The following is a 230,686-nucleotide window of genomic DNA, read 5'->3' as shown; positions in this document are numbered from 1 at the left end:
GCTTGGTTGAAGAACACGGCACACCTTGCGGGAACAGCGCCGCCACAGCCAGGCTTTCCATGGCGTCGTTGTGTTGGGTCGCGGTGCCATGCAGGTTCAGGTAACCGATCTGAGCGGGTTGCAGATTCGCTCGGCTCAAGGCTTTGCGCATGGCTTGCAAGGCCCCACGGCCAGTCGGTTCCGGCGCAGAAATGTGGTGCGCATCGGAACTGGCACCGCTGCCTAGCAGTGCAATCGGCTGGCCGTCGCCGGCATTTTTGCTCATCAGAAACAGCGCGGCGGCTTCACCAATATTGATGCCGTTGCGGTTGACTGAAAACGGATTGCAACGTTGCTCGGACACCGCTTCCAACGCCGAGAAGCCGTTGAGGGTCAATTTGCACAAACTGTCGACGCCGCCGCACAGCACCGCATCGCAAACGCCCAGATCCAGCAGGCGTTGGGCGCTCATCAGCGCCCGGGCGCTGGAGGTGCAGGCGGTCGAGATCACATAAGCCGGGCCGCTCAATTGCAGCCAGTCGGCGAGGAAATTGGCCGGTGCGCCTAGCTCCTGCTGCTGATAGTCGTAATCGGCAGGGAAATGATGCTCGCGAATGTAATGGGCCAGGCCACGGCTGGCCTCATGGATGCCCGACGTACTGGTGCCCAGCACCACTCCAATACGGTCACGGCCGTAGGTCTGGATCGCACGATCGATGTCGTCGCGGATCTGCAACGCGGCTTCCAGCAGCAACTGGTTGTTGCGGCTGCTTTGTTGAGCCAGTTCCGCTGGAATCGAGGCCAATTCGCCACGCACCGCCGCCACCGGCAATGAGCGCTCCGGGACCCAGCCAGCCTCGCTGCGCATGCCGGAGCAATCACCGGCAAACAGATTGCGCGCGACTTCTGTTTTGTCGCGACCCAGGGCACAGATCACCCCGAGGGCGTTCAGATAGGCGGTCATGGCGTGTCTCCGCTCAAGGGCGTGACTTGATACTTGGGACCTTTGGGCAGGTTCAATTCGAAGCTCATCGGTTGTGAATAACGGACGTCCCAGTGCGTGGGCAAGGAGCGTTGACTGCCATGTTGCCAAGCCGTTGGATAGTTGCCCGACAGTTCATCCTTGGGTGTCAGTGCAAACAGCAACGCCGCGAATAGCTCCCGGGCTTCCGGGTTCGGCGGCAACAGGCCGTCGGCTTTCCATTGGCCATCGATCAGTTTCTGGCGAGCCTGTGGAATGCCCAGCAAATCCATCATCGACCAACGGATGCCAGGGCCTTCACGCTGGATAACCAGCACCCAGTCCTGACGTTGCTCAGCGACCAAGCGCTGAATGTGCAACTGCAGCGGCAACGACAGGTTCGGGGTTTGCTCGGGCAGCGGCGGCTGGCTGGCGCAAGCGCTCAGCAACAGACAGCAACCCAGGAGCAGGAAACGAATCATCAGACCTCACCTTCAAGGGAAGTTCGCCACAAAAAGGCGTTCACGTTATTCATGTGACATCTCTGGCGCAGAGTTCTGACAGCATGCGCAGCCGACGCTTGGGTTCACTGACGAACGGATTGCGCTCGTCCCAGGCATAACCGGCGAGGATCGCGCTGATCATGCGGCGGATGTCCGGTGAACCGTCCGGATGGAAAATCACATCCTGGAAGGTCCCGGCGTACCAGCCTTCGACGTAGCAGCGGAATGTGTCAACGCCGCGCTTGAGCGGTGCGGCGAACTCGGTTTGCCAATCGACGCTTTCACCTTGCAGTTGGCGGTGCAGAACGCCGGCGGCCATGCTCGCCGAGCGCATGGCGATGGTCACGCCGGAGGAGAACACCGGGTCGAGGAATTCCGCGGCGTTGCCCAGCAGCGCAAAGCCCGGGCCGTGCAAGGTTTTGACGTTGGCCGAGTAGCCGCCAATGGTGCGCGCGGGGGTGTCCCACACAGCGTTGTTCAGAACGCCGGCCAGGCTTGGGGTTTCAGCGATAAAGCCGCGCAGGCACTCGTCGAGGTTCTCCATGCGGCCTTCAAAGTGCTCGGCCGCCGCCACCACGCCGACCGAGCACCGGCCGTTGCTGAACGGGATGGTCCAGAACCAGATGTCGCGATGGGTCGGATGGGTGGTGATGAGGATTTTTTCCCGCTCGAAGGTCGGGCTGTCGATATTGTCTTCGATGTGGGTGAACACGGCCTGGCGCACTGGGAAGTTCGACGGCGCCTCAAGGTCCAGCAAGCGCGGCAGCACGCGGCCATAACCGCTGGCGTCGAGCACGAAATCAGCTTCGACGCGGTATTGGCTGCCATCTTCTCGCAACACATCAAGCTGCGGTTTTGCCAGGGTGAAATCGGCGCTGACGATAGCTTCGCCGTAGCGAACCTCCACGCCTTGCAACTCGGCCTGGTCGGCGAGCAGCTTGTCGAAATCGGCGCGTTGAACCTGGAAGGTGGTCGGTTTGCCGTGGCTGAACGTGTCGCCGAAATCAAAGGCGCTGTACTGCTCGCCCCAAGCGAACGCCGCGCCATTTTTCAACTGGAACCCGGCGGCGTTCACCGCGTCGAGCATGCCGGCCTCTTCGACGAAATCCAGGCAGTGCGACAACAGGCTTTCGCCGATGGAAAACCGTGGGAAATGCTGGCGTTCGATCATCAGCACGTCATGACCTTTGCGCTTGAGCAGCGCGGCGGCGATGGCGCCCGAGGGGCCCGCACCGATAACGACGACCTGGCGATGTTCCATTTCAACTGTTGGCACGGGGGCTCCTTGCCGGGGCGGCGATATTCAAAGGGGGGCTGTGCATGCCGGCGAGTGCCGGCAGCAATGTCGCGATCAAACCCATCACCATCAGCGCGAAATACAGCGCCGGACTGATGAGCTGTTGTTGCAACAGCAGGTTGAGGAAGACGATCTCACTCAAGCCACGAATATTCAGCAGCAGGCTTTCGCGCCAGCGACTGGCGCCTTCGAACGAGGCGCCGGCCCAGCAGAGGCCCAGCCAGTTGCCCAGCAGTTTACTGGCGATCGGAAACAGCAGCAGCGCCGCCAGCTGGATCCAGCCGAGACTGGCCATCGCCGCGTGAACGTTGATCTGCACGATACCGAACGTCAGGATCAGCGGAATGGCGATCCAGGTTTGCAGGCGGCTCATCCAGATCGCCGGCAACGGCAGCACCAGTGGCACTTTCAGCGCGGCCATGCACAACAAGTAACCGATGCCGAAAATCAGCGCGTTGAGCTTGAAGTGTTCGGCGACCACCAGCAGTGCGAAGAAGCCGCCGCTGTACAGCATCGGTTGGCGCGCACCGAGCACGCGTAGCAGCAGTGGAAGGCAAGCGCCGGCCAGCGGCAGCAGGAGGCTGCTCAGGTGCAAACTGCCTTGAGCGAAGCCGAACAGCGTCCAGCACGTCAGGTCGATGAGAATCGCCGTTTGTACCAGGCGTCGGGTGGCGTCGGGTGGGTAGTGGATGTGTCGCAAGTACAAATACAACACCGGAATCGCGGTGATGGCGAACACCAGGCCGACCGCCAGCGAGCTGATCCAGGATTGCGCCGGCAGCAGCCAAATGGCGGTGGCGAGTCCGCAGATAAACGGAATGCAGAAACTCGGCAGGGCGATTTTCAGGCTCTGGCGATCCAGTCGCAGGTCGATCACGTCACTGAGGATGTGTCCGAGCAGCAAGGCAAAACTCAGGCTGTAGAGGTTTTTCAGCCACGTCGGCGAGATCAGTTCGGCGCCGCTGAGTTGCCATCCCGGCTCGATCCAGAAGTACATCAGCAGCGGCAGGCCGAAGGTCGCCAGCAGCAACTGGCTGACGATCGGGATCAGGCCGAAATGCCGACCGACTCGGGTGGCCGCGGCAAACATTGCCAGGGCCATGAGCCAAAACACGGCGATCATCATGCGGCGGACTCCGTAACGGCAGCGGTGTGGACATGGCGTCCGGCCCACGGCGCGAGGATGAAGCTGAAGGCCAGGCCCAGGCTGACCGACAGGCCGAAGTTGCTCACCGCCGGCGTGCTGGACACGGCCAGCAGACCGAACGACAGCCAAGTGGTGACCGCCGCCAGCAAGGTGCCCAGCAGGCTCACGGCGGCGCCGCCGACTTGTTCTCGCATGAGGATCGCGTAATCGACGCTGATCGCCGTCACCAGCAGCAGGCCGAACAGACTGAACAGCGTCAGCGGCTGACCCAGCCAGCCAAGACTGGCCAGACTGCACAACGCGGCCAACAAGGGCAGCGAGACGATGCGCAGCGCACCACCGAGGCCGAATGGCAGGATCAGCACCAGCACGATCAGCGCGCAGGAGGCGAGTTTGAGCTCGGCGGCACTGATCTGGGTCGCCGCGAAAACCGTGTTCAGCTCACCGAGACGGTCGACCAGTTCGACACCCGGCAAGTCCAGCGCCTGAACGCGCAGCAGCGAAGGATTGTTCAGGCCTTGCAGGCTGATCATCGCCGCCACACCGTCATCGGTCGGCCCCAGCCACAAGGTGCGATAGGGCTCGGCCAACGGACCGGTCAACGCCGCGTGGATGTCTTCGGTGGGCAATGCCTGCAACTGCACAAGCTCCGCCTGCAGCGCTTGCGCGGGCACGCCGAGGTCGAGCAGCGGCTGCCAGAATTGCGGCAATTTGTTCAGCGCTTCGCGCACTTTGCGCTGTTCGCTCGGTGGGCTGACGAGTTGGTTGAGCGACAGATAACCCTGAAGTTTGTCCATCGTGACCAGCTGATCGAGACGCTCGCTCAGTGCGGTTTGGCGCTCGAGCAGCTCCTGCTGGTTGGCCGCACGCACCAGGAAGAACTGGCTGGTGGGTTGATAACCGGTGATGCGCGCGATGGTCCTGGCCTCGTCGGTCAGTTGCTGCGGCGTGCCGATCCACTGACGGATGTCGTTCTTGCTCTCGAGTTGCAACAAGCCGCCGACGCAAAAGGCAATCAGCAGTGCCAGCAGCACCGGCGTACGCGCAAATTTGAGCAACGATTCGCGTAGTTCCAGCAAAAACTCACTGACGCGCAGCGGCCATTGCGCCGGTCGCAGGTCCGAGCCCTTGAGCAGCGCCGGCAGCAGGCACACCGCTGACAGGTAGGCGCCGATCAGGCCGGCGGCGGAGAATACGGCGATCTGGGTCAGCGCCGGGAATGGCGTCCACGCCAGCGCCAGGTAGCCGATGCAACTGGTGATCAGGCTCAGCGTCAGGCCTGGCAAGGTCAGGCGTAACGCTGGCCAGCTGTGCCAGGGTTTCATGCTCCAGCTTTTCGACAGGTAATGCAGCGGGTAATCGACGGCAACGCCAATCAGGCTCGACCCCAGCACCAGCGTCATCACATGCATGTGACCGAACAGCGCCACGCAAGCCACGGCGCCAAACAGCATGCCCACCAGCACCGGCACGAACGCCAGCAAGACCCTCCAGCGTCGGAAGGCCAGCAACAGCAGCAACAAAATGCCGACGGTAGCGCCGCCACCGACCCAGGTCATTTCGCGGGTGGCTTGTTGCTGACCATTGGCCGCGTAGAGCAAGCCGCTGGCGGCGAGCAGTTGAACGTCGCTCTGTGCCGCTTCTTCGCGGCTTTGTTTGAGCAGGGCGGCCACTTGCAGGGGCAGGCTCATGTCGAAGGCGTTGCCGGTGGTTTTTGCCCGCAGCAACACCCAGCTTTTACCGTCGGCATCGGCCACCAGTGCACCGCTGCCGATGTCCAGTTGCACGGCGCCGTGTTGTGGCTGGCTGTTCTGGATGCGCCCGGTCAGCCCCAGCCAGTCATCCTGGCTCGGCACCAGACTGAAACCGGTGAAGGGGTCGAACAGCGCTTGCACGCGCTGCTGGATAAAGGCGTCGGGGTGTTCGATCAGTTGCTGACGGTCCGTGGCAGACAGCATTGCCAATCGGCCTTGCAGCAATTGAGTACGCAACGCTGGCAAGTCGGCTTGCAGGGTCCACCGGACCTTCTCGAACAAACCGCTGGCTTGCCACTGCTCACCCAGTTTCTGCGCCATGGCGATGGCTTGCGGACGATCTTTATGGCCGACCAGCACCAGCATTTCGCGGTTCAGCGGTTCTTGCATGCGTTGTTCGGCGCGCAGTTCCAGCGCGTCCGGCGCCGTGCCCGGCACCAGTTCCATCAGGTTGGCCGACAGCGGCGCGCCGTTACGCCATTGCCAACCGGCGAGCGCGAGCACCGCCAACAGCAGGATCAGAAACAGCCACGGGAGCCTGCGTTCACTCGGCAAAGTCATGTTGCTCCGCGTCGCTCAGCGGTTGGGCGCTGGTGCTGTCCTGCATGCGCAACAGGGTGCTGTCACCCTGGGTTTCCAGCAGCTCGATGCTGTGCACCAATTCGCCGCCAGTGATGTTGATCTGGTTGAACACTTGTTTGAGCAGCATCGAGCGCGGGGTCAGCGTCAGCTTCCAGTTCTGCGCCTCGCCGCTCATCGACAGCTCGAAATCCCGTTGCAGGCCGCTGCTGTCACCTTGCAGCACGGCGAGGAACAACCGGTTCTGCTCGGTGCCGGCACTCTTGCCTGGCAGCATCTGCCAACCATTGGCGTCGCGTCGGGCGATGCCTTTGTCGGTGATGCGGTAATCCTGTTGCAGCGGCGTTTTCAGCAGCCAGAGCAAACCGTGGTTTTTTGCGAGGACGAAAGTGCCCTTGCTGGTCAGTGGCTGGGGCAGCGCACGCAGGTGTTTTTCCTGGATGAAGTTGCCGTGGATCACATCGGGTCTGGCCAGTTGATCGCTCAGTTGTTGCAGATCGAAGGCGTGAGCGATCGATGACAACCCAAGCAGTGCTAACGCACCGAGGCATCTAAAAAACGGGTTCATGCCAGCATCCTTTCAACAGCGTCGGTGAAGATCTTTGGTGAAGCCAGCTGCATCTCACGGCTGGTCATGTCGACAGCAACCTGCACCGAGCTGGCGCGGGTCAACCGCTCGCCAGTGTCCAGGTCGCTGATCAGGTAATTGATCTTCAGGCGGTTCTCCCACTCCACCAGGTTGGCGCGCACGTTCAGCTTCTGACCGAACACGGCGCCACGCACATAGCGTAATTGCAGGTCGATCACCGGCCAGGCATAACCCGATTCGACCATCGCGGTGTAGTTATGGCCGATCTTGTCCAGCAGCGCGCAGCGGGCCACTTCGAGGTATTTGATGTAATGGCCGTGCCAGACGACGTTCATGGTGTCGACGTCAAAGAACGGTACGAGGATTTCCGTATCGGCATGAAGCACTCCCTTGCTACGCATGCAGCCTCCAGTGTTGCTCGGCAATCCGTTTGAGGCACAGGCGCAATTCACCTTCCAGCGCACGGTCTTCGATGACCGGCGGGAAGTCCTTGCCCAGTTCTTCGTGCATGGCGGCCAGGGCGGGCGGCAACGGCCGCGCGTCTTCAGCCTTGCTGCGCAGCCACACGCCCTGATTGGCGGCGAGCAAGGTGGCAGCGGCGACTTGTTCGGTCAGCTCCAGCACGCGGATCGCATCACGGGCGGCGATGGTGCCCATGCTCACCTTGTCCTGGTTGTGGCATTCGGTGGAGCGCGAGAAGACGCTGGCCGGCATGGTGTTTTTCAGGGCCTCGGCAGTCCAGGCGCTGGTGCCGATCTGCACGGCCTTGAAGCCGTGATTGAGCATCGCCCGGTCAGCGCTGGCGCCGGACAGATTGCTCGGCAAGCCATGGTTGTAACGCTCATCCACCAGCAGCGCGAGTTGACGGTCGAGCAGGTCGGCGACGTTGGCCACCAGGTTTTTCAGGCTGTCCATGGCGAACGCGATGTGGCCGCCGTAGAAATGCCCGCCGTGCAGCACGCGCTCGGCTTCGGCGTCGATGATCGGGTTGTCGTTGGCGCTGTTGAGTTCTATCTCGATGAACGAGCGCAGCCAGTTCAGGCTGTCGGCCAGGACGCCGAGTACATGCGGCGCGCAGCGCAGGGAATAGCGGTCTTGCAGGCGATGCAGCGGCGCGGTCGGTGCGTCGATTGCCAAGTCTTTGCGCAGCCACGCGGCCACTTGCATCTGCCCCGGATGCGGTTTGGCGGCGAACAGGCGTTCGTCGAAGTGTTCCGGGTTGCCTTGCAGCGCGACCACGTTCAGCGCGGTGATGCGCGTGGCCAATTGCAGCAGGTAATCGGCACGGGCATAGGCCAGGCAGGCGAGGCCGGTCATCACGGCAGTGCCGTTCATCAATGCCAGGGCTTCTTTCGGGCGCAGCACCAGCGGCTGCCAGCCAAGTTCACGGTGCACGTCGGCCGCCTGGCGGCGTTCGCCACGGAACATCACCTCGCGCTCGCCGGACAAGGTAGCCGCGACGTAAGACAACGGCGTCAGATCGCCGCTGGCGCCTACTGAACCTTCTTCCGGGATCAGCGGCAGGATGTCGTGTTCGAGGAACGCTTGCAGGCGCTCAAGCAGTTCCACGCGCACACCCGACACGCCGTGGCAAAGCGACTGCAAACGCGCGGCGAGCACCGCGCGCGTGGCTTGGGCGTCGAGCAGTTTGCCCAGTCCGCAACCGTGGAAGGTGTACAGATGGCGGGGCAGGGCCTCGACGTGATGCAGCGGTACGGCGACCACGCAAGAATCGCCGTAGCCGGTGGTCACGCCGTAGATCACGCCTTCCTTGTCCAGCAGGGAATCGAGGAATCGCGCGCCCTTGGCAATGCGCTCACGGTACGCGGGATCACTTTGCAACTGCGTCGGCACCTGACGGTTGGCCAGGGCCAGCACGTCTTCAATGCGCAAAGGGAGTTCGCCGAAGGTTACCGGCTCAAGCGTTGGCGTCGTCATCGGTCTTCCAGAAAGGGTAAAAGTTGAACCATTGTTGAGGCGCTTCGAGGCAATAGTGACCCAGGCGTTCGGCGTAGCGGGTCGCCCACTGATGTATGACCTGTTCGCGGTCGCTGCGTTTCCACACCACGGCCTCGGTAAACGGCTCGAGGGTCACGCGGTATTGGCCCGACGGTTTCTTCAGGCACATCAGCAGATTGATCGGGCATTTGAGCAGACCGGCCAGCAGCCACGGTCCCTGAGGGAACGCGGCCTGATGCCCGAGGAAGTCCACCGTCACGCTACGTCCGCCATGCAACGGCACACGGTCGCCGGCAATCGCCAGCCACTCGCCGCGCTCGAGGCGTTCATGCAGTTGCAACATGATCAGCGGGTCCAGCTCGCTGACCTGAATCAGCCGCAAGTTGGTCGCCCCGGCTTCACCCAGTAGACGGTTGAATTGCTCGGCATGCTTGGTGTGCACCAGCACGTTCATCGTGACTTTCTCGCCGATCTCCGCCAGCGCGCGGCAGACTTCGAGGTTACCCAGATGCGCGCCCACCAGCATTTGCCCGCGGGTTCCGCGCAACTGATTGCGCAGCAGTGCCGGGTCGATGATTTCGATTTGCTCGATGCTCAGCTTGCCGTTCCACACGTCGAGTTTGTCGAGCATCGAATCGGCGAAAGCCATGAACTGGCCGAACACCCGCCACTGGGTCGGGCGCAATTCTGGGCGACCACTCCAGTCGGCGAGCCGTTGCTGGTATTGCCAGGCGCTTTGACGGGCGCTGCGACCGAACAGGAAAAAATACAGGACGATGCCATACAGCAGCGGGCTCAGCAGACGGCGACCGAGGACCTTGGCGCCGAACGCGGTGAGTTTCATCAGCCAGAAACTGCCGCGTTCCTGTCGGTCGGCCCAGTGCTGTTTGTCTGCGTTGATGTTCATGTCCGCCACCGTCGCCAGAGGATCAGCGGCGCCCGCAGCAACATGCCGAAGAACAGCCGTGTGTGCATGCTGGAAATCAGCACGTTGTCGTGAAACATGCGGAAATGCGAGACGCCGTCCAGCGGGTAATGAACCCGCACCGGCAACCACTGCATCGGCAGTTTGCGCCAGGCCAGCCGCACGAGGATGTCCGAGTCGAAATCCATGCGCTTGCCGATTTTTGCCGAGTCGATCAGCGCCAGCGTTGCTGGCAATGGATAGATGCGGAAACCGCACATGGAATCGCGAATCTGCAATGAAAGCGTGTTGATCCAGACCATGACGTGGGTCAGGTAGCGGGCGTACAGACGACCTTTGGGCACGCTGGCGTCGTATTGCGGATAACCACAGATCACCGCGTCGGGATGCCGACGCGATTCTTCGATGAAGGTCTTCACATCCTGCAGGTCGTGCTGGCCGTCGGCGTCCACTTGCAAGGCGTGGCTGAATCCCAGGCGCGAGGCTTCGCGAAAACCGGTCATGACTGCACCACCCTTGCCCTGATTGGCGGCGAGGCGGATCAGGTTAACCATTTCGCGCTGCGCGAGCTGGTCGAGCACTCTGGCGCAGGCCTGATCGCTGGCATCGTCCACCAGAATACACGGCAGGCCGCTGGCAATCAGCGCGTCGACCACCGTGGTGATGGCGGTTTCATGGTTGTAGACCGGTACCACGGCGCAGGGGTTATGCATCACCCACAGCCTCCAGCAAGATGCGCCCGCTGGAACAGGTCGCGGTTTCATTGCGATAGGCGAAGTACAGCTTGCCGCGTTCAGGGTCGAAGCGCAGGTGCAACTGGACTTCGTCGCCCGGGCGCACCAGTTGCTGGAATTTCAGCACTTCCATGCCGGCAAATTTTGCGGGCAGCTTCATCAATTGCTGGCCCAGGCTCAAGGCCCAATCCACCTGCACCACGCCAGGCAGCACCGGTGTCTTCGGGAAGTGTCCGCTGAAATAGGCCAGGTCCGGCGGCACCGCCAGTTGCAGGCTCCATTCACCTTCGACTTCGACTTGCTCCAACACTTGCGGCGCCTTGGGACGGGGCGCCAGCAGCAAGGCTTCGACGTCGGCCTGGGGCAGTTTGCCCTGAGCGTTCAGCGGCAACTGGCGCAACATTCGCCAGCGTCGCGGCAGAGCCAGGGCTTCGCAATGCTGGCTCAGATGCTGACGCAGCGCTTCGGTGAGGGTGCGTCGACCTTGATTGCGCAACGCATGCAGGCCGGCGTCTGTCAGCACCAGCAACGCACCCAGCGAGGCGCGATTTTCCCGGACCACGCCGAGGCGCGCTTCGGCCACCCAGTCATGATCAGTCAGCGCCTTTTCCAGCATCGGCAGCGAGATGCGCTTTTCTTCCAGCTTGACGATCCGGTCCAGCCGTCCAAGCAGTTCGAAGCGGCCGTCGGCGTCGATTCTGGCCGCATCGGCGGTGTGCTCGATGTGGCCGGCGGGCAAGTAGGGAGACGCAATCAAGAGGGCGCCATCGCTGTCCTGGCTCAGCTCGATATCTGCGAAGGGTTGCCAGAGCTCGTGACCCTGGCGCCAGGCGATGCCGCCAGTTTCCGAACTGCCAAAGATTTCGGTCGGCCATTGGTGCAGCCGCTCAAAAAGGCTTTGCGCGGCTTCGACCGGTAGCGCGCCGCCGGATGAAAACACTCGGCGAACGGCGCTCAAGGCCGGCCAGTCGAGGTTATCGCCCATGCGCTTGAGCAGCGCCGGGCTGGCAACCCAGGCAAACGCCGGGTGTTCGCGACTGGCGCGTTGCAAGTCTTCCGGGAAAGCCAGTTGTTTGCGCAGGAACGAGCGACCGGCGCACAGCGGCCACAACACCCGAAACAACAGGCCGTAGATGTGCTGGGTAGCGACGCTGCCGATGATGCAGGCCTGCCCCAGATCCGCGCCCCACAACTGTTCCAGCGCCTGAACTTCGTTGGCCAGTTGACGCAGGTTCTTGTCGATGCGCTTGGGCTCGCCACTGGAGCCGGATGTGCACAGGCTTAACTGGCAGCGATCCAGATCCAGCGCAGCGGCGCTCAGTGGCGCGTGGCGGTAATCAGTGAGGTGCGCGTCATCCGCCTGATCGGTCAGCCACAAATCGACTTCGCTCGACCAGCGCTGGCGAGTTTGCGATTGCAGATCGGCGGGCAGCAGTACACTGACCCCGGCACGCCAGGCACCGAGCAGTGCAATCGCCAGCTCGGCGGCGTCTTCCAGGTGCACGGCGATGCGTTGCACGCCTTGGGATTGCAGGCCGGCTGCCAGGCTCAGCGCCTGTTCGCACAGCTGTGCGTGATTCAATGCCGGCTCGGCCGTCACGGCGCGTTCCGGTTGAGCCTTGAGCAGCAACTGCTCAAGTTTTATCCAATTCATGGGTGGCCTCGTACCCGTTGTCGTATGAGCCATTCAATGGCAAACAGCAAGCCCATCAATCCGTAGGAAATCAGGCCGGTGTACAACATCCACCAGCTCAGCGGCGCCCAAAGCGTCAGGGCGGCGGCGAGCAAACCGTTAAAGAGAAAAAAAACACACCAGACGATCGTCACCTGGCGGGTATAAACAATGGCTCTGGCCGGCAAGTGCGGTTCACGCAGCCTTGCCAGCCGCTCGACCATCGGCGGCCCGATTTTCAGGCTCAGGCCAAACAGCCCGAGCAGGAAGGCGTTGATCAGCACGGGATACCAGCGCAATAACAGCGGACTGTCGAAAAGCGCCAGCAACAGGCAAAACCCGATGGCGGTCAATGCCATCCACAGGCTGCCAGGGCGGCGCGCGCCGAGCACGGCACGCGCCAGCCACAAGCTGCCCAGCAACAGGCCGAACTGCCACGGAGCAAAATGCTCCATGCCGAAATACACCGCAAAGGGGTACAACAGGCCTGCCAGCAGCAGGCCCAGGCCGATCAATCGGCTCATGCGGCGGGTTGAACCAGACGGTAGACCGCCTCGACCACGTCGCCGACGGTGCGCACCGATTTGAATTCTTCGGCGGCGATTTTCTTGCCGGTCTGGCGCTTGATGTGATCAATCAGGTCGACGGCGTCGATGCTGTCGATCTCCAGGTCCTGATACAAATTGGATTCGAGGCTGACGCGGTCAGGATCCAGCTCGAAGAGTTCGACCAAGGCATCGCGCAGGGTGTTGAAAATGTCGTCTCGAGTTTGCATGGTCCGGTCTCAAGCTGCCTGTTTTGCGGTGACGAACGCCGCAAGGCTCGCCACGTTACTGAAATGATTACGAGTGTCCTTGGCGTCGGCATCGATTTTGATGCCGTACTTTTTCTGGATCGCAAGGCCCAGTTCCAGGGCGTCCACCGAGTCCAGTCCCAGGCCTTCGCCAAACAGCGTCTGGTCGTCGCCAATATCGTCGACGCTGATGTCTTCCAGGCCCAAGGCTTCGATGATCAGCAGTTTGATGTCACGGTGTAGATCGCTCATCTTCGGCGAGCTCCTTGATAAAGTAGTGATGCAAATAATCGTTGAGCTTGCGCGAGGCCTGAGGCGCAGGGCCACACGCGGCGAAGGCTTGTGGATCTATATCGGCCCCAACACGGAAACTGAAGTGCACACGGCGTTTTGGGATGCGATACCAGGGTTCCGCCTTGGTCAATGTGCTCGGATTGACCTTGATGATCACTGGGGTGAGGATTTTCGCACCGCGCATGGCGATTGCTGCGCCCCCCCGATGAAAGGCTGGTGGTTTGCCTGGCTGGGTACGGGTGCCTTCGGGAAAAATGATCAGGGTCTGGCCGTTTTTCAGTGCCTCGGCCGCCCTGTCCAGCATGTCCATGCTGCCGTCGTTGCTGATGTAGTCGGTGCGGCGCAGAGGGCCACGGGTGAAGGGGTTGGTCCAGAGGCTTTGCTTGACCACGCAATTGGCGTGGCTGACCAGGCCGATCAGGAACACCACATCGATCAGCGACGGGTGATTGGCAATGATCATCTGGCCCGGTCGACCGAGTTTTTCCGCGCCCTGGATATCGTAGGTCAGCACGCCAGTGCGAGCCATGAACCGCACGAAAAACCAGAAGCAGCGGCTGACGGTGATGCGCGCACGCAGTCGATGTGCCTGGGCATCGCCGGGCAGGCAGCTCAACAGCGGGAAAACCACAAGACGCAGGCACAGTCCACCCAACCCGAAGAGGGTGAAGCTCGCGGCAGTGGCCAGCAGACGCCAGTAATAAGCGTCGCGGTTTTTTTCGGTTACAGGTTGCGTTGCCAGGTCCATACACGATTTTTCCAGGCATGTTGGCAGGTGGTCTGCTGGCCGAGCAGGGTACGCAATAGATTCAGGGCATGGGGCCAGTGGGATTTGGACAACTGATCCGCAGCGCTGTTCAGGGACAGCTGCCACTCGGTGCCCGGGGTCAGTAACAGACCGACCGCATAAGGGAACGGCACATCATCAATCCAGGCCGAGTAGGCTTGAGGCGGCTGTTCCTCGGTGACGATCAGCAAAACGGCTGGCGCGCCTTCGGCGAGCAGCGCAGCGGCCTCTAGCATGCCGTTTTCAAGGCCGTCGCCGGCTGCGGCGAGGGCGGTCATTTCGCTGGTTTCACCCCGCATGATCGACCAGAGGCCAATCACTGCGTTGTGCACCGACAAGCTGAATTGAGTGGGCGACAACGGCTGATCGGCGGCCAGGTCGCTGAGAATCTCAAAGGTACGTGGGGTTTCGCCGTGACGGGAAATAAAGACCAGCGGTAGCTCATCGCGACCCTCGGCCAACGGCCAGCCGACACTGAATGCCATCCGCGCGAGACGACTGAGTCGCCGACGCTGCATCGCCGGGAGAAAAGAGACGTCGGGGGCGGCATCGCTGTTCTGAAGCGCGACCGGTTGTCGGCTCCAGGCCTGCCAATCGTCCACGCTTTCGAGCCCCGGGGCCCATGCGCGCCATTGGGCGATGTTGAAGTTGATCACAGACATTCATCCCGCCCCTGCGGGCTTTCTTGACGCGGCGAGCTGCAAAAAAGCGCGAGCTACCTTACGTGGCGCTTGGCGCCGAGTGGTGGGCATTATCCCGTTGCGGCGGGCGCGTAGCAAATGATGGTTACATTTTGCTCAGCGAAATGTACTGGTTGGTCCGCTCTGCGCTGTCGTTTGGCCATTATCCACATCGTGGTGCTCAAGTCTGTCGGCTCAGTCAGCAATCAGTGGCAGAGATAGCGGATTTTTTATTAAGAGATTACCGCTGACTGTGTAGTCCCTATGCCGACGAGGTAGCTAAGCAGCGCCGTGGACTACTACACTCGGTCATTCTTTGATACACGGAGGTTTTGACATGCGGCGCGTGGTGTTCAATCAGAAAGGTGGCGTGGGCAAATCCAGCATTGCCTGCAACTTGGCGGCGGTCAGTGCCAGCGAGGGGTATCGGACGTTGTTGGTGGACCTCGATGCCCAAGCCAACTCCACTCAATACCTGACGGGCCTTACAGGTGATGCCATTCCGATGGGCATCGCCGACTTCTTCAAACAGACCCTGTCATCCGGGCCGTTTTCGAAGAAAAACCAGGTCGATATCTACGAGACACCGTTCGATAACCTCCACGTCATCACCGCCACGGCAGAATTGGCTGATCTGCAGCCCAAGCTCGAGGCCAAGCACAAGATCAACAAGCTGCGTAAGTTGCTTGAAGAATTGGACGGCGAATATGACCGTATCTACCTCGATACGCCCCCAGCGCTGAATTTCTACGCGGTATCGGCGCTGATCGCCGCTGACCGGGTGCTAATTCCTTTCGATTGCGATAGTTTTTCGCGCCAGGCGCTGTATGGCCTTTTGGCAGAAATCGAAGAGTTGAAGGAAGACCACAACGAAGGCTTGGAGGTCGAGGGGATCGTCGTCAATCAGTTCCAGGCCCGTGCAAGTCTGCCTCAGCAGATTCTCGACGAATTGATTGCCGAAGGGTTGCCGGTGCTCCCGGTCTATCTGGGCAGTTCGGTGCGCATGCGTGAATCCCACCAGGCCAACACGCCGCTGATCCACCTTGACCCACGGCACAAGCTGACCCAGCAGTTCGTCGAACTGCACAACTTGCTGGAAAATGCCTGATTCGCGCTAATCACTGACCTGATGCGGGAGCGGGCTTGCTCCCACATAAGGTGCGTGGTGGTTTCAGATCCCCTGGCTACGCAACCAGCTCATCAATTGCGGTAACGGGAAGGCCCCACTCTGGCGTGCCACTTCCCGGCCGTTCTTGAACAGAATCAAACTCGGAATCGAACGAATCCCCAACTGCGCCGACAACTGCTGATTCGTCTCACTGTCCAGTTTGGCCAGCCTGCATTTACCCGCTAGTTGCACCGCCGCCTGCTCGAACACCGGCGCAAACGACTTGCACGGCCCGCACCATTCTGCCCAGACGTCTACCAGCAACGGCAGATCGCCCTTGATCTGACTGGAGTAATCGCCTTGCTTCAATTCGAACGGTTTGTTCAGCAAGACCTCGGCTTTGCAGCGACCGCATTTTGGATGATCGTTGAGGCGTTCGGCGGGGATGCGGTTGAGGCCGTTGCAGTGGGGGCAGGGGATGAGGAGTGGGTCGGTCATGATCGGGCGGGCTCTGAAAAGTTGGGCAATCAATAGCTGATCTGGAGTCGCAGCCTTCATTTATCAAGACAGATTTTTAGATTGGGGGCGGAGACTGTCGCAAATGCTCACATATTCCAGAGTTTCGGTTTGAATTCGGTGGCTACGCTGGAGGCGAATTCACCCGTTTAGATACCTTATTAAGGAGTTCGCTTTTGCCTTTAGCGTCGTGCTACTTTTGTTGCACTTATCGAGAAATCGATATCTCTCAATCTCTCAATTGTCGGATAGGAGTTATCCCATGTCCGTGACTTCCAAAATTCGCCGTCAAGGCGGTGCTGCGGTGATTACTCTCCCCCCCACTTTACTGAAGCTCTTGCATTTGGACGTGGGGGCGCAGCTGGAGCTGAATGTAGTCGACGGTGAGTTGATTGCCCGCCCGGTTGTCCAGTCTTCTCGCAAGCGCTACAGCCTTGCCGAGTTGCTGGAAGGGTCCGAAGAAATAGCAGAGCTGAATGCCCAGACGGCGTTTGCACGTGAAGGCGATCCAGTTGGTCGGGAGTTAGGCTGATGGTGCGTCGGCAAGCCCCGCAGCGGGGTGATGTCTACTGGATTGATCCGAACCCGGTTGCTGGGCGGGAGATGATGGATCGGCATCGATTCGTGGTGATCACTCCAAGGGAGATCAACTCTTTGGGGGTCAGCATGACAGTACCGGTGACCAGCGGTGGGAGCTTCAGTCGAAACTCCGGTTTGGCAGTCATCGTCTCTGGCCACGAAACGAATGGCGTTGCGGTTTGTAATCAAGTACGCAGTTTTGATATTGAGCAGCGTGTTCGCGACGGCTCAGCCAAGTTCATTGAGAGACTGGATGCCATCACGATGGCAGACATCATTGCTCGAGTCGTCAGTGCCATCGATCCCTTGGAATGAAAAGCTTCACGACGAACAACTGATCTCCAAATGCTTGCCCCATTCCGGCGGCCGCTCGGCGTAACTCTCCATCCCCGGTTGTTCTTCGAACGGATTGCTCAGCACCGCGTGTAAACGGCGAACCTCTGCATAGTCACCACCCTCTGCCGCATCGATGGCTTTCTGCGCCAGGTAGTTGCGCAGGATGTACAGCGGATTGACTGCGTGCATCCGCGCGCGGCGCTGTTGTTGATCCAGCGCGCCGTCCCGGGAGACCCGGGCGATATAGAGCTCGCCCCAGGCATCGAAACCCTTGATATCGACAAAATCGTCGCGCAACCGGGCAATGGCCAGTTCGGGTGATTCATCGCCGAGTCGGCGGAAGAACAGGCTGTAATCGACGCCGCTGTTCTGCATCAGCTGCAGCAGATGCTCCAGCAATTTCTGGTCGTCCTCTTCGGCGGTGGTGAAGCCGAGCCGGCGGCGCATCAGGTCCAGGTAATGGGCCTGGTAGAGCGGCAAGTACAAGCCGAGGGTTTCGCGCAGGGCTTCGACACTGATGAACGGCGTCAGGGCCTGGGCCAGGGCGCTGAGGTTCCATTGCCCAATCGGCACTTGATTGCTGAAGGAGTAACGACCCTGATCATCCGAGTGGTTACAGATGAAGTGGGCGTCGAAATCATCAAGGAAGGCGAACGGGCCGAAGTCGAAAGTAATACCCAGGATCGACATGTTGTCGGTGTTCATTACGCCGTGGCAGAAACCGTAAGCCTGCCATTTGGCGATCAGTTCGGCATTGCGCTCGACGATTTCGCGAAACATCGCCAGGTACGGTTCCGGCTGTTCCAGGCATTCTGGAAAGTGCATGGCCAGCACATGCTCACCGAGTTCTTTCTGTTTCTCGGGACGTTTGGTGTAGTAGAAATATTCGAAATGGCCGAAGCGCACATGGCTTGGCGCCAGGCGCAGGACCATGGCCGCGCGCTCCTGTTTCTCACGCCATACCGGCGTGTCGGAACCGATCACGCAGAGTGCGCGAGTGGTAGGGATGTTCAGGGCATGCAGCGCTTCGGAGGCGAGAAACTCACGGATCGAGGACCGCAGCACGGCCCGTCCATCGCCCATTCTTGAGAAAGGTGTCTGGCCCGCCCCCTTCAGGTGCAAGTCCCAGTGCTCGCCGGCTTCGTTGTAGACCTCCCCCAGCAACAAACCGCGACCATCGCCCAGCTGCGGGTTGTAGGAACCGAACTGATGGCCGGAATAGACCATTGCCCGCGGGACCGCATCGGCCCAGAGTTTATGGCCACTGAACAGCTCGGCGAACTCCGGGGTGTCGGCCACGGCCGGATCGAGATCGAGCAACGCCATGGCGGCAGGGCTCGCAACGACAAGGCGCGGGTTGTCGATAGGTTCGGGCAACACATGAACGGAAAACGTATCGCCCAGGCGGGCAAAACGATTATCGAAGGTCAGTTCGTCGAGGACTTTCAACGGCCATCTCCAGCAGAATGTCCGAGCATTCTGCTAGGGATAAGCCGGTTAGTCGAGCTTGGCGGCCGGCGGCTCTTGCGGTTCGTCATCTCGCTTGGGGACGATGGTTTTGGATTCCGGCTCGATCGGCACCATTTTGTATTCCTGACCCTGGAGGTTCTTGAGGTAAACCTCCATCTGGCGGAACGAGATGTTGATGTGCTGCTTCTTGAACTCGCGGTTGATGAAGCGGTTGACCTCATCGAGCACCGGGTTACGGTCGCCGAGGTCGCGCACGTGCATGCGCAACTCGTGGTCGAGGGTGCTTTCGCCGAAGTTCAGGAAGTACACATGCGGTTCTGGATCCTTCAGTACACGCGGGTTATCCCGGGCAGCTTTGAGCAGCAGTTCTTTCACCAGATCCAGGTCGGAGCCGTAATCGACGCCGAGCTTGAGGGTCACGCGGGTGATGGTGTCGGTCAGGGACCAGTTGATCAGTTGTCCGGTGATGAACGTCTTGTTCGGGACAATGATGTCCTTGCGATCGAAGTCGGTGATGGTGGTGGCGCGGATGCGGATCTTGCTGACCGTGCCTGACAGGTTGCCGATGGTGATGGTGTCGCCGATGCGCACCGGACGCTCGAACAGAATCATGATGCCGGAGATGAAGTTCGCGAAAATCTCCTGCATCCCGAAACCTATACCCAGCGATAGCGCGGCCACCAGCCATTGCAACTTGTCCCAGCTCACGCCGAGCGTGGACAGGGTCGAAACGAAACCGATGCCGGCGATCGCGTAAGAGAGCAGTGTGGTCGTGGCGTAGGCGCTGCCTTGCGCCAGGTTCAACTTCGACAGCACAAGCACTTCCAGCAGTCCCGGCAAGTTGCGCGCGAGGGCAAAGGTGATGCCGATGATGATCAGGGCCCCGAGCAGGTCGCCAATGCTGAGGGGCACCATGCTCAAGTTGGCGCCGGTGCCGCTGGTGTATTCGTAAAGGGTGATGTTGTCCAGGTACGAGAACACCGAAATCAGATCGGACCAGACCCAGTACAGCGCGGCGATGAAACCACCCAACAACGCCAGACGGATCAGTCGCAGCGATTGCTCGTTGACCTTTTCGATGTCCAAGGTCGGCTCTTCGATCACCGCTTCGCCTTCGCCGGCTTCTTTTGCGGCCTGCCGTTTGGCCAGCGCTCGCTGATAAGCCAGGCGTCGGGCTGCAACGCTGAGGCCGCGAACGAAAGTGGCTTCGATCACCAGCCAGAACATCAGCAGATAAAGCGTGTTGATCAACCGGTCGCTCAGCTTCAGCGCCGTGTAGTAGTAGCCGAAGCACACCGCCGCGAACAACGCGACGGGCAGGACGGTAAACATGATCCCCACCGCTTTGCGAAACAGTGACGCGTTCTGGTGAGTCGGGCTGCTGACCAGCAGGCGGCTGAGCAGCCAGGCCATCAAGGCGTAGCAGGTCAACACCACCGGCATGCCGAGCACGTCATCGGCCAAGGTGGCGGGTTGCAGCTCGGCGACAGCCACTACCGCAACCAATGCCATTACCACAAGCCCCAGCCTGCGGACCCAGCCTTGCAGGAATTCGACCTGGGGTTTTTCCCAGCGGAAATGCAGCTCGGCCACGCCACCCGGCGCAAGGATCCGGTAAGCGGTGTAGAACACCAGCCAGGCCTGGGCCATTTGCAGCAGTGCCGCGCCCATGTTGGCATTCTGCCCGCGGGCATCGATCTGCAAGGCCAGGCCGCACAAGGCCAGGCCCAGGGAAACCGGCATCGCCAACAGAATATTGATCAGGATGGCCTGGGGGGTGTGCCACTGGCTGTCACGTTTGAAGTGGCCGATGTCCTGGTGAACCTTGTTCAGTCGGGCATACAGGCTTTTGCGCCGCCACAACAGGGCGCCGATCAGCAGCACCAGCGGTAGAAACAGCAGCGGTCGCTGAATCAGGCCATCGGTCAGTTCACTGAGGCTGGAGGCCCACGGCAACGTCGTCACCTGGCGTTGCAGGCGTTCCGGCACGGCGCGCATCCATTCCAGGTCCAGCGGTTTGTTGCTGGGAATCCAGAACATCTGTTCATCGAGCGTTGCCCGCAGGCTTTGCGCGGTGCTGAGCAATTGTTTCTGATTGAGCTGCAGGGTGATGGATTCGTTGAGCACTGCGCTCAGTTCGCGGTTCAGTCGCTCCAGCAGGTCCGCCCGGGTCGTGGCCAGGTCCAGCAGGCTCTTGCGCAGCTGCGGAGTGACTTGTTCCGGCGGTTGGGACGCCAGCAGGTTGTCGACATAGGTCGCCGGGTTGCTGAGCAACTCCCGTTGCTGGCTGACTTCAAACTGGTAGAGGCGAATGTCGGCAATCTGGTCGGCCAAATCTCGATCAAGCTTGAGGAGCGGCAGCGATTGTTTCTGTTTGTAGAGAATCTTGGAGAGCAGCAGGCTGCCCTTGAGCACGTTGATCTGCTCGTCCAGCGCCGCATCGCTTTGTGTCACGTTGTCCAGTTGCTGCTTGGTCTGCAGGTTCTGCTGGGTGACTTCGTTGAGACGGTCAGTGCTTTTGAGCAGGTAGTCCGAGAGTTTCAGGTTGGCCGCGCTTTCAGTGGCCAGCAAGCTGCTGCTACCCGACTTCTGCGCTTCGATGGACTGCTGCGTCACCGTTTCCTGGGACTGCGCCAGACGCTTCTGGTTGATCAGGGTTTGCAGCTCCTGGATTTCCTGATCCAGGCGATCGGATTTTTCCGTGAGCAAGTCATGCTGGCTGTTGCCCAGGTCTTGCAACTGGCTGTTGCCGGCCAGTTCCTGGCGGCGCAGCGGGATCAGGGCATTGAGGGCCGCGAGCTCGGCATTGAGCAGGTCTCGCTGTTCGCCACTCAAGGTCTTGCCGGCGTCTTTCCCGGTCTTGAGGATGTTGTTGATCTGCTGAATGCGCGTCTGGCTGCTGGAAATTTCAGCCTGCGCGCGCTCTGGACGGGTCTGGGCGGTAATCACCAGACTGTTGGCCTCGGCCAGTGCTTTTTGCAAATCGCTTTGCTGGGTCGAGCGCTCGGTGAGCATTTGCTCAAGCTGCTGGATCGACTGATTGGCGTAGCGTTGCGCCACCGGTAGCACTTTGGAGGCTTTGAGCCGCACCAACTCGCGCTGGTTCTCGATGTTCTGTTTGGGGGCGGTGGCCAACTGTTGCTTGAGGCTGGCCAGCTTCTGCTCGTAATCGCGCTGATTGTTGAGCTGAGTCAGCGTGTTTTGCAGGATCGATTGCAGGGCTTTCTGATCGGCTTCCGGCAGTTTGCGGTCGGCGATCTTGTCCAGGTTCGCCTGCACGGCTTCGCTGGACGGCGGTTCGGCCGCTTGCAGGGTTCCGACAGAAAGACTCAAGCCCAGCAGGGCCATGATGAAAAAGGTGCGCAGGGTTGACATAGAGACCGATCGAAAACGAGACGAAGTGTGGAGTTTAGAGGAAGAGTCCGGGGCCGGGGCGACTTCCTTCGGGGAATCTGACGCCCACTTTGCCGATCTTGTTCCCGTCCATGACCGCGACGGTCCAGATGGTGTTGTTCCACTCCACCTGGTCACCGACAACGGGTGCGCCACCGACTTTCTGCGCGATGAAGTGCCCCAGGGACATCTGCGGATCGATGCCATCGACTTTCAACCCGTACAGGGCCGCAACCGCGGCCAGCTGGGCGTCTCCTTCGAGCACGAAGTCGCCAAAGAAACGCAAATCCAGACCGCGTTGCGGTGCCTGGCTGAAGAGTTTTCCCAGCGCCGGAAGGTTATGTTCATGGCCGATAACGCAGAGCAAATCATCGACTTCAAGCACCGTACTACCCGACGGATGGAGCAGTTGCTGGCCACGAAACAGTGCGGCGATGCGAGTGCCTTCCGGCATTTTCAGCTCACGAAGGGGCGAACCGATGCACCATTTTTCGGCACCGAGGCGATAAACGAACAGCTCCCACTCGCTGGTGACATGCACTTCCAGCGCGGAACGGGAGATCGGCGCCGGCTCCGGCGGAACGGTGACTTTCAACAGTTTCGCCACCCAGGGCAGGCTCGTGCCCTGCACCAGCAGGGACACCAACACAATAAAGAAGGCGAGGTTGAAGTAAAGCTGGGCATTGGGCAGCCCGGCCATCAGCGGGAACACCGCCAGAATGATCGGCACCGCGCCGCGCAATCCGACCCAGGAGATGAATGCTTTCTCGCGTCCGTGGAAGGCTTTGAACGGCAGCAGGCCGACCAGCACCGACAACGGCCGCGCAAACAGAATCATCCACAGCGCCAGACCGAGCGCGGGCAGGGCGATGGGCAGCAGGTCATGCGGCGTCACCAGCAGCCCCAGCACCAGGAACATGCCGATCTGCGCCAGCCAGGCCATGCCGTCGAGCATGTGCAGGATGCCGTGGCGGCTGCGCACCGGACGGTTGCCGATGACCAGGCCACAGAGATAGACGGCGAGGAAGCCGCTGCCGTGCAGGGCGTTGGTCAGGGCGAACACCGCCAGGCCGCCGGCAATCACCAGAATCGGGTAGAGGCCGTTGGCCAGGTTGATCCGGTTGACCAATTGCAGCATCAGCCAGCCGCCGCCCAAGCCGATGATGGCGCCGATACCGAACTCACGGACGAAATGCCCCAACAGGCTCCAGTGCAGGCCGGTCTGGCCGCTGGCGAGCATGTCGATCAGGGTGACGGTGAGAAACACCGCCATCGGGTCGTTGCTGCCGGATTCGATTTCGAGGCTGGCGGTGACCCGCTCGTTCAGACCTTTGCCACCCAGCAGCGAGAACACCGCCGCGGCGTCCGTGGAGCCGACAATGGCGCCGATCAGCAAGCCCTGAATGATGTTCAGGTTGAACAGCCAGGCCGCGACCAAACCGGTCAGTGCGGTCGTAATCAACACCCCGACGGTGGCCAGCGACAGCGCGGGCCACAGTGCCACACGGAAACTCGCGACCCGGGTGCGCAATCCGCCGTCGAGCAGGATCACTGCCAGCGCGAGGTTGCCGACCAGATAAGCCGTTGGATAGTTATCAAAGATAATACCGCCGCCGTCGACGCCGGCCGCCATGCCCACGGCCAGGATAATCACCAGAATCGGGATGCCGAGGCGGGAAGACAGGGAGCTCACCAGAATGCTTGCACCTACCAGCAACGCGCCGATCAAGAGCAGGCTGTTGATGGTCGTCGCATTCAAAGGCAATACTCCAGAAAGCTGAAAGACGGGCACAAACTGACCATGCAGTCTGCGTGCCAGCGATTCTAACCTGTTGAAATGTGATGCTGTCAAAAAGGTTTTGCCGATCAAAAGATCGCAGCCTCGTTTCTCTCGACAGCTCCTACAGTCGAATCAGGAGCAGTCGAGAGCAACGCGGCCGCGATCTTTTCGGCAGTGACGCTATCTTCGTTTAGAGGCTAAACCGCCCAACCATGTTGTTCAGGTCCAGCGCCAACCGCGACAGTTCATTGCTCGCCGCGCTCGTCTGGTTCGCCCCGGTCGCCGACTGCACCGACAGATCCCGGATGTTCACCAGGTTGCGGTCCACTTCCCGAGCCACTTGCGCCTGCTCTTCAGCCGCGCTGGCGATCACCAGGTTGCGTTCATTGATCTCGACGATGGCGCTGTTGATCGTGTCCAGCGACAAACCGGCGCCACGGGCAATGTTCAAAGTCGATTCGGCACGTTCGGTGCTGTTGCGCATCGAATTCACCGCGTGTTCGGTCCCGGTCTGAATGCTGCCGATCATGCGTTCGATTTCGCTGGTCGACTGCTGAGTGCGATGAGCCAGTGCACGAACCTCGTCGGCCACCACCGCAAATCCACGACCGGCCTCACCGGCGCGCGCTGCTTCGATTGCCGCGTTCAGCGCCAGCAGGTTGGTCTGATCCGCCAGGCCGCGGATCACGTCCAGCACCTTGCCGATATCACGGGACTCATTGGCCAGATCACCGATCAAGGTCGCCGTGCTCTGCACATCAGCGCTCATGCGTTCAATGGCGCTGACGGTTTCTTGCACCAGATCACGCCCGTCACCGGCCGATGTAGTGGCGTTTTTCGAGGCTTCGGAGGTGCTCACGGCGTTGCGGGCGACTTCTTCCACAGCGCTGGTCATTTCGTTGACTGCGGTAGCAGCCTGTTCGATTTCGTTGTTTTGCTGAGTCAGGCCGCGAGCGCTTTCGTCGGTGACGCTGTTCAACTCTTCTGCGGCGGACGCCAACTGTGTGGCCGAGCCGGAAATCCGTTGCAGGGTGTCGCGCAGCTTGTCCTGCATCTTCGACATGGCCAGCAGCAAACGACCAGCTTCGTCTTCGCCGTCAACAGTGATCGGGCGAGTCAGATTGCCTTCAGCGATTTCTTCGGCGGCGCTCAAGGCATTGGCGATGGGCTTGGTGATGCTGTTGGTCAGCAACCAGGCGAACAGCAAGGTCAGGCCGCCGGCGATTACCAGCAACGTGATGACCAGGTTAAAGGATGTCGAATACTGGTCACCTGCCTGGGTGTTGGTGGTGTCAACCTGTTGCGTATTGATCTCAAGTAACTTGGCGAGGGCCGAGTTGACGGCTTCTGAGTTGGAGAGCAATTCGGTGTTGAGCATCTTGCGCAGTTCATCGACCTGGTTATTGCGCGAGAGCGTCTTCATGCGGTCTTCGAGCTGGCGATACTGCGCCAGCAACTGCACGTATTGATCGTAAGCGGCGCGTTCTTGCGGGCCGTCGATCAGCGGTTCGTAGACCTTCTGAGCGTCGCGAATCTGCTGATTGCGCAAGTCAAACAGCTCGAAGGTTTTCTGCTGAACGTCCGGTTCGCGATTGACCAGCAAACGGTAGGACAACACCCGCAGGCGCAGGGTCAGCTGGGTAAATTCGTCCAGGCTCTTGATGCTCGGGACACTGGTGGAGGCGATGTCTACGCCCGCCGCGCGAATCTTGCTCATCTGGTTCAAGGCAAACACCCCCAAGACCAGCATCAAACCGCCAATCAGGGCGAAACCGAGGAACGCTCGCGGTGCGATGTTCATATTACGAAGGGACATGGTGTTTACCGAAATGAGCGCACCCGTGCGGTGCCGAGACTGACGTATGGATGACTTATCGGTCATGCGACTAAAGTCTTGAGCGGCTGTGCGGATTTGTCGCACGGCACGCCCGGCGACGAAGTGCAGGAACCAGATCCGCCAATCACAGTCTTTAAAGTTCGCGAGGAAGCTCATCTGCCAGGAAAATCAAGGCCTTGCGCCCCAATATCCCTGGCATCCGTGGTGACTTTTCTTTATCGTACGCGCCCCTTGAAAATGCTTGGAAAATCAAAATGTTGGAAGCATCCCTAAGCCAATTGGAACAGCTGGTCAGCGACCTGGTGCAACAGAACCAGAGCCTGCTCGCCACCAATCAAACCCTGAGTGCAGAACTGGCCCAGGCCAAGGATGAAAACGAAAGCCTGCAACTGAACCTGATGGAACAGGAAGAGAAACAAGGCGCCACTGCCGCACGCATCCAGGCCCTGGTTGAGCGCGTCAGCGCCGGCCCGGTCAGCGCATGAACCACGGCGCCGCAGGGGTAAAAGTCGTCTCGATCCTGGGGGAGGACTATTCGATCAAGGCGCCGGCCGGGGAAGAGCAAACCCTGCTGGACGCCGTGATGATGTTGAAGGCTGCCCTGGCCGACACCAAAAGAAAGTACCCGACGCTGATCGGTGACCGCCTGCTGGTGCTGGCTGCGATGAATCTGTGTTCCCAGCAGATCGAAATGAAAAAGCAGCACAAGCAGGAACTCGACCGTTACCAAGAGCAAGTCAGCGCCACGGTTGAAGTGATCTCCAAGACGATCAATCAGGCCTGATCGGCTTTGCGCACAACCAAAGAATAAATTGTCGGTTGCGTTGTATACAATCGGCACGGCTGTTGCAGTGTTTCAGCCTCTTATTCTTTGGGGGTGCTCCATGCAGTTTTGGCGACGCAGTATTCAATGGCAGTTGATCCTGAGTATGGGCACCGCCCTGCTGGTCAGTATTCTGATCGTGGTTGGCATTTATACCCTGGTGGTCAACCGTCTCGCCCAGAGCTACCTGGTCGAACAAGCGCTGCCGTCGAGCATCGAGGCGATGCGCAACGACATCGAGCGTATCCTCGTTCAACCCCTCACCGCCGCCAAAGACATCGCCAGCAACAGCATGGTGCGCGACTGGTTGGCCGGGGGTGAAAACACTGCCCAGACCGCTACGTTTGTGCAGTATCTGGAAGGCATCCGCGCCGAGCACAAAGCTTTTACCGCGCTGATTGTCGGCACCGCTTCCAACCACTATTTCACTGAAAAAGGCCTGGACCGGACCCTCAGTCGTTCTAACCCCAAAGACGCCTGGTTCTACACATTCCTGGACAGCAACCAGCCGCGCACCCTCAATATCGACAATGACACCGCAACCGGAGAATTGGCGCTGTTCATCGACCTCAAGGTCGAGCAGGGCGGTAAAACCGTGGGCGTTGCCGGGCTTGGCCTGAGCATGAAAGAGCTGTCGGAGCTGATCCACAACTTCAGTTTCGGCGCGCGCGGCAAGGTCTATCTCGTGCGTTCCGACGGTTTGATCCAGGTTCATCCCGAAGCGCAATTCAGCGGTAAACGCACACTGGCCGAGCAAATCGGCGCGCCCGCCGCACAAGCTGTAATGAGTCAAAAAGCCGCCACCAACAGTAACTTCGTGCGCGACGGCGAGGACTATCTGGCGTTGAGCCTGCCATTGCGGGACTTGGGCTGGACCCTGGTGGCCGAAGTGCCGCAATCGCAGATCTACGCCGAAGCCCGTCGCGCCATGTGGATGAGCAGCGGCATCGGTCTGGCGGTGGCACTGGTGTGTCTGCTGTTGGTGGTAGTGCTGGCCCGTGGTTTGGTGCGGCCGATTCGTCAGGTAACAGCGGCGCTGGTGGCCATCGGTAGCGGTGGTGGAGATTTGACTCACCGGTTAGATTCCAGCCGCGCCGATGAGCTGGGCGACCTGGCTCGCGGCTTCAACCGGTTTCTGGACAGTCAGCGCGAGATGATTGGCGAAGTGCTGACTACCAGCGAGCGTTTGCGCACGGCCGTCGGCCAGGTGGCGCGAGTGGTAGACAACACCGCCGAACGTTCTGGTCGCCAGCAGGAAATGACCGACATGGTTGCCACCGCCGTCCACGAGATGGGCCTGACCGTGCAGGAAATCGCCCAGAACGCGGGTAATGCCGCCGTCGCTTCGCAAAATGCTCGCGATGAAGCGATGCAGGCGCGGGAAGTGGTGGGCGGGTCGATTCGGCATATTGAAAGCATGTCGGATGAAATCGGTATCGCGGCGGGTGCCGTTGGCGAGTTGGCCAACCAGGTGGCGTCCATCGATCAGGTGCTGGCGGTGATTCGCGGAATTTCCGAGCAGACCAATTTGCTGGCACTCAATGCGGCCATCGAGGCCGCGCGAGCCGGTGACATGGGCCGTGGTTTTGCGGTGGTGGCGGATGAAGTGCGCACCCTTGCACGGCGGACACAGGCGTCCACCGATGAAATTCAACAGATGATCGGCAGCCTCAAGCAGGGCGCGGAGAATGCCGTGTCTTCGATGCATTCCGGGCAAGCGGCGACTGGTACTGGTGTTGAGTCGAGTCAGCGCACCGGGGCGTCGTTGACGGCGATTACCGGGCAGGTCGAGCGCATCAGCGACATGAACCATCAGGTGGCAACGGCGACGGAGGAGCAATCGGCAGTGACCGAAGAGATCAACCGCAACGTTCAGGGGATTTCCGATCTGGCCCGGGCGACGGCAGGCGAAGTCAGGGCTTGTCGTGAGGATTGCCAGACGTTGCAGCGGTTGGCTGATGATCTGGCGCGGCAGATGAGCAGTTTCAAACTCACCTAACCGATCGTTCCCATGCTCCGCGTGGGAATGCCTCAATGGACGCTCTGCGTCCGCTTCTGGGACGCGGAGCGTCCCGGGCTGCATTCCCACGCAAAGCGTGGGAACGATCAGTGTGAGGTGTCAGAACCACTCATCCTGCATCCCAAGGCACACATCATCCCGCGCCTCAAGAATCGCCAATTCATGATGGCAACCCGGCACTTCCCACGTCAGGAAATACCGCGCCGCCTGCAGCTTGCCCTTATAGAAGCTCACATCCGCCGCATTGCCTTTGGCCAACCCTTCCTCGGCACGAATCGCCTGCTCCAGCCAGCGCCAGCCAATCACCGTGTGCCCGAACACTTTCAGGTACAGCGCCGAATTCGCCAGGCTGCTGTTGACCTTGCCCTGACCCAGGTCCGTGAGCAAACCGATGGTCACCGTTTGCAGGCGCGCCACCAGTTTTTCCAGCGGTTCACGCAGCGCCGTCAGCGATTCGTATGCCTGAGCGCGCTCGGCCGTGTCGGCGATCAGCCGGATCAATTGCTTGAGCCCGGCACCGCCGTTCTGCGCCAGTTTGCGCCCCAGCAAATCCAGTGACTGAATGCCGTGAGTGCCTTCATGAATCGGGTTCAGGCGGTTATCGCGGTAGTACTGCTCAACCGGATATTCGCGGGTATAACCGTGACCGCCCAGAATCTGGATCGCCAGTTCGTTGGCCTTCAGGCAAAACTCCGACGGCCAGGATTTGACGATCGGCGTCAGCAAATCCAATAGTTCATGGGCCTGCTTGCGCTGGTCCTCAGTCTCCAGCGTCGTGGTGTCATCGAACAGCCGCGCGGCATACAACCCAAGGTCGAACGAGCCTTCGACGTAGGCCTTCTGAGTCAGCAACATGCGTTTGACGTCAGCGTGCTGAATGATCGCCACCGGCGCGGTGTTCGGATCCTTGCTGTCCGGCACCCGACCTTGCGGACGCTCACGGGCGTACTCCAGCGAATACAGATAACCGGCGTAGCCGAGCATCACTGCGCCCATGCCGACGCCGATCCGCGCCTCGTTCATCATCTGGAACATGTAGCTCAAGCCGTGGTGCGGCTTGCCCACCAGATACCCGACACACTCCCCGTTATCGCCGAAGTTCAGCGCGGTGGAGGTGGTGCCGCGCCAGCCCATCTTGTGGAACAGCCCGGCCAGCAGCACGTCATTGCGCTTGCCGAGGCTGCCGTCATCGTTGACCAGAAACTTGGGCACGATGAACAGCGAAATACCCTTCACCCCGGCCGGTGCGTCCGGCAATTTGGCCAGCACCATGTGCACGATGTTTTCCGACAGCGGATGGTCGCCGCCCGAGATGAAGATCTTGTTGCCCTTGAGGCGATAGGTGCCGTCAGACGCAGGCTCGGCGCGTGTACGAATATCCGACAGCGAAGAACCGGCGTGCGGCTCGGTCAGGGCCATGGTGCCGAAGAAGCGCCCGTCAATCATCGGTTGCAGGAAGCGCTGCTTCTGTTCATCGGTGCCGAAGCTTTCGATCAGGTTGGCCGCGCCCATGGTCAGGAACGGATAGGACGTCGATGCCGCGTTGGCCGATTGAAAGTGCGCAAAGCAAGCCTGGGAAAGCAGCGTAGGAAGTTGCATGCCGCCGGCGTCGAAACTGCGCGCCGCGTTGAGGAAACCGGCTTCGAGAAAGGCATCCACCGCCGGTTTCACTTCCGGAATCAGAATCGCCTGACCGTTTTCGTAGCGCGGCTCGTTCTCGTCGTTCTTGCGGTTATGCGGCGCGAAAAATTTCTCGGCGATGTTGCGCGCGGTGCCGATAGCCGCATCGAAGGTTTCGCGATTGTGATCTGCAAAACGCTCACGCTGGGTCAGGCCCTCGGCATCGAGGACTTCATACAGCTCGAAAGCCAGATTGCGGGAACTGAGCAACGTCTCGGACATAGCGGACTACCTTTAAAAAAGTATGCCGCAGTCTAGGGAGACTTATAAAAATGGGGAAGGAAGATAGATGGGGGTGATGGGGCGGCACAAGCTTCAAGCTTCAAGCTTCAAGCTACAAGTAAGAGCAGTTTGCTTCTACTTGCAGCTTGCAGCTTATAACTTGCCGCTGCTGCTTAACCTATCGTCATCAGACTGGCATTGCCTCCAGCAGCAGCCGTGTTAACGCTCAAAGCCCGCTCGATCACCAGTCGCTCCAGCGCAATGTTGGTCTCGCCTTGGGACAAGCCATGAACCCCGACAATCGCCCCGGCACGCTTGGCGACTTGCTGGCACACCGCACGCAGCTGATCGGAATGGCCATGATGCAGAACCGCATCAAACACCACTTCGTCCTTGGTCCAGTCGGACACCAGCTTGATCTTCGCCTGTATGTCCTTCGGCAGACGTGCGAACAAAGCCTTGGTCAAGTCAGCGTCCGGCCAAACTGCCGAGCCACCCACCGCCAATACCGCCGCCAGCTGCGTCAGCAGGTCGCCTTCGACTTCAGCCAGGCATAGCACGTGTTCACGGGGCAGGATGGCGTAGCTGTTGCGCTCGCCGGTCGGGCCTGCCAGAACGCGGGTAATGCCGCTTTGCGATTGCGCCGCGAACTGCACGCACAGGGTGCTCAGGTCGCTGAACTTGTTGCTGTCGGCCCAGGCTTTCAGGGATGTCAGCGGTTTGCTCATGGCATCGCGCAGACGCACATCCGGTGCTGTGATTGCGTCGCCGCGAGCGAAGGATTGTTCAATCGCATCGGTAGGACGTGTCGACAGCAGACGGTACAGGTACAACGGACCGCCAGCCTTCGGACCGGTGCCCGACAAGCCTTCGCCGCCAAACGGCTGCACGCCCACCACGGCACCCACGATATTGCGGTTCACGTAGACGTTACCGGCGTGGACGTTGTCGATCACCTTGGCGATGGTCTCGTCGATCCGGGTGTGAACACCCAGCGTCAGGCCGTAACCCGAAGCGTTGATCTGACCAATCAGTTGATCGATGTCTTTGCGCTTGTAGCGAACCACGTGCAGCACCGGGCCGAAAATCTCCCGTTGCAGTTCGTCGAAGCTTTCCAGTTCAATCAAGGTCGGCATCACGAAGGTGCCGCGTTTGACTTCTTCGCTGTTGGCGATCGCCACCTGATACACATTGCGACCTTTGTCGCGCATGGCCTGGATGTGCTTCTCGATGCCCGCCTTGGCTTCGGCGTCAATCACCGGGCCGATGTCAACGGACAGGCGTTCCGGGTTGCCGAGACGGCATTCAGCCATCGCGCCCTTGAGCATTTCGATGACACGGTCAGCGGAATCTTCCTGCAAGCACAGCACACGCAGAGCCGAGCAACGTTGGCCGGCGCTGTCGAAGGCTGACGACACCACGTCGATCACAACCTGTTCGGTCAATGCCGAGGAGTCGACGATCATTGCGTTCTGGCCGCCGGTTTCAGCGATCAGCGGAATCGGGCGACCTTGTGCATCCAGACGACCGGCGACGTTGCGTTGCAGCAAGCGAGCGACTTCGGTCGAACCGGTGAACATCACGCCTTTGACCCGATCGTCACCGACCAGACGAGCACCCACGGTTTCGCCACGGCCCGGCAGCAGTTGCAGCACGCCTTCGGGAATCCCGGCTTCGAGCAGCAAGCGCACGGCTTGAGCCGCTACCAGCGGGGTTTGTTCCGCAGGCTTGGCCAATACCGGGTTGCCGGCAGCCAATGCAGCAGCCACCTGGCCACTGAAGATTGCCAGCGGGAAGTTCCACGGGCTGATGCACACCACTGGACCCAGCGGGCGGTGGGCATCGTTGGTGAAATCGTTACGTGCCTGTACCGCGTAATAACGCAGGAAGTCCACGGCTTCACGCACTTCGGCGATGGCGTTGGCGAACGTCTTGCCGGCTTCGCGAGCCAGCAGGCCCATCAGCGGCTGGATTTCGCCTTCCATCAAATCAGCGGCACGTTCCAGAATCGCAGCGCGTTCGGCGGGCGGGGTGGCCTGCCAGATCGGTGCGGCATTCAGGGCGCACTGGATCGCGTTGTCGACGTCTTCGACGGTGGCTTCCTGCACGTGGCCGACCACGTCACGCAGATCGGACGGGTTCAGGACTGGCGCAGGGGTTTCAGTGCTGGAGGCGCAACCGAGCATCGGCGCGGCTTTCCAGTGGTTGTGAGCAGTGGCCAGCAGGGCGCAGGACAACGAAGCCAGACGATGTTCGTTGGCCATGTCGATGCCGCTGGAGTTGGCGCGCTCGGCACCATAAAGATCACGCGGCAGCGGGATACGCGGGTGCGGCAGGCCGAAGCCGCCTTCCAGCGTAGCCATTTGCTCGATGCTGGCCACTGGATCGGCCACCAGCGCCTGAATCGAGATGGACTGATCGGCGATTTGGTTGACGAACGAGGTGTTCGCGCCGTTTTCCAGCAGGCGACGTACCAGGTACGCCAGCAGTGTTTCGTGAGTACCGACCGGTGCGTACACGCGGCACGGACGGTTCAACTTGCCTTCGGAAACTTTGCCTACAACCTGTTCGTACAACGGTTCACCCATGCCGTGCAGGCACTGGAACTCGTACTGGCCGGGGTAATAGTTCTGACCGGCGATGTGGTAAATGGCCGACAGGGTGTGGGCGTTGTGCGTGGCGAATTGCGGGTAGATGACTTCCGGCACCGACAGCAGTTTGCGCGCGCAGGCGATGTAGGAAACGTCGGTGTACACCTTGCGGGTGTAGACCGGATAGCCTTCCAGGCCTTCAACCTGTGCGCGCTTGATTTCGCTGTCCCAGTACGCGCCTTTCACCAGACGGATCATCAAGCGATGACGGCTGCGGCGAGCCAGGTCGATCACGTAGTCGATCACATACGGGCAGCGCTTCTGATAAGCCTGGATCACGAAACCGATGCCGTTCCAGCCGGTCAGTTGCGGCTCGAAGCACAGGCGCTCCAGCAGGTCCAGCGACAGTTCGAGGCGGTCGGCTTCTTCGGCGTCGATGTTCAAGCCGATGTCGTATTGCTTGGCCAGCAAGGTCAGCGACAGCAGGCGCGGGTACAGCTCGTCCATCACGCGCTCGTACTGGGCGCGGCTGTAACGCGGGTGCAGTGCCGAGAGCTTGATGGAAATGCCCGGGCCTTCATAAATCCCACGACCGTGGGACGCTTTACCGATCGAGTGGATGGCTTGTTCGTACGAGGCCAGGTACTTCTGAGCGTCGTGTTCGGTGAGTGCCGCTTCGCCGAGCATGTCGTAGGAATAGCGGAAACCCTTGGCTTCGAACTTGCTCGCATTGGCCAAGGCTTCGGCGATGGTTTCACCGGTCACGAACTGCTCGCCCATCAGGCGCATGGCCATGTCGACGCCCTTGCGAATCATCGGCTCGCCGCTCTTGCCGATGATGCGGCTCAGGGACGACGTCAGGCCGGTTTCGTTATGGGTGGCGACCAGTTTGCCGGTCAGCAGCAAGCCCCAAGTGGCGGCGTTGACGAACAGCGAAGGGCTGTTGCCCAAGTGCGGCTGCCAGTTGCCGGTGCTGATTTTGTCGCGAATCAGCGCGTCGCGAGTGCCTTTGTCCGGGATACGCAGCAGCGCTTCGGCCAGGCACATCAGTGCCACGCCTTCCTGGGACGACAAGGAAAATTCCTGCAGCAAACCCTGAACAATGCCGGCACGGCCGCCGGCGCTCTTCTGATTGCGCAGTTTTTCGGCAATCGAAGCAGCGAGTTTGTTGGTGGCTTCCGCCATGGCGACCGGCAGGCGAGCCTGTTCGATCAGCATCGGCACCACTTCCGGCTCAGGGCGACGGTAAGCGGCGGTGATCGAGGCGCGCAGGACCGATTGCGGCAGGATGCTTTCAGCAAATTCGAGGAAGCACTGGTGGGCGTGATCCAGAGGCGCATCGACGGCTTCGTCGGAATCCTTGGTCAAACCGCTCAGCTCGGTCAGGGTTGCACCACCCTCGAGTTTTTCCAGGTAATTGAAAATTGCCTGCTTGATCAGCCAATGCGGCGTGCGATCAATCGAAGTCGCGGCGGCTTTGAGGCGCTCGCGGGTCGGGTCATCTAGTTTGACCCCAAGGGTGGTGGTAGCCATATTTTTATCCTCATGTTTGCCACGACCGCGTGGCATCAGCTGGCGGCAAGATTAGCCGTGCAACCGTCGAGGTGCAACCGGGTGCAACCCTTTTTTTGTCGGAATAATAAGCAGCTCGTCAGGAATTAAATTCCGGTACGAACGTACTGCTTCTGCTTGGTGCTTTTACTTCTAGTAAAGCCTGATGACTGCGCTAAAAGGGAGCAAAAACAGGGGTTTTTCAGGTAAATCGGATTAGGTGCAACTTATTCTCGCGAAACTGGTTGCACCTTATTTGCTTTGTTGAATAGCATTCGCGCCCAAGGTGCAACCGGTCAAAAAAGACAGGTGCACCGGCTGATGGCTTTCCTGGGGAAACATCAGTCATAAATGCGCGAGGCTGGAAATCGTTTCAACAGACGTTGTCGTCTGTCGGCGTTTCACACTTCGCCGTACATAAAAACAAAGCCAGGGCATCACTCGAATGAGCGTAAGTAATCCAACCCTGATCACGTTCGTGATCTACATCGCAGCAATGGTGCTGATCGGCTTGATGGCCTATCGCTCCACCAACAACCTTTCTGACTACATTCTGGGCGGTCGCAGCCTGGGCAGCGTCGTCACGGCCTTGTCCGCCGGTGCCTCCGACATGAGTGGCTGGTTGTTGATGGGCCTGCCGGGCGCCATCTACATGTCTGGTCTGTCCGAAAGCTGGATCGCCATTGGCCTGATCATCGGTGCTTACCTGAACTGGCTGTTCGTCGCTGGCCGTCTGCGCGTGCAGACCGAGCACAACGGCGATGCCCTGACCCTGCCGGATTACTTCGCCAGCCGTTTCGAAGACAAAAGCGGCCTGCTGCGGATTATTTCTGCGGTGGTGATCCTGGTGTTCTTCACCATTTACTGCGCGTCCGGCATCGTCGCTGGCGCCCGTCTGTTTGAAAGCACCTTCGGCATGTCCTACGAGACTGCGCTGTGGGCCGGTGCTGCGGCGACGATTGCCTACACCTTCGTCGGCGGTTTCCTCGCTGTAAGCTGGACCGATACCGTACAAGCCACGCTGATGATCTTCGCGCTGTTGCTGACGCCAATCATCGTACTGCTCGCAACCGGCGGCATCGACACCACGTTCCTGGCCATCGAAGCGCAAGACCCAAGCAACTTCGACATGCTGAAAAACACCACCTTCATCGGCATCATCTCGCTGATGGGCTGGGGCCTGGGCTACTTCGGCCAGCCGCACATCCTCGCGCGTTTCATGGCGGCGGATTCGGTCAAGTCGATCGCCAACGCCCGTCGCATCTCCATGACCTGGATGATCCTGTGCCTGGGTGGCACCGTGGCAGTGGGCTTCTTCGGTATCGCTTACTTCTCGGCCAACCCGGCCGTGGCCATGCCGGTGACCGAGAACCACGAGCGTGTGTTCATCGAACTGGCGAAAATCCTCTTCAACCCATGGATCGCCGGTGTATTGCTGTCGGCCATCCTGGCTGCCGTGATGAGCACCCTGAGCTGCCAATTGCTGGTGTGCTCCAGTGCCCTGACCGAAGACTTCTACAAAACCTTCCTGCGTAAATCCGCTTCCCAGGTGGAACTGGTCTGGGTCGGCCGCGCCATGGTGCTGCTGGTTGCCCTGATCGCTATCGCGCTGGCGGCTAACCCGAGCAACCGGGTACTGGGTCTGGTCAGCTACGCTTGGGCAGGTTTCGGTGCCGCGTTTGGTCCGGTTGTGCTGATCTCCGTGATCTGGAAAGACATGACACGCAACGGCGCACTGGCCGGCATCCTGGTCGGCGCGATCACCGTGATCGTGTGGAAGCACTTCGAGCTGCTGGGTCTGTACGAAATTATCCCGGGCTTCATCTTCGCCAGCCTGGCGATCTACATCGTCAGCAAACTGGGCACGCCGACTCACGGCATGCTGCAGCGCTTCGCCGCTGCCGAGGCTGATTTCCGCCTGAACAAGTGATCGGGATGAGCTGATGCTCTGACCTTTCACCGAACATGAAAACGACCCGCTTCCTTTTGGAGGCGGGTCGTTTTTTTTGGCCTACACAAATCTCGAATCCCTATTTATCCCCTGTAGGAGTGGTTTTGAGGGAGATGTCTGTAGCAAAACGCACTCATTTCTGAGGGAAAAATCTCTAAAAAAGTAGGGCAAATCTGATTTTCCTGTCCCTCCCTCAACACCCATTGTTGCTCATGCAGAATCGCCCGCCTTCATTCTGCAGAGACACATCGGATGTTCGCTCCTGCCAATCAACCGCGTTTCACGTTGACCATCGACGGCGTCCAGAATGAGCTCAAGGTACTTGAGTTCACGGGCACGGAAGCCATTAGCCAACCCTACCGTTTTGACCTCGAACTGGTCAGCGAGCGACCGGACATCGAGCTTGAAAACCTGCTGCATCGTCAGGCGTTTCTAAGTTTTGATGCAGAAGGTTTCGATGCACAAGGTTCCGGTATTCACGGTCAGATTTTTCGGGTCGGGCAAAGCGATTCCGGGAAGCGTCTGACGGGCTACCAGGTCAGCCTCGTACCGCGACTGGCCTACCTGGGTCAGCGCATCAACCAGCGAATCTTCCAGCACAAAAACGTACCGGCGATCATCGCGCAGGTCTTCAAGGACCACGGCATCCAGCGCGATGCGTTCGAGTTTCAGCTCGGCAGCGACTACGCGCCTCGCGAATATTGCGTGCAATACGCCGAAAGCGATCTCGCGTTTATCCAGCGACTGTGTGCCGAGATCGGCATTCACTACCACTTCCAGCACAGCCCCGACGGCCACCTGCTGGTCTTCGGCGATGACCAGACGGTTTTCCCTCGTCTGCCCGAGTCAACGCTATATCTGCCGGGCAGCGGCATGGCGGCAGACGCGCCGGCCATCAAGCGCTTCAACGTGCGCCTGGAAACCCGTCCCACTGCGGTAACCCGCCGTGATTACGATTTCCAGAAGCCGCGTCTTTCCCTTGAAAACCGTGTCGACAGCGAACAGCGCCCGGTGCTGGAGGATTACCACTTTCCCGGGCAGTTCACTGACCGCGAGCATGGCAGACAGCTGACGCAACGAGCGCTGGAGCGGCATAACGCAGACTTCCGTCAGGCCGAAGGTAAGGGCGACGATTCTGCGTTGGTCAGTGGACATTTCCTGCACCTGGCCAAACACCCGCACCAGGCCTGGAATGACCTGTGGTTGATCACCGCAATCGAACACCGTGGCCGGCAGCCGCAGGTACTGGAAGAGTCAGCCACCAGCGACGACCCGGATGATTTCCAGGGTTATCGCAATACCTTTCTGGCGACGCCGTGGGACGTTTCCTTTCGCCCGCCATTGGGCCCGGACAAGCCTCGGATGCTCGGCTATCAACCTGCCGTAGTCACCGGTCCGGTCGACAGCGAAATCCATTGCGACGAGTTCGGCCGGGTCAAGGTTCAGCTTGCCTGGGACCGCGAGGGCCAACTCAATGAGCATTCCAGTTGCTGGCTGCGGGTGGCCACTGGCTGGGCCCATGACCATTACGGCAGTGTGCTGATTCCACGAGTCGGCATGGAAGTGTTGGTCGGCTTTATCGACGCCGATGCCGACAAACCGCTGGTGATGGGTTGCCTGCCGAATGCGGCAACACCGGTGCCGCTTGATCTGCCCGCCGACAAGACCCGCAGCATTTTTCGCAGCCAGAGCAGTCCCGGTGGCGGCGGTTACAACGAATTGCGCATCGAGGATCGCAAGGGCGCCGAGGAAATCTACCTGCGTGCCCAGCGAAACTGGACTCAACACGTGTTGAACGATCAACAGCTGCAGGTCGATAACGCCCGCAGCATTGTCGTCACCGGCATGGCTCGCCATGAGCTGAAGGCTGACGAGCAGCGCATTACTCATGGCCAACGCCAGACCGAAGTGAGGCTCGATGATCACTTGGTGGTGGTGGGGGATCGGCACATTCGTGTGACCAGTCAGGCACTGAATGCGAGCCAGCAATTTCATGTCAGCGCCGGCCAGCAAGTGGTCATCGACGGCGGTGCCAGCGCGACGATTCAGGCCGGCGGGCAGTGGATCAACATCGGCCCCGGCGGGATTTTCAGCAGCGTGCCGATTCAGGTGGGCGGCGCATTGATGCCGGCCATGGCGGCAGCACCTGCCTCGCCCGACACGCCATTGAAACTCGTCGCCGCCCCGGCCGCATTGCTGAGTGCCGCGCAGATCCTCAGCCTGAAAAGCGATGCGCCGTTCTGTGAGGAATGCGAGCGCTGCAAGGACGGTGTCTGTGCAGCCTGATTGCCTGTCGCCTTATGAATGGCTGGAACAGCATCCGCTGAAACCGTCGGAACAACTCTTCGCGATCTTCAGTAATGCCAGCGCGGCTGAGCCGTTCAAAGCGCGGCAGCGCTCGATTTCCGTTCAGGCATCGAGCCCGATCTGGGCTGACACCGCCTACGCCGAGTGGGAACCCGTCATGCCCTATGTCGGAATCGTCGCTGCGGGCAGTGAGTTTCTGGAATGGGTTGCCAGCACCGAGTCTCGGGATTGGGGTTGGCTGGCGGTTTCTTCTGCCTCTCAAGACGTGCTGGTCGAGCATCTGCGCAGCCTCACTCAAGTGCTTTTACCTAATGGAAACGCGGTGTTTTTTCGGTTCTGGGACGGGCGTTATTTGCTGCCGATTCTTCAGTCTGCCGAGGTTGGGGCCGCGCAGTTAATGCCTGTGATCGACCGCATTTTGATTAACGGCCAGTCGCTCGAAATCGGCGGTAGTGCGCTTAAAACTTCCAGGATTTTTCCGTGGTGGGAAGTTTCTGCATTGCTGCTTGAACACCTCGCTGACGAGTCCTCGACGACCCGCATCAACAACTTGCTGATGTGGTTGAGCGAGGACCGACCTGATCTTTATGAGGCGTTTTCGCCGAGCGTATTGCGGCACAAAGTCGCGCTCTTCTTGCAGACGCCGGACCTGCCTCAGGCACCGAAATCAGCCTTGGTGGATTACCTGATAACGGAGCTGGACTGATGGATCAGATCGTACGGATCGAGCAGGAGCTCGACGGGTTTAAAGACACGCTGGTTTTGTATCGCCAGCAACTTGGCGAATTCTTGAGCCGGAATGCGGACAAGGTCAGCCGGGCGATGGACATGCCTTCGCTGTTGGACATGGAGCGGCAGATAAAGCTTGGCGATACGACGACAGCGGTGAGTAGTCGCGACGACGATTTTTTCTCGGGTTTGGCGCGGTGTCCTGCGAACGGAATTCTGGAGATCGAGAGCAAGTTCGAATCGGTTTATGACATTCCGTTGGGGAATATTTCGGTTGATGTGATTGCCATGGATGGCGGCGAGAGCACACCGGTCAAGCTCGATGAGTACGGTAAAGGGCAGTTCGTAGGGACACCCGGCAAGTTCTACCGTGTTCATGTTCAGAGTGAAGTTACGCCGGCTCAAATTGAGGATCTGTTCTCCTCTTACGATGGCCTGACCCAAGAACTGGAAAGTTGGCTGCGCAAAGAGTGGGAAGGCTTCAAACCACAATGGTCGCATTCGACCTTTGCCGCCGCTGGTAACGGACTGCTGGCGGGAAGTTGGGCGGCGGTCATGGGAGTTTGGGACGGTTTAAGTCTCGTCTTTGACATCCTTCAAAATCCTGGCGCTCACCTTGAGCGACTAGGCAGCAGTGCGCAGCAACTTATCGAGCTGGCGAAGAAATCCCCCGCCGCGATGGAAAAAGCCTTGTTGCTTGCTAGTGATGAGGCGGCGCTTTGCCTGCTGTTTCGTGCCGCGAGTCTTTGGTTTTCGGCGTTACCGCCAAGTGAAGTTGTGGGTACCACAGCAGGGGCGGTCAGCAATGCCATTGTCTCGGTGCTGATCGATGTTTTGATTGCTTCGGCGCTGGTTTTTACGGGTGTCGGCATGCCCGTAGCCGTGGCCTATTTGAAGCTTCGTGGAATCAAGTACGGGATGGTGTTGGCCAATCTCGCGATACGTTTCGTCGAGGCCACTTTCAATATCCTCAACACCTTCATGAAGTACGTCGACCAATACAAATCGGTCGCCGCGCGCGGTGTGGCTGCGGGTCTCAAAAAGGGTCGCATGCAACTGCGTTGGGATGCCAAGCGCAACACCACCCTCAAGCAAACCGAACACCACGACAACGCCCCGGATCAAGCGAAAAACCCCAACGGCGACCCCGCCGATTCCGCCGACAAAACCGCCACCAACAAATGCCCGGTGTCGATGGTCACCGGCGAAGAACTGCTGACCCTCACCGACGGTACGCTCGACGGCCTCCTGCCGTTCGACTTCACCCGGCTCTACCGCACCAGCGCCGCCGACATCGATTGCGGCCTCGGTTTCGGCTGGAGTCATTCGTTGTCCCATCGATTGGAAATCGACGGCGACAGCGTCGTCTGGATCGATCACGAAAACCGTCGCACCACGTTCCCGCTGCCGAACAGCGCGCGCCCGGAAATACACAACAGCCTCTCGCGCGCCGCGATTTTTCTGGGTGATCAGCCTGATGAACTGATCCTCGCCCAAGCCGGCGATGAAGCGCGTTTCTATCACTTTCAGAATGGTTTTCTGACAGCGATCAGCGACGGATACGACAACCGTCTACGCATCACCCGTGACCGCCAGGACCGCATCAAACGCCTCGACAACGGCGCCGGCCGCGCCTTGCTGTTGCGCTATGAACGCGGCCATCTGATCGCAGTCGACTACCAGATTTTTGTCCCGGCCCAGACGCTCGATAAACCCTGGAAGACCGAGCAGACGCTGGTCAGTTATCGCTACGACGAGCGCGATCAACTCATCGAAGCCAGCAACGCCGCCGGCGAAAGCGAACGCTACGACTACGACGACCAGCACGTGATTCTGCAGCGGCAACTGGCCGGTGGGGCGAGTTTCTTCTGGGAGTGGGAACGGTCCGGCAAGGCGGCGCGATGTATCCGTCACTGGGCGTCGTTTTCACAGATGGACGCGCGGTATGTCTGGGATGACGACGGCAGCGTCACGGTCCACAACATCGATGGTAGCGAAGAGGTTTATGTCCACGATGATCGTGCACGGCTGGTGCGCAAGGTCGACCTGGGCGGCGGTGAACAGCTCAAGGCCTACGACGACCAGGGCCGGTTGATTGCCGAGCAGGATCCGCTCGGCGCGGTGACCGAGTACCGCTACGACGAAGTCGGACGGCTGGTGGCGCTTATTCCGCCAGAAGACGAGCCAACGTCCTACGAGTACCGCAACGGTTTCCTGCACGCACGCTATCGCGGTAAAGCGGTGTGGAAGTATCAGCGCAATGCCCAGGGCGATGTCACCGAATCGACCGATCCTGACGGGCAGGTCACCCATTACCACTACGACGACAACGGTCAGCTGCTGTCGATCCGCTACCCGGATACCAGCCGTCATGTGTTTGTCTGGAATGGCTTGGGCCAGTTGGTGGAGGAAACGCTGCCGGACGGCGGTCAGCGGCGCTTTTCCTACGATGCACTGGGTCGGCAGACTACCCGTCAGGACGAACATGGCGCGGTCACCCAGTCGCAATGGGATGCTGTTGGCCGACTGATCCAGACGATTCTTCCTACCGGCGCGAGTCGTGCCTACAGCTACAACGCCTACGGCAAGATCACCGCCGAACGCGACGAACTGGGCCGCGTCACCCGCTACGAATACCTCGACGACCTGCACCTGGTCAGCCGCCGCATCCATGCCGACGGCACCGAGCTGAAGTATCGCTACGACAATGCGCAGTTGTTGCTCACAGAAATCGAAAACGAATCCGGCGAAAAGTACCGGCTGGACTACACCCCCGGCGGATTGATCCGACAGGAAACCGGCTTCGATGGGCAGCGCACGGCGTACGCGTATGACCTCAACGGCCATCTGCTGGAGAAAACCGAATTCGGTGATGACGGCTCGCAGCTGATCACCGGGTACGAGCGGGATGCGGAAGGGCGGCTATTAGTCAAAACCCTGCCCGACGGCATCAAGGTCCAGTACCGCTATGACAGCCTCGGCCGATTGGTCAGCGTTGACGACGGCCACGACCATCCACTGGAATTCGAGTACGACCAACAGGATCGCTTGATCACTGAGCATCAGGGCTGGGGCACGTTGCGCTACGCCTACGATGCCTGCGGCCAGCTCAACCATCTGCGTCTGCCGGACGGCAGCAAGCTTGATTATCACCACGCCAAAGGTGGCGCGCTGACCGCCATCGACCTCAACGGCGCGCGGCTCACCACTCACCAATTCACCTTCGGTCGCGAACAGCGACGCCAGCAAGGTCAACTGCTTAGCGACTATGCCTACGACGATCAGGGCCGTCTGACGGCTCACGCTGTAAGTCAGCAGCACCAAGCGCTGTATCGCCGCGACTATGCCTACAGCACCAACGGCAATCTCGACAGCATCGCCGACACCCGTCACGGCCAGCGCAACTATCAATACGATCCACTCAACCGCCTGACTCGCGTCCGCCACACCCACGGCACCCCAGCGGAAAGCTTCGCCCACGACCCCGCCGGCAACCTGCTGATGCAGGACCGCCCCGGCGCCGCGAAAGTCATGGGAAATCGCCTGCTCATGCAAGGCGACCGCCACTACGACTACGACGCCTTCGGCAACCTGATCCGCGAACGCCGCGGCACCGCGCAAAAACTCGTCACCGAATACCGCTACGACGGCCAACACCGCTTGATCGGCGTCACCACCCCGGACGGTCGCACCGCCAGCTACCGCTACGACGCCTTCGGCCGCCGCATCGCCAAAACCGTCGACGGCCACACCACCGAGTTCTTCTGGCAAGGCGACCACCTCGTCGCCGAAAGCAGCCGCGAACACTACCGCAGCTACCTCTACGAACCCGGCACCTTCCGCCCCCTGGCCATGCTCGACGGCAAAGGGCCGCGCAAGGCTTGCCCGTTCTACTACCAACTCGACCACCTCGGCACACCGCAGGAACTGACCGATTTTGGTGGCGAGATCATCTGGTCAGCAAAGTACAACGCCTACGGCAAAGTCACTCGCCAGACGTTCGGCGGGGGCGAGCAACTTGAACAACCGCTACGGTTTCAGGGCCAATACTTCGACGCCGAGAGCGGCCTGCACTACAACCGGCATCGGTACTATGATCCAGAGATCGGCCGCTATCTGACGCCGGACCCGATCAAGTTGGCGGGTGGGCTGAACCAGTATCAATACACGCCGAATCCGACGGGGTGGATTGATCCGTTGGGGTTGAGCGGGAACTGCCCGCCGCCGAATAAGCCAGGGTGTGGGGCGCCGGATGATACGACTGGCGCTAAGGTTTATGAAGGTGGGCCAGCGCTGCCAAAGGCTTACACTCAATTTCCTAAAGACCCAAACGAGCTTACGGAAGTGTTAGGCGTTCAGCCCAAAATTTCACAGACTCAACATGGAAGTCAAAGAATGACGTGGCGACCTAACGCGGACACTATTATTAGATTTGAAAGTCATCCCGGAGATGCTGGGCCATTTAATGCGAGGCATCATGGTGAGCACTATCATTTGGAGCTAAAACCTAAACATTTAAGTTGGAGTCAGGCAGATAAAAAGAAGGCGGTTGTCAAAGTCAAGCCTGACGGCTATCAACTCGGTCACGGAACTGGCTTTGTTGCCGGTGAGAATCATCCAGGTATTTAAAAATGACAGGATTTCCCGTTTCAGACGGCACCATAGAAAGAATAACGTGTGAACATGAGCGCGTTTTTATAGAGTTTCTGGATTGGCAGGAAGTGCGTTGGATTATTACTTTTGAAAATGTTCTAGGTTTTAAATCTGTTGGAGCTGTGGGGGCGGAGGTGTCAGAGATGTTTGTGAAGGATGTAACCCCATTGTCGCAGGAATTGACGTTGATCGACCCTTCGGATGTCGGGATTAACTACTGCTTTACTTGCGCTCGCGAATGCAATGTTATTTTGACGATAGTAGCTAGCGGATACACGGCTGAAAAATGCGATTGAGATGCGGCTGCTAATATAACTAGGGGGAGTTTTCGCGCCTGGGCAAATAAGTTTGTTCCCTTTTTTCCTTTGCTTGCTTTTTAGTATTTTATTGTGTTTTTTATGGTCGGTTTTTGAAGCATGACGTTATTAATAGCTATTAGAAAATGGATTGCTATGGCGCAAGCTGCGTATAGGAATCGGGCAGATAGTTCGGTTTCTGCTATTCAGCAACAAACCACTAGCTGCGAACTAAATGGTGAAAACAAGAGGTGGAGAGGTGTTCCAAGTTCTAGGTTTATAAGCCATAGAGCGCAGTTGAATGCTTATAATGAAGCGATGACAAGGGAGGCTAGAAAAATGTCTCGTTTTACTGGGGAGGATAGTAAAGGAAATTTGTTAGTAAGAGTGGAGGCTGAAAATGTAGGTGAGGGATATGAGCCTAATCCTTTAGATCCAGCCAATCCGCGTTTCATTCCTCAGATGAATGCCTTTGAAATGAAATTCGACTTTGAGACGCTGCAGCCTATAGCGCTTTATCCAATAGAGAAAATCTAATGCTGATGCATCCGTATCTGAATGTTCCATATAATCCAAGCGTAGAGCATTTTCTCGGTGGGTTCGATATATATGATCGCGAGGAGAGTCTTGGGGTTGAGTTGTCGGCTTACGATCCTGAGTGTCCTTCAGATAGAGAATTTTTAATATCCCGGTTTATCGTTAAGCGCTTCGCTGCGTTGAGTTATCGGCACAAGTTTGTTTTGTTCTTTGTGTTGGGAGAGGCTCTTGATGGTGACTCGAGTGTGTTTGCTGAAATTTTGGAACATGATTCGAGGTCTCATTCCTCGCTTCCTCTTGGGTGGAATGAAATGAAAGATCCAAAGGCGTTTTTTGAGCACGTGTACGTCAAATTGTCCGAAGCGTGGGTTGATGATCTGTATAAAGCGAGTCAGGAGGACTTTTCAACTTGGTGAGGGCTAGTAAGGGCCAGGATTCAGAATAGTTAGCACTAGATTTTCCGCGATATTCCAACTCCTTGTTCAACAAATAAATCCGTACCATGTGTGTTGATGAGTGATATTTGACGGGCTCCGGCTTTGAAGATAGTGAAATCTACTCGCTTTGATGATGTCGATCACGATGTTGGATATGAGTACCGTGGTTATAACTACGACATACAGAGCGAAGAGGATGTGTTTCTTATCAGAATTTACGATGATGAACCCGGACGGGCAACGGTAGTACGTCCGACTCCGGTGTCTATAAACGGTAACCTTAGAAAGCTTGTTGAGTTCCTACAATCGGAGCTAGGAGTTTCCAAGGTCTATCTCTACAAGGGCGATTTGGGGAGCTACGCCGAGATCGATCTTGATAGCTTGGGGTTCTGCTCCGTCTGAAGTCGGTGGCAAGAGAGTGGCAGGCGTGTTTACACACTCCGGGTCAAAATAAATAAATCCGTCCCGTTTTTTTATTGCCAGCACTACGGAGTGTTTAAGTATTGTTTAAAAAGCTCGTAACTAATACGAAATTCCCGGGCAAGCTCGTCGGAAGTTTCCTTCAAGCTGTGGCGGCTTCCATGAACTGGTGGCCGATGGGTTGCAGGGATAGTCTTTGGCTGTCACCGCGTAAGTGGTGGCAGGGTGTAGGAGCCCTCTCTCATGATGCAACAGCTCTGTCGTTTGATTGCGGCACTTAACTCGTGTCCATATGATCGTTCGCGGCGGCTGTGCGCGGGACACGCTTCGGCGTGACCGAGGTTCATGAGTGCTCGGTACTCCTACTCCTGCGCATGGCTGCCACCCAAACCTGTAGGAGGGTGCGTTTGGCAGCTCATTTTCATACTCATGGAATTTACAAATGACAACGCTAACGCCAGATCCACCCTACGAAAAACCAATCCCCCACCCCAAAAACCGCTTCATGGCCCTCACCAGCAACTGTACCGACATGCCCACGCTGTTCGTCGATACCCACGCGCCGCTCGATGTTTTATACGACGCCGCCAACTATCGAATTCGCGCCGTTACGCAGGTGCTGGAGAACATGTCGATGCGCGGTTCGGTTGAATGTGAGTCGTTCATCCTGAGTGATTTCGCTTTGCTTTGCGCCATCCCATTGCGCGATGGCTGTGATGTGTTGGACGTGATTGGTCGGCGTTTGCGGGCCCGCCCCTAGTCACTGAATAAAGAGTGATCCTTCCTGTCTGATCGTAGGAAGGATCGTCCTGACTTCTTTTGATGAACTACTTTGGCAGGAATTGATCCTGAGACTGAATGAATGTGTCGAATTCCCTGGAGTTGTAAACCTCGAGGCAACCATAAAAGACCATTTTTTTATCAGAATGCTTGCTGACGGATGAGGTCTTTGCATAGGCATTACGCATGTATTTTTCGGTTTCTGCGTAAGGGTCGTGTGTGACCTCGAGGGTGTCCTCGTTTTGAATGATCAGATGCTGACCTTTGCCCATCGACGAGTAGGCGCCAATCGCAAGTCCAATGTCAGATTTGATGTCTGACTCGTCCTTGAACTGGCTGGAAATACAGTTGGCCAATCCATAATCTTTAAGCGTTTCTCGCGCCTTATCGATATTGATTTCTGCAGATAAGGCTTGCCCTGAAACGAGTAGCAGTGCCAGCACAATTAGCCGCGAGTTTGTCATCCCTTCAACTCCCAGAAGTTTATTTTTTCCAGCTTTACCCTTGGATTGTCATAGGTGTGGCTGTCTTGCCTGTGGTAGTCACTGTCGTCACCGGTAACGCTCCCGTTCCAAAGGGTTGCGTGGCCTGACGCGTCGCTCCATCCGTTGATTTCCATGACAATGACGCCCTTTTTTCCATTTATAAAATTTGAATTGGTTTGCGTCAGCGTGTGGTCGGGCTCGCCCCAGTTATGCCTAAGAAAAGCTAGAAAATCGACCACTTTCATTATGTAGGGAAGCTGGTCCGCTCCACTCAGTCGATAGATGGGCTGGTTTTGTATGATCGTGCCTTTGGGGATTTTATATCCGCCGTAATTAAAAGCTCTGCTTATCCTCAGTGCGCAGGCATTCGCATAAGCATCAGGTTTTTCCGCTCTTGCCGCTTCGACTCCGCCTCCGACAAGTCCGTAAACCTCGACTGAGCCTTTATGACCTACTTCTGCATATGCGTTCCACAGGGTGCTGAAGCGAGGCCTTTTAACCGAGATGCTGGAAGATACTCCGCCGGCATTGATAACAACTTGGGCCATTATGCTTCCCCTTCCATGTCAATGATTTCGCTTGCGAATGCATTTGGGATGATGGCTACGCCTTTGGCCCCGACTATCCCTGTCAGCGCTTTTTCGGTGGGGCCGCTAATGTTGACGGTAACCGTCTCACCGGGCAAATAACCCGAGGTTTTCACATGAATATTCAAGTCAGTGTAAAACCGGGAAATTGACTCAACGGGAACCTGCTCATCGCCATAGGACAAGGAAATATCGGTGATGGACTTGGGACTATTGAGCAGGGCAGTGATGCCTGAAAAATCTGCTTTGTTATGTTCCGCCCCGCCATATACAGATGACTGAGCGGGCATCACCTTGTTGGATTGTGGAGGGCAGCCGCAGGCAACGTAGTCACCTTCCAGGGCAACCGGCCCGGCCGGTAACGTAATGGTTCTTGGCCCGACCGCGACGATGGGGCCTTTTCCTTTGCTGCAGGCTGGGCAACTTGCCAAGTGTCCAATTGAGGAGGTGCTTACAGCGCAATCGATGTTGATACCGACATTCCCTTCCAGTACCGAGCCGCCGGTTGAGGTAGGCGCACCGATACCAATCATTTTCCGTCCCATGTAAATCTCCATTTTTACGGGCGTCAGGTCGGTCCGATCTTCGCACTCATGCGTAAGCTTCACGATGGCAGGTCTTTGGCAAAGTGTGACTTGATGTTGCTCGCCAAATGAGCGACATCAAAAAATCGCCGACTTCGGCGGCTCCGACGCGATGGACGAGGTTGCGATTGCTAGACCGAACGCTCGCTCAGCTGCGAAACCGTGACGCTCTGCGTCACATCGATGCCCGACTCGACACCGGCGGTGTAGCTGGAACGCGGAGCGTCCCTTGAGGCATTCCCACGCGGGAGCGTGGGAACGATCAGCGTGTGGAGTGGCCGCTCGGCTGTGAGGTCCTGACGTTCGGCGCCGTACAAGGTAAACTTCCCGGCCTTCGCAGGAGCAATCATGAATTATCGTCACGCCTTCCATGCCGGCAATCACGCCGATGTGTTCAAACACCTGACTTTGACCCGCATCATCGCCTTGATGTCGCGCAAGGAGCAGCCGTTTGCCTATCTCGATACTCACGCCGGCATTGGTCTGTATGACCTGCAGGGTGATCAGGCGAGCCGTACCGGTGAGTACCTGGAAGGTATTGCGCGTTTGTGGGATCAGCCGGATTTGCCGGCGTTGACCGCCGACTATATGAAGGTGCTGCACGACATGAACCCGGATGGCCAGTTGCGCTATTACCCGGGATCGCCTGAGTTGGCGCGGCGTCTGACGCGGCCGCAGGATCGGGTGATGCTCAACGAGAAGCACCCCGAGGACGGTGTGTTGCTCAAGGACAACATGGCCGGCGACCGTCGTGTGAAAGTGCATCTGGGCGAAGGCTGGCATGTGCCGCGCGCGATGTTGCCGGTGCAGGAGAAGCGGGCGGTGATGTTGATTGATCCACCGTTTGAGCAGCTTGATGAGATGCAGCGTTGCGCGGCTTCGCTGAAAGAGGCGATTGGCCGGATGCGTCAAACCGTGGCGGCGATCTGGTATCCGGTGAAGGACCAGCGTCTGTTGCGTCGTTTTTATCAGGATCTGGCCGGTACGGGCGCGCCGAAGTTGTTGCGTGTGGAGTTGCTGGTGCATCCGCTGGATACGCCGAACAGTTTGAATGGCTCCGGGTTGGCGATTGCGAATCCGCCGTGGGGCCTGGAAGAGGAATTGCGTGAGTTGCTGCCGTGGTTGTCCAAGAAGCTTGGGCAGACCCAGGGTGGGTGGCAGATGGATTGGTTGATTGCTGAGTAGCAGCGGCAAGATTCAAGCGGCAAGCTGCAAGTAAAAGCGTGAGCGCAAGGCTTTTCGCTTGGGGCTTGCCGCTTATAGCTGTCGCTAGATTGGGCAGGTCACGCCTGTACCGCCAATCCCGCAATACCCTTCCGGGTTCTTGGCCAGGTATTGCTGGTGGTACGCCTCGGCGAAGTAGACCGTCGGCGCTTCGTCGATTTCAGTGGTGATTTCGCCTTTTCCAGCCTTGGTCAGTTCGACCTGGAACACGTCCTTGCTGTGCTGGGCGGCGGCCAGTTGTGTCGGGTTGGTGGCGTAGATCACCGAGCGGTACTGGGTGCCGATGTCGTTGCCCTGGCGCATGCCCTGGGTTGGGTTGTGCAATTCCCAGAACATCTTCAGCAGTTCTTCGTAGCTGACTTTCGCTGGCTCGTAGACCACCAGGACCACTTCGCTGTGGCCGGTCAGGCCCGAGCAGACTTCTTCATACGTCGGGTTCGGGGTAAAGCCGCCGGCGTAACCCACCGCCGTGCTGACCACGCCTTCGCGCTGCCAGAACTTGCGCTCGGCGCCCCAGAAGCAACCCAGGCCGAAGATCGCAAAATCCACGTCCATCGCGAACGGGCCCAGCAACGGGGCGTCGTGGACGAAGTGTTTTTCCGGCACGGTCATTGGGGTTTCACGACCGGGCAGAGCTTGTTCTTTGGTAGGGAGCACGTTTTTGTTCACCAGAATTTCCGAGCGCAAGACCATTAGCAGTCCCCTCAGTCAGGTTGAATGTAATTGTCAGACACGCAGTTTGCCCAATGCCGGGCAGTTACGCACTACCCCTGTGGGAACACAGCTGTCAGACGAGCGGGCCGCGCGGGTAGCGCTTGAGCTTTTCGATCAGCTCGGAACCCGGGATAGGGCGGTCGAACAGGTAGCCCTGGCCGACGTCGCAGCGGTGGCGGCGCAAGAAGGCTAATTGTTCAGCGGTCTCGATGCCTTCAGCCACGACCTTGAGTTTCAGGTTGTGGGCCATGGCGATCACGGCGGAGGTGATTTCCATGTCGTCCTGGTTGTCCGGGATTTCATGGATGAAGCTTCGATCGATCTTGATGATGTCGATCGGGAATTTTTTCAGGTAACTGAGCGACGAATAACCGGTGCCGAAGTCGTCCATGGCCAGGGTCAGGCCCAGGCGCTTGAGCTGATCGAGCTGCAAGTGAGTGTCTTCGGTGGCTTCCAGCAGCAGGCCTTCGGTCAGTTCCAGCTCCAGCAGGTTCGCCGGCAGCGCTTCTTCCTTGAGGATGTTGGCAATCGATGACACCAGGTCCGGGTCTGAAAACTGCTTGGGCGACAGGTTGATCGCCACTTGCAGGTTGCCCAGGCCGGCGGCGGTCAGGTCTTTGCTCATGCGACAGGCCTGGCGGGCGATCCACTTGCCGATCGGAATGATCAACCCGGTCTCTTCGGCGACGCTGATGAACTGGTCCGGACGGATCATGCCTTTTTCCGGATGGTTCCAGCGCAGCAGCGCTTCCATGCCCAGCAAGCGGCCGCTGCGCAGGCACAGCTTGGGCTGGTAGAACACGTCCAGCTCATTCTGGGTCAGGGCGCGGCGCAGGTTGTTCTCGACGAACAGTTTGTAGCTGGCTTCGGCGTTCAGCGCTTCGGTGAACACCTGGACCTGATGTTTGCCGTTGGCCTTGGCCTTGTGCAGCGCCAGGCCGGCGTTACGCATCAGGGTCTGTGGATCGCGACCGTGCAGCGGCGCGCAGGCCAGGCCCACGGAGCCGGTGACGCTGATCAGTTGGTTGTCGACGAACATCGGCTTGTCGAGGGTCGCGAGCAATTGGTTCGCGACTTGCTGGCCCATCGAAAGGTCGGTGTTGTCCAGCAATACGGCGAATTCGTTACTGGCAAAGCGCGCCAGGCTGCCGCTCGGGCTCAGGCTGTTGCGCAGGCGTCGGGCCAGGCTGATCAACAACTTGTCGCCCGTCTGGTGGCCGAGGCTGTCGTTGATCCGCTTGAAGTTGTCGATGTCCACCAGCAACAGGCTGATCGGAGTATCGCTGTCTCGGGCGAAGCGTTCATCGAGGTTGCGGATGAATGCCGGGCGGTTGCCGAGGTTGGTCAGGTTATCCGTGTAGGCCAGGCGCTCAATGCGCTGCTGGGCGAGTTTGGTCTGGGTGATGTCTTCGTAGATGCCGATGTAATGCGTCAGCTCGCGGTTGTCGCCGTAGACCTTGGAAATCGACAACTGGCCCCAGTAGGGTTCGAGGTTTTTACGCCGGCTCTTGAACTCACCCTGCCAGCTGTTGCTCTTGGCCAGCGCCGAGGGCGCGTCGAACAGCAGCTCGCTGAGGTTTTCCAGCGCCGGCAGTTCCGACAGCCGCTGGCCGTGGACTTCTTCGGTGCTGTATTGGGTGATCGCCGTGAAACTGGGGTTTACGTATTCCACCACTCCGTCGCAATTGACCAGCAAAAAGGCGTTGGCGCTTTGCTCGACGGCACGCTGGAACAGGTGCAAGGCGCTGGTGGCGGTGCGCCGATTATGGTTGTTGATGACCTGGGCGAACTGGTCGGCCAGCTCACCGGCGAAGGCGATTTCGTCTGACTGCCAGGCGCGGGTCGCGCCGGTCTGTTCCAGGCAGAGCACGCCAACCACTTGGCCGTCGACACGGATACTGGCGTCGAGCATGGCGTTCACATCGCGCGGGCGCAGGCTTTCGGCCATGTGCCGGGTGCGCGGGTCGCGCATGGCGTTGTGCGCGTCGATGGCGCGGCTGCTGTGCAACGCCTCGAGGTAGTCCGGGAAGCCGCTGACATCGATCGGCTCGGGCAATTGATATTCCCCGGAGGCGCGGTGATAGGCCGAGATCGGTACCAGCAGCGAACCTTCGAGGTTCCACAGACTGGCGCAGTCGATTTCGTAAATATCACAGGCGCTGCGGGTGATCAGCTCGGCGGCTTCTTGCAGGGAATTGTTGGTGCTGTAGCGCTGGCGGGTCAGTAGCAGGATGAGATCTTGCTGGGCGCGCACCCGATCCAGATGCTGCAGTTGTTCCAGTTGGGCGCGCTGATTGAGTTCCAGAGCAATTTGCAGGCGCGAGTTCTGGGTTTCCAGGTCCAGCGTCGGCAGCAGTTGTCCTTCCTCGAACAATCCGTCCACGACCATCAGGTAGCCACGCAGCAGGTGTCGATTGTGTTGTCGGTAGGCTTCGCCGAGTTCGAGCAGGCTCAGGGAGCCTTTGGCGGTGTGCAGTTTGTAGCGGATCAGGTAATTGGGGCCGTCGCTGAGTTGTTGCTGAATCGCGTCATGCAGTTGATAGCGCGCTTCGGGCTCCATCAGGCTGGCGTAAGGTGAGTCGACCAGGGCACAGAGCTCCACGGCCGGTACACCAAACTGTCGTTCGCAATTGGGATCGAGGAACAGCAGCGCCCAGCTAGCTTCATTCAGCCGTTCGAAACGCAGCATGCCGAGCCGCGAGGGCACAGGCAATTGCGTCACTACCTCGGCCACCATACGGCTGGCGGCATCGGGTTGGCTTTTCATTGAGGGAAACTCGCTTCGAATGTGCTGATCGCGCCGGGCTCTCGCCCTCTTAACTGTTGCCTACGGCAAGGTTGCATCATTGCGACACTGACTGACAAGAGACATGAAGGCCAAGTGCTATAAGAATATGTCGGCCGCGGTGTGGATTTCTCCAGCCAGTGACCGAAAGTAATGCTTTTGCGCAAAAAATCGCAGCCACAGGCGTCGTCCTGGGCTGCGATTTTTTTTGCGGTTAACGCAAAGGAATCGTGACCGATTGCAGTGGCTTGCCATCGCGGTCGTGATAATTGACCCGTATCTGCGCCTGATCAACGATCAGGTGGGCAAAGTTATCCTGGCTGATCACGTCGCTGGTCAGTTGATGCCGATAGTCTCCGGCCGCGGTTTGCGCCAGAGGCTGATCAAGCATGAAGGTCGACGCCTTGGCATACGGCAGCAGTTTGCTGTTGCACAGCGGCGACGACACAATGGTGTGCACTTCGAAGTCTGGATCCTCGCTGTGGGTCAGGCGACTGGTGAGGGAGCCATGGACATCGCCGGAAATGAACAGGACGTTCTTGATACGGCGTGTACGAATCGTTTCCAGTAGCCGTAGCCGTTGTTCCGGAAACGCTTTCCAGGCATCGTCGCCTTGCGATTTGCGGTCGGGGTAGAACATCACGCTGGTGACCACGCATTTGACCCTGGCCGGGCTGTGGATCAGCCATTTGCACAGCGCCTGTTCCTGCTCTTCATCGAGTATCCGTCGATCATCAGCCGACAGATTGCGTCGGGTGCGGCTGTCAGTGATAAACCATTCGATGTCACCTTCGGTGAACTGATACCAATACTGTTCCAGTTTTTTACTGGGTTGTCCGCTGGGCAGAAGTTCATGTGCCGGGCTGTGGCTGGCTTGATAAAGCTCATAGGCGGCCATGGCATTTTTATATAAATAGTCGTCTGCCTTGCTTTTGTTGGCGGGCCAGTTGTCTTCTATTTCATGGTCGTCGAGGATCATGTAAGTCGGCGTGCCGGACATCAACTTTGCGATATGAGGCTGAGAAAAAGCAGCGCGATACTTACTGAGAATTTCCTTGTACTCGCGGTCGGGCGCAATAACGTTCAAGTCATCGACGTAGATTTGGTCGCCGGTCATCAGCATGGCGCTGATGGGTGGTTCGGCCTGCTGCGCAAGCTGGGCGATCGAAGCAAAAATCCGGTCGCCCAGATGTGGTGCCGACGGCAGGCCTGCGGTCATTCTCAGGTAGCGACACGAGCCGACGATATAAGCCCGCGGCGTCGTGGTTTTGCTGGAGTGTGTACGAAAACGATACGTCTCCCGAGGCCATTGCAGCGGTAACTCCTGGACCGTTTCCACGGTGTGCACCGGGCTCATGGGGCTGAACCATCCGGCTTGATATTCGTACTCGGTGTCGGTGGCCAGATCATTGAGTGCGATCACATCGGACATGTCGCGCAGGAGGGACAGTTTGACAAAAACACCTTGTGACCAACGCACTTCGCCTTCGCGCCGGTAGCGGATGCCTGCAAAGACCAGTGACTCATTTTGATGTTCGCCGCGCAGAAAAACACGCACGTGATTAGTTGTGGTGTGGCCAATAATGGGGCCAACAGTTGGTTTGAACATGTTCGAATCCATTCGAAATAACGCTAACTAAGTGAAGGAAAATCTCAGGGTTTATTAGAAGTTCCTGTTTAACTAAGCCTAGTTACTGAGCGAAGAAAAATATCGCGCGAAAGTGGACCTGAGTTGTGGGTAGCGTCAGCTGGGTTTGTAGGAAGATGCTTTATTTCAGGCAAAAAAAAGCCCCGCCAAATTGGCGGGGTTGAGGTACGAGCGTGGCGCTCGGAAAACGTGGAACGCGAACGGCCCTCCGATGAAGGAGGGCCAGTCGTTGTTACAGCAGGATGGTGCGGATGTCCGCCAGCAGGCTGCTCAGACGCTGGGTGAAGCGTGCAGCAGCGGCGCCGTTGATCACACGGTGATCGTAGGACAACGACAGCGGCAGCATCAGTTTCGGCTGGAAGGCTTTGCCGTCCCAGACTGGCTGGATGGTTGCCTTGGAGACACCGAGAATCGCCACTTCCGGCGCGTTGACGATCGGCGTGAAGCCGGTGCCGCCAATGTGGCCGAGGCTGGAAATGGTGAAGCAGGCGCCTTGCATGTCGTCAGCGGTGAGCTTTTTGTCGCGGGCCTTGGCAGCCAGTGCGGCGGCTTCGGCAGCCAGTTGCAACAGGCTCTTCTGGTCGACGTTCTTGATGACCGGTACCAGCAGGCCTTCAGGGGTGTCGACGGCGAAGCCGATGTTGACGTACTTCTTGCGAATGATCGCTTTGCCGCTTGGTGCCAGCGAACTGTTGAAGTCCGGCAGTTCCTTGAGCAGGTGCGCGCAGGATTTAAGCAGCAGCGGCAGGATGGTCAGCTTGACGCCAGCCTTCTCTGCAACGGCTTTCTGAGCAATACGGAACGCTTCCAGCTCGGTGATATCAGCCGAGTCGAACTGAGTCACGTGCGGAATGTTCAGCCAGCTGCGATGCAGGCTCGACGCGCCGATTTGCATCAGGCGAGTCATCGGCACTTCTTCGGTTTCACCGAAGCGGCTGAAGTCCACGACCGGAATCGGCGGGATGCCCGCGCCGCCGGTTGCGCCAGCAGCGGCTGCCGGTGCTTCCTTGGCCTTCTGCATCATGGCTTTGACGTAAACCTGCACGTCTTCCTTCAGGATGCGACCGTGTGGACCACTGGCGCCGACTGCGCTCAGCTCGACACCGAATTCACGGGCCAGTTGGCGTACAGCCGGGCCTGCGTGAACCTTGGCGCCCGGCTTGGCCGGTGCAGCCGCCGGTGCGGCAGGCGCAGCGGCAGCAGGAGCCGCTTCAGCCTTGGCCGCCGCAGGAGCAGCAGGCGCGGCGGCTGGTGCCGGAGCCGCTGCCGGAGCAGCGCCTTTGACTTTCAGCTTGAGGATCAGGTCGCCGGTACCGACTTCGTCGTCCAGCTTGACGGAAACGCTTTCCACCACGCCAGCGGCTGGCGATGGAATTTCCATGCTCGCCTTGTCGGATTCCAGGGTGATCAGCGACTGGTCGGCTTCAACGGTGTCGCCGGCCTTGACCAGGACTTCGATGATCTTGGCCTTGCCCGACGAACCGATGTCCGGGACGTGAATGTCCTGAACGCTGTCCGCAACCGGTGCAGCCGGGGCCGCAGCGGCAGGTGCCGGAGCAGCGGCGGCCGGTGCAGCTGCCTGAGCTGGAGCGGCCGCAGCCGGTGCCGCAGCACCCGCCACTTCCAGGTCCAGAATCAGGTCGCCAGTGCCGACTTCGTCGTTGAGCTTGACGCTGATGGCCTTGACCACGCCAGCGGCAGGCGATGGGATTTCCATGCTCGCCTTGTCGGATTCCAGGGTGATCAGCGACTGATCAGCTGCGACGGTGTCGCCGACCTTGACCTGAATCTCGATGATCTGGGCCTTGCCCGACGAACCGATGTCCGGCACATGCACTTGCTGAACCGAAGCGGCAGCCGGTGCGGCAGCTGGGGCAGGCGCGGCGGCAGCGGCAGGCGCAGCAGCAGGTGCAGCTTCAGCCTTGGCAGCCGGCGCAGCGGCAGCCGCCGGGGCCGCAGCAGCGGCACCTTCGACTTCCAGCTCCAGCAGTTCGTCGCCTTCTTTCAGGCGATCGCCCAGCTTCACTTTCAGGCTCTTGATGATGCCGGCCTTTGGCGCAGGCACTTCCATGCTCGCCTTGTCCGACTCAAGTGTCAGGATGCTCTGATCGGCTTCGATACGGTCGCCGACCTTCACAAACAGTTCAATTACTTCACCTTCACCGCTGCCGATGTCAGGTACGCGAATGAGTTCGCTCACAGAGTGTCTCCTCAGCAGTCCAGTGGGTTGCGTTTTTCCGGGTTGATACCGAACTTGACGATGGCTTCAGCCACCACCTTAGGTTCGATGTCACCACGGTCAGCCAAGGCTTCCAGGGCTGCCAACACCACGAAATGACGGTCGACTTCGAAGAAGTGACGCAGCTTCTTGCGGCTGTCACTGCGGCCGAAACCATCGGTGCCCAGGACTTTGAATTCCTTGGACGGGACCCACTGACGAATTTGTTCAGCGAACAGCTTCATGTAGTCGGTAGAGGCGATGACCGGACCTTTACGGCCGTTCAGGCACTCTTCGACGTAGCTCAGCTTAGGCTTCTGGCCAGGGTGCAGACGGTTGGTACGCTCAACGGCCAGGCCATCGCGACGCAGTTCGTTGAAGCTGGTAACGCTCCACACATCGGCGCCGACGTTGAACTGTTCACGCAGGATTTTCGCCGCTTCGCGGACTTCACGCAGGATGGTGCCGGAGCCCATCAGCTGAACGTGGTGCGCCGCTTCGCGGGTGTCTTCCTCGAGCAGGTACATGCCCTTGATGATGCCTTCCTCGACACCGGCCGGCATGGCTGGCTGCTGGTAGGACTCGTTCATCACGGTGATGTAGTAGAAAACGTCCTGCTGCTCTTCGGTCATCTTCTTCATGCCGTCCTGGATGATCACCGCCAGCTCGTAGCCGTAGGTTGGATCAAAGGTGCGGCAGTTCGGGATGGTGGCAGCCAGGATGTGGCTGTGACCGTCTTCGTGTTGCAGGCCTTCGCCGTTCAGCGTGGTCCGGCCGGCGGTGCCGCCGATCAGGAAGCCACGGGTACGGCTGTCGCCAGCGGCCCAGGCGAGGTCGCCGATACGCTGGAAGCCGAACATCGAGTAGAAGATGTAGAACGGCAGCATTGGCTGGTTGTGGCTGGAGTACGAAGTACCGGCAGCGATGAAGGAGCTCATGGCGCCCGCTTCGTTGATGCCTTCTTCGAGGATCTGGCCCTTCTTGTCTTCCTTGTAGAACATCACCTGGTCTTTATCGACTGGCTCGTAGAGCTGGCCGACGGACGAGTAGATGCCCAACTGACGGAACATGCCTTCCATACCGAAGGTACGGGCTTCGTCCGGGATGATCGGGACGATGCGCGGGCCGATTTCCTTGTCCTTGACCAGCTGCGCCAGGATGCGCACGAAGGCCATGGTGGTGGAGATTTCACGGTCGCCCGAACCATCAAGAATGGCCTTGAGGGTATCCAGCGATGGCGTCGGCACGCTGAAGCTCTGCGCGCGGCGCTGTGGCACGAAACCGCCCAGTGCAGTGCGGCGCTCGCTCAGGTAACGGGCTTCGGCGCTGTTTGGCTCCGGCTTGAAGAACGGCAGGTTTTCCAGCTCTTCGTCACGCACAGGAATGTCGAAACGATCGCGGAACAGCTTCAGGCTTTCAACATCCACTTTCTTGGTGTTGTGCGCAGTGTTCTTCGCTTCGCCGGCACCGGTGCCATAACCTTTGATGGTCTTGGCCAGGATGACGGTCGGTTGTTCTTTGTGGTTGACCGCTTCGTGGTACGCCGCGTAGACCTTGTACGGGTCGTGGCCGCCACGGTTGAGTTTCCAGATCTCGTCGTCGGACAAGTCTGCAACCATCGCCTTGAGTTCTGGCGAGTTGAAGAAGTGTTCACGCACGAACGCGCCGTCTTTGGCTTTGTAGTTCTGGTACTCGCCGTCGATGACTTCGTCCATGCGGCGTTGCAGGATGCCGTCGACGTCTTTGGCCAGCAGTGGGTCCCAGAAACGGCCCCAGATGACTTTGGTCACGTTCCATTGCGCACCGCGGAACACGCCTTCGAGTTCCTGGATGATCTTGCCGTTGCCGCGAACCGGGCCGTCGAGGCGCTGCAGGTTGCAGTTGATGACGAAGATCAGGTTGTCGAGCTTCTCGCGGCCAGCCAGCGAGATTGCGCCCAGGGATTCCGGCTCGTCGCACTCGCCGTCGCCCAGGAAGCACCAGACTTTCTGCTTGCCTTCAGGAATGAAGCCACGGGCTTCCAGGTACTTCATGAAGCGTGCCTGGTAGATCGCCTGGATCGGGCCCAGACCCATGGATACAGTCGGGAACTGCCAGAAATCAGGCATCAGCCAAGGGTGCGGATAGGACGACAGGCCCTGACCGTCCACTTCCTGGCGGAAGTTGTTCATCTGGTCTTCGGAGATGCGGCCTTCCATGAACGCACGGGCGTAAACGCCTGGCGAGGTGTGACCCTGGAAGTAGATCAGGTCGCCGCCGTGTTCGTCGGTCGGGGCCTGGAAGAAATAGTTGAAGCCGATGTCATACAGCGTGGCGCTGGAGGCGAAGCTGGAGATGTGACCGCCCAGGTCCGAATCTTTCAGGTTCGTACGCATCACCATGGCCATCGCGTTCCAGCGTACCAACGAGCGAATGCGGCGTTCCATGAACAGGTCGCCAGGCATGCGTGCTTCGTGGGTAACAGGGATGGTGTTGCGGTATGGCGTGGTGATGGCGTAAGGCAGCTGCGAGCCACTGCGGGTCGCCAGTTCGCCCATACGGGTCATCAGATAGTGAGCGCGGTCTTCGCCTTCTTTGTCGAGAACCGATTCCAGGGCGTCCAACCATTCCTGGGTTTCGACGGGATCGAGGTCTTGCATGGCTTGCTCCAGGGCGGAAAGGCTTCCAGAATCGGTTGCCTGAGTTTGCGACTGGCCTTGTGGGCAGACGATATAAATTCTTGGATTGCCGAGAGGTTGTTCCGGCGGCGTGTAGTTTTACTACAAATCATCGGGCATTTCAGCCTTTCGAATGTATATACGAGTAGTAAAACTACAGATGAGCGGCTTGTGGCCTCCAGCTGCGTTGTGAGAATAATCGTTAAGGTTGGTCTTTTGCCAACCGAAAAAGGTGAAAGCTTGATGCTGTCTGCCAAAAATAAAGAAATTTCAGCTATTTCTAACCTTTGTTCGACAGTCGATCACGTAGTGCATTTCGCGAAATCACTACATGCAGCCCTTTACACGCCGATCAAGGATAGACCATGAGCCTTCCCACGCTTGCTGAACTGCCCGACATTCTCCTGCCGTTTGTCACCCGTGCCGAGCAGTCGTTCCGTACCGCCGTCGAGGGGCTGGACAACGATCATGGTCTTTCCTCGTGGACGCCTGAACGCTGGGCGCAATTTGCCCGCGTCACGGCCGCCAGCGACTTCGTGATTGAACAGTCTGTTCGTGACCCTTTGATGTTGCTGACGCTGGTGCAGTCCGGTGAACTGGACCGCAGCTTCGCGCCCGGCGAGCTGTGCGGGCAGATTGCTGGAGCAGTCAACGCCGCCGAGACAGAAGACGAACTCGGCCGCGCCTTGCGCCGCCAGCGCGCCCGTCATCAAGTTCGGATCGTCTGGCGTGACCTGACGCGTCAGGCTGATCTGATCCAGACCTGTCGCGACCTCTCGGACATGGCCGATGCCAGCATCGATCAGGCTTATCAATGGTTGTACTCGCGCCATTGCCAGCAGTTCGGCGTACCCACCGGCCGGCGCAGCGGCGAGCCACAACAGATGGTCATCCTGGGCATGGGCAAGCTCGGCGCCGTCGAGCTCAACCTGTCGTCGGACATCGACCTGATCTTCGCCTATCCCGAGGGCGGCGAAACCGTCGGGGTGAAGCGCCCGCTGGACAACCAGGAGTTTTTCATCCGCCTTGGCCAGCGCCTGATCAAGGCGCTGGACCCGATGACCGTGGACGGTTTTGTATTTCGCGTCGACATGCGCCTGCGCCCTTATGGTTCGGCAGGGGCGCTGGTCTTGAGCTTCAATGCGCTGGAACAGTATTACCAGGATCAGGGCCGCGACTGGGAACGCTACGCGATGATCAAGTCTCGGGTGGTAGCCGGCGATCAAGTGGCCGGCGCGCAGTTGCAGGAAATGCTGCGCCCGTTCGTTTATCGGCGTTACCTGGACTTCTCGGCCATCGAAGCGCTGCGCACCATGAAGCAGCTGATCCAGCAGGAAGTGCGGCGCAAGGGCATGGCCGACAACATCAAGCTTGGCTCCGGCGGCATTCGTGAAGTCGAGTTTATCGCCCAGGCCTTCCAGCTGATTCACGGTGGCCGCGACCTGAGCCTGCAGCAACGCCCTCTATTAAAAGTACTGAGCACGCTGGAAGGTCAGGGTTACCTGCCGCCCGCGGTGATCAGTGAGTTGCGCGAAGGCTACGAGTTTCTGCGTTATACCGAGCATGCGATCCAGGCCATCGCCGACCGCCAGACCCAGATGCTGCCGGACGGCGCACAGGATCAGGCGCGCATTGCCTTTATGATGGGCTTTGCCGATTGGGCTGCATTCCAAGAGCAACTGATGCATTGGCGTGGCCGCGTGGCCTGGCACTTTGGCCAAGTGATTGCCGATCCCGATGAAGAAGAAGGCACCGAAAGCGAAGTGGTGGTCGGTGGCGAATGGCTGCCGCTGTGGGAAGAAGCCCAGGATGAAGAAGCCGCGTGTCGTCAGTTGGAAGAGGGCGGTTTTGCCGATGCCAACAAGGCCTTGAAAGCGCTGGCCAGTTTGCGCAGCAGCCCGCAATTGCGCGCGATGCAACGTCTGGGTCGCGAGCGGCTCGATGCTTTTATTCCACGCTTGCTGGCCCAGGCGGTCGAGCATGCCAACCCGGATCTGGTGCTGGAGCGCGTGCTGCCGCTGGTCGAGGCCGTGGCCCGCCGTTCCGCCTATCTGGTGTTGCTGACCGAGAATCCCGGCGCGCTGCGGCGTTTGCTGACCTTGTGCGCGGCGAGCCCGTGGATCGCCGAGCAGATCACCCGCTTCCCGCTGTTGCTGGATGAATTGCTCAATGAAGGCCGGCTGTTCAAACCGCCCCTTGCGCCGGAACTGGCCGCCGAGTTGCGCGAGCGCCTGACGCGGATTCCCGAAGACGACCTCGAACAGCAAATGGAAGCCTTGCGCCATTTCAAACTGGCGCACCGCTTGCGGGTCGCCGCTTCGGAAATCGCCGGCAGCCTGCCATTGATGAAAGTCAGCGATTACCTGACCTGGCTGGCCGAAGCGATCCTCGAACAAGTACTGGCCCTGGCCTGGCGCCAGACCGTGGCCAAATACGGCACGCCGCTGCGCACCGACGGTACGTTGTGCGATCCCGGCTTCATCATTGTCGGTTATGGGAAAGTCGGTGGTCTGGAACTGGGGCATGGTTCGGACCTGGACCTGGTGTTCATCCATGACGGCGATCCGCAGGCCGAGACTGACGGGGCGAAACCCATCGACGGCGCGCAATTTTTCACCCGGCTGGGGCAGCGGATCATTCATTTGATTACGACGCAGACCAACTCCGGTCAGCTGTATGAAGTGGATATGCGGCTGCGGCCGTCCGGCGCCTCGGGTTTGCTGGTGAGTTCGGTAGGGGCGTTTGCCCGTTATCAGGAAAATGAAGCCTGGACCTGGGAGCATCAGGCGCTGGTGCGGGCGCGGGTGCTGGTGGGCAGCAAGGATGTCGGCCAGGCTTTCGAGAAAGTCCGCGCGGCGGTATTGGGTAAATCGCGCGACCTTGCGACCTTGCGTCAGGAGGTCAGCGAGATGCGCGCCAAGATGCGCGATAACCTCGGCAGCAAGAGCACGGCGGCCGGCACCGGGGCAAATGCCTTCGAGGCCACGGCGCCATTCGACCTCAAGCAGGACGCCGGAGGTATCGTCGATATTGAATTTATGGTGCAATACGCGGCCTTGGCGTGGTCCGAAACACATCCGCCATTGCTGCGCTGGACGGACAATATCCGCATTCTGGAAGAGCTGGAACACGAAGGGCTGATGCCCGCCGAAGATGCCGGCCTGCTGCGAGAGGCCTATAAAGCCTACCGTTCCGCCGCTCACCGGCAGGCCTTGCAGAAGGACCCGGGAGTGATACCGGGTGATCAGTTCGTGGACGAACGGCGCCAGGTGATGCGGATTTGGCGTGAGCTGGGATTGAGTTAAGCGACACGATTCAAATGTGAGAGCGGGCTTGTTCGCAAAGACGGAGTGTCAGTCGGCATCAATGTTGAATTTGATGGCCCCTTCGCGAGCAAGCCCGCTCCCACAGTAGGTCTGTGTTGTTTTGTAAAGTGAGGCAGCTAAGCTGCACCGCACTGGATGTGCACAAAATTGATCCGATGAGCCCCAACCGGCTCGTCCAAATGACCTGACAGCCAAGGCTGCGGGTGCTGGATTCTCGAGGCGGGGAGGCGTATGCCTCCCCGGTTTCGTTTTTGGAAACCACATGAAAATTCTGATCGTTGGGCCCAGCTGGGTCGGTGACATGGTGATGGCGCAGACACTGTTTCAGTGTCTCAAACAACGCCACCCGCAGTGCGAAATCGACGTCCTGGCCCCCGAGTGGAGCCGGCCGATTCTTGAGCGTATGCCCGAAGTCCGGCAGGCCTTGAGCTTTCCGCTCGGCCATGGCGCCCTGGAACTGGCGACACGTCGGCGCATCGGCAAATCCCTGGCCGGTCAGTACGACCAGGCGATCCTGTTGCCCAACTCCCTGAAGTCGGCGCTGGTGCCGTTCTTCGCCGGCATCCCGAAACGTACGGGCTGGCGTGGCGAATTTCGCTATGGTCTGCTCAATGATGTACGGACTCTGGATAAAGAACGTTATCCGCTGATGATCGAGCGCTTCATGGCCCTGGCCTTCGAGCCCGGTCTCGAGCTGCCGAAACCGTATCCGCGGCCGAGCCTGCGGATCGACCCGGTCACTCGCGAGGCGGCACTGGCCAAGTTCGGCTTGACCCTGGATCGCCCGGTGTTGGCGCTATGCCCCGGTGCCGAGTTCGGTGAGTCCAAGCGCTGGCCATCCGAGCACTACGCCAAGGTCGCCGAAGCGAAGATCCGCGAAGGCTGGCAAGTCTGGTTGTTCGGCTCGAAAAACGATCACGCGGTCGGCGAAGACATTCGCGCGCGGCTGATTCCGGGCCTGCGTGAAGAATCGGTGAACCTCAGCGGCGGCACCTCTCTGGCTGAAGCCATCGACCTGATGTCCTGTGCTGATTCGGTGGTGTCCAACGACTCCGGCCTGATGCACGTTGCTGCGGCGCTGAACCGTCCACTGGTTGCGGTCTACGGCTCGACATCGCCGGGTTTCACGCCACCGTTGGCCGAGCATGTCGAGATCGTGCGCCTGGGCCTGGAATGCAGCCCTTGCTTCGACCGCACCTGCCGTTTCGGCCATTACAACTGTCTGCGCCAGCTCATGCCGCAAGCCGTGAACGAAGCTTTGCAGCGGTTGCAGGGCACTGTGGTCGAGGTCAAATAGCTTGCGCGTTCTGCTGATCAAGACTTCTTCGCTGGGCGACGTGATTCACGCGTTGCCGGCGCTGACCGACGCGGCGCGGGCGATCCCCGGCATCCAGTTCGACTGGGTGGTGGAAGAAGGCTTCGCCGAAATCCCGACCTGGCACCCGGCCGTGAGCAAGGTGATTCCGGTGGCGATCCGTCGCTGGCGCAAGAACCTCTGGCAAACCATCAAAAGCGGCGAGTGGAAGCGCTTCAAGCAAAGCGTTCGCGCCTCGAAATACGATCTGGTGATAGATGCTCAGGGCCTGCTGAAAAGCGCCTGGCTGACCCGCTATGTCAAAGCACCGGTCGCCGGGCTGGACAAGGATTCGGCACGCGAACCGATTGCCGCGCGCTTTTATTCCCGTCGCCTGGCGGTGGGGCGTGGGCAACACGCGGTTGAGCGGGTGCGTCAGTTGTTTGCCCTGGCATTGGGTTACGACTTGCCCAAAGGGCTGGGCGATTACGGCCTGAATGTCGAGCGCCTGGTGGAACTGCCGCGCAAAAATCCTTACGTGCTGTTTCTGCATGGCACCACGTGGGACACCAAACACTGGCCGGAAGCCTACTGGCGCGAATTGGCCGAGCGGGTCGGTTACCTCGGTGTCGCGGTAAAGCTGCCGTGGGGCAATCCGATCGAGAAGGCCCGGGCCGAGCGCATCGCCGCAGGCTTTCGCCATGTCGAAGTGTTGCCCAAGCTGAACCTGGCGGGCGTCGGCAAAGTATTGGCGGGCGCCCAGGCCTGCGTGGCCGTGGACACCGGCCTCGGTCATCTGGCGGCCGCGCTCGACGTGCCGACCTTGTCGCTGTTCGGGCCGACCAACCCAGGCCTCACCGGCGCCTACGGCAAGGCGCAGATTCACATCGCCAGCGATTTCCCCTGCGCGCCGTGCCTGCAAAAGAAATGCACCTATCAACCGACGGCCGATGATGCCCGTCGGTTCGACCTTAAGCGTGAATGGCCGCTGTGCTTCACGCGCCTGAATCCCGAGCGTGTCGCGACTCGACTGAGCACGTTGTTACTGGCTGAGGAGCTGCGCTGATGCAATTGGCATTCGTCTTGTACAAGTACTTTCCATTCGGGGGCTTGCAGCGCGATTTCATGCGCATCGCCCTGGAATGCCAGCAGCGCGGCCATCAGATTCGTGTCTACACGCTGATCTGGGAGGGCGACGTGCCGCCGGGTTTCGAAGTGCTGGTCGCGCCGGTCAAAGCGTTCTTCAATCATCGCCGTAACGAAAAGCTCAGCGAATGGATGGAAGCGGATCTGGCCAAGCGCCCCGTGGATCGCCTGATCGGTTTCAACAAGATGCCGGGCCTGGACGTTTACTACGCCGCCGACGGCTGCTTCGAAGACAAGGCGCAAAATCTGCGCAACTCGCTGTACCGGCGCTGGGGCCGCTACCGGCACTTCGCCGAGTACGAACGAGCGGTGTTCGCCCAGGACGCCAAGACCGAAGTGCTGATGATCTCCGAGGTCCAGCAGCCGCTGTTCATCAAGCATTACGACACGCCGCTGGAACGCTTTCATTTGCTGCCACCGGGCATCTCCCAGGACCGTCGCGCGCCGGCCAATGCGGCCGAGATTCGTGCCGGATTCCGTCGCGAGTTCAACCTCAAGGACGATGAATTGCTGCTTGTGCAGATCGGCTCCGGGTTCAAGACCAAAGGTGTCGATCGCAGCCTCAAGGCGCTGGCCGCATTGCCCGCTGATCTGAAGAAACGCACCCGGCTGTTTGTAATTGGCCAGGATGACCCCAAATTGTTCCAGATGCAGAGCGCCACGTTAGGGCTCGGCGACAATGTGACGTTCCTCAAGGGGCGCAGCGATATTCCGCGTTTCCTGCTCGGCGCCGATCTGTTGATCCACCCGGCGTACAACGAAAACACCGGGACCGTGTTGCTCGAAGCCGTGGTAGCCGGGTTGCCGGTATTGGTGAGCGCAGTCTGTGGTTACGCCCATTACATTGCCGAGGCCGATGCCGGCCTGGTGTTGGACGAGCCATTCGATCAGGCGCAACTGACGCAGTATCTGACCGGCATGTTGAACGACGCTCAGGCACGGGCGGCCTGGAGCCGCAACGGTCTGGCTTTCGCCGAGACGGCCGACCTCTATAGCATGCCGCAGCACGCGGCCGATGTGATTCTGGCGGAGCACGCTTAATGAAGTTGATGCTGGCTGAACCGTTCAAGAGCCTGTGGGCCGGACGTGATGCGTTCACCGAAGTCGAAGGCTTGCAGGGCGAGGTTTACCGTGAGCTGGAAGCGCGCCGGACCTTGCGCACTGAAGTGAACGGCAATGGTTTCTTCGTGAAGATTCACCGCGGCATTGGCTGGGGTGAAATTTTCAAGAACCTGCTGACCGCCAAATTGCCGGTCCTTGGCGCAGGCCAGGAATGGAAAGCCATTCAACGCCTGAAAGAAGTCGGCGTGCCCACCATGACTGCTGTGGCTTATGGCGAGAAGGGCAGCAACCCGGCGGATCAACACTCGTTCATCGTCACCGAAGAGCTGGCGCCCACCGTCAGCCTTGAAGACTTCAGCATCGATTGGGTCAAGCAACCGCCCGAGCCCAGGCTCAAGCGTGCGCTGATCGCCGAAGTCGCCCGCATGACGGGCATGATGCACCGCGCGGGGGTCAACCACCGCGACTGCTACATCTGCCACTTCCTGCTGCACACCGACAAGCCGGTGACCGCCGATGACTTCAAACTCTCGGTAATTGACCTGCACCGCGCCCAGACTCGCCCGGCGATTACCCGGCGCTGGCGCGACAAAGACCTGGCGGCGCTGTATTTCTCAGCGTTGGACATCGGCCTGACCCGGCGCGACAAGCTGCGCTTCCTCAAAGGTTACTTCCAGCAGCCATTGCGCCAGATTCTGGCCGAAGAAGCCCCGCTGCTCGCCTGGCTTGAAGGCAAAGCCAACAAGCTTTACGACCGTAAACAGCGATACGGAGACGCGCTCTGATGCCGGGCTGGAAACTGGGGTCTGCTTACAGCGATCTGGCGGAAGATTTTGGCAGCCTGGACGCGGTGTTCGCGCTTCAGGGTGAGAGCGTGACCCTCGACCCGCTGTCCGAGGTCATCCGCGTTAATCGCAATGGCGTCAATTATTACGTCAAGCGCTACGTGGGTGCCGGCAAAGGCCTGCGCCGCTATCTGGGCAAACCCCGGGTCAAGTCCGAATGGCAGAACCTCAAACGTTTCGCCAAATGGGGCATTCCCACCGCTGAGGTCGTGGCCTGGGGCCTGGAGCGGCGCGGTGCGGCGTATGCCCGAGGTGCGATGATTACCCGCGAATTGCCCAACACCGAAGACTTGTCAGCCCTTGCTGGCCGGCACGACCCCAGGCTCGCGGATCGCGATTGGGTGGATATAGTCAGTCGTCAACTGGCCGGGTACACCCGGATCATGCACGACAAGCGCTTCACCCATAACGATTTGAAGTGGCGCAACCTGTTGGTCGACGATGAACCCAAGCTGTTTCTGATCGATTGCCCCAACGGCGATTTCTGGCGCGGCTTCTGGCTCAAATACCGAATTACCAAAGACCTGGCCTGTCTCGACAAGGTGGCCAAATATCACCTGTCGGCAACCCAGCGTCTGCGTTTTTATCTGCAATACCGCCAGTGTGATCGGCTCGATGCCGACGACAAAAAACGCATTCGGCACGTGGTGAGATTTTTTAAGGGGCGTGAATGACCGATTTTCTGGCCGCCGAAGACCGTGTGCTCCTTGAGCATCACGGCCTCGGCACCTTCGACGAACTTTGGGCCAAGCAGCTCGACGCAGTGGATGAACCCAATACCGTTAGCGATGGCTGGAGCAGTGTGTTTCGGCTGGATCTGGAAGGTCAAGGCTATTACCTCAAGCGCCAGAGCAACTACCTGACCCGCACCTTGCGCGCGCCCTTCGGCGAGCCGAGTTTCGCTCGTGAGTTTCGCAATATCAGTCTTTATCAGAAGCTGGGCATTCCGGCATTGCAGGCGGCGTTTTTTGGTGAGCGAAAATTCGATGGTGAAGTCCGTGCGGTGCTGCTGACTCGCGCCCTGGATGGCTGGGATGATCTGGATTCGCTGTTGCAGTGCTGGTCGGAGCTGAGCGAGGAGCAACACTTGGCCATTATGAAAGCCTGTGGCGAACTGGCGCGGCAGCTGCACGGCGTGCGCCAGGTTCACGGGTGTTTCTACCCCAAGCATATTTTTCTAAAAGCCACGGACGACGGTTATGAGGCGCAGTTGATCGACCTGGAAAAAACCCGGCCGTTGCTGTTTGGCCAGCGTGACCGGATCAAGGACCTGGAGCCGTTGCTGCGCCGCGCCCCGGAGTGGACCGATGCGCAGTTGCGCGAGTTTCTGGCGGTCTATCTTGAACAGCCTCAGGACAGTTCGCTGGTGGACCGTTGGATGTCGCGGCTGACTGCCCGGCGAAGTCATAAGGAGACGCGTTGATGCGTTTGTCCGAATTGAAAAGCGCCGGCCGCAGCCCGAGCCTGCCGATGAGTATTTCCCTGGCCGATGCCGCCGGCCCCGGCCAATTGCAGCTGTTGAGTTTGCTTCGCGTATTGCCGGGACAGCGATATGTTGGCGCCGGCGTCTGGCGTGGCCGGCCGGTGCTGGCAAAGTTGTTGGTTGGCAGCAAGGCGGCTCGGCATTTTCAGCGCGAACTGGCCGGTGTTCGCTTGCTGGCCGATCAAGGCCTGACCACGCCGCAACTGCTGGCGGATGGTTTGAAAGAGGGCGAAGGTGGCTGGCTGTTGTTTGACTTCCTCGAAGGCGCCGAGAGCCTGGGGGATACCTGGAAGAAGGTCGAGCACTTGCCGGTGCTGTCCGATATGCAGGGGGCCGTGCTGGCTGAGGCGTTGGGCGCTATCGGCCAAATGCATCGCAAGGGGCTCTGGCAGGAAGATCTGCATCTGGACAACCTTTTGCGTCAGCGCGGTCGGCTGTATCTGATCGATGGTGGCGGCGTTTGCGCCGAAACACCCGGCCAACCGCTGTCACGGCAGAAAGTCCTGGAAAACCTTGGCGTGTTTTTCGCCCAGCTACCTAAATCGCTGGAGCCGTTCACCGAAGAGTTGCTGGTGTATTACCTGTTGAGCAACGGCGAACACGCCTTGCCAATGGAAGCGTTGCAGAAGCAGATCGACAAGGTCCGCAGCTGGCGCTTGAAGGACTACCTGACCAAGGTGGGCCGCGATTGCACGCTGTTCAGCGTTCAGCGCGGGGCGTTTGGACTGCGAGCTATTCGTCGCGAGGAAGAAGCGGCGATGCAGCCGGTGCTGGAACAGGCCGATGCATTGCTCGACCAGGGGCACCTGTACAAGACCGGCGGTGCGGCGAGCGTAGGAAAAGTTGATGTAGCGGGTCGGACCCTGGTGATCAAACGCTACAACATCAAAGGCTTTGCGCATTGGCTCAAACGCTTCTGGCGTCCGAGCCGCGCATGGCACTCGTGGCGCGAAGGCAATCGTCTGGCGTTTCTGGGCATCGCTACGCCCAAACCGTTAGCGTTGCTGGAGAAGCGGTTTCTCTGGTTGCGCGGTCGGGCTTACTTGATTACCGAATACTTGCCAGGACCGGACATCATCGAGCGCTTTTCACCGTACGTTGAGCGCGGTGATGCGCCCGAGGCAGAGCTGGTGGCGCTTGATCATTTGTTTGCCGAGCTGATTCGCGAGCGCATCAGCCATGGCGACTTCAAGGGTCACAATCTGTTCTGGCAACAGGATCGCTGGGCGCTGATCGACCTGGACTCGATGTGTCAGCATGGTTCGATGGGCAGCTTTGCCCCAGCGTATGCGCGCGATCGGGCGCGGTTCATGCGTAACTGGCCCGAACAAAGCGCCCTCTACAAAGTCATCGATCAGCGGCTTCCCAGGGACATCTCTGGCGCTGCTTGAGTCGCCATCGCGAGCCTGCTCGCGATGGGGCCAGCCCGACTTATCGAGATCCAGAGGACACGTTCTTGTGAACTGTCCTACATGATCCACAGACTCCATGAACTGTGCCCTGAATAGCCACGATGCTAGTTTGCCTGACGTTCACGGAGGGCAGATTTTGACGATAAAAATGGCTGTTGCGATGGGGGCTTTTTCAATGGCCTTAACGGGCTGCGGAACAGCGCTTACAGTGCTGCAAGACGACGAAGACGCGGCTCGGGGCCTGCGAAAACACAAGACCTACTGCCAATCCATCCCGCGTGTTTACAGCGGTCTGGCCTACAACTTCTGCATCCTGCATGCTCCGCCGGATCCCACGGGCGTCCTGGTGCCCTTGGTACTGCTCGATATGACGCTCTCGGGTGTCTGCGACACGGTGTCCTTGCCCTATACGATTTTCCGCCAGGCAACTGACGGCAATCTGGGTATTTACTGGCGGGCAGGTCGCGGGTAACTCGTTTGTACTCTCAACAATTTTTTCTTTTTGAAAGCGAAAGTGAATCTGACGCTAATGTCGATGCGACAAAGCGCCTACCTCCGACAGGGAAGTACAGCGACTTCATAATTTATGTCGATGAGAGCGGCGATCATGGGATGCAAACGCTAGATCCAAATTACCCAATGTTTGTACTCGCCTTCTGTGTTTTTCATAAACGGCACTATTGCGAGAAGGTTATTCCAGCCCTTCAGAAGTTTAAATTCAACCATATGGGGCACGACCTGATTGGCCTGCATGAATTGGAGATCCGAAAAGAAAAGGGAGCGTTTTCCAGCCTGTTCACGTCGAGGCAACATAAACATGCCTTTCTCGAGGAGTTGAGCGGCATTATCGAGACAAGCAATTTCGTCTTGATCAGCTGCGTTATCGACAAAGCCGCTCTTCGCGAAAAACAAGGTCCCGTTCACAATCCTTATCACCTTGCCCTCGGCTTTTGCCTGGAAACGCTTTATGAGTTGCTACAGGAAAAGAATCAGCAGTGCGCGTTGACTCATGTGATTTTCGAGCGTCGAGGGAAGCGGGAAGATAATGGGCTTGAACTGGAGTTTCGCCGTATGTGCGATGGTGCGAACCGATTGGGCATTCAGCTGCCGTTCGATATCGTATTTGCAACCAAACAAGTGAACTCAACCGGGTTACAGCTTGCGGATCTTGTTGCAAGACCCATTGGTATGAGCGTTTTACGGTCGGGCCAGGAGAATCGTGCCTTTGACGTGCTCAAGCGCAAGTTCTACTGCCGTGGTGGTCGGAACAATGTGGGGGAGGGTTTCGAAAACTGGGGTTTAAAAATTTTCCCTATCTCAGAAAGCGAAAAGCCCCGGTGAAACTCGCCGAGGCCAAAGCGCCGACCGGGATCCCCCAGTCCATTTGCGCAGGAGTCTATGTCGACGATCTTCTACTGTCAACGCGCGAGCCTGCCGTTTCCCGCTAGAGGCTTGCCGCGGCTTTTAAGCTATAATCCCGCCCTTTAGCTGTCTCTCGCCCCTTGCGAGGGCACATTAATTTTTGAGGCGCTTGTCGCCTGCATGCAGACTAAAGAGGCTAGACCCCTGTGGCATTGACGATTCTTGGCCTGTCCGGCGCCCTTAGCCATGATCCTTCCGCAGCCTTGTACATCGACGGCAAGCTGGTCGCGGCGGCTGAAGAAGAGCGCTTCGTGCGCGATAAACATGCAAAGAACCGCATGCCCTACGAATCGGCGAAGTTCTGCCTCGAACAGGCGGGTATCAAGCCGTCCGACGTTGACGTGGTCGCGATTCCATTCGCACCGATCAGTATTTTCGGCAAGGCTCGCTGGCAGTACGCCAAGCGTTACTGGTACGCCCCGGACCGCGCTCTCGATGCGATCCTGATGGGCAACCGTCGCTACAAGCGTTATCGCAACAAGATTGTCTGGTGCCTCGAGCAACTGGGCTTCGATCCGAAGAAAATCAAGATCGAGCCGGTGGAGCATCACCTGGCCCACGCCTCCAGCGCTTACCACTGCTCCGGTTTCAAAGAGAAAACCGCGATTCTCGGGATCGACGGCAAGGGCGAGTACGCCACGACCTTCTTCGGTTACGGCGAGAACGGCAAGATCCACAAGATCAAGGAATTTTTCGATCCTGACTCCCTCGGCGGCCTGTATGGCGCGATCACCGAGTTCCTCGGTTTCGATATGCTCGATGGCGAGTTCAAGGTCATGGGCATGGCGCCGTACGGCGACGCCAGCAAATACGATTTCTCGCGTCTGGCGTCGTTCGAAAACGGCGAACTGGTGATCAACACCGACTACGCGAACGTCATCGGCCTGCGTCGCTACAAAGAGAAGGGCAAAGGCTACTACTTCTCGCCGAAGCTGATCGAGTGGCTGGGGCCCAAGCGCGAAGGCGACATCGCTGACGAGCCGTACATCCACTACGCGGCGAGCATTCAAGCGCTGTTCGAAAAGATCGCGTTGCAGATGATCGACCACTACCTGGGCGACGTGCTCAAGGAAACCGGCAAGCTGGCCTACGCCGGCGGCTGTGCGTTGAACGTCAAGCTCAACCAGAAAATCATCGCCCGCGATGACGTAAAAGAGTTGTTCGTACAGCCAGCGTCCGGCGATGCCGGCACGGCGGTGGGCGCTGCAGCTTACGTGTCCAACGCCCGTGGCGTGCCGGTCGAGAAGATGGAACACGTCTACCTCGGCCCGTCGTACACCAACGAAGACGTGCTCGCCGCCTGCGCCCGTCACCCGAGCAAGCCGGTCTGGCGCAAGCTTGAGAACATGCCGGAAAACATCGCCAAGATCATGGTCGATGGCAACCCGGTGGCCTGGTTCCAGGGACGCATGGAGTTCGGTCCGCGTGCTTTGGGGGGTCGTTCGATCATCGGCTGCCCAAGTGCCGTCGGCGTTGCTGACCGCATCAACCACCAGATCAAGTTCCGCGAGCGCTGGAGGCCTTTCTGCCCGTCGATGCTCGACACTGTTGCGCCGCAGATGATCAAGATCGATCACCCGGCGCCGTTCATGACGTTCACCTTCGAAGTGGCTGAAGAGTGGAAGACCCGCGTGCCGGAAGTTGTCCATGAAGACGGCACATCCCGGGCCCAGGTGCTCAAGCGCGAATACAACCCGCGCTACTACGACATGATGAAGGCGCTGGAAGTATTGACCGGCAACGGCGTGTCGCTGAACACCTCGCTCAACCGTCGCGGCGAACCGATGATCTGCTCGCCGACTGACGCCCTGAACATGTTCTTCGGCTCGGATCTGCAGTACCTGATCATGGAAGACATTCTGGTGGTCAAAGAGGGTGCGAACGCTTATGACACGCTCGGCTGAACGCCATGTGCTGCAGTTCTGTCACGGCTATGACGGGCCGTTTCTGGACTGCGCCCGGCAGTACGCCAGCCTGTTCGCCGGGACTGGGTATCGCGTGACAACGGTGTTCCTCACCGGGGCCGCCGACAGCGACGTCGCTGCCGGCTGCGCGTCCGATGAGGTGCTGTTCATGGAGTACAGCTCCAAGGCCATTCGTGGCCTGAAGCTGGGCGCCATCAGCGATCTGCGCAAGATCGCCGCCTCACGCAATTTCAGTTTCTGCATCGCTCACCGGTTCAAGCCGATCTACATCGCCTTGCTCGGCACCTCGCTGCCGGTGATCGGTGTGCACCACGCGTTTGGCGATTACAAGCGCGGCACCCGCAAACTTTTCGCTAATCTTTTCCGCAAGCGCCTGAGCCTGCTCGGGGTTTCCGATGCGGTGCGTGATGACATGCGCAGTTGCCTGCCGAAATGGCCAGCCGAGCGGATTCAGACACTCTATAACCGCATCGATGTGCCGGCGTTGCAGACCAGCCAGGTGTCGGTCCGCGAGGCACGGGAAACCCTCGGCCTGTCGGCGGATGCCTGGATTGTCGGCAACGTCGGGCGGCTGCATCCGGACAAGGACCAGACCACATTGCTGCACGGTTTCGCCGCAGCGTTGCCGGGCTTGCCGGCCAACAGTCAGTTGGTGATCCTCGGTAGCGGTCGACTCGAACAGGACCTCAAGGCCCTGGCCCGTGAATTGGGTATCGGCGATCGCGTGCTGTTCCTCGGTCAAGTACCGGATGCGCGCCGCTACTTCCGCGCATTCAACGTGTTTGCCTTGAGCTCTGATCACGAACCTTTCGGCATGGTACTGCTGGAGGCCATGGCCGCCGGCATTCCGTTGCTCGCCACCGCGTGCGGTGGTGCAAAGGAAATCGTTGAAGGGGTGGGTATTCTGTTCCCGCTGGGCGATGCCGAGCACTTGGCCCAAGGGCTGCAACATCTGGCCGCGATGGACGACCAGCAACGTCACCAGTGCGCCGAACTGATGCTTGATCGCTTGCGCGAGCATTTCTCCGACCGCGCGGTACGTGATGCTTTCTGGCATTTGCCACAGGTCACAGAACTGGCGCAGAGGGGCTGATGCTCAACCGATTTCAAGGCTGGCGCGAACGTGGCTGGGCAGTGGTCGACGCCTCGACTTATGCCCAGGCCTGGCAGCGTTTTGGCGGCAGCGTGGCGACTCATCCCCTGGTGGTTGAACGCCTTGCGCAATTGGCCGAGATCCCGGTGCGGTACTTGGCCTGGGAGCAAAACGGTGAAGTCAAAGCCGCGATTCCGACCTGGGGGCGCGACCTGGCGCTGTCCAAGGATGTGCTCAAGCGCTGCGGTAAAAAGGGTCTGTTCGACCTCGGTAATGCCGAGCTGATCTTGCCGGCCGCCGCGGATGCTCTAGCACCTCTGCGCCATCGCGGGCGGTATTTGTCGGCCTTGAGCGAAGGCCGCTTCACCGACATCAAGTTGCAGGCCGAACAGCTGGCGATGGCCCGTACGCCCGAAGAATTATCGAAAAAGTTTCGCTACAACCAGCGCCGTGAATTGCGCCTGCTGGAAGAGGCGGGCGGGGTGGTACGCCCGGTCGCCGATTTCTCCAGCGCTGAGCTGGCAGCGATCTACTGCGACCTGTTCCAGCGTCGCTGGACCTTCCCGGCCACCGGGGCCGAGCGCATGGGCGAGGTGATCGAACTGCTGCGTGACTTCCTGATCGGCTCGGTGATTTTCCTCAACGATGCACCGATTGCGATTCAACTGGTGTATCGCGTCGAGGCGCCGCAGTGGATCAGCGTTGAATACATCAACGGGGGCGTTGACCCTCAAACGCGTGAGTTCAGCCCCGGCAGTGTGCTGAGTTTTCTCAACACTCAAAGTGCCTGGGAGCATGCGCGGGCCCTGGATAAGCCCTTGCGGTTTTCCTTCGGTCGCGCCGATCGTGAATACAAGGACCGCTGGTGCAATCCCGTGCCGGTCTTCACCGTGTGAGACAGCCCATGAGCCGCAAACAGCAACTGCTCAAACGCCATCGTCGCAACAAGCGCATCGGTCTGTTGATCGCACTGGTGCTGCTGATTGCCATCGGCGTGTGGGTGGCCTGGTGGTTGCCGCCGGTGTTGGCGGTGTTGGGCTGGATTGCTCACGAAGCCTGGTTCGCCGACCATTTGTTCTATTCGCCCAAAGACGATTACCAATACAGTTTTGCGCCGTACACCCAGCAGCCCAAGGTTCATCTGGACGGTGAGCGTCTACGGCTGGACGAAGGCGTCATGCTGGTCGACGACGCCACTCTGGTGCTGGCGCTGCGGATAAAAAGCACGTGGCTGGGACGCTTTATCGATCCGGTGGTCGAGTTGGCGGGCGGCGAGAGTCCCGACCGGCAAACCTTCGAACGGGGTGTCAACGGCCTGCGCTACCTGAACCTCAGCGGTCAGGCGCAGGTGCTGTCGCGAGGTGAGTTACGCCTGCGTGGGCGGTTCTGTCGATTGCTCGGCGAGCCCGTACTCTGGGCATTCGAACAACCTGATTATCGACGCCAGCGCGTGATGGTGATCGCCCCCCACGCTGACGATGCAGAGCTGGCGGCCTATGGTTTATACAGCCAGGCCGACGAAGCCTGGATTGTCACGCTCACCGCCGGTGAAATCGAAGCCGAACACTATCAACAGCTGGGCCTGAACAAGGTCGAGGCCGCACGCCTCAAGGGGCGTTTGCGTGCCTGGGACAGCATCGCGGTGCCGCGTTGGGCTGGTGTGCCTGAAGCACATTGCGTTCAGTTGGGTTATTTCTGTCTGCAGCTGGCAGCGATGCAGGCCGCGCCGGCTCAACCGGTGGCTTCGCGGGAAGCGGACCTGAGCGACACCCGAGTGTTTCGCCAGTTGAATCCATTTGCCCTGCCGGGTGATGTCGACGGCGCTGCGACCTGGAACAACCTGCTGGCCGATCTGCGCGAGCTGCTGCTGCGCGCGCGGCCTGAAGTGATTGTGTTGCCACACCCGATACTCGATCCGCACCCTGATCATATCTGCGCCCAGCAGGCGGTCCTTGAAGCATTACAGGGGCTGGAGTGGCAGCCGACGACCCTGCTTGGCTATGCCAACCATTTGCACGACAACGACCGCTGGCCAATGGGTGATGCAGGCCACGGCATCGCACTGCCTCCAGCCTTTGACTCGGTCACGCCGATGGAGCCGTGCTGCCTGCCGCTGTCGCTGGATTTGCAGCGAGATAAAGCCATGGCGCTGGGCATGATGCATGACCTGCAACCGCGCATGCCGTTCAAGCGTCGTGTACGTCGGTTGATACAGCGACTGTTGGCCCGCAGAGCACCGCCCATCTATGGCGAGAATGAGTTCTTTCGCAAGGCGGTCCGACGTCACGAGCTTTTGTGGATACTCAAGCCCACATCCACAAGCCCTACTCAGCGGGGAGAGTTATGAGTCAACGGTCAAAAGTTCTGCAGTTGCAGCCTGACTACAACGTCAAAGCCCATGATTTTGCCGACCTCGCGGAGCAGATCGTCAAGGCTCTGCCGAGCGAGCGCTATGAAGTGACCGCCGCATTCCTGCGTGGCAAGCCTGGGCCGGGCGAGGCCGTGAGTCGGGCGGACCGTTCGGTGTATTTCGAGTTCTCTGACAAGTCCCTCAAGGGCTTGCGCCTGCGAGCGATGTGGCAGCTGTACAAGTTTTGCCGCGCGGAAAAATTCGACGTGGTGATCTGCAATCGCTTCAAACCCGTGAACATGATGCTGACCCTCAACCGTTGGTTGAAAGTGCCGCTGTGCATTGGCATCTCCCACGGCTTTGGCGAGTACGACCGGTTTTACCGGCGCCGCCAGACTCAGCGCCTGATCGATCGTCACTGGCGCTTTGTCGGCGTATCGCCGGCCGTCAAACAGTACCTGCTGGACTGTGACTGCGGTTTCACCGACCAGAACACCTACGCCATCACCAACGCGATCGACATCGAGCAGGCCGAAGGCTTGCAGCACAGTCGTGAGCGCGCCCGCGAGTTGCTGGGCATCGATCCGTCGGTGCGCTTGATCGGGGCGTTGGGTCGTCTGGTGCCGGTCAAGGGCCACACCTATCTGCTGCAGGCGTTTGCCGCGCTCAAAGACAAATACCCGAACACCCAATTGGCGATCATCGGTGCCGGCCGCGAAGAGTCAAAACTGGCGGCCGAGATCGAGCGCCTGGGCCTGACCGGTCGCGCGCACCTGTTGGGCTTCAAGGAAATCGCCTTGCAGTACATTCGTGCGTTCGACGTCTGGACCATGCCGTCGCTGGCTGAAGGCCTGGGCCTGGCGCTGCTGGAAGGCATGAGCGGACACCTGCCGGTGATCGCCTCGAATGTACCGGCAATGCTGCCGCTGATCGAAGGGGCTGGCGGGTTGGCGATTACGCCGAAGGATGTGCCAAGCCTGGTCACGGCGCTGGATAACTACCTTGCACTGTCGGACGACGAACTCAAGGCCAAGGGTGAGCAGGCGTTCCATTATCTGCAAAAAGAACATGACATCGAGGTGTTCCGCCAGGAATACCTGAACCTGATCGAATCCGGCCTTGAACAGGCTCGCAAGGAACAACCATGAGCGACGCGCAACCTCTCGTAACCGTCATCATCGCGTCGTATAACCACGCTCCCTACATCGAGGAAAGTATCCTCAGCGTTCTCAATCAGACCTATAAGAACATCGAGCTGCTGGTAATCGATGATGGTTCCAAGGACGACAGTGTCGAGCGCATCAAGGTATTGCAGGAGAAATACGGCTTCGATTTCCGGGTTCAACAGAACCAGGGGCTGACCAATACGCTCAACGGCGCCATTGCACGTTCGAATGGCAGCCTGATCGTGCCATTCGGCTCCGACGACATCATGTTGCCCGAGCGCATTGCGACTCAAGTGGCGTATATGGATGGCAAGCCCGAGGTCGGCATCTGCGCTGGCAATATCGAGCTGATCGACGCCGACGGTAATTTGTACCCGGAGAAACGCCAGCGCCGTGATGTGCCGTTTCGGCGCCTGGACTTCGATGACATGTTCCTGGAGCGCAAGCCCTATCCTCCTGCCCCGACCCTGATGATCCGTCGGGAGGCGCTGGAAAAGGTGGGCGGGTTTGATCCGAACATTCGACTGGAAGACTTGTTGATCGAACTGAAGGTGACCCGTGCCGGGTACTTCATCGATGGCCTGAATGTATTGATGGCGCGCTATCGCAAGCACCCCACCAATTCCTACAAGAACCACCGCTTCATGGTCGACAATATCCTGCGCTCCTACGCGCTATTCAGCGATCATCCGCTGTACGACGAGGTGCGCTACAAGTTCCTCAGTTCAATGTTTCTCAAGACCTCAAACCGCGATCGCAAGTTGGCCCGCGAACTGCTGGCCCAGATCCCGTTCAAAGCCTGGAACAAGAAGACCTGGCGTGGCCTCGGGCGGCTGTACTTCTCGCCGCTGGAAAAAGACTAAGGTCTTGACGCAGTATTTTAAACAGCTGGCGAAGCCTGCATTCGGCTGCGCCAGCTGCTAGAGGGTGGTTGAGATCAGCGAGCGATCTTTTCAGTCAGGCCCTTGTCAGCCTTCCTGCTTCTGCCTTGCCGCAACCGCTGCAAGACTTGCTTGCCTGCGTTGATGCCCGGCTGTTCGATGTACAGGAACGTCAGGCTGCTGATGACGATCAACAGGCAGCTGCACACGGCCAGCAGCGTCAGAAAGGTTGAAGTGTCGCGGGCATCCAGTTCCAGCATATGCGGCAGTCGCTGCACCAATACCCAAAGCACGAACCCGTGCAGCAAATAGGTGCTGTAGCTGATTTCCCCGAGCCAGCGGATGCTGCGCGGTTTCAATATGCCGAACAGGTTGTTTCCGGACGCCACGATCACGAAAAACAGCGACATGAGCAGCAATGGCCTAAGGTTGAAGGCGCGGTTGAATGCCGTGAATGCAATGGCCAATGCCAGTAATGCGACAATGCCCGCCATTCGTGTCTGACTCCAGGCCACCAGTTGTGGCCGGCGGATCCAGTACGCGGCGCCGATGCCGCCGAGGAAGCTCGCCAGGAAGTGTTTTTTCAGCGAATGTTCCCAGCCGACCACTTGGTAAAGGGCGTAGATGCCGATTAGGCACAGCACCACTTGCACCCAGGTTCCGCGATAGATAAACACCATGGCAGCGAGCGGCAGGGCGAGGTAGAAAAACACCTCATAGCCCAAGGTCCAGGTGACGTTGGAGATCAACATGCCGGTCTGGTGATACTGGTTGACGTCCGGTCTGTCGAAGGTCAGCCAGGCCAGGATCTGTCCGAGCAGACGGATGCCGGGTTCCTTGAGTTCCCAGTTCTGCTGATAAAACACCGTGACAAACACGATCAGCATCAGCGGCAGGTACAGCGGGTAGAGGCGAAACAGGCGCGACACGGCAAAGGCCAGCCAATCGTGTTGACGTCCCTGGGTGAGCAATCGGTTCCAGAACAGGAAGCCGGTGATCATGAAAAACAGCGCGACGCTGCCTTGGCCGAGTTGTGCGTAAAAATTGCTCGGCGGAAAATCGATCACACCGGTGCGCAGGAAGATCCAGGTGATGATGGAATGGTGAACGAACACGCCGAACGCCAGATAGCCGCGTAACCCATCGATGCTGGCGTAGCGGCTTTCGCCGGAATGCTCCAGGTGACGAGCTATTTTCGGGACGGCGCGCAACAACAGGGCGGCGGTTACGATGGCCAGCAGATAGGCTGCCAGCGCAATGAGTGGGTTGGTTTCAGTCATCAATGAGCCCGAGCCGGGATACTCCCGGCCAGCACTTGCCTGTGCAGGTTGTCGACAGCGGATTTTGACGCCGTCATGGCATATCCCTGGAGCAATGCTTCGAAGTGATCTTCGAACAACCAGCGTCGATCCACCGTGTAGCGTTGCATGTGGCGCAAATTACGCTGACGCAGTGACAGGCTCAAGGATGAAGGGTAGATGCGCAGGTCGGCGACGTCGATCAGGCCGAACTCGCCATCCTCAAGCACCAACACATTGCCCAGGTGCAGCGAGCGGAAATACACACCTTGCTCATGCAGTTGAGCCATGAACTTGCCGAACCGCTCCACCAGTGCCTGACGCACTGCCGGTGCTGTAATGCCTTGCATCACCTGACGCAAGGTATTGCCCGGGAGTGGCAAATAGTGCACGGCGCTGCTGCCATCCTGGAGCCGGTAGAGGTCAAGAATTTTCGGGGTGGGAATCCCCATGTCGCGCAATTGTTCGCTATTGACGGCAAAGCGTTCGGAATACGGGTTGAAACTGCCCGAGGTGTACCAGCGGCGGCGACGGAACAGCTTGAGGAAACTGCCATCAACCAGCCGCAGGACTTTAGGGCCCAAGCCATCTTCTTCGATGATCTGTGCATCGACGGTCAGCTGTTGCTGGGCGCTCGACGTCATCGTCTTTATCGGAAGAGTCAGCAGGCGCCTGGCGCGCTGATTGATGCTCAGGGCGGCGATCAGTGCCAACGGAATCCACAGCAGGAACCAGTGCTCCTTGGGTCGCGAAATGATTCCGCCACCTTCGGTCAAACCCGCGCCAATGCCGAATACCAGCCAGGTCGAGGCGATGATCAGCAGTGGTTGCACCCGTTGCCGCCAACTGCTCAACAGTCCCCAGGCCTGGAAAAACAACCATGGCAGAAGACCGAGAATACCCACGTAATAGAGCACGCCCAAAGTGAAGCTATGAGGTTCTTGCAGGCTATAGCCGACACCGGGGTCGACAGTCAGGCTGGCATTGTAACCATGACCAATCCACGGATGATCGGCGATTTTGTTGAGCACTATCTGCCAGATTTCGAAACGATAAGAGTCGCCGCGCTCGATGATCATCTGTGAAAACAGCACGGTTACGGTTGCCCCGCTGACGAGTAGCGCGCCAAGCAAGACCATGGACCGGCGACCCCAACAGATGAAACTCAGCCACAACGAGGCCATGGTCAGTGCAACCAGCGGGGTTCTGGAGCCGGTCGCAATGACGGCGGCGAACATCACGGCCATCGCCGGGATGCTCAGCCAGAGCACCTGCTTACGCTTGCAAGTCATGCTCAAACTCAGCCAATACGCACAGAAAAATCCGAATACGTGAGAGCTGAGCAAAGGATTGTCGAACGCACCTCCACCGATCAGGCGCAGCCCTGGCTCGTAAATGCGATAAAACATGAATAAGTAGTAGGCCGTGCCGATCAGGCCCACTATCGCGGCGCAGAACAACAGTGGCTGAATGATTTCGCTGCGATAACGCACCAGCAAATAACATCCTGCGAACAACAACAATGTATGCAGCGGTGGCTTGAATTCGCCGAAGAAGCTTGTGCTATCAGGGCTCCAGCACAAACTCAGCAGTGCCCAAGCGGCGAACACCAGCGCTGCAATGAAGATCGGTTCGCGCAGCAGTTCCTTGAATACACGAGGCCGCAGACAAAGGGCGATCAGTGCCGGAATGCTGAACAGTCCATAAAAAAGCTTGTGGTGCAAACTTCGGCCCGGCAGGAAAAACAGCGCGCACAGGAGCAGAAAATAGCCAATGGGAAGAATCCAGAGGCAAATGAAATCGAAAACTCGATTGGACACGCTGTTTAAACCGCTGAGCTGCATGCTGAAAGATTCAATCCTGAAGTTGATCGGCCATTTCGGGGTGATGGCTATTTGATGCTGAAAAATACGTCTAACAATAACAGCCTTTGTGCGATTGCCAGAACCCTGAGGAAGCTGTGCTAAAGTCAGCGTCCTTTTTATCGACATTCGCGTGATATGACCGACTCCAGTCTCTCCGCAAGCCCTTCGAGCTTGAAAATCTACTTCCGCCTGCTCGGCTATGTCCGGCCGTACATCAGTCTGTTTCTGATCAGCATCGTCGGTTTTCTGATTTTCGCTTCGACGCAGCCGATGCTTGGCTACATCCTCAAGTATTTCGTCGACGGTTTGTCCAACCCCGAGGCGGCACTGTTTCCAACCGTGCCTTACCTGCGTGATCTGCAACTGCTGCAGGCCGTGCCGTTGCTGATCATCCTGATTGCCGCATGGCAGGGACTGGGATCTTATCTGGGCAACTACTTTCTGGCCAAGGTTTCCCTCGGGCTGGTGCATGACTTGCGTGTGCAGCTGTTCAATAACCTGCTGGTTTTGCCCAATCGGTATTTCGACAAGCATAACTCGGGTCATTTGATTTCGCGTATCACCTTCAACGTGACGATGGTCACCGGGGCGGCCACAGATGCGATCAAGGTCGTAATCCGTGAAGGCATGACGGTGATCTTCCTGTTCGCTTCGCTGCTGTTCATGAACTGGCGCCTGACGCTGGTCATGGTGGCCATCCTGCCGTTGATCGCCGTGATGGTGCGCACCGCCAGCAAGAAATTCCGCAAGCAGAGCAAGAAAATCCAGTTGGCCATGGGCGACGTGACGCATGTGGCGTCGGAAACCATCCAGGGTTATCGCGTGGTGCGCAGCTTCGGTGGCGAAGTCTACGAAGAAAAGCGTTTCTTCGAAGCCAGTCAGGGCAACACCGACAAGCAACTGCGCATGACCCGTACCGGTGCCATCTACACACCGTTGCTGCAATTGGTGATCTACACCGCGATGGCGGTGCTGATGTTCCTGGTGCTGTACCTGCGCGGTGATGCGTCGGCGGGCGATATGGTTGCCTATATCACTCTGGCCGGCCTGTTGCCCAAGCCGATCCGCCAATTGTCCGAAGTCAGTTCGACCATCCAGAAAGGCGTGGCCGGTGCCGAGAGCATCTTCGAGCAACTGGACGTCGCGCCTGAAGTCGATACCGGTACCGTCGAGCGTGATGCCGTCAGCGGTCGGCTGGACGTGCGTCACCTGAGCTTCACCTATCCCGACACCGAGCGCCAGGTGCTCGATGACATCAGCTTCTCGGTTGAGCCGGGGCAAATGGTGGCGTTGGTTGGTCGATCGGGCAGCGGCAAGTCGACGCTGGCCAACCTGATTCCGCGCTTCTATCACCACGACAAGGGCGAGATCCTGATCGACGGTGTTGAAGTGGAGCAGTACAAACTGCTGAACCTGCGCAAGCACATCGCCCAGGTGACCCAGCACGTCACGCTGTTCAGTGACACCGTGGCCAACAACATTGCCTATGGCGATCTGGCTGGCGCGCCCCGTGAAGACATTGAAAAAGCGGCTCGGGATGCCTATGCGATGGACTTTATCGCGCAACTGCCCGAAGGCCTGGACACCCAGGTCGGCGAGAACGGCGTGCTGCTTTCCGGCGGTCAGCGCCAGCGTCTGGCAATTGCTCGTGCCCTGTTGAAGAACGCGCCATTGCTGATTCTGGACGAGGCCACTTCGGCCCTCGATACAGAATCGGAGCGTCACATTCAGGCAGCACTGGATCAGGTCATGAAAGGCCGGACCACGCTGGTGATCGCGCATCGGTTGTCGACCATCGAGAAGGCGGACCTGATTCTGGTGATGGACCAGGGGCGGATCGTCGAGCGCGGCACCCATGCCGAGCTCCTGGCGCACAATGGTTACTACGCCCGACTCAATGCCATGGGCCTCGATGCCCCGGCCGAAGACATCGCCTGACAATCGCTCACCGGGCGTGCAATGCGCCCGGTGATTTGTATCCAGACCTTTACCCTTCTTGACCAAACCTGAATAAAACTGTGTACCGCGCTTGCTAAGGTTCCTGAACGAATCTTGACTTCAACGAGAGGGTCAACCCTTTCGCGCGGGTACTGCCATGTTTCAACGTTATCTCTGGAAAATCTTACCCAAGCCGCAACGGGCCTTCTTGCTGGGGCGTCTGTCGGTGGTGGACCGTCAGGCGGTGAACAAGTCGATGTCGGCCAACCTGCGTTTCCCCCGGGCCTTCGAGCAGCATGCTTGTCTGTTCATCCACGTCCCTAAATGCGCCGGGAGCAGCGTCTGTGCGGCGATATTCGATAACTGGAGCCCGGGGCACTTGCCGTTGTACTGGTACGAGCAGCAATTTCCCCAGCAGTATGCCGCCAGCTTCAAGTTCGCCTTCGTTCGTGATCCACTGGAAAGGGCCTACTCGGCCTACGCTTTTTTGCGAGGCAATGTGCTGGGGCCGCGTGATCACGCAGCGCAGCAACTGGTCAGCCACTACCGCGACTTCGATGATTTTGTCGGTCGCTGGCTGCACCCGGAAACCATCAGCCGGCAATTGCACTTCGCCGCGCAGACGGACTTTGTCACCGACTCCCTGGGGCATCTAGCCCTGGATTTCGTTGGTTATCAGGAACACCTGGAACGTGACTTTCAGCTGGTTTGCGAGCGGTTGGGTCAGTCGGTGGCATTGCCTCACCTCAACGCCTCACAGCAACGACTTGCAACGCCGGCCCGGGATTTCTGCACGGCGCGCACACGCCGGCTGGTGCGGCGAGCGTATCAACGTGACTACGAATTGCTCGGCTATGAATGAGTCGCCGTCGATGCCCGTTTCCGGCATCAGGCCCTACCAATTGTCGCTGACCCGGGAGGCCCGCGCTTCAATCAAATCCCAGCGTCCGCGTTGCCTGTGGCTGACGGGGTTGTCCGGGGCGGGAAAGTCGACGCTGGCCAATGCCCTTGAACTGCAACTCAATCAGCGTGGGCTGCACACGTTTCTGCTCGATGGCGACAACCTGCGCAATGGTCTGTGCCGTGATCTGGGGATGGGCACTGAGTGTCGCCGCGAAAACATCCGACGCATGGCCGAGGTAGCGCGGCTGATGGTCGACGCCGGACTGATTGTGATCGTCGCCGCCATTTCGCCGTTTCGCGCCGAACGCGAGACCGCGCGGCGATTGTTCGCCGAGGGCGATTTCATTGAGGTATATGTGAGCACCCCGTTTGCGGTGTGCGCGCAACGTGACCCTAAAGGGCTGTATCAAGCCGCATGGGAGGGGCGAATCAAGGATTTCACCGGTATCGATAGCCCGTACGAGGCGCCGCTGTCTGCCGAGTGCGAGATCGACACCGAAAAACGGGCGCTGGCAGACGCTTGCTTGCAGTTATCGTCATTTCTGCTCAATAAATGACCAGGATTTCGTGTCGAATCATCCCGTTGCAGCCGTCGCGCAAGCCAGTGCCCACCCTGTGGTAATATCGCGCCCCTGTTCATTTTGTATGTGGGTTGCTCCATGAAGTTGTCCATGCCGCGATTCGATCAAGCCCCTGTCTTGGTGGTCGGCGATGTCATGCTCGACCGTTACTGGCATGGTGGTACCTCACGGATTTCCCCTGAGGCACCGGTGCCGGTGGTCAAGGTCGAGCAAATCGAGGACCGCCCCGGCGGTGCCGCCAACGTTGCGTTGAACATTGCCGCCCTCGGTGCTCCGGCCTCGCTGGTCGGCGTGACCGGCGACGACGAAGCAGCCGACAGTCTGGCCAATAGTCTCAAGGGCGCTGGCGTTCGCGCCTTGTTCCAGCGCATCGCGCACCAGCCGACCATCGTCAAGCTGCGGGTCATGAGCCGTCACCAGCAACTGCTGCGTATCGACTTTGAAGAACCTTTCGCCACCGACGCCCTGGCGCTGGGCGAGCAAGTCGACGAATTGCTCGAAGGCATCAAGGTGCTGGTGCTGTCGGACTACGGCAAAGGCGCGCTGAAAAACCATCAGGTGCTGATCCAGGCCGCGCGTGCCCGTGGCATTCCGGTGCTGGCCGATCCCAAGGGCAAGGACTTCTCGATTTATCGGGGCGCGAGCCTGATCACCCCGAACCTCAGCGAATTCGAAACCATCGTCGGCGGTTGCGCCGATGAGCACGAGCTGGTGAGCAAAGGCGCGCAGCTGATGCACGACCTCGACCTCGGCGCATTGCTGGTGACCCGTGGCGAACACGGCATGACCTTGCTGCGTCCGGATCATCCGGCGCTGCACCTGCCGGCCCGTGCCCGTGAAGTGTTCGACGTGACCGGTGCCGGCGACACGGTGATTTCCACCCTGGCGGCAGCGATTGCAGCGGGTGAAGAACTGCCTCACGCGGTGGCTCTGGCCAACCTGGCGGCGGGCATCGTGGTCGGCAAACTCGGTACGGCGGCCATCAGCGCGCCGGAGTTGCGTCGTGCCATTCAGCGTGAAGAGGGTTCCGAGCGCGGTGTGCTGGGCCTGGAGCAGTTGCTGCTGGCGGTCGCCGATGCGCGTGCGCATAAAGAGAAGATCGTGTTCACCAACGGTTGTTTCGACATCCTGCATGCCGGCCACGTAACGTATCTTGAGCAGGCTCGGGCCCAGGGCGATCGTCTGATCGTCGCGGTCAACGACGATGCGTCAGTGAGCCGCTTGAAAGGGCCCGGTCGTCCGATCAACAGCGTCGACCGTCGCATGGCCGTACTGGCTGGTCTCGGCGCGGTGGACTGGGTAATCAGCTTCCCTGAAGGCACCCCGGAAAACCTGCTGCGCGAGGTCAAGCCGGATGTGTTGGTCAAGGGCGGTGATTACGGAATCGACCAGGTGGTCGGCGCGGACATCGTGACCGCTTACGGCGGGACTGTGAAAGTGCTTGGGCTGGTTGCAAACAGCTCTACGACTGCAATAGTCGAGAAAATCCGCAAGTCCGAGTGAAGCCATACGAGATCGCAGCCTCGTTTCACTCGACAGCTCCTACATTGAAATGCGATTTCCTGTAGGAGCTGTCGAGTGAAACGAGGCTGCGATCTTTTGCTTTCAGGAGCTGACTTTCTTGCGCGGCACAATCTTCTTCAGTAATAGCTTCGCCTTCCCGCGCAACCTCGCCAGGCCAGAATCCTTCCCCGGCGGGCTCAATCCTTGCTGCCGCACCCAATCCTTCCAGCGAATCCGCTCATCACGCACCAGCCAGCCTTCCTGCTGGGCAAAGCTCTCTGCCAGATACAACCCGCGCGTACTCGCCGGGTACAGCTGATCCTTTTTCAAGGTATACAGCTCGGCCATCGGCTGGCCGTCCTGCAGAGGCATCAGGTACAAATCGGGGCGCTTGCGATCGAGTCGGGCCACCAGTTGATCACCCTCCAGTCGTTCATCGACATGGAACAGGCTCAGGGATTTGGCTTCCTTGGGCACGTCCAGGCGCAAGTCATAGATCAATTGCAACGAAGCCGTCGGCAAATGCACATAGGCACGCGGACGTTCGATCAACTGCATCTTGGCGCAACGCACCGGCCGCGCGGAGCCGGACAACGGCGTCAGGCGAAAGGGCAATGCTTCGCGGTAATGCAGCGCGGACGAGTAGGGCGCCGGCAACCACGTGTCGTTGAAGCGTCCACCGAGCCAGCCTTCCGGGGTTTCTAGCAGGCACTCTTCGGCGATCTCCTGGATCGCCGTGTGCAGCGGCAGGTTCAGTTCATGGGCCGGCACGTAACCAGAGATCAGCTTGAGCACCACGTCGCCACGGTCTTGCCGACGCTGACGCACCAATACCCAGTAATCGCGATTTTGCCAATGCAGGGTCAGGCGCACCGAGACCCCGAGGTTGGCCAGTTCCAGCGCAAAACGCTGAGCGTCGGTTACCGTCACCGGGCGGCGACGTTGCAGGGTCTGGGAAAAATTGAGCGGCATCCCGACGCTCTGATAACTCAGGCCTTCGGGAGTCGCTTCGACGTACAACGGCAGGGTCTTGAAGTTGCTCGGGTTCTTTCTAATGAGCGTACGCGGCATGTCGGCTCCTGCTTAAGGCCGCGTGGGCGGCATCAGTTTCTACGAAGGACCTGGGCAACGGTCGCGACGTTGTGGGCGAGGTGCAGCGGATTAATGGTCCCGACAATAGCACTGGCAACGCCGGGATGTTCAAACAACAACTCGAAGCTGGCGCGCACCGGGTCGACACCCGGGCTCAGGCAGACGTGACCGCTGGCGAGGGCTTTCTTGACCAGAATGGCTTTGCCGTGAGCAGCAGCATAGTCAATGACCGGCTTCTCGTTCTGATCGTTCAGATTGTAGGTGACCATGGCGCAATCACCTTGTTCCAGAGCCTTCAAACCGCCTTCGACGGTTTTGCCGGAAAAGCCGAAGCCGCGAATCTTGCCTTCGGCCTTGAGTGCGGCGAGGGTCGCATAGACCTCGCTGTCATTGAGGATCGCCAGGTCGTTGCCGTCGGAGTGCACGAGCACCAGGTCGATGAAGTCCGTTTCCAGGCGTTGCAGACTGCGTTCGACTGACAGTCGGGTATGCGCGGCGCTGAAGTCGTGGCTCGACTGGCCGTCGCTAAACTCTTCGCCGACCTTGCTGACGATCACCCAATCCTGACGCTGGCCGCGCAACAACGGACCGAGACGTTCTTCGCTGCGGCCATAGGCCGGGGCCGTGTCGATCAGGTTGATGCCCATGTTGTGCGCAAGCTTGAGCAGCATGCGCGCTTCGTCGTCATCGGGAATCTGGAAGCCGCTAGGGTATTTCACACCTTGATCACGGCCGAGTTTGACCGTGCCCAGGCCCAGCGGCGAAACCAGCAGGCCGGTGCTGCCCAGTGGGCGATGCAATTCGTGCAGGGTCGGTTGGCTCATGGCAACAGTTGCTCCCAGGCGGGGATGCCCATCGGTGGTTTTGGCAGATCGGGTAGCGGCGCCGCGGGGCCGGGTTGAATGCCGTCACGCGCAAGGCTTGCGATCACCCGGTCGGCGAAGTCCGGCGCCAGTGCCAGTTTGGTTGGCCAGCCCACCAGCAGTCGACCTTCTTCAGCCACAAATGCGTTGTCGGGGCGGGTCAGTCCTGATTGCAGCGGCTCGGCGCGGTCTACGCGCAAGGTCGCCCATTGCACTGTGCTCAGGTCGATCCATGGCAGCAACTGGCCAAGTTCTTTCTGCGCGGTGGCGATTTGTTCGGCGGGTTCGCGGGCGACACCTTCGGCTTCCGCGATATCGCCGCCCAAATACCAGACCCATTGGCCATCGGCCGCCGGGTGGGTGGTCACGGTGATGCGCGGCTTGGTGCCGCCGCCCAGGCAATGGGCGTACAGCGGTTTGAGGCTCGGGCCTTTGGCGATGATCATGTGCAGCGGCCGGCGCTGCATGGCGGGCTGGCTCAGGCCCAGTGCTTCGAGCAGCGCCGCGGTGCCGCCACCGGCGCTGAGCACGATGCGCTGCGCACGGATCTCGCGCTCATCGACCTTCAGACCCACCAGAACGCCGTCCTCCAGCAACGGTTCAATCGTCTGGCCGGCGAGCAAGCCGTCCCCCGCCAAGTCGGCGAGGCGCTGGATCAGGCTCGGCACGTCGATCACCAATTCTGCCAGTCGATAGACTTTGCCCTTGAAGCGCTTGTCTTGCAGGGCCGGCGGTAATTGGTCGCCCTTGACCTGATCGACACGGCCGCGCACGGCTTTGCTGGCGAAGAAACTGGTGAGGTTGCCGGCGATGGTGCCGGGGGACCAGAGGTAATGGGCTTCGGATAACAGGCGCACGCCGGACAGGTCCAGCTCGCCGTCGCCGGCCAACGCTTCACGCCAGCGGCGCGGCATGTCGGCAATGGCTTCCGAGGCGCCGGTCAGGGCGCCATGCAACGCGTATTTGGCGCCGCCGTGGATGATGCCCTGGGACTTCACGCTCTGTCCGCCGCCGAGGCTGGCACTTTCCACCAGCACGGTCGAAAAACCCTGGCGGCGCATGCGCGCATTCAGCCAGAGGCCGGCGACACCAGCGCCGACAATCAGAACGTCGGTGGAAATAACGGATGGCATGCAGCGACCTCAGTGTTCAAGACGAGGGCGCAGTATACAGACTCGAAGATTGGAGGTTTTGCTGGCGATCAATCGATGGCCTGGTCCAAATCCATTGTGGGAGCGGGGTTTCTCCCACAATGGAATGCGCTTCGAACCTTAATGGCCGGCGGTTTTGGAGAAGAGCTGGATCACGACGACACCCAATACGATCAGCGCCATCCCCAGCATCGCTGGTACATCCAGCTTCTGGCCGTAGATAAACAGCGCTGCCACGCTGACCATCACGATCCCCAGGCCGGCCCACACTGCGTAGGCAACGCCCACCGGAACGCTGCGTACCACCAGGGTCAACATCCAGAAGGCAATGCCGTAGCCGACAATCACCAGAATCAGCGGCAACGGGGTGCTCAAGCCTTTGACGGCTTTCATCGAAACGGTCGCGATCACTTCGGCGCAGATGGCAATGGCCAGGTAGTAGTAAGCGGTCATGGGTGCATCCTCGTGTGAAGTGTTGCTTTCTGAGGTCGGCATTCTAGAGATTCCCCAGATGCGGTAAAGTCATTACCTATCTGTTCTGAAGATGGGTTGTCTCATGAGCATGCAATGGAATCTGGAGCAGCTGCGGCTGTTTGTCAGCGTAGCGGAGCAGCGTTCGTTTTCGGCGGTAGCGCGGGATCAACGCAAGGCGCAATCGGCGGTCAGCAGTTCGATTGCGCAACTGGAGGACGACCTTGGCGTGAGCCTGTTCGACCGCAGCAGTGGTCGTCAGCCCAAACTCACCGAAGCCGGCAACGCCTTGCTGGAAGAGGCGCGCGAAGTGCTGCGTCAATGTGAACGCCTCAATGGTCGGGCGTTGGCGATGATGCGCGGCCAGGAGGCACGTCTGCGCGTGGCTCAGGATGAGGCGATGCCCTACCAGCCGATCATCGAAAGCTTTGAAGCCCTGGCGGAAAAATTTCCAAGCCTTGAAGTGCAACTGACCAGCGCAGCCCAAGGTGATGTGGCACGCAAACTGGTGGAGCGCCGGGCCGATCTGGGCTTGCTGTTTTATCACGATCAGATACCCGAAGCCCTTGAGCGGCGAGTGCTGGGCAGTGTTGAGATGGTGACCGTGTGCGGTGTCGGACATCCGTTGGCCAGGCAGAAGCAGATTGATTGTCAGCAAATGGCGCAGCATCGACAGCTGCTGATGTCTACGCAGTCCAGCGTCTACCCCGGCAGTGAGCCGGCCAGTCCGCAGGTCTGGCGGGCCGATAGCTTCTACGTCATGGCGGAATGGCTGGTGCGCGGCCTCGGCTGGGCCTGGCTGCCACGACACGTGGTGCAATACCCGGCCTATCAGGGCCTGATGGTCGAACTGGACAGCGAATGGACTCCGCCGGCGCTGGTAGTGGAGTTGGTCTGGCGCCGTGACGAACCCCTTGGCCCGGCGGCGCGTTGGTTGGCGGAACGTTTTGCCGTGCACTTGCAGGCGATCGGTCAAAAAAGCCGATAAACTCCGCCGCCATGAATAGAACTCTCTACACCGCGCTGTTTTACCTGGGGCTGCCACTGGTAGCGATTCGGCTGTGGCTGCGCTCGCGCAAGGCGCCTGCGTATGCCAAACGCATTGGCGAGCGATTCTCCTTTGGCCTGCCGGCGATGAAGCCGGGCGGCATTTGGGTGCACGCGGTGTCCGTGGGTGAAAGCATTGCCGCGGCGCCGATGATTCGCGCCTTGCTGCAGCGTTATCCGCAGCTGCCGATTACCGTGACCTGCATGACCCCAACCGGGTCCGAGCGCATCCACGCGCTGTTCGCCAACGAACCGCGCATCCAGCACTGTTATTTGCCTTACGACTTGCCGTGCGCCGCCAAGCGATTTCTCGATCGGGTCCGGCCGACACTGGCGGTGATCATGGAAACCGAACTGTGGCCAAACCACATTCATCAGTGCGCCAAGCGCGGCATTCCGGTGGCGCTGGCCAACGCGCGACTGTCCGAGCGTTCGGCCAGGGGCTATGGCCGCTTCAACAAACTGACTCAACCGATGCTTGCCGAGATGAGTCTGTTTGCGGTGCAGACCGAAGCCGAGGCCCAGCGCTTCCGTGACTTGGGCGCGCGTCCCGAAACGGTGGAAGTGACCGGTTCGATCAAGTTCGACCTGACCATCGACCCTGCACTGCTTCAGCGTGCCGCCGAACTGCGGGCTCAATGGCAGGCGCAGGAACGTCCGGTGTGGATCGCTGCAAGCACTCACGAAGGTGAAGACGAAGTGGTGCTGGCGGCCCATCGTCAGTTGCTCGCCAATCATCCCGATACGTTGCTGATTCTGGTGCCACGTCATCCGGAGCGATTCAATTCGGTGTTCGAGTTGTGCCGGCAACAGGGGTTTGCCACGGTGCGTCGTTCCGCTGGCGAACCGGTCACCGCCGGTACGTCGGTATTGCTGGGCGACACCATGGGCGAGTTGCTGTTTCTGTATGCGCTGGCAGACAGCGCGTTTGTCGGCGGCAGTCTGGTGCCAAACGGCGGGCATAACCTGCTGGAGCCGGCGGCGCTCGCCAAGCCGGTGCTGAGTGGGCCGCACCTGTTCAACTTCCTCGAAATCGCCGCGCAATTGCGCAGCGCCGGGGCGTTACAGGAAGTGGAAGATGCCGAAGGTCTGGCGCTGGCAGTGCAGCGATTGTTCGAACTGCCGCGCGATGCGCAGCGGATGGCGGAGGCAGGGTTGAAGGTGATGCGCACCAATCAGGGGGCGTTGCAGCGATTGCTGGATGGGTTGGGGCGGCTGATCGATTGATTGATCGGGTCGTCTGAAACAAAAAGATCGCAGCCTCGTTTCACTCGACAGCTCCTACAGGATTGATGCAAATCCGGTGTAGGAGCTGTCGAGTAAAACGAGGCTGCGATCTTTTGCTTTTACTGCGTCGGATTAGCCTTCAATTGCGCCGCCGCAGCCTTGGCCAGGTCCGGCGGCAGGAAGTCTTTATCCGGGTTGTAGTCGGCCTTCAGATAACGCCCCAGGTCCTGCAAATCTCCCGGGTTCAACGTACCCGCCGCCTGCTTCAAGCGCAGGTTGTCGAGGATGTAGTCGTAACGGGTGTTGTTGTAATTGCGCACCGAGGTGTACAGCTGACGCTGCGCATCCAGCACGTCGACGATGTTTCGCGTACCCACCTGATAACCGATTTCGGTGGCTTCCACGGCACTCTGGTTGGAGATGATCGACTGCTTGCGCGCCGCCACTTGCTCAACGTCGGTGTTCACCGCGCGGTGCAGGTTGCGGGTGCTTTCAACGATTTGCCGACGCAGGGATTCGCGCTGCTGCTCGGTCTGATCCAGTTGCGCGTACGATTGGCGCACCTGGGAGCTGGTCAAGCCGCCGCTGTAGATCGGGATGTTCAGTTGCAGGCCCACCGTCGTTTGCGAGACGTTGCCACCGTAAGGTTGGGGGAAGGCGTTCGGGTTGCTGAAACCCAGGGCGTCGTTGTCACCTTTCTCGTATTTCGCCACGGCATCGAGGGTCGGCGCATGGCCGGCCTTGCGCTGCTTGAGGGTTTCTTCGGCCGCGCTGACGGCGTAGTTGCTGGCCAGCAGATTGAGGTTCTGCTTCGCCGCCGTATCGACCCAGGCCTTGGCGTCGTTTGGCGCGGGCGGCAGGATCGGCAACGTATGGGAAATACCCCAGATCGAGTTGTACTGACGGTTGGTCAGGGTGATCAGAGCTTCGAAAGCATCATCCACCTGACGCTGTGCGAGGATCCGGTTGGCGCGCGCGGTGTCGTAGCTCGCTTGCGATTGCAACACATCAGTCTTATCCGACAGGCCGACGTCAAAGCGTTCGTTGGACTGATCGAGCTGGCGTTTGAACGCGGCTTCCTCGGCCTTGGTCGAGGCCAGGTTGTCTTGGGTGCGCAAGACGTTGAAGTAACTGTTGGCGGTTTGCAGGATCAGGTTTTGCTCGGTCGCCGAGAGTTGCAGTGCAGCCTGTTCGTTGACGTCCTTGGCGGCCTGGAACTGGAACCAGCGATCGGCGCGGAACAGCGGTTGAGCCAACGTCGCCTGGTAGGAGTGGGCGTTGCGGTTGGCGGTCGCCGAAGGCTGATCGATGACAGTGCGCACGTTGGCCATTTCTGCGCCGCCCGAGATATTGGGCAGCAGCCCGGCGCGAGCCTGGGGCACCACTTCTTTCTGGGCGCCATATTGAGCAACGGCGGCGGCGAGGTCGGCGTTGTTGTCCTTCGCTTCCTGATACACGCTGACCAGATCGTTTTTGGTCGATAAGGGCGCTTCTGCTGCCCATGCCATTCCATTGGACGCACAAGACACGGCAAGGGCCAGTGAGAGTTTGCGCAGCATGAGGCCATCCCTAAAAATTACGCTGATAATTTGAGCGCCAAGGCTACGGCGCGGCCCACACAGCGTCAAGGCGCGGCATGGCTTGGCGAGTGTAGTGGTGGCCACGTTCGGCAACAATCCGTTAATTGCGCCATTCATCATGGTGTTTACCGCGGTGTTGGCGTTCTTTGCCACTTATGTCTAGACTGGCCGGGTTCTTGTCGGGGTGCCTTGCTATGAGGCTGAGATCGAATAATTTCGGATCCCGTTGAACCTGATCAGGTTAGCGCCTGCGTAGGGAACAAGATTTCTCGTCACCCGGCGAGTCCTCTTGTGCTTCGTCCGGGATGTTGTTCGACAATCGAACACCCCTCGAGCACTGAGCACAGCACAGCTGGTTTTCCCAGCGCACGTGCGTCCATTCGTTTACAGGTTCGCTCCGACAAAAATCCACTGCCTGGATGTGTTCGGAGAGCCCGTGATGACGATAAAACTAAAAGACCATACGAACCTGAGTGACTCGGCCCAAGTCGATCAACAGTCGGTTCAGCCGTTTACCCGCTCGCAAAAAATCTACGTTCAGGGCTCCCGTCCGGACATCCTCGTGCCGATGCGCGAAATCAGCCTCGATGTGACCCCGACCGACTTTGGCGGCGAGGTCAATGCGCCGGTAGTGGTGTACGACACCTCGGGCCCGTACACCGATCCCAACGTCATCATCGACGTGCGCAAAGGCCTGGGCGATGTGCGCTCGCCGTGGATCGAGTCCCGCGGCGACACCGAGCGTCTGCCCGGCCTGAGCTCCAACTTCGGCAAGGAACGCCTGGCCGATGCCGAACTGACCAAACTGCGTTTCGCCCACGTGAACAACCCGCGCCGCGCCAAGGCCGGGGCCAACGTCAGCCAGATGCACTACGCGCGCAAAGGCATCATCACCGCCGAGATGGAATACGTCGCCATCCGCGAAAACATGAAGCTGGAAGTCGCCCGCGCCGCCGGTCTGCTGGACCAGCAACACGCCGGCCACAGCTTCGGTGCCAGCGTGCCGAAAATCATCACCCCCGAATTCGTCCGCGACGAGATTGCCCGCGGTCGCGCGATCATTCCGGCCAACATCAACCACACCGAACTGGAACCGATGATCATCGGCCGTAACTTCCTGGTGAAGATCAACGGCAACATCGGCAACAGCGCCTTGGGCTCGTCCATCGAAGAAGAAGTGGCGAAACTGACCTGGGGCATTCGCTGGGGTTCGGACACGGTAATGGACCTGTCCACCGGCAAGCACATTCACGAAACCCGCGAGTGGATCATCCGTAACTCGCCAGTGCCAATCGGCACAGTGCCGATCTACCAGGCCCTGGAAAAAGTCGGCGGTGCGGCCGAAGACCTGACCTGGGAGCTGTTCCGCGACACCCTGATCGAACAGGCCGAGCAGGGCGTCGACTACTTCACCATCCACGCCGGCGTGCTGCTGCGCTACGTGCCGCTGACCGCCAAACGGGTGACCGGCATCGTTTCCCGTGGCGGTTCGATCATGGCCAAGTGGTGCCTGGCGCATCACAAGGAAAACTTCCTCTACACCCATTTCGAAGACATCTGCGAAATCATGAAGGCCTACGACGTCAGCTTCTCGCTGGGCGATGGCCTGCGTCCGGGCTCGATTGCCGACGCCAACGATGCTGCACAATTCGGTGAGCTGGAAACCCTCGGCGAGCTGACCAAGATCGCCTGGAAACACGACGTGCAGTGCATGATCGAAGGCCCGGGCCACGTGCCGATGCAGTTGATCAAAGAGAACATGGACAAGCAGCTCGAGTGCTGCGACGAGGCGCCGTTCTACACTCTCGGCCCGCTGACTACCGACATTGCGCCGGGTTACGACCACATCACGTCGGGCATTGGCGCGGCAATGATCGGCTGGTTCGGTTGCGCGATGCTCTGCTACGTCACGCCGAAGGAACACTTGGGCTTGCCGAACAAGGATGACGTGAAGACCGGGATCATCACCTACAAGATCGCCGCACATGCCGCCGATCTGGCCAAAGGGCATCCGGGCGCGCAGATCCGCGACAATGCCTTGAGCAAGGCGCGTTTCGAATTCCGTTGGGAAGACCAGTTCAACCTGGGCCTCGATCCGGACACTGCGCGCTCGTATCACGATGAAACCCTGCCGAAGGATTCGGCCAAGGTCGCGCACTTCTGCTCCATGTGCGGACCGAAATTCTGCTCGATGAAAATCACCCAGGAAGTCCGTGAATACGCGGCCAACCAGCGGATCGAAACCGTCGATGCCGAAGTCGCCCAGGGATTAGCGGATCAGGCAGAGCGGTTCAAGCAGGAAGGCAGTCAGCTGTACAAGAAAGTTTAAGCGGCAAGTTGCAAGCGGTAAGCTGCAAGTTAGAAGCAAAGGCTGGATCTGCTTTTTCTTGAGGCTTGCCGCTTGAAGCTTGTAACCCATGGTTCCCTTGAGATATCTGACTTGAACACCTACTCCCCTGACACAGCCGTACCCGCCGATAGGCGCGTGTTTGGCGGTCGCGATCTGTTTTCCCTGTGGTTCTCCCTCGGCATCGGTTTGATGGTGCTGCAAACCGGCGCTTTGCTCGCGCCAGGTCTGGGCCTGTCCGGCTCGTTGCTGGCGATCTTTCTCGGCACCTTGGTCGGCGTTCTGCTGCTGGCTGCCGTCGGCGTGATCGGCAGCGACACCGGCCTGTCGTCGATGGCTGCGCTCAAACTCAGCCTCGGCAAACGCGGCGCCAGCCTGCCGGCCGTGCTGAACCTGCTGCAACTGATCGGTTGGGGCTCGTTCGAAATCATCGTCATGCGCGACGCGGCCAGCCTGCTCGGCACGCGGGCCTTCAGCGAAGGCAGCCTGCTGTCGAATCCGCTGCTCTGGACCTTGTTCTTCGGCGCACTGGCGACCTTGCTGGCAGTCAGCGGGCCGTTGACCTTCGTGCGGCAGATTCTGCGCAAGTGGGGCATCTGGCTGTTGCTGGCGGCATGCATCTGGCTGACCTGGAACCTGTTCGCCAAAGCCGATCTGGCCGCCTTGTGGGCGCAGGCCGGTGACGGTTCGATGCCATTCGCCGTCGGCTTCGACATCGCGATCGCCATGCCGCTGTCGTGGCTGCCGCTGATTGCCGACTATTCACGTTTCGGCAAGCGTGCGAAAAACGTGTTTGGCGGCACGGCGCTGGGTTTCTTTATCGGTAACTTCTGGCTGATGAGCCTGGGCGTGGCGTACACCCTGGCGTTCGCGCCAAGCGGTGAAGTGAATGCCTTGTTGTTGGCACTGGCCGGCGCAGGTCTGGGGATTCCGCTGCTGCTGATTCTGCTGGATGAGTCGGAAAATGCCTTTGCCGATATTCACTCGGCGGCGGTGTCCAGCGGGATTCTATTGCGCTTGAAGGTCGAGCATCTGGCCCTGGCGATTGGCGTCATTTGCACTCTGATTGCGTGCCTGGCGCCGTTGGCCCAGTACCAGAACTTTTTGCTGTTGATCGGTTCGGTGTTTGCGCCGCTGTTCGGCGTGGTGCTGGTGGATCACTTCATCTTGCGCAAACGCAGTGCTCAGGTGGCATCAGCCGCGTTGCGCTGGCCGGCGTTGCTCGCCTGGTTGGGCGGGGTGAGCACTTATCACTTGCTGGCCAATCTGTATCCGGACATCGGCGCAACCCTGCCGTCGTTGATTCTGGCAGGGTTGCTTCAGCTCGTGCTGGGTCGGGCCTTCAGTTACGGCCGGGAAACAGCTCAGGCTTGAGAATGCCGTTCAGGCGCGGGTAAGGGATCTTCAGTTCGATGTGGCCCAGCGCGTAAGGCGCGATGGTGCTGACTTCGTACTTGAGGATCACCCCACCGTAGGTCAGCGCCACGTTCTGGGTTTTCTGGAAATGCCAGGTCTTAAGGAACTCCGGCTCCTGATCGAGTTTGGTGCTGATCAGCCAGCTGTTGTGCGCCACTTGCGCGGCTTTCCAGAACGCCTCTTCCTGTCCCGGCAGCAACATATCCGACAGTGTCAGCACTTTATTCTGCTGGCGCGAATAGTTGATGAAGCTGCGTCCAGGCGTGCCTTGCGCATTGCCGGTGTCCAGGTAACTGGAAAATTCGACAATCACCAAGCCGTCATGCTGCTCACGTACCTTGGCTTGCAAGTAGCTGCTGGAGTGCGGTGCTGCGGTGCGCAGGAACTGATCGCGATACGCGGCCAGGGTCGGCGCTGCCGGGGCGTCCGGGGTGCGGGTCAGTTGCAACAGGTTTTTTTCCACGATGCCGTCCAGTTGTGATTCGGCCGGGAAGTGCACGGTGTCGATGTTCACCAGCGGGCAATCAGGATTGGAGCAACCCGGCTTCAATGTTTCCGAGGCATCGCGGGTGGTCTGCAGCGGTGTCCGGTAATTGGGCTGGAACAAACTCTGGCAGGCACCCAGGGTCAGGGCGATTGCGGCCACGGAGGCGATTTTAAAAAACGACATGGGCGTCCTTCACAAAACAGGGAAAGGCGAAAAGTTATCCGCTTCGACTCTCAACGAAGCGGTCAGTTCGCCACTAAGCTAATTAGAGTTGGTTTCGCCCTCACCGTCTATCTCGCTGACTGGAAAGGGGCTGCATCAAACGGTGCGAGCGCGTTAGGATGGCGCGAAGTCGAGGTTGCAAGTAACACAAAGGAGCCTCGTAACGGATTGCAGTAATCGAGGATTGTCATGACTGATTTTGCCAACGCCATTCCGACCGCCGTAGATATCGTTCGGCGTGAAAAGTGCTACGAGGGTTTCTACAAACTCGATCGTGTGCACTTGCGCCACGAATTGTTTGCCGGGGGCATGAGTCGTGAGATCAATCGTGAAGTGTTTGTCCGCCATGATGCAGTGTGCGTGCTGCCTTACGATCCGCAGCGCGATGAAGTGGTGCTGATCGAGCAGTTTCGTGTAGGCGCCATGGGCAAGACCGACAATCCATGGCTGATCGAACTGGTCGCCGGTCTGATCGACAAGGATGAAGTGCCAGAAGAAGTTGCTCACCGCGAAGCGCAGGAGGAAGCTGGGCTTGTGTTCGGGGCGCTCTGGCCGATGATCAAATATTTTCCATCGCCGGGCGGCAGCAACGAGTTTGTGCATTTGTACCTGGGGCGTTGTGACAGCACCGGCGTCGGCGGCCTGTATGGGCTGGAGGAAGAAGCGGAAGATATCCGCGTCACGGTCTGGGCATTCGAAGATGCCTTGCAAGCCGTACGCGACGGAAGAATTGCCAACGCGCCTTGTATCATTGCTTTGCAATGGCTGGCTTTGAACCGCGTTGAAGTGAGGGGGCTATGGTCGTAAACAAGCTGCGCGATCGCTACCGGGTTGACCTTGTAGGGCTGCAAGCCTCTTGCGAGGCCAACTACGCGCGTCTGATGCGACTGCTGCCGGACATGCGCAACGAGCCGGCGGCGCGGCGCATTGCCGTGACTAACGGTGACCAGATGCTCGGCGTGCTGGCCCTCGAGGTGTTGCAAGTCTGTCCGTACACCACGACGTTGCAGGTCCGGCAGGAACATAGCCTGCCATGGCTGCCAGTGCCGCAACTGGAGGTCCAGGTCTATCACGACGCATGCATGGCTGAAGTGGTCAGCGCCGAACATGCGCGACGCTTTCGTGGCATCTATCCTTATCCGAATGCCTCGATGCATCAGCCAGACGAGAAGGCTCAACTGAATATGTTTTTGGGCGAATGGCTGAGCCATTGCCTGGCGTTGGGGCATGAGTACGAAGTCGTCCGTTAACGTGAGTTGTGAACTGCGTCCGGTTCACAGGTTTCCCCTTTTGATCGTCCCCCAGCATAATTGCGGCACTCATCCATCCCGTGATTCAGCCTTGGGAGAACGCCTTGCCGAGCGTATCCACATTGACCACCGCCGATTCGGCGTTATTGGTGCAACTCTCTGACAGTCATCTGTTTGCCGACGCGAACGGGACGCTGATGGGTATGAATACGCGTGACAGTCTGCAAAAAGTCATTGAGTTGGTGCGGCTTCAGCAGCCACGGATCGATCTGATCATTGCCAGTGGGGACTTGTCTCAGGACGGGACGCTGGAGTCCTACCAACTGTTTCGCGACCTGACGCGGCAGCTCGATGCGCCGGCGCGCTGGATTCCTGGCAATCATGATGAGCCGCGGATCATGGCCGAGGCGGCGGTGCAAAGCGCTTTGCTGGAGTCGGTGGTGGATGTCGGCAACTGGCGGGTCACTTTGCTGGATTCGGCGGTGCCGGGGTCGGTGCCGGGGTATTTGCAGGATGAGCAGTTGCAGTTGTTGGCCCGTTCATTGAGTGAGGCGCCGGAGCGGCATCATCTGGTGTGTTTTCATCATCATCCGGTGTCGATCGGCTGTGCCTGGATGGAACCGATCGGGTTGCGTAATCCTGAGGCGTTGTTTGCGGTGCTTGATCGTTTTCCGCAGGTGCGTGCGGTTTTGTGGGGGCATGTGCATCAGGAGGTCGATCTTGAGCGTAATGGTGTGCGGTTGATTGCTTCGCCTTCGACTTGTATTCAGTTTGAGCCGGGGAGTGATGATTTCAGTGTCAGTGAGCAGGCACCGGGGTATCGGTGGTTGCGGCTTTTGCCTGATGGGCGGGTTGAGACTGGCGTTGAGCGGGTTTCTGGGTTTGCCTTCCAGATTGATTACGGTTCTAACGGGTATTGACGGTTTTGGTCTTGGCGGCCTTTGGGCCGACCATGTTTTGGGTTGATTGGGTGTATATCCGTTGCTGCGGTAACGGCGGCTTAGGGTTTCGCCCTTACGGCGACTCCCTTTGGCAAACGCCCCAAAGGAAGCAAAGGTCTTTGCCCCGGCGTCCGGCCCCTCGCTAGGGCTCGGTGTTCCTTCGTTCCGGCATTCATCTGGGGGCATCGCCTCCGGTCTGCTTCGCGACGACCTCCTCTCGATGTGTGCGGCTTCGCCGCACGGCGCTACGCGCCTGCCCCCCAGATGAACGCCTCCACTCAGCCTTCCGAAGGGGCGGGTGGATCAAGATCAAGAGCTGCAGGCGAGCTACCGCTCGGCCTGTTGAGTGGTGAGAAGCGGGCGGTGTACCTCGGTTTTTACTGTGGGAGCTGGCTAGCCAGCGATGGCGGCGTGCCAGCCGACCAATATCTTGCTGATGTATAAAATTCAATTGTGGGAGCGGGCTTGCCCGCGATGACGTCGGCACCGGCGCTCCAATTTTTGCGGATGTCCCCGATTCTCCCGACACCCTGTAAACTGCGCCTCTTTACCCGACGCACAGGGAGCTCAAATGTCCGGTTCGATCCTTTATATCCACGGTTTCAACAGCGCGCCAGCCTCTAAAAAGGCCACTCAGTTGATGCAGGTGATGGATCGTCTGGGTCTGAGCGATCAGTTGCGTGTCCCGGCCTTGCATCACCATCCCCGTGAGGCCATCGGTCAGCTCGAGAGGGCGATTGAGGAGCTGGGGCGGCCGCTGCTGGTCGGCAGCTCACTCGGCGGCTACTATGCGACTCACTTGGCTGAACGCCATGGCCTGAAGGCTCTGTTGATCAACCCTGCCGTCAGTCCGCACCGGATGTTCGACGGGTACCTGGGGACGCAGAAAAACCTGTATACCGATGAAGCCTGGGAATTGACCCATGACCATGTAACGGCCCTGGCCGAGCTGGAAGTGCCGGCGCCCCAGGACCCGCAGCGGTTTCAGGTGTGGTTGCAGACTGGCGACGAAACGCTGGACTATCGCCTTGCCCAGCAGTATTACCGAGCCTGTGCCTTGCGCATTCAGGCGGGTGGCGATCACAGTTTTCAGGGTTTTGCCGCGCAGTTACCGGCAATGTTGAGTTTTGCCGGCATCGGCGCAGATTTGTATCAGGCGATTGATTTCACAGCACTGTGAGCCTTCACCTCTTTTTCCTTGAACATTTTTACAGAAGACGGACGACGAGACCCCATGGCCACTCCCAGCGCTAGCTCCTATAACGCAGACGCCATCGAAGTCCTCTCGGGCCTCGACCCGGTGCGCAAACGCCCCGGCATGTATACCGACACCAGTCGGCCGAACCACCTTGCCCAGGAAGTCATCGACAACAGCGTCGACGAAGCCTTGGCCGGGCATGCGACGTCGGTGCAGGTCATCCTGCATGCCGATCACTCTCTGGAAGTCAGCGATGACGGGCGTGGCATGCCGGTGGACATTCACCCGGAAGAGGGTGTGTCCGGCGTCGAGCTGATCCTCACCAAGCTTCATGCGGGCGGCAAGTTTTCCAACAAGAACTACCAGTTCTCCGGCGGTCTGCACGGGGTGGGTATTTCGGTGGTCAACGCCTTGTCGACCGAAGTCCGGGTGCGCGTAAAGCGTGACGGCAACGAATACCAGATGACCTTCGCCGACGGTTACAAGAAAACCGAGCTGGAAGTGATCGGCACCGTTGGCAAGCGCAACACCGGCACCAGCGTGTTCTTCGCGCCGGACCCGAAATACTTCGATTCGCCGAAATTCTCCATCAGCCGCCTCAAGCATGTACTCAAGGCCAAGGCCGTTCTGTGCCCTGGGCTGTTGGTCAGTTTTGAAGACAAGGCCACTGGCGAGAAAGTCGAATGGCATTACGAAGACGGCCTGCGTTCTTACCTCGTCGATGCCGTCAGCGAGTTCGAGCGTCTGCCGGACGAGCCGTTCTGTGGCAGCCTGGCCGGTAATAAAGAAGCGGTCGATTGGGCGCTGTTGTGGTTGCCGGAAGGTGGCGACAGCGTTCAGGAAAGCTACGTCAACCTGATCCCGACGGCGCAGGGCGGTACGCATGTCAATGGTTTGCGTCAGGGCTTGCTCGATGCCATGCGCGAGTTCTGCGAATTTCGCAGCCTGCTGCCGCGCGGCGTGAAGCTGGCGCCGGAAGATGTCTGGGAGCGCATCGCCTTCGTCCTGTCGATGAAGATGCAAGAGCCGCAATTCTCCGGCCAGACCAAAGAACGTCTGTCGTCCCGTGAAGCGGCGGCCTTCGTTTCCGGTGTGGTCAAGGATGCGTTCAGCCTGTGGCTCAACGCCAACCCGGAAACCGGCATGTTGCTGGCGGAACTGGCGATCAACAACGCCGGCCGTCGTCTGAAGGCCAGCAAAAAGGTTGAGCGTAAGCGCATCACGGCAGGTCCGGCACTGCCGGGCAAACTCGCCGACTGCGCCGGGCAGGACCCGATGCGCTCCGAGCTGTTCCTGGTGGAGGGTGACTCCGCCGGTGGTTCGGCCAAGCAGGCGCGCGACAAAGAGTTTCAAGCGATCCTGCCGTTGCGCGGCAAGATCCTCAACACCTGGGAAGTCGACGGCAGCGAAGTGCTGGCCAGCCAGGAAGTGCACAACATCGCCGTGGCCATCGGTGTCGATCCGGGCGCGGCGGACATGAGCCAGCTGCGCTACGGCAAGATCTGCATCCTCGCTGACGCCGACTCCGACGGCTTGCACATCGCCACTTTGCTCTGCGCCTTGTTCGTCCAGCATTTCCGCCCGTTGGTGGATGCCGGTCACGTCTACGTCGCGATGCCGCCGCTGTACCGCATCGACTTGGGCAAAGAGATTTACTACGCCCTGGACGAAGCCGAGCGCGATGGCATTCTCGATCGCCTGGTGGCCGAGAAGAAACGCGGCAAGCCGCAGGTCACCCGATTCAAAGGCCTGGGTGAAATGAACCCGCCGCAGCTGCGCGAAACCACCATGGACCCGAACACTCGGCGACTGGTGCAGCTGACGCTGGACGACTTTGACGCGACCTCGGAAATGATGGACATGCTGCTGGCGAAAAAACGCGCAGGCGATCGTAAATCCTGGTTGGAATCCAAAGGCAACCTGGCCGAGGTTCTTGGTTGATGCGGCTTGGCTTAGCCCTGGCGTGTGGGTTGCTGCTGTCCTCGTTGACGGTCTCTGCCGAACCAGCGCCGGAGCTGCGCGTGTTGTCCGAACATGCCGTCGATGGCATGCGCGGCGGCAATCTGTCGGGACTGGCCCAGTGCGGCAAGGACCTGTGGACGGTTTCCGATCGCGATGATGATCAGATTTACCGCCTCGACACGACGGCCAACACCTGGAAAGCCGAAACCGTGCATATCGACGTACCTCCCGTGCCGGACACCGGTTTGCCCTGGGGCTTGCGGGCGCGGACCTGGGCGGCCTCTTTCGTGCGCGGTGGGGACCTGGATTTCGAAGGCATCACCTGCGACAGCGCCGGCAATCGTTACATCGTCAGTGAAGGCCATGCGGCCGTCCTGCAAGTTCCGCCAATGGGGCCGGCAAACTGGCTGAAAATTTCGCCCATGATGGTTCGCGAAGCCCGGGCCAGCGGCATGCTGCTGCAATTCAATGCAATATTCGAAGGGCTGGCGATCAATCCGGCAGGCGACCAAATGTGGCTCGCCGCAGAGCGCCAAAGCCGTGGTTTGCTGCAGATCAAGCGCAAACAGACTGTCTGGGATTGCGACGGTCGTTGTGTGCTATTGAGCGAAGCAGGCATGGAAATGCAACCGCCGCAATTTCCCAAGGCCAAACCGGTCAACCGGGATTTTTCCGACCTGTCATTGTTCGAGGGCAAGCTGTTTACCCTTGAGCGCAACGCCTATCAGATCTGTCGTCGTGATCCGCAGACTGCCAAGGTCGAGCGCTGCTGGTCGTATGCAGCCGAGTTGTTGCAGGAAAACCGACGGTATTCGCAGAACTACGGTCTGGAAGAGGCATTGATCATCGACGCCGACGGTGCCTGGATTGGCGTCGACAACAACTTTGGCCCCCGCGCCGATGGCGAGGTCCGCCCGGTTGTCTGGCGCTTCGCGGCGCCTGAAGGTGGCTGGAGCGCCCAGCCTTGAGCCAACAGACGCCAGGAAAGCGTGCCGGTCGCGTTTTTATGGTGTTGGCTTGGTGCGCCGCTCTGTTTTTGGCGACGCGGTTTTTCGGGCAGTGGGAGGCGCGTCAGCAGAACCCCAATGTCGTCGTCACCTCGCAGCAGGGCGAAGGTTTTATCGAGGTGAAGCTCGCCAGTAACACACAAGGGCATTTCGTCGCCAGCGGCCAGATCAACGGCCAGGCGGTGAATTTCATGCTCGATACCGGGGCGACCGATGTGGCGATCCCGGCAGAAATGGCCGAGAGGCTGAAGCTGGAACAAGGCTTCGGGGTGACCCTGAGTACGGCCAACGGTCGCACAGAGGGGTATCGAACCCGCGTCGACCGACTGCAACTGGGCGATATTGTGTTGCGTGATGTGCGCGCCATCGTCGTGCCAGGCCTGGATGGCAATCAAGTGCTGCTCGGAATGAGCGCGCTGAACAAACTTGAATTTACCCAGCGCGGTGGCACCATGCTGCTGCGCCAGACAACGAACTGATGAGGCCCGCATGAGCGACTCCCTTGATCTCAGCCTGGACGGTGTAGAACGCCGGTCACTGGCTGACTTCACCGAAAATGCCTACCTCAACTACTCCATGTACGTGATCATGGACCGTGCCTTGCCGCATATCGGCGACGGCCTGAAACCGGTACAGCGACGCATCATCTACGCGATGAGCGAGTTGGGGCTGGACGCCGATTCCAAGCACAAGAAATCGGCGCGTACCGTCGGTGACGTGCTCGGTAAATTCCACCCGCACGGCGACTCGGCCTGCTACGAAGCCATGGTCCTGATGGCCCAGCCGTTCAGCTATCGCTACACGCTGGTCGACGGCCAGGGCAACTGGGGTGCGCCGGATGATCCCAAGTCCTTCGCAGCCATGCGTTACACCGAAGCGCGGCTGTCGCGTTATTCCGAAGTGCTGCTCAGCGAACTGGGCCAGGGCACCGCGGACTGGGGTCCGAACTTCGACGGCACACTCGACGAGCCACTGGTATTGCCGGCACGTTTGCCGAACATCCTGCTCAACGGCACCACCGGCATCGCCGTGGGCATGGCCACCGACGTGCCGCCGCATAACCTGCGCGAAGTCGCGACGGCGTGCGTGCGTTTGCTTGATGAACCTAAAGCCACCGTCGAACAGCTCTGCGAGCACATCCAGGGGCCGGATTACCCGACCGAAGCGGAAATCATCACGCCTCGCGCCGATCTGCTGAAAATGTACGAAACCGGCAAGGGCTCGGTGCGCATGCGCGCCGTTTATCACATCGAAGACGGCGACATCATCGTCACCGCGCTGCCGCATCAAGTTTCCGGCGCCAAGGTGCTGGAACAGATCGCGGCCATGATGCAGGCCAAGCCGTCCAAGGCCCCGCAGATCGCCGACCTGCGAGACGAGTCCGACCACGAGAACCCATGCCGGATCGTGATTATTCCGGGCGCGCGCAAGAACTTCGATCACGATGCATTGATGCAACACCTGTTCGCCAGCACCGAGCTGGAGTCGAGCTACCGGGTCAACATCAACATCATCGGCCTGGACGGCAAGCCGCAGTTGAAAAACCTGCGTGCGCTGCTGGTGGAATGGCTGGCGTTCCGCGTCCAGACCGTGCGCCGTCGCCTGCAATTCCGCCTGGACAAGGTCGAGCGTCGCCTGCACCTGTTGGACGGTTTGTTGATTGCCTACCTCAACCTGGATGAAGTGATCCACATCATCCGTACCGAGGAACACCCTAAAGCCGCGCTGATCGAGCGTTTCGCCCTGAGCGAAATCCAGGCCGACTACATTCTGGACACCCGTTTGCGTCAATTGGCGCGACTGGAAGAAATGAAGCTGCGTGCCGAGCAGGATGAATTGCTCAAAGAGCAGGCCAAGCTGCAAGCCCTGCTGAGCAGTGAAGCCAAGCTGAAAAAACTGGTACGCACCGAACTGATCAAGGACGCCGAAACCTATGGCGACGACCGTCGTTCGCCGATCGTCGAGCGCACCGAGGCCAAGGCCCTGACCGAGCACGATCTGCTGCCGAACGAGAAAGTGACCGTCGTGCTGTCGGAAAAAGGCTGGGTGCGCTCGGCCAAGGGCCATGAAATCGACGCCACCGGGCTTTCCTATAAGGCTGGCGATGGATTCAAGGCCCTGGCGCCGGGGCGCTCCAACCAGTTTGCGGTGTTTATCGACTCCACCGGTCGCAGCTATTCGGTGGCCGCACACACGTTGCCATCGGCCCGTGGCCAGGGCGAACCCCTGACCGGCCGTCTGACACCGCCGCCAGGGGCAAGCTTCGAATGCGTGCTGATGCCGGAAGACGATTCGCTGTACGTGATCGCCTCCGACGCCGGTTATGGTTTTGTGGTCAAAGGTGAAGACCTGCAAGCCAAGAACAAGGCCGGCAAGGCGCTGTTGAGCCTGCCGAACAACTCGAAGGTCATTCTTCCGCGCCCGGTAACGGATCGCGAGAACAATTGGCTGGCCTCGGTGACCACCGAAGGTCGCCTGCTGATCTTCAAAATCAGCGATCTGCCACAATTAGGTAAGGGCAAAGGCAACAAGATCATCGGAATCAACGGTGAGCGTGTGGCCAGTCGCGAAGAATATGTCACGGACATCGCCGTACTGCCGGAGGGCGCCACGCTGGTGTTGCAGGCCGGAAAACGTACCTTGTCACTGAAAGCAGACGACCTCGAACACTACAAAGGTGAGCGCGGCCGTCGAGGTAATAAACTGCCACGTGGCTTCCAGAGGGTAGATGCGCTGCTCGTCGAAAACCTCAATTAAGCGTCCTAGAGCGCTCGATCTACGATTTAACGCGTAGATCGACGCTTTGCCGCTGGAGTCGGAACGCATATTCACGGATGATATGGCCTTTCAAGCGCCGGCGTGGCCGAGCGTTCTTCATATTTATTGAGTATTTTCACTGTGGCTAGCCTTGTGGCAACCACCTGGATGGGACGATGACTGCTCTGCGCCTTCCTTTTATTTTGATGCTCGCTGGCGTTCTTGGCCTGGCGGGTTGCAGCGTTCATCAACCGGTGTCGCTGTATCAGCTGGACAGCGGTAGTCCGGCTCCGCCTGCGCAAAGCGCGGGCATGGCGGTATTGCTGGGCCCGGTAACGGTTGCGGATTACCTGCAACGTGAAACCTTGTTGCAGCGACAGCCCGATGGCAGCCTTCAGGCATCGACCGACGGTCGTTGGGCCGGGAGCCTGTCGTCAGACATCGATCAGTTGTTGCTGCGTCAGGTCGCCGGTCATCTGGACAGCCAGCGTGTCGTACTGGCGCCGGCAACCTTAGGCTTCACGCCGGATGTTCAGGTGCTGCTGACGATTACCCGTCTGGATTCGGGCGAATCGCAACCAGCGATCCTGGATGCGCAATGGCGTCTGATCGACCGTCGTGGTCAGGTTCGCGATAACCGCATCATTCATCTGCAAGAACAGCATGCTGGCGGTACGGCGGCTCAGGTTCAGGCGCAGGGTGTGTTGCTGCAACGTCTGGCCGAGCAATTGTCGGTGGCTCTAAAGCCGCTGGCTAACCAGCCACCCATTGCTGAAGCACCACGCAAGTCTGCTCCGAAACCTGCCGCACCGGCGGCCGAGCAGGAGAAACAGCCTAAGATCCCGATGGCCTCGCCAATCCGCACGGATATGGAAGTGTTCAGGTTCTAACGCTGGATTGATTCAACACAAAGCCCGCAGAGATGCGGGCTTTGTTGTTTCTGCAAGTTGATGATCTCTGGTGCTGCTGGTGGCCCCTTCGTCGGAACGCTGCCCGGAGCAATCCTTGATGATCGTTCCCACGCTCTGCGTGGGAATGCCTCCAGGGACGCTCTGCGTTCCAGCCTCACCTCATCCCAAAGCCTGGCACCGATGTGACGCGGAGCGTCACGGGCTGCTTTCCCACGCAGAGCGTGGGAACGATCAGCCACAGGCAACAAAAAGCCCGCAGACGATCACTCGTGTGCGGGCTTCTTCACTTCTGGGCTTTAAGGCTTACGCCCGACGCTCATGCATCCGCGCCAGTTGCCGTTCCAGCATCGACGGATAAGGCTCCATCAACCGTTCCACGCAGCAAGCGCCCTCAGGGCTGGCAATCGGACGAATCCGCGCGCGCTGACGAATCAGCGCATCGTCACCGATCTTGCGTTCCACCAGCAGCAGGTTGCGACTGTGTTGCGACAAGGCCAAGGCGTCCTGAGCGGTTTCGGTCAGCAGCAGGTCGATCTGGCTCAGCCCGAACAACCCGTCGCCCAACGTCAGGCCCAACTGCAATTGCAGGGTGATGCCACTGTCCGCGACTTCGATCTGCAGCTGATGGCCCAAGGCTCGCAACAGCTCACCGCAGCAGATCGCGTTGGTCAGGTAGTCGTCACCGCTGTCCTCGGTGTGGAACAGCATCAGCGTGCTGCCGTCGTTCAGGGTGTGCAGCTCGCTCTGGTACAACGAGGCCGCCTGATCAAGGCAATCGCGATAGCGTTTGAGCAGTTCTTCCAGACGGGTACGTGGCAGACGACGCAGTTGATCTTGTGCGCCCAGCTGCACGGCCAGCACCGCGCTGTGCTGTGGCACGTTCGACACGACCGGTTTTGCCAGTGCTATTGGCGCGCTGGTAGCCGATTCGTCAATCAAGTCGGCAAACGCGTCATCGTCATCATCGTCTTCGACAGTGCTGACACTGCGCCGTGGCGCAGGCTTGAGGCCCGCCACAGGCTTGGTTTCGTCAAAGCTTGGGTCGCGCAGGTTGCGCACTTCGAAGGACGGCTCGTTATCGTCGGCGTCTTCGTATTCGCTATCGTCCACCTCGGGCTCCGGGGCAGGCGCAGGCTCGGCCGGTTCCGGCGCGAAGTTGGCGTGCAGCTGGCGGGCCAGGTCGCCGATCTCATCCTGACGCTCGGTGGCCGGGGTGTATTCGTCGATATTGCGCAGCCACACGCGCAGTTGCAGCAGTGGCGTGGAGATGTGTCGACCCAGGCGCAGGCTCAAGGCCAGGGACAGGGCCAGCAGGATCGCACTCAAAATGCCCATGCTTTGCAGGCTGATGGTCATCGGCTGCTGGAACTGATCCATGTCCAGGCTGATGCGCAGTTGCCCGGCGGTCACGTCCTGGAAGGTGATCTTGCTCTGGTACATGCCCTCGGCTTCGCCCAGCAGGCTGTGCTTGGGACGTTGACCGGCTTCGGCGAGGATGCGGTTATCCACGCTATAAATGGCGGCGTGGGCCACCAGTTTGTTTTTGGTCAGGTTGTTGAGCAGCACGTTGAGGCTGAGGATGTCGTTGGACACCAACAGCTCCGTGGCGGAGGTGGCGGTCTGCGTGGTCAGGCTTTCGCCCAGCGCATCTGCCTGCTCATGCATGGCCTGCTTGAACTGCAAACCCATCACGCAGGCATAGATGACCAGGGCCAAAGCGACCAGGATCACGTTATGGCTGGCGATGCGCAATGCAATCGGTACACGGCGATGGCGCAGTGCCCGGAAGATCAGCAGAAAGAAGTTATCGGTTTTTACTGGCGTAGGCCGGTTCACTTGAGCTCGGCTCTTTTGTCCGTGAAGTTGACGCGCAGTATAGCGACAGGCCCCAGACCGGCAAAGCGTTGACGGTGCCCGATGGTCACTGAAAGTGGGTAGAATGCGGTTTTTTTCCACCTGCGGGGGTGCGCCTTGCGCGAAATCGTCCTGATAAACATCACGGGAGTCGACCGTCCGGGTCTGACTGCGGCCATAACTGGCGTTCTGGCTCAGGGTGGTGTGAACATTCTCGACATCGGTCAGGCGGTGATCCACGACACTCTGTCGTTCGGCATCCTGGTTGAAATTCCTGGTACCGAGCAAGGCAAGTCAGTGCTCAAGGACATCCTGTTCAAGGGATACGAGCTTGATCAACAAGTCCGATTCACCCCGGTATCCGAAGAGGATTACCAGCAGTGGGTCGGCAATCAAGGCAAAAAGCGCCACATCGTGACCCTGTTGACCCGCAAAGTGACCGCCGGTCAATTGCAGGCCGTGAGTTCGATCACCGCCAAATATGGTCTGAACATCGATCATATCGACCGCCTGTCCGGTCGCATGCCGCTGGACACCCCGGCCGACAAGGGCAAGGGCTGCATCGAGTTTTCCGTGCGTGGCGAGGCGGCTGATCCGCAGGCACTGCGGGCTGAATTCCTCAGTGTCGCGCAGGAACTGAACGTCGACATCGCCTTCCAGGAAGATTCGCTGTTTCGCCGTAACCGCCGTCTGGCGGTGTTTGACATGGACTCGACGCTGATCGAGGCCGAAGTCATCGACGAACTGGCCAAGGCCGCCGGCGTGGGCGATCAGGTGTCTGAAATCACTGAACGCGCGATGGCCGGCGAGCTGGATTTTCGCGCCAGCTTCAAGGAGCGCCTGGCCTTGCTCAAGGGGCTGGACGTCAGCGTGCTGGACTCGATCGGCGCATCCCTGCGCCTGACCGAAGGCGCCGAAACACTGTTCGCCGAGCTCAAGCGTCTGGGCTACAAGACCGCAATCCTGTCAGGCGGCTTCACCTACTTCGCCAAGCAATTGCAGGCAAAGCTGGGTATCGATTACGTGTTTGCCAACGAACTGGAAGTGGTCGACGGCAAGGTCACCGGCGTGGCAGTCGAGCCGATTGTCGATGCGCAGCGCAAGGCTGATCTGCTGCGTGAGCTGGCGCATAAGGAAGGTTTGCGCCTGGAGCAGACCATCGCGGTCGGTGACGGTGCCAACGATTTGCCGATGCTGGCGATTGCCGGTCTGGGTGTGGCGTTCCGCGCCAAGCCGCTGGTGAAACAGTCGGCGAAACAGGCGATTTCCACCCTCGGGCTGGATGGGGTGTTGTACCTGTTGGGTTTCCGGGATCGTGACGGGCAGCTCTGATTAAAGATCAAAAGATCGCAGCTCCTACAGTTCACGCAATTCTCTGTAGGAGCTGTCGAGTGAAACGAGGCTGCGATCTTTTGCTTTCGGGATCAAAGCGACTTCCACAACGAATCAAACTCCTCCTCAACGCCGCTTTCAGCGGCGTTGTCGTTTCTGCTCGCTTCCAGCGAACGATAAGCAAATTGATTGAAACTGTTGGTACTCGCCACCCGCCGATCGAGCCCGGCCCGGCGCTCCTGGCCGTTGGTGTTGATCAGCACTTTGTTGCCCTCCTGGAATGGCAGGCGCGGTGCTAGCAGGGTGGCGGGCAGGTCGATGGCGCTGATCTCGGGCAGCAACAGGCCGCGCAGGTATTGGCTGTGATCATCCCGCGAGCGCACCAGTTGCAAGCCGCACGGCTCGGCGTAAGGCGCAACCTGTTCGATGCCCATCTGCGTGCCGCCGCCACGCACCTGGCGAATCCAGCGTACTACTGCAATGCTCCAGCCTTTATTGACGGAGTCCTCAATCCCGACCATCTCGCCAGCCTGTAGCTCGGCGGGCACTGCGCCGGGCCACGCCAGGCAATATCCACCGGGGCTGTGATTGATGATTGGCAGGACGTAGGTCGGAAAATGCCGATTGCTGTCGGCGGCGTCCTTGCCGTCATCGTTCTGCAATTGCGGGTATTCAATCTCTTCATAAGGCAGCAGGGCATCGGCGCTGGCGTTGGGCGCAGCATCGAACGCCTGGCTCCATTGGTCCTTTCCCTGGCCTGTCAGGGGCAGTGCCGAGAATTTCGCGAGCCGGGTGCCGGGGTTTTTCAGAATGTCGCTGAATGAGCGTTGCCCGCCCAGGTAAAAGTGCAGCGCGCTCATGCCCACGCACAGGGTCAGAGTGCCTTGGCCGACGGTACGTTGAAAGCTGCGCTCGGCCGCCTGTCCCCAGGCGGCGTGCAGGTGTTGCAGCGTATCCAGGGTCAAGCCGGCGGGTACCGGCAGCGGTGTAGAGCCACTGTTATTGCCCTGCAGATGCGCTTCGATGGCGGCGACCAGGGGCTGAGGATCAACCCCCAGCAAACTGTCCTGCTGCTCGGCCCTGAACTTGGAGCGATAGCGCGGCCCGATGTCGAGGTCCGGTGCGACGGCAAACAGCCCTACTACGGGGTTGGACGGCTGCAGCTTGATCCATTGGCTCCAAGGCTCCAGTACCTCGGCGAGCCGGGCGATCTGGTTCTGGCGCAGTTGGTTGCAGCGTGCGGCGCCCAGCAACAGGGCGACCACGTAAGTCTGTTCGATGCTCAGGGTTCGCGTCTGGCTGGCCAGTTCATCACGCAGGCTCAAGTGCTGGAGTTTGTGCGCGCAGGCAATCCGATACAGCTGGTGCAGCTCCAGCCACAGGCCTTCCGGCACCGGGCAGTAGAGTTGCGTCGCACGGATCAGGGGGCCATTGAGGCAATGGATCGCCCGCTGTAGCGCCTGTGCCAGCAATGGCGCCCGGTCTTTGCTGAAACGCGGTGTGATACGCACGACGATCTGTTTGTAGCCGGTCGCCAAGTGATTTTGCAGCGCTTGGCAGAGGTTGGCGATCTTGCGCGAGCGCTCGTCGAGCACAATGGCTTGATGCAGAAAATGCCGTTCCAGGTGTTTGCAGACGAAATACACCTCGGGTCGCAGCAGTTCGAGCAGTTGCAGGCGATTGTCGCTGGGGGTGAGCAGCTGGTTGAGTTCGCTCAGGCCCTGATAGAGCAGGCGAGCGGTTTCGCCGATGTTGGCTTTGGGCAGGTCGGCGATCCAGCGCTTGAGGTCGCGCGGCGTGGGTTCGCAGAACGACAGACGCAGTTGCGTCGGGATCGGGACACGTAACAACAGATGGGGGCTGGTCTCATTCATGCCGTGGAAAAACTCCAACCGGGAAATGGGCAGTGAATGACGTGACTGTAGCAGTTATGGACCTCGACTGTTTGTCTGTCAGGCGCATGCCGTTCGGGCTTTCCTGGACAAATCGAGCGACGGTGCTACAGCAATTTCCGCCCCGTCGAACTCATTCGGCGGGGCGGATCAGCCCGGTCAGGCCTTTGGCAGACCCAGCGCCTGGCCCATTTGAACCGGCGACAAGGCGCCGAGACCTTCAGCCCATTTCACCTGGTCCGGCCCGAACAGCACGACAGCCGTCGAACCCAGTTTGAAGCGACCCAGTTCTGCACCTTTTTCCAGATGGATTGGCGCGCGAGCGGCTTCGTCGTAACGGAAGGTTTTCAGTTCCCGCTTAGGCGGCGTCACCAGCCCGGCCCAAACGGTTTCAATCGAGGCCACGATCATCGCGCCCACCAGCACCACGGCCATCGGCCCGCGCTCGGTGTCGAAAATGCACGCCACGCGTTCGTTGCGGGCGAACAGCTCCGGTACGTTTTCAGCGGTGGTCTGGTTGACCGAGAAAATCCGCCCCGGGATGTAGACCATTTCGCGCAGGGTGCCGGCCAGTGGCATGTGCACGCGGTGGTAGTCTTTCGGTGACAGGTAGATCGTCGCGAAATCACCGCCCATGAACGGAGCAGCATTCGCCGCATCGCCGCCAAGCAATTCCAGGACACTGAAGCTGTGGCCCTTGGCCTGAAACACGCGACCGTGTTCGATCGGGCCAAGCTGGCTGACCGCGCCGTCGGCCGGGCTGAGAATGGCGCCTGGGGTTTCGTCCAGCGGGCGAGCGCCGTCTTTCAGTGCGCGGGTGAAGAACGCATTGAAGTGCTCGTAAGCAGTCAGGTCCTCAACCAGCGCCTGGGACATGTCCACCTGATAACGCTTGGCGAACCAGGCGGTAAAGGCGTTCTTGAACCAGCGTACGCGGCATTCGGCAATGCAGCCGGCCAGTCGTGACAGCAGGTGATGAGGCAGCAGGTATTGGCTGAGGATAAACAAACGCTTATTCATTAACTGTCCTTAAAAACCTTAAATTTCTACGGGCGTATCAGGGTGGTTGCCCCATTCGCCCCAAGAGCCGGCGTAGCCTTTGACCCGCGGATAACCGAGGGATTTGGCCACTAGATAGGTGAAGCCAGAGCGGTGGTGAGTCTGGCAGTGGGTAATCACTTCTTTGTCTTTGGTGATGCCGAGTTGTTCCAGGATCTGCGGCATGTCCTGCCGGATGCGCAGGTTGCGCGCCTGATCCATGCCGGCCGTCCATTCGAAATTCACCGCGCCGGGAATGTGTCCGGCCTTGGCCGCCAGCACTTTTTCGCCGGAGTACTCCAGCGGGCCGCGCGCGTCCCAGATGGCCAGGTCGGCGGCACCGAGACGGCTTTGCAGGTATTCACGGGTGGCAGTGGGTTCGTCGTGCAGGGTCAGCGCAACCGGGCCTCCCACAGATGGCGGGATCTGGATTGACATGGGCATGCCGTCTGCCAGCCAGGCCGTCAGGCCACCGTCGATGTAGTGGTATTTTTTATGGCCGATGACATCCAGCAGCCAGATGAAGCGCCCGGCCCAGCCGCCGCCTTCGTCGTCATACACTACGTAGACGGCGTCGGGGTTGTGTCCCAACTCGCCGAACAACGCTTCGAGGGCCGCTTGCGGCGGCATCAGCCCCGGCGCGGGCGCCTGGCCGAGTTGCGTACGTTTGGGGTCGACAAAGCGCGCACCAGGAATATGCCCTGCGGCATAACGGGCGCTGCTGGTCAGGTCCACCAGAATCAGTTCGCGGGACTCAAGGCGAGGGAGCAAGTCGCTCGGCTCGATGACCAGCGCCAAGCCAGAGAAGTCAGACATGTGAGGTCTCCAGAGCACAAAGGGAAAGGATTGTAACGCAGCCTTATTGGCCGCGGTGGCTAAAGCTGTGCAGGGCCTTTTCGATGCACTGCGCGGTTTTGCCGAAGGCTTGCACAGTGATCTCCGAGAACGGCCCGCCGCCCTGATCGGCAACAACGACCATGATCACTCGACCATTGTTGACCAATGAGCGCAGCAGCAAGTGTTCACCGCGAAACTGCGCGCGCAGGCTGACGGGTAATAAAGCTGAAAACTGCGCGTTGTTGGCCGGTGTCAGGCGCACTTGGGCCTGTTGCGAGAGCAAGCGTTGCAGCACGGTGCTCTGGCTGACCACAAAGTTCAGGCCTGCCGCTTCCTTCGTCAGCCCGGCCGTTTGATGCGCGCGCAAACTGGAGTGCGTACGGTCGGCCATCAAAATCATGACCCGCCGCATGCCGCACGCGACCAGTGCGTCTCGGGCCGAGGTGGTCAAGTGCATGGCGTTGGTGAAACGGCTCGGCTCGACCAGCAGTTCGGCGCATTGCTTGCGCCAGTTCGCCAAGTCTTCGGCGGTGGGCGCCGGGGCTGGCAGCAAACCGGCGTGAATACGGTTAATGCCCGTGGGCCATATTAGCGAGACGGCGGGGTGCCAGAGGTCCGGCATGGCGTGCTGGTGCGCGCTGTTTACCGCCTGTTGGTGCAATTGCTGCTGAACTTCGCTCATCGGCATTTGCAGATAAAGGCTGGTCAGGTACTGCCAGCGTTCACAATGCGGACTGTCCCAGGCGTGTTGCGCCGACAGCGCCAGACCATTGGCCAGCAACACAGTATTGGCGGGCTGATTGAGCCACCGGCGCAAGGTTGGATCGTCATCGAGGCGGTTTTGCTGGCGCAACGGATGGTCGACATCCCGGGCGATGCGCAGCACTTTGACCAGTTCGCGCTGCTCGTTCAGCAGCAGTCGATAGCCTTGCTGAATCCAGATCGGCAGGCGCCAGATATCCACCAGTGCCAGACAGATATCCAGAAGGCGCACGCCGAACAATTGCTTTTCGACGATGCGAGCCGACTCGCCTTTATGAATGACCCGCAACTCCCACTCTTCAAGCAATTGTGGATGAGTCAGCGCCATCGGCCACAGCGGTGAAAGAAACAGCAGGCTGCCCCAGTGGATGTCCTGCCACAAACGAGCCAGGCGACTGGCGAAAAAACCGTTGGCCTGTTGGGTCGCGTGCTGACTGATCAATTGAAGCTGACGCAGCGCAACCGGTATCTGTGACAAGGGTTCGGCGGGAAGTCGGGCGAGCAATTCTTCGGTGCGTTTCAAACCGAGGCGATTGATCGCCACCTCAAGGTTTTCAGCAGGCTCGGTCATGCTGCCGTGGGTGTGGCGGTTGGTTTCGCGAATCACACTCAAGGCCAGTGCCGGGCTTTCCTGGATCAGTTCGGCGATATCACGCAAAGAGCTTCGACTGTTGACGATGGCTTTGCAGACTCGGTCATGACTGTCTTGCGGAACCGGCAGGCGCACGCCATCGAGAAGCTTGACCCAGCCTTCGAGAGTGGTCGGTTTTGGAGTTGGAACGTTCGTTTCGTTAGCCATGGTTGGACGCGATCATCGTCTGCATTACCTATGCCCGGAACGGGCCAAATTGGCTTTTCGCCTGAACTGGCTATAGTCTGGCGCAGTTTTGCCGATAAGTAGAAGAAGAGATTTTTTAACTTCCGAATATGACCTTGAACCCGACTCAGTAAGTGCTCTCCTACCTATGGCTAAAATTATCGGCATCATCGTCGTATTCGCGAGCGTGCTCGGCGGATACGTGCTTTCACACGGCAAGATTGCCGCCCTTATTCAGCCTTTCGAGGTGATGATTATCGGTGGTGCGGCGCTGGGCGCATTTCTGCAGGCCAACCCCGGTTACATGACCATGCACGTGCTCAAGAAATCCTTGGGCATGTTCAGTTCGCGGTTCAACCACACGTTCTACCTGGAAGTGCTGGGCCTGATCTACGAGATCCTCAACAAGAGCCGCCGCGAAGGCATGATGGCCATCGAAGGCGACATTGAAGACGCCGCAGCGAGCCCGATCTTCGCCAAGTACCCGACTGTGCTCAAAGACGAACGCATGACCGCCTTCATCTGCGATTACCTGCGCATCATGTCCTCCGGCAACATGGCTCCCCATGAGCTTGAAGGCCTGTTCGACATGGAGCTTTACAGCCTCAAGGAAGACCTTGAGCACCCGTCCCACGCGGTGAACGGTATTGCCGACGCCATGCCTGGTTTCGGTATCGTCGCGGCGGTACTCGGTATCGTGGTGACCATGGCTTCCCTGGGTGAAGGCGATCAGAAATCCATCGGCCTGCACGTGGGTGCGGCCCTGGTCGGTACCTTCTTCGGTATTCTCGCGGCGTACGGTTTCTTCGGTCCGCTGGCCCATTCCCTGGCCCACGATGCCAAGGAAGAACTCAACGTCTACGAAGCCATCAAGGCTTCGCTGGTGGCTTCGGCTTCCGGCATGCCGCCATCGCTGGCGGTAGAGTTCGGTCGTAAGGTTCTGTACCCGGCGCACCGTCCTAGCTTCGCTGAGCTGGAACAAGCGGTCCGCGGTCGTTAAGCCATGGAAAATAACCAGCCGATAATCATCAAGCGCGTCAAGCGCATCGCCGGCGGGCATCACGGGGGCGCCTGGAAAATCGCCTTCGCGGACTTCGCGACGGCGATGATGGCGTTCTTCCTGGTGCTGTGGCTGCTGTCCACCGCAACGCCGGAACAGAAGATCGCCATCGCCGGTTACTTCAAGGACCCGGTCGGCTTCAGCGAAAGCGGCACGCCATACATCATCGATTTGGGCGGCACGCCGACCCTGGCGCCGGAGAACACCCTCAACCCCGAGGTGAAATCTCAGCCGCAGCCAGACAAGGTGACCGTCGACACCGATCAGGTCGAAGGCATGGCCGAGCAGGTGGAGAAGGAGCGCCTCGAACTGTTGCTGCAAGAATTGCAGAACAAGGTCGATGAAAATCCGCAGCTGCAAAAATTCAAGGACCAGATCCTGTTCGAAATCACACCGAACGGTTTGCGCATCCAGATCATGGACGCCGAAAACCGTCCGATGTTTGACTCAGGCTCGGCTCGCCTGAAACCGTATTTCGAAGACATCCTGCTGGCCATGGCCGACACCATCAAAGCGGTGCCGAACAAGATCAGCATCAGCGGCCACACCGATGCCAAGCCTTACACCGGCACCGGTGACTTCGGTAACTGGGAGCTGTCGGCCAACCGTGCCAACGCCGCTCGCCGTGCGCTGATTGCCGGTAGCTATCCGGATTCGCAGGTTGCCCGGGTCGTGGGTTATGCGTCGTCGTCATTGTTCGATCGCAAGAATCCGTTCAACCCGGTCAACCGTCGTATCGACATCGTCGTGCTGACGAAGAAGGCCCAGGAGGCCATCGAAGGCGCACAAGGTCCCGTTCCGGCTTCCGCGCCCGCGCCAGGTGAAGCTCCTGCCACACCGGTCGATCCAAATGCATTACCGCCGGACCAGCAACCGGTACCGGCCCACGAACTGCGTGAACGCTTGAACCTGTTCGAGGATGCGGCGCCGAAACCGGGTGCACCGGCCAAACCGGCTGATTCGCCAAAGCAGTGATCCACAACAAAAAAGCCGACAGAGATGTCGGCTTTTTTGTGCACTTCCGATCTTGGGGTTGGGGTTGGGGTTGGGGTGGGATTGGGGGCATATCCGTTTCTGCGGTTACGGCGGCTTAGGGTTCCGCCCTGACGGCGGGTCACTTGGAGAAGCGCCAAGTAACCAAGCGCTTTTGCCCCTGACGTTCGGTGCCTCGCTTAGGCTCGGCATGCCCTCGCTCCGGTCCTGCTCCGTGGGCCCGCCGCCATCGGCCATCCATGGCCGGGGGCGGCTAACCCGGCATCCATGCCGGGTTGCCCACTGCGCAGAACCTGCGCTCGGCCTCTCGAGGGGGCGTGCACCGCCAAAGCAAACGAGGCGGCCTGCCGGCCGGCCTGTTTGCTCAACGCTTGCGCGTATTGATTACTGATCGTTCCCACGCGGAGCATGGGAACGATCAACAACAATCAAGCCGACAGAAATGTCGGCTTTTTTGTACCTGCTGTCTCGTCCTGAATCAGGTTCACTCCTATTTCAGAATCAGGCACTCAGAAACCGCGCTTGATGCGGTTCTTGAGATGGTCGTGGAACAGTTCGGCATTGCGACTGTAGGTGCCGTATAGGGACTCGTTGATCGAATCCAGCGACATTGAACGCTTGGTCGCCACTTCTTCTCGATAGGCATCAATGAAAAACTCCAGATCCTTGTCGGTGCTGAGCTTTGGCCATTTATCGAGGTACAGCGGCAGTGTCGTCGGCTCTGTCTTGAATGAGCAGATCCTTCGGTTACTGATCGTCGCTTCACCGATTTCAAAGGGCACCCACCAAGACAGTGCGGTCTTGTCCGAGACCACCGCTATCAGATGCGTGCACGCTGTGATGTTCCGGGTGATGACCCCGGTAATGTCGTCAGTGGTTTGTGATTCCGGATCCAGCACGTCGAAGTAGGTCTTGATGTTGGCCTGAATCAGGCGGGAGCTGATGGCGATAGCATGTGGCCGGTCGGTATGGCGATAGCTGATAAACACTGGCATCAGAAATGTCCCTTGATCGCGAGTTCGCGGTAATAGGCGCCGAGGGCCGTAAGGCGACAGCCTGTGGAGTTGAGGGCGGCGTAGTACATGTGCTCGGCGTCCACCGGTTCGATCAGGCTGTGGCGATTGCACTTTTGCAGTTGAGCGAAGACTTCGCCGTGGTCCGGGTCGAACGATGTTTCGGTGGGTTCGTAGCTGGGATCGAGCGCAAAGACATGGCTCGGTTCCGGGAACCAGTCCTTGAGCTTGCGCAGGGTCTCTTCGGCAATCAGTGGCGTGACTTCGCGCAAAGGGACGAACTGCGAGACGTTGGTTTTGAACACGGGCCGTTGTTCCCATGCACCCAGCGCGTTATCGACGAACGAATACACACTGCCGGGCGTCACCTTGCCCAGTACATTGGCGGCTCCACCATGCAGCGCCTGGAGCAACAGACCGGTAAAGACGCCGTGACCGCCACCTTCCAGGGCAACCTGTTCTTTCTTGCAGGCGGTGAGGATGGTCATGCCTTCGCCGATTACGCTACTGCCGCCCCGCAACCCGCGCATGGCAGCTGCCGCACCGGCCTGACAGCAATCAAGGATGATGATTTTGTTCTTGATGTGGGTGGCGTTGTCCGCCCAGTTCAGGATGTCACTGATGCGAATGCCTTCGACGCCCTGACCGAAGTCCTGCGGGATCAGCAGGCCCTCGTCGATGCTGGTATCGAACTGGCCGTGGCCGGCGAAGTACAGCAGCGCGACATCGCAATCACCTGAAAACAGGCTCTGGATATGCTGCTTCAACGTGGCGTGGGTCAGGTTTTCCTCGGATGAGGTAAGCACCTTGCTGCTGAAGTTGGGACGCCCGTTGGCATGCCGTTCCAGCACCGAGGCCATGGCCATCGCGTCGTTGTTGCAGCCACTGAGTTGTGAAACATGGCGGTAGTGATTGATTCCAATGAACAGTCCCTTGCGCATGGTTCAACCCGCCGCGTGAGTGCGAATGGCACTGATGATGCTGTTGGTGTTCCAGGCGCATTCGGCATGTGCCGCCCGGCGCACCACGGTGGATATCCGCTCGGCACCAAACGGTTTGACCGCAATGATCACCTTGCCCATGCGCCGGGCGATCTCGATCTCCTTGTTGATCCACTTGCTGTAGGTCGAATACATCCCCGCCATGATCAGCACTGCCGAGCACGCTCGAATCTTGTTTTCGATGGCTTCTTCCAGCTCTTCATCGGTTTTTGCGCCAACGATCGGGTTGTCCGGCGGCACTGAAAAGTTCTTGAACGCGAAGTCGGGTTTCGCGTTCAGCAAGCGCACGAGATTGTCGTGGGCGTGCGGGTAATTCCACGAATGGCTGATGAATAAATGGTAGGTCTGCATGGCTATCCCTCGGTATCGCCAAAGTGCGAAGAGGGCATGAATGTATGCACTTGAGTGGCAGCAACAAGGCCTGCGCGGTTAAAGAGAAGTGTCCTGCAAATAGGCGCGAAGAGGCCTTACAGAAAGGTCTGACGTTTAATTCGCGAGAATTTTTTGTAGGACGGACGAGCCACCCACCGCCCCGAAAGGCTCGGGGTGGTGGGCGTGTCTGTTTAGTAGCTGGTTTCGGGCAGGCTGGCGATGATCGAGCGGTAACTGTTCATCCGTTGCTGCTGTACGCGACCGTCTTCGAGGGCCTTGAGCAGGGCGCAACCCGGTTCGCGATCGTGCTTGCAGTCGCGGAAGCGGCAGGTGCCGATCAGGTCGTTGAACTCGATGAAGCCGGCTTCGACATCGGCGCGGCTCACGTGGCCCAAGCCGAATTCGCGGATACCCGGGGAGTCGATCAGCTCACCGCCACCGGGAAAGTGGAACAACCGCGCGGTGGTGGTGGTGTGGGTGCCTTGGCCGGACAGCTCGGACAGCGGGCCGACGCGGGCTTCGACTTCCGGCAACAGGCTGTTGACCAGGGAGGACTTGCCGACGCCAGACTGGCCGACGAAGACGCTGATGCGTCCGTCCAGTTGCTTCTGCAGTTGCTCCATGCCGTCGCCGTGGTGCGCCGAGACTTCCAGCACCGGGTAACCGAGTGTGCGGTAAACCGCCAGCAAGGCATTCAGCGCCGGGGCGTTCTGCTCGTCGATCAGGTCGAACTTGTTGAGCAGCAGCAGCGGACGAATCCCTGCGTGCTCGGCAGCGACCAGGTAACGGTCGATCAGGTTCGCATGAGGCTCGGGCAGCGGGGCGAAGACGATGACGATCATGTCGACGTTGGCCGCTACCGGCTTGAGCTGGCCACGGCTGTCCGGGCGGCAGAGTTCGGTTTTGCGTGGCAATTGCGCCACGATAACCCCGATACCCTGGTTGCCGGCACGCCAGACCACTTGGTCGCCAGTCACCAGCGCTGGCAGGTTGGCACGCAAGTGGCAGCGGAACACCTCGCCGGCCAAATCGCCTTCGAGGGCTTCGACTTCGACCTGCACACCGAAGTGCGCGATCACCAGGCCGGTCTGTTCCGGGCCCAGGTCGCCACCTTCAAGTGCCTCGACAGCCGAGGACTCGCGTTTGGCGGCGCGGGCAGCGCGTTCGCCCTGAATCTTTTCGATGCGCCAGTTTTGACGACGATTGAGTTGGCGTTTGGCCATGGGTGTTCCGTATGAAGAATGCAGCGATTAGGTAAAACGGCAGCGAGTTTAGCACGCCCCGGCACCGCCCTAGGCTAAACTGCGCAGCATTGCCTAGGAGCCGACACATGCAAAACCCGCAGAATCTGATCTGGATCGACCTGGAAATGACCGGTCTGAACCCTGATACCGACGTCATCATCGAGATGGCCACCATTGTCACGGACAGCGACCTGAACACGTTGGCCGAAGGTCCGGTGATCGCCATCCACCACAGCGACGAAATCCTCGCCGGCATGGACGAGTGGAACACCCGTCAACACGGCGGCTCGGGCCTGACCCAGCGGGTTCGCGACAGCCGCATCAGCATGGCCGAAGCCGAAGCGCAGACCATTGCCTTTCTGGAACAATGGGTGCCTAAGGGCAAGTCGCCGATCTGCGGCAACAGCATCTGCCAGGACCGTCGCTTCCTTTATACCCACATGAAATCCCTGGAAAGCTACTTCCACTACCGCAACCTTGACGTGTCGACGCTCAAAGAGCTGGCTGCACGTTGGGCGCCGGACGTGCGCGACAGCTTCAAAAAGGGCAGCACTCACCTGGCCCTGGACGATATCCGCGAATCGATCGCCGAGCTGCAGCACTACCGCAAGCATTTCATCAAGTTCTGATTTGGCATCCTACCTGTGTAGGAGCTGTCGAGTGCAACGAGGCTGCGATCTTTTGACTTTGATTTTTCAGATCAAAAGATCGCAGCCTCGTTGCACTCGACAGCTCCTACATGGCGCCGGCCCTCTTTTGGGGCGTCGGTGAAGTGAGTAGACTGCGCGCCTTCCTGCAAGGACCGCCACCATGTTGCTGATGCTTTACCTGATTGCCATCACCGCCGAAGCCATGACTGGTGCCCTGTCTGCAGGTCGGCGCGGCATGGACTGGTTCGGCGTGGTGCTGATCGCTTGCATCACGGCCCTCGGCGGCGGCTCAGTGCGTGACGTGCTGCTCGGCCACTACCCGCTGACGTGGGTGAAGCACCCGGAATACCTGGTGCTGACCTCCATCGCGGCCATGTTCACCGTCTTCGCTGCACGCTGGATGCGTCACCTGCGCTCGCTGTTTCTGGTGCTCGATGCCGTTGGCCTGGTGGCGTTTACCCTGATTGGCTGTATGACCGCCCTGGAAATGGGCCACGGCATGCTGGTGGCCTCGGTCAGTGGCGTGATTACCGGGGTTTTCGGGGGCATCCTGCGCGACATCTTCTGCAACGACATCCCGCTGATCTTCCGTCGCGAGCTTTACGCTAGCGTCTCGTTCGCGGCGGCGTGGTGCTACATGCTCTGCATTTACCTGCAATTACCGGGTGAACAGGCGATTTTGATCACGCTGTTCGGCGGGTTCCTGTTGCGCTTGCTGGCGATTCGTTTTCACTGGGAAATGCCGAAGTTCGTTTACAACGACGAGGCCTGACCTCCACGGGATCCCAGTAGGAGCTGTCGAGTGAAACGAGGCTGCGATCTTTTTCAACAAGATCAAAAGATCGCAGCCTCGTTTCTCTCGACAGCTCCTACAGAAGTCCGTGTTGTTTCAGGGCCCACTCGACGTGTTCGCGGACCAATTCGGAGGGATAGTCGCGGCGCGCCTTCAACGCTTCCAGCACCGGAATGCTCGACGGCGCGTTCCCCAGACCCACCGCCAGGTTTCGCAGCCAACGCTCGTAACCCGCCCGGCGCAGCGGAGAACCTTCGGTGCTGCTGAGGAATTTGTCCTCATCCCACATGAACAGCTCAGCCAGCTCGGCGTTGTCCAGGTTGTGCCGTGGCTTGAAGTCGCTTTCTCCTGAGGGACGGGCGAAGCGATTCCACGGGCAGACGATCTGGCAGTCATCGCAGCCGAACACCCGATTGCCGATCAGCGGGCGCAAATCTTCCGGGATCGCGCTTTTGAGTTCGATGGTCAGGTACGAGATGCAGCGCCGGGCGTCCAATACATAGGGGCCGACGAAGGCGTTGGTCGGACAGATGTCCAGGCACGCAGTACATCGGCCGCAATGCTCGGTGCCGTGTGGCGGGTCGACCGGCAGCGGCAAATCGACAAAGAGTTCGGCGAGGAAGAAATAGCTGCCGGCCTTGCGGTTCAAGACCAGGGTGTTTTTGCCGATCCAGCCAAGACCGGCCTGTTCGGCGATGGCTTTTTCCAGCACCGGAGCGCTGTCGACGAAGGCGCGGTAACCGAATGGCCCGATCACCGCCTGAATTTTTTCGGCCAGTTGTTGCACGCGTTTACGGATCAATTTGTGGTAATCGCGGCCCAAGGCATAACGCGAGACATAGGCTTTTGCAGGTTGAGTCAGGCGTTTGGCCATTTCGGTGTCGCCCGGCAGGTAGTCCATGCGCAGGGATACGACTCGAAGTGTGCCGGGCACCAACTCTTCCGGGTGTGAGCGTTTGCTGCCGTGAGCGCCCATGTAATCCATTTCGCCGTGGTAGCCGGCCGCAAGCCAGCGTTCCAGGTGCTGTTCGTGCTCGGCGAGGTCCAGGCCGCTGATGCCGACTTGCTGAAAGCCCAGCTCGCGGCCCCAGTCCTTGATGGATTGGGCGAGAGCGGGGAGGTCTGTGTTAATAGCAGGCATGAGGCGAGAGAAACCGGAGCTGAGGTGCGTATAATTCTGCCAGACATCGGAGCCCGTAGACGCATGCCGCACACTAAAGATGATTTACCCGACGCGCTGTACAGCGCTGCGCAAGTGCGAGCCCTCGACGCGAGCCTGATCGCGGCCGGTACACCGGGCTTCGAATTGATGCAGCGTGCTGCCCGGGCGACCTGGCGGGCGCTGGTCCGTCACTGGCCGACGGCGAACGAATTGACGGTCGTGGCCGGTCGCGGTAACAACGCCGGCGACGGTTATCTGGTGGCGGTGCTGGCCCGGCGTGCCGGCTGGCATGTGCGGGTGTTGGCGGCGGGCGATCCCCAGCATTTGCAGGGAGATGCGGCGTTGGCTCACGCCGAGGCCGTTTCGGATGGCGTCGCCGTACAAGCCTGGGGCCCGCAGTCCGAGCTGCGTGGTGTGGTGTTGGACGCCTTGCTCGGTACCGGTCTGACTGGCGAGGTGCGAGAGCCCTATGCCAGCGCAATCACGGCGATCAACGCCAGTGGCTTGCCGGTGGCGGCGGTGGATATTCCTTCCGGACTGAGTGCCGATACCGGGCGCGTACTCGGGGTAGCCATTCGGGCTGATCTGACCGTGACCTTCATTGGTTTGAAGCTGGGGCTGTTTACCGGTGATGCGGCTGATGTGGTGGGGGAGCTGGTTTTCAATGATCTGCAGGCGAGCGCCGAGACTTTCAGTGGGGTCGCTGTCAGCGCCTGCCGTCTGTCGACCGGTAACCTGCCGCGTCTGGCGAGCCGTGCGCCAACATCGCACAAAGGCAAATTCGGCCACGTTCTGCTGATAGGCGGTGACCGTGGCTTGGGTGGGGCAGTCCTGCTGAGTGCGCAAAGCGCCCTGCGCAGTGGTGCAGGCATGGTGTCCGTGGCCACGCGCAGCGAGCATGTCCCGGCGGCGTTGGCCAGACTCCCTGAAGTGATGGTGCTCGGGGTTTCGTCGGCCAATCAACTGATGGGACTGCTTCAAAAGGTTTCCGTACTGGTGGTTGGCCCGGGCCTGGGCCAGACTTCCTGGGGACGCAGCCTATTGTCGGCGGCAGCCAATGCACCGTTGCCGCAAGTCTGGGATGCCGATGCATTGAATGTGCTGGCTGAAAGGCAAGTGAGTTTGCCCAAGGACTGTGTGATCACGCCGCATCCTGGGGAAGCGGCGCGTTTGTTGGGAATAAGCACCGCCGAGGTTCAGGCCGATCGGCCGGCCGCGGCCCATGCGTTGAGCAAAAAATATACAGCTGTAGTGATCTTGAAAGGCGCCGGCAGCCTCGTCGCCAGTCCTGACGGGCGTCTGGCAGTGTGTCATCAGGGCCATCCGGCAATGGCTGCCGCTGGTTTGGGCGACGTGCTGGCCGGTCTGGTCGGCGCGTTGTTGGCCCAGGGCATGGATGCCTTCGACGCCGCCTGCCTGGCGGTGTGGCTGCATGCCAATGCCGGCGCGCAAGTAGGTAAATCGGGCCGTGGGCTGGCGGCCAGTGATCTGATTCCAGCCATTCGTCAGTTGTTGGAGGAGCAAGCACCGTGTCTGAAGTAACCCTGTACCTGGCTGATGAAGAGGCGATGACCGCATTCGGCGAGCGCATTGCAAAAACCACCCAAGGGCACGGTCTGATTTTTCTGGAAGGGGATCTGGGGGCGGGGAAAACCACGCTGTCACGGGGTATCATCCGTGGCCTGGGGCATGTCGGGGCGGTAAAGAGCCCGACGTTCACCCTGGTCGAGCCATACGAGATCGGAGCTATCCGGGCCTTCCATTTCGACCTCTATCGACTGGTCGACCCTGAAGAACTGGAGTACCTGGGCATCCGCGACTATTTCGAAGACGATGCGCTTTGCCTGATCGAATGGCCCCAGAAGGGTGCAGGCTTTTTGCCAAAGCCCGACCTGACCATTACCATTAGCCCGCAAGACAGCGGGCGTTCGCTGAAAATTTTGTCCCAGGGCTCGCGTGGCGAGTCGTGGTGTGCCGTTTTGGCATTGGAAACCAATTAAATGATGGGGTTAGGTATGCGCTTTCGCGCGATGGTAGCTGCCGTAGGAGTGTTGTTTTTGGCGGTGACCGTCGACGCTGTGGCCGAGACAAAGGTCAATAGCGTTCGCCTGTGGCGGGCTCCGGACAACACACGGTTGGTGTTCGACCTGACTGGGCCGGTGCAACACAGCGTATTCACTTTGAGCGCCCCGGACCGGCTGGTCATCGATATCAATGGCGCGACCCTTGCTGCGCCGCTGAAGCTCAACACCTCGAACACCCCGATCACCGCCATGCGTTCCGCCCAGCGCACGCCGACGGACCTGCGGGTGGTCATTGACCTGAAAAAAGCCGTCACCCCGAAAAGTTTTACCTTGGCGCCAAACGCCCAATACGGTAATCGCCTGGTAGTCGACCTGTTCGATAGCGCCGAGGCCGCCGCGCCGATTCCCGTGCCGACCAACGTTGCGACAGTAGCGCCGGTTCCGGTGACTCCGGTGACTCCGGTGGAACCGGCAGTGAAGCTGCCGCCCGCACCGGCTGGCAAGCGCGACATCATGGTGGTGATCGACGCCGGCCACGGTGGTGAAGACCCGGGGGCCTCAGGCTCTCGCGGCCAGAAGGAAAAAGACGTGGTATTGGCCATCGCCCGCGAATTGCAGCGTCAGGTCAACGGCATGAAAGGTTTCCGCGCAGAACTGACCCGTACCGGTGACTACTTCATTCCATTGCGCGGCCGTACTGAAATTGCCCGCAAGAAGGGCGCCGACCTGTTCGTATCGATCCACGCCGACGCCGCGCCTTCGGCTGCTGCTTTTGGTGCATCGGTGTTCGCCTTGTCCGATCGCGGCGCAACGTCGGAGACCGCCCGTTGGCTGGCCGACAGCGAAAACCGTTCCGACTTGATCGGCGGCGCCGGCAACGTCAGCCTCGACGACAAGGACCGCATGCTTGCGGGCGTATTGCTCGACCTGTCGATGACCGCCTCCCTGACCTCCAGTCTGAACGTTGGCCAGAAAGTTCTGAGCAACATCGGTCGGGTCACGCCGTTGCACAAGCAGCGCGTGGAACAAGCCGGGTTCATGGTGCTGAAGTCACCGGACATTCCATCGATCCTGGTCGAAACCGGGTTCATCTCCAATGCCAACGAAGCGTCCAAGCTGGCGGCAGCGAATCACCAGCAGGCGCTGGCGCGTTCGATCAGCAGTGGCGTGCGTCAGTTCTTCCAGCAGAATCCTCCGCCGGGTACTTACATCGCCTGGCTGCGTGACTCCGGGAAAATCGTGCAAGGCCCTCGCGACCACCGGGTGAGCCCGGGCGAGACGCTGGCGATGATCGCGGTGCGCTATCAGGTATCGCCGGCCACATTGCGCAGCGCCAACAACCTGCAAAGCGATGAGCTGAAAATCGGTCAGACCTTGACCATTCCCGGCACCGAACTGGCGGCCAAGGAATGAATCAGGTGGTGACCCAGGCAGCTCGTATCGAGCTGCTCAGCCCACGACTGGCGAACCAGATTGCTGCCGGTGAGGTGGTTGAGCGCCCGGCCTCGGTGATCAAGGAGTTGTTGGAAAACAGCCTCGACTCCGGTGCCCGGCGCATCGATGTGGACGTGGAGCAGGGCGGCGTCAAGTTGCTGCGGGTTCGCGACGATGGCAGTGGCATTTCTGCCGATGATTTGCCGTTGGCCCTGGCGCGACACGCCACCAGCAAGATTCGTAACCTCGAAGACCTCGAGCAAGTCATGAGCCTCGGGTTTCGCGGTGAAGCCCTCGCTTCGATCAGCTCCGTGGCGCGCCTGACCCTGACGTCCCGCACCAAGGATGCCGATCAGGCCTGGCAGGTCGAAACCGAAGGCCGGGACATGGCACCTCGTGTGCAACCGGCAGCCCATCCGGTGGGCACCTCGGTCGAAGTGCGCGACTTGTTTTTCAACACCCCGGCGCGGCGCAAATTCCTCAAGACTGAAAAAACCGAATTCGATCACCTGCAAGAAGTGATCAAGCGCTTGGCGTTGGCGCGTTTCGACGTGGCGTTCCATTTGCGCCACAACGGCAAGACCATCCTCAGCCTGCACGAAGCCCATGACGACGCGGCCCGTGCCCGGCGAGTGGCGGCCATCTGCGGTTCCGGCTTCCTCGAGCAGGCGCTGCCGATTGAAATCGAGCGCAATGGCTTGCATCTTTGGGGGTGGGTCGGGTTGCCGACGTTCAACCGCAGTCAGGCGGACTTGCAGTATTTCTTCGTCAATGGCCGTGCGGTCCGCGACAAGCTGGTGGCCCACGCCGTACGCCAGGCCTATCGCGACGTGCTGTTCAACGGCCGGCACCCGACATTTGTGCTGTTTTTCGAGGTCGATCCGGCGGGTGTTGACGTCAACGTCCACCCGACCAAACACGAAGTGCGCTTCCGTGACGGACGCATGGTCCACGATTTCCTTTATGGCACCTTGCACCGTGCCTTGGGCGATGTGCGGCCGGAAGATCATTTGGCCAGTCCGGTGGCGACCGCCATTGTGCGACCGACTGGCATTGACGCTGGCGAATTCGGTCCACAGGGCGAAATGCGCCTGGCGGCCAATGCCTTGCTGGAGCAGCCTCAGGCGCAGCCGTCGTTCAATGCGCCGGCCGGCTCGGGCGCAGGCGCGGGTTATCAATATCAATACACACCGCGGCCTCAGTCCGGTGTGCCAGTGGCTGAAGCGCAGGCTGCGTACCGCGAATTTTTTGCACCGCTGCCAGAAGCCAACGCCGTCGCATTACCGGCCGGACAGGACGATATTCCGCCGCTGGGTTATGCGCTGGCGCAGCTCAAAGGCATCTACATACTTTCGGAAAACGCCCAGGGCCTGGTGCTGGTGGACATGCACGCCGCCCATGAGCGGATCATGTACGAGCGCCTGAAAGTCGCCATGGCCAGCGAAGGGTTGAGTGGCCAGCCATTGCTGGTGCCGGAATCCCTGGCGGTCAGCCAGCGAGAGGCCGATTGCGCCGAAGAAAACGTCGCCTGGTTCCAGCGCCTGGGCTTTGAACTGCAGCGCCTGGGCCCGGAAACACTGGCCATCCGGCAAATCCCCGCGTTGCTGAAACAGGCCGAGGCCAACCGACTGGTTAGCGATGTCCTGGCGGATTTGATGGAATACGGCACCAGCGACCGGATTCAGGCACACCTGAACGAACTGCTTGGCACGATGGCCTGTCACGGCGCGATTCGGGCGAATCGGCGCCTGGCGCTGCCGGAAATGAACGGTCTGCTGCGCGACATGGAAAACACCGAGCGCAGCGGTCAATGCAACCATGGCCGACCGACCTGGACCCAACTGGGCCTGGACGATCTGGACAAACTGTTTTTGCGCGGTCGTTGATGAGCCAGCTCCCTCCTGCGATTTTCCTGATGGGCCCGACCGCCGCCGGCAAGACCGACCTGGCCATCGAACTCACCAAAGTCCTGCCTTGCGAGCTGATCAGTGTCGATTCAGCGCTGGTTTACCGTGGCATGGACATCGGTACCGCCAAGCCTTCCAAAGAACTGCTGTCTGAATTCCCACACCGTCTGATCGATATTCTCGACCCGGCAGAAAGCTATTCGGCGGCGGATTTTCGTCGTGATGCGCTGGAAGCGATGGCCGAGATCACCGCGCGGGGTAAGATTCCGCTGCTGGTAGGCGGCACAATGCTCTATTACAAGGCTTTGGTCGAAGGCCTGGCGGACATGCCGGCGGCTGATCCCGATGTCCGGGCGCAGATCGAAGAAGAGGCTGTACGCCTTGGCTGGCCTGCGCTGCACGAACAATTGGCGGCCATCGACCCGGTATCTGCCGCGCGCATTCATCCGAACGATCCCCAGCGGCTCAGTCGAGCGCTGGAAGTTTATCGCGTCAGCGGTCAGAGCATGACTGAGCTCAGGTTGCGACAATCTGCGCAAAGTACTGAAGCAGCCGCTTCGGGACTGCAACAATTGCCCTATACTGTCGCGAACTTGGCCATTGCTCCGGCAAATCGCCAAGTACTGCACGAACGAATTAAACAAAGATTCACGAACATGTTGGAACAGGGATTCATTGACGAGGTCGTAGCCCTGCGTAAACGCAGTGACCTGCATTCAGGGTTGCCGTCTATACGTGCGGTAGGCTACCGACAAGTCTGGGACTACCTGGATGGCAAGCTGACGCAAGCCGAGATGCAGGAGCGTGGAATCATTGCCACGCGCCAATTGGCAAAGCGCCAGTTCACCTGGCTGCGCAGCTGGGCTGATTTACACTGGTTGGACAGCCTGGATTGCGACAATCTGCCGCGCGCCTTGAAATACCTGGGGACCATCTCCATATTGAGCTGAGTCCTTGCAATTGCCGTCTATCCTTGGGGGTGTGACGGCCACAAGCCATCTGTTTACCTATTTTTTATATTGAATCCTTAAAGGAGTGCGGCACATGTCAAAAGGGCATTCGCTACAAGACCCTTACTTGAATACTTTACGTAAAGAGAAAGTTGGGGTGTCCATCTACCTGGTCAACGGGATCAAACTGCAAGGCACGATCGAGTCTTTCGACCAGTTCGTTATCCTGCTGAAAAACACCGTCAGCCAGATGGTTTACAAACACGCTATCTCTACAGTGGTGCCGGTTCGTCCAATTCGTCTGCCTAGCGCAACCGAATCCGAAGCAGGTGACGCTGAGCCAGGTAACGCCTGATAGGAGTCTCCTTTGTTCTTTGAGCGCCACGGTGGTGGTGAGCGAGTGATCCTCGTTCACTTGGATGGACAGGACCCTGAGGCGCGCGAAGATCCGCAGGAGTTTCAGGAGTTGGCTAATTCGGCCGGCGCCGAGACCGTTGCGTTTTTTAACGTGCCGCGTCATCGGCCAACCGCCAAATTCCTGATTGGCAGCGGCAAGGTCGAGGAACTGCGCGACCTGGTCCATGCCGAAAAGGCAGATCTGGTCATCTTCAATCACATCCTCACGCCCAGTCAGGAACGTAACCTCGAACGTGTTTTCGAGTGTCGCGTGATCGACCGTACCGGTCTGATTCTCGATATTTTCGCCCAGCGCGCCCGTACCCATGAAGGCAAGCTCCAGGTAGAACTGGCCCAGCTTGACCACATGAGCACGCGGCTGGTTCGTGGCTGGACTCACCTTGAGCGTCAGGGTGGCGGTATCGGTATGCGGGGCCCGGGTGAAACCCAGCTGGAAACCGACCGCCGTTTGCTGCGGGTTCGCCTGAAACAGATCAAGAGCCGGCTGGAAAAAGTGCGCAGTCAGCGTGAACAGTCGCGACGCGGCCGTTCGCGTGCGGATATTCCTACCGTGTCCCTGGTGGGGTACACCAACGCCGGCAAATCCACGCTCTTCAATAACGTGACGAAATCCGACGTGTATGCGGCTGACCAGTTGTTTGCCACGCTGGACCCGACCTTGCGCCGTCTGGAGATCGACGACCTGGGGCCGATTGTCCTGGCCGACACTGTGGGTTTCATACGTCACTTGCCCCACAAACTGGTCGAGGCATTTCGGTCTACGCTCGAAGAGTCGAGCAACTCAGACCTGTTGCTGCACGTGATCGATGCGGCCGAACCGGATCGCATGTTGCAGATCGAGCAGGTGATGGTGGTGCTGGGCGAGATCGGTGCCCAGGACTTGCCGATCCTTGAGGTATACAACAAACTCGATTTGCTTGAAGGCGTTGAGCCGCAAATCCAGCGCGATGCCGATGGCAAGCCGGTGCGGGTCTGGTTGTCGGCCAAGGACGGTACAGGTCTGGACCTGCTCAAGCAGGCCGTGGCCGAACTGCTCGGCAATGAATTGTTTGTTGGTACCTTGCGCTTGCCGCAACGTTTTGCTCGACTGCGTGCGCAGTTTTTCGAAGCCGGTGCGGTACAGAAAGAAGAACACGACGAAGAAGGCATCTGCCTGCTGGCCGTTCGTTTGCCACGAGTCGAGTTGAATCGACTGGTGAGCCGCGAAGGATTGCAGCCGATGGACTTCATCGAGCAACACACTTTGCAATAAAAGCCTGAGAAAGCGGTTGTGCCGTGGTGACAGGCATTCTGTAGCATTGGTCGGCGCGCCGTGGGTGCGTCTTTGCTTTATCAGATGGAGAGCGCTATGGCTTGGAATGAGCCGGGTGGCAACTCGAATAATCAGGATCCTTGGGGTGGCAAGCGCCGCAATAACGGCGACCGCAAGGGACCACCGGATCTCGACGAGGCCTTCCGAAAGCTGCAGGAAAGCCTGAACGGGTTGTTCGGTGGTGGTAAGAAACGCGGTGATGACGGCGGTGGTCCGGGCAGGAGTGGTGGCTTCGGCGGCCTGCTCGGCATCGGCCTTGTCGTGCTGGCGGCTATTTGGCTGTACAGCGCAGTCTATGTAGTCGACGAGCAGGAGCAAGCCGTGGTGCTGCGCTTCGGCAAGTACTACGAGACTGTCGGCCCGGGCTTGAACATCTACTTCCCGCCGATCGATCACAAGTACCTGGAAAACGTCACGCGTGAGCGTGCCTATACCAAGCAGGGCCAAATGCTGACTGAGGACGAGAACATCGTCGAAGTGCCGTTGACCGTGCAGTACAAGATCAGCAACCTGCAGGATTTCGTGCTGAGCGTCGATCAGCCGGAAATCAGCCTGCAGCACGCGACCGAAAGTGCCTTGCGCCATGTCGTGGGTTCCACGGCGATGGACCAGGTGCTGACCGAAGGTCGTGAATTGATGGCCAGCGAAATCAAGGAGCGTCTGCAACGCTTCATGGATACCTATCGCACCGGCATCACTGTCACCCAGGTAAACGTACAGAGCGCAGCTGCACCGCGTGAAGTGCAGGAAGCCTTCGATGACGTGATCCGTGCCCGTGAAGACGAGCAGCGTTCCCGTAACCAGGCTGAAACCTATGCCAACGGTGTCGTGCCGGAAGCTCGTGGTCAGGCCCAGCGCATCCTTGAAGATGCCAACGGTTACCGTGACGAAACGGTATCGCGCGCCAAGGGTGAAGCGGATCGCTTTACCAAGTTGGTGGCCGAGTATCGCAAGGCCCCTGAAGTCACCCGTGAGCGTCTGTACCTGGACACCATGCAGGAAGTCTTCAGCAACACCAGCAAGGTTCTCGTGACCGGCAACAAGAATGGCCAGAGCAATCTGCTGTACTTGCCGCTGGACAAGATGGTCGAAAGTGGTCGCAACACCAGCACTCCGGTGACCGGTGCGGCAGCTACCGGCAATGAAGCGAATGCGCGTGCGGCAGCTGATCTGCAGCAACAGCAGACACGTACCAGGGAGAGTCGCTGATGAGCAATAAATCGCTGATCGCCCTTATTGTCGGCGTCGTCGTGGCGATCGCAGCCTGGAACTGCTTCTACATCGTGGCTCAGACCGAGCGTGCGGTGCTGCTGCAGTTCGGTCGTGTGGTTCAGGCTGACGTTCAACCAGGCTTGCACGTGAAAGTGCCTTACGTTAACCAGGTGCGTAAATTCGACGCACGTCTGATGACCCTGGATGCACCGACACAACGCTTCCTGACGCTGGAAAAGAAAGCCGTCATGGTTGATGCCTACGCCAAGTGGCGCGTGAAAGATGCCGAGCGCTTCTACACCGCGACTTCCGGCCTCAAGCAGATTGCTGACGAGCGTCTTTCCCGTCGTCTTGAATCGGGCCTGCGTGACCAGTTCGGCAAGCGCACCCTGCATGAAGTGGTATCCGGTGAGCGCGATGCGCTGATGACCGATATCACCGCATCGTTGAACAAGATGGCGGAAAAAGAGTTGGGCATCGAAGTAGTCGATGTCCGGGTCAAGGCTATCGACCTGCCGAAGGAAGTGAACCGCAGCGTGTTCGAGCGCATGAGTTCCGAGCGTGAGCGTGAAGCTCGCGAGCACCGCGCCAAGGGTAACGAGCTGGCAGAAGGCATCCGTGCCGACGCCGATCGTCAACGCCGCGTGCTGCTGGCTGAAGCCTATCGTGAATCCGAAGAGGTTCGCGGTGACGGTGATGCCCAGGCCGCTGCAATCTACTCCAAGGCCTACGGCCAGGATCAGGAGTTCTACGGTTTCTATCGTAGCCTGCGCGCCTACCGTGAAAGCTTCGCGAACAAATCCGACGTCATGGTCCTGGACCCAAGCAGTGACTTCTTCCGTTACCTGGAAAAAGCCAAGCCTTGATACGACGTTGACCTGAATCATCCCCCGCCTGGCGGCTAAAGCCTCGGGCGGGGTGATCCTTTGGGAAAACGTGTGTATGATGCGGCAGCCGGGAAATTCCCGGCTTTTTTGCGTCTGCACGTTTGATTGCTGTTTTTATGCAGGCACGACAGGTTTTTCGAGGAAAGTGGTGGGCGAAGCCGGTTCCAGGCTTTTCGCCACGTTGTTTATGCGCGTTGTTTGCACATGAGCCGCTCATTTTCTGCTTCACTCAAGGCTCGCCCAACGGCTTGCCGCCCGGATCATAGGGGAATGGCGTAATGGCAACGGTAGACCGCTGGCTGCTGCCAGATGGCATCGAAGAAGTACTGCCACCAGAAGCCGCGCGTATTGAAGTCGCGCGTCGTCAGGTGTTGGATCTGTTCCAGAGCTGGGGTTACGAGTTTGTCGTGACTCCCCATATCGAGTACCTGGAATCCCTGCTGACCGGTGCGGGTTCGGACCTCGATCTGCGTACCTTCAAGGTCATTGACCCGCAATCGGGCCGGCAGATGGGTTTCCGTGCCGACATCACGCCGCAAGTGGCGCGCATCGATGCGCACACCCTGCGTCGCGAAGGCCCGAGTCGCCTGTGCTATGCCGGTAGCGTGTTGCATGCTCAGCCGCGTGCCTTGTCGTCCTCGCGCAGCCCGATTCAACTGGGCGCCGAGTTGTACGGCGATGCCAGTCCGAGCAGCGACGTGGAAGTCATCAGCCTGATGCTGGCCATGTTGCAACTGGCCGATGTGCCGGATGTGCACATGGACCTCGGTCATGTGGGTATCTACCGCGGCCTGGCCCGCGCCGCCGGTTTGTCCGGTGAGGTCGAACAGCAGTTGTTCGATGCGTTGCAACGTAAAGCCATCGACGAGGTCATTACCTTGACCGAAGGCTTGCCGGCCGATCTGTCGGGCATGCTGCGAGCGTTGGTCGATCTGTGTGGCGGTCGTGAAGTATTGAGCGCTGCCCGCGAGCGTCTGGCGGGTGCGCCGGCACCGGTGTTGGCGGCGCTGGATGATTTGCTGGCGATTGCCGAGCGTCTTTCCGTGCGCTTCCCTGAGTTACCGCTGTATTTCGACCTCGGTGAGTTGCGCGGTTATCACTACCATACCGGTGTGGTGTTCGCGGTGTTCGTGCCGGGTGTTGGCCAGTCCATTGCCCAGGGCGGTCGTTACGACGACATCGGCGCCGACTTCGGTCGCGCGCGTCCGGCCACCGGATTTTCCACCGATTTAAAAACCCTGGTGACCCTGGGGCGTGCTGAGATCAAGTTACCGTCTGGCGGTATCTGGATGCCTGACAGTACGGATGCGGCACTCTGGCAGCAGGTTTGCCAGTTGCGCAGTGAGGGTCAGCGTGTCGTTCAGGCATTGCCTGGGCAACCTTTGGCCGCCGCCCGTGAAGCGGACTGCGACCGGCAATTGATTCAGCAGAACGGGCTTTGGCAAGTATTGCCGCTGGCTTCTTGAGTTTTCCTGCCGGCTCGCCGCCGGCACCAAGTTTGCGCGAATGAGGACAAGTGTTATGGGTAAGAATGTCGTAGTCCTGGGCACCCAATGGGGTGATGAGGGCAAAGGCAAGATCGTTGATCTGCTGACCGAACATGCTGCCGCCGTAGTGCGCTACCAGGGTGGCCACAACGCTGGTCACACGCTGGTGATCGACGGCGAGAAAACCGTCTTGCACCTGATCCCGTCGGGCGTGCTGCGCGAAGGCGTTCAGTGCCTGATCGGTAACGGCGTGGTGGTTGCACCCGACGCTCTGCTGCGGGAAATCATCAAGCTGGAAGAGAAAGGCGTACCGGTGCGTGAGCGTCTGCGTATCAGCCCGTCCTGCCCGCTGATCCTGTCCTATCACGTCGCGCTGGACCAGGCCCGTGAAAAGGCCCGTGGCGAGCTGAAGATCGGTACTACCGGTCGTGGCATCGGCCCGGCGTACGAAGACAAGGTTGCACGTCGCGGTCTGCGCATCGGTGACCTGTTCCACCGTGAGCGTTTCGCCGCCAAGCTGGGCGAGTTGCTGGATTACCACAACTTCGTGCTGGTCAATTACTACAAAGAACCGGCCATCGACTTCCAGAAAACTCTTGATGAGTGCATGGAATACGCCGAGCTGCTCAAGCCGATGATGCTCGACGTCACCGCTGAGCTGCACGAGCTGCGTCGCGCTGGCAAAGACATCATGTTCGAAGGTGCCCAAGGCTCCCTGCTGGACATCGACCACGGTACCTACCCGTACGTCACCAGCTCCAACACCACCGCAGGCGGTATCGCCACCGGTTCGGGTTTTGGCCCGATGTACCTGGATTACATCCTGGGCATCACCAAGGCCTACACCACTCGCGTCGGTTCGGGTCCTTTCCCGACCGAGCTGTTCGACGACGTGGGTGCGTTCCTGGCCAAGCGTGGCCACGAGTTCGGTGCTACCACCGGCCGTGCCCGTCGTTGCGGCTGGTTCGATGCTGTCATCCTGCGTCGCGCCATCGACGTCAACAGCATCTCGGGCCTGTGCCTGACCAAGCTGGACGTGCTGGACGGCCTGGAAACCATCAACATCTGTGTTGGCTACAAGAACCAGGATGGTGCAGTGATCGACGCACCGACTGATGCCGACAGCTACATCGGCCTGGAGCCGGTGTACGAAGAGATGCCAGGCTGGACCGAATCCACCGTCGGTGCCAAGACGCTGGAAGAGCTGCCGCAAGCTGCTCGCAACTACATCAAACGCGTTGAAGAGTTGGTCGGTGCGCCGATTGACATTATTTCGACGGGCCCGGACCGCAACGAAACCATCGTTCTGCGTCACCCGTTCGCTTAATAAGTCGTTGATGTAAAACACAAAGGCCCCTTAATCGGGGCCTTTGTCGTTTATGCCTGTTGGGCGGCACGACCTTTGCTGTAATTATGCCTTCTGGCGTGCCATCAATTTAATGGCGTCAAAGCAGAGGGATAATCCCGTGTCAGCCATTCTCTCACTGTTACAAAGCCGTCTTCTGCGGCCCGTGTTCGTTACCCTTGGTATCGCCCTTTTGGTGCAAGTGCTGGTTGCCGTCGCTCTGACGCGGAGCACAGTCACCGCGCTGGAGGCCGATCTAGGCGTGCGCCTGGGTGCTGACAGTCAAAAACTCTCCGGTGAGCTGGAGCAAGCGGGGCGTGAAGTCACGTCGAGCCTGGACAGCCTGTCGACCAATACCCGTCAGCGACTCACCGCCGGCCTGTCCTCGCGTCTGAAGGACGAGCAGGCGCAATTGCGTGGGACACTGGAAAAAGACCTGAAGGACTCCGCCAATGATATGGCGCAGCTTCTGGCCTCGGTCGCACCCCGCGCCATGTGGGACAGCGACGTTCCAACCCTGTCCGAATTCGCCCGCCGGGCCCAGCGCAATCCGAACGTGTTGTTCGTAATCTACGACGACGCCACCGGCCAGCACCTGACACGCTATTTGAATCGCGAGAACCCGATCAACAAAGCGTTGCTGGAGAAAGGCCAAGGCGAGCGCGCCTTGGACAAAGTGCTGGATGCGGCGAAGAGCGATCCGTCGGTCTACTACATCGAAGCCTCGATCAGCCCCAATGGCGTGGAAATCGGCAAGGTCTTGATGGGTGTCTCTACCGCTTCGGTGGAAGTCGATCTGGCTGCCCTGGACAAGCGCTTCACCGCGCTGATCGCCAGCAGTGATCAACTGGTCGGCGATAGCCTCAAAGGCGCGGCGGCTGATAGTGCCGCAGCGATGGGCGCGCGTCTGAAGTCGGCGCAGTCCACGGCCTCTGAAATGCAGGCCAATACCACCAGCACCGTGCAGCAAGCGGCGGGCACTTTGCGCTGGCGCATCGGCATGGGCCTGGCACTGGTCGGATGCGGCGTGCTGCTGTTGCTGGCGGTGGTGCTGGGGCGTCGAGTGGTCAATCGCTTGAAGATGCTGATCAGCGCCATGGATGATCTGGCGGCGGGCGAGGGCGACCTGACCAAGCGTGTGCAAATCAACAGCATGGACGAAATCGGCGACATGGCCTCGGCGGTCAATCGCTTCGTGGACAAGTTGCAGCCGATCGTGCGCGAAGCGGGCGATGTGGCTCAGCGCACCGGCGTCGAAATTGGCGCCATGACCCTGCGCAATGCCGGTGCCGATAAAGCGGCCGGCATGCAGCGCGATGAAGTGGCCGAGAGCTTGCGCGCGTTGTCGCAAATGGCTGATGAAGCCCAGTCTGAAAGCCATGCGATGCAGGCGGCCTTGCAGCAAGTGGTGGACATTCGTTCGGCCACGGATGAAAACACCCGGACGTCGGCGAAGGTCGGCAGCCTGATCGAGGCGTTGGCTGGTCAGGTCGATACCGGGGCGAAAGTCATCGAGCGGCTGGCCCAGCAGAGTGAGCAGATTGAAGTGGTGTTGACGGTGATCCACGGGATCGCCGAGCAGACCAACTTGCTGGCGCTGAACGCCGCCATCGAAGCGGCGCGAGCGGGTGAAACCGGTCGTGGCTTTGCGGTGGTGGCGGATGAAGTGCGGGCGCTGGCGAGCAAGACCCAGAGCTCCACCGGTGACATCCAGGCGCACATCGTGGCCTTGCAGCAAGGCGCGCGTGAGGCGGTGGCAGCGATTGGCCAAGCCGGGCGTCAGGCCAGTGAAGGTTTGCTGGTGCTGCGTGACAGTGCGCGGTTGCAGCAATCGGTGCAGGCGTCGGTCGAGCAGGTGCATGCGGCGATAGGTCTGGCGACTCAAGCCGCGGCGCATCAGGCGCAAGGCGCGCAGGCTGTACGGGGTCGGGTGGAGACTATTCACGCTCAAGCTGAGAAAGCGGCGCAGGCGGTGGTGGAAACCACGGCCAGCGGCAAAGTGCTGGATGGCTTGGCGGCGCAGTTGAAGGCGAGCCTGGGGCAGTTCAGGGCTTAGTGTGTTTTAGAGCTGACGCCATCGCGGGCAAGCCCGCTCCCACAGTGATTCTGTTGTGCACAAATTGTGTGGTCGCAGAAGAAAAATGTGGGAGCGGGCTTGTCCGCGATGGCTCTCTCAGCGGCTTAAATACATCCGCGTCGTAAGCAAATAGACCGGCAATCCCGACACCAAAATCAACAGCGCCGCATAAGGCGCCGCCGCCGCAAACTCCACGTTTGCGGTATGCGCCCACACTTCAGTCGCCAGCGTATTAAGCCCGGTCGGACTCAGCAGCAGCGTCGCCGTCAGCTCCTTCATCGCATCCAGAAAGACCAGCGCAAACGCCGCGCCCAATGCCGGAAAAATGATCGGCAGTGTCACTCGGCAAAACGCACTGAATGACGACGCCCCCAGCGTGCGTGCCGCTTCTTCCAATTGCGGTGCGGCTTTGTTCAGTGCCGTACGGATCGGTGCCTGAGCCAGCGGCAGGAACAGCAGCGCATAAGCAATCAGCAGCAACGCCGAGGTCTGATACAGCGCCGGCACATAGTGCAGGGCGAAGTACACCAGCGTCAGCGCGATCACCAGTCCTGGCAGCGCATGCAGCAGATACGGCAAGCGTTCGGCCCAGATTGCCAGTTGCCCTTTATGGCGCACCACCAGCAGCCCAACCGGCACCGCCAGTACCAGGCACAGTGCTGCGCCACCGAGGGAAAGTGCCAGCGACGACAACAGCGCCTCGCTGATCGCGGCCACGGGGAACGCAGCTGAGGAGCCCACTGCCAGCCAGTAAGCCAACATGCCCAGCGGAATGCCGCTGCCGACGACAGTCAGCGCCAGGCAATAAACCTGGCCAAGCGCCGACCAAGGCCCCAGCCGAACCTGCTCTGCGCGCCGAGCCGCGCCCTGGCCGGTGCGCACATGCCGGCCTTTGCCGCGAACCCGTAGTTCGAGCCACAACAACATCAGGCACAGCGCCAGCAACACGGCAGAAAGCATCGCTGCATTGGCGTTACTGAATTCCAGTTCGAACTGCTGATAGATCGCTGTCGTGAAGGTTTGCAGGCCGATGATGGATAGCGCGCCGAACTCTACCAGCATGTGCAAAGCGATCAGCAGCGAGCCGGCCAGCAGTGACGGCCACAGAAGCGGCAGGGTGATTTTGAAAAACACGCCCCAGCGGTTCTGGCCAAGGGTCCGGGCGGACTCCTCAAGCGAAGGATCGAGATTGCGCAGTGTCGCCGCGACCGGCAGAAAGATCAGCGGATACTTGGACAGGGTCATCACCAGGATCGCCCCGCCCAGGCCTTCGAAGTGAGCACTCAGTGAAACCCAGGTAAAACTGCTGACAAACGCTGGCACCGCGAACGGCAGGCATAGGATCACGCCCCACAGTCGCCGTCCCGGTAGATTGCTGCGTTCCAGCAACCAGGCCAGCGATAAGCCGATGACGCCGCAGGCCAGGGTTACACCGACCATCAGTGCCAGCGTATTGCGCAGCAACCCAAATACATACGGCCGCCAAAGCAGGTGCAGCGCCTCGGCCCAGCCGGCTTGCCAGGTTTTGAGTCCGACATAAGCCAGCGGCAACAGACTGAGTACGACCAACAGCAAAACCGGTAGCAGCAGCCAGATCGATGGCCGCTTGCGCCGTGGCACGTAACCCCCGCGCTCGGCGGGGGCGGATAACGATGCGCTCATCAGTTCAAGCCAACGTCACGTTCCAGGTCCAGGGCTTCTTCGGCGTTGCCGAGATCGGCTGGCGTGACTTTCGGCGCTTGCAGCTCGCTGAACGGCTTGAGGCCGCGATCCGATGCCATTCCTTTGTGCAGCGGGTATTCAGCGGTGGTCTGGGTGATCACGCGCTGACCTTCTTCGCTGGCCATGTAGGCAAGGAATTGCTGGGCTTCTTTTGGATGTTTACTCGATTTCAGCACGGCCGCGCTGGAAACCGTGATCAGCCCACCTACGTCGCCGCCGGTGAAGTAATGCAGTTTCGAGTCGAGCTGGCCTTTTTCGCGTTGCAGGGCGAACCAGTAGTAGTTGTTCACCAGTACGGTGGCGATTTCGCCGTTTTCCACCGCCTTCAGGGCGACCATGTTGTTGCTGTAGGTCTTGCCGAAAGCGCGCAGGCCGGTCAGCCATTCTTCAGCAGCATCCATGCCGTGCACTTTGATGATTGCCACGGCCTGTTCCTGGAACGCGCCACTGCTCGGCACGAAGCCGACCTTGCCTTGCCATTTCGGATCGGAGAACTCCATCACCGACTTGGGTAGGTCTTTTTCGTCTATCAGTTTCGGGTTGAAAGCCACCACGCGGACCCGGGCGGTGATGCCGATCCAGGTGCCGTTGCCGGCGACGTAGTCTTTGGGCAGAACGGCAAGGGTGGCGGCATCGGTTTGCGCCAGCAGGCCTTGTTCGCCGAGCTTGTTCAGCGGAGGCGATTCTTCGGTGTAGATCACGTCGGCGGGGGAGCGGTCGCCTTCTTCGACGACCTGGCTGGCGAGCTGGTTGCTGCTGCCTTTGCGCACGTTGACGTGAATACCGGTCTTGGCTTCGAAGGCTTTGGCGACGGCATCGCCGACTTCTTTGTGTTGACCGTTATAGAGTGTCAGGGAAACTGGATCAGCAGCCTGGGTGAGGGGAGTGGCGAGGGCCAGGCTGAGCAGGGTGAAGGTCAGGCCGCGGCGCAGGGTATTTCGAAACATCATTCGCAGGGTTCCTCACTGTCGCATTGCAAAAACTTGCAACAATGATAAACGATATTGTTTCTCAAGTGCGCCTTGCGGCGGCTGAGGGGGTAGCAACTGTCGTAGGCCGCGATCTTTTGATCTTGATTGTTGGCGGAGCTGAGATTGCTGAAGATCAAAAGATCGCAGCCTTCGGCAGCTCCTGCACAAAGCCCGGAAACGCAAAAACCCGCTTTCGCGGGTTTCTGTGAAATTCCAGATCGACTCTGAAATTTGAATTGGTGCCCAGAAGAAGACTCGAACTTCCACGACCTTGCGGTCACCAGCACCTGAAGCTGGCGTGTCTACCAATTTCACCATCTGGGCATGATCTTCAGCGTTGCCGCTGTTGATGTGGCGCACTATACGGAGAGCGTTTTGATCTGTAAACCCCTGATTTAGATTTAATAAATCAGATGTTTAGAATGCAAAAAACCCGCTTTCGCGGGTTTTTGTGTGAGCCTTGAAATTGATCTAATCTCAAGCTCGAAATTGGTGCCCAGAAGAAGACTCGAACTTCCACGACCTTGCGGTCACCAGCACCTGAAGCTGGCGTGTCTACCAATTTCACCATCTGGGCAGTATCGGCAACGCTAGTGCGTCGTCGATGGCGCGCACTATACGGAGCGTCTTTTTAACTGTAAACCCCTGGAATTAAAAAAACCTGAAAAATGTTACCAGTGGCATTTAAATCATCATTGTGTTGTCGATAAAGTGCTTTAGATGGGCTGTCACAGCCTGAAATTTCCCGTTTCATTACGCCTATGCCAAACTAACCCGCATATAGACAAGGTGAAAACTCTCTAATGGCCGATTGGCAGTCCCTCGATCCCGAGGCCGCTCGTGAAGCGGAAAAATATGACAACCCTATTCCTAGCCGCGAACTGATCCTTCAGCACCTTGCTGATCGGGGTTCGCCTGCTAACCGCGAGCAGCTGGTCGAAGAGTTTGGTCTGACCACAGAAGACCAGATCGAAGCCCTGCGTCGCCGCCTGCGCGCCATGGAGCGCGATGCTCAACTCATCTACACCCGTCGCGGCACGTACGCGCCGGTGGACAAGCTCGACCTAATCCTTGGCCGCATCAGCGGTCACCGTGACGGGTTCGGCTTCCTGGTCCCGGACGACGGCAGTGACGACCTGTTCATGAGCCCGGCGCAAATGCGTCTGGTGTTCGACGGCGACCGTGCGCTGGCCCGTGTCTCCGGTCTCGACCGTCGTGGTCGCCGTGAAGGCATGATCGTCGAAGTGGTGTCCCGTGCCCACGAGACCATCGTCGGTCGCTACTTCGAAGAGGGCGGTATCGGTTTCGTTGTGGCGGATAACCCGAAGATCCAGCAAGAAGTGCTGGTCACTCCGGGCCGTAACGCCAATGCGCAGATCGGTCAGTTCGTCGAAGTGAAGATCACTCACTGGCCGACGCCACGCTTCCAGCCGCAAGGCGACGTGGTTGAAGTCGTGGGCAACTACATGGCGCCGGGCATGGAAATCGACATCGCCCTGCGCACTTACGATATTCCTCACGTCTGGCCTGAGGCGGTGCTCAAAGAAGCCGCCAAGCTCAAGCCGGAAGTCGAAGAGAAAGACAAAGAGAAGCGCATCGACCTGCGTCATCTGCCGTTCGTGACCATCGACGGTGAAGATGCTCGCGACTTCGATGACGCGGTGTACTGCGAAGCCAAGCCGGGCAAGCTGCGCCTGTTCTCCGGTGGCTGGAAGTTGTACGTGGCGATTGCCGACGTCTCCAGCTACGTGAAGATCGGTTCGGCCCTGGACAATGAATCTCAGGTTCGCGGCAACTCGGTGTATTTCCCCGAGCGCGTGGTGCCGATGCTGCCTGAGCAGCTGTCCAACGGTCTGTGCTCGCTGAACCCGCACGTCGATCGCCTGGCCATGGTTTGCGAGATGACCATCTCCAAAACCGGCGAGATGACCGACTACTGCTTCTACGAAGCGGTGATTCACTCCCATGCCCGCCTGACCTACAACAAAGTCAGCGCGATGCTGGAAACGCCGAAACTCACCGAGGCGCGTCAGCTTCGTGGCGAGTACAACGACGTGCTGCCGCATCTCAAGCAGCTTTACGCCCTGTACAAAGTGCTGTTGGCTGCGCGACACGTGCGCGGCGCGATCGATTTCGAAACCCAGGAAACCCGGATCATCTTCGGGACCGAGCGCAAGATTGCCGAAATCCGTCCGACCGTTCGCAACGATGCGCACAAGCTGATCGAGGAATGCATGCTGGCGGCCAACGTGGCCACCGCCGAATTCCTGAAAAAACACGAAATCCCTGCTTTGTATCGCGTCCACGACGGTCCGCCACCGGAGCGTCTGGAAAAACTGCGCGCCTTCCTCGGCGAGCTCGGCCTGTCCCTGCACAAAGGTAAGGACGGCCCGTCGCCGAAGGATTACCAGGCGTTGCTGGCGAGCATCAAGGATCGTCCGGATTTCCATCTGATCCAGACCGTTATGCTGCGTTCGTTGAGCCAAGCGGTGTATAGCGCCGATAACCAGGGCCACTTCGGCCTGAATTACGAAGCCTATACCCACTTCACCTCGCCGATCCGCCGCTACCCGGACTTGCTCACGCACCGGGCAATTCGCAGCGTTATCCATTCGAAGCAGGATACGCCGCACGTTCGCCGTGCTGGCGCGATGACCATTCCGAAAGCGCGCATCTATCCGTACGACGAAGCGGCGCTGGAGCAGCTCGGCGAGCAATGCTCGATGAGCGAGCGCCGTGCCGACGAAGCGACCCGCGATGTTGTGAACTGGCTCAAGTGCGAGTTCATGAAGGATCGTGTTGGCGAGTCGTTCCCGGGTGTGATCACCGCCGTGACCGGTTTTGGCCTGTTCGTCGAGCTGACCGACATCTACGTCGAAGGCCTGGTGCATGTCACCGCGCTGCCGGGCGATTACTACCACTTCGACCCTGTGCATCACCGCCTGGCCGGTGAGCGTACGGGTCGCAGCTTCCGCCTTGGCGACACCGTTGAAGTGCGCGTCATGCGGGTTGACCTCGACGAGCGCAAGATCGACTTCGAGATGGCTGAAAAAACCATCAGCGCGCCGATCGGTCGCAAGAAGCGCGGGACTGAAAAGACTGAACCAGCCGCCAAGGCAGCTGCTAAAACCGCTGCAGAGCCGGCACCGGCGAAAACCGGTCGCCGTCCTGCGAAGGAAAAGGCTGTAGAGGCTTATCGTCCGAGCGATGCTGCGGCAAAAAATGCCGAACTGCGTAAAAGCCGTGAAATGAAACAGGCGTTGCTGTCTGAAGCGAAAAGCGGCGGTAAAGCGGCGTCTGGGGGAAAGACCGGACGGTCGGCGCCTGACAAGGCTTCCGGCAGCAAGCCGAGCAAACACCGTAAAGGCCCGCCAAAAGCGGGTTCAGCCCCAGCCAAAAGCGGCGGGGCACGTAAACCTAAGGCCAAGTCATGAGTCAGTTGGAAAAAATCTACGGCGTGCATGCGGTAGAAGCATTGCTGCGTCACCACCCGAAACGCGTCAAGCAGATCTGGCTGGCTGAAGGCCGCAGTGATCCGCGTGTGCAGACCCTGATTCAACTGGCGGCGGAAAATCGCGTAGCCGTCGGCAACGCCGAGCGCCGTGAGCTGGATGCCTGGGTCGAAGGCGTGCACCAGGGCGTGGTGGCGGATGTGAGCCCGAGCCAGGTCTGGGGCGAAGCGATGCTCGACGAACTGCTCGATCGCACCGAAGGCGCGCCGCTGCTGTTGGTGCTCGACGGCGTGACCGATCCGCACAACCTCGGCGCTTGCCTGCGTTCTGCTGATGCGGCCGGCGCTCTGGCGGTGATCGTTCCGAAAGACAAGTCGGCCACGCTGACCCCGACGGTGCGAAAAGTCGCCTGTGGCGCGGCGGAAGTGATTCCGCTGGTTGCCGTGACCAACCTGGCGCGCACCCTGGAAAAGCTCAAGCAGCGCGGCCTGTGGGTTGTGGGTACGGCGGGCGAGGCTGAGCAGAGTCTGTATCAGCAGGACATGACTGGCCCGACCATCCTGATCATGGGTGCCGAAGGCAGCGGCATGCGTCGCCTGACTCGCGATCTTTGCGACTACCTGGTGCACTTGCCGATGACTGGCAGCGTCAGCAGTCTCAACGTCTCCGTGGCGACTGGCGTTTGTCTGTTCGAAGCGCAACGCCAGCGCAGCGTGAAAGCAGCCGGGGCCGCCAAAAAGTCCTGACTCCCCCTTGTAGGAGCTGTCGAGTGAAACGAGGCTGCGATCTTTTGATTTTTCAAGATCAAAAGATCGCAGCCTTCGGCAGCTCCTACAGGTGTTCGGCACAGATCCCGGTGATTGTTCAAATAATCACCAATTGCCTTGCACCTCTCCTGTCCCTTCTCTACAATTGCGCCCCTTGCTGTGACGGCAGGCACGCATGTGTCTATCGCAAGCAAGTCCATTAGTGTCATTCACTCCTTGTCTGACCGCTTTTGAGCGGCAGGCTACAACCCGTAAGGAGCATTCATGCGTCATTACGAAATCATCTTTTTGGTCCACCCGGATCAAAGCGAGCAAGTCGGCGGCATGGTTGAGCGTTACACCAAGCTGATCGAAGAAGACGGCGGCAAAATCCACCGTCTGGAAGATTGGGGCCGTCGTCAACTGGCCTACGCAATCAACAATGTTCACAAGGCTCACTACGTGATGCTGAACGTTGAATGCACTGGCAAGGCCCTGGCCGAGCTGGAAGACAACTTCCGCTACAACGATGCAGTGATCCGTAACCTGGTCATCCGTCGCGAAGAAGCCGTTACCGGCCAATCCGAGATGCTCAAGGCTGAAGAAAACCGCAGTGAGCGCCGTGAGCGTCGCGACCGTCCTGAGCACGAAGGCGCTGAAAGCGCTGATAGTGATGACAGCGACAACAGCGATAACGCTGACGAGTAATCCACGGACCTTTTAAGGAGCCTATCAAATGGCACGTTTCTTCCGTCGTCGTAAATTCTGCCGCTTCACCGCTGAAGACGTGAAAGAGATCGATTACAAAGATCTCAACACTCTGAAAGCTTATGTATCCGAGACCGGCAAAATCGTTCCAAGCCGCATCACCGGTACCAAAGCACGTTATCAGCGTCAGCTGGCCACCGCTATCAAGCGCGCCCGCTTCCTGGCCCTGCTGGCCTACACCGACAGCCACGGCCGCTGAGACCGGGCAGTCGACACGTAGCAAAGGATTGAAAGCATGCGTGCCTTAGCTGAGTTCATCATGCGCGGCCGTATGCAGGCCACTCTCGTAGTGGCCGGATGCGCAACATTGCCGTTGTTGTATTGGTTGGGTGCTGCCGCTGGATGCCTTGTGCTCTTGCGGCGCGGATTGAAGGACGCCATTGGCGTACTTGCTCTGGGACTGCTGCCGGCGTTGGTCTGGTGGCTTTACTCCGACGACCCACGGGCACTTCTGGTGCTGCTGGGGTCTTCGAGCCTTGCGTTGGTTTTGCGCGCAAGCGAGTCCTGGGTCCGCGTGCTGCTGGTCAGCGTAGCAGTGGGAACGGTGTTTTCGGTGGTGCTGGGGGCGGCTTTTGCGCCCCAGATCGAGATGCTGGCGCAGGCCTTGATAAAGGTCATGCCGTCGCTACTCGGTGATGTCTACCAGAAGTTGTCGGTAGACGAGCAAGCGCATTTTGCGTCCCTGATTGCACCGGTCCTGACCGGCCTGATTGCGGCCTTGTTGCAAATCGTCAGTGTGCTGAGCCTGATTGTCGGGCGCTACTGGCAGGCGTTGTTGTACAACCCGGGTGGTTTTGGTCGCGAGTTTCGCGCCATCCGATTCCCGCTGGGACCGGCGATTGCAATGCTGGTGTTGATGCTTCTGGGGCCGAACATCGGTCCACAGATGGCGATGTTGACACCGTTGTGCAGTGTTCCGCTGGTATTCGCCGGGCTGGCCCTGATTCACGGGCTGGTGGCGAAGAAGCGACTGGCCAGGTTCTGGCTGGTGGGGTTGTACGTCACGCTGTTGCTGTTCATGCAGCTGATCTATCCGTTGCTGGTGGTCTTGGCCATCGTCGACAGCCTGATTGATTTTCGCGGTCGTTCGGCGCCGAAAGACGCCGATAGCGCGAACGGTGAAGGTTAAAAGTTAAGAGGATTTTCACATGCAACTGATCCTTCTGGAAAAAGTCACCAACCTGGGCAACCTGGGTGACAAAGTAAACGTCAAGGCTGGTTACGGTCGTAACTACCTGCTGCCTTACGGCAAAGCTACCGCTGCGACCGCTGCCAACCTGGCTGCGTTCGAAGAGCGTCGCGCTGAGCTGGAAAAAGCCGCAGCAGACCGTAAGATCTCGGCTGAAAGCCGTGCCGCCCAACTGGCTGAGCTGGAAGTGACTATCACTGCCACCGCTGGTGACGAAGGCAAGCTGTTCGGTTCGATCGGTACTCACGACATCGCTGATGCACTGACCGCCTCTGGCGTTGAAGTTGCAAAAAGCGAAGTTCGTCTGCCGAACGGCACCATCCGCAACGTAGGCGAATTCGACGTAGCCGTGCACCTGCACGCCGAAGTTGAAGCCACCGTACGCGTTGTCGTGGTAGCAGCTTAAGCAGCACTTGTCGGCTGGCACCCTCGGGTGCTTGCCGGTAACATCGGGCACGATCCTGTTTACAGGTCGTGCCCTTTGTCTTTCTGCAGTTCCTGATTTTCACACCCTGCTTTTCTAATATAACCAAGTGGCCATGAACGATATCTCCGCACCCGAGCAATACGATCTGCAAACCGCTGCCCTGAAGGTACCGCCGCATTCCATCGAGGCCGAACAGGCCGTGCTCGGTGGTCTGATGCTGGACAACAACGCCTGGGAACGCGTGCTGGATCAGGTTTCGGACGGCGATTTCTATCGACATGACCACCGTTTGATCTTCCGCGCGATCGCCAAACTGGCTGATCAGAACTCGCCGATCGACGTCGTGACCCTGGCCGAGCAATTGGACAAGGAAGGTCAGACCTCGCAAGTCGGTGGTCTCGGTTACCTGGGTGAGTTGGCGAAAAACACGCCGTCCGTCGCCAACATCAAGGCCTATGCGCAGATCGTTCGGGCCCGAGCGACGTTGCGGCAATTGATCGGTATCGCCAGCGAGATTGCCGACAGCGCCTTCAACCCTGAAGGCCGAACGGCTGAAGAGATTCTCGATGAAGCCGAACGGCAGATCTTCCAGATCGCCGAGGCACGGCCAAAAACCGGCGGCCCGGTGAGTGTGAATGACCTGCTGACCAAGGCCATCGATCGCATCGACACCTTGTTCAACACCGACAACGCCATTACCGGCCTGTCTACCGGTTACACCGACCTCGACGGAATGACCAGCGGCCTGCAGCCGTCTGACCTGATCATCGTCGCCGGCCGTCCGTCCATGGGTAAAACCACCTTTGCGATGAACCTGGTGGAAAACGCCGTGTTGCGCAGTGACAAGTGCGTCCTGGTTTACTCGCTGGAGATGCCAGGCGAATCGCTGATCATGCGTATGTTGTCGTCGCTTGGACGTATCGACCAGACCAAGGTCCGGGCCGGTCGACTGGACGATGACGATTGGCCGCGCCTGACCTCGGCGGTCAATCTGCTCAACGATCGCAAACTGTTCATCGACGATACGGCGGGTATCAGCCCCTCGGAGATGCGCGCGCGGACCCGGCGTCTGGTGCGTGAGCACGGCGACATCGCCCTGATCATGATCGACTACCTGCAATTGATGCAGATCCCAGGTTCCGGTGGCGATAACCGGACCAACGAGATTTCCGAGATTTCCCGGTCCTTGAAAGCCCTGGCCAAGGAATTCAACTGCCCGGTGGTGGCGCTGTCCCAGCTCAACCGCTCCCTGGAGCAACGACCGAACAAACGCCCGATCAACTCCGACCTCCGGGAATCCGGAGCGATCGAGCAGGATGCTGACGTGATCATGTTCGTTTACCGGGATGAGGTGTACCACCCGGAAACCGAGCACAAGGGCATTGCCGAAATCATCATCGGTAAACAGCGGAACGGCCCGATCGGTACGTCACGGCTGGCGTTCATCGGCAAGTACACCCGTTTCGAAAACCTGGCGCCGGGCAGTTACAACTTCGACGACGAGTAAGCTGTGTAGTGCCCTCGACGAGGGCACCGCTATTTCCGACCATAGCCGTCGGAATTGGTTATTTTTTGTGCTATATTCCGCGCCCGCGATTTTTCATCTCAACACCGGTCATCGTCATGCAAACAGCCAAGCCGTTATTTGACTATCCCAAGTACTGGGCCGAATGTTTCGGTCCCGCGCCATTCCTGCCGATGAGCAGGGAGGAGATGGATCAGCTTGGCTGGGATTCATGCGACATCATCATCGTCACCGGTGATGCGTACGTTGACCATCCGTCGTTCGGCATGGCGATCATTGGCCGGCTGCTGGAGTCGCAAGGCTTTCGCGTCGGGATCATTGCTCAGCCAAACTGGCAGTCCAAAGACGACTTCATGAAGCTCGGCGAGCCGAACCTGTTCTTCGGCGTCGCGGCCGGCAACATGGACTCGATGATCAACCGCTACACCGCCGACAAGAAAATCCGTTCCGACGACGCCTACACCCCCGGTGGCCTGGCGGGCAAACGTCCGGACCGCGCGAGCCTGGTTTACAGCCAGCGCTGCAAGGAAGCCTACAAGAACGTGCCGATCGTGCTCGGTGGCATCGAAGCCTCCCTGCGCCGCATCGCTCACTACGATTACTGGCAGGACCGGGTGCGTAACTCGATCCTGATCGACGCCTGCGCCGACATCCTGCTGTACGGCAACGCCGAACGCGCGATCGTCGAAGTCGCCCAGCGTCTGTCCTACGGTCACAAGATCGAAGACATCACCGACGTGCGCGGCACCGCGTTCATTCGTCGCGATACGCCGCAAGGCTGGTACGAAGTCGACTCCACACGCATCGACCGTCCGGGCAAGATCGACAAGATCATCAACCCGTACGTCAACACCCAGGATACCCAGGCCTGCGCCATCGAGCAGGAAAAGGGACCGGTTGAAGATCCGGAAGAAGCCAAGGTCGTGCAGATTCTGGCAAGCCCTCGGATGACCCGCGACAAGACCGTGATCCGTCTGCCATCGGTAGAAAAGGTTCGCGGCGACGCCGTTCTGTACGCTCACGCCAACCGCGTGCTTCACCTGGAAACCAACCCGGGCAACGCCCGTGCGCTGGTGCAGAAGCACGGCGAAGTCGACGTCTGGTTCAACCCGCCGCCGATTCCGATGACCACCGAAGAAATGGACTACGTGTTCGGCATGCCTTATGCCCGCGTTCCACACCCGGCGTACGGCAAGGAAAAAATCCCGGCCTACGACATGATCCGCTTCTCGGTGAACATCATGCGTGGCTGCTTCGGTGGCTGCACCTTCTGCTCGATCACTGAGCACGAAGGTCGGATCATCCAGAACCGTTCCGAAGAGTCGATCATTCGCGAAATCGAAGAGATCCGCGACAAGGTTCCAGGCTTTACCGGCGTCATTTCCGACCTCGGCGGCCCGACCGCTAACATGTACCGCATCGCCTGCAAGAGCCCGGAAATCGAATCCGCGTGCCGTAAGCCATCGTGCGTGTTCCCGGGGATTTGCCCGAACTTGAACACCGACCACTCGTCGCTGATCCAGCTGTATCGCAGCGCACGTGCGCTGCCGGGTGTGAAGAAGATCCTGATCGCTTCCGGTCTGCGTTACGACCTCGCGGTCGAGTCGCCGGAATACGTCAAGGAGCTGGTGACCCATCACGTGGGTGGTTACCTGAAGATCGCCCCGGAACACACCGAGGAAGGTCCGCTCAACCAGATGATGAAACCGGGCATCGGCAGCTATGACAAGTTCAAGCGCATGTTCGAGAAGTACTCCAAGGAAGCCGGGAAAGAGCAGTACCTGATTCCGTACTTCATCGCTGCCCACCCGGGCACCACCGACGAAGACATGATGAACCTGGCCCTGTGGCTCAAGGGCAACGGCTTCCGTGCCGACCAGGTGCAGGCGTTCTACCCGTCGCCGATGGCCACCGCCACCGCGATGTACCACTCGGGCAAAAACCCGCTGCGCAAGGTGACGTACAAGAGCGATGCGGTGACCATCGTCAAGAGCGAAGAGCAGCGTCGTCTGCACAAGGCGTTCTTGCGGTATCACGATCCGAAAGGCTGGCCGATGCTGCGTGAAGCGTTGACCCGCATGGGCCGCGCCGACCTGATCGGGCCGGGCAAGAATCAGTTGATTCCGTTGCATCAGCCCGCGACCGACAGCTACCAGAGCGCCCGTCGCAAGAACTCGACGCCGGCTGGCAGCCACAAAGTCGCTGGTGAGAAGACCACCAAGATCCTGACCCAGCACACCGGCCTGCCACCACGCGCCAGCGATGGCGGTAACCCGTGGGACAAGCGTGAACAGGCCAAGGCTGCGGCGTTCGCCCGCAACCAGCAGGCGGCCAAGGAACGCAAGGACGCGGCGAAAGGCAAAGGTCCGAAACCTGCCCGCAAGCCGGTCGTACCGCGCTAAACCTCGCTTGAGCTGAACAGAACGCCAACCTTAGGGTTGGCGTTTTGCGTTTCTGCGTTGGGGAAAATCGGGCGTCGGGTCGGAATCTGTGTTGTCTCACAGCCCCTCAGCCGCGACATTTTCGTGCAACTGGGCCAAACCAATTTCCCGCATCGCCCGATTTTGGTGCTGTACTGCCTCAAGCAACGGAAGAAAGCGCCAGCGCCACGGGATGGCATAAGTCTTGCGCGCTTTCCAATACGCTTAAGGCTCGCAGGAGGCACGCCGTGTCGATTCATGTCGCATTGCACCACGTCACGCATTACCGCTACGACCGCGCTGTCGAGCTCGGTCCGCAGATCGTTCGCCTGCGCCCGGCCGCCCACAGCCGCACGCGGATTCTCTCCTATGCGCTGAAAGTCTCGCCCGAGCAGCACTTTATCAACTGGCAGCAGGACCCCCAGGGCAATTACCTGGCGCGATTGGTGTTCCCGGAAAAAACCTCCGAGCTACGGATCGAAGTTGATCTGCTGGCGGAGATGGCGGTGTTCAATCCCTTCGACTTCTTCCTTGAACCCTACGCGGAAAAGATCCCGTTCACCTATGCCGCCGATGAGCGCAAGGAACTGGCGCCTTATCTGGAAACCTTGCCCCTGACGCCGAAGTTCAAGGCCTATCTGGACGGCATCGACCGCACGCCGCTGCCCAGCGTGGATTTCCTCGTGGCGCTCAACCAGCGTTTGAGCGAAGACATCGGCTACCTGATCCGCATGGAGCCGGGCGTGCAGACGCCGGAACACACCCTCGAACATGCCTCTGGCTCGTGTCGCGACTCGGCGTGGTTGCTGGTGCAGCTGCTACGAAATCTCGGCCTCGCGGCTCGATTCGTCTCCGGTTACCTGATCCAGCTGACCGCCGACGTCAAAAGCCTCGACGGCCCCTCTGGCACTGAAGTGGATTTCACCGACCTGCACGCCTGGTGCGAGGTCTATTTGCCCGGTGCCGGCTGGATCGGCCTGGACGCAACCTCAGGGCTGTTTGCCGGGGAAGGACACATTCCGTTGGCGTGCAGTCCCGATCCGGGCTCTGCGGCACCCATCAGCGGCTTGGTGGAACCGTGCGAGTGCGAGTTCACCCACGAAATGTCCGTGGAGCGGATTTGGGAAGCGCCGCGGGTCACAAAACCCTACACCGAAGACCAGTGGCTGGCGATCCAGGCTCTGGGGCGGCAGATCGATGCTGACCTGCTCGAAGGCGATGTGCGCCTGACCATGGGCGGCGAGCCAACCTTCGTGTCCATCGATGACCCGGACGGCGCCGAATGGAACACCGCAGCGCTGGGGCCGGACAAGCGACGCCTGTCTGCCGAGCTGTTCCAGCGCATGCGTAAGCATTACGCGCCCAAAGGCCTGGTGCACTTCGGTCAGGGCAAGTGGTACCCCGGCGAGCAATTGCCGCGCTGGTCGCTGAACTGCTACTGGCGCCGCGATGGCGTGCCGATCTGGCATAACAGTGCCTTGATCGCCGATGAGCAGGAGGACTACGGCGCCGATGGCGAACTGGCCGGGCGTTTTCTGGCGAGTGTCGCCGAACGCCTGAAAATTCCGACTCGCTTCGTGTTTCCAGCCTACGAAGACAACTTCTATTACCTCTGGCGCGAAGGCACTTTACCGCTGAACGTCAGCGCCGAAGACCCACGTCTGGAAGAACCGCTGGAGCGTGCGCGCCTGCGCAAAGTCTTCAGCCAGGGCCTGGACAAAGTCATCGGGCAGGTCTTGCCGCTGGCGCGTACCGCCAAAGGTGATCAGTGGCAAAGCGGTCGCTGGTATCTGCGCGACGAACATTGCCGGCTGGTGCCGGGGGATTCGCCGCTGGGCTATCGCTTGCCACTGGGCTCGCAGCCTTGGGTGAAGGCGGCGGAGTATCCGTTCATCCATCCCGCCGATCCGAACCAGGAATTTGCGCCACTCCCGGACACTATGCAGTTGAACAACCCGGGCGTGCCGGCCGAGGCGGTTGAGCGGGCGCCGAATGTCGATGAATCCGCCGATTGGCTCACCCGCACCGCGTTCTGCGCCGAGGCCCGGGAGGGGCGGTTGTACCTGTTCATGCCGCCTCTGGAACGGGTCGAAGACTATTTGGAGCTGGTCACCGCCATCGAGGCCACGGCTCAGGAACTGCATTGCCCGGTGTTGCTGGAAGGCTATGAACCGCCGAGCGATCCACGCCTGAGCAACTTCCGCATTACCCCCGATCCGGGCGTGATCGAGGTCAACGTGCAGCCGTCCGCCACGTGGGACGAACTGGTCGAACGCACCGAGTTTCTGTACGAAGAGGCGCGCCAGACCCGATTGACCACCGAGAAATTCATGATCGACGGGCGACACACCGGCACCGGCGGCGGTAACCATTTCGTGCTGGGTGGCGCAACGCCGGCGGACTCGCCGTTTCTGCGCCGTCCGGATCTGCTGCGCAGCCTGATCAGCTATTGGCATAACCACCCGTCGCTGTCCTACCTGTTTTCCGGATTGTTCATCGGCCCGACGTCCCAGGCGCCGCGCGTCGATGAAGCGCGCAACGATGCGTTGTACGAGTTGGAAATCGCCTTCGCCCAGATGCCCGAACCGGGCGAGGCGTGTGCGCCGTGGCTGGTCGACCGGTTGCTGCGCAACTTGCTGATCGACGTGACCGGCAACACGCACCGCGCCGAGTTCTGCATCGACAAGCTCTATTCGCCGGATGGCGCGACGGGGCGGCTTGGACTGCTCGAATTGCGCGCATTTGAAATGCCGCCGCATGCGCGCATGAGCCTGGCTCAGCAGTTGTTGCTGCGGGCGCTGGTTGCGCGGTTCTGGCGTGAGCCTTATGCGCCGCCGAAGCTGGCGCGCTGGGGCACTGAACTGCATGACCGGTTCCTGTTGCCACACTTTATCGAGCAGGATTTCGCTGATGTGATTGTCGATCTCAATGCTGCCGGTTATCCCGTGCGTGCTGAGTGGTTTGCGGCGCATCTGGAATTTCGCTTTCCCAAAGTCGGCGATTACGCGGTCAGTGGCATTGAGCTTGAAGTGCGCCAGGCGTTGGAGCCTTGGCATGTGCTGGGCGAGGAGGGCGCGGTCGGCGGTACGGTGCGCTACGTCGATTCGTCTTTGGAGCGCTTGCAGGTCAAGCTCACCGGACTGGCGCCGCAGCGTTACATGCTGACCTGCAATGGCGTCCCGGTGCCTTTGCAGCCTACCGGGCGGGTTGGTGAATTTGTCGCCGGCGTGCGTTTCCGCGCGTGGCAACCGGCCAACTGCCTGCATCCGACCATCCCGGTTCACGCACCGTTGGTGTTCGACCTGCTCGACACCTGGATGCAGCGTTCGCTGGGTGGCTGTCAGTACCACGTCGCCCATCCGGGCGGGCGCAACTACGACAGCCTGCCGGTGAACGCCAATGAGGCCGAAAGCCGGCGGATGGCGCGGTTTTTCCGTATCGGGCACACGCCCGGGAAACTGCCTGTACCGATCCTGGAAATAAACGACGAGTTGCCGATGACGCTCGATTTACGACGTTTCTAAACCGTACGCGACGCCCGGATTTTTCGTCTATCCGGGTGTCATGAGCCTGCGTTAGTCTGACCGTTCTTTGCTGTCTGCCGAGCTTTCCATGCCTGACCTGCTTGACCGCTACCCGCTGACGGCGGGCACTTATCACGAACTGCTCGACGACAGCGGCGCCGTACGCCCGCACTGGCGCCGTCTGTTCGACCAATTGCAACGCAGCACGCCAATGCAATTGGTGCAGCGTCAGGCGCTGTTGACCCGGCAGATCCAGGAAAACGGCGTGACCTACAACGTCTACGCCGACCCCAAGGGCGCTGACCGACCGTGGGAACTTGACCTGCTGCCGCATGTGATTGCCGCTGATGAATGGGCACGGTTATCGGCCGGGATCGCCCAGCGGGCACGCTTGCTCAATGCTGTGCTGGCGGACCTCTATGGTCCGCAACGGTTAATCGCCGAAGGTTTGCTGCCGGCGGAACTGGTATTCGGCCACAACAACTTCCTCTGGCCTTGCCAAGGCATTGCGCCGCCCGACGGCACCTTCCTGCATCTGTACGCCGTGGATCTGGCGCGCACGCCTGATGGCCGCTGGTGGGTCACGGCAGATCGCACTCAAGCGCCATCCGGTGCCGGTTACGCGCTGGAGAACCGCACCATCGTGTCCCGGGCGTTTCCCGAGTTGTATCGCGATTTGAAGGTGCAGCATCTGGCCGGGTTCTTCCGCACGCTTCAGGAAACCCTTGCCCGCCAGGCGCCAAGCGATGATGAGGCGCCGCTGATCGTGCTGCTGACGCCGGGGCGTTTCAACGAAAGCTATTTCGAACATCTCTATTTGGCGCGTCAGCTCGGTTATCCCCTGGTTGAGGGGGGCGACCTCACGGTGCGCGATGCAACGGTCTACCTGAAAACCCTCAGTGGCTTGCGTCGGGTTCACGCGATCATGCGTCGCCTCGACGATGATTTCTGCGATCCGCTGGAGCTGCGCACCGACTCGGCGCTTGGCGTACCGGGCCTGCTTGAAGCCGTGCGACAGGGCCGCGTGCTGGTGGCCAATGCCCTCGGCAGCGGCGTGCTGGAGTCGCCGGGGTTGCTGGGCTTTTTGCCGCGGATCAATCAGTTCCTGTTCGGCGAAGAATTGATCCTGCCGTCCATCGCGACCTGGTGGTGTGGGGAAGCGCCAGTGCTGGCTCAAGCCCTGGAAAAACTGCCCGAGCTTTTGATCAAGCCGGCCTTTCCATCGCAAAGCTTCGCTCCGGTGTTTGGCCGGGATTTGAGTGAAAAACAGCGCCAGGCATTGGCAGAGCGCATGCAAGCGCGGCCTTATGCCTATGTTGCGCAAGAATTGGCACAGTTGTCTCAGGCGCCTATCTGGCAGGCCGAGGACGGTCAGCTGCAACCACGCGCCATCGGCATGCGCATGTATGCGGTGGCCAGCCGCGACGGCTATAGGGTATTACCGGGTGGTTTGACGCGGGTTGCCGCAGAGGCAGACGCCGAAGTGGTGTCGATGCAACGCGGTGGCGCGAGCAAGGACACATGGGTGCTGGGGGATCGTCCGCCGAGCGGCGAACAATGGAAAACCCAGCGCACGATCGGCGTGCATGATCTGGTGCGGCGTGATCCCTATCTGCCGTCGCGGGTGGTGGAAAACCTGTTCTGGTTCGGCCGCTATTGCGAACGTTGCGATGACAGCGCCCGACTGCTGCGGATCATGCTTGCGCGCTATGTCGATGGGGACGACCCGCAGGCGCTGGAGGCGGCGGTCGATCTCGGCGAGCGCCTGAATTTGTTGCCGGACGAAGGCGCGTTGCCTGAGCGGTTGTTGGCCGCGTTGCTCGGCGACGATTGGCCGTTCAGCCTGCGTTCCAACCTGCAACGTTTGCAGTGGGCGGCATCGCAGGTGCGGGGCAAGCTCTCGCGGGAAAACTGGCAGGCGTTGGTGGAGTTGCAGCGTGAGGCCATGGAGCTGGAAACCGAAGAGCCGGATTTCGGCGAGTTGCTGGATTTCCTCAACCGCCTGGTGATGTCCCTCGCGGCATTGTCCGGTTTCGCCCTGGATGACATGACGCGAGACGAAGGTTGGCGCTTTTTGATGATTGGCCGGCGCATCGAGCGACTGCAGTTTCTCAGTGGCAGCCTGGCGGCGTTTCTGCGCGGTGCCGGCGCGTTTGATCAGGCCGGGCTGGAATGGCTGCTGGAGCTGGGCAACAGCAGCATCACTTACCGCTCGCGCTATCTGGCCGTGGCGCAGTTGATTCCGGTGCTCGACCTGTTGCTGCTCGATGAGCAAAACCCTCACGCGGTGTTGTTCCAATTGAAACTGGTGACCCGCACGCTCAAGCGTTTGAACGATGACTTTGGCGCGCCGCGCGAAGCCGGGCTGCCGCAACTGGTCGAACGGTTGGCGCAGTTCGACCTGGGCTGCCTGGAGAATTCGTTGTTCGGTGAAGCCAGCGTTCGCGCCGCCATTGAGGGGCTTGCGGATTTGCTGCAACAGATCGCCGATGCCAGCGGGCAAGTGTCGGATCGCCTGGCGTTGCGCCATTTCGCCCACGTCGATGATGTCAGCCAGCGCACGGTGTCCGTCTGATGAGCGCCCATTACCAGATTTTCCACGACACCCATTATCACTACGACAGCCCGGTATCCCTGGCCCAGCAACTGGCTCACCTGTGGCCGCGGGCCTGTGCCTGGCAACGCTGCACCGAGCGGCAATTGCAGATCAGCCCCGAGCCGACCTCGCGCCGCGATGAGCTGGACGTGTTCGGCAATCCGCTGACCCGGTTGGCATTCGAGAGGCCGCACGATGAGTTGCTGGTCAACGCGAGTCTCACGGTCGAGGTGTTGGCCCGGCCAAAGCTGGATTTCAATCTATCCCCGGCGTGGGAAGAAACCCGTAACGCACTGAGCTATAGCAGCCAGCCACTTTCGCCTGAGTTGCTGGAAGCGTGTCGTTACCGGTTCGAATCGCCTTACGTGCATTTGAAACGCAACTTTGTCGAATTCTCGGAAAGTTGTTTCCCTTCGGGGCGACCGCTGTTGTTAGGCGTCCAGGCATTGATGGAAAAAATCTTCAGCGAATTCACCTTCGACGCCGAAGCCACTCAAGTGGCGACACCGCTGGTGGAAGTGTTGGAGCGCCGACGCGGGGTGTGCCAGGACTTCGCTCACCTGATGCTCGCGTGTGTGCGCTCCCGTGGGTTGGCGGCGCGTTACATCAGCGGCTACCTGCTGACCCAGCCACCGCCGGGCCAGCCACGACTGATTGGCGCTGACGCATCGCATGCCTGGGTTTCGGTGTTTTGCCCGGTGCTGGGCTGGGTTGATTTCGATCCGACCAACAACGTGCAGCCGGCACTGGAGCACATCACCCTGGCCTGGGGACGGGATTTTTCCGATGTTTCGCCATTGCGTGGGGTGATTCTGGGCGGCGGGAATCATGACCCAGAAGTCCGCGTCACCGTGATGCCACTGGATTAACGCAGATCCCCTGTAGGGGTGAGCCTGCTCGCGATAGCGGTGTATCAGAAAAACAAATGCTGAATGTGCCACCGCTATCGCGAGCAGGCTCGCTCCCACAGAGGTTTGTGCAAGTCAGTTCGGGATGGGGTATTTCAGAAGGGACTGTGAGGGTCAGCAAAGTGACTGCTGACCCTGGACACAGATCCGGTGGGCCTGATCAGATCATCGGGCCCTGAGGGTCTCAGGCGTCGGGCGCCTGATCTTTCGGTGCTTCAGTTTCGTCTGTAGCCACTTCGCCTTCGGCATCCGGGTTCAGTGCTGCTGCTTCTTCTTCAGCTGTAGCTTTCTTGCGCTGAAGCTTTTCCTCTTTCTTCTGCTCCTTGGCCAAGTCTCTCTGACGTTTGGCGAAGGAATAATTAGGTTTAGCCATGGGCGATCCTCTGGGGTCGAAGGTGAGGTTGAGCGGCGCATATTCTGCCCTGTATCGGCACCGAGCCGTTAGCTGGGTTTTTGCTCGGCCCATTTTGGCGGTACCGAGGGTTGCCAGGCATCCAGTGCGTCGAGCAGGGTTTGCGGCGATTCGCTCACTTGCAGCATGTCACGGTGTGCTTCGCGAACGAAGCCTTCGCCGACGATATGATCAAGAAAACCGGTCAATTTGCTGTAGAAACCGTTCACTTCCAGCAGGCCGAGCGGTTTGCCGTGGTAACCGAGTTGGCCCCAGGTCCAGACTTCGAACAGTTCTTCCAGGGTGCCGAGGCCGCCGGGCAGGGCGATGAACGCGTCGCTGAGCTCGGCCATCCGCGCCTTGCGCGCATGCATGCCGTCGACCACTTCAAGGCGGGTCAGGCCGCTGTGGCCGATTTCCTTGTCCTTGAGACTTTGCGGAATGATGCCGATGACTTCACCGCCGGCTGCCAGCGCAGCATCGGCGACGATCCCCATCAGCCCGACGGCGCCGCCGCCATAGACCAAGGTCAGCTTGCGCGCGGCCAATGCCTGCCCGAGGGCGACAGCCGCTTCACGATAAGCCGGGTTGGTGCCGGTGCTGGCACCGCAAAATACACAAACGGACGCTAAAGACATGCCTTACTCCATGGTCAGGATGGTCACAGAGTAAAGGCAGGCAAGCAGCGTTCCAAGGGCTAAACTTCGCGTTCAGGTGTTTCAAAGGTGCCGCTGGCGCCACAGGCATAGGCGGCGAGCAAACTGCACAAAAAGCTGTTGATGGACATGACAGGCGCTCCGGGTGAGTGATGACGACCTGATGATAGGGCCGACCTAGACGTCTGGCTGGTAGATTGTTTCGATAGGTGTCATAGCCCGAAAGTTGTATACAATTTTTGATTCAGGTCATAGGAACTTGCGAAGTTTTCAGGCAGTCTTCTGTCCATTCGCACTTCTGTTAACCCTGCCTTGGAGATTCACCATGTTTGCCAAACTTGTTGCGGTATCCCTGCTGACACTGGCCAGCAGTCAATTGATGGCTGCTGAATGCAAGGTCACTGTCGACTCGACTGATCAGATGTCCTATGACACCAAGGAAATCAGCATCGACAAGAGTTGCAAGACGTTCACCGTGGACCTGAAGCACTCCGGCAGCCTGCCGAAAAACGTCATGGGCCATAACTGGGTGCTGAGTAAAACAGCTGATATGCAACCGATTGCTACCGACGGATTGTCAGCCGGTATCGACAAGAACTACTTGAAAGAAGGTGATGCGCGCATCATCGCCCACACCAAAGTCATTGGTGCCGGCGAGACGGATTCGGTGACCTTTGACGTATCGAAACTGGCCGCAGGGGAAAGCTACGGTTTCTTCTGCTCGTTCCCAGGCCACATCTCGATGATGAAAGGCACTGTCACCCTGAAGTAATCGAATCAAGCTCATAAAAAAAGCGTCCCCTCGGGACGCTTTTTTTATGGCTGGCTCATCCCTGTAGGAGCTGTCGAGTGAAACGAGGCTGCGATCTTTTGATCTTGTTTTTTTTTAAAGATCAAGATCAAAAGATCGCAGCCTCGTTTCACTCGACAGCTCCTACACCGGTCCTACACGAGCTTGGCGTTTACGGTGCGAACGGCATCACTCGTTTGTGATGAGTCTTCTTGTACGTGTCACAAATGATCTTGAACGCTTCCTCACGCACTGGCTGTCCGTGCAAGAACGCATCGATCTCGGCGTAGGTCACGCCATGGGACGCTTCATCCGGCTTGCCTGGCGACAAATCTTCAAGATCGGCCGTCGGGACTTTTTCCACCAGCGACTCCGGGGCGCCGAATTGGCGGGCGATGGCACGGACCTGGTTTTTCACCAGTCCACTGAGCGGCGCGAGGTCGCAGGCGCCGTCACCGAATTTGGTGAAGAACCCCATCACGGCTTCTGCTGCGTGGTCGGTGCCAATGACCAGTCCATGGGCCGCACCGGCGATGGTGTACTGAGCGACCATACGCATCCGCGCCTTGGTGTTGCCCAGCACGAAGTCCACGGAGACGGCGTGTTTGCCTTCAAATGCCGCGACTTCGTTGGCCAGGGATTTGACCGCCGGGCCAATGTTCACCGTGTGACGTTCGTCCGGGGCGATGAAGTCCACCGAAGCCTGAGCGTCGTGTTCATCGAACTGAGTCTCGTACGGCAAGCGTACGGCGATGAATTTGTAGCTCTTGTCACCGGTTTTCTCGCGTAATTCGCGCATGGCGCGCTGGGCCAGCAGGCCGGCGGTCAGCGAATCGACACCGCCGCTGATGCCCAGCACCAGTGTCTTGAGCCCGGAACTGACCAGGCAATCCTGAATGAAGCTGATCCGCCGGGCGACTTCCGCCTCGAGGGCGGCATGGTTGGCGAACGGCGGTTGAACCTTGAGCTGCTCAGCAATCTCACGCTGTACGGCTTGCATGAATTCACTCCTTGCTAGATGGGCTGGATGCGCTGGAAGGGGCGGCAGGTACTTGGAAAACATGTCGCAAGTAGGCGACGAAATTCGGGTCCTTGCAGTGAGTCTTGCCCGGTTCATCGGAAATCTTGGCCACGGGCTGATCGTTGCAGGCGGCCATTTTAAGCACGATGCTCATCGGTTCAACACCCGGAATGTCACACGTCAGGTTAGTCCCGATACCAAAGCTGACATTGATCCGACCACGCAGCGCGCGAAATATTTCCAGCGACTTTTGCAGCGTCAGACTGTCGGAGAACGTCAGGGTCTTGCTCATCGGGTCTATGCCGAGCTTTTGATAGTGGGCGATCGCCTTTTCTGCCCAGATCACCGGATCCCCAGAGTCATGGCGCAGGCCGTCGAAGAGCTTGGCAAAGAACAGGTCGAAGTCGTTGAGGAAGGCATCCATGGTGATGCAGTCGGTCAGGGCAATCCCCAACAGGCCGCGGTACTCGCGCACCCAGCAATCGAGGGCGGCGATCTGGCTGTCGATCAGCCGTGGCCCGAGTTGCTGGTGGGCCATGATCCACTCGTGGGCCATCGTGCCCAGCGGCTTCATGTCCAGCTCTCGTGCCAGGTGCACGTTGCTGGTGCCAACGAAACGCCCGGGGAAGTCGTGCTTGAGCACGTTCACCACTTCTTCCTGCACACGGAACGAAAAGCGCCGACGTGTGCCGAAATCGGCGACCTGAAGTTCGGATAATTCGTCACTGCTGGCGTTGGCAGTCAGCCAGTCGAACTTGCGATAAAGCTGCTCGCGCACCTGTTCCATCGTCACTTGCGGGTAGCGATAGCGGTTGCGCACTTCGCTGACTATCGCCAGCAGCGGCACTTCGAACAGGATCACATGCAACCACGGCCCGCGTAGACGGATGAACAGCTCGCCGTTTTCAATGCCGGTGTGGACGTAGCGCAGGTTGAAGCGAAACAGCCCGAGAAAGCGCAAAAAATCCGGTTTCATGAAGCTGATTCGCTCCATGAAACTCAATTGATCGGCGCTCAGGCTCAACTCGGCCAGACGTTCGATCTGGAACCGGATCTCTGCCAGGTAGGGACGCAAATCCTCACTGTTACGGCAACGGAACTCCCATTCGACGTCTACGTTCGGGTAGTTGTGCAGCACGGCCTGCATCATCGTCAGTTTGTAGAAGTCGGTGTCGAGCAGGTTCTGCACGATGCGATCGCCAAACACGCTCTCGCTCATAACGGGGGTTCTCCACATGGAATAGGGGTAGTGGCGCATATCGGCGATGGGTAATGCCAGCGATTTCTGCGTTGATCCTGTAGGAGCTGTCGAGTGAAACGAGGCTGCGATCTTTTGATCTTGTTTTGAATAATCAAAGTCAAAAGATCGCAGCCTCGTTTCACTGACAGCTCCTACAGCGGCTCAATCATTGGCTGTAGGACTGTCTATCTGCTCCAGCATCCACTTCACAAAGTCCCGAACCTTGGGCACTTCCGCCGAATGCTCCGGATACGCCAGGTAATAGGCGTCCGTGCTGGGCATTGCGTGCTGCCAAGGTATGACCAGTTTGCCGTCGGCCAATTCCTCTTCCACCAGAAACCTCGGCAACAGAGCCACGCCGCAGCCGACTTGCGCGGCGCGGATGCACATGTAAAAGGTTTCGAAGCGCGGGCCGTGGTAGCTGTGTTCGGTGTGGTAGCCCTGACTGTCGAACCAGTCGTGCCAGGCCTGGGGTCGAGAGGCGTTTTGCAGCAGGACCAGGTCGGTGAGCTGCGTGGGATCGGTGAACGGAGTGTCCGGCATGCTGCCCGGTGCGCAGACCGGCACCAGTTCTTCGCCGAAGAGCTTCAGGCATTCGGTGCCGGGGCGTGAGCCCTGGCCGAAGTAGAACGCGAGGTCGCTGCGACCTTGCAGCAAGTCGTCGGCTTCCTGTTCGCTGCACAGGTCCAGATGGATCGAGGGATGGCGCAGGCGCCAGCCTTTCAAGCGCGGCACCAGCCAGCGCGCGCCGAAGGTCGGCGGCGTCGAGACGCGCAAGACTTCGGTTTCGCCGCCGTAGGAACGCAGGTAGTGGGTCGACATCTCGACCTGGGTGAGGATTTTTCGCACTTCCACCAGGTACAAATCACCGGCGGGCGTCATTTGCAGGCGTCGACGGACCCGGCGGAACAGCAGGTGCTGCAGCAGCTCTTCAAGTTGCGCCACCTGCTTGCTGACAGCGCTTTGGGTCAGGTTCAGCTCTTCGGCGGCCCGGGTGAAGCTCAAATGCCGGGTGACGGCCTCGAAACACTGGAGGGCAGTGATCGACGGCAGGTAGCGTTTATTCAGCATGGACGGTCCTTTTTCTTGTTTCTTTTACTACCAGCAAATTCAAAGCATGAATAAACGGAATGATATCTCTCTTAAAGGTCGTTTGTTGGGTAACCTCGGGCGAGCTAAAACTACAAGTCTGATCAGTCGTGAAATTACGGCTGCACGTTTTCTGTTTTTTGCTTGAGGAGTGACCCATGGTTGCCGCATTGCTTGATCGTCTTGGTGTGAACCCGGCCCTGTACCAGAACGGCAAAGTGCCGGTGCATTCGCCGATCGATGGCAGCCAGATCGCCGCCGTGAACTGGGAAGGCGCTGCCGAAGTGGAGCAGCACATCAGTCGTGCAGATCATGCGTTCGAATTGTGGCGCAAGGTCCCGGCCCCGCGCCGTGGCGAACTGGTGCGTCAACTGGGCGATATCCTGCGTGAATACAAGGCCGACCTCGGCGAGCTAGTGTCCTGGGAAGCCGGCAAGATCACTCAGGAAGGCCTGGGCGAAGTTCAGGAAATGATCGACATCTGCGACTTCGCAGTCGGTCTGTCCCGTCAGTTGTACGGTTTGACCATCGCCTCCGAGCGTCCTGGCCACCACATGCGCGAAACCTGGCACCCGCTGGGCGTCGTCGGTGTGATCAGCGCCTTCAACTTCCCGGTCGCCGTCTGGGCCTGGAACACCACGCTGGCGCTGGTGTGCGGCAACCCGGTGATCTGGAAACCGTCCGAGAAAACTCCGCTGACCGCGCTGGCCTGCCAGGCATTGTTCGACCGCGTACTGAAGAATTTCAGCGACGCTCCGCCACACTTGAGCCAAGTGGTCATTGGTGGTCGCGATGCCGGCGAAGCCTTGGTCGATGATCCGCGTGTCGCGTTGATCAGCGCCACCGGCAGCACCCGCATGGGCCGTGAAGTGGCGCCGAAAATCGCCGCACGTTTCGCCCGCAGCATCCTCGAGCTGGGTGGCAACAACGCAATGATCCTCGGCCCAAGCGCGGATCTGGACATGGCCGTTCGTGCCATTCTGTTCAGCGCCGTCGGCACCGCCGGTCAACGCTGCACCACGCTGCGTCGCCTGATCGCTCACGAATCGGTGAAGGAAGAAATCGTCACCCGCCTGAAAGCCGCGTACTCCAAAGTACGCATCGGCCATCCGCTGGAAGGCAATCTGATCGGCCCACTGATCGACAAAAACAGTTTCGAAAACATGCAGGACGCGCTGGAACAGGCCTTGAGCGAAGGCGGCCGGGTGTTCGGCGGCAAACGCCAACTGGAAGATAAATTCCCGAACGCTTACTACGTCGCGCCGGCCATCGTTGAAATGCCGGAACAGAGCGACGTGGTCTGCCACGAAACGTTCGCACCGATTCTGTACGTGATCGGCTACAAGGATTTCGACGAAGCCCTGCGCCTGAACAACGCCGTGCCGCAAGGCCTGTCCTCGTGCATCTTCACCACTGACGTGCGTGAAGCCGAGCAGTTCATGTCGGCGGTCGGCAGCGACTGCGGCATCGCCAACGTCAACATCGGCCCGAGCGGCGCGGAAATCGGTGGCGCATTTGGTGGCGAGAAAGAAACCGGCGGTGGTCGTGAGTCGGGCTCCGATGCATGGCGCGGCTACATGCGCCGCCAGACCAACACCGTGAACTACTCGCTGGAGTTGCCGTTGGCTCAGGGCATTACCTTCGACTAAACCTCGAATGAAGCAGTGATCCCTGTGGGAGCGAGCTTGCTCGCGATAGCGGTTTGTCAGTCACATGGATGCTGAATGTGCCGACGCTATCGCGAGCAGGCTCGCTCCCACACTTGAATGGTGTGTTGGTTAGGTTTCTGTTGGAGTCTGGCAATGCCGTTACGCGAAGAGTGTCTGTGGGAAAAACTGACGCCGCAAAGGCCTGACAATGCGGCGCTCAAAGGCGAAGTTAAAGTCGATGTCTGCGTCATCGGCGCCGGTTTCACCGGTCTGTCGGCGGCGGTGCATCTGCTGGAACAAGGCAAGACAGTGTGTGTGCTGGAAGCCCATCGCGCCGGTCATGGCGGTTCGGGGCGCAATGTCGGGCTGGTCAACGCCGGCATGTGGATTCCACCGGACGAGATCGAAGCCGGCTTCGGCGAAGCGGTCGGCAGTCAGCTCAACCGCATGCTGGGGGCGGCGCCCTCCCTGGTGTTCAGCCTGGTCGACAAATACAACATCGATTGCCAGTTACGCCGTGAAGGCACGCTGCACATGGCGCATAACGCCCGTGGCGAAGCCGATCTGCGCAGTCGTGAACAACAATGGAAACGTCGTGGCGCCCCGGTCGAATTGCTGACCGGGCAAGCCTGTGAGCAAGCGACGGGGACCAAAAAGATTGCTGCGGCGCTGCTTGATCGGCGTGCGGGCACGATTAACCCGATGGCCTATACGACTGGACTGGCCAAAGCGGCCATCAGTCTCGGCGGTCAGCTGTTCGATCATTCTGCGGTCACCCGGCTCGAACGTCAGGGCCAGCGCTGGTCGGTGCAAACCGCTCAGGGTTCGGTGCTCGCCGAGCAAGTGGTCATCGCTTCCAACGCCTACACCGAGGGCGACTGGACCGAACTTCGACGTAATTTCTTCCCCGGTTATTACTACCAAGTGGCCTCTGTCCCGCTGACCGAAGAGGCGGCACAGCAGATTTTGCCCGGCGGCCAGGGTTCCTGGGACACTCGGCAGGTCCTCAGCAGTATCCGTCGCGATAAGGACGGGCGATTGCTGCTGGGTAGCCTGGGCAATGGCAATCAGAAACCGACCTGGTTTCTCAAGGCCTGGGCCGACCGGGTTCAGCAGCACTACTTTCCGTACCTCAAACCTGTGGAGTGGGAGTGCACGTGGACCGGTTGCATTGCGTTTACCCCTGACCACTTGATGCGTTTGTTCGAGCCGGCGCCCGGTTTAGTGGCAGTCACTGGCTATAACGGCCGGGGTGTGACGACGGGGACGGTGGTCGGCAAGGCATTTGCCGACTATCTGTGTAACGGAAATCCGCAGGCGCTACCGATTCCCTTCGCTCCCATGCAGCCGTTGGCGGGGGTGGGGTTGCGCAGCTGTTTGTACGAGGCCGGGTTTTCGCTGTATCACGCAGGCCAGTGCTTGCGGATCGTTATTTGATTGTTGAAATTTGTTGCTTGAAGCGGCGCTTTTTCGCGCAGCGACTAGCCTGTAAAAGGTGCGGGTTGTAGCAGTACCGCACCAGCAGTGTGCACTTCGGTGACGCACGTTGTTACAGGCTGGTTGCACGTCGTTTGGCGCCGCGGTTGCAATGATGGCGCGCGCGGGTTGCGCCGTTAAAAATAAAAGGTTTCACCTTCCGCGGTTTAGACGGTTGCACGCCCAATGAAAATGGGATCGAAACAGTCGAAAAAACAATAAAGCAGCGACTTTTCTCAGAATAAAAAACCGATGGCACGGCCCTTGCTCTGAGCATTCAGTGAAGTCGCAGTGCCAACTAAAAAAAAACCTTGGAGCACCACCTCATGTCCCAGACGTTTTACAAGAAAGGCTTTCTGGCCCTCGCAGTGGCAACTGCTTTGGGTGTTTCTGCGTTTGCACAGGCTGATGTGAAAATCGGTGTGGCGGGTCCGATGACAGGTGCCAACGCGGCATTTGGCGAGCAGTACATGAAGGGTGCACAGGCTGCAGCCGACGCAGTGAACGCGGCGGGCGGCGTCAACGGGGAAAAAATCGTACTGGTGAAGGGCGATGACGCCTGCGAACCGAAACAGGCTGTGACGGTCGCCAAGGACCTGACCAACCAGAAAGTCGCCGGCGTGGTCGGTCACTTCTGCTCCTCGTCGACCATCCCGGCCTCCGAGATCTACGACGAAGCGGGCATCATCGCAATCACCCCAGGCTCTACCAACCCACAAGTGACCGAACGCGGCCTGAGCGCCATGTTCCGTATGTGCGGGCGTGACGACCAGCAAGGCATCGTCGCCGGCGACTACATCGTCGACGTGCTCAAGGGCAAGAAAGTTGCCGTACTGCACGACAAGGACACCTACGGCCAAGGCCTGGCAGACGCCACCAAGGCTCAACTGGTCAAGCGCGGCGTGACGCCGGTGCTGTATGAAGGCCTGACCCGTGGCGAGAAAGACTTCAGCGCCGTGGTCACCAAGATCCGTGCGGCCGGTGCCGACGTGGTCTACTTCGGCGGCTTGCACCCAGAAGCCGGTCCACTGGTTAAACAGCTGCGTACCGAAGGCCTCAAGGACGTGAAATTCATGTCCGACGACGGCATCGTGACCGATGAACTGGTGACCACTGCTGGCGGCCCGCAATACGTCGACGGCGTACTGATGACCTTCGGCGCCGACCCTCGCCTGCTGCCAGACAGCAAGACAGTGGTGGACGAGTTCCGCAAAAAAGGCACCGAGCCTGAAGGCTACACCCTGTATGCCTACGCTTCGGTCCAGACCCTCGCTGCAGCTTTCAATGGTGCCAAATCCAACAAGGGTGAAGACGCTGCCAAATGGCTGAAAGCACACCCGGTCAAAACCGTGATGGGCGAGAAGACCTGGGACAGCAAGGGCGACCTGAAAGTCTCCGACTACGTGGTTTACCAGTGGGACAAGGACGGCAAATACCACCAGCTGGAAAAACAGAAGTGATATGAGCTGATTGCCCGGCGCCTGGTGCGCCGGGCAATCAAAGAACATGTCCGTGCAGTACCTGTCTTTTCTCGTAGAGCTGCACACAATCGTGTTGCTTCGGCGGCTGAACCCCGGTCCGTTGCAACCCGCTTCTGTGCAGTCTCTCAAATGCGTGAGATTGCGTTATGGATGGTATTTTCCTGCAGCAACTGGTCAACGGCCTGACCCTCGGGTCGGTCTATGGCCTGATCGCCATCGGCTACACAATGGTCTATGGCATCATCGGCATGATCAACTTCGCCCATGGCGAGGTTTACATGATTTCTGCGTACCTCGCGGCGATCAGTCTGGCTCTGCTGGCATACTTCGGTATTGAATCCTTCCCTCTGCTGATGCTCGGCACACTGGTCTTCACCATCGTCGTCACGGCGGTGTATGGCTGGGTCATCGAGCGTGTCGCCTATAAACCGCTACGTAACTCCACACGACTGGCACCGCTGATCAGCGCCATCGGTATATCCCTGATCCTGCAAAACTATGCACAGATCGCCCAGGGCGCCCGCCAACAAGGCGTGCCAACACTGTTGACCGGTGCATGGCGAGTTGAAGTCGGGACCGGCTTCGTCCAGCTCACCTACACCAAGATCTTCATTCTGGTCGCCGCGTTCGTCGGTATGGGCCTGCTGACCTATGTCATCAAGTACACCAAGCTCGGCCGCATGTGCCGCGCGACCCAACAAGACCGCAAGATGGCCTCGATCCTGGGGATCAACACCGATCGCGTGATTTCCTACGTGTTCATCATCGGTGCAGCGATGGCGGCCCTGGCCGGCGTACTGATCACCATGAACTACGGCACGTTCGACTTCTACGCAGGCTTCGTCATCGGGATCAAGGCGTTTACGGCTGCGGTACTCGGCGGAATCGGCTCGCTGCCTGGCGCGATGCTCGGCGGGATCATCCTCGGGATTTCCGAGTCGCTGTTCTCGGGCCTGGTGAACTCGGACTACAAAGACGTGTTCAGCTTCTCGCTGCTCGTTCTCGTTCTGGTCTTTCGGCCTCAAGGCCTGCTCGGCCGTCCTCTTGTGTCGAAGGTGTAAGCGATGTCTTCAACCACTAAAAAAACCATTGATATCAAAAGAAGCCTGGTTGACGCGATTCTTGCCGGCCTTGTAGCGCTCATTGTGTTCGGTCCGATTGTCGGCGTGGTCCTCGATGGCTACGGCTTCAACCTGGAACCCAAGCGTGTGGCGTGGATTGTCGCCATCGTCATGGCGGGCCGCTTTGCCCTGAGCCTGTTCCTGCAAACGCCCAAGGGCCTGAGAATCCTTGAAGGCTTTGAAACCACCGGCTCCGGGGTTCATGTACTGCCACCTGATTACAAATCCCGTTTGCGCTGGATCGTGCCACTGGTGATTGTGATCGCCGTGGTGTTCCCGTTTTTCTCCAACTCCTACCTGCTGGGCGTGGTTATCCTCGGGTTGATCTACGTATTGCTCGGCCTGGGGCTGAACATCGTGGTCGGCCTGGCCGGTCTGCTCGACCTCGGTTACGTGGCGTTCTATGCCATCGGTGCCTACGGTCTGGCGCTCGGTTATCAATACCTGGGCCTGGGATTCTGGACGGTGCTGCCACTGGCGGCGATCACGGCGGGGCTGGCTGGCTGCATCCTCGGCTTCCCGGTGCTGCGACTGCACGGTGACTACCTGGCGATCGTGACCCTGGGCTTCGGTGAAATCATCCGGCTGATCCTCAACAACTGGCTGTCCCTGACCGGCGGTCCGAACGGCATGCCGGCACCGCTGCCGACATTCTTCGGCCTTGAGTTCGGCAAACGGGCGAAGGATGGTGGCATACCGTTTCATGAGTTCTTCGGTATCGCCTACAACCCTGACGTGAAGTATTACTTCATCTATACGGTGTTGTTCCTGGTCGTGCTGGCCGTGCTGTACATCAAGCATCGCTTGACCCGCATGCCGGTCGGCCGCGCCTGGGAAGCCTTGCGCGAAGATGAAATCGCCTGCCGCTCCATGGGACTGAACCACGTACTGGTCAAGCTCTCGGCGTTCACCATTGGTGCATCGACCGCGGGTCTGGCTGGTGTGTTCTTCGCCACCTATCAAGGCTTCGTCAACCCGACCTCGTTCACCTTCTTCGAATCCGCCCTGATCCTCGCCATCGTGGTACTCGGCGGCATGGGTTCGACCATTGGCGTGGTGATTGCGGCATTCGTGCTGACCGTCGCCCCGGAACTGCTGCGTGGCTTCGCGGAATATCGCGTGTTGCTGTTCGGTGTCCTGATGGTGTTGATGATGATCTGGCGACCGCGCGGCCTGATTCGGATCAGCCGTACCGGTGTGACCCCGCGTAAAGGAGTAGCGCCATGAGCGAAGTCGTACTCTCGGTCGAGAAGCTGATGATGCACTTCGGCGGCATCAAGGCGTTGAGTGATGTCAGCCTGAAAGTCCACCGCAACTCGATCTTTGCCCTGATCGGCCCCAACGGGGCCGGCAAGACCACGGTGTTCAACTGCCTGACGGGGTTCTACAAGGCCTCCGGCGGCAAGATCGAACTCAATGTGCGTGGAGAACAGACCAACGTCATCCAGTTGCTGGGCGAGTCGTTCAAGCCGATCGATTTCGTTTCGCCGAAATCCTTCGCCACCCGCCTGTTCTACAAAATGTTCGGCGGCACCCACCTGGTCAACCGCGCCGGTCTGGCGCGTACCTTCCAGAACATTCGCCTGTTCAAGGAAATGTCGGTGCTGGAAAACCTGCTGGTGGCCCAACACATGTGGGTCAACCGCAACATGCTGGCCGGCATCCTCAACACCAAGGGCTATCGCAAGGCCGAAAGCGATGCGCTGGACCATGCCTTCTACTGGCTGGAAGTGGTCGACCTGGTGGATTGCGCCAACCGTCTGGCCGGTGAACTGTCCTACGGTCAACAACGCCGCCTGGAAATCGCCCGGGCCATGTGCACCCGGCCGCAGATCATCTGCCTGGACGAACCGGCCGCCGGTCTCAACCCTCAGGAAACCGAAGCGCTGAGCGCGATGATCCGTCTGCTGCGCGACGAACACGATCTGACCGTGGTGCTGATCGAACACGACATGGGCATGGTAATGAGCATTTCCGACCACATCGTGGTGCTGGACCACGGCATCGTCATCGCCGAGGGCGGGCCTGATGCGATTCGTAACGATCCGAAAGTGATTGCGGCCTACCTGGGCGCTGATGAAGAGGAAGTGGTGTTATGAGTCAGCCGATCCTCGAACTCAAGGACCTCGACGTGTTCTACGGGCCGATCCAGGCCCTGAAGAATGTCTCGCTGCACATCAATGAAGGTGAAACCGTCAGCCTGATCGGCTCCAACGGTGCCGGTAAATCGACCCTGCTGATGTCGATCTTCGGCCAGCCACGGGCGGCTGACGGGCAGATCATCTATCAGGGTGTGGACATCACGCACAAATCGTCCCACTACATCGCGTCCAACGGCATCGCTCAATCGCCTGAAGGCCGGCGCGTGTTCCCCGACATGACTGTCGAGGAAAACCTGCTGATGGGCACCATCCCGATTGGCGACAAGTACGCCAAGGAAGACATGCAGCGCATGTTCAAGTTGTTTCCGCGTCTTGAAGAGCGGCGCAACCAGCGGGCAATGACTATGTCTGGCGGCGAGCAGCAAATGCTCGCCATCGCCCGTGCGTTGATGAGTCGGCCCAAGCTGTTGTTGCTCGATGAACCGAGCCTCGGGTTGGCGCCCATCGTGGTGAAACAGATCTTCGCGACCTTGCGCGAGCTGGCCAAAACCGGCATGACCATCTTCCTGGTCGAGCAGAACGCCAACCATGCACTCAAGCTGTCGGACCGGGCGTACGTGATGGTCAACGGCGAGATCCGCATCACGGGCACCGGCAAGGAGCTGCTGGTGAACGAGGAGGTGCGTAACGCTTATCTCGGCGGGCACTAACCGTAAAGCCGCAAAAACGCCCTGACGAACTCAGGGCGTTTTTTTATGCCCGTTTGTAGGAGCTGTCGAGTGAAACGAGGCTGCGATCTTTTGATTTTGCGTTTAAAAAAAGATCAAAAGATCGCAGCCTCGTTTCACTCGACAGCGCCTACACGGGAATTGGAAAAGGGGTAAAGGGAAATTGTGGAAAACAATATTCACAAGCTCTCAAAGCGCGACATAAAGCCGCTGCAAATAGTTGTTTTGTCACGGTTTTGACTTGTCCCCGTTTGCTGTGGAGCTGGCTGTGAATAACGTGGGAGTAGCTGTCTGAAAGCCTTTGATTCCGTGGCTTGTAGCGATATGGTTGTTTTTTGATCAGGCGTTTTTACTGGAGTCTGACTCGGCTTTGTCAACCTTTTTGTTGGCGGCTTAAAAGGCTTGAAAAGAGAGTCGCGAGCCTGTGGATAAGTCTGTGGTTAAACTCTGGAAAGACTCGGCTGAGGGCCGTAGTTACTGGCTTGGCGCCATCGTCGGTTTTAACGCCGATCGTGCAAATTGCCATGGGGCTACACAGCAGACCGTTCAGGGTCAAGCAAAAAAATTTCCAAATTGCCCGCAAAGCCTTGTGGATAGCGGCCTACAGCTTTTCGACTTGCCCCCGGAAACTGTGGACCGGCCTGTGGATAAGGTGCGCGTACATGGCTACAAGCCACGGCGGACACGGCGTAGCCATGATTGGTTGTTTTTTATACAACAATACGAAGGTTGCCCGTAGAAGCCGGGGCGGGCATGCTGCCAGCTGATTTTCTATTCCAATGGCTGCCGATCAGCCGAAGCAAGGAGAACACGATGTCCAACACCCTGTTTATTACCGGCGCGACCTCCGGTTTTGGTGAAGCCTGTGCCCGTCGTTTTGCCGAGGCGGGTTGGAAGCTGGTGCTGACAGGTCGTCGTGAAGAGCGCCTCAATGCCCTGTGCGCCGAGTTGTCGAAGCAGACCGAAGTGCATGGCCTGGTGCTCGACGTGCGTGATCGCAAGGCGATGGAGGAGGCGATTGCCAACCTGCCGCCATCCTTTGCCAAGCTGCGCGGGCTGATCAACAACGCCGGCCTGGCGCTGGGTGTTGATCCGGCGCCCAAGTGCGACCTCGACGATTGGGACACCATGGTCGACACCAACATCAAAGGCCTGATGTACAGCACTCGCCTGCTGCTGCCACGCCTGATCGCCCATGGTCGCGGTGCCGGTATCGTCAACCTTGGTTCTATCGCCGGCAACTACCCGTACCCGGGCAGCCACGTGTATGGCGCGAGCAAGGCGTTCGTCAAACAGTTCTCTTTGAACCTGCGCTGCGACCTGCAGGGCACTGGCGTGCGGGTCAGCAACATCGAGCCGGGCCTGTGCGAAAGCGAGTTTTCGCTGGTGCGTTTTGCCGGTGACCAGGAGCGTTACAACGCGACCTACGCCGGTGCCGAGCCGATCCAGCCGCAGGACATCGCCGAGACCATTTTCTGGGTGCTCAATGCGCCGGCGCACATCAACATCAATAGCCTGGAATTGATGCCGGTGAGCCAGACTTGGGCTGGTTTTTCGATTGAGCGTAATGCCAAGGCTTGAGACCGCGTAACGGCCATCGCGGGCAAGCCCGCTCCCACAGGGATTGTGCTGAACCTGTGGGAGCGTGGCTTGCCCGCGAAGGCAATCTGTCAGTCAGCGAAGATAGTCGACCAACCCTTGATAGCAGGTCGCCAAGTGATAAGGCGTGGTCGACGGCATGTCCTTGCGACTCACCTCGCCGTTCTCATCCCTACACTCATGCCAACCGCCTGCCTGCAAAAAGCGCTGCTGCAACGCCTTTAACTGGCGCTGCACCGAGGCTTCGCTGTTCGGACGCAAGGTGAGCGCGCGCAGGTATTCAGCCTGGGCCCAGATGCGTTGAGTGGCATCCTTCGCGCAGCCGTCCAGATCAAGCATGGCGGCTACCGCGCCCGTCTGTGGATCAACGCCCAGTTGTTCTGTGAGCGCAAACGCACGGTCCAGCGCCGTGTGCAGTCTGGTGCCGCGCAGCAATGGCGAAGATTCCAGCAGGAAATACCATTCGAACTGATGCCCCGGTTCAAACCAGTTATCCACAGCGCCCAGCGGTTTCTCCATCAACACACTTTGTTGTGGGTCGATGAAGCGCTTGTGCATGGCTGTGCATAACTCGATGAGCGCACGCTGCACGGCAATGTCTTCACGCACCGACAGGGTCGCGAGGAAGGCTTCAGCCAAGTGCATCAGTGGATTTTGCAGAGGGCCGGACGCAAGCGACGACCAGTCCCGGTCGAGACTGGCTTCGTACAGGCCGTCGCCTGTCGCGAAGCGCTGGCCGATGACTTCCAGTGCCGCGTTGAGCACCGATTCCACCAATGGCTCGCGCACCTTGGCCCAGTAGTGGGCGCAGGCGAACAGGATGAAAGCGTGGGTGTACAGGTCTTTGCGCAGATCCAGCGGCGCACCTTGGGGATCGATGCTGTAGAACCAGCCACCGTGTTCGGCGTCATGGAAATGCTGTTGCAAGGAGCGGAACAGCGCTGCTGCACGCGCTTCGGCAGCCGGCACCTCGCCGATCAGGCTGGAGAAAAGGTACAGCTGACGTGCGCAGGCCATGGCCCGATAGCGTTGGGGAGGCAGCGGTTGATGCCCGGCGTCCAGCGCCTCATAGGGCAGCGCCATGTCCGCATTCCAGCCGGGGCCTTGCCAGAGCGGCACGATCACTTCCTGGAAATGCTGTTGTACCGAGGCAAACAGAGCGGTCAATTCAGGCGCGGAGGCGGAGCGGGAAACAGGCGGCATTGGCTGGCGTCGTCACGGCAGGGTTAATTGCGCGACATGTTAGCAGGCCTGAGAGATGCGGTGTCTGTCAGGCCGCCATCGCGGGCAAGCCCGCTCCAACATTGGTCCTGTTTACACCGGTCAAATGTGGGAGCGAGCCTGCTCGCGATGAGGCCGTCACAGACGATAAATTAATCAGCCAGCCAACAACCAAACCCCAGTCGCCGCCGACGCCGCGCCCGCCAATCGAACCAATGGCGCCGCCGCTTGCGGCAGCACTCGCACCACCGCGTAACCCGCGGCATGCAACGCCGCCGTCGCTGCCACAAACCCTGCGGCATAGGTCCAAGGGCTAGACATCTCCGGCAGTTCCAGGCCATGGGCCACGCCGTGGAACAGCGCAAACAACGCCGTCGCAGCCACCGCCACACTCAACGGCGGACGCACCGCCAGCGCGACCGCCAGGCCCAGCGCCAGCACCGACGCGGCAATCCCGCCTTCCAGCGCCGGCAGGTTCAGCCCTTCAAACCCGAGCAAGCCACCCATCAGCATGGTGCCAACGAATGTGCACGGCAGCGCCCAGCGCGCCGCGCCTTTTTGCTGCGCCGCCCACAGACCGACGGCAACCATTGCCAGCAAATGATCGAGGCCGCCAATCGGGTGGCTGATGCCCGCGATCAAACCGTTATCACCATGACCAGGGTGGGCGAAGGCGATGGCTGGGGTCAGCAGCAGGGCGATGGCGCCCAGGATACGTTTGAGTGTCATGAATAAGCTTCCTTGTTGATAAGTTTCGATCAGGCTGCGGTCAGCAAACCCTGGCGTTCGATGAACGCGATGATTTCTTCCAGGCCAAGGCCGGTCTTCTGGTTGCTGAAGACAAACGGCTTGCCGTTGCGCATGCGTTTCGTGTCGCTGTCCATCATCTCCAGCGACGCACCCACCAACGGCGCGAGGTCGACTTTGTTGATGACCAGCAAATCGGATTTGCAGATGCCAGGACCGCCCTTGCGCGGCAACTTGTCGCCGGCCGAAACGTCGATCACGTAGATGGTCAGGTCGGACAGTTCCGGGCTGAAGGTCGCCGAAAGGTTGTCGCCACCTGACTCGACCAGAATCAGGTCCAGCCCGGGGAAGCGTCGATTCAGTTGATCCACGGCTTCAAGGTTGATCGAGGCGTCTTCGCGGATCGCGGTGTGCGGGCAGCCGCCGGTTTCCACGCCGATGATGCGTTCTGGCGCCAGGGCTTCGTTGCGCACCAGAAAATCGGCGTCTTCGCGGGTATAGATGTCGTTGGTGACGACAGCCAGGTTGTAGCGCTCGCGCAGGGCCAGGCACAGGGCCAGAGTCAGAGCTGTTTTGCCGGATCCGACCGGGCCGCCGATACCGACACGCAGGGGTTGTGTGTTCATGTGGTTCTCCAAATTAAAAGGCCCTAGGACCTGAACAGACGGCTGTATTGACGCTCATGGGCCATGCACGCCAGGGACAGGCCGAAAGCGGCGCTGCCGTAATGTTCGGGGTTGATTCGGGTAGCGTCTTGCTGGGCTTGTTGCAGCAATGGCAGCAACTCACTGGTCAGGCGTTGCGCGGCTTGCTGGCCCAGTGGCAGGGTTTTCATCAGCACTGCCAGTTGGTTTTCCAGCCAGCTCCAGAGCCACGCGGCGAGCGCGTCTTGCGGTTTGATCTGCCAGGCGCGAGCGGCCAGCGCCCAGCCGAGGGCCAGGTGAGGCTCGGGACGTTGTTCGAGAAAGGCGCGGGCCTGGCCATCGAGTTCGGGCAAACCGTTGAGCAGCTGCTGCAGGGAATAGCCCATTTGCCGGCTTTCCTGATGCAGCTCACGGGTTTCCCGGCTGGCGCGATGTTCTTCGCAGCGTTGCAGCAATTCGGCCCAGTTTTCTTCGGCGGCAGCGGTGCAATGGGCAAGCAGCAGCGGCGCTTCGAAACGGGCAAGATTGAGCAGCAACTGATCGCTGATCCAGCGACGAGCGCTGGCCGCATCATTCACCCGGCCGTTATCCACAGCCATTTCCAGGCCTTGGGAATAGCTGTAGCCGCCAATCGGCAGCTGCGGGCTGGCCAGACGCAGCAGCGCCCAGGCTGGGTTCATGAACGTACGCCGAACTGATGCAGTTTCGGCGGGTAGTTGAAGTCTTCGTCGCCGTGGCGGGAATGGTGATGGCCGCCGCCATAGGCGCCGTGTTCCGGCTGGAACGGGGCTTCGATGTTCTCGACCTTGGCCTCGAGTTGTTCGAGCATGGCTTTGAGCACGTAGTCGTCGAGCAGCCGCAACCAGCCATCGCCGACTTGCAAAGCCACGTGGCGATTGCCCAGGTGATAGGCGGCGCGAGTCAGTTCGAAGGCATTGGCGCAGGTGACGTGCAGCAGTTGTTCGGGGCGTGCGCAGACGCGCACGATACGACCGTCTTCGGCTTGCAGGCATTCACCGTCATACAGCGGTGGCTGACCGCGCTCCAAAAACAACCCGACGTCTTCGCCCTCGGCACTGAAACAGCGCAAACGGCTTTTGCTCCGGGCTTCGAAGTTCAGGTGCAACTCGGCGGCCCAGACGGGTTGAGGGTCGATTCTGCGATGAATCACCAGCATCGGAAGGCTTCCAGCAATGGACAATGCTCAGGCTAGAGCAAGGGGCTTGCCAATCGGGCGATACGTAGGAAATACCCGTCGGAGCTTAGTGGGTGTTTCAGGATGTTGCAGAATTTTGAGCCAGAATGGTGCGAGGGTTTTTGGTTGGCACCAAATTGATGCCTTGAGGATTTTTGTGGGGGCGAGCCTGCTCCCAAAGGTTTACTCGGTGCTGCCGAGACCTTGCCAATGCTTGAGGCCGATGAAGATGAAGCGCAACTGCTGGGTAATTTTTGCCTGTGGCGTCAGGTGTTCTGGTAATGCCTCGGCCGGCGGATCGATGATGTCCGGAAGGGTTGCAAAAACACTTTTAACAATCAGATCCGCCATGACGCTGAGGCCGGCGATGTCCAGGTGCTGCAGTTTTGGCATCAAGGACAGGTCTGCGGCCAGGTCGGAGCTGATGTCTTCGCGCAAACGTCCAATGGCCTGACGCACCGGCTGTGAGCCGCCGTATTGTTCGCGGGCCAGAAACAGGAACTGCGAGCGATTGGCCGAGACCACGTCGAGGAATATTCGTACTGAAGCGTCAATAATGCCGCCCATGACGAATTCGTTATGGCGCACCAGGCGAATGGTTTCACGGAAGGTCTGGCCGACTTCGCTCACCAGCACCAGGCCCAGTTCGTCCATATCGGCGAAATGCCGGTAGAAACCGGTGGGCACGATCCCGGCGGTTTTCGCCACTTCGCGCAGGCTCAGGCTGCCGAATCCGCGGCCGCATTCCATCAGGTGACGGGCAGCGTCCATCAAGGCGTTGCGGGTTTGTTGTTTCTGTTCGGCGCGGGGCAGCATCGCAAAGGTGTTTTCTGGACAGGGACAGCGACGCACTCTAGCAAATCGGCTTCGGTGTCGTCGAACGACTATCGGGGAGGCAGCTATAAGAGGATCAAGCGGGGAATTGCTGCTTCTATAAAAGTCAAAAGCCCAATCCGCTGATTGGGCTTTTTTTCAGGGCCGCCATGGGCTTAGCTCAAGGCGCTGTTGCGTTCGATTACACGGTCACCACCACCTTCAGCCAAGGTTTGACCTTGTGGAGTGCGATCGGAACCGTCAGCAGCCAGGGTTTGACCTTGTGGAGTGCGATCGGAACCGTCAGCAGCCAGGGTTTGACCTTGTGGAGTGCGATCGGAACCGTCAGCAGCCAAGGTTTGACCTTGTGGAGTGCGATCGGAACCGTCAGCAGCCAGGGTTTGACCTTGTGGAGTGCGGTCGGAGCCGTCAGCAGCCAGGGTTTGGCCCTGTGGAGTGCGATCGGAACCGTCTTGAGTGATCAGGCCTTTTTCTTTCAGGCGATCGTTACCGCCTTCGGCAAGGGTTTGGCCTTGTGGAGTACGGTCGGAACCATCGGCAGCGACGGTTTGGCTAAACACCGAGTGGCTGGTTTTGACTTGCGGGGTAGCTTGGTCAGCGGCTGGCAGTGCAAAAGCGGTGCTGGCTAGCAGTGAAAGGGAAAGGCTAAGCAGTAATTGGCGTTTCATGATGGGTTGCTCCTTGGGAGGGCGATAAAGTGGGTACGAGGGCAATGCTACTCTCGATAAGTCGATATAAAAGTTCATAAACGCAATGGTAATAATCAACGGAATTGATTGTTCCACTGAGGCGCTCTAGAACGGGCGTTTCCGGCGACCGTTTTTGCACTGGCGTGGGTATTTTCGACTCACTCGTGCCGCACGAAAGTGCGGGGCGGTAACGCTGGATTCGGGCGCAGTCTCTCCCCGACCGATTATTTGAGGATTAATCGACTTTTCTGTTAAACCTGCGGGCCGTTTTTCAGTCGTAGATTCCATGGCAGGCCGGTTCCGGCCTAACGTTTCACATACGCGTCGCAGTCAGGGCGCTCAGTCGTATCAGGAGCCCTGTGCAATGACGCGCACTCGTAAAATAGTTGCCTGGACCTTCGCCAGCCTGGTTGTGTTGCTGGCGGTACTGGTTCTGATCATCGTGTTCTTCGATTGGAACCGGATCAAACCGCCCCTTAATGCCAAAGTCTCCGAAGAGCTGCATCGTCCGTTCGCCATCAACGGCAACCTGGCGGTGGTCTGGCGACGCGAGCTCGACGAGGGCGGTTGGCGGGCCTGGGTGCCATGGCCGCATGTGGTGGCCGAAGACCTGAGCCTGGGCAATCCCGACTGGTCGAAGAAGCCGCAGATGGTCACGCTCAAACGCGTCGAACTGCGCATTTCACCCTTGGCTCTGCTGGCGCAGCGGGTGGTGATCCCGCGCATTGACTTGACCGAACCCAGCGCGGACCTCCAGCGTCTGGCTGACGGACGTTCCAACTGGACGTTCAAATTCGACCCCAAAGACCCGAACGCCGAACCTTCAAGCTGGGTAGTGGACATCGGTGCCATCGGTTTCGACAAAGGCCACGTCACCCTCGACGACCAAAACCTCAAGACTCAGCTCGACTTGATCATTGATCCGCTGGGCAAACCCATTCCGTTCAGCGATATCGTCGGCGACAAAGCCGCAAAAGCCGCGCTGGAAAAAGGTGCTGCGCCGCAGGACTACGCGTTTGCTCTCAAGGTCAAAGGCCAGTACCACGACCAAAAACTCGCGGGCGAAGGCAAGATCGGCGGATTGCTGGCGTTGCAAGACGCCGCCAAGCCGTTCCCGCTTCAGGCCCAGGTAAAAATTGCCGACACCAGCGTCGAACTGGCCGGCACGCTGACTGATCCGCTGAACCTCGGTGCCCTGGACCTGCGTCTGAAACTGGCCGGTGCCAGCCTGGGCACGCTCTACCCGCTGACCGGCGTAACCCTGCCGGATACGCCGCCGTACGCGACCGACGGGCATTTGATTGCCAAGCTGCATGATGCGGGCGGCGCGGTGTTCCGCTATGAAGAGTTCAGCGGCAAGATCGGCGAGAGCGACATTCATGGCAGCCTGGCCTATGTCGCCAGTCAGCCGCGACCCAAGCTCAGTGGCTCGTTACTGTCCAATCAACTGCTGTTCGCCGACCTTGCCCCGCTGATCGGCGCCGATTCCAACGCCAAGCAAAAAGCCCGGGGTGGCGAAAGCAAGCAGCCGGCGGACAAGGTGTTGCCGGTCGAGGAGTTCAAGACCGAGCGCTGGCGCGACATGGACGCCGACGTCGAATTCACCGGCAAGCGCATCGTCCACAGCGAAAAGCTGCCGTTCAACGATCTCTACACCCACCTGGTGCTCACCGACGGCGTCCTCAGCCTCGAACCCCTGCGTTTCGGCGTGGCGGGCGGCAACCTCGACGCGCAGATTCGCCTCAATGGTCGTACGGAACCCTTGGAAGGCCGGGCCAAACTCACCGCGCGCAAGTTCAAGCTCAAGCAGCTGTTCCCGACCTTTGAACCGATGAAAACCAGCTTCGGCGAGCTCAATGGCGATGCCGACATCACCGGTCGTGGCAATTCGGTGGCCAAGCTGCTGGGCAGCGCCAACGGCAATCTGAAAATGCTAATCAACGATGGCGCCATCAGTCGTGAACTGATGGAGCTGGCGGGGCTCAACGTCGGCAACTACGTGGTGGGCAAGATCTTTGGCGACAAGGAAGTGAAGATCAATTGCGCGGCATCCGACTTCGACATCAAGGCCGGGTTGGCGACCACGCGGTTGTTCGTATTTGATACCGAGAACGCGATCATCTATATCGACGGCACGGCGAACATGGCCACAGAGCAATTGGATCTGACCATCAACCCGGAATCCAAGGGCTGGCGATTAATTTCACTGCGCTCGCCGCTGTATGTGCGGGGCAAGTTCATCAAGCCCGATGCCGGTGTGAAGGCGGTGCCGCTGATATTGCGTGGGGCGGGGATGGTGGCGCTGGGCGTGATCGCGGCACCGGCGGCCGGGTTGTTGGCGTTGGTGGCGCCCAGTGGTGGCGAGCCGAACCAGTGCGCGCCTTTGCTGGAGCAGATGAAGGCAGGCAAGGCGCCTGTGACGGTTAAACCCACCAAGTAATTTTCTGTGTCTATGAAGACGCCATCGCGGGCAAGCCCGCTCCCACATTGGTTCTGTAAACACAGTTCAATTGTGGGAGCGGGCTTGCCCGCGATGGCGATCTAACAGGCGCTACAGATCTTTCAGTATGTCGGCCATGTCATCGGCATGCTCTTCTTCCTGGGCCAGGATGTCTTCGAAGATGCGCCGGGTCGTCGGGTCTTTTTCGCCAATGTACTGAATGATCTCGCGGTAGCTGTCGATGGCGATGCGTTCGGCCACCAAGTCCTCGTACACCATTTCCTTGAGTGAATTGCCGGCCACGTATTGCGCGTGGGAGTTTTTCGACAAAAGGTCAGGGTTGAATTCAGGCTCGCCGCCCAGTTGCACGATGCGCTCGGCCAGTCGGTCGGCGTGCTCGGCTTCCTGTGTGGCGTGTTCGAGGAACTCATCGGCGGCAACGTTGGCTTTCAAGCCGCTGGCCATAAAGTAGTGGCGCTTGTAGCGCAACACGCAGACCAGTTCGGTGGCCAGCGATTCATTGAGCAGGCGCAGGACTTCTTCGCGGTCGGCGCTGTAGCTTTCGGTCACCGCGCCGTTCTCGACGTTCTTGCGGGCACGTTCGCGAAGAGTGGTTACATCAGACAAATGCATGTCGCTCATCTCGTTCTCCTGGAGGCTAATCCGGTTTGCGTCACCTTCCGGGGAGGTGATCGCTACCTAGGTGTGAGTGACGGGCGCAGCGAAAAGTTTTATGTGATTTGGCAATCGCAAGCAGTGCCTGAGACGATCAAGCCAGTGCCAGTCCTGACAGCAACGCTTCCTCGCGCAACCACGCAAAAAATGCCCGCACCGGCGGATGACGTTCACGCCCGGGCACGCACAGCGCACTGTAGCCAGCGCCATCGACCTGAATCTCGCCGCGATAGGGCACCAGCAAACCGCTGGCCACGCTTTGCGACACCAGAATATTGCTGGCCAGCACCAACCCTTGCCCGGCGATCGCCGCCTGCAGGGCGTAATGCTCTTCGTCGTATTCACGGACCGCCGGTTGCCCCGCCAGCCAGGTCTCACCGGACTGCGCGCACCAGGCCTCCCAGCCGTGGGCGTACAGCTTGGAGTTGTGCCAGTGCACGCTGATCAGCGTCGGTGCCCGGCCGGCAGCCAGGGCCACCTGCTCGGGCGAGCCGTAAACGCCAAAGGATTCATCGAACAGGCACAACCCATACAGGTTCGGATAGTCATCCAGGCTGTAGCGCACCACCAGATCGACGCTGGCGTCCTGATGTAAATCGATAACCTCGCAATGGGTATCGAGCCGAACGTTGATGGTCGGATGGCGTGCATAAAACCGTCCCAGTCGTGGTACCAGCCACAGCGCCGCGAAGGCGGCGGTGGTGGAAATCGTCAGGCTCGCGCCGCTGCGTTGCGGACGCAGGGTGTCGACGCTTTGCGCCACTTCCAGCAGCGCGCCATGCAAGCTGCGAAATAGCCGTTCGCCGCCATCGGTCAGGCGCACTTGCCGTGGCAACCGTTCGAACAGCGGCACGCCGAGCCAGTTCTCCAGCGAGCGAATCTGGTGAGACACCGCCGTCGGCGTCACCGAGAGTTCTTCGGCCGCAGCCTTGAAGCTCAGCAGGCGCGAGGCGGATTCGAAGGCGCGCAGGGCGGTCAGTGGCAACGAGGCAAACATGGGGACACTCCATGGATGAAATGGATTCATCCAGACTGATTTTTGCTCATTTGAAGAGGCGCAGCGCCAAGCTTCAAGCTGCAAGCACACAGCCGTTCGAGTTTAGCCCTCAAGGAGATTCAGATGAGTAAAATTCTTGCCGTTCACGCCAGCCCTCGCGGTGAACGTTCCCACTCCCGGCGTCTGGCCGAGGTGTTTCTGGCGGCCTGGCAGGCACGCAATCCACAGTCGCAGTTGACGCGTCGCGAAGTCGGTCGGGCATTGATTCCAGCGGTGAACGAAGCTTTTGTCGCCGCCGCGTTTTACCCCGAGCCCCATGCCCGGCCGTTGTCGATGCAAGCCGACCTGGCGTTCAGCGATCAACTGGTCGGTGAGTTGCTGGGCCACGATCTGCTGGTGATCTCTACGCCGATGCACAACTTCAGCGTGCCCAGTGGCCTCAAGGCCTGGATCGATCAGATTGTGCGGCTCGGATTGACCTTCAATCACACCCTGGACAACGGCGTCGCCCAGTACGAGCCGTTGGTGCAGGGCAAAAAAGCCCTGATCGTCACCAGCCGTGGCGGGTTCGGCTTCGGCCCGGGTGGCGAGCTGGAGGCGATGAACCATGCCGACCCGTTACTGCGCACAGCACTGGGATTCATCGGCATCACCGACATCACCGTGGTCGCCGCCGAGGGCGAGGAGTCTGCCGCGCGCACTTTCGAGATCTCGGCGGCGGAGGCCGAGCAGCGTTTACTGGCGCTGGCCAGGGAGTTCTAGATGGCCTGGCTGTTTCTGCTGATCGCCGCCGGGTTTGAAGTCACCTTCGCCATGGGCATGAAGTACGCCGAAGGCTTCACCCGGCTCTGGCCGTCGCTGATCACGGTGTTCGCCGCGGTGGGCGGGATTTACTTCCTGACCCTGGCCATGCGCGAGTTGCCGGTGAGCATCGCCTACCCGATCTGGACTGCCATCGGCTCACTGGGCACGGTGTTTCTGGGTTTTGCGCTGCTGGGCGAAAGCCTCACGGCGCTCAAACTGGTGTCGGTTGGGTTGATCGTGGCGGGCGTGGTGGGGCTGAAGTAAGGCGGGATGTCATAGACTGGTCGTCGAGTTGTCATCTTGGGTGGCGATGCTTGGCTGACGTCTTGCATCGCGCCTTGCTTCATCTCACCGATCACAAGGATGTTCGCCCATGTCGCAAGGTTCCGCTACGCGCTACCCGTTGGTGTTGGTCCCGGGGATGCTCGGATTCGTCCGCCTGGTGCTCTATCCGTATTGGTTCGGGATCATTTCGGCATTGCGCCGGGGCGGGGCGACGGTGTTTGCGGTGCAGGTCTCGCCACTCAATTCCAGCGAGGTGCGTGGCGAGCAGTTGCTGGCGCGGATTGAGGAGATCCTGCGCGAGACCGGCGCTGAAAAGGTCAACCTGATCGGTCATAGCCAAGGCTCGCTGACCGCGCGCTACGCGGCCGCCAAACGCCCGGATCGCGTGGCTTCGGTGACCTCGGTGGCCGGGCCGAATCATGGTTCCGAGCTTGCCGATTACCTGGAAAAACACTACCCGGAGGATAGCTTCAGGGGACGTGTGCTCAGCGTCTTGCTGCGCTGGGTCGGTGCGTTGATGAGCCTGCTGGAAACCGGTTATCGCGGACCGAAACTGCCTGTGGATATCCCGGCTTCGCATCAGGCACTGACCAGCAAGGGTGTGGCGCTGTTCAACCAGCGTTATCCACAGGGCCTGCCTGAAACCTGGGGCGGGCAGGGCCCGGAGGTGGTCAACGGCGTGCGGTATTACTCGTGGTCGGGGACGTTGCAGCCGGGCAAGACCGATCGCGGCGGTAACCTGTTCGACGGGACAAATCGCAGTTGTCGGTTGTTTGCCAGAACCTTTGTGCGCGAAACCGGGCATTGCGACGGGATGGTCGGGCGTTACAGCTCGCACCTGGGGACGGTGATTGGCGATGAGTATCCGCTGGATCACTTCGACATCGTCAACCAGTCGCTGGGACTGGTGGGCAAAGGGGCTGATCCGGTGCGGTTGTTTGTCGAGCATGCGGCCCGGCTGAAAGCGGCAGGGGTCTAGACCGCGTTATCGTTCATCGCGAGCAGGCTCGCTCCCACAGTTGAGCGCATTCCCTGTGGGAGTGAGCCTGCTCGCGATGGCGTCAGCTCAGGCAACATTGACCCTGCGGCCTAACACGGTGGTCCAACGCTCCGACAGTATCACCCCACCCAACGTCAACACCCCGCCTACCAGGTGATACAGCGCCAGTTGCTCATGCAGCACCAGCGCTGCTATCAGCGCGGTGATCAACGGCAGCAGATTGAAAAACAGCGTGGTCCGGCTTGGCCCCAGGCGCACCACGGCCTGCATCCACGCCAACGGCGCGATCATCGAAGCCAGCAGGCAGGCGTACAGCACCAGCGGAATGTTCTGCAGTGTCAGGCCGGTCTTCGGTGAAACAATAAACAGCGGAAACAGCACCACCACCGCCACCAGCACCTGCAAATACAGCAACACCAGCGGCGGCAGGCGCAGCTGCCATTTTTTCAGCAGCGTGCTGTAGATCGCGTAGGCCAGAGTGGCGATCAGCATCATTGCGTCGCCCAGGTTTATCCCGTGTTCAAGCATTACGCCGAGGCTGCCGGACGACACCACCACCAGCACGCCGGCAAACGACAACACCGCGCCGGCCAGCGCGCCCGCCGTCAGGCGCTGGCCGAGGCTGACAATCGCCATGGCCAGCGACATCAGTGGCATCAGCGACAGGATGATCCCCATGTTGGTGGCCGACGTCAGGCTCGCGGCGAAGTACGCCAGGCTCTGATAGACCGCCATCCCGAGCACTCCGAGGATGAAGATCTTGCCCAGATTCGGGCGGATCGACGGCCAATGGGCAATCACCGGCTTGAACATGAACGGCGTGAACAGCAATCCGGCCAGCAGCCAGCGATAGAAGCCGATCTCGGCGGGGAAGATCGCCCCGGCCGACATTTTGGTGATCACGGTATTACCAGCCCAGATGAAAATGGCCAGCAGGGGATAAGCGTATTGCATCAGAAAAAACCAGAGCGTTAATGAGGGGCAATTATCCCTTGTCTGGATGCAAGCCTATACTTCGATCCAGACAACCTGCCCCTGATGACGGACAGCATGAACAGTAAACACATCGACCTGCTGGATTTCAGCGAATTGCCGGCGCCGGTCTATTTTCGCTACGCCGATTTCGATGCGCACCGTTTTGCCTCGGCGCACCGTCATCCGTGGGGCACGCTGGAGTATTCGGCCCACGGCGTGCTGCACATGGAAATCGGCGGCAGCCGCTTCATGTCGCCGCCGCAATACGCGGTGTGGGTGCCGCCGCAGACTGAGCACAGTTTCTACAGCAACCAGCCGATCAACTATCGCGCCGTCTGCCTGGATCCGCTGTTGTGTCGCAATCTGCCGCCACAGGCCTGCACCCTGGCGATCAGCGACATTCTCAAGGCGATCCTCAAGGACTTCGCCGCCCGCGACGTGAAGGTTCCCGAGCACGAGGCCGACCAACGTCTGGCCCAAGTGCTGGTGGATCAGCTGCAACAGGCGCCTATCCACGAATGTTATTTGCCCTACGCCAGCAGCTCGGGCTTGCTCGGGATACTGGAAGCCTTGCAGGCTGAGCCTGGCGATAACCGGCCCTTGGCAGACTGGGCGGCGCAGATCCATGTCAGCGAGCGCACCCTTGCACGGCAATGTGTTCGGGAACTGGGCATGAGTTTTGGTGAATGGCGGCAACGCTTACGTTTTCTGGCGGCCATCGAAGCGCTGGACAGTCAACGCAGCATTCAGGAGATTGCCTTCGATATGGGCTACAGCACCGGCTCGGCGTTCATCGCCATGTTTCAGCGTCAGGCTGGCTGCACGCCTGAGCAGTATCGACGCAGCCACCTTGAAAGCAGGAAGGTGTAACAGGGGTTGTCTACACTGCTGGATGAGGCCGCACCCCTCGGTGCGGCAACAAGGAGAAAACTCCATGAAGATGTTGCGTGTCCCTTTGTTGATGATCGGTTTACTGCTCTGCGCCCAAGGCTTCGCCGCCACTGAACAACAGAACAAGATGACCACCTGCAACGCCGAAGCCACTGCCAAAAGCCTCAAGGGCGATGAACGCAAAGCCTTCATGAGCACCTGCCTGAAAGCGGCGCCGGCCGCCAACGACGCCAAAACCCTTACACCTCAGCAAGAGAAGATGAAAACCTGCAACGCCGATGCCACCGCCAAAGCGCTGAAAGGCGATGCGCGCAAGGCGTTCATGAGTGATTGCCTGAAGAAAAAATAAACATTGGCTGGAAGATGCAGGATTGTCAGGTTCCCATCGCGAGCAGGCTCGCTCCCACATTCGTTCGGTGAATACAGATCCAGTGTGGGAGCGAGCCTGCTCGCGATGGGGCCGGGGAATGGGCGTTGTAAAAAAATCGCTGAGCTCCCGACCAAGGTCGACCCACACAATCCCTAGTGCTGGCACCGGAACGCTGGCAGACTGCCAATCCTTTCTATGCCGTTCGTTTTGAGGCTGTATGCCAACGTTTTCTCAACGTCACGTCTTGCTGCTTATCAGTTGGATCATCATCTTTGGTGGCTTGCTACTGGTGATCCCGCTGCGATTGCTGCCCAGCCTGCTGGCCGGGTTGTTGGTGTTCGAACTGGTCAACATGCTCACCCCACAGTTGCAGCGACTGATCGAAGGTCGGCGCGCGCGCTGGCTGGCGGTGGCGTTGCTGGGGACTTTAGTGGTCAGTGTGCTGGCGCTGATCTTTGCCGGTGCCATCAGCTTTCTGCTGCACGAGGCGGAAAACCCCGGCGCTTCCCTCGATAAATTCATGCACGTGGTCGACCGTGCACGCGGGCAACTGCCACCGTTCATCGATGCCTATCTGCCGGCCAGTGCAGCGGAATTTCGCGTGGCCATCGGCGAGTGGATGAGCAAGCACCTGAGCGAGTTGCAATTGGTGGGCAAGGACGCAGCGCACATGTTTGTGACGTTGCTGATCGGCATGGTGCTGGGCGCGATCATCGCCTTGCAACGCGCGCCGGACGTGACCAAGCGCAAACCACTGGCTGCCGCGCTGTTCGATCGCCTGCACCTGGTGGTCCAGGCGTTTCGTAATATCGTGTTTGCCCAGATCAAGATTTCCCTGCTCAACACCTTTTTTACCGCGATTTTCTTGGTGGTGGTCTTGCCCCTGTTCGGGATCAAGTTGCCGCTGACCAAAACCCTGATCGTGCTGACCTTCCTGCTTGGCTTGCTGCCGGTCATTGGCAACCTGATGTCAAACACGCTGATCACTATCGTCGGCTTGTCGCTGTCGATCTGGGTCGCCGTGGCGGCATTGGGTTATCTGATTTTTATCCACAAGCTCGAATACTTCCTCAACGCGCGCATCGTCGGCGGGCAGATCAGTGCCAAGTCGTGGGAGTTGCTGCTGGCGATGCTGGTGTTCGAGGCCGCGTTCGGCCTGCCGGGGGTGGTGGCGGGGCCGATTTATTACGCGTATCTGAAGAGCGAGTTGAGGCTGATCGGGATGGTTTGATCAGGCGGATATGTATCGTCTGATCTGACGCCATCGCGGGCAAGCCCGCTCCCACAAGTTTTACGCATAACCTGTGGGAGCGGGCTTGCCCGCGATGGGGGCGACTCGGTTTCGGATCAGTCCATCGTGCCGTAACGCTTCATCGCCTCAATCGCCAGGCCACTGCCGATACTGCCAAAGATGTTCCCTTCCACATGCTGCGCGTTCGGCAACATCGCCGACACGCTGTTGCGCAGCGCCGGAATCCCGCTCGAACCACCGGTGAAGAACACCGTATCGACCTGATCGACGCGCACGTTGGCGTCGTTCAGCAGTTGGGTCACGCTGTTGCGCACGCGCTCCAGCAGGTTGTCGATGGCCGATTCGAACAGCGCCCGGCTCAGCTCAACGCTCAATCCCGGCTCGATGCGGTCCAGCGGCACATGGCGGCTGTCGGCGTGGGTCAGTTGGATCTTGGTTTCTTCCACTTCCATGGCCAGCCAGTGACCGGCACGCTGGTCGATCAGCTTGAACAGGCGGTCGATGCCGCCGGTGTCTTCGATGTCGTAACGCATGCTGCCCAGGGCCAGGGTCGACTTCTGCGAGTACACCGAGTTGATGGTGTGCCAGGTCGCCAGGTTCATGTGGTGGCTGGTCGGCATGTAGGCGCCGCTCTTCATGCGGCTGCCGTAGCCGAACAGCGGCATCAGCCCTTGCAGGCTCAACTGCTTGTCGAAATCGGTCCCGCCGATGTGCACGCCGCCGGTGGCAAGGATGTCGTCATGGCGGTTGTCGTGGTTGCGGCGCTCTGGCGACAGGCGCACCAGCGAGAAGTCGGAGGTACCACCGCCGATGTCGACGATCAGCACCAACTCTTCTTTTTCGATGGTCGACTCATAGTCGAACGCCGCCGCAATCGGTTCGTACTGGAATGACACATCCTTGAAGCCGATGGCGCGTGCCACGTCCACCAGAGTGTTCTCGGCTTCCTGGTCGGCCATTTCATCGTCATCGACGAAAAACACCGGGCGACCCAGCACCACTTCCTCGAACTCCCGACCGGCGGCAGTCTCGGCGCGCTTCTTCAACTGACCGATGAACAGGCCCAGCAGGTCCTTGAACGGCATCGCAGTGCCGAGGACGCTGGTGTCGTGCTTGATCAGCTTGGAGCCGAGCAGGCTCTTGAGCGAGCGCATCAACCGGCCTTCGTAGCCTTCCAGGTACTCGTGCAGCGCCAGCCGTCCGTATACCGGGCGGCGTTCTTCCATATTGAAGAAGACCACCGAGGGCAGGGTGATCTTGTCGTCCTCCAGCGCGATCAGCGTTTCCATGCCGGGGCGCAGCCAGCCGACGGTGGAGTTGGACGTGCCGAAGTCGATACCGCAGGCACGGGCTGGAGATGCGTTTTTCATGTCTTTCGAGTTCCGGTTAAAAAACGGCCGCGCAGTGTATGCCAGTGCGGCGAATATTCGAAGGCCGACTATCCGCTAAATCTCGGCTATTAGCGCCTTGAAAGACTATCCTTTGCCCCAAACTTGTCTGCATTGGCCCTGGCAGCCACCGGACGGTCGAAAGAACCCCCGACTGCTGCCGATAAACTTCTGATGCGCTGCCCGGTCACAAACTTGAGATCGGTCAAGCTGGCGGCTGGTAATGAGCGCATGCTGGCAGTGGTAGCGCGATTTCGATAACGGATGGTGATTCCCTCGATGGACTTCAAAGACTATTACAAGATTCTCGGTGTGGAGCCGACGGCTGACGATAAGGCGATCAAGGCCGCCTATCGCAAGCTCGCGCGCAAATATCACCCGGACGTCAGCAAGGAAAAGGACGCCGAGGCCAAGTTCAAGGACGCCTCGGAGGCGTATGAAGCGCTGAAAAGCGCCGACAAGCGTGCCGAATATGACGACTTGCGCAAATACGGCCAGCATGGCCAACCGTTCCAGGGCCCGCCAGGTTGGCAGGGGCGTGGCGGTTTTAGCGGTGGTCAGGACACGGGGGATTTCTCGGACTTCTTCAGTTCGATCTTTGGTAACCGCGGCGGCGGTGGTTTTGGTGGTGGACAGCCGGGCCGAAGCGCCGGGCGTCGAGGGCAAGACGTGGAAATGGAACTACCGATCTTCCTGGAAGAATCCCTCTCGACCGAGTCGAAGAAGGTCACTTTCCAGGTGCCGCAGTACAACGCCGCTGGTCAACATGTCAGCAATACCAGCAAAAGCCTGAACGTGAAGATCCCGGCCGGCGTGGCCGACGGCGAGCGTATCCGCCTCAAGGGCCAGGGCGCGCCAGGTATTGGTGGCGGGGCTAATGGCGACTTGTTCCTGATCATTCGTTTTGCGCCACATCCGAAGTTCGATGTGGAGGGCGAAAACCTGATTATCACGTTGCCGCTGGCACCGTGGGAATTGGCGTTGGGCGCCGAAGTGGCAGTACCGACCCTGACGGGCAAGATCAACCTCAAGGTCCCGGCCGGCAGCCAAAATGGTCAGCGCATGCGTGCCAAGGGGCACGGCTTGCTGAACAAGGCCGGTCATCGAGGTTATCTGTTCGTGCAGCTCAAGGCCGTCATGCCAAAAACCTTGGACGACGAGGTCAAGGCGCTGTGGGAAGAGCTGGCGAAGAAAGCCGCTTTCAACCCAAGAGAAAACTTCTGATCCAAGAGACGGAGTAGCCCATCATGAGCAACCCCCTGATCGTTCAACTGGACATGGCAGAATTCTGTGAGGCGGCCGAGCTGTCGGACGTCTACGTGATCGAAATCGTCGAACACGGCATCCTCGAACCTCAGGGCAAGCAGCCCAAGGATTGGCGTTTCACCGATTATGAACTGGCATTGGCCAAGCGTGCCGCCAAGCTGCGGCGCGATCTGGAACTGGAATGGGAAGGCGTCGCCCTGGCGCTGAACCTGCTTGACGAGGTCCAGCAACTGCGGGCCGAGAACCGCATGCTCAGGCAGCGGCTGGGGCGGTTGGTCGTCGAGTGACCCCATCCCGTGTAGGAGCTGTCGAGTGAAACGAGGCTGCGATCTTTTGATCTTGATCTTGATCTTGATCTTGATCTTGATCTTGATCTTGATCTTGATCCAGCCTTTTGAATATCACTGAAAAAAACGAGATCAAAAGATCGCAGCCTCGTTTCACTCGACAGCTCCTACACAGCTCCTACACGGCTCTTCATTGCGTGTTGCGCGGCAATACCACGGTAAACAGCGTGCCATCGGTCTGATTCGAGCTGACGTCGATAGTCCCGCCGTGCGCATCGACCACTTCCTTGACGATAAACAATCCCAGGCCAAGGCTAGTCGTCGGTTGCCCAAGGTCTTCGCTGGCGCTGCGCACCATTGGATCGAAGACGGTGGGGATAGCATCGTCGGGGATCGGCACACCAAAGTTATGCACGGTCAGGCGCACCGAGTCCGGTTCGCCCGTGACGGTGACGGTCACATCACGTTTGTTCAAGCCATGCTGTATCGCATTGCCGATCAGGTTCTGTAACAGCTGATCAAGTCGCCCGGCATCCCAGGTGCCACGGGTATCGCCGACCACCCTCATCGTTGGATCGCATTCCGGGTTACCGGCGCACGCTTCGGCAATCGCCGCCTGCGCGGCATCGGCCAGGTCCATGGGCTTGGGTTCAATCGGCAGGCTCTTGCCCAACCGGCTACGGACCAGCTCCAGCAAGTCGCTTACCATCACCGCCATGTGCCGTGCGCCACGCTTGATATTGATTGCGCACGTCAGTGCATCCCCTTCAAGCGTTGCTTTGCGCAACAGCAACTCGGTGGACATGCTCACGGCCTGCAACGGCGCCCGCAAGTCATGGCCGAGAATGGCCAGGAACAGATCCCGCGAGTGATTGACCTGTTCGGCATACGCCGCGGTGGACTCTGCCAGTGCCTCATCAATCGCTTCGTTGAAACGGATCATGTCCTGAAAGTAAGCCAGGTCCGGCACTTCCAGGCTGCTGACCCACAGCCGAATCACACAGGCGCGCAAGTGGCGGAATTCGCTGGTCATCTGTACCAGATCGAACCCCACGGTATGACGCAACTCGCCATGACTGGCCCCCGCTTCATCCAGGCTCGGGGTTTTTTCCGGGCCTTCGCCCTTGGCCTTTGCCAGTTGTTCGCTGGCGGTTTGCGCGGTGGTCATGTCCCGTGCTGCCGCCAGCAGAATGGCCTTGGCGTGGTCGCGCAAGGCAGTGCGGTCCATATTCATGGCGGCCGGGGTGATTGTTCTAGCGAACTGTTCCCATTCATCGACGATACGGTCTACGTGTTGCCTGATGAATTCGGATAAGCGCATGACCGTTTCCTGGCTGAAAAGTCTTGGCATCTTAGCCCCTTTGCACACGGGTAAAAACTACCGCTGGCAAGTCGGATCATGCCTGGCCATTCCCAGGGTGGTATTTAGTTGTTTTTCAGATGCTTAAGTTGGATGTTCTTTTTCGATTCGGGGCTGTTTCCCAGCAGTTATTTAAACTTTTGTTTTTGCCGTCATTGAATAAGCTGAACATTCTATTGAACGCATAGGGATACATGCGTAATGAATGAATTATCAGAAGGATCTGTGTCGGGTATTTCTGCCGATAATCCGGCAGGCGACAATAGGTATTTGAATTACCTGGCAGCCAACGTTCCAGCGCTTATAAAAAGCCCCTCTCTGTCTAAACGTGTAGCGCAGGCAGTAGGGACGGCCGATTTTCCTGAGTGGTATGTCAAGGCAAGCGCCATCGACCGTCAGTACCTCAAGGAACTCGGCAACGAACGCTGGCGATTGCAAGGCAGTCTGGATGACACGCTGGGTGATCTGAAAAAGGACATCAACGAGTTCGCAGAACCCTTGCTCATTCAAGCCCTGCAAGAAAAGCTGAGTCTGGAACTGGATGTGCGGGCCACGACGGTACGGCTTTACGTGCCAGCCCTGCTGGGGTTTGGCATTGACACCAATGCCAGTCGGCTCCGGGAGTCAACCTTGCTCGAGGCCGCGCTGCACAACTTCGAGGACGCTGAAACCCGTGCAGGCGCCTTTCGCGATGGCTCGGGGATTTTCATCACCGATGCCGAAGGTGCGCTGCAACGTCATTCGTTGACCATCGAAAGTTTTGCGAGCCTTTGTCGGGAGCTGGACCTCGGTGCGCAGTACCAGCGGCACATCACCGGCCTGTTGAGTCCTGCCCGGGCCGATGCGAAGGCGTCCCTCGAGCGACACTTCATCGGCACCGAAAAGGCCGCGTTCAATGAGTCGGCATTAATTGCGTATTTGAAAGGCGATGTCAGCGCCTATGGCTACGGCAAACTAAAACAATTGCGCGATGAGCAGCCAAACATCCTGATGGGGCGTCGCCCTTTACACTCCCATCGATTAACTCTGATGGGCGTAAAGTTAAGCGGTATCGTACTTTTCAGTGCGGTGGCTGATCCCGCGCAAATAAAAAAACTTTATGACGGCCTGATCCCGAATTATCAACAAGCATTGATGGAATGGTCCCGGGAATTGGCAATTTTGCCCAGCCAGGCGTTTGACCAGTTCAAGCTGCTCAAGGCCTTTTTTGCCAACGGCCCTAGCGGTGTTGCCGAAGAGATGCTGCGCAGAGACGACATCTACAAGCAAAACCGGCTTGAAGGCACGCTGATTGCCTACGTGCCCGATGACCCTGATCACCCCTTGAAAGAGTACGACTCCTTCACCGATTTCATGAAGGAGCTGACGAGTCAGCTGCGCTCCTCGGACTACCAACAATTCTTCAGCCGCTTCGTGCCGCAAAAAGACAAAGGGCAGTTTTTCACTCGCGCCAAAGAGCGCTTTAGCACATTCACCTGGCAACAGCGCGAACCGTTGAGCATGGGGCCATGGTGGCGAGAGACTGCGGTGGAGAACCCCGATGCGGAGCCGGTCACCAACCTGATTAACGGTCTGCTCTGGCCTGCGCTCGGCCGATGGCGGTGCGATAAGGCCATCGCGGATTCGCGGCACATTGCCGTTCCCACAGGCGATGAAGATGCCAACGCCCGTTGGGCGCGATTGAGCAGTTACGTGAGCATCGGCTGGAACGTATTCAACTTCGGCGCGATGCTGGTGCCGGGACTGGGAGAGGCCATGCTGGGCGTCATGGTCGGCCAAATGGTCCTCGAAACCATGGAGGGCATTGAAGACTGGAGCAAGGGCGACAAGAATGAAGCGGCAGCATTGCTGACCGGTGTCCTGATCAATGCGGCCCAACTGGCAATCATGGGAGCAGGGCATGTGTTGCCGACGGGCGCAGCGGCGGCGGTCAAGCCTTCGGCGTTTGTCGACCAGCTCAAACCGGTGGAGCTCGCCGACGGCAAAACCCGACTCTGGAATGCCGACCTCGGTCCCTACGAACATCAAGTCAGGTTGGACGCGGATTCGACGCCGGACGAGCGGGGCCTGTATCAGCACGGTGGTCAGGCGATTCTTTTGCGCGATGGCAAGTCCTACGCGGTGCACGAGGATCCCGACACCGGCCAATCGCGACTACGGCACCCCGACCGCCCCACGGCTTATCAACCCAGGCTTGAACACAACAATGCCGGTACCTGGCATACCGAACTCGACCGTCCTGTCGAATGGACCAGCACCGAATTGATGCGAGGCCTGGTGACGACGCTCGACACATTCGATGATGCAACGCTGGAACGCATCCGTATCACCAGTGGCGTCGAAGAAGATGTGTTGCGTCGCCTGCATGTCGAAAACGAAGCGCCGCCAGCATTGCTGGTCGATACGATCAATCGCTTCCGGTCGTGGGCGGACACCGGTGCACTGCCCGTCAATGAGGTGCCGCTTTCAGCCAAGGCCGATGTTCGTGTGCTTCAGGACTCCTTTGCGCCCTTGCCCGACAACGTCGCCGAAGAAGTATTGGCTGGAGCTGAGCCGGACGATTTGCGCGAGCTTGCCGAACGCCAGCGTATGACCTTGCACCTGCGACAACAGGTGCGCGAGGCCGTGCTGGAGGTGCGTGTGGCGCGAGCCTATGAAAGGCTGTTCCTTGACTCGCTGCATGCTCCGGATGCGGAAAGGCTGGCGCTGCATACCCTGGAAACCTTGCCGAACTGGCCAGGCAATGTGCGCATCGAAATCCGCGAACATTCGTTCACTGGCCCTCTGCGCGATAGCCTTGGCCCGGCAGATGCGTCGGTGCGCAAAATACTGGTCAGCACCGACGAGGGATATGAAGCGCGCGATGCCGATGATCACCATCTGCACGGCGCCGACGATCTGTTTTCCTCGGTATTGCATGCACTGCCTGATGCCGAGCGCAACGCACTGGGCTTTGAAATCAATCAGGGCGCGACGCTCAAGCGCACGGTTCAAAACGCCCCCTTGGCGCGCGACAAGCTGCGTCCGATGCTCGCAGAAAATCCTGTGCGCAAGCCTGCGTACGATCCCGCGACAATGAAGCTGCGCGGTGGCATGCAGGCGTTTTCAGGTATTCAGCGACTGACCGGACGATTGACACCGCAGGAACGGGTCAGAAGTGTGCGCCCGGGTTGGACCGAGGCCGAAGCCCAAGCCTATCTGGATGCAGGCGGTCAGGACAGTCCTCCAGAGCAGCAAGCGGCGGCTCTTGAAGCGGAATTCAATCGCCTCAATGCCAATTTCCAGCGCTGGCTGGATTCGCCCACCACAGCTTTCAGGTATAGCTCGGCCGGGAGGGCTGAGTGGCAGTCCCGAAACAGGCTTTATAAAGCCGTTCGGCAGTGCTGGCAGCAAACGGCACCCAGGGATGTGGACGGTTTCGGGAATCTACAGGGGACAGTGCTCGACCTCAGCAATATGCCCTTGGGGCGGCACCTGGGAACCATGCCACCTCTGGAGGCCAATTTTCAACACGTGACCTGCCTGAACTTGCTGGGCACTGAGATGACCGACGCACACGTCTCTTTTCTTGATCATTTCTCCAGACTCCGTTTGCTCAACCTTACCGGGAACCGGCTCACGCAATTTCCCCGTGCCATAGGGCGAATGCGTAAGCTGACCTATTTGTACCTCGGCGATAACCGGATTGTGCTGGATGCGCAGGGAGCTACGTATTTGAGATGGCTTACCCGGCTTGAAAGTCTGGATCTTCAGGGGAACCCGCTGGGTCGAGTGCCGGATATCGGCGGTATGCGTATGCTGCATACGGTGTTGCTGGGTGAGACTGGCATTGATACCTGGCCGGACGGGTTGTTTTCTCAACCCCGATTCCGGCATTTTTATTTGAATCTGCAACGCAATCAACTGATGGTCATCCCTCGGGTTACGCCCGGCTCTGTCGGTGCGGAGATGGTGGCGCGGACGGTATTGAGTCGGGACCGGCAGTGGATGTCGGAACAAACTCTGAACACGCTCAGAAGCTACATCAGGTCCGTCGGCCTGGACCCCGATCGCCCGTATCCGCCTCGTGGTGTGCGCGACAGCCTTGAGTGGGACGAAGGGCTGACGCGATTAGATTGGGTCCGCAAACAGGCGATATGGAACAGCGTGGAGGATGAGTTCGGCTCGCTGCCTTTTTTCAATCAGATCAGGAAGCTCACCCAATCGACCGCCTTCAAAACTGACAGAGCCTTCAGGGTGGACATGACCCAAAAGCTCTGGCGAATGCTGGAGGCCATGTCCAAGGACAGCGAGCTCCGGCGCAATCTTTTCGTCATGGGCAGGGAAGAGGTCACTAACTGTGTTGACGCCGGAGCGCAGTTGTTCAATGCGATGGGCGTGGAAGTGCTGATCCACGAGGCTTACGCATTGGCCAACCCGAGCCTGGTAGAGGCTAATCTGGTAGAACTGGCCAGAGGCAAGTCGCGGCTGGACGAGCTGAGCCGGATCGCCCACAGAGTGGTTGCCGAGCGCCTGGAGAATGGTGAGCAATTCAGGCATATCGATGCCGGTGGCGGAGTGTCGGGAACCATCGATGAGGTCGAGGTCCACCTGGCTTACATGACGGATCTGGGCGAGCGGCTGGACCTGCCTTGGCAGTCCCGTGATTTGCAGTTTCGCACGCACACCGGTGTGACGCCCGAGATGATCGAGAGTGCGTATCAGCGGGTCGTGGAACTGGAAACCGGCGATTTATTGCGTGATTCGATCATCGAACAGCCATTCTGGGAGCGCTACCTGCAAGGCTCGAACCGACGTGCGTTCAAAGTCTTCAGGCGCCGGATCGACGCGACGACGGAGTTCTACATGGCGCTTGAAACGAGAGCGACCGAAACGAACCTTTCGCCGCAGGCAAAAGCCGATCTGAAACAGGAACTCAGGGTCCTCGCCGCAGAACTGGGCAAGTCGGAAAGCGACATTGCACCGGGGCAGATCATGACGGACGAGGCCTATGCCACCGAGTTGAACCTGATCGACACCGAGATGAAAACGCTGCTGAAAACCCTGACCCGACAGGCGATGGACAGGGCCAAACTGCAAGGGATGGACACTGCCCTGGCGCACGGACCTGCAACGGACTGACCTGACAAGACAGTCCTCCCGGCACGAAGCATGACGCCCTTCGTGCCGGTTTTTTTCAGGCCTGGGCGAGCCTCAAAAGAGGAAGTAGCGCTGGGCCATCGGCAACACATCCGCCGGCTCGCACCAGAGCAAGACACCGTCAGCCTTGACCTGATACGTCTGCGGATCAACGTCAATCTTCGGCAGGTAATCGTTGTGAATCAGATCGCTTTTCTGCACCTCGCGACAGCCTTTGACCACTGCGATTTTCTTTTTCAGACCCAACGCTTCGGGCAATCCCGCCGCCTGCGCCGCCTGACTGATAAAGGTCAGGCTGGTGGCGTGCAGCGAACCGCCGTAACTGGCGAACATCGGGCGGTAGTGCACCGGTTGCGGCGTCGGGATCGAGGCGTTGGCGTCACCCATCAGGCTGGCCGCAATGGCACCGCCCTTGAGGATCAGTGTCGGTTTGACCCCGAAGAACGCCGGCCGCCAGAGCACCAGATCAGCCCATTTACCCACTTCGACCGAGCCCACTTCGTGGCTGATGCCGTGGGTGATCGCCGGGTTGATGGTGTATTTGGCGATGTAGCGTTTGGCGCGGAAGTTGTCGTTGCCTTCGCCATCTCCCGGCAGCGCGCCGCGCTGTTTTTTCATCTTGTCGGCGGTCTGCCATGTGCGGGTGATCACTTCGCCGACCCGGCCCATGGCCTGGCTGTCGGAGCTGATCATCGAGAACGCGCCGAGGTCGTGGAGGATGTCTTCGGCGGCGATGGTTTCGCGGCGGATGCGGCTTTCGGCGAAGGCCACGTCTTCGGCAATGCTTGGGTCCAGGTGGTGGCAGACCATCAGCATGTCGAGGTGTTCGTCGATGGTGTTGCGGGTGAACGGTCGAGTCGGGTTGGTCGAACTCGGCAACACGTTGGCAAAGCCACAGGCCTTGATGATGTCCGGCGCGTGACCGCCGCCCGCACCTTCGGTGTGGTAGGTGTGAATCGTGCGGCCCTTGAAGGCGGCGAGGGTGGTTTCGACGAAACCGGATTCGTTGAGGGTGTCGGTGTGGATGGCGACCTGGACGTCGTATTGGTCGGCCACTGTCAGGCAGTTGTCGATGCTCGCGGGCGTGGTGCCCCAGTCTTCGTGCAACTTCAGGCCGATGGCGCCGGCCTTGACCTGTTCGATCAGCGGTTCCGGCAGGCTCGCGTTGCCCTTGCCGGTGAAACCGATGTTCATCGGGAACGCGTCGGCGGCTTGAAGCATGCGCGCCAGGTGCCACGGCCCAGAGGTGCAGGTGGTGGCGTTGGTGCCGGTGGCAGGGCCGGTGCCGCCACCGATCATGGTGGTGACGCCGCTCATCAGGGCTTCTTCGATCTGTTGCGGGCAGATGAAATGGATGTGCGTGTCGATGCCACCGGCGGTGAGGATCATGCCTTCGCCGGCGATCACTTCGGTGCTGGCGCCGACGGCGATCGTGACGTTCGGCTGGATGTCCGGGTTGCCGGCCTTGCCGATCGCGGCGATGCGGCCGTCCTTGAGGCCGACGTCGGCTTTGACGATGCCCCAGTGGTCGACGATCAGCGCGTTGGTGATCAGGGTGTCGACGACTTCGGCCGCCAGTAACTGGCTTTGGCCCTGACCGTCGCGGATGACTTTACCGCCGCCGAATTTCACTTCTTCGCCATAGGTGGTGAAGTCTTTTTCCACTTCGATCCACAGCTCGGTATCGGCCAGACGGACCTTGTCACCGACGGTGGGGCCGAACATGTCGGCGTAGGCTTGACGGGAAATTTTCATTGGAATTCCTTGCACAAATTGATCGTACCCACGCTCTGCGTGGGAATGCCGCCATGGACGCTCTGCGTCCGCCGTTATGTGACGCGGAGCGTCACGGGATGCATTCCCACGGGGACCGTGGGAACGATCAACCTAAAGGTCGCCCATGATCCTGCCGGCAAACCCGAACACCCGGCGATGCCCGGCCAGGTCGACCAGCTCGACCTCGCGGCTCTGCCCCGGTTCGAAGCGCACGGCGGTGCCGGCGGGGATGTTCAGGCGCATGCCACGGCTGGCGGCGCGGTCGAAAGTCAGGGCGTCGTTGGTTTCGAAAAAGTGGTAATGCGAGCCGACCTGGATTGGCCGGTCACCGCTGTTGGCCACCTTCAGACTGACAGTACGTCGGCCCACGTTAAGCTCGATGTCGCCGGGCTGGATCTGGTATTCACCGGGAATCATCAATGGGCTCCTTGGAGGATTTTGTAGTAGAGAGCGGTTGGTTTGTACTGGCCGCTCGGGTCGCAGGCGTAGTCGGGGATTTCACCGGCCTTGGTGTAGCCCAGGGCTTTGTAGAAGTCTTCGGCGGGGGAGCCGGCCTCGGTGTCGAGGTAAAGCATGCCGCGCTTGTGCTGGAGGGCAGCCTGTTCCAGTGCGTTCATCAACTGTTGGCCCAGACCCCGGCGACGCGCGTGTTCGCGTACCAGCAGTTTCTGCACTTCGGCACGGTTCAGGCCGTTGGCTTTCTGGCACAGGGTCAGTTGCACGCTGGCCTGGACCTGTTCGTCCTTGACCACCACCCACAACAGCACGTTGCCCTTGTTCAGGTTGTCCTGAACCTCATCGAAATAGGCGCGAGCCTGTATAGCGTCCAGATTGGCCATGAACCCGACGCTGGCGCCATAACCGACGGCGTCGAGCAGCAGGTCAATCAATCCCTGACGGTAGTGCGCAAAGCTTTCAACGTTGACGCGTCGCAGTTGGGCGGGGTTCATCGGGCGTTACTCCTTGCTGGCAGTCGGCGGCTCCGCGCCAGGATTGAGGGTCAGTTGCATGAAGGTCAGGTCCAGCCAGCGGCCAAACTTGGTGCCCACTTGGGGCATCTGACCGGTGATCGCGAATCCGGCCCGTTCATGCAGACGAATAGAAGCGGCGTTACCGCTTTCAATGGCGGCCACCATCACGTGCTTGTCGCAGCCTTTGGCGCGTTCGATCAATACGTCCATCAGGCGCGGACCCAGGCCATTGCCCCGCTGGTCGCTGCGCACGTAGACCGAATGCTCGACGGTGTGGCGGAAACCGTCGAACGGTCGCCAGTCACCAAATGAAGCGTAGCCCAGCACGCTGTTCTCGCCGTCGACGATTACCAGAATCGGATAACCCTGGGACTGGCGCGCACTGAACCAGGCCTGACGGTTGCCCAGGTCTACGGCCTGTTCATTCCAGATCGCCGTGGTGTTGAGCACGGCGTCGTTGTAGATGTCGCGGATCGCCGGCAGGTCGGCATGCACTGCGTCACGGATGAGGTAGGTCATGGCTCGGCCTCAGGCGATGGGTTGGTGGACGGTGACCAGTTTGGTGCCGTCGGGGAACGTCGCTTCGACCTGGATCTCCGGGATCATTTCCGGGATGCCTTCCATCACTTGATCGCGGTTCAGCAGGGTGGTGCCGAAGTGCATCAGCTCGGCCACGGTCCGGCCATCGCGGGCGCCTTCGAGCAACGCGGCAGAAATGTAGGCCATGGCCTCCGGGTAATTGAGTTTCACGCCGCGCGCCAAACGCCGCTCGGCGACGAGGCCGGCGGTGAAGATCAGCAGCTTGTCTTTTTCACGTGGGGTCAGGTCCATCGTTGGAATCCATTTTTGGCAGAATGAAAATCTTGCGTATTACACCCGTCGAGCTGCCGAAGGCTGCGATCTTTTGATCTTGGTCTTGAATAGGTCAAAAGATCGCAGCCTCGTTTCACTCGACAGCTCCTGCAAGGGGATACGTGTTCAGGTGCTCCATATTCTTGGCGGGACCGCTTCTCGGCCTAACAGCGCAGGCCGCAGCAATCGCCACAATTCAATAAGCCAACCCCGTGCCAACAGCGCTTCACTGGCCAGGCACCGGGCAACCAATAGCCCCGGCAACTGCGTCAGGTCCCCGCGCACTTCATTGGGCAGCGAGCGGCACGTCTCCAGCAACTCGCTATCGACTTCGCCCGTCACCAGCAGGGTGGCAAAAACCGGTTGCCCGTCCAGGCCAATCGGCGAGTCGAGCAAACCATCATTCCCGACAATGCGCTGGCGTTCGTGCCAGAGCAACTGGCCGTCGCGGCGGATATTCAATTGCGCCTGAAAATGTCCGAGGTCGAAGCGCTCACCACTGGCCGGGCGACCGAGCGCCACCACGTCCCAGTAGAACAGCCGGGCGTCGCCTTCAAGGTTGATCGAGGTGCTGAGTTCGGCCTGGGCGGCGCTGAAAATGATCGTCTCCTGGGGCAGCCATTCCAGTGTCGCACCGGCCGCGACATTCAAATCCAGCTGCTGATAAGCGGGGCCTGCGGCGCGATACCACTTGGCCGCGCCGGGACTGGTGATTTGTGCCCAGGCATCAGCGCCGACGCTGGCGCTGATGTCCAGCCGATCACCTCCGGCAATCCCGCCCGGCGGGTGAACGATGATGTGCTGGCACACCTCGGGCCCTTCGGCGTACAGGTGCTTTTGCACCCGCAGCGGCCCTTGGTGCCGGCGCTGGACCGGGCGTGTGCTCTCGCCGAAGCGGGCATAACCCAGCTCCAGCTCGGCGTGCCAACTCGGGGTAAACAGGGCCGGCTGTGTGTTCAGGGGCAGTAAAGGTAAATTCATGATTTCTAATAATCGTCAGGACGCTACAGACTAGATCGTAACCAGGCCGCGCACACCTTCGGCTTCCATATTTTCACCGCGACCCTGTTGCACGATCTCGCCCCGGGACATCACCAGGTACTGATCGGCCAGTTCGGCGGCGAAATCGTAAAACTGTTCCACCAGCAAAATCGCCATGTCGCCTCGGGCCGCGAGCTTCTTGATCACCGCGCCGATCTCTTTGATCACCGACGGCTGAATGCCTTCGGTGGGTTCGTCGAGGATCAGCAAGCGCGGACGACTGGCCAAGGCTCGACCAATCGCCAGTTGCTGCTGTTGACCGCCGGACAAGTCCCCGCCACGGCGTTGCTTCATTTGCAGCAACACCGGGAACAACTCGTAGATGAATGCCGGGACTTCCTTGGCTTCGCTGCCGGGGAAACGCGACAGGCCCATCAGCAGGTTTTCTTCCACGGTCAGGCGCCCGAAAATTTCCCGGCCCTGGGGCACATAGGCGATTCCGGCGTGAACACGTTGGTGCGGCTTGAACGTGGTGATCGGTTTGCCTTCCCAGTTCACCGCGCCTTCTTTGGCCGGCAGCAAACCCATCAGGCATTTGAGCAGCGTGGTTTTGCCCACCCCGTTGCGCCCGAGCAGGCAGGTGACTTCACCCACTTTCACCTCAAACGTCAGGCCGCGCAGGATGTGGCTTCCGCCGTAGTATTGATGAAGGTGTTGGACCTGTAGCATTGGAACTCCGTTAGTAGGGCTTCAAGCGGCAAGCTTCAAGCTGCAAGTGAGAGCGGAACGGTGGATGGCTTCGGTTTTTAACTTGCCGCTTGAAGCTTGCGGCTTGAAGCTGGCCGATTCACCTCCCTAAATAGACCTCAATAACACGCTCATCGGCCTGCACCTGTTCCAGCGACCCTTCGGCCAGCACGCTGCCCTGGTGCAACACGGTGACGTGGTCGGCAATCGAGCCGACGAAGCCCATGTCGTGTTCCACCACCATCAGCGAATGCTTGCCGGCAAGGCTTTTGAACAACTCGGCGGTGAACTCGGTTTCGGCGTCGGTCATGCCCGCCACCGGCTCATCGAGCAGCAACAATTGCGGGTCTTGCATGAGCAACATGCCGATTTCCAGAAACTGCTTCTGACCGTGGGACAACAACCCTGCCGGGCGATTGACCGACGCGCTCAGGCGAATGGTTTCCAGCACCTCGGTGATGCGATCTTTCTGCTCACCGCTTAAACGGGCCCGCAGGCTGGCCCACACAGACTTGTCGGTTTTCTGCGCCAGCTCCAGGTTTTCAAAAACGCTCAACGCTTCGAACACCGTCGGTTTCTGAAACTTGCGACCGATGCCGGCCTGGGCGATTTGCACCTCGCTCATCTGCGTCAGGTCCAAGGTTTCACCGAACCAGGCCTTGCCGTGACTGGGGCGCGTCTTGCCGGTGATCACATCCATCAGGGTGGTCTTGCCGGCGCCATTGGGGCCGATGATGCAGCGCAACTCGCCGACGCCGATGTACAGGTTCAGATTGTTCAGCGCGCGAAAGCCATCGAAGCTCACGCTGATGTCTTCCAGAGTCAGGATCGTTCCATGGCGCGTATCCAGGCCAGGACCGACACTGCGCCCGAGACCGATGACGTCGCGGCTGCTTCCGGCGTCCCGGTTGGGTTCCAGCGGCGGAAAAAACGCCGGTTCGAGCATGAATTCAGCGGTCGCAGTCACTCTCATTGTTCACCCCTTTTTTTCAGCAGACCGATCACGCCTTTGGGCAGGTACAAGGTCACGATGATGAACAGCGCCCCGAGGAAAAACAGCCAGTACTCCGGGAACGCCACGGTGAACCAGCTCTTCATCCCGTTGACCACACCGGCGCCAAGCAGCGGACCGATCAGCGTGCCGCGGCCGCCCAGTGCGACCCAGACCGCGGCTTCAATCGAGTTGGTCGGCGACATTTCACTCGGGTTGATGATCCCGACTTGCGGCACATACAGCGCGCCGGCCAAGCCGCACAACACCGCGCTCAACACCCAGACAAACAGCTTGAACCCGCGTGGGTCGTAGCCGCAGAACATCAGGCGGTTTTCGGCATCGCGCAGCGCCGTCAACACCCGGCCAAACTTGCTCTGTGCCAGTCGCCAGCCGATGAACAGGCTCGCCACTAGCAACGCCACCGTGGCGAAAAACAATACGGCGCGGGTGCCCGGTTCAGTGATGCCGAAACCGAGGATGGTGCGGAAATTGGTGAAGCCGTTGTTGCCGCCGAAGCCGGTTTCGTTGCGAAAAAACAAGAGCATTCCAGCGAAGGTCAGGGCCTGGGTCATGATCGAGAAATACACGCCCTTGATCCGCGAGCGGAACGCGAAGAAACCGAACACCAATGCCAGCAAGCCCGGCGCCAACACCACCAGGCACATGGACCAGAGAAAGCTGCTGGTGCCGGTCCAGTACCACGGCAATTCGGTCCACGACAGGAACGTCATGAACGCCGGCAAGTCATCGCCCGAGGCTTGGCGCATCAGGTACATGCCCATCGCGTAGCCGCCGAGGGCGAAGAACAGGCCGTGACCGAGCGACAACAGGCCGGCGTAACCCCAGACCAGATCCAGCGCCAGGGCGACGATGGCGTAGCAAAGGATTTTGCCCACCAGCGTCAACGTGTAGGCCGAGACGTGAAACACGCTGATGGGCGATAACAACGACATCAGCGGCAACGCCAACAGCAAGACAAGAATCACCGTGCCGACAGCGATAGTGACTTTCGGGCCGGCCTTTTGTGTGGCCGTGAGCAACAGGGGCTGGTTCATCAGTCGATCACCCGTCCTTTCAATGCGAAGAGGCCTTGCGGACGCTTCTGGATAAACAGAATGATCAGCGCGAGGATCAGGATCTTGCCCAGCACCGCACCAATCTGCGGCTCAAGAATTTTATTGGCGATGCCCAGGCCGAAGGCCGCGAGGACGCTGCCGGCCAACTGCCCGACGCCGCCGAGCACCACCACCAGGAACGAGTCGATGATGTAGCTCTGGCCGAGGTCCGGGCCGACGTTGCCGATCTGGCTCAGCGCCACACCACCAAGGCCGGCAATGCCCGAGCCGAGGCCAAAGGCGAGCATGTCGACGCGCCCGGTCGGCACACCGCAGCACGCGGCCATGTTGCGGTTCTGGGTGACGGCGCGCACGTTCAGGCCCAGTCGCGTCTTGTTCAGCAGCAGCCAGGTCAACACCACCACAAACAGGGCGAAGGCGATGATCACGATGCGGTTGTAAGGCAACACAAGGTTGGGCAGCACTTGAATCCCGCCGGACAGCCAGGCCGGATTCGCGACCTCGACGTTCTGCGCGCCGAACACCAATCGGACAAGCTGAATCAGCATCAGGCTGATGCCCCAGGTCGCCAGCAGGGTTTCGAGCGGACGGCCGTAGAGGTGACGAATCACCGTGCGTTCCAGCGCCATGCCGATGGCGGCGGTGACGAAAAACGCCACCGGCAAGGCGATCAGCGGATAGAACTCGATGGCTTGCGGAGCGAAGCGCTGAAACATCAACTGCACCACATACGTCGAGTACGCGCCGAGCATCAGCATCTCGCCGTGGGCCATATTGATCACGCCGAGCAGGCCGAAGGTGATCGCCAGGCCCAATGCAGCGAGCAGCAAAATCGAACCCAACGACATGCCGCTGAACGCTTGTCCGAGCAGCTCGCCGATCAGCAGTTTGCGTTTGACTTGCGCGAGGCTGGTTTCGGCCGCCGTGCGCACAGTGGCGTCGGCTTCGACACCCGGTTCGAGCAAGCTATCGAGGCGGGTGCGCGCCAGCGGGTCACCGGTTTCGCCGAGCAGGCGCACGGCGGCGAGGCGCACGGCCGGATCGGTATCCACCAGTTGCAAGTTGGCCAGGACCAGACTCAGGGCGGCGTGGACGGTTGGATCTTTTTCGCCGGCCAATTGCCGGTCGAGGAATGTCAGTTGCGCCGGTTTGGCGCTTTTCTGCAATTGCTGCGCAGCGGCCAGACGGATTTTGGCGTCGGCGGCGAGCAACTGGTGACTGGCCAGCGCGGTGTCGATCAGACCCCGCAGGCGATTGTTCAGGCGCAAGGTTTTGGCTTGGCCATCGACGGTCAATTCACCTTGTTGCAGGGAATTGATCAATTCGATGCGGGCCGGCTCGGGCTGCGCGGCCCAGGCTTCCAGCAGTTTGGCTTGCTGCACGGGATTGGCGGCGACGAAGTCTTCGGCGTCGCTGGCGTGGGTGGCCATCGGCACTAACAGCGCAAGGGCCAAAATGAAGCGATAAAGGGCAGTGGGCATAAAGAGTCGCCTTGCTCGGACTGTGTGGGAGCTGGCTTGCCTGCGATGCAAGCAACTCGGTGAAGCTGATGCACCGAGGTGATGCCATCGCAGGCAAGCCAGCTCCCACAGGGAGTTGTGTCGGACCCGAGCTCCATGCTCGGGTCCCAGTGGCTTAGTTGCTCTTCACCGCATAATCCGGCTTCTTGTCGTTGCCCGAGATGAACGGGCTCCACGGCTGGGCGCGGATCGGACCTTCGGTCTGCCAGACCACGTTGAACTGACCGTCGGCCTGGATCTCTCCGATCATTACCGGCTTGTGCAGGTGGTGGTTGGTCTTGTCCATGGTCAGCGTGTAACCGGACGGCGCGGCAAACGTCTGGCCAGCCAAAGCTTCGCGGACTTTGTCGACATCGGTGGACTTGGCTTTCTCAGCCGCTTGCGCCCACATGTGGATGCCCACGTAGGTGGCTTCCATCGGGTCGTTGGTCACCGCCTTATCGGCGCCCGGCAGGTTGTGTTTCTTGGCGTAGGCTTTCCAGTCGGCGACGAATTTCTTGTTCGCCGGGTTATCGACCGACTCAAAGTAGTTCCACGCCGCCAGGTTGCCGACCAGGGGCTTGGTGTCGATGCCGCGCAGTTCTTCTTCGCCGACCGAGAAGGCCACGACCGGAACGTCGGTGGCTTTCAAACCCTGGTTAGCCAGTTCTTTATAGAACGGCACGTTGGAGTCGCCGTTGACCGTGGAGATGACCGCTGTCTTGCCACCCGCCGAGAATTTTTTGATGTTGGCCACGATGGTTTGATAGTCGCTGTGACCGAACGGGGTGTAGACCTCTTCGATGTCCTTGTCCGCTACACCTTTGGAGTGCAGGAACGAGCGCAAAATCTTGTTGGTGGTGCGCGGGTAGACGTAGTCGGTGCCCAACAGGAAGTAACGCTTGGCGCTGCCGCCTTCTTCGCTCATCAGGTATTCCACGGCCGGGATTGCCTGCTGGTTCGGCGCGGCGCCGGTGTAGAACACGTTAGGCGACATCTCTTCGCCTTCGTATTGCACCGGGTAGAACAGCAGGCCGTTGAGCTCTTCGAACACTGGCAACACCGATTTACGCGACACGGACGTCCAGCAGCCGAAGACCACGGCGACCTTGTCCTGAGTCAGCAACTGACGACCCTTTTCCGCGAACAACGGCCAGTTCGATGCAGGGTCCACGACCACCGGTTCGAGCATCTTGCCGTTCACGCCGCCCTTGGCGTTGATCTCGTCGATGGTCATCAACGCCATGTCTTTGAGCGAGGTTTCGGAGATCGCCATGGTCCCGGACAACGAATGCAAAATACCGACCTTGATGGTCTCGGCTGCCTGGACAGTCCAGGTCAAGCCCATCGCGGCAATGCTTGCCGAGAGTGTGAATGCCTTGATCAAGCTACGACGCTTCATTGTGCGATCTCCATGAACGTTAGAATTTTTTCTTGGTTGGCAGATGCGGACTACTGAAGGGTGTTTTGCAAGGGCTGTGCCTAGTCGGGTGCAGGCAAGGAAACGTCGTATTAGAGCGGCTGCGCGCGCATGCGGTGCACCAGGAAGGGACGTGCATGAGGCATTGGTGCGGTGGCCTGCGCCAGAACAGGGCGCAGGAATATCAGTCAGCATCAACCCTTGTGCCACCGTCTTCGCGAGCAAGCTCGCTCCCACATTTGAATTGTGTCGGGTGCGGGATCCGTGGACGACGATAAACCCCTGTGGGAGTGAGCCTGCTCGCGATCGCGGAGTATCAGGCGCAGAGATGTCGAGTGTGCTGCCGCCATCGCGAGCAGGCTCACTCCCACATTTTTTTGCGGTGTATTCAGGTGGGGACGACGTTGTCCACTGCACGGTTCACGGCCAGCTCGGCGAGCATGATGATCTGCTGGATCGCCAGCGCCTTATGGCGTTGCGGGCCGATCAGGTCGCTGGCGAAATCGCTGGCCATCACGCTGGCGGAGGCCAGGGACTCATAGGCATGGACCAGCAGGCTTTCGGTGTCGTTGTCGGGGGCGATCATGAACATGGTGCTGGGGCGGCGGGGTTTTTCCGCGTAGCGGGTCGCGGGATCGAGGTAATAGTCGAGGGCGCGGTTGATGGTTTCGCGGTCTCGGAGCAGGTTGTCGTCGTGTGATGTTTCGGGTTCGGGCGTGGTGGTGTCGATGGGTGGATCTGGAACTATTTTTTTGCACATTTGGGGTTATCTCAATTGGGGCCACCACCTATCGTTCTCACACGATAGAAGGGTGGCAGCTATGTGCGGAGTGAGAAACCGGTAACCCCGAACCCGGCCGGACCGAAGTCCGCCCGCACACAGCCGCCATTGAGCATTGCAGGCAGCGGATAAGCCGACGGCAATTATGGTGGTACTGATGTTGGATTAACAGGGGCTGCCGGGTTCTCACACCCGATCACTGATGTGCAGTGACAGCCCCAGACTAGACAGCCCACGTCCGACGAACAACCTGAAAAAGTCGTGGGAAACGTCCGGTCTTTTTGCATTCAAATAAACACACATAAACAACCCCAGAATCACCACCCCCCTGTAGGAGTGAGCCTGCTCGCGATAGCGGTACATCAGGCAAAGTAATTCTGAATGTGCTGACGGGATCAGCGCCGCCGCATCAGGCCAATGAAAAACAGCCCACCGATGGCTGCAGTGGCGACGCCGATGGGCAGGTCTTCGGGGGCGATCAGGGTGCGGGCGGCGACGTCGACCCAGACGAGGAAAATGCTGCCGATCAACACGCACACCGGCAGCAAGCGCCGATGCTCCGCCCCGACCAACCGCCGCGCAATGTGCGGCACCATCAGCCCGACAAAGCCGATGGACCCGCTGATCGACACCAGCACGCCGGTCATCAATGAAGCAATCAAAAACACCCGCAGCCGCACGGTGCGAGCATTCAGCCCGAGGGTGACGGCGGTCTGTTCACCGGCCATCAACGCATTCAACGGCCGGGCCATGCCGAGCAACAACACAAGCCCGAGCAATACGCTGACGGCGGGCACGGCGAGCAGTTCCCAGCGCGCCAATCCAAGTCCACCAAGCATCCAGAACATCACCGCCGAACTCGCCCTGTGATCGCCGAGAAACAGCAGCAGGTTGGCGATCGCCATCATCACGAAGGACACCGCCACGCCGCACAGCAGCAGCCGATCACTGTCCAGCCGACCGTTGCGGTTGGCGATTATCAGCACGATCAGCATGCTCGCCAACGCGCCGATAAACGCCGCAATCGGCAAGGTCAGCAGGCCAACGATTTCACCGACATGCAGCACCACGATCACCGCGCCGAGGGTCGCACCGGAAGTGACCCCGAGCAGGTGCGGATCGGCCAGGGGATTACGCGTCACCGCCTGCAGCACCGCGCCGATCAGCGCCAGCCCGGCGCCCACCAGCGCACCGAGCAACATGCGCGGTACGCGGATCAGCCACACGATGTGCTCTTGCCCGGCGGTCCAGTTCACCTCACCGACGCCGAGCACTTTTTGCAGCAGGATCCGCCACACCACATCCACCGGCACCCGCGCCGGACCGAAGCCCAGCGAGACCACGCACGACACCAGTAACAGCGCGCCGAGGACTATCAACAACAAGGCGTAGCGACGATTGATCATTCGCCGTGGAATCCCTTGGCCAGGGTTTCAACCGCCAGCACGTTGTCGATGCCCGGCGTGGCCTGCACATAGGGAATCACGATGAAGCGCTGGTTCTTGATGGCGTCCACCGATTGCAGCGCCTTGTTGTTCAGCAGGAATTGCTCCTTCTGTTCAGCGGTGACTTCGCCGTAGTCGACGATCACGATCACCTGCGGGTTGCGCTCGACCACGTTCTCCCAATTGACCCGGGTCCAGCTCGACTCGACGTCATCCAGAATATTGCGACCTCCCGCCGCATCGATCAGGGCTTGCGGCATGCCGAGGCGGCCGGAGGTCATGGCGCGATCTTCGCCGCTGTCGTAAAGAAAGACGCGGGGCTTGTCCGCTGGCAGGTCCTTGCGTACCTCGTCGACTTGCGCCTGCATTTGCGCGATCAAGGCGTTGGCGCGGTCCTGCACGTCGAAGATCTTGCCGAGGTTGCGCAGGTCGTTGTAGGTGTCTTCCAGCGTGGCGGCCGGGCGCTTCATCACGAAGGCACAGGACTCGGTCAACTCATAGACGTTGATGCCCAGCGGCTGCAAGGTCTGTGGCGTGAGGTCGCCGCCCACGCGCATGCCGTAATCCCATCCGGCGAAGAAGAAATCGACGTTGGCATCGAGCAGGGTTTCCACCGACGGGTACTTCGCCGCGAGCTCCGGCAAACCGTCGAGGATGGTCTGCATCTCGGGCGTCACCGATTTCCAGCCCGTCACGCCGCTGTAGCCGGCCATGCTCGGTTTGAGGCCGAGGGCGAGCATCATCTGGGTCATGTTGATGTCGTGGCTGAGCGCGTGTTTCGGCGCGTGTTTGAAGGTCACTTCGCGGTTGCAGCTGTGGATCGTCAGCGGGTATTTCGTGGCCTCGGCAAATGCCTGGGCACTGCCCAGCAACAGGGCGAGGCAAAGCAGGGAACGCAAACTCATGGTTGGGTTATCCAGGTGATTCGTGGGTAGCCGTGCAAGGGGTGTTCATCGATCAGCGCTTGTACGCCGAAGACGTCGCGCAACAGCGGGGCGGTCAGCACTTCCCTGGGCGTGCCGCTGACGACGATGCGACCGTGATTGATGACGTAGAGTCGATCACAGAAAGCGGCGGCAAGATTGAGGTCGTGGATGCTGGCCAGGGTGCCGATCTTCAAGCGTTTGACCCGTTGCAACAGTTCGATCTGAAAGCGCGGATCGAGGTGATTGGTGGGCTCGTCGAGGATCAGTAGTTGCGGTTGCTGGGCCAGGGCGCGAGCGAGGATCACCCGTTGCTTTTCACCGCCGGAGAGGGTGGAAAAGGCGTGATCATCGAAGCCTTGGAGGCCGACGGATTCCAGCGCCTGGGTCACCAGATGGCGGTCTTCGAGGGTGTCACCATCGAACAGACCTTTGTGCGGCGTGCGGCCCATGGCGACCACGTCGAAGACGCTCAGGCCGAAGGCGTCGGGGAACTCCTGCAAGACCACGGCGATGCGTTGTGCACACCAGCGTGAGGATTGCTTCCAGACGTTCTGATGATCGAGCAGGACCGCGCCGCTCTCGGGTTTGCTGAAGCGATAAGCGCAACGAAGCAGGCTGGTCTTGCCGCTGCCGTTGGGGCCGATCAACCCGACGAACTCCCCGGCGGCCACGTGCAACGAGGCATCACGCAGCTGGAACTGGTGATGACAGTGACCATGACCCAGAGGTGTCCAGGCGAGGTTCGTGAGGTTCAGCGAGGTCATGCGTTTGCTCTGGGATATTGGGTGATGGCTGATGCCGGTTTGGGGATCGTTCCCACGCTCCCGCGTGGGAATGCCTCAATGGACGCTCGGCGTCCGCTTTGGGACGCAGAGCGTCCCGGGCTGCATTCCCACGCAGAGCGTGGGAACGATCATGACCGTGAGATAAGCGCGGAAAGTCTACAGGCCTCTCTAATCCGCGCATCTCGCTGGTTTCACGATGAAGATGAGGCCGATTCAGTTTGCCGGGTGAAGCGCGACAACAGCACGCGATCCAATACCCAGACCACCACCAAAGAGGCACCCACCAGCGGAAATATCACCGCCAATGCAAACATGATCACCATGGCGGTTTTCCATTTTGGCAGGTCGTGGCGCAGCGGAGGCACTCCGAATTTCCCCTGTGGCCGACGCTTCCACCAGATCACCACACCGCTGACCGCACTGAGCAAAATCATCAGGCAGATCAGCAGCACGATGATCTGGTTGAACACACCGAACATCTTGCCTTCGTGCAACATCACTCCGGTTTCCGTGGCGCGGGCGACGCTGCCGTAATGTTCCCAGCGCACATCGGCGAGGACATTGCCGGTGTACTGATCGACATGCAGCGTGGCGTCGTTGCGTGGGTCGTCGGCGAACACCGCAATGGTGAACACGCCGGTTGCCGTGGTCGGCAATGTGATGCTGTAGCCGGGCTCGACCTTGCGTTGCACGGCGATGTCCTGCACGTCTTGCAGGCTGATGGTCGGTGCCGCAGGACCGGCTGGCGCAGCGCCGTGGGCCATGTGTTCGGCGTGGTCGCCGGACATCGGCATCGGCGTGTTTTCCATGGCCCAGGGCACGGTCTGGCGCGTGGCGGTATTCAGGCTGCGGGCCTCGACATCGGACTTGGGCATGTCATTCCACATCGCGTCCGGGAACACGTTCCACACGCCAGCGTATTGCTTGCCCCAGAACCCGGTCCAGGTCATGCCGCTGAGCAGCATTACCAGCAAAAACGCGGCGCCCCAGAACCCGGTGACGGCATGCAGATCGCGCCACAGCATGCGACCGCGACGGCTCAATCGTGGCCACAAAATGCCGGCGGCTTGCCCGCGCGGCCACCACAGGAACACCCCGGAAACCACCAGCACCACGGCCCAGCCAGCGGCCAGTTCGACCAGTCGATCACCGACCGTACCGATCATCAATTCGCCGTGAATCGCCCGTGCAACGGCTTGCAGGTTTTTCTTCGCATCTTGTTCGCCGAGGATGTCGCCGTGGTACGGATCGACGAACACATTGAGTTCGCTGCCGTCATTGAGCACGACAAATTGCGCGCTGCGCTCGGCGTTGACCGGCGGCAGGTACTGTTTGATCGTGGCCTGTGGATAGGCCTCTTTGACCCGCTTGAGCAACTCGTCGGCCGAGACGCTGTGATGCCCGGCAGGAACGTTCATCAAGCTGCTGTACATCAGTGGATCGAGTTGCGGCTTGAACAGGTAAATGACACCGGTCAGGGCCAGCATCACCATGAATGGCGCGACGAACAGACCGGCATAGAAATGCCAGCGCCAGGCCAGGTTGTAGAAATTCACTTTGGGCTGTTTCATCGGTTGTGCTCCGCTTGGCGAATCAGTCGTTTGGTAAAAGATCGCAGCCTCGTTTCACTCGACAGCTCCTACAGGGTGTACGTGTTCGAATGGGGGCGGTGGCGTCGGCGGCGATCTTTTGACTTTTGTTGTTAGAAGCTCATGTCCACCTTGGTCCAGAGCGTTCGCCCCGGTTCCTTGATGGCCTGCGGGTCATTGGCCGGGTAGCCAAAACCGGCATTGCCGGCCAGGTTCAAGTGCTCGGCGTAGGCCTTGCCGAAGAGGTTGTCGACGCCCGTGCTGACCCTCCAGTTCTTGTCGATCCGGTACGCACCGTTGAGCGAGAACACGCCGAATCCCGGGGTTTTGTCGAAGTCCTTGCCCACCACGTTGCCCTTGTTCTGGTCGATGCGGTTTTGTGCCGCGACCACGCGCCACAAGGCCCCGGCGCTCCAGTTGTCTTCGCTGTAGGTCAGGCCGAAACGTGCATCCAGCGGCGGCATTTGCGGCAACGGGTTGCCGTCGCTGCTGTTCTTGCCCCAGGCGTAGGCCAGCGTTGCGTCAGTCTTCCAGTTGGAGGTCAGTTGGTAAGCCGCGCCGAGTTCACCGCCCATGATTCGAGCGTTGATGCTTTCGGCTTGCGAGGTGGTGCCCATTGGCGTCGGGGTGTAGTTGAACAGGATGTAATCGCGTACTTGCCCGACGTAGCCCGAGGCCCAGGCTTCGAGGTCTGCAGTCTTGTATTGCAGGCCGAAGTCGAGCTGGGTGGTCTTTTCCGGCTTGATCGAATCGAAGGCATTCACCGATCCTGCTGGGCCGGATTTGGGTGAAAACAGCTCCCAGTAATCCGGGAAACGTTGGGTGTGACCGAGGCCTGCGTACAGCGTGGTGGGGCTGTCGGCCAGGTCGTGTTCATAACGCACGAAACCGCTTGGCAGCGTGTCGGCGCGGGTTTCGTCGGCAGTCGGGTTGGGGCGGGTCATCATCCCCGAGCCCGTGGTCTGCCGATAATCCTTGGCTGAGGCGCGGTCCAGGCGCGCGCCGCCGATCAGTCGATCACGCTCGGCGGCATACCAAGTCAGTTCGCTGAATACGCCGTAGTTATGGAAATCGGCATCCTCGGTGTAGGGCAGGTCCTTGTAGACGTCGATGCCCATGGCGCTGCGTTGACGATGCTCGCTGGTCTGCGCGTCGAGGCCGCTGATCAACTGCACATCGGCCCAGCGCCAGGTGGCCTTGATCCGCGCGCCGAGGGTGCGGCGGTCGACGTTGGACGCCATCGGGCCGCTCATCATCCCGGTGCCGGACGGCGTGCGCAGGGTGTAGTTGTCCATCACATGGTCGGCGTAGTTGTAGTAGATCTGCGCTTCGACCTTGTCCAGCACGTCACCGATGTTCGACTTCTCGAAGCGCAATCCGAGGCTCTCGCGCTTGAATTGCGAGCCGTCCATACCGCGCCCGGCGTAACGCGCTTCGCCGTCACCCTTGCCGGCGGTCAGTTCCAGCAGGGTGTCGGCGTCGGGCGTCCAGCCGAGCGCGACATCACCGTTCCACTTCTCATAGCGTGACGGCACGGTGTCGTTGTTGCCGTCCCTGTAGTCGTCGGCGTGCGCGGTGTTGCCGATCACGCGCACGTAACCGAGCGGCCCGCCGGCAGCGGCGTCCACCAGTTTGTCAAAGCGGCCGTTGGAACCAGCCAATACGCTGGCGTTCACCCGGGTGCCGAGTTCACCGAAGCTTTCCGGTTCCCGGTCGAAGAGGATGGTCCCGGCTGATGCGCCAGGTCCCCAGAGCACGGTTTGCGGGCCCTTGATGACGGTGAGTTTGTCGTAGGTTTCCGGGGAGATGTAGGAGGTCGGCGCGTCCATCCGGCCAGGGCAGGCCCCGAGCAACTGGCCGCCATTGGTGAGGATGTTCAGTCGTGAGCCGAACATGCCGCGCAGCACCGGATCGCCGTTGGTGCCGCCGTTGCGCACCAGGGCAAAGCCGGGGATGGTTTTCAGGTAGTCGCCACCGTCGCTGGCCGGCACCGGTTGGCGCGGGTCCTTGGGGTTGGTGACGATGGTCAGTGGCGAACTCGGCGCAATGGCGGTGATCACCGTCGGGCTCAGTTCTTCACTGTGGCTCGCGTGTTCATCGGCCTGCACCATCGGCGTCAGCAGGGCACCGCAAAGGAAGGCGGTGGCGTGCCTGAAACGAATACTCGATTCGTTCGGGGCAAAAGAAGCTTGGGCAGGGCTCAAGCGTGTGTCAGCAGAAAACCTGGACATGACAATTTCCATCGAACAGTCGTAAACGACACGGCCGGCAGCCTGAAGCTGTCTTCGAAACCGTGTGCAATCAGTGGTGGGTGTTTACGCGACGATCGGCGGGGCGCGGGTGCGAGCGCCGGGGAAGAAGGTTTGCCGGGCGTGGCCCAGGCGAGGGGAAGGTGTGGTGAAGGTGGAGGCTGATGGCGTATCGAATGCAACGAAGGACTGGCCACCGGTCAGCGCCGGGCAATTGAACAGCAGGCTGCAATAGCCACATTTTTCCCAGAGCGCGTGATGCGTGGCGGTGGGAGGGCAGTGCTCGGCGGCGGGTTGCGCGCCATGGTCGGCGTGTTCCATCGCCGACATGTCCATGCTCATGCTCATGTCCATCGACATGCTCATGGTCATCGAGGACGCGCGTTGATCCATCGGCATCGACTGGGAAATCAGCGGGCCGATAAAGATCATCAACATGGCGAACAGGCTGATCCAGCTGCCGCGCGTCAATCCCGGAGACTGACGACGGTGTGTGGATCGCCTGGCGCTAGACGGGCGCATGGCGTTTTCTGCTCAGTCGATTACTGGGCGTGAGCGTGCATCTGCATCTCTTCTGGCGGCTTTTTCTGCACCGCGACGTCGACCGTCACGTCCCCGGCTTTTTCGAAATGCATCGTCAGCGGGAACCGCTTGCCATCGCTCAGCAGGCTGCGATCTTTGAGGTTCACCAGCATCACGTGATAGGCCATCGGCGCAAACATGACGGTGCCACCGGCAGGAATGTCGACGCTTGGCACCTGCTGCATTTTCATCAGGTCGTTTTGCATGACGTGCTCATGCAGCTGGGCTTCGCCTGCAATCGGCGAATCGACGCTCAGCAGGCGGTCAGCCGTTTTGCCTTTGTTGTCGATCACGAAGTACGCCGCTACGGTCGGGGCATTGGGTGGCAATTCTTGCGACCACGGGTGCGCGATCTGCAATTCCCCCGCTGTGTATTCATGGGCATTGGCAAAGCAGGCAGGCAGCAGCAACGCGGTCAGAACGATGAGTTTGTTCAACATGGCAGTTCTCCAGAACGATTCAAAACGCAGGTCAATTGCGAGACGAAATCACCCTAGAGGGGAAGCGCGGGGGTTGAGGCTCGGCCATTGCTGGCGCGGGGTCGGTGTGTCGAGCGAGGCGGCGGGCAGGCTTCGATTGGCCTCGAAACGCGTGTAATACAGCTGTGGCACGTGCCCCGGCAACGCCACTAACGGCGCAGAACCTGAACAACACCAGCAATGCTGCATGTTGGAATGATCGTCGTTTTGCGGCGCTTTCTGTTCGATGTCGCCAAGGGAAATCGCCACCATCTTGGTGCCGCTGGACGTACAGAAACTGCCCCACAACAATTGCTCGGCGGGTGATTTCGCCGACTGCGCCATGGCTCCTGTCATCGGCATGGCGAGCATGTTGAACAGCACTGCGAAGCAGGCGATCCAGGCAATTGCAAGCCGTTGTCGGGACATGGAAGACAATCCGTTGGGTGGGAGATCAGGCGCGGCTATTTAGCCTGATCAGGGCCGATAAGTAAAAAAGCGGCGTGCGGTGTGGTGTCGCAGTGAAACCGCTGTTTCTAAGCCATCAGTGCGCACGTACAGCATGTACTTCCATATCTACTCCAAGCGTAGCGCGAATTACTGCGAATATCGCAGCCAGGTTATCCATGCTTGGGTTGCCTTTGGCGGACAGCATTCGATGGAGACTTTTGCTAGGTTTTGCTGTTTCTTTCGCCAGTTCTTCGAAACCTACGGTGGCGTTGACCAAGTCGCGCAAAATGATCCTGGCCATTTCAGGTTCACCATTAAGAAACAGAGTAGCAGCCTCATCCAACAATGCCTGAGCGAACTCGGGGTCACGCTGGGCACGCTCGGCGATGGTGTGTTTGTAGCTTCGGGTGAGCGCCATGACTTTATCTCCGGGTTCGTTCAGCTTTTTTACGGGCTCGATATTCAGCTATCAGTGTTTTTGAGTGTTTGATGTCGGCCTTTTGGGTGGACTTATCGCCTCCCCCAAAAAGGATTATCAGGCGTCTGCCCTCTTGAACGAGATAGATTCTGTAGCCTGGGCCCCAATTTATTCGGTATTCACCGAGACCTTCAAACCATTTAATGTTGGACGTATTGCCCCGCTCCAGACGGACTAGCGCAGTAGACACCTTAAATGCTGCTTGCACATTTAAGGTGGAAAACCAGCGTCCAAAAGGGCTTGTTTCGTTTTCCTGCAAGTATTCTTCGAGTGTGATCACAGGCGGCCCTGAAGGTAACAAATAGGTTACTGTTCATGCAAGCCGATGATCCTGCCTTACTGATCCAAGGTCGCCAATTCAACAAGTGTTTCTTCAAGCGTCAGAAGCTCCCGATCCACCCCCGGCAACACCGGCCGCTGCAACACAATCACCGGCACCCCGCGTTCCCGCGCCACTTCCAGTTTTGGCTCGGTCGCGGTGCTGCCGCTGTTCTTGCTGATCAGCACATCAATCTGCCGGCGTTCAAACAGCTCGCGTTCGTCATCGATCAGAAACGGTCCGCGTGCGCCGATGACTTCGCAGCGTTCGTTGGCGGGGTAAACGTCCAGGGCGCGCAAGGTCCAGAATTGCTCCGGGGGGATTTCGTGCAGGTGCTGCAACGGTTCGCGGCCGAGGGTGAACAGCGGTCGATGGAAGGGTTTCAAGGCTTCAATCAGCTCGGGCCAATCGCGGACGTCTCGCCAGTCATCGCCGACCTGTGGCTGCCAGGCGGGACGTCGTAATGCCCAGCAAGGAATGCCCGACAGCTGTGCAGCGGTCGCGGCGTTCTGGCTGATTTGTGCGGCGTAGGGATGGGTCGCGTCCAGCAGCAGATCGATCCCTTCCTCGCGAATGAATTGCGCCAGGCCTTCGGCGCCGCCATAACCGCCGACGCGTACCTGGCAGGTCAAGTCCGTTGGCACCCGTCCGACGCCGGCCAGGCTGTAGATGTGCTGCGGCCCCAGGGTGCGGGCGATGGCCAAGGCTTCGGTGACGCCGCCGAGCAACAAAATGCGCTTCATTGAAAAGCTCCCGCATGGCCGACAATCCCGCCCTGGCGATCGATGGCAAAGACTTCAACCTGGACCTGCGCCGGCACCACGCTGCGGGCAAATTCCAGCGCGTGTTGGCACACCGCATCACCGAGGGCGATGCCCGCCGCGCTGGCCATCGCCAAGGCTTGCTGGCTGGTGTTGGCCTCGCGAATTCCTTGCTGCAAGGACTCGTCGGCGCCAATCTGCGCTGCCCATTCGGCCAGTTGCGGCAGGTCGATGCTCGAATGCCGGCTGTGCAAATCCATATGCCCGGCCGCGAATTTGCTGATCTTGCCGAAGCCGCCACACAGGCTGAGCTTATCCACCGGGACTTTGCGCAGGTGCTTGAGGACGGCGCCGACAAAGTCGCCCATTTCGATCAGGGCGATTTCCGGCAAGTCGTAGACCCGGCGCATGGTGTCTTCGCTGGCGTTGCCGGTGCACGCGGCTATGTGCAGGTAGCCATTGGTCTTGGCGACGTCGATGCCTTGATGGATCGAGGCAATGTAGGCCGCGCAGGAAAATGGCCGGACGATGCCGCTGGTGCCGAGGATCGACAGCCCGCCGAGAATCCCCAGCCGCGGGTTCATGGTCTTCAGCGCAAGCGCTTCGCCGTCCTCGACGTTGACGGTGACCTCGAAACCGCCGGTGTAGCCAAGTTCTGCAGCCAGCAACGTCAGGTGATCGGTCATCATCTTGCGCGGCACCGGGTTGATCGCCGGCTCGCCGACGCCCAGCACCAGACCCGGTCGGGTGACGGTGCCGACGCCACGCCCGGCTTTGAATCGAATGCCGGGCTCAGGGCTCAGTCGCACCTGGGAATACAACAGCGCGCCGTGGGTCACGTCGGGGTCATCGCCCGCATCCTTGATCGTCCCGGCTTCGGCGCCGTTATCGATCAGGCGACAGAACTCCAGGCGCATCTGCACCTGCTTGCCCTTGGGCAAAATGATCTCTACGGCGTCAGCGCTCACCCCGGCCAGTAACAGGCGAGCCGCCGCCAGGCTGGTGGCCGTGGCGCAGCTGCCGGTGGTCAGGCCGCTGCGCAGAGGGGCAGGTTGCTCGGCGGTTTCGTCACGCATCGAAAGGCTTCGTCACATCCAGCAGGGTAATCGGCAGCGCCTGACGCCACGTGTCGAAGTCCCCCAGCGGCTGGGCCTGGGCGACGTGGATGCGGGTCAGTTCGCCGCCATGGCGTTCACGCCAGGCCATCAGGGTCACTTCGCTTTGCAGCGTGACCGCGTTGGCGATCAGCCGGCCGCCGGGTTTGAGTTGCGCCCAGCAGGTGTCGAGCACGCCCTCGCGGGTGACGCCGCCGCCGATGAAGATCGCATCCGGACGTTCGAGCCCGGCCAACGCCTGCGGCGCACTGCCGCGAATCAGTTGCAGACCGGGGACGCCAAGGGCGTCGCGGTTGTGCTCGATCAATAATTGCCGACCTTCATCGGCTTCGATGGCCAGTGCCCGGCAGGTCGGGTGTGCGCGCATCCATTCGATGCCGATCGAGCCGCTGCCGGCGCCGACATCCCATAGCAGTTCGCCGGGCACCGGTGCGAGGCGTGCCAGGGTGATGGCGCGCACGTCGCGCTTGGTCAATTGACCGTCGTGCCGGAAAGCCGAGTCGGGCAGGCCGGCCAGTCGGGACAGGCGCGGCGTCTCTGGATCGGCGATGCACTCGATGGCGATCAGGTTCAGATCGGCGACCGATGGATCGTTCCAGTCATTGGCGACGCCATCGATACGGCGTTCGTCAGCGCCGCCCAGATGTTCCAGCACGCTGAGACGGCTCGGGCCGAAACCGCGCTCCCGCAGCAGTGCCGCGACAGTGGCCGGACTCTGCGCGTCATTGCTCAGCACCAGCAAACGTACACCGCTGAACAACTGTGCGTTGAGCGCGGCGACCGGGCGCGCCACCACCGAAAGCGTCACGACGTCCTGCAACGGCCAGCCCATTCGCGCCGCCGCCAGCGAGCAGGAGGACGGTGCGGGAAGGACCTGCATTTCGTCGCTGGGCAGTTGCCGGGCGAGGCTGGCGCCGACACCGAAGAACATCGGATCGCCGCTGGCCAAGACACAGACCGGTTCCCCGCGCTGCGTCAGGACAGGGTCAAGGGAGAATGGGCTGGGCCACAGCTGCCGCGCACCGCGAATGCACACCGGCAGCAAATCCAGCTGCCGCTGCCCGCCAATGATTCGCGAAGCGCGCAGCAGGGCATGCCGGGCGTTTCTGCCCAGGCCCTTGAAGCCGTCTTCACCGATTCCCACTACTGTCAGCCACGGTGACATCTGCCGTCCTCAAAAAAAGTCCTCAAACGGACTGTTCCGACGGGCAGGCTTTTCATGCCGTCGAACAAAGCAGGCATAATACCGCGCCTTCGTCCGCGAAGCGCCTTTCCCACACAGCCGGTCGCGCCCTTGAACGAACGTCCGATGTCCACTGCCTTACGCCCCTCGGCCTGCCCGGGGTTGCTGCGTATCGTCCAGGCATTGGATGGCGGCATTTGCCGGATCAAATTGAATGGCGGCTCGATCAGTGCGGCGCAGGCCGACGCGGTGGCAGATGCCGCCGAGCGCTTTGCCGGCGGCGTGATCGAGGCGACCAACCGCGCCAACCTGCAGATTCGCGGGATCGGCAGCGAACACAGTGCCTTGATCGACAGCCTGATGGCCGCCGGACTGGGGCCAAACAGCGCCGCCGGCGACGATGTGCGCAACCTGATGCTCAGCCCGAGCGCCGGCATCGATCAGCAGATGCTGTTCGACACGCGTCCGCTGGCCGGGCAGATCCTTGCCACGCTGCAAAACCATGCACGCTTCCACGACCTAAGCGCCAAATTCGCCGTGCAACTCGACGGCGGCGAAGGTCTGGCGATGCTCGAGCATCCTCATGACCTGTGGTTGTCCGCCACCGAGCGCGACGGCGAGCGCGTCTTCGCCTTCGGGCTGGCGGGATGCCCGGCGGATCTGCCAGCGGGCGCGGTATCGCTGGAGCAGGGCCACGCGTTGGTGGTCGCGGTGCTGGAGTTGTTTCTGGAGTGCGCGCGCCCCGAGCAGACCCGTATGAGGCATTTGCTCAGCGAATGCTCGCTCGAAATATTTCTGGCTCGTCTGGCGGAGCGCGTGCCATTGAAGCCCATCGAGGGATGGCAGCGCGCAGTCAATTCCGGCGTCTTGCACATCGGCGCGCACCCGCAGCGTGATGCCGGGCGTGTCTATATCGGCGCGGTGCCGCCGTTGGGCCGGCTCAATCCCGCGATGCTCAGGGGTGTAGCGCAACTGGCGCGAGAGCGCGGCGATGGCAGTCTGCGCTTCACGCCTTGGCAAAGTCTGCTGTTGCCGGGTGTCCCTGTCGACGAGGTGTCTCAGGTTATCCACCGCCTTGAACAGCTCGGCCTGCGCTGCTCGGCCGACGATGCCCTGGCGCACCTGATTGCCTGTACTGGCTCGACCGGCTGCGGCAAAGGCCTGGCCGACACCAAGGGCGATGCCCGGCAGTTGGCGGCGTTGCTGCAAGGCCACGACAAGACCCTGGATGTGCATGTGTCCGGTTGCCAGCGTTCCTGCGCGGCGGCGCACATTGCGCCGGTCACGTTGCTGGCGGTTTCTCCCGGTCACTACGACCTCTATTTTCGCGATGCAGCGCAGCCGGGATTCGGCGCGCTGCACGCACGCAACCTTACTATTGAAGCGGTCGCGGCATTGCTCGACGCCCGCTCACGGAGCCCCCTTGATGCTTGATTACATCCGCGACGGTCAGGAGATCTATCGCAACTCCTTCGCGATCATTCGCGCCGAGGCCAACCTTGCGCGTATTCCAGCCGATCTGGAAAAACTCGCGGTGCGGGTGATCCACGCGTGCGGCATGGTCGATGCCATCGATGGTCTGCAATTTTCCGACGGCGCGGGCAAGGCCGGGCGTGATGCGCTGGCCGCTGGCGCACCGATTTTGTGTGATGCGCGGATGGTCTCCGAAGGCGTGACCCGCACGCGGTTACCCGCGAACAATCAAGTCATCTGCACCCTGCGCGACGACAGTGTCCCGCAGCTGGCCCTTGAGCTGGGCAACACCCGCTCCGCCGCCGCACTGGAACTGTGGCGTCCGCACCTGGAAGGCAGTGTGGTGGTGATCGGCAACGCACCGACCGCGCTGTTTTATCTGTTGGAAATGCTCGATGCCGGCGCACCGAAACCGGCGCTGATTCTGGGCTTCCCGGTGGGCTTCGTCGGCGCCGCCGAATCGAAAGCAGCGCTGGCGGCGGACAGTCGCGGCGTGCCGTTTGTCATCATGCAAGGCCGGCTGGGTGGCAGTGCCATGGCCGCCGCCGCCGTCAATGCCCTCGCCACGGAGATCGAATGATGCAGCAACCTGGACGCTTGATCGGCCTGGGCGTCGGCCCCGGTGACCCGGAACTGATTACCGTCAAAGCCCTGCGCCTGTTGCGCGAGTCGCCTGTAGTGGCGTATTTCGTCGCCAAGGGCAAAAAGGGCAATGCGTTCGGCATCATCGAAGCGCATTTGCAGGACGCGCAAACGCTGCTGCCACTGGTCTACCCGGTGACCACCGAGGCGTTGCCGGCGCCGCTGTCGTACGAGCAAGTGATCAGCGATTTTTACGATGCGGCCGGCGAAGAACTCGCCGCGCACCTGGACGCTGGCCGAGACGTGGCGGTGATCTGCGAAGGCGATCCGTTCTTCTATGGCTCCTACATGTACCTGCATGATCGTCTGGCCGAACGTTATGAAGCCGAAGTGGTGCCGGGTGTCTGCTCGATGCTCGGTGGCGCTTCCGTTCTGGGCGCGCCGCTGGTGTATCGCAATCAGAGCCTGTCGGTGTTGTCCGGCGTGCTGCCGCATGACGATCTCAAGTGTCGTCTGGCCGATGCCGATGCGGCGGTGATCATGAAGCTGGGGCGCAACTTTCCCAAGGTCCGCCAGGTGCTCGAAGAGCTCGGCCTGGCGCAGCGTGCGCTGTACGTCGAGCGCGCGACCATGGCCAACCAGAAAATCGTGCCGCTGGATCAGGTCGAGCCGATGTCCTCGCCTTACTTCTCGTTGATCATCGTTCCTGGCGAAAGGTGGCAAGGCTGATGTCCCGTCCAGTTCCGGCGATTGTCATTCTGGGCAATGGCAGCCTTGCCACTGCGCGCAAGATTGCGCAGGTTTATCCCGGCGCATTGATCCATGGCCTGGCCGGGCGGGTTGAAGGCGCTGACCGTGTCTATCTCGAGTTTGGCGCGACCTTGCGTGAGTTCTATCAACAGGACATCCCGATCATTGCCTTGTGCGCGGCCGGCATCGTCATTCGCACCCTGGCACCGTTGCTGCTGGAAAAAGGCGCCGAGCCAGCGGTTCTGGCCGTGGCCGAAGACGGCAGTGCCGTCGTGCCGCTGCTGGGCGGGCTGGGTGGCGTGAACGTCATGGCGCGGGAAATAGCCGCCGGGCTCGACGTCTCTGCGGCCATCACCACCAGTGGCGAATTGCGCTTTGGCACATGCCTGCTCAATCCACCGAGCGGTTATACGTTGGGTGATCTGGAACTGGGCAAGCGCTTTGTCTCGGACCTGCTGGCGGGTCAACACGTGCGCATCGAAGGTGCTGCACCGTGGCTGGCTCAAGCGCAGTTGCCTGAAGATCCCGAGGCACCGTTGTCGATCCACATCGGCAGTGCCGAGCGCGCCCCAGCGGCCAATGAATTGATGATCTACCCGCGCAGCGTGCTGGTGGCTGTGAGTGGCGACATAGCGCAGGTGCCAAGTGCCATTCGCACGGCGCTGCGGCAGGCGAACATCGCCGTGCAATCGTTGGCGTGCCTGCTGGCAAGCGAGCAGCAGATGGCCAACCCGGCGTTGCGTGAAGCGGCGCTTGAGTTGGGTGTGCCGCTGCGTTTTGCCTCGGTTGGTGGCGACGTCAGCGAACTGGCCCGCCATGCGCTGCCTGACGCAGCCATCGTTTCCCAGGGCAACGGCCTGGCGATTGCGCTGGCCAGCCAGCCGCTGGACCTGGCGCAGATCGGTCGTGCACGCGGACGTCTCGCGGTGATCGGTCTGGGCCCGGGGGCCGCCGAACTGATGGTGCCGGCGGTCAAGGCTGAACTGGCGCGTGCCAACGATGTGCTCGGTTACGAAACCTACGTGCGCATGGCCGGCCCGTTTCGTGATGATCAGGTGCTGCATTGCACCGACAATCGCGAGGAAATGCAGCGCGCTCGCCATGCTTTCGAACTGGCCGCGCAAGGGCGCTCGGTGGTGGTCGTATCGTCGGGTGATCCTGGCGTGTTTGCCATGGCCGCCGCCGTGCTTGAAGCGTTGCACGAATCGAGTGAGCCGAGCTGGCATAGCGTTGATCTGGAAATCCTTCCGGGCGTCTCTGCGTCGCTGGCGACGGCGGCCCAGGCCGGTGCGCCGTTGGGGCATGACTTCTGCGTCATGTCGCTGTCGGACAACCTCAAGCCATGGGCGATCATCGAAAAACGCCTGGACCTGGCGTCTCAGGCTGATCTGGCGCTGGCGTTCTATAACCCGATATCCCGTTCCCGCCCATGGCAACTGGGCCGTGCGCTGGAGATTGTCGCGCAGCACCGCACCGCTGAAACGCCAGTGGTATTGGGGCGGGACATCGGTCGTCCGGGGCAGACCCTGCGTGTTATCACTTTGGGGCAGTTGACCCCGGATCAGGTGGACATGCGCACCATGGTGCTGATCGGTTCTTCCACAACCTGCACCTTCCCTCGTGCCGAGGGCGGTCAGTGGGTGTATACGCCACGCTGGTACGGCGACAAGCCGGCCGGTTAAGCCGTCGCGGCCAGCTCGGCTGGCCGCTGTTCCGCCTTTGAGTGCGTAGGAATTTTCACCGCGCCTCACCGGAAGCATGCCGGGATACCCGTCGAACATTGCCATAACGCGGCTGGAAAATGCCCACGTCCACCCAGGACGCTTCCTTACTCCGACCGTCATGTTGTGAAACAACCGACGCAGCCCGTGTTGTTTGCGGTCGCGCGCACGTCGTTAATAAACATGTCAGGCCAAGATTAAAAGTTACACTTATATGTCGGATTAAGTGTAATTAATTACTCGGTTTGCGAGTTGGTTGAAGTTGTCGTGGTCGTCGTTTAGTGTTTTTACAAGTTGGCAGTGATTGTGCGGCTGGGCGAGTTTCAGTGGTAAGTGCAGTTGCGGGCTTGCTCGATCAAGCATTGTTTAATCAGCTCTTTTTCTAATTTTTCCAATCATTAACGATGGGTCGCGCTCCGATTACATATCGAGGCATTGCGCTGCGCCGCCCACTGTTTTTTATCCAGTGTTCTCAACGATGACAGGATGTGATGCGTTATGAATAACGATAACCGGATGGCGGACGGCTTTAAGGGATTTGCCGCTTTGTTTGAACTCGCTGAACTTGAAACGGCGCTCGAAGATTTCAAAGGAACGGCCGAATACGAGGCGATCGTACGGTATTACCTTGCGTGTACCCGTGACTTGGCCCCGGAGCGACAACGTGAACCCGTGGCGTTGCTCAAGGAAGCCCTGGCGTCCTTGCAGACACCGCAAGGGCGCCGTCGACGCGCCTCTGAGCTGGAGCAGCCGCCTCTCCCCAAGGGTACGCAGGCGCCGGACCTGATGGAGATCCACGACAGGGTCGAAGCCTTTCAGGACCGTTTGAACAGCCACGTCACGCTCCTTCAATCGATGCCCGTCGAAGTGCCGAAGATCCTGCATTTTGTCTGGCTGGGGGGCGGTCTGGGGGCTATTCAGCGCGACTACATCAATGTCTGGAAGCAGGTGCTGGGGCACCGGGGTTTTACTTTGAAACTCTGGTATGACAGTGACGCGATGCTCGCCCACGAAACCAACCGGATCATTATCCAGGCGGCCAAAGCGCACGCCATGAGCCAGGGAGGAGACGGGCTCGACAACCCCGAAGAGCTGGGTCGACTCTATGAAGAGCGGGCGATCGTACTCAAAACGCAGATGTTCGAGCATATCAACGAGGTGGTAAAAAAAGGCGGAGGTGCCGACGACGCGAGAATTGATCTTCTCGTGCACGCTTATGCTCAGGATGAAGTTGCGCTCAAGGCGTTGCGCGATAAAAACCTGCAAAGCATCACTATTGATGGTTTGCAACTACGGGATGTAAAAACAGAACAGTCTTCGTTTCAATTGAACGATATCTATCAGCGTGAAATCGGACTGCGGGGAAACCTGGCAGCGGCCTCTGATGTGCTGCGGGCCGAAGTGTTGTTTGCCGAAGGCGGTATTTATTCCGATGTCGATAATCTGCCGCCATTGGCCAATTCCGTTGGCGCGGTGGATATCAGTCGCTTCGATCCCAATGCGCGGCTAGGCGTTTTGCAGTTGCTGCTCAACCACAACCCGCAGTGGATGCCGGGCCGTCAGGCAAACAAGTACGCAAGTTTTCTGGAGAGTATTCCTCTTCAACATCGCGAAACCCTGGAGCGCTTTGCCAGGAACACACCTGCGTTGACCGACGTTTTTCTTGCCCCGCAAGACCAGCGTGTACGACTCGAAGGTCTGCGCGCTGTCATCGACTCCAACAGCCTCAGTAATGCATGGATGATGGCGCATGCGGAGTCGCAAATGCTGGGTGCCGTGCTCGAACGCTTCAGGATCAACTATGACTT

At 59.7% G+C, this 230,686-nt stretch carries 194 protein-coding genes, 2 tRNA genes, 2 pseudogenes and 1 riboswitch (2 of these 199 cut by a window edge); of the genes and pseudogenes, 101 read left to right on the top strand and 97 right to left on the bottom strand.

Going from position 1 to position 230,686, the window contains the following annotated elements:
* The 16 genes in view from BLQ41_RS02685 to BLQ41_RS02610 are tightly spaced (at most 49 nt apart) and all read right to left on the bottom strand, a layout consistent with a single transcriptional unit that may run on beyond the window.
* A protein-coding gene (locus BLQ41_RS02685) for a beta-ketoacyl-[acyl-carrier-protein] synthase family protein (protein ID WP_090176544.1) crosses the window boundary here: on the bottom strand, positions 1-943 show its 5' portion. 254 nt of this gene lie to the left of the window's left edge; only the first 943 of its 1,197 coding nucleotides appear in the window; its start codon is at positions 941-943; its stop codon lies off the left edge, out of view.
* On the bottom strand, positions 940-1,422 hold the full coding sequence (locus tag BLQ41_RS02680) for a hypothetical protein (protein WP_090176541.1): 483 nt from the start codon (positions 1,420-1,422) through the stop codon (positions 940-942). Before BLQ41_RS02680 ends, BLQ41_RS02685 begins: the two co-directional genes overlap by 4 nt.
* Before the next feature lie 49 nt (positions 1,423-1,471).
* Positions 1,472-2,719 carry an NAD(P)/FAD-dependent oxidoreductase gene (locus BLQ41_RS02675; RefSeq protein WP_090176537.1) on the bottom strand — a complete coding sequence of 416 codons (1,248 nt, stop codon included), beginning with the start codon at positions 2,717-2,719 and terminating at the stop codon, positions 1,472-1,474.
* Positions 2,706-3,866 (bottom strand): cation:proton antiporter, encoded by a 1,161-nt coding sequence (locus BLQ41_RS02670; protein WP_090176534.1) that lies wholly within the window; start codon positions 3,864-3,866, stop codon positions 2,706-2,708. Before BLQ41_RS02670 ends, BLQ41_RS02675 begins: the two co-directional genes overlap by 14 nt.
* Positions 3,863-6,202, bottom strand: coding sequence for an MMPL family transporter (locus tag BLQ41_RS02665; RefSeq protein WP_090176531.1), 2,340 nt, complete (start codon positions 6,200-6,202; stop codon positions 3,863-3,865). Before BLQ41_RS02665 ends, BLQ41_RS02670 begins: the two co-directional genes overlap by 4 nt.
* Positions 6,186-6,788, bottom strand: a complete 603-nt coding sequence (locus BLQ41_RS02660; protein ID WP_090176528.1) for an outer membrane lipoprotein carrier protein LolA — start codon at positions 6,786-6,788, stop codon at positions 6,186-6,188. The genes BLQ41_RS02665 and BLQ41_RS02660 overlap by 17 nt, the downstream gene beginning before the upstream one ends.
* Positions 6,785-7,210: an acyl-CoA thioesterase gene (locus BLQ41_RS02655; protein WP_090176526.1), complete on the bottom strand. Its 426-nt coding sequence runs from the start codon at positions 7,208-7,210 to the stop codon at positions 6,785-6,787. The genes BLQ41_RS02660 and BLQ41_RS02655 overlap by 4 nt, the downstream gene beginning before the upstream one ends.
* Entirely contained in the window at positions 7,203-8,747 is a 1,545-nt protein-coding gene (locus BLQ41_RS02650; protein WP_090176523.1) for an HAL/PAL/TAL family ammonia-lyase, read from the bottom strand. The genes BLQ41_RS02655 and BLQ41_RS02650 overlap by 8 nt, the downstream gene beginning before the upstream one ends.
* On the bottom strand, positions 8,728-9,675 hold the full coding sequence (locus BLQ41_RS02645) for an LpxL/LpxP family acyltransferase (protein WP_090176520.1): 948 nt from the start codon (positions 9,673-9,675) through the stop codon (positions 8,728-8,730). Before BLQ41_RS02645 ends, BLQ41_RS02650 begins: the two co-directional genes overlap by 20 nt.
* Positions 9,672-10,406, bottom strand: a complete 735-nt coding sequence (locus BLQ41_RS02640) for a glycosyltransferase family 2 protein (protein ID WP_090176517.1) — start codon at positions 10,404-10,406, stop codon at positions 9,672-9,674. The genes BLQ41_RS02645 and BLQ41_RS02640 overlap by 4 nt, the downstream gene beginning before the upstream one ends.
* Positions 10,399-12,081 carry an acyl-CoA synthetase family protein gene (locus BLQ41_RS02635; RefSeq protein WP_090176515.1) on the bottom strand — a complete coding sequence of 561 codons (1,683 nt, stop codon included), beginning with the start codon at positions 12,079-12,081 and terminating at the stop codon, positions 10,399-10,401. Before BLQ41_RS02635 ends, BLQ41_RS02640 begins: the two co-directional genes overlap by 8 nt.
* Entirely contained in the window at positions 12,078-12,623 is a 546-nt protein-coding gene (locus tag BLQ41_RS02630) for a COG4648 family protein (RefSeq protein WP_090176512.1), read from the bottom strand. Before BLQ41_RS02630 ends, BLQ41_RS02635 begins: the two co-directional genes overlap by 4 nt.
* Positions 12,620-12,874, bottom strand: coding sequence for an acyl carrier protein (locus BLQ41_RS02625; RefSeq protein ID WP_090176510.1), 255 nt, complete (start codon positions 12,872-12,874; stop codon positions 12,620-12,622). The genes BLQ41_RS02630 and BLQ41_RS02625 overlap by 4 nt, the downstream gene beginning before the upstream one ends.
* Positions 12,875-12,883: 9 nt before the next feature.
* Positions 12,884-13,144 carry a phosphopantetheine-binding protein gene (locus tag BLQ41_RS02620; protein ID WP_090176507.1) on the bottom strand — a complete coding sequence of 87 codons (261 nt, stop codon included), beginning with the start codon at positions 13,142-13,144 and terminating at the stop codon, positions 12,884-12,886.
* Positions 13,125-13,934: a lysophospholipid acyltransferase family protein gene (locus tag BLQ41_RS02615; RefSeq protein WP_090176503.1), complete on the bottom strand. Its 810-nt coding sequence runs from the start codon at positions 13,932-13,934 to the stop codon at positions 13,125-13,127. Before BLQ41_RS02615 ends, BLQ41_RS02620 begins: the two co-directional genes overlap by 20 nt.
* The gene (locus tag BLQ41_RS02610; RefSeq protein ID WP_090176500.1) at positions 13,910-14,635 is read right to left on the bottom strand and encodes a beta-ketoacyl synthase chain length factor; all 726 of its coding nucleotides are present in this window, start codon (positions 14,633-14,635) and stop codon (positions 13,910-13,912) included. The genes BLQ41_RS02615 and BLQ41_RS02610 overlap by 25 nt, the downstream gene beginning before the upstream one ends.
* Positions 14,636-14,990: 355 nt before the next feature.
* Between BLQ41_RS02610 and BLQ41_RS02605 the strand changes: the two genes are divergently transcribed.
* Positions 14,991-15,761 (top strand): ParA family protein, encoded by a 771-nt coding sequence (locus BLQ41_RS02605; RefSeq protein WP_090176497.1) that lies wholly within the window; start codon positions 14,991-14,993, stop codon positions 15,759-15,761.
* 63 nt (positions 15,762-15,824) lie between these two features.
* Here the strand turns inward: BLQ41_RS02605 and trxC are convergent, their stop codons facing one another.
* Positions 15,825-16,259 (bottom strand): thioredoxin TrxC, encoded by a 435-nt coding sequence (gene trxC / locus BLQ41_RS02600; RefSeq protein WP_090176495.1) that lies wholly within the window; start codon positions 16,257-16,259, stop codon positions 15,825-15,827.
* Between the two features lie 280 nt (positions 16,260-16,539).
* Between trxC and mazE the strand changes: the two genes are divergently transcribed.
* Positions 16,540-16,809 carry a type II toxin-antitoxin system antitoxin MazE gene (gene mazE, locus BLQ41_RS02595; protein ID WP_090176492.1) on the top strand — a complete coding sequence of 90 codons (270 nt, stop codon included), beginning with the start codon at positions 16,540-16,542 and terminating at the stop codon, positions 16,807-16,809.
* Complete coding sequence (gene mazF / locus BLQ41_RS02590) at positions 16,809-17,171, top strand: type II toxin-antitoxin system toxin MazF (RefSeq protein WP_090176490.1); 363 nt, start codon at positions 16,809-16,811, stop codon at positions 17,169-17,171. Before mazE ends, mazF begins: the two co-directional genes overlap by 1 nt.
* Before the next feature lie 6 nt (positions 17,172-17,177).
* Here mazF and selO read toward each other — a convergent pair whose 3' ends face one another.
* From selO to BLQ41_RS31300, 5 genes and pseudogenes are all read right to left on the bottom strand, one after another.
* Positions 17,178-18,641, bottom strand: coding sequence for a protein adenylyltransferase SelO (selO, locus tag BLQ41_RS02585; RefSeq protein ID WP_090176489.1), 1,464 nt, complete (start codon positions 18,639-18,641; stop codon positions 17,178-17,180).
* A 48-nt stretch (positions 18,642-18,689) separates the two neighbouring features.
* A complete protein-coding gene (mscK, locus tag BLQ41_RS02580) occupies positions 18,690-22,037 on the bottom strand; it encodes a mechanosensitive channel MscK (RefSeq protein ID WP_090176486.1) in 3,348 nt (1,115 codons plus the stop codon).
* A gap of 34 nt (positions 22,038-22,071) precedes the next feature.
* Positions 22,072-23,814, bottom strand: a complete 1,743-nt coding sequence (locus BLQ41_RS02575; protein ID WP_090176483.1) for a potassium/proton antiporter — start codon at positions 23,812-23,814, stop codon at positions 22,072-22,074.
* Positions 23,815-24,025: 211 nt separating this feature from the next.
* Entirely contained in the window at positions 24,026-24,889 is an 864-nt protein-coding gene (locus BLQ41_RS31305) for a methyl-accepting chemotaxis protein (RefSeq protein ID WP_408003503.1), read from the bottom strand.
* Positions 24,881-25,636 (bottom strand): annotated as a pseudogene (locus tag BLQ41_RS31300) (MCP four helix bundle domain-containing protein); the annotation flags it as partial. The gene BLQ41_RS31305 and the pseudogene BLQ41_RS31300, both read right to left, overlap by 9 nt.
* A 290-nt stretch (positions 25,637-25,926) precedes the next feature.
* On the opposite strand from BLQ41_RS31300, the gene BLQ41_RS02565 reads away from it, so the two are divergent.
* From BLQ41_RS02565 to BLQ41_RS31290, 4 genes and pseudogenes are all read left to right on the top strand, one after another.
* Complete coding sequence (locus tag BLQ41_RS02565; protein WP_090176480.1) at positions 25,927-26,157, top strand: hypothetical protein; 231 nt, start codon at positions 25,927-25,929, stop codon at positions 26,155-26,157.
* The gene (locus BLQ41_RS02560; protein ID WP_090176477.1) at positions 26,154-26,456 is read left to right on the top strand and encodes a cell division protein ZapA; all 303 of its coding nucleotides are present in this window, start codon (positions 26,154-26,156) and stop codon (positions 26,454-26,456) included. The genes BLQ41_RS02565 and BLQ41_RS02560 overlap by 4 nt, the downstream gene beginning before the upstream one ends.
* A 100-nt stretch (positions 26,457-26,556) precedes the next feature.
* Positions 26,557-27,630: pseudogene (locus BLQ41_RS31295) on the top strand (HAMP domain-containing protein); the annotation flags it as partial.
* An 18-nt stretch (positions 27,631-27,648) separates the two neighbouring features.
* Positions 27,649-28,494 (top strand): methyl-accepting chemotaxis protein, encoded by an 846-nt coding sequence (locus BLQ41_RS31290; protein ID WP_408003502.1) that lies wholly within the window; start codon positions 27,649-27,651, stop codon positions 28,492-28,494.
* Between the two features lie 120 nt (positions 28,495-28,614).
* Here BLQ41_RS31290 and BLQ41_RS02550 read toward each other — a convergent pair whose 3' ends face one another.
* The gene (locus BLQ41_RS02550) at positions 28,615-30,417 is read right to left on the bottom strand and encodes an acyl-CoA dehydrogenase (protein WP_090176472.1); all 1,803 of its coding nucleotides are present in this window, start codon (positions 30,415-30,417) and stop codon (positions 28,615-28,617) included.
* Between the two features lie 173 nt (positions 30,418-30,590).
* Positions 30,591-34,541, bottom strand: a complete 3,951-nt coding sequence (gene putA / locus BLQ41_RS02545; RefSeq protein ID WP_090176469.1) for a trifunctional transcriptional regulator/proline dehydrogenase/L-glutamate gamma-semialdehyde dehydrogenase — start codon at positions 34,539-34,541, stop codon at positions 30,591-30,593.
* Positions 34,542-35,004: 463 nt separating this feature from the next.
* Between putA and putP the strand changes: the two genes are divergently transcribed.
* The 8 genes from putP to BLQ41_RS02500 all read left to right on the top strand — a co-directional run bounded on the left by putP (position 35,005) and on the right by BLQ41_RS02500 (position 46,649).
* Positions 35,005-36,489 (top strand): sodium/proline symporter PutP, encoded by a 1,485-nt coding sequence (putP, locus tag BLQ41_RS02540; RefSeq protein WP_090176466.1) that lies wholly within the window; start codon positions 35,005-35,007, stop codon positions 36,487-36,489.
* A gap of 273 nt (positions 36,490-36,762) precedes the next feature.
* Positions 36,763-38,796, top strand: a complete 2,034-nt coding sequence (locus BLQ41_RS02535; RefSeq protein WP_090176463.1) for a type VI secretion system Vgr family protein — start codon at positions 36,763-36,765, stop codon at positions 38,794-38,796.
* The gene (locus tag BLQ41_RS02530; RefSeq protein WP_090176459.1) at positions 38,786-39,523 is read left to right on the top strand and encodes a DUF4123 domain-containing protein; all 738 of its coding nucleotides are present in this window, start codon (positions 38,786-38,788) and stop codon (positions 39,521-39,523) included. Before BLQ41_RS02535 ends, BLQ41_RS02530 begins: the two co-directional genes overlap by 11 nt.
* Positions 39,523-44,175, top strand: a complete 4,653-nt coding sequence (locus tag BLQ41_RS31285) for an RHS repeat-associated core domain-containing protein (RefSeq protein WP_090176457.1) — start codon at positions 39,523-39,525, stop codon at positions 44,173-44,175. The genes BLQ41_RS02530 and BLQ41_RS31285 overlap by 1 nt, the downstream gene beginning before the upstream one ends.
* A 2-nt stretch (positions 44,176-44,177) precedes the next feature.
* Complete coding sequence (locus BLQ41_RS02520) at positions 44,178-44,495, top strand: hypothetical protein (protein WP_090176454.1); 318 nt, start codon at positions 44,178-44,180, stop codon at positions 44,493-44,495.
* A 120-nt stretch (positions 44,496-44,615) separates the two neighbouring features.
* Positions 44,616-45,032 (top strand): hypothetical protein, encoded by a 417-nt coding sequence (locus tag BLQ41_RS30790; RefSeq protein WP_231997086.1) that lies wholly within the window; start codon positions 44,616-44,618, stop codon positions 45,030-45,032.
* Positions 45,032-45,448 carry a hypothetical protein gene (locus BLQ41_RS02510; RefSeq protein ID WP_090176450.1) on the top strand — a complete coding sequence of 139 codons (417 nt, stop codon included), beginning with the start codon at positions 45,032-45,034 and terminating at the stop codon, positions 45,446-45,448. The genes BLQ41_RS30790 and BLQ41_RS02510 overlap by 1 nt, the downstream gene beginning before the upstream one ends.
* Before the next feature lie 883 nt (positions 45,449-46,331).
* Positions 46,332-46,649 (top strand): hypothetical protein, encoded by a 318-nt coding sequence (locus tag BLQ41_RS02500; RefSeq protein WP_090176444.1) that lies wholly within the window; start codon positions 46,332-46,334, stop codon positions 46,647-46,649.
* Positions 46,650-46,716: 67 nt separating this feature from the next.
* On the opposite strand, the gene BLQ41_RS02495 is transcribed toward BLQ41_RS02500, so the two are convergent.
* From BLQ41_RS02495 to BLQ41_RS02480, 4 genes are all read right to left on the bottom strand, one after another.
* Positions 46,717-47,133 carry a T6SS amidase immunity protein Tai4 family protein gene (locus BLQ41_RS02495; RefSeq protein WP_090176442.1) on the bottom strand — a complete coding sequence of 139 codons (417 nt, stop codon included), beginning with the start codon at positions 47,131-47,133 and terminating at the stop codon, positions 46,717-46,719.
* The gene (locus BLQ41_RS02490) at positions 47,130-47,702 is read right to left on the bottom strand and encodes a type VI secretion system amidase effector protein Tae4 (RefSeq protein ID WP_090176439.1); all 573 of its coding nucleotides are present in this window, start codon (positions 47,700-47,702) and stop codon (positions 47,130-47,132) included. The genes BLQ41_RS02495 and BLQ41_RS02490 overlap by 4 nt, the downstream gene beginning before the upstream one ends.
* Positions 47,702-48,349: a PAAR domain-containing protein gene (locus tag BLQ41_RS02485; RefSeq protein WP_231997085.1), complete on the bottom strand. Its 648-nt coding sequence runs from the start codon at positions 48,347-48,349 to the stop codon at positions 47,702-47,704. Before BLQ41_RS02485 ends, BLQ41_RS02490 begins: the two co-directional genes overlap by 1 nt.
* Positions 48,350-48,456: 107 nt before the next feature.
* Positions 48,457-48,675 (bottom strand): hypothetical protein, encoded by a 219-nt coding sequence (locus BLQ41_RS02480; protein ID WP_090176432.1) that lies wholly within the window; start codon positions 48,673-48,675, stop codon positions 48,457-48,459.
* Here BLQ41_RS02480 and BLQ41_RS02475 point away from each other — a divergent pair.
* A complete protein-coding gene (locus BLQ41_RS02475; RefSeq protein WP_090176429.1) occupies positions 48,674-49,510 on the top strand; it encodes a 23S rRNA (adenine(2030)-N(6))-methyltransferase RlmJ in 837 nt (278 codons plus the stop codon). The two genes, BLQ41_RS02480 and BLQ41_RS02475, sit on opposite strands and share 2 nt — an antisense overlap.
* Positions 49,511-49,594: 84 nt before the next feature.
* On the opposite strand, the gene msrA is transcribed toward BLQ41_RS02475, so the two are convergent.
* The 5 genes from msrA to aceE form a co-directional block, all read right to left on the bottom strand.
* A complete protein-coding gene (gene msrA, locus BLQ41_RS02470; protein ID WP_090176426.1) occupies positions 49,595-50,242 on the bottom strand; it encodes a peptide-methionine (S)-S-oxide reductase MsrA in 648 nt (215 codons plus the stop codon).
* A 94-nt stretch (positions 50,243-50,336) separates the two neighbouring features.
* Entirely contained in the window at positions 50,337-53,030 is a 2,694-nt protein-coding gene (locus BLQ41_RS02465; protein ID WP_090176423.1) for a sensor domain-containing phosphodiesterase, read from the bottom strand.
* A 232-nt stretch (positions 53,031-53,262) separates the two neighbouring features.
* Positions 53,263-54,657: an alkaline phosphatase D family protein gene (locus BLQ41_RS02460; protein WP_090176421.1), complete on the bottom strand. Its 1,395-nt coding sequence runs from the start codon at positions 54,655-54,657 to the stop codon at positions 53,263-53,265.
* Between the two features lie 271 nt (positions 54,658-54,928).
* Positions 54,929-56,896, bottom strand: a complete 1,968-nt coding sequence (aceF, locus tag BLQ41_RS02455; protein ID WP_090176418.1) for a dihydrolipoyllysine-residue acetyltransferase — start codon at positions 56,894-56,896, stop codon at positions 54,929-54,931.
* Positions 56,897-56,907: 11 nt separating this feature from the next.
* Entirely contained in the window at positions 56,908-59,553 is a 2,646-nt protein-coding gene (gene aceE, locus BLQ41_RS02450) for a pyruvate dehydrogenase (acetyl-transferring), homodimeric type (RefSeq protein WP_090176415.1), read from the bottom strand.
* A 383-nt stretch (positions 59,554-59,936) separates the two neighbouring features.
* Between aceE and glnE the strand changes: the two genes are divergently transcribed.
* The 16 genes from glnE to BLQ41_RS02365 all read left to right on the top strand — a co-directional run bounded on the left by glnE (position 59,937) and on the right by BLQ41_RS02365 (position 78,958).
* On the top strand, positions 59,937-62,876 hold the full coding sequence (glnE, locus tag BLQ41_RS02440; RefSeq protein ID WP_090176410.1) for a bifunctional [glutamate--ammonia ligase]-adenylyl-L-tyrosine phosphorylase/[glutamate--ammonia-ligase] adenylyltransferase: 2,940 nt from the start codon (positions 59,937-59,939) through the stop codon (positions 62,874-62,876).
* A 283-nt stretch (positions 62,877-63,159) separates the two neighbouring features.
* On the top strand, positions 63,160-64,194 hold the full coding sequence (waaF, locus tag BLQ41_RS02435; protein ID WP_090176407.1) for a lipopolysaccharide heptosyltransferase II: 1,035 nt from the start codon (positions 63,160-63,162) through the stop codon (positions 64,192-64,194).
* A gap of 1 nt (position 64,195) precedes the next feature.
* Positions 64,196-65,257, top strand: coding sequence for a lipopolysaccharide heptosyltransferase I (gene waaC, locus BLQ41_RS02430; protein ID WP_090176404.1), 1,062 nt, complete (start codon positions 64,196-64,198; stop codon positions 65,255-65,257).
* Positions 65,257-66,378, top strand: a complete 1,122-nt coding sequence (locus BLQ41_RS02425) for a glycosyltransferase family 4 protein (protein WP_090176401.1) — start codon at positions 65,257-65,259, stop codon at positions 66,376-66,378. The genes waaC and BLQ41_RS02425 overlap by 1 nt, the downstream gene beginning before the upstream one ends.
* The gene (gene rfaP / locus BLQ41_RS02420) at positions 66,378-67,184 is read left to right on the top strand and encodes a lipopolysaccharide core heptose(I) kinase RfaP (RefSeq protein ID WP_090176398.1); all 807 of its coding nucleotides are present in this window, start codon (positions 66,378-66,380) and stop codon (positions 67,182-67,184) included. Before BLQ41_RS02425 ends, rfaP begins: the two co-directional genes overlap by 1 nt.
* Positions 67,184-67,918: a lipopolysaccharide kinase InaA family protein gene (locus BLQ41_RS02415; RefSeq protein ID WP_090176395.1), complete on the top strand. Its 735-nt coding sequence runs from the start codon at positions 67,184-67,186 to the stop codon at positions 67,916-67,918. Before rfaP ends, BLQ41_RS02415 begins: the two co-directional genes overlap by 1 nt.
* Entirely contained in the window at positions 67,915-68,667 is a 753-nt protein-coding gene (locus tag BLQ41_RS02410; protein WP_090176392.1) for a lipopolysaccharide kinase InaA family protein, read from the top strand. Before BLQ41_RS02415 ends, BLQ41_RS02410 begins: the two co-directional genes overlap by 4 nt.
* Positions 68,667-70,118: a lipopolysaccharide kinase InaA family protein gene (locus BLQ41_RS02405; protein WP_090176389.1), complete on the top strand. Its 1,452-nt coding sequence runs from the start codon at positions 68,667-68,669 to the stop codon at positions 70,116-70,118. Before BLQ41_RS02410 ends, BLQ41_RS02405 begins: the two co-directional genes overlap by 1 nt.
* A gap of 157 nt (positions 70,119-70,275) precedes the next feature.
* A complete protein-coding gene (locus BLQ41_RS02400; protein ID WP_090188338.1) occupies positions 70,276-70,611 on the top strand; it encodes a YceK/YidQ family lipoprotein in 336 nt (111 codons plus the stop codon).
* A 5-nt stretch (positions 70,612-70,616) separates the two neighbouring features.
* Positions 70,617-71,480 (top strand): DUF3800 domain-containing protein, encoded by an 864-nt coding sequence (locus BLQ41_RS02395; protein ID WP_090176386.1) that lies wholly within the window; start codon positions 70,617-70,619, stop codon positions 71,478-71,480.
* Between the two features lie 227 nt (positions 71,481-71,707).
* Positions 71,708-73,465 (top strand): carbamoyltransferase family protein, encoded by a 1,758-nt coding sequence (locus BLQ41_RS02390; protein ID WP_090176383.1) that lies wholly within the window; start codon positions 71,708-71,710, stop codon positions 73,463-73,465.
* Positions 73,449-74,579, top strand: coding sequence for a glycosyltransferase (locus tag BLQ41_RS02385; protein WP_090176380.1), 1,131 nt, complete (start codon positions 73,449-73,451; stop codon positions 74,577-74,579). Before BLQ41_RS02390 ends, BLQ41_RS02385 begins: the two co-directional genes overlap by 17 nt.
* Positions 74,579-75,475 (top strand): GNAT family N-acetyltransferase, encoded by an 897-nt coding sequence (locus tag BLQ41_RS02380; protein WP_090176377.1) that lies wholly within the window; start codon positions 74,579-74,581, stop codon positions 75,473-75,475. Before BLQ41_RS02385 ends, BLQ41_RS02380 begins: the two co-directional genes overlap by 1 nt.
* A gap of 8 nt (positions 75,476-75,483) precedes the next feature.
* Positions 75,484-76,926 (top strand): PIG-L family deacetylase, encoded by a 1,443-nt coding sequence (locus BLQ41_RS02375; protein ID WP_090176374.1) that lies wholly within the window; start codon positions 75,484-75,486, stop codon positions 76,924-76,926.
* On the top strand, positions 76,923-78,077 hold the full coding sequence (locus BLQ41_RS02370; RefSeq protein ID WP_090176371.1) for a glycosyltransferase family 4 protein: 1,155 nt from the start codon (positions 76,923-76,925) through the stop codon (positions 78,075-78,077). The genes BLQ41_RS02375 and BLQ41_RS02370 overlap by 4 nt, the downstream gene beginning before the upstream one ends.
* Entirely contained in the window at positions 78,074-78,958 is an 885-nt protein-coding gene (locus tag BLQ41_RS02365) for a glycosyltransferase (protein WP_090176369.1), read from the top strand. The genes BLQ41_RS02370 and BLQ41_RS02365 overlap by 4 nt, the downstream gene beginning before the upstream one ends.
* Before the next feature lie 74 nt (positions 78,959-79,032).
* Here BLQ41_RS02365 and BLQ41_RS02360 read toward each other — a convergent pair whose 3' ends face one another.
* A complete protein-coding gene (locus BLQ41_RS02360) occupies positions 79,033-80,256 on the bottom strand; it encodes an acyltransferase family protein (RefSeq protein ID WP_090176367.1) in 1,224 nt (407 codons plus the stop codon).
* Positions 80,256-82,118: a bifunctional O-antigen ligase/aminoglycoside phosphotransferase family protein gene (locus tag BLQ41_RS02355; protein ID WP_090176364.1), complete on the bottom strand. Its 1,863-nt coding sequence runs from the start codon at positions 82,116-82,118 to the stop codon at positions 80,256-80,258. The genes BLQ41_RS02360 and BLQ41_RS02355 overlap by 1 nt, the downstream gene beginning before the upstream one ends.
* Positions 82,119-82,274: 156 nt before the next feature.
* Between BLQ41_RS02355 and msbA the strand changes: the two genes are divergently transcribed.
* The 4 genes from msbA (at position 82,275) to hldE (ending at position 87,064) form a co-directional block, all read left to right on the top strand.
* The gene (gene msbA / locus BLQ41_RS02350) at positions 82,275-84,077 is read left to right on the top strand and encodes a lipid A export permease/ATP-binding protein MsbA (protein ID WP_090176361.1); all 1,803 of its coding nucleotides are present in this window, start codon (positions 82,275-82,277) and stop codon (positions 84,075-84,077) included.
* Between the two features lie 157 nt (positions 84,078-84,234).
* Positions 84,235-84,939: a sulfotransferase family 2 domain-containing protein gene (locus BLQ41_RS02345; protein WP_090176358.1), complete on the top strand. Its 705-nt coding sequence runs from the start codon at positions 84,235-84,237 to the stop codon at positions 84,937-84,939.
* On the top strand, positions 84,932-85,537 hold the full coding sequence (cysC, locus tag BLQ41_RS02340; RefSeq protein WP_090176355.1) for an adenylyl-sulfate kinase: 606 nt from the start codon (positions 84,932-84,934) through the stop codon (positions 85,535-85,537). The genes BLQ41_RS02345 and cysC overlap by 8 nt, the downstream gene beginning before the upstream one ends.
* A 102-nt stretch (positions 85,538-85,639) precedes the next feature.
* A complete protein-coding gene (gene hldE / locus BLQ41_RS02335; protein WP_090176352.1) occupies positions 85,640-87,064 on the top strand; it encodes a bifunctional D-glycero-beta-D-manno-heptose-7-phosphate kinase/D-glycero-beta-D-manno-heptose 1-phosphate adenylyltransferase HldE in 1,425 nt (474 codons plus the stop codon).
* A 102-nt stretch (positions 87,065-87,166) separates the two neighbouring features.
* Here the strand turns inward: hldE and BLQ41_RS02330 are convergent, their stop codons facing one another.
* From BLQ41_RS02330 to BLQ41_RS02315, 4 genes are all read right to left on the bottom strand, one after another.
* Complete coding sequence (locus BLQ41_RS02330) at positions 87,167-88,135, bottom strand: metal ABC transporter ATPase (protein WP_090176350.1); 969 nt, start codon at positions 88,133-88,135, stop codon at positions 87,167-87,169.
* Between the two features lie 32 nt (positions 88,136-88,167).
* Positions 88,168-88,980: an aldo/keto reductase gene (locus tag BLQ41_RS02325; RefSeq protein WP_090176347.1), complete on the bottom strand. Its 813-nt coding sequence runs from the start codon at positions 88,978-88,980 to the stop codon at positions 88,168-88,170.
* Entirely contained in the window at positions 88,977-90,152 is a 1,176-nt protein-coding gene (locus BLQ41_RS02320; protein ID WP_090176344.1) for an NAD(P)/FAD-dependent oxidoreductase, read from the bottom strand. The genes BLQ41_RS02325 and BLQ41_RS02320 overlap by 4 nt, the downstream gene beginning before the upstream one ends.
* 138 nt (positions 90,153-90,290) lie before the next feature.
* Positions 90,291-90,623: a DMT family transporter gene (locus BLQ41_RS02315; RefSeq protein ID WP_090176342.1), complete on the bottom strand. Its 333-nt coding sequence runs from the start codon at positions 90,621-90,623 to the stop codon at positions 90,291-90,293.
* 103 nt (positions 90,624-90,726) lie between these two features.
* Here BLQ41_RS02315 and BLQ41_RS02310 point away from each other — a divergent pair, with 103 nt between their 5' ends.
* Entirely contained in the window at positions 90,727-91,629 is a 903-nt protein-coding gene (locus BLQ41_RS02310) for a LysR family transcriptional regulator (RefSeq protein WP_197678914.1), read from the top strand.
* 11 nt (positions 91,630-91,640) lie between these two features.
* Complete coding sequence (waaA, locus tag BLQ41_RS02305) at positions 91,641-92,915, top strand: lipid IV(A) 3-deoxy-D-manno-octulosonic acid transferase (RefSeq protein ID WP_090176339.1); 1,275 nt, start codon at positions 91,641-91,643, stop codon at positions 92,913-92,915.
* A 119-nt stretch (positions 92,916-93,034) separates the two neighbouring features.
* Here waaA and BLQ41_RS02300 read toward each other — a convergent pair whose 3' ends face one another.
* Positions 93,035-94,474, bottom strand: coding sequence for a TolC family outer membrane protein (locus BLQ41_RS02300; protein ID WP_090176337.1), 1,440 nt, complete (start codon positions 94,472-94,474; stop codon positions 93,035-93,037).
* Between the two features lie 191 nt (positions 94,475-94,665).
* Positions 94,666-94,771, top strand: a riboswitch (TPP riboswitch).
* Between the two features lie 163 nt (positions 94,772-94,934).
* Here BLQ41_RS02300 and thiC point away from each other — a divergent pair.
* The gene (gene thiC / locus BLQ41_RS02295) at positions 94,935-96,824 is read left to right on the top strand and encodes a phosphomethylpyrimidine synthase ThiC (protein WP_090176334.1); all 1,890 of its coding nucleotides are present in this window, start codon (positions 94,935-94,937) and stop codon (positions 96,822-96,824) included.
* A 111-nt stretch (positions 96,825-96,935) separates the two neighbouring features.
* Positions 96,936-98,216 carry a putative hydroxymethylpyrimidine transporter CytX gene (gene cytX / locus BLQ41_RS02290; protein ID WP_090176331.1) on the top strand — a complete coding sequence of 427 codons (1,281 nt, stop codon included), beginning with the start codon at positions 96,936-96,938 and terminating at the stop codon, positions 98,214-98,216.
* Here the strand turns inward: cytX and BLQ41_RS02285 are convergent.
* Entirely contained in the window at positions 98,185-98,928 is a 744-nt protein-coding gene (locus BLQ41_RS02285; RefSeq protein WP_090176329.1) for an RsiV family protein, read from the bottom strand. The genes cytX and BLQ41_RS02285 overlap by 32 nt on opposite strands.
* 228 nt (positions 98,929-99,156) lie before the next feature.
* On the opposite strand from BLQ41_RS02285, the gene BLQ41_RS02280 reads away from it, so the two are divergent.
* The 9 genes from BLQ41_RS02280 (at position 99,157) to BLQ41_RS02235 (ending at position 108,972) form a co-directional block, all read left to right on the top strand.
* Positions 99,157-99,774, top strand: a complete 618-nt coding sequence (locus BLQ41_RS02280) for an NUDIX domain-containing protein (RefSeq protein ID WP_090176327.1) — start codon at positions 99,157-99,159, stop codon at positions 99,772-99,774.
* Positions 99,765-100,217 carry a DUF1249 domain-containing protein gene (locus BLQ41_RS02275; protein ID WP_090176324.1) on the top strand — a complete coding sequence of 151 codons (453 nt, stop codon included), beginning with the start codon at positions 99,765-99,767 and terminating at the stop codon, positions 100,215-100,217. The genes BLQ41_RS02280 and BLQ41_RS02275 overlap by 10 nt, the downstream gene beginning before the upstream one ends.
* 104 nt (positions 100,218-100,321) lie before the next feature.
* Complete coding sequence (gene cpdA, locus BLQ41_RS02270; RefSeq protein ID WP_090176321.1) at positions 100,322-101,137, top strand: 3',5'-cyclic-AMP phosphodiesterase; 816 nt, start codon at positions 100,322-100,324, stop codon at positions 101,135-101,137.
* A gap of 592 nt (positions 101,138-101,729) precedes the next feature.
* On the top strand, positions 101,730-102,338 hold the full coding sequence (locus BLQ41_RS02260) for a YqiA/YcfP family alpha/beta fold hydrolase (RefSeq protein WP_090176319.1): 609 nt from the start codon (positions 101,730-101,732) through the stop codon (positions 102,336-102,338).
* A 54-nt stretch (positions 102,339-102,392) separates the two neighbouring features.
* Complete coding sequence (gene parE / locus BLQ41_RS02255) at positions 102,393-104,297, top strand: DNA topoisomerase IV subunit B (protein WP_090176316.1); 1,905 nt, start codon at positions 102,393-102,395, stop codon at positions 104,295-104,297.
* The gene (locus tag BLQ41_RS02250; RefSeq protein ID WP_090176314.1) at positions 104,297-105,286 is read left to right on the top strand and encodes an esterase-like activity of phytase family protein; all 990 of its coding nucleotides are present in this window, start codon (positions 104,297-104,299) and stop codon (positions 105,284-105,286) included. The genes parE and BLQ41_RS02250 overlap by 1 nt, the downstream gene beginning before the upstream one ends.
* Entirely contained in the window at positions 105,283-105,804 is a 522-nt protein-coding gene (locus BLQ41_RS02245) for a retropepsin-like aspartic protease family protein (protein WP_090176311.1), read from the top strand. The genes BLQ41_RS02250 and BLQ41_RS02245 overlap by 4 nt, the downstream gene beginning before the upstream one ends.
* A 10-nt stretch (positions 105,805-105,814) precedes the next feature.
* Positions 105,815-108,082 carry a DNA topoisomerase IV subunit A gene (parC, locus tag BLQ41_RS02240; protein WP_090176309.1) on the top strand — a complete coding sequence of 756 codons (2,268 nt, stop codon included), beginning with the start codon at positions 105,815-105,817 and terminating at the stop codon, positions 108,080-108,082.
* A 176-nt stretch (positions 108,083-108,258) separates the two neighbouring features.
* Complete coding sequence (locus tag BLQ41_RS02235; protein WP_090176306.1) at positions 108,259-108,972, top strand: PqiC family protein; 714 nt, start codon at positions 108,259-108,261, stop codon at positions 108,970-108,972.
* A 324-nt stretch (positions 108,973-109,296) separates the two neighbouring features.
* On the opposite strand, the gene BLQ41_RS02230 is transcribed toward BLQ41_RS02235, so the two are convergent.
* Positions 109,297-110,829: an AhpA/YtjB family protein gene (locus BLQ41_RS02230; protein ID WP_090176303.1), complete on the bottom strand. Its 1,533-nt coding sequence runs from the start codon at positions 110,827-110,829 to the stop codon at positions 109,297-109,299.
* A gap of 135 nt (positions 110,830-110,964) precedes the next feature.
* Here BLQ41_RS02230 and serB point away from each other — a divergent pair, with 135 nt between their 5' ends.
* Positions 110,965-112,179, top strand: a complete 1,215-nt coding sequence (gene serB, locus BLQ41_RS02225) for a phosphoserine phosphatase SerB (RefSeq protein ID WP_090176300.1) — start codon at positions 110,965-110,967, stop codon at positions 112,177-112,179.
* A gap of 92 nt (positions 112,180-112,271) precedes the next feature.
* Here serB and BLQ41_RS02220 read toward each other — a convergent pair whose 3' ends face one another.
* The 4 genes from BLQ41_RS02220 to BLQ41_RS02205 form a co-directional block, all read right to left on the bottom strand.
* A complete protein-coding gene (locus tag BLQ41_RS02220) occupies positions 112,272-114,053 on the bottom strand; it encodes a molecular chaperone (protein WP_090176297.1) in 1,782 nt (593 codons plus the stop codon).
* 177 nt (positions 114,054-114,230) lie between these two features.
* On the bottom strand, positions 114,231-115,091 hold the full coding sequence (gene asd / locus BLQ41_RS02215) for an archaetidylserine decarboxylase (RefSeq protein ID WP_090176295.1): 861 nt from the start codon (positions 115,089-115,091) through the stop codon (positions 114,231-114,233).
* Between the two features lie 18 nt (positions 115,092-115,109).
* Complete coding sequence (locus BLQ41_RS02210; RefSeq protein ID WP_090176292.1) at positions 115,110-115,925, bottom strand: rhodanese-like domain-containing protein; 816 nt, start codon at positions 115,923-115,925, stop codon at positions 115,110-115,112.
* Between the two features lie 43 nt (positions 115,926-115,968).
* Positions 115,969-117,507: an HDOD domain-containing protein gene (locus BLQ41_RS02205; RefSeq protein ID WP_090176289.1), complete on the bottom strand. Its 1,539-nt coding sequence runs from the start codon at positions 117,505-117,507 to the stop codon at positions 115,969-115,971.
* 166 nt (positions 117,508-117,673) lie between these two features.
* On the opposite strand from BLQ41_RS02205, the gene motA reads away from it, so the two are divergent.
* Together motA and motB are read left to right on the top strand one after the other, a co-directional pair.
* Positions 117,674-118,525, top strand: a complete 852-nt coding sequence (motA, locus tag BLQ41_RS02200) for a flagellar motor stator protein MotA (RefSeq protein ID WP_090176287.1) — start codon at positions 117,674-117,676, stop codon at positions 118,523-118,525.
* A 3-nt stretch (positions 118,526-118,528) separates the two neighbouring features.
* Positions 118,529-119,560 (top strand): flagellar motor protein MotB, encoded by a 1,032-nt coding sequence (gene motB / locus BLQ41_RS02195; protein ID WP_090176284.1) that lies wholly within the window; start codon positions 118,529-118,531, stop codon positions 119,558-119,560.
* Positions 119,561-120,087: 527 nt separating this feature from the next.
* On the opposite strand, the gene BLQ41_RS02190 is transcribed toward motB, so the two are convergent.
* The 4 genes from BLQ41_RS02190 to rsgA form a co-directional block, all read right to left on the bottom strand.
* Complete coding sequence (locus tag BLQ41_RS02190) at positions 120,088-120,573, bottom strand: toll/interleukin-1 receptor domain-containing protein (protein ID WP_090176281.1); 486 nt, start codon at positions 120,571-120,573, stop codon at positions 120,088-120,090.
* The gene (locus BLQ41_RS02185) at positions 120,573-121,532 is read right to left on the bottom strand and encodes a caspase family protein (RefSeq protein WP_090176278.1); all 960 of its coding nucleotides are present in this window, start codon (positions 121,530-121,532) and stop codon (positions 120,573-120,575) included. Before BLQ41_RS02185 ends, BLQ41_RS02190 begins: the two co-directional genes overlap by 1 nt.
* Before the next feature lie 3 nt (positions 121,533-121,535).
* Positions 121,536-121,943: a TIR domain-containing protein gene (locus tag BLQ41_RS02180; protein ID WP_090176275.1), complete on the bottom strand. Its 408-nt coding sequence runs from the start codon at positions 121,941-121,943 to the stop codon at positions 121,536-121,538.
* Positions 121,944-122,155: 212 nt separating this feature from the next.
* On the bottom strand, positions 122,156-123,187 hold the full coding sequence (gene rsgA, locus BLQ41_RS02175) for a small ribosomal subunit biogenesis GTPase RsgA (protein WP_090176274.1): 1,032 nt from the start codon (positions 123,185-123,187) through the stop codon (positions 122,156-122,158).
* A gap of 107 nt (positions 123,188-123,294) precedes the next feature.
* Here rsgA and orn point away from each other — a divergent pair, with 107 nt between their 5' ends.
* Both orn and BLQ41_RS02165 read left to right on the top strand, forming a co-directional pair.
* Positions 123,295-123,837, top strand: coding sequence for an oligoribonuclease (gene orn, locus BLQ41_RS02170; protein ID WP_090176271.1), 543 nt, complete (start codon positions 123,295-123,297; stop codon positions 123,835-123,837).
* A gap of 181 nt (positions 123,838-124,018) precedes the next feature.
* A complete protein-coding gene (locus tag BLQ41_RS02165; protein ID WP_007945604.1) occupies positions 124,019-124,630 on the top strand; it encodes a trimeric intracellular cation channel family protein in 612 nt (203 codons plus the stop codon).
* A gap of 97 nt (positions 124,631-124,727) precedes the next feature.
* On the opposite strand, the gene queG is transcribed toward BLQ41_RS02165, so the two are convergent.
* Positions 124,728-125,792, bottom strand: a complete 1,065-nt coding sequence (gene queG / locus BLQ41_RS02160; RefSeq protein WP_090176268.1) for a tRNA epoxyqueuosine(34) reductase QueG — start codon at positions 125,790-125,792, stop codon at positions 124,728-124,730.
* 63 nt (positions 125,793-125,855) lie between these two features.
* Between queG and BLQ41_RS02155 the strand changes: the two genes are divergently transcribed.
* The 12 genes from BLQ41_RS02155 to BLQ41_RS02100 all read left to right on the top strand — a co-directional run bounded on the left by BLQ41_RS02155 (position 125,856) and on the right by BLQ41_RS02100 (position 140,844).
* A complete protein-coding gene (locus tag BLQ41_RS02155; RefSeq protein WP_090176265.1) occupies positions 125,856-127,355 on the top strand; it encodes an NAD(P)H-hydrate dehydratase in 1,500 nt (499 codons plus the stop codon).
* Positions 127,343-127,813, top strand: a complete 471-nt coding sequence (tsaE, locus tag BLQ41_RS02150) for a tRNA (adenosine(37)-N6)-threonylcarbamoyltransferase complex ATPase subunit type 1 TsaE (protein WP_090176263.1) — start codon at positions 127,343-127,345, stop codon at positions 127,811-127,813. Before BLQ41_RS02155 ends, tsaE begins: the two co-directional genes overlap by 13 nt.
* Before the next feature lie 3 nt (positions 127,814-127,816).
* Entirely contained in the window at positions 127,817-129,250 is a 1,434-nt protein-coding gene (locus BLQ41_RS02145) for an N-acetylmuramoyl-L-alanine amidase (protein WP_197678931.1), read from the top strand.
* An 8-nt stretch (positions 129,251-129,258) separates the two neighbouring features.
* On the top strand, positions 129,259-131,157 hold the full coding sequence (gene mutL, locus BLQ41_RS02140) for a DNA mismatch repair endonuclease MutL (protein ID WP_167360519.1): 1,899 nt from the start codon (positions 129,259-129,261) through the stop codon (positions 131,155-131,157).
* On the top strand, positions 131,157-132,128 hold the full coding sequence (gene miaA, locus BLQ41_RS02135) for a tRNA (adenosine(37)-N6)-dimethylallyltransferase MiaA (protein WP_090176255.1): 972 nt from the start codon (positions 131,157-131,159) through the stop codon (positions 132,126-132,128). Before mutL ends, miaA begins: the two co-directional genes overlap by 1 nt.
* Positions 132,129-132,222: 94 nt before the next feature.
* A complete protein-coding gene (hfq, locus tag BLQ41_RS02130) occupies positions 132,223-132,483 on the top strand; it encodes an RNA chaperone Hfq (RefSeq protein WP_007902656.1) in 261 nt (86 codons plus the stop codon).
* Between the two features lie 12 nt (positions 132,484-132,495).
* Positions 132,496-133,797: a ribosome rescue GTPase HflX gene (hflX, locus tag BLQ41_RS02125; protein ID WP_090176252.1), complete on the top strand. Its 1,302-nt coding sequence runs from the start codon at positions 132,496-132,498 to the stop codon at positions 133,795-133,797.
* 96 nt (positions 133,798-133,893) lie between these two features.
* Positions 133,894-135,066 (top strand): FtsH protease activity modulator HflK, encoded by a 1,173-nt coding sequence (gene hflK / locus BLQ41_RS02120; RefSeq protein WP_090176249.1) that lies wholly within the window; start codon positions 133,894-133,896, stop codon positions 135,064-135,066.
* Positions 135,066-135,935, top strand: a complete 870-nt coding sequence (gene hflC, locus BLQ41_RS02115) for a protease modulator HflC (RefSeq protein ID WP_059405812.1) — start codon at positions 135,066-135,068, stop codon at positions 135,933-135,935. The genes hflK and hflC overlap by 1 nt, the downstream gene beginning before the upstream one ends.
* A 299-nt stretch (positions 135,936-136,234) precedes the next feature.
* Entirely contained in the window at positions 136,235-137,422 is a 1,188-nt protein-coding gene (locus BLQ41_RS02110; protein WP_090176247.1) for an ATP phosphoribosyltransferase regulatory subunit, read from the top strand.
* 55 nt (positions 137,423-137,477) lie between these two features.
* Positions 137,478-138,770, top strand: a complete 1,293-nt coding sequence (locus tag BLQ41_RS02105) for an adenylosuccinate synthase (RefSeq protein WP_010464193.1) — start codon at positions 137,478-137,480, stop codon at positions 138,768-138,770.
* 139 nt (positions 138,771-138,909) lie between these two features.
* Entirely contained in the window at positions 138,910-140,844 is a 1,935-nt protein-coding gene (locus BLQ41_RS02100) for a methyl-accepting chemotaxis protein (RefSeq protein ID WP_090176244.1), read from the top strand.
* Between the two features lie 117 nt (positions 140,845-140,961).
* Here BLQ41_RS02100 and BLQ41_RS02095 read toward each other — a convergent pair whose 3' ends face one another.
* The 4 genes from BLQ41_RS02095 to BLQ41_RS02080 form a co-directional block, all read right to left on the bottom strand.
* A complete protein-coding gene (locus tag BLQ41_RS02095) occupies positions 140,962-142,527 on the bottom strand; it encodes an ABC transporter permease (RefSeq protein ID WP_090176242.1) in 1,566 nt (521 codons plus the stop codon).
* Positions 142,527-143,537, bottom strand: a complete 1,011-nt coding sequence (locus BLQ41_RS02090) for an iron ABC transporter substrate-binding protein (protein WP_090176239.1) — start codon at positions 143,535-143,537, stop codon at positions 142,527-142,529. Before BLQ41_RS02090 ends, BLQ41_RS02095 begins: the two co-directional genes overlap by 1 nt.
* 258 nt (positions 143,538-143,795) lie before the next feature.
* A tRNA-Leu gene (locus tag BLQ41_RS02085) sits at positions 143,796-143,882 on the bottom strand.
* Positions 143,883-144,048: 166 nt separating this feature from the next.
* Positions 144,049-144,135 (bottom strand) — tRNA-Leu (locus tag BLQ41_RS02080).
* 226 nt (positions 144,136-144,361) lie between these two features.
* Here BLQ41_RS02080 and rnr point away from each other — a divergent pair.
* The 11 genes from rnr (at position 144,362) to BLQ41_RS02025 (ending at position 161,074) form a co-directional block, all read left to right on the top strand.
* On the top strand, positions 144,362-146,992 hold the full coding sequence (rnr, locus tag BLQ41_RS02075; RefSeq protein ID WP_090176236.1) for a ribonuclease R: 2,631 nt from the start codon (positions 144,362-144,364) through the stop codon (positions 146,990-146,992).
* Positions 146,989-147,756, top strand: coding sequence for a 23S rRNA (guanosine(2251)-2'-O)-methyltransferase RlmB (gene rlmB, locus BLQ41_RS02070; RefSeq protein ID WP_090176234.1), 768 nt, complete (start codon positions 146,989-146,991; stop codon positions 147,754-147,756). The genes rnr and rlmB overlap by 4 nt, the downstream gene beginning before the upstream one ends.
* A gap of 285 nt (positions 147,757-148,041) precedes the next feature.
* Positions 148,042-148,464: a 30S ribosomal protein S6 gene (gene rpsF, locus BLQ41_RS02065; protein WP_003217491.1), complete on the top strand. Its 423-nt coding sequence runs from the start codon at positions 148,042-148,044 to the stop codon at positions 148,462-148,464.
* Between the two features lie 28 nt (positions 148,465-148,492).
* Entirely contained in the window at positions 148,493-148,723 is a 231-nt protein-coding gene (gene rpsR / locus BLQ41_RS02060; RefSeq protein ID WP_002551829.1) for a 30S ribosomal protein S18, read from the top strand.
* Between the two features lie 36 nt (positions 148,724-148,759).
* Positions 148,760-149,653 (top strand): YybS family protein, encoded by an 894-nt coding sequence (locus tag BLQ41_RS02055; protein ID WP_090176231.1) that lies wholly within the window; start codon positions 148,760-148,762, stop codon positions 149,651-149,653.
* 19 nt (positions 149,654-149,672) lie between these two features.
* Complete coding sequence (gene rplI, locus BLQ41_RS02050; protein ID WP_033055552.1) at positions 149,673-150,119, top strand: 50S ribosomal protein L9; 447 nt, start codon at positions 149,673-149,675, stop codon at positions 150,117-150,119.
* A 133-nt stretch (positions 150,120-150,252) separates the two neighbouring features.
* Entirely contained in the window at positions 150,253-151,647 is a 1,395-nt protein-coding gene (dnaB, locus tag BLQ41_RS02045; RefSeq protein WP_010464182.1) for a replicative DNA helicase, read from the top strand.
* A 116-nt stretch (positions 151,648-151,763) separates the two neighbouring features.
* Positions 151,764-154,067: a YgiQ family radical SAM protein gene (locus tag BLQ41_RS02040; protein WP_090176228.1), complete on the top strand. Its 2,304-nt coding sequence runs from the start codon at positions 151,764-151,766 to the stop codon at positions 154,065-154,067.
* 266 nt (positions 154,068-154,333) lie between these two features.
* Positions 154,334-157,609, top strand: coding sequence for a transglutaminase family protein (locus BLQ41_RS02035; protein WP_090176224.1), 3,276 nt, complete (start codon positions 154,334-154,336; stop codon positions 157,607-157,609).
* An 88-nt stretch (positions 157,610-157,697) separates the two neighbouring features.
* Positions 157,698-160,184 (top strand): circularly permuted type 2 ATP-grasp protein, encoded by a 2,487-nt coding sequence (locus BLQ41_RS02030; protein ID WP_090176221.1) that lies wholly within the window; start codon positions 157,698-157,700, stop codon positions 160,182-160,184.
* On the top strand, positions 160,184-161,074 hold the full coding sequence (locus BLQ41_RS02025; protein WP_090176219.1) for a transglutaminase family protein: 891 nt from the start codon (positions 160,184-160,186) through the stop codon (positions 161,072-161,074). Before BLQ41_RS02030 ends, BLQ41_RS02025 begins: the two co-directional genes overlap by 1 nt.
* Positions 161,075-161,297: 223 nt before the next feature.
* Here the strand turns inward: BLQ41_RS02025 and BLQ41_RS02020 are convergent, their stop codons facing one another.
* Positions 161,298-161,486, bottom strand: a complete 189-nt coding sequence (locus tag BLQ41_RS02020) for a hypothetical protein (RefSeq protein WP_007947526.1) — start codon at positions 161,484-161,486, stop codon at positions 161,298-161,300.
* A gap of 68 nt (positions 161,487-161,554) precedes the next feature.
* The gene (locus BLQ41_RS02015; protein ID WP_090176217.1) at positions 161,555-162,142 is read right to left on the bottom strand and encodes an LOG family protein; all 588 of its coding nucleotides are present in this window, start codon (positions 162,140-162,142) and stop codon (positions 161,555-161,557) included.
* Between the two features lie 343 nt (positions 162,143-162,485).
* On the opposite strand from BLQ41_RS02015, the gene azu reads away from it, so the two are divergent.
* Positions 162,486-162,932 carry an azurin gene (azu, locus tag BLQ41_RS02010; protein ID WP_090176215.1) on the top strand — a complete coding sequence of 149 codons (447 nt, stop codon included), beginning with the start codon at positions 162,486-162,488 and terminating at the stop codon, positions 162,930-162,932.
* A 190-nt stretch (positions 162,933-163,122) separates the two neighbouring features.
* Here azu and nadE read toward each other — a convergent pair whose 3' ends face one another.
* From nadE to BLQ41_RS01995, 3 genes are all read right to left on the bottom strand, one after another.
* The gene (nadE, locus tag BLQ41_RS02005) at positions 163,123-163,950 is read right to left on the bottom strand and encodes an ammonia-dependent NAD(+) synthetase (protein ID WP_090176212.1); all 828 of its coding nucleotides are present in this window, start codon (positions 163,948-163,950) and stop codon (positions 163,123-163,125) included.
* A gap of 4 nt (positions 163,951-163,954) precedes the next feature.
* On the bottom strand, positions 163,955-165,190 hold the full coding sequence (gene pncB, locus BLQ41_RS02000; RefSeq protein ID WP_090176211.1) for a nicotinate phosphoribosyltransferase: 1,236 nt from the start codon (positions 165,188-165,190) through the stop codon (positions 163,955-163,957).
* A gap of 183 nt (positions 165,191-165,373) precedes the next feature.
* On the bottom strand, positions 165,374-166,282 hold the full coding sequence (locus BLQ41_RS01995) for a LysR family transcriptional regulator (protein ID WP_090176209.1): 909 nt from the start codon (positions 166,280-166,282) through the stop codon (positions 165,374-165,376).
* Between the two features lie 176 nt (positions 166,283-166,458).
* Here BLQ41_RS01995 and amaB point away from each other — a divergent pair, with 176 nt between their 5' ends.
* The 8 genes from amaB to BLQ41_RS01950 all read left to right on the top strand — a co-directional run bounded on the left by amaB (position 166,459) and on the right by BLQ41_RS01950 (position 176,438).
* The gene (gene amaB / locus BLQ41_RS01990; protein WP_090176208.1) at positions 166,459-167,949 is read left to right on the top strand and encodes an L-piperidine-6-carboxylate dehydrogenase; all 1,491 of its coding nucleotides are present in this window, start codon (positions 166,459-166,461) and stop codon (positions 167,947-167,949) included.
* Between the two features lie 153 nt (positions 167,950-168,102).
* Positions 168,103-169,386 carry an L-pipecolate oxidase gene (gene amaA / locus BLQ41_RS01985; protein WP_090176206.1) on the top strand — a complete coding sequence of 428 codons (1,284 nt, stop codon included), beginning with the start codon at positions 168,103-168,105 and terminating at the stop codon, positions 169,384-169,386.
* Between the two features lie 365 nt (positions 169,387-169,751).
* A complete protein-coding gene (locus BLQ41_RS01980) occupies positions 169,752-170,885 on the top strand; it encodes an ABC transporter substrate-binding protein (RefSeq protein WP_090176204.1) in 1,134 nt (377 codons plus the stop codon).
* A 167-nt stretch (positions 170,886-171,052) separates the two neighbouring features.
* Positions 171,053-171,967 (top strand): ABC transporter permease subunit, encoded by a 915-nt coding sequence (locus BLQ41_RS01975; RefSeq protein WP_027921961.1) that lies wholly within the window; start codon positions 171,053-171,055, stop codon positions 171,965-171,967.
* Between the two features lie 3 nt (positions 171,968-171,970).
* Entirely contained in the window at positions 171,971-173,254 is a 1,284-nt protein-coding gene (gene livM / locus BLQ41_RS01970) for a high-affinity branched-chain amino acid ABC transporter permease LivM (protein ID WP_090176203.1), read from the top strand.
* Positions 173,251-174,126, top strand: coding sequence for an ABC transporter ATP-binding protein (locus BLQ41_RS01965; protein ID WP_090176201.1), 876 nt, complete (start codon positions 173,251-173,253; stop codon positions 174,124-174,126). Before livM ends, BLQ41_RS01965 begins: the two co-directional genes overlap by 4 nt.
* Positions 174,123-174,839, top strand: coding sequence for an ABC transporter ATP-binding protein (locus BLQ41_RS01960; protein ID WP_090176200.1), 717 nt, complete (start codon positions 174,123-174,125; stop codon positions 174,837-174,839). The genes BLQ41_RS01965 and BLQ41_RS01960 overlap by 4 nt, the downstream gene beginning before the upstream one ends.
* Positions 174,840-175,670: 831 nt before the next feature.
* Positions 175,671-176,438 carry an SDR family oxidoreductase gene (locus tag BLQ41_RS01950; RefSeq protein WP_090176198.1) on the top strand — a complete coding sequence of 256 codons (768 nt, stop codon included), beginning with the start codon at positions 175,671-175,673 and terminating at the stop codon, positions 176,436-176,438.
* A 93-nt stretch (positions 176,439-176,531) separates the two neighbouring features.
* Here BLQ41_RS01950 and BLQ41_RS01945 read toward each other — a convergent pair whose 3' ends face one another.
* The 7 genes from BLQ41_RS01945 to BLQ41_RS01915 all read right to left on the bottom strand — a co-directional run bounded on the left by BLQ41_RS01945 (position 176,532) and on the right by BLQ41_RS01915 (position 181,765).
* Positions 176,532-177,659: an AGE family epimerase/isomerase gene (locus BLQ41_RS01945; protein WP_090176196.1), complete on the bottom strand. Its 1,128-nt coding sequence runs from the start codon at positions 177,657-177,659 to the stop codon at positions 176,532-176,534.
* Between the two features lie 174 nt (positions 177,660-177,833).
* Positions 177,834-178,406: a HupE/UreJ family protein gene (locus tag BLQ41_RS01940; RefSeq protein ID WP_090176194.1), complete on the bottom strand. Its 573-nt coding sequence runs from the start codon at positions 178,404-178,406 to the stop codon at positions 177,834-177,836.
* Between the two features lie 29 nt (positions 178,407-178,435).
* Positions 178,436-179,050 (bottom strand): urease accessory protein UreG, encoded by a 615-nt coding sequence (gene ureG / locus BLQ41_RS01935; RefSeq protein ID WP_007947546.1) that lies wholly within the window; start codon positions 179,048-179,050, stop codon positions 178,436-178,438.
* 23 nt (positions 179,051-179,073) lie between these two features.
* Positions 179,074-179,748 carry an urease accessory protein UreF gene (locus BLQ41_RS01930; protein ID WP_090176192.1) on the bottom strand — a complete coding sequence of 225 codons (675 nt, stop codon included), beginning with the start codon at positions 179,746-179,748 and terminating at the stop codon, positions 179,074-179,076.
* A complete protein-coding gene (gene ureE / locus BLQ41_RS01925) occupies positions 179,745-180,245 on the bottom strand; it encodes an urease accessory protein UreE (protein ID WP_090176190.1) in 501 nt (166 codons plus the stop codon). The genes BLQ41_RS01930 and ureE overlap by 4 nt, the downstream gene beginning before the upstream one ends.
* A 201-nt stretch (positions 180,246-180,446) precedes the next feature.
* On the bottom strand, positions 180,447-181,079 hold the full coding sequence (locus BLQ41_RS01920) for a TetR family transcriptional regulator (RefSeq protein ID WP_090176188.1): 633 nt from the start codon (positions 181,077-181,079) through the stop codon (positions 180,447-180,449).
* Positions 181,080-181,252: 173 nt separating this feature from the next.
* Positions 181,253-181,765, bottom strand: coding sequence for a hypothetical protein (locus tag BLQ41_RS01915; RefSeq protein ID WP_090176186.1), 513 nt, complete (start codon positions 181,763-181,765; stop codon positions 181,253-181,255).
* Positions 181,766-182,150: 385 nt separating this feature from the next.
* On the opposite strand from BLQ41_RS01915, the gene BLQ41_RS01910 reads away from it, so the two are divergent.
* Positions 182,151-184,226, top strand: a complete 2,076-nt coding sequence (locus BLQ41_RS01910; protein WP_090176183.1) for an AsmA family protein — start codon at positions 182,151-182,153, stop codon at positions 184,224-184,226.
* A 111-nt stretch (positions 184,227-184,337) separates the two neighbouring features.
* Here BLQ41_RS01910 and BLQ41_RS01905 read toward each other — a convergent pair whose 3' ends face one another.
* Positions 184,338-184,868: a ferritin-like domain-containing protein gene (locus BLQ41_RS01905; protein WP_010464129.1), complete on the bottom strand. Its 531-nt coding sequence runs from the start codon at positions 184,866-184,868 to the stop codon at positions 184,338-184,340.
* A 127-nt stretch (positions 184,869-184,995) separates the two neighbouring features.
* The gene (locus tag BLQ41_RS01900; protein WP_197678913.1) at positions 184,996-185,928 is read right to left on the bottom strand and encodes a LysR substrate-binding domain-containing protein; all 933 of its coding nucleotides are present in this window, start codon (positions 185,926-185,928) and stop codon (positions 184,996-184,998) included.
* Positions 185,929-186,021: 93 nt separating this feature from the next.
* Here BLQ41_RS01900 and BLQ41_RS01895 point away from each other — a divergent pair, with 93 nt between their 5' ends.
* From BLQ41_RS01895 to BLQ41_RS01885, 3 genes are all read left to right on the top strand, one after another.
* Positions 186,022-186,660, top strand: coding sequence for an FMN-dependent NADH-azoreductase (locus BLQ41_RS01895; protein ID WP_090176177.1), 639 nt, complete (start codon positions 186,022-186,024; stop codon positions 186,658-186,660).
* Positions 186,661-186,966 carry a DMT family transporter gene (locus BLQ41_RS01890; RefSeq protein WP_090176174.1) on the top strand — a complete coding sequence of 102 codons (306 nt, stop codon included), beginning with the start codon at positions 186,661-186,663 and terminating at the stop codon, positions 186,964-186,966. It begins immediately after the preceding gene.
* A 109-nt stretch (positions 186,967-187,075) separates the two neighbouring features.
* A complete protein-coding gene (locus BLQ41_RS01885) occupies positions 187,076-187,966 on the top strand; it encodes an esterase/lipase family protein (protein WP_090176172.1) in 891 nt (296 codons plus the stop codon).
* An 87-nt stretch (positions 187,967-188,053) separates the two neighbouring features.
* Here the strand turns inward: BLQ41_RS01885 and BLQ41_RS01880 are convergent, their stop codons facing one another.
* A complete protein-coding gene (locus BLQ41_RS01880) occupies positions 188,054-188,941 on the bottom strand; it encodes a DMT family transporter (RefSeq protein WP_090176169.1) in 888 nt (295 codons plus the stop codon).
* A gap of 96 nt (positions 188,942-189,037) precedes the next feature.
* On the opposite strand from BLQ41_RS01880, the gene BLQ41_RS01875 reads away from it, so the two are divergent.
* The 3 genes from BLQ41_RS01875 to BLQ41_RS01865 all read left to right on the top strand — a co-directional run bounded on the left by BLQ41_RS01875 (position 189,038) and on the right by BLQ41_RS01865 (position 191,454).
* On the top strand, positions 189,038-189,832 hold the full coding sequence (locus tag BLQ41_RS01875; protein WP_197678912.1) for an AraC family transcriptional regulator: 795 nt from the start codon (positions 189,038-189,040) through the stop codon (positions 189,830-189,832).
* Positions 189,833-189,896: 64 nt separating this feature from the next.
* The gene (locus BLQ41_RS01870; protein ID WP_090176164.1) at positions 189,897-190,202 is read left to right on the top strand and encodes a PsiF family protein; all 306 of its coding nucleotides are present in this window, start codon (positions 189,897-189,899) and stop codon (positions 190,200-190,202) included.
* A 238-nt stretch (positions 190,203-190,440) separates the two neighbouring features.
* Positions 190,441-191,454 (top strand): AI-2E family transporter, encoded by a 1,014-nt coding sequence (locus BLQ41_RS01865; RefSeq protein WP_090176161.1) that lies wholly within the window; start codon positions 190,441-190,443, stop codon positions 191,452-191,454.
* A 116-nt stretch (positions 191,455-191,570) separates the two neighbouring features.
* On the opposite strand, the gene BLQ41_RS01860 is transcribed toward BLQ41_RS01865, so the two are convergent.
* A complete protein-coding gene (locus BLQ41_RS01860; protein ID WP_090176158.1) occupies positions 191,571-192,845 on the bottom strand; it encodes an Hsp70 family protein in 1,275 nt (424 codons plus the stop codon).
* Between the two features lie 297 nt (positions 192,846-193,142).
* On the opposite strand from BLQ41_RS01860, the gene BLQ41_RS01855 reads away from it, so the two are divergent.
* On the top strand, positions 193,143-194,087 hold the full coding sequence (locus BLQ41_RS01855; protein ID WP_090176156.1) for a DnaJ C-terminal domain-containing protein: 945 nt from the start codon (positions 193,143-193,145) through the stop codon (positions 194,085-194,087).
* 23 nt (positions 194,088-194,110) lie between these two features.
* Positions 194,111-194,416, top strand: coding sequence for a chaperone modulator CbpM (locus BLQ41_RS01850; RefSeq protein ID WP_090176153.1), 306 nt, complete (start codon positions 194,111-194,113; stop codon positions 194,414-194,416).
* Positions 194,417-194,606: 190 nt separating this feature from the next.
* Here the strand turns inward: BLQ41_RS01850 and BLQ41_RS01845 are convergent, their stop codons facing one another.
* Positions 194,607-195,737: a sensor histidine kinase gene (locus BLQ41_RS01845; protein WP_090176151.1), complete on the bottom strand. Its 1,131-nt coding sequence runs from the start codon at positions 195,735-195,737 to the stop codon at positions 194,607-194,609.
* A 240-nt stretch (positions 195,738-195,977) separates the two neighbouring features.
* On the opposite strand from BLQ41_RS01845, the gene BLQ41_RS01840 reads away from it, so the two are divergent.
* Positions 195,978-200,897, top strand: a complete 4,920-nt coding sequence (locus BLQ41_RS01840) for a dermonecrotic toxin domain-containing protein (protein WP_090176148.1) — start codon at positions 195,978-195,980, stop codon at positions 200,895-200,897.
* 72 nt (positions 200,898-200,969) lie between these two features.
* Here the strand turns inward: BLQ41_RS01840 and ureC are convergent, their stop codons facing one another.
* The 25 genes from ureC to cbiE all read right to left on the bottom strand — a co-directional run bounded on the left by ureC (position 200,970) and on the right by cbiE (position 224,334).
* Positions 200,970-202,670 carry an urease subunit alpha gene (gene ureC, locus BLQ41_RS01835; protein ID WP_090176145.1) on the bottom strand — a complete coding sequence of 567 codons (1,701 nt, stop codon included), beginning with the start codon at positions 202,668-202,670 and terminating at the stop codon, positions 200,970-200,972.
* A 132-nt stretch (positions 202,671-202,802) separates the two neighbouring features.
* A complete protein-coding gene (locus tag BLQ41_RS01830; protein ID WP_008146494.1) occupies positions 202,803-203,108 on the bottom strand; it encodes an urease subunit beta in 306 nt (101 codons plus the stop codon).
* Positions 203,108-203,641, bottom strand: coding sequence for a GNAT family N-acetyltransferase (locus BLQ41_RS01825; RefSeq protein WP_090176143.1), 534 nt, complete (start codon positions 203,639-203,641; stop codon positions 203,108-203,110). Before BLQ41_RS01825 ends, BLQ41_RS01830 begins: the two co-directional genes overlap by 1 nt.
* Before the next feature lie 6 nt (positions 203,642-203,647).
* Entirely contained in the window at positions 203,648-204,181 is a 534-nt protein-coding gene (locus BLQ41_RS01820; RefSeq protein WP_090176141.1) for a GNAT family N-acetyltransferase, read from the bottom strand.
* 9 nt (positions 204,182-204,190) lie between these two features.
* On the bottom strand, positions 204,191-204,493 hold the full coding sequence (ureA, locus tag BLQ41_RS01815; RefSeq protein WP_090176138.1) for an urease subunit gamma: 303 nt from the start codon (positions 204,491-204,493) through the stop codon (positions 204,191-204,193).
* A gap of 147 nt (positions 204,494-204,640) precedes the next feature.
* Positions 204,641-205,495: an urease accessory protein UreD gene (locus BLQ41_RS01810; protein ID WP_090176135.1), complete on the bottom strand. Its 855-nt coding sequence runs from the start codon at positions 205,493-205,495 to the stop codon at positions 204,641-204,643.
* A gap of 30 nt (positions 205,496-205,525) precedes the next feature.
* Entirely contained in the window at positions 205,526-206,224 is a 699-nt protein-coding gene (gene urtE / locus BLQ41_RS01805; RefSeq protein ID WP_090176133.1) for an urea ABC transporter ATP-binding subunit UrtE, read from the bottom strand.
* Positions 206,225-206,342: 118 nt separating this feature from the next.
* Entirely contained in the window at positions 206,343-207,215 is an 873-nt protein-coding gene (gene urtD / locus BLQ41_RS01800) for an urea ABC transporter ATP-binding protein UrtD (RefSeq protein WP_090176128.1), read from the bottom strand.
* Positions 207,212-208,291, bottom strand: coding sequence for an urea ABC transporter permease subunit UrtC (urtC, locus tag BLQ41_RS01795; RefSeq protein WP_090176125.1), 1,080 nt, complete (start codon positions 208,289-208,291; stop codon positions 207,212-207,214). The genes urtD and urtC overlap by 4 nt, the downstream gene beginning before the upstream one ends.
* Complete coding sequence (urtB, locus tag BLQ41_RS01790) at positions 208,291-209,793, bottom strand: urea ABC transporter permease subunit UrtB (RefSeq protein ID WP_090176123.1); 1,503 nt, start codon at positions 209,791-209,793, stop codon at positions 208,291-208,293. Before urtB ends, urtC begins: the two co-directional genes overlap by 1 nt.
* A gap of 154 nt (positions 209,794-209,947) precedes the next feature.
* Entirely contained in the window at positions 209,948-211,213 is a 1,266-nt protein-coding gene (urtA, locus tag BLQ41_RS01785; RefSeq protein ID WP_090176121.1) for an urea ABC transporter substrate-binding protein, read from the bottom strand.
* A gap of 406 nt (positions 211,214-211,619) precedes the next feature.
* Positions 211,620-211,991, bottom strand: coding sequence for a DUF6124 family protein (locus BLQ41_RS01780; RefSeq protein ID WP_090176118.1), 372 nt, complete (start codon positions 211,989-211,991; stop codon positions 211,620-211,622).
* Positions 211,992-212,407: 416 nt separating this feature from the next.
* A complete protein-coding gene (locus BLQ41_RS01775) occupies positions 212,408-213,418 on the bottom strand; it encodes a FecCD family ABC transporter permease (RefSeq protein WP_090176115.1) in 1,011 nt (336 codons plus the stop codon).
* Positions 213,415-214,362 carry an ABC transporter substrate-binding protein gene (locus tag BLQ41_RS01770; protein WP_090176112.1) on the bottom strand — a complete coding sequence of 316 codons (948 nt, stop codon included), beginning with the start codon at positions 214,360-214,362 and terminating at the stop codon, positions 213,415-213,417. Before BLQ41_RS01770 ends, BLQ41_RS01775 begins: the two co-directional genes overlap by 4 nt.
* Positions 214,359-215,147, bottom strand: a complete 789-nt coding sequence (locus BLQ41_RS01765) for an ABC transporter ATP-binding protein (RefSeq protein WP_090176110.1) — start codon at positions 215,145-215,147, stop codon at positions 214,359-214,361. Before BLQ41_RS01765 ends, BLQ41_RS01770 begins: the two co-directional genes overlap by 4 nt.
* Positions 215,148-215,359: 212 nt before the next feature.
* Positions 215,360-216,739 carry a PepSY-associated TM helix domain-containing protein gene (locus BLQ41_RS01760; protein WP_090176107.1) on the bottom strand — a complete coding sequence of 460 codons (1,380 nt, stop codon included), beginning with the start codon at positions 216,737-216,739 and terminating at the stop codon, positions 215,360-215,362.
* Positions 216,740-216,870: 131 nt separating this feature from the next.
* On the bottom strand, positions 216,871-218,988 hold the full coding sequence (locus BLQ41_RS01755; RefSeq protein ID WP_090176105.1) for a TonB-dependent copper receptor: 2,118 nt from the start codon (positions 218,986-218,988) through the stop codon (positions 216,871-216,873).
* 84 nt (positions 218,989-219,072) lie between these two features.
* A complete protein-coding gene (locus tag BLQ41_RS01750) occupies positions 219,073-219,528 on the bottom strand; it encodes a DUF2946 domain-containing protein (RefSeq protein ID WP_090176102.1) in 456 nt (151 codons plus the stop codon).
* 20 nt (positions 219,529-219,548) lie between these two features.
* Positions 219,549-220,028 carry a copper chaperone PCu(A)C gene (locus BLQ41_RS01745; RefSeq protein ID WP_090176100.1) on the bottom strand — a complete coding sequence of 160 codons (480 nt, stop codon included), beginning with the start codon at positions 220,026-220,028 and terminating at the stop codon, positions 219,549-219,551.
* A 48-nt stretch (positions 220,029-220,076) separates the two neighbouring features.
* Complete coding sequence (locus BLQ41_RS01740) at positions 220,077-220,475, bottom strand: DUF2946 domain-containing protein (protein WP_090176098.1); 399 nt, start codon at positions 220,473-220,475, stop codon at positions 220,077-220,079.
* A gap of 115 nt (positions 220,476-220,590) precedes the next feature.
* A complete protein-coding gene (locus tag BLQ41_RS01735; RefSeq protein WP_090176095.1) occupies positions 220,591-220,914 on the bottom strand; it encodes a helix-turn-helix domain-containing transcriptional regulator in 324 nt (107 codons plus the stop codon).
* Between the two features lie 4 nt (positions 220,915-220,918).
* Positions 220,919-221,254 carry a type II toxin-antitoxin system RelE/ParE family toxin gene (locus BLQ41_RS01730; protein WP_090176093.1) on the bottom strand — a complete coding sequence of 112 codons (336 nt, stop codon included), beginning with the start codon at positions 221,252-221,254 and terminating at the stop codon, positions 220,919-220,921.
* Between the two features lie 56 nt (positions 221,255-221,310).
* Entirely contained in the window at positions 221,311-222,036 is a 726-nt protein-coding gene (locus tag BLQ41_RS01725; protein ID WP_090176090.1) for a cobalt-precorrin-6A reductase, read from the bottom strand.
* Positions 222,033-223,130, bottom strand: a complete 1,098-nt coding sequence (locus tag BLQ41_RS01720; protein ID WP_090176087.1) for a cobalt-precorrin-5B (C(1))-methyltransferase — start codon at positions 223,128-223,130, stop codon at positions 222,033-222,035. The genes BLQ41_RS01725 and BLQ41_RS01720 overlap by 4 nt, the downstream gene beginning before the upstream one ends.
* Entirely contained in the window at positions 223,123-224,334 is a 1,212-nt protein-coding gene (gene cbiE / locus BLQ41_RS01715) for a precorrin-6y C5,15-methyltransferase (decarboxylating) subunit CbiE (protein ID WP_090176084.1), read from the bottom strand. Before cbiE ends, BLQ41_RS01720 begins: the two co-directional genes overlap by 8 nt.
* Positions 224,335-224,478: 144 nt before the next feature.
* On the opposite strand from cbiE, the gene cobG reads away from it, so the two are divergent.
* The 5 genes from cobG to BLQ41_RS01690 form a co-directional block, all read left to right on the top strand.
* Entirely contained in the window at positions 224,479-225,786 is a 1,308-nt protein-coding gene (gene cobG / locus BLQ41_RS01710; RefSeq protein WP_331715178.1) for a precorrin-3B synthase, read from the top strand.
* The gene (locus BLQ41_RS01705; protein WP_090176078.1) at positions 225,779-226,405 is read left to right on the top strand and encodes a precorrin-8X methylmutase; all 627 of its coding nucleotides are present in this window, start codon (positions 225,779-225,781) and stop codon (positions 226,403-226,405) included. The genes cobG and BLQ41_RS01705 overlap by 8 nt, the downstream gene beginning before the upstream one ends.
* Positions 226,405-227,136: a precorrin-2 C(20)-methyltransferase gene (locus BLQ41_RS01700; protein ID WP_090188333.1), complete on the top strand. Its 732-nt coding sequence runs from the start codon at positions 226,405-226,407 to the stop codon at positions 227,134-227,136. Before BLQ41_RS01705 ends, BLQ41_RS01700 begins: the two co-directional genes overlap by 1 nt.
* On the top strand, positions 227,136-228,839 hold the full coding sequence (gene cobJ, locus BLQ41_RS01695) for a precorrin-3B C(17)-methyltransferase (protein WP_090176076.1): 1,704 nt from the start codon (positions 227,136-227,138) through the stop codon (positions 228,837-228,839). The genes BLQ41_RS01700 and cobJ overlap by 1 nt, the downstream gene beginning before the upstream one ends.
* Positions 228,840-229,376: 537 nt before the next feature.
* Positions 229,377-230,686 carry the start of a TcdA/TcdB pore-forming domain-containing protein gene (locus BLQ41_RS01690; protein WP_090176073.1) on the top strand. The gene runs 5,767 nt beyond the window's last position, so 1,310 of the gene's 7,077 nt are visible here — the first part of the coding sequence; the start codon lies at positions 229,377-229,379; its stop codon lies off the right edge, out of view.

This window comes from Pseudomonas arsenicoxydans (assembly GCF_900103875.1).
In the GTDB taxonomy this organism is placed as follows: domain Bacteria; phylum Pseudomonadota; class Gammaproteobacteria; order Pseudomonadales; family Pseudomonadaceae; genus Aquipseudomonas; species Aquipseudomonas arsenicoxydans.
The sequence above is the reverse complement of the archived record's forward strand: the minus strand, read 5'-3'. Positions and strand labels throughout refer to the sequence as shown.

Bases quoted from the DNA above. Each gene is read 5' to 3' on its own strand.
- BLQ41_RS02680 (WP_090176541.1), bottom strand. From the start codon at position 1,422: ATGATTCGTTTCCTGCTCCTGGGTTGCTGTCTGTTGCTGAGCGCTTGC.
- BLQ41_RS02670 (WP_090176534.1), bottom strand. From the start codon at position 3,866: ATGATGATCGCCGTGTTTTGGCTCATGGCCCTGGCAATGTTTGCCGCG.
- BLQ41_RS02665 (WP_090176531.1), bottom strand. From the start codon at position 6,202: ATGACTTTGCCGAGTGAACGCAGGCTCCCGTGGCTGTTTCTGATCCTG.
- BLQ41_RS02660 (WP_090176528.1), bottom strand. From the start codon at position 6,788: ATGAACCCGTTTTTTAGATGCCTCGGTGCGTTAGCACTGCTTGGGTTG.
- BLQ41_RS02655 (WP_090176526.1), bottom strand. From the start codon at position 7,210: ATGCGTAGCAAGGGAGTGCTTCATGCCGATACGGAAATCCTCGTACCG.
- BLQ41_RS02650 (WP_090176523.1), bottom strand. From the start codon at position 8,747: ATGACGACGCCAACGCTTGAGCCGGTAACCTTCGGCGAACTCCCTTTG.
- BLQ41_RS02645 (WP_090176520.1), bottom strand. From the start codon at position 9,675: ATGAACATCAACGCAGACAAACAGCACTGGGCCGACCGACAGGAACGC.
- BLQ41_RS02640 (WP_090176517.1), bottom strand. From the start codon at position 10,406: ATGCATAACCCCTGCGCCGTGGTACCGGTCTACAACCATGAAACCGCC.
- BLQ41_RS02635 (WP_090176515.1), bottom strand. From the start codon at position 12,081: ATGAATTGGATAAAACTTGAGCAGTTGCTGCTCAAGGCTCAACCGGAA.
- BLQ41_RS02630 (WP_090176512.1), bottom strand. From the start codon at position 12,623: ATGAGCCGATTGATCGGCCTGGGCCTGCTGCTGGCAGGCCTGTTGTAC.
- BLQ41_RS02625 (WP_090176510.1), bottom strand. From the start codon at position 12,874: ATGCAAACTCGAGACGACATTTTCAACACCCTGCGCGATGCCTTGGTC.
- BLQ41_RS02620 (WP_090176507.1), bottom strand. From the start codon at position 13,144: ATGAGCGATCTACACCGTGACATCAAACTGCTGATCATCGAAGCCTTG.
- BLQ41_RS02615 (WP_090176503.1), bottom strand. From the start codon at position 13,934: ATGGACCTGGCAACGCAACCTGTAACCGAAAAAAACCGCGACGCTTAT.
- BLQ41_RS02610 (WP_090176500.1), bottom strand. From the start codon at position 14,635: ATGTCTGTGATCAACTTCAACATCGCCCAATGGCGCGCATGGGCCCCG.
- BLQ41_RS02605 (WP_090176497.1), top strand. From the start codon at position 14,991: ATGCGGCGCGTGGTGTTCAATCAGAAAGGTGGCGTGGGCAAATCCAGC.
- trxC (WP_090176495.1), bottom strand. From the start codon at position 16,259: ATGACCGACCCACTCCTCATCCCCTGCCCCCACTGCAACGGCCTCAAC.
- mazE (WP_090176492.1), top strand. From the start codon at position 16,540: ATGTCCGTGACTTCCAAAATTCGCCGTCAAGGCGGTGCTGCGGTGATT.
- mazF (WP_090176490.1), top strand. From the start codon at position 16,809: ATGGTGCGTCGGCAAGCCCCGCAGCGGGGTGATGTCTACTGGATTGAT.
- mscK (WP_090176486.1), bottom strand. From the start codon at position 22,037: ATGTCAACCCTGCGCACCTTTTTCATCATGGCCCTGCTGGGCTTGAGT.
- BLQ41_RS31305 (WP_408003503.1), bottom strand. From the start codon at position 24,889: ATGCAGGACAAGCTGCGCGACACCCTGCAACGGATTTCCGGCTCGGCC.
- BLQ41_RS02565 (WP_090176480.1), top strand. From the start codon at position 25,927: ATGTTGGAAGCATCCCTAAGCCAATTGGAACAGCTGGTCAGCGACCTG.
- BLQ41_RS02560 (WP_090176477.1), top strand. From the start codon at position 26,154: ATGAACCACGGCGCCGCAGGGGTAAAAGTCGTCTCGATCCTGGGGGAG.
- BLQ41_RS31290 (WP_408003502.1), top strand. From the start codon at position 27,649: ATGATTGGCGAAGTGCTGACTACCAGCGAGCGTTTGCGCACGGCCGTC.
- BLQ41_RS02550 (WP_090176472.1), bottom strand. From the start codon at position 30,417: ATGTCCGAGACGTTGCTCAGTTCCCGCAATCTGGCTTTCGAGCTGTAT.
- putA (WP_090176469.1), bottom strand. From the start codon at position 34,541: ATGGCTACCACCACCCTTGGGGTCAAACTAGATGACCCGACCCGCGAG.
- putP (WP_090176466.1), top strand. From the start codon at position 35,005: ATGAGCGTAAGTAATCCAACCCTGATCACGTTCGTGATCTACATCGCA.
- BLQ41_RS02535 (WP_090176463.1), top strand. From the start codon at position 36,763: ATGTTCGCTCCTGCCAATCAACCGCGTTTCACGTTGACCATCGACGGC.
- BLQ41_RS31285 (WP_090176457.1), top strand. From the start codon at position 39,523: ATGGATCAGATCGTACGGATCGAGCAGGAGCTCGACGGGTTTAAAGAC.
- BLQ41_RS02520 (WP_090176454.1), top strand. From the start codon at position 44,178: ATGACAGGATTTCCCGTTTCAGACGGCACCATAGAAAGAATAACGTGT.
- BLQ41_RS30790 (WP_231997086.1), top strand. From the start codon at position 44,616: ATGACGTTATTAATAGCTATTAGAAAATGGATTGCTATGGCGCAAGCT.
- BLQ41_RS02510 (WP_090176450.1), top strand. From the start codon at position 45,032: ATGCTGATGCATCCGTATCTGAATGTTCCATATAATCCAAGCGTAGAG.
- BLQ41_RS02500 (WP_090176444.1), top strand. From the start codon at position 46,332: ATGACAACGCTAACGCCAGATCCACCCTACGAAAAACCAATCCCCCAC.
- BLQ41_RS02495 (WP_090176442.1), bottom strand. From the start codon at position 47,133: ATGACAAACTCGCGGCTAATTGTGCTGGCACTGCTACTCGTTTCAGGG.
- BLQ41_RS02490 (WP_090176439.1), bottom strand. From the start codon at position 47,702: ATGGCCCAAGTTGTTATCAATGCCGGCGGAGTATCTTCCAGCATCTCG.
- BLQ41_RS02475 (WP_090176429.1), top strand. From the start codon at position 48,674: ATGAATTATCGTCACGCCTTCCATGCCGGCAATCACGCCGATGTGTTC.
- BLQ41_RS02480 (WP_090176432.1), bottom strand. From the start codon at position 48,675: ATGATTGCTCCTGCGAAGGCCGGGAAGTTTACCTTGTACGGCGCCGAA.
- msrA (WP_090176426.1), bottom strand. From the start codon at position 50,242: ATGGTCTTGCGCTCGGAAATTCTGGTGAACAAAAACGTGCTCCCTACC.
- BLQ41_RS02465 (WP_090176423.1), bottom strand. From the start codon at position 53,030: ATGAAAAGCCAACCCGATGCCGCCAGCCGTATGGTGGCCGAGGTAGTG.
- BLQ41_RS02460 (WP_090176421.1), bottom strand. From the start codon at position 54,657: ATGTTCAAACCAACTGTTGGCCCCATTATTGGCCACACCACAACTAAT.
- aceE (WP_090176415.1), bottom strand. From the start codon at position 59,553: ATGCAAGACCTCGATCCCGTCGAAACCCAGGAATGGTTGGACGCCCTG.
- glnE (WP_090176410.1), top strand. From the start codon at position 59,937: ATGAGCCTTCCCACGCTTGCTGAACTGCCCGACATTCTCCTGCCGTTT.
- waaF (WP_090176407.1), top strand. From the start codon at position 63,160: ATGAAAATTCTGATCGTTGGGCCCAGCTGGGTCGGTGACATGGTGATG.
- BLQ41_RS02425 (WP_090176401.1), top strand. From the start codon at position 65,257: ATGCAATTGGCATTCGTCTTGTACAAGTACTTTCCATTCGGGGGCTTG.
- rfaP (WP_090176398.1), top strand. From the start codon at position 66,378: ATGAAGTTGATGCTGGCTGAACCGTTCAAGAGCCTGTGGGCCGGACGT.
- BLQ41_RS02415 (WP_090176395.1), top strand. From the start codon at position 67,184: ATGCCGGGCTGGAAACTGGGGTCTGCTTACAGCGATCTGGCGGAAGAT.
- BLQ41_RS02410 (WP_090176392.1), top strand. From the start codon at position 67,915: ATGACCGATTTTCTGGCCGCCGAAGACCGTGTGCTCCTTGAGCATCAC.
- BLQ41_RS02405 (WP_090176389.1), top strand. From the start codon at position 68,667: ATGCGTTTGTCCGAATTGAAAAGCGCCGGCCGCAGCCCGAGCCTGCCG.
- BLQ41_RS02385 (WP_090176380.1), top strand. From the start codon at position 73,449: ATGACACGCTCGGCTGAACGCCATGTGCTGCAGTTCTGTCACGGCTAT.
- BLQ41_RS02380 (WP_090176377.1), top strand. From the start codon at position 74,579: ATGCTCAACCGATTTCAAGGCTGGCGCGAACGTGGCTGGGCAGTGGTC.
- BLQ41_RS02375 (WP_090176374.1), top strand. From the start codon at position 75,484: ATGAGCCGCAAACAGCAACTGCTCAAACGCCATCGTCGCAACAAGCGC.
- BLQ41_RS02370 (WP_090176371.1), top strand. From the start codon at position 76,923: ATGAGTCAACGGTCAAAAGTTCTGCAGTTGCAGCCTGACTACAACGTC.
- BLQ41_RS02365 (WP_090176369.1), top strand. From the start codon at position 78,074: ATGAGCGACGCGCAACCTCTCGTAACCGTCATCATCGCGTCGTATAAC.
- BLQ41_RS02360 (WP_090176367.1), bottom strand. From the start codon at position 80,256: ATGACTGAAACCAACCCACTCATTGCGCTGGCAGCCTATCTGCTGGCC.
- BLQ41_RS02355 (WP_090176364.1), bottom strand. From the start codon at position 82,118: ATGCAGCTCAGCGGTTTAAACAGCGTGTCCAATCGAGTTTTCGATTTC.
- msbA (WP_090176361.1), top strand. From the start codon at position 82,275: ATGACCGACTCCAGTCTCTCCGCAAGCCCTTCGAGCTTGAAAATCTAC.
- BLQ41_RS02345 (WP_090176358.1), top strand. From the start codon at position 84,235: ATGTTTCAACGTTATCTCTGGAAAATCTTACCCAAGCCGCAACGGGCC.
- cysC (WP_090176355.1), top strand. From the start codon at position 84,932: ATGAATGAGTCGCCGTCGATGCCCGTTTCCGGCATCAGGCCCTACCAA.
- hldE (WP_090176352.1), top strand. From the start codon at position 85,640: ATGAAGTTGTCCATGCCGCGATTCGATCAAGCCCCTGTCTTGGTGGTC.
- BLQ41_RS02330 (WP_090176350.1), bottom strand. From the start codon at position 88,135: ATGCCGCGTACGCTCATTAGAAAGAACCCGAGCAACTTCAAGACCCTG.
- BLQ41_RS02325 (WP_090176347.1), bottom strand. From the start codon at position 88,980: ATGAGCCAACCGACCCTGCACGAATTGCATCGCCCACTGGGCAGCACC.
- BLQ41_RS02320 (WP_090176344.1), bottom strand. From the start codon at position 90,152: ATGCCATCCGTTATTTCCACCGACGTTCTGATTGTCGGCGCTGGTGTC.
- BLQ41_RS02315 (WP_090176342.1), bottom strand. From the start codon at position 90,623: ATGACCGCTTACTACTACCTGGCCATTGCCATCTGCGCCGAAGTGATC.
- BLQ41_RS02310 (WP_197678914.1), top strand. From the start codon at position 90,727: ATGAGCATGCAATGGAATCTGGAGCAGCTGCGGCTGTTTGTCAGCGTA.
- waaA (WP_090176339.1), top strand. From the start codon at position 91,641: ATGAATAGAACTCTCTACACCGCGCTGTTTTACCTGGGGCTGCCACTG.
- BLQ41_RS02300 (WP_090176337.1), bottom strand. From the start codon at position 94,474: ATGCTGCGCAAACTCTCACTGGCCCTTGCCGTGTCTTGTGCGTCCAAT.
- thiC (WP_090176334.1), top strand. From the start codon at position 94,935: ATGACGATAAAACTAAAAGACCATACGAACCTGAGTGACTCGGCCCAA.
- BLQ41_RS02285 (WP_090176329.1), bottom strand. From the start codon at position 98,928: ATGTCGTTTTTTAAAATCGCCTCCGTGGCCGCAATCGCCCTGACCCTG.
- BLQ41_RS02280 (WP_090176327.1), top strand. From the start codon at position 99,157: ATGACTGATTTTGCCAACGCCATTCCGACCGCCGTAGATATCGTTCGG.
- BLQ41_RS02275 (WP_090176324.1), top strand. From the start codon at position 99,765: ATGGTCGTAAACAAGCTGCGCGATCGCTACCGGGTTGACCTTGTAGGG.
- BLQ41_RS02260 (WP_090176319.1), top strand. From the start codon at position 101,730: ATGTCCGGTTCGATCCTTTATATCCACGGTTTCAACAGCGCGCCAGCC.
- parE (WP_090176316.1), top strand. From the start codon at position 102,393: ATGGCCACTCCCAGCGCTAGCTCCTATAACGCAGACGCCATCGAAGTC.
- BLQ41_RS02250 (WP_090176314.1), top strand. From the start codon at position 104,297: ATGCGGCTTGGCTTAGCCCTGGCGTGTGGGTTGCTGCTGTCCTCGTTG.
- parC (WP_090176309.1), top strand. From the start codon at position 105,815: ATGAGCGACTCCCTTGATCTCAGCCTGGACGGTGTAGAACGCCGGTCA.
- BLQ41_RS02235 (WP_090176306.1), top strand. From the start codon at position 108,259: ATGACTGCTCTGCGCCTTCCTTTTATTTTGATGCTCGCTGGCGTTCTT.
- BLQ41_RS02220 (WP_090176297.1), bottom strand. From the start codon at position 114,053: ATGAATGAGACCAGCCCCCATCTGTTGTTACGTGTCCCGATCCCGACG.
- asd (WP_090176295.1), bottom strand. From the start codon at position 115,091: ATGAATAAGCGTTTGTTTATCCTCAGCCAATACCTGCTGCCTCATCAC.
- BLQ41_RS02210 (WP_090176292.1), bottom strand. From the start codon at position 115,925: ATGTCTGACTTCTCTGGCTTGGCGCTGGTCATCGAGCCGAGCGACTTG.
- BLQ41_RS02205 (WP_090176289.1), bottom strand. From the start codon at position 117,507: ATGGCTAACGAAACGAACGTTCCAACTCCAAAACCGACCACTCTCGAA.
- motA (WP_090176287.1), top strand. From the start codon at position 117,674: ATGGCTAAAATTATCGGCATCATCGTCGTATTCGCGAGCGTGCTCGGC.
- motB (WP_090176284.1), top strand. From the start codon at position 118,529: ATGGAAAATAACCAGCCGATAATCATCAAGCGCGTCAAGCGCATCGCC.
- BLQ41_RS02190 (WP_090176281.1), bottom strand. From the start codon at position 120,573: ATGCCAGTGTTTATCAGCTATCGCCATACCGACCGGCCACATGCTATC.
- BLQ41_RS02185 (WP_090176278.1), bottom strand. From the start codon at position 121,532: ATGCGCAAGGGACTGTTCATTGGAATCAATCACTACCGCCATGTTTCA.
- BLQ41_RS02180 (WP_090176275.1), bottom strand. From the start codon at position 121,943: ATGCAGACCTACCATTTATTCATCAGCCATTCGTGGAATTACCCGCAC.
- rsgA (WP_090176274.1), bottom strand. From the start codon at position 123,187: ATGGCCAAACGCCAACTCAATCGTCGTCAAAACTGGCGCATCGAAAAG.
- orn (WP_090176271.1), top strand. From the start codon at position 123,295: ATGCAAAACCCGCAGAATCTGATCTGGATCGACCTGGAAATGACCGGT.
- BLQ41_RS02165 (WP_007945604.1), top strand. From the start codon at position 124,019: ATGTTGCTGATGCTTTACCTGATTGCCATCACCGCCGAAGCCATGACT.
- queG (WP_090176268.1), bottom strand. From the start codon at position 125,792: ATGCCTGCTATTAACACAGACCTCCCCGCTCTCGCCCAATCCATCAAG.
- BLQ41_RS02155 (WP_090176265.1), top strand. From the start codon at position 125,856: ATGCCGCACACTAAAGATGATTTACCCGACGCGCTGTACAGCGCTGCG.
- BLQ41_RS02145 (WP_197678931.1), top strand. From the start codon at position 127,817: ATGGGGTTAGGTATGCGCTTTCGCGCGATGGTAGCTGCCGTAGGAGTG.
- miaA (WP_090176255.1), top strand. From the start codon at position 131,157: ATGAGCCAGCTCCCTCCTGCGATTTTCCTGATGGGCCCGACCGCCGCC.
- hfq (WP_007902656.1), top strand. From the start codon at position 132,223: ATGTCAAAAGGGCATTCGCTACAAGACCCTTACTTGAATACTTTACGT.
- hflK (WP_090176249.1), top strand. From the start codon at position 133,894: ATGGCTTGGAATGAGCCGGGTGGCAACTCGAATAATCAGGATCCTTGG.
- hflC (WP_059405812.1), top strand. From the start codon at position 135,066: ATGAGCAATAAATCGCTGATCGCCCTTATTGTCGGCGTCGTCGTGGCG.
- BLQ41_RS02110 (WP_090176247.1), top strand. From the start codon at position 136,235: ATGGCAACGGTAGACCGCTGGCTGCTGCCAGATGGCATCGAAGAAGTA.
- BLQ41_RS02105 (WP_010464193.1), top strand. From the start codon at position 137,478: ATGGGTAAGAATGTCGTAGTCCTGGGCACCCAATGGGGTGATGAGGGC.
- BLQ41_RS02095 (WP_090176242.1), bottom strand. From the start codon at position 142,527: ATGAGCGCATCGTTATCCGCCCCCGCCGAGCGCGGGGGTTACGTGCCA.
- BLQ41_RS02090 (WP_090176239.1), bottom strand. From the start codon at position 143,537: ATGATGTTTCGAAATACCCTGCGCCGCGGCCTGACCTTCACCCTGCTC.
- rnr (WP_090176236.1), top strand. From the start codon at position 144,362: ATGGCCGATTGGCAGTCCCTCGATCCCGAGGCCGCTCGTGAAGCGGAA.
- rlmB (WP_090176234.1), top strand. From the start codon at position 146,989: ATGAGTCAGTTGGAAAAAATCTACGGCGTGCATGCGGTAGAAGCATTG.
- rpsF (WP_003217491.1), top strand. From the start codon at position 148,042: ATGCGTCATTACGAAATCATCTTTTTGGTCCACCCGGATCAAAGCGAG.
- rpsR (WP_002551829.1), top strand. From the start codon at position 148,493: ATGGCACGTTTCTTCCGTCGTCGTAAATTCTGCCGCTTCACCGCTGAA.
- BLQ41_RS02055 (WP_090176231.1), top strand. From the start codon at position 148,760: ATGCGTGCCTTAGCTGAGTTCATCATGCGCGGCCGTATGCAGGCCACT.
- rplI (WP_033055552.1), top strand. From the start codon at position 149,673: ATGCAACTGATCCTTCTGGAAAAAGTCACCAACCTGGGCAACCTGGGT.
- dnaB (WP_010464182.1), top strand. From the start codon at position 150,253: ATGAACGATATCTCCGCACCCGAGCAATACGATCTGCAAACCGCTGCC.
- BLQ41_RS02040 (WP_090176228.1), top strand. From the start codon at position 151,764: ATGCAAACAGCCAAGCCGTTATTTGACTATCCCAAGTACTGGGCCGAA.
- BLQ41_RS02030 (WP_090176221.1), top strand. From the start codon at position 157,698: ATGCCTGACCTGCTTGACCGCTACCCGCTGACGGCGGGCACTTATCAC.
- BLQ41_RS02025 (WP_090176219.1), top strand. From the start codon at position 160,184: ATGAGCGCCCATTACCAGATTTTCCACGACACCCATTATCACTACGAC.
- BLQ41_RS02020 (WP_007947526.1), bottom strand. From the start codon at position 161,486: ATGGCTAAACCTAATTATTCCTTCGCCAAACGTCAGAGAGACTTGGCC.
- BLQ41_RS02015 (WP_090176217.1), bottom strand. From the start codon at position 162,142: ATGTCTTTAGCGTCCGTTTGTGTATTTTGCGGTGCCAGCACCGGCACC.
- azu (WP_090176215.1), top strand. From the start codon at position 162,486: ATGTTTGCCAAACTTGTTGCGGTATCCCTGCTGACACTGGCCAGCAGT.
- nadE (WP_090176212.1), bottom strand. From the start codon at position 163,950: ATGCAAGCCGTACAGCGTGAGATTGCTGAGCAGCTCAAGGTTCAACCG.
- pncB (WP_090176211.1), bottom strand. From the start codon at position 165,190: ATGAGCGAGAGCGTGTTTGGCGATCGCATCGTGCAGAACCTGCTCGAC.
- BLQ41_RS01995 (WP_090176209.1), bottom strand. From the start codon at position 166,282: ATGCTGAATAAACGCTACCTGCCGTCGATCACTGCCCTCCAGTGTTTC.
- amaB (WP_090176208.1), top strand. From the start codon at position 166,459: ATGGTTGCCGCATTGCTTGATCGTCTTGGTGTGAACCCGGCCCTGTAC.
- amaA (WP_090176206.1), top strand. From the start codon at position 168,103: ATGCCGTTACGCGAAGAGTGTCTGTGGGAAAAACTGACGCCGCAAAGG.
- BLQ41_RS01980 (WP_090176204.1), top strand. From the start codon at position 169,752: ATGTCCCAGACGTTTTACAAGAAAGGCTTTCTGGCCCTCGCAGTGGCA.
- BLQ41_RS01975 (WP_027921961.1), top strand. From the start codon at position 171,053: ATGGATGGTATTTTCCTGCAGCAACTGGTCAACGGCCTGACCCTCGGG.
- livM (WP_090176203.1), top strand. From the start codon at position 171,971: ATGTCTTCAACCACTAAAAAAACCATTGATATCAAAAGAAGCCTGGTT.
- BLQ41_RS01965 (WP_090176201.1), top strand. From the start codon at position 173,251: ATGAGCGAAGTCGTACTCTCGGTCGAGAAGCTGATGATGCACTTCGGC.
- BLQ41_RS01960 (WP_090176200.1), top strand. From the start codon at position 174,123: ATGAGTCAGCCGATCCTCGAACTCAAGGACCTCGACGTGTTCTACGGG.
- BLQ41_RS01950 (WP_090176198.1), top strand. From the start codon at position 175,671: ATGTCCAACACCCTGTTTATTACCGGCGCGACCTCCGGTTTTGGTGAA.
- BLQ41_RS01945 (WP_090176196.1), bottom strand. From the start codon at position 177,659: ATGCCGCCTGTTTCCCGCTCCGCCTCCGCGCCTGAATTGACCGCTCTG.
- BLQ41_RS01940 (WP_090176194.1), bottom strand. From the start codon at position 178,406: ATGACACTCAAACGTATCCTGGGCGCCATCGCCCTGCTGCTGACCCCA.
- ureG (WP_007947546.1), bottom strand. From the start codon at position 179,050: ATGAACACACAACCCCTGCGTGTCGGTATCGGCGGCCCGGTCGGATCC.
- BLQ41_RS01930 (WP_090176192.1), bottom strand. From the start codon at position 179,748: ATGAACCCAGCCTGGGCGCTGCTGCGTCTGGCCAGCCCGCAGCTGCCG.
- ureE (WP_090176190.1), bottom strand. From the start codon at position 180,245: ATGCTGGTGATTCATCGCAGAATCGACCCTCAACCCGTCTGGGCCGCC.
- BLQ41_RS01920 (WP_090176188.1), bottom strand. From the start codon at position 181,079: ATGCTGCCCCGCGCCGAACAGAAACAACAAACCCGCAACGCCTTGATG.
- BLQ41_RS01915 (WP_090176186.1), bottom strand. From the start codon at position 181,765: ATGAAACGCCAATTACTGCTTAGCCTTTCCCTTTCACTGCTAGCCAGC.
- BLQ41_RS01910 (WP_090176183.1), top strand. From the start codon at position 182,151: ATGACGCGCACTCGTAAAATAGTTGCCTGGACCTTCGCCAGCCTGGTT.
- BLQ41_RS01905 (WP_010464129.1), bottom strand. From the start codon at position 184,868: ATGAGCGACATGCATTTGTCTGATGTAACCACTCTTCGCGAACGTGCC.
- BLQ41_RS01900 (WP_197678913.1), bottom strand. From the start codon at position 185,928: ATGAATCCATTTCATCCATGGAGTGTCCCCATGTTTGCCTCGTTGCCA.
- BLQ41_RS01895 (WP_090176177.1), top strand. From the start codon at position 186,022: ATGAGTAAAATTCTTGCCGTTCACGCCAGCCCTCGCGGTGAACGTTCC.
- BLQ41_RS01890 (WP_090176174.1), top strand. From the start codon at position 186,661: ATGGCCTGGCTGTTTCTGCTGATCGCCGCCGGGTTTGAAGTCACCTTC.
- BLQ41_RS01885 (WP_090176172.1), top strand. From the start codon at position 187,076: ATGTCGCAAGGTTCCGCTACGCGCTACCCGTTGGTGTTGGTCCCGGGG.
- BLQ41_RS01880 (WP_090176169.1), bottom strand. From the start codon at position 188,941: ATGCAATACGCTTATCCCCTGCTGGCCATTTTCATCTGGGCTGGTAAT.
- BLQ41_RS01875 (WP_197678912.1), top strand. From the start codon at position 189,038: ATGAACAGTAAACACATCGACCTGCTGGATTTCAGCGAATTGCCGGCG.
- BLQ41_RS01870 (WP_090176164.1), top strand. From the start codon at position 189,897: ATGAAGATGTTGCGTGTCCCTTTGTTGATGATCGGTTTACTGCTCTGC.
- BLQ41_RS01865 (WP_090176161.1), top strand. From the start codon at position 190,441: ATGCCAACGTTTTCTCAACGTCACGTCTTGCTGCTTATCAGTTGGATC.
- BLQ41_RS01860 (WP_090176158.1), bottom strand. From the start codon at position 192,845: ATGAAAAACGCATCTCCAGCCCGTGCCTGCGGTATCGACTTCGGCACG.
- BLQ41_RS01855 (WP_090176156.1), top strand. From the start codon at position 193,143: ATGGACTTCAAAGACTATTACAAGATTCTCGGTGTGGAGCCGACGGCT.
- BLQ41_RS01850 (WP_090176153.1), top strand. From the start codon at position 194,111: ATGAGCAACCCCCTGATCGTTCAACTGGACATGGCAGAATTCTGTGAG.
- BLQ41_RS01845 (WP_090176151.1), bottom strand. From the start codon at position 195,737: ATGCGCTTATCCGAATTCATCAGGCAACACGTAGACCGTATCGTCGAT.
- BLQ41_RS01840 (WP_090176148.1), top strand. From the start codon at position 195,978: ATGAATGAATTATCAGAAGGATCTGTGTCGGGTATTTCTGCCGATAAT.
- ureC (WP_090176145.1), bottom strand. From the start codon at position 202,670: ATGAAAATTTCCCGTCAAGCCTACGCCGACATGTTCGGCCCCACCGTC.
- BLQ41_RS01830 (WP_008146494.1), bottom strand. From the start codon at position 203,108: ATGATTCCCGGTGAATACCAGATCCAGCCCGGCGACATCGAGCTTAAC.
- BLQ41_RS01825 (WP_090176143.1), bottom strand. From the start codon at position 203,641: ATGAACCCCGCCCAACTGCGACGCGTCAACGTTGAAAGCTTTGCGCAC.
- BLQ41_RS01820 (WP_090176141.1), bottom strand. From the start codon at position 204,181: ATGACCTACCTCATCCGTGACGCAGTGCATGCCGACCTGCCGGCGATC.
- ureA (WP_090176138.1), bottom strand. From the start codon at position 204,493: ATGGACCTGACCCCACGTGAAAAAGACAAGCTGCTGATCTTCACCGCC.
- BLQ41_RS01810 (WP_090176135.1), bottom strand. From the start codon at position 205,495: ATGAATTTACCTTTACTGCCCCTGAACACACAGCCGGCCCTGTTTACC.
- urtE (WP_090176133.1), bottom strand. From the start codon at position 206,224: ATGCTACAGGTCCAACACCTTCATCAATACTACGGCGGAAGCCACATC.
- urtD (WP_090176128.1), bottom strand. From the start codon at position 207,215: ATGAGAGTGACTGCGACCGCTGAATTCATGCTCGAACCGGCGTTTTTT.
- urtC (WP_090176125.1), bottom strand. From the start codon at position 208,291: ATGAACCAGCCCCTGTTGCTCACGGCCACACAAAAGGCCGGCCCGAAA.
- urtB (WP_090176123.1), bottom strand. From the start codon at position 209,793: ATGCCCACTGCCCTTTATCGCTTCATTTTGGCCCTTGCGCTGTTAGTG.
- urtA (WP_090176121.1), bottom strand. From the start codon at position 211,213: ATGAAGCGTCGTAGCTTGATCAAGGCATTCACACTCTCGGCAAGCATT.
- BLQ41_RS01780 (WP_090176118.1), bottom strand. From the start codon at position 211,991: ATGTGCAAAAAAATAGTTCCAGATCCACCCATCGACACCACCACGCCC.
- BLQ41_RS01775 (WP_090176115.1), bottom strand. From the start codon at position 213,418: ATGATCAATCGTCGCTACGCCTTGTTGTTGATAGTCCTCGGCGCGCTG.
- BLQ41_RS01770 (WP_090176112.1), bottom strand. From the start codon at position 214,362: ATGAGTTTGCGTTCCCTGCTTTGCCTCGCCCTGTTGCTGGGCAGTGCC.
- BLQ41_RS01765 (WP_090176110.1), bottom strand. From the start codon at position 215,147: ATGACCTCGCTGAACCTCACGAACCTCGCCTGGACACCTCTGGGTCAT.
- BLQ41_RS01760 (WP_090176107.1), bottom strand. From the start codon at position 216,739: ATGAAACAGCCCAAAGTGAATTTCTACAACCTGGCCTGGCGCTGGCAT.
- BLQ41_RS01755 (WP_090176105.1), bottom strand. From the start codon at position 218,988: ATGTCCAGGTTTTCTGCTGACACACGCTTGAGCCCTGCCCAAGCTTCT.
- BLQ41_RS01750 (WP_090176102.1), bottom strand. From the start codon at position 219,528: ATGCGCCCGTCTAGCGCCAGGCGATCCACACACCGTCGTCAGTCTCCG.
- BLQ41_RS01745 (WP_090176100.1), bottom strand. From the start codon at position 220,028: ATGTTGAACAAACTCATCGTTCTGACCGCGTTGCTGCTGCCTGCCTGC.
- BLQ41_RS01740 (WP_090176098.1), bottom strand. From the start codon at position 220,475: ATGTCCCGACAACGGCTTGCAATTGCCTGGATCGCCTGCTTCGCAGTG.
- BLQ41_RS01735 (WP_090176095.1), bottom strand. From the start codon at position 220,914: ATGGCGCTCACCCGAAGCTACAAACACACCATCGCCGAGCGTGCCCAG.
- BLQ41_RS01725 (WP_090176090.1), bottom strand. From the start codon at position 222,036: ATGAAGCGCATTTTGTTGCTCGGCGGCGTCACCGAAGCCTTGGCCATC.
- BLQ41_RS01720 (WP_090176087.1), bottom strand. From the start codon at position 223,130: ATGCGTGACGAAACCGCCGAGCAACCTGCCCCTCTGCGCAGCGGCCTG.
- cbiE (WP_090176084.1), bottom strand. From the start codon at position 224,334: ATGTCACCGTGGCTGACAGTAGTGGGAATCGGTGAAGACGGCTTCAAG.
- cobG (WP_331715178.1), top strand. From the start codon at position 224,479: ATGTCCACTGCCTTACGCCCCTCGGCCTGCCCGGGGTTGCTGCGTATC.
- BLQ41_RS01705 (WP_090176078.1), top strand. From the start codon at position 225,779: ATGCTTGATTACATCCGCGACGGTCAGGAGATCTATCGCAACTCCTTC.
- BLQ41_RS01700 (WP_090188333.1), top strand. From the start codon at position 226,405: ATGCAGCAACCTGGACGCTTGATCGGCCTGGGCGTCGGCCCCGGTGAC.
- cobJ (WP_090176076.1), top strand. From the start codon at position 227,136: ATGTCCCGTCCAGTTCCGGCGATTGTCATTCTGGGCAATGGCAGCCTT.